General features: G+C 71.6%; 195 protein-coding genes, 4 tRNA genes, 5 pseudogenes and 1 riboswitch (2 of these 205 cut by a window edge). Of the genes and pseudogenes, 107 read left to right on the top strand and 97 right to left on the bottom strand.

Features of this window, described 5'->3' with window-relative positions; genetic code table 11:
* Positions 1-491, bottom strand: partial view of a glycosyltransferase family 4 protein gene (locus ACYBSK_RS06635; RefSeq protein ID WP_460245467.1) — the beginning only. The gene continues 847 nt to the left of window position 1, outside the view; only the first 491 of its 1,338 coding nucleotides appear in the window; its start codon is at positions 489-491; the stop codon falls past the left edge of the window.
* Positions 492-667: 176 nt separating this feature from the next.
* Here ACYBSK_RS06635 and ACYBSK_RS06630 point away from each other — a divergent pair, with 176 nt between their 5' ends.
* Positions 668-1,366 carry a TetR family transcriptional regulator gene (locus ACYBSK_RS06630; protein ID WP_460245466.1) on the top strand — a complete coding sequence of 233 codons (699 nt, stop codon included), beginning with the start codon at positions 668-670 and terminating at the stop codon, positions 1,364-1,366.
* Between the two features lie 124 nt (positions 1,367-1,490).
* On the opposite strand, the gene ACYBSK_RS06625 is transcribed toward ACYBSK_RS06630, so the two are convergent.
* Together ACYBSK_RS06625 and ACYBSK_RS06620 are read right to left on the bottom strand one after the other, a co-directional pair.
* On the bottom strand, positions 1,491-1,724 hold the full coding sequence (locus tag ACYBSK_RS06625; protein WP_457475922.1) for a ferredoxin: 234 nt from the start codon (positions 1,722-1,724) through the stop codon (positions 1,491-1,493).
* A gap of 2 nt (positions 1,725-1,726) precedes the next feature.
* The gene (locus tag ACYBSK_RS06620) at positions 1,727-3,193 is read right to left on the bottom strand and encodes an aldehyde dehydrogenase (RefSeq protein ID WP_460245465.1); all 1,467 of its coding nucleotides are present in this window, start codon (positions 3,191-3,193) and stop codon (positions 1,727-1,729) included.
* 188 nt (positions 3,194-3,381) lie between these two features.
* Here ACYBSK_RS06620 and ACYBSK_RS06615 point away from each other — a divergent pair, with 188 nt between their 5' ends.
* From ACYBSK_RS06615 to ACYBSK_RS06585, 7 genes are all read left to right on the top strand, one after another.
* Positions 3,382-4,440, top strand: coding sequence for an MBL fold metallo-hydrolase (locus tag ACYBSK_RS06615; protein ID WP_460245464.1), 1,059 nt, complete (start codon positions 3,382-3,384; stop codon positions 4,438-4,440).
* Positions 4,441-4,655: 215 nt separating this feature from the next.
* Positions 4,656-4,731, top strand: a riboswitch (adenosylcobalamin-variant (AdoCbl-variant) riboswitch).
* Positions 4,732-4,833: 102 nt separating this feature from the next.
* Positions 4,834-6,063: a prenyltransferase/squalene oxidase repeat-containing protein gene (locus tag ACYBSK_RS06610; RefSeq protein ID WP_460245463.1), complete on the top strand. Its 1,230-nt coding sequence runs from the start codon at positions 4,834-4,836 to the stop codon at positions 6,061-6,063.
* On the top strand, positions 6,060-6,734 hold the full coding sequence (locus ACYBSK_RS06605; protein WP_460245462.1) for an SCO2322 family protein: 675 nt from the start codon (positions 6,060-6,062) through the stop codon (positions 6,732-6,734). Before ACYBSK_RS06610 ends, ACYBSK_RS06605 begins: the two co-directional genes overlap by 4 nt.
* A 4-nt stretch (positions 6,735-6,738) precedes the next feature.
* A complete protein-coding gene (locus tag ACYBSK_RS06600) occupies positions 6,739-7,854 on the top strand; it encodes an energy-coupling factor transporter transmembrane component T (RefSeq protein ID WP_457475917.1) in 1,116 nt (371 codons plus the stop codon).
* Positions 7,851-9,587 (top strand): ABC transporter ATP-binding protein, encoded by a 1,737-nt coding sequence (locus tag ACYBSK_RS06595; RefSeq protein ID WP_460245461.1) that lies wholly within the window; start codon positions 7,851-7,853, stop codon positions 9,585-9,587. Before ACYBSK_RS06600 ends, ACYBSK_RS06595 begins: the two co-directional genes overlap by 4 nt.
* Positions 9,584-10,450 (top strand): ECF transporter S component, encoded by an 867-nt coding sequence (locus ACYBSK_RS06590; RefSeq protein ID WP_460245460.1) that lies wholly within the window; start codon positions 9,584-9,586, stop codon positions 10,448-10,450. Before ACYBSK_RS06595 ends, ACYBSK_RS06590 begins: the two co-directional genes overlap by 4 nt.
* Positions 10,451-10,665: 215 nt before the next feature.
* Positions 10,666-11,076, top strand: coding sequence for an aggregation-promoting factor C-terminal-like domain-containing protein (locus tag ACYBSK_RS06585; protein ID WP_457475914.1), 411 nt, complete (start codon positions 10,666-10,668; stop codon positions 11,074-11,076).
* A gap of 254 nt (positions 11,077-11,330) precedes the next feature.
* Here the strand turns inward: ACYBSK_RS06585 and ACYBSK_RS06580 are convergent, their stop codons facing one another.
* Complete coding sequence (locus ACYBSK_RS06580; protein WP_457475913.1) at positions 11,331-12,500, bottom strand: steroid 3-ketoacyl-CoA thiolase; 1,170 nt, start codon at positions 12,498-12,500, stop codon at positions 11,331-11,333.
* Between the two features lie 265 nt (positions 12,501-12,765).
* Here ACYBSK_RS06580 and ACYBSK_RS06575 point away from each other — a divergent pair, with 265 nt between their 5' ends.
* Together ACYBSK_RS06575 and ACYBSK_RS06570 are read left to right on the top strand one after the other, a co-directional pair.
* The gene (locus tag ACYBSK_RS06575) at positions 12,766-14,010 is read left to right on the top strand and encodes a cytochrome P450 (protein ID WP_460245458.1); all 1,245 of its coding nucleotides are present in this window, start codon (positions 12,766-12,768) and stop codon (positions 14,008-14,010) included.
* A 111-nt stretch (positions 14,011-14,121) separates the two neighbouring features.
* The gene (locus tag ACYBSK_RS06570; RefSeq protein WP_460245457.1) at positions 14,122-15,603 is read left to right on the top strand and encodes a glycosyltransferase family 39 protein; all 1,482 of its coding nucleotides are present in this window, start codon (positions 14,122-14,124) and stop codon (positions 15,601-15,603) included.
* A 152-nt stretch (positions 15,604-15,755) separates the two neighbouring features.
* Here ACYBSK_RS06570 and ACYBSK_RS06565 read toward each other — a convergent pair whose 3' ends face one another.
* The gene (locus ACYBSK_RS06565; RefSeq protein WP_460245456.1) at positions 15,756-17,771 is read right to left on the bottom strand and encodes a bifunctional glycosyltransferase 87/phosphatase PAP2 family protein; all 2,016 of its coding nucleotides are present in this window, start codon (positions 17,769-17,771) and stop codon (positions 15,756-15,758) included.
* A 360-nt stretch (positions 17,772-18,131) separates the two neighbouring features.
* Here ACYBSK_RS06565 and ACYBSK_RS06560 point away from each other — a divergent pair, with 360 nt between their 5' ends.
* Both ACYBSK_RS06560 and ACYBSK_RS06555 read left to right on the top strand, forming a co-directional pair.
* Positions 18,132-19,517, top strand: a complete 1,386-nt coding sequence (locus ACYBSK_RS06560) for an MFS transporter (protein WP_460245455.1) — start codon at positions 18,132-18,134, stop codon at positions 19,515-19,517.
* 94 nt (positions 19,518-19,611) lie between these two features.
* Positions 19,612-20,298 (top strand): O-methyltransferase, encoded by a 687-nt coding sequence (locus tag ACYBSK_RS06555; RefSeq protein ID WP_460245454.1) that lies wholly within the window; start codon positions 19,612-19,614, stop codon positions 20,296-20,298.
* A gap of 30 nt (positions 20,299-20,328) precedes the next feature.
* On the opposite strand, the gene ACYBSK_RS06550 is transcribed toward ACYBSK_RS06555, so the two are convergent.
* Positions 20,329-20,730: an FHA domain-containing protein gene (locus ACYBSK_RS06550; protein ID WP_457475907.1), complete on the bottom strand. Its 402-nt coding sequence runs from the start codon at positions 20,728-20,730 to the stop codon at positions 20,329-20,331.
* Positions 20,731-20,823: 93 nt separating this feature from the next.
* Here ACYBSK_RS06550 and ACYBSK_RS06545 point away from each other — a divergent pair, with 93 nt between their 5' ends.
* Together ACYBSK_RS06545 and ACYBSK_RS06540 are read left to right on the top strand one after the other, a co-directional pair.
* Entirely contained in the window at positions 20,824-21,243 is a 420-nt protein-coding gene (locus ACYBSK_RS06545; RefSeq protein WP_460245453.1) for a DnaJ family domain-containing protein, read from the top strand.
* A gap of 14 nt (positions 21,244-21,257) precedes the next feature.
* Positions 21,258-21,581: an antibiotic biosynthesis monooxygenase family protein gene (locus ACYBSK_RS06540; RefSeq protein ID WP_457475905.1), complete on the top strand. Its 324-nt coding sequence runs from the start codon at positions 21,258-21,260 to the stop codon at positions 21,579-21,581.
* Positions 21,582-21,651: 70 nt separating this feature from the next.
* Here the strand turns inward: ACYBSK_RS06540 and ACYBSK_RS06535 are convergent, their stop codons facing one another.
* The 3 genes from ACYBSK_RS06535 to ACYBSK_RS06525 form a co-directional block, all read right to left on the bottom strand.
* Entirely contained in the window at positions 21,652-22,272 is a 621-nt protein-coding gene (locus tag ACYBSK_RS06535) for a hypothetical protein (RefSeq protein WP_460245452.1), read from the bottom strand.
* Positions 22,273-22,277: 5 nt separating this feature from the next.
* Positions 22,278-22,919: a hypothetical protein gene (locus ACYBSK_RS06530; RefSeq protein WP_457475903.1), complete on the bottom strand. Its 642-nt coding sequence runs from the start codon at positions 22,917-22,919 to the stop codon at positions 22,278-22,280.
* A gap of 556 nt (positions 22,920-23,475) precedes the next feature.
* Positions 23,476-25,533: an MDR family MFS transporter gene (locus tag ACYBSK_RS06525; protein ID WP_457475902.1), complete on the bottom strand. Its 2,058-nt coding sequence runs from the start codon at positions 25,531-25,533 to the stop codon at positions 23,476-23,478.
* Positions 25,534-25,928: 395 nt separating this feature from the next.
* Here ACYBSK_RS06525 and ACYBSK_RS06520 point away from each other — a divergent pair, with 395 nt between their 5' ends.
* Positions 25,929-26,633, top strand: coding sequence for a peptidoglycan-binding domain-containing protein (locus ACYBSK_RS06520; RefSeq protein ID WP_460245451.1), 705 nt, complete (start codon positions 25,929-25,931; stop codon positions 26,631-26,633).
* Between the two features lie 308 nt (positions 26,634-26,941).
* Here ACYBSK_RS06520 and ACYBSK_RS06515 read toward each other — a convergent pair whose 3' ends face one another.
* A complete protein-coding gene (locus ACYBSK_RS06515) occupies positions 26,942-27,637 on the bottom strand; it encodes an HAD-IA family hydrolase (RefSeq protein WP_460245450.1) in 696 nt (231 codons plus the stop codon).
* Positions 27,638-27,797: 160 nt separating this feature from the next.
* Positions 27,798-28,544: a DUF4142 domain-containing protein gene (locus ACYBSK_RS06510; protein WP_457475899.1), complete on the bottom strand. Its 747-nt coding sequence runs from the start codon at positions 28,542-28,544 to the stop codon at positions 27,798-27,800.
* A 250-nt stretch (positions 28,545-28,794) separates the two neighbouring features.
* Here ACYBSK_RS06510 and ACYBSK_RS06505 point away from each other — a divergent pair, with 250 nt between their 5' ends.
* From ACYBSK_RS06505 to ACYBSK_RS06490, 4 genes are all read left to right on the top strand, one after another.
* Positions 28,795-29,430, top strand: a complete 636-nt coding sequence (locus ACYBSK_RS06505) for an HNH endonuclease family protein (protein ID WP_460246969.1) — start codon at positions 28,795-28,797, stop codon at positions 29,428-29,430.
* Between the two features lie 100 nt (positions 29,431-29,530).
* Complete coding sequence (locus ACYBSK_RS06500) at positions 29,531-31,168, top strand: alkaline phosphatase D family protein (protein ID WP_460245449.1); 1,638 nt, start codon at positions 29,531-29,533, stop codon at positions 31,166-31,168.
* A gap of 562 nt (positions 31,169-31,730) precedes the next feature.
* The gene (locus ACYBSK_RS06495; protein ID WP_460245448.1) at positions 31,731-33,713 is read left to right on the top strand and encodes an FAD/NAD(P)-binding protein; all 1,983 of its coding nucleotides are present in this window, start codon (positions 31,731-31,733) and stop codon (positions 33,711-33,713) included.
* Between the two features lie 96 nt (positions 33,714-33,809).
* The gene (locus tag ACYBSK_RS06490; protein WP_457475896.1) at positions 33,810-34,259 is read left to right on the top strand and encodes a DoxX family protein; all 450 of its coding nucleotides are present in this window, start codon (positions 33,810-33,812) and stop codon (positions 34,257-34,259) included.
* A 67-nt stretch (positions 34,260-34,326) separates the two neighbouring features.
* Here ACYBSK_RS06490 and ACYBSK_RS06485 read toward each other — a convergent pair whose 3' ends face one another.
* Positions 34,327-34,860: a superoxide dismutase family protein gene (locus ACYBSK_RS06485; RefSeq protein WP_460245447.1), complete on the bottom strand. Its 534-nt coding sequence runs from the start codon at positions 34,858-34,860 to the stop codon at positions 34,327-34,329.
* 240 nt (positions 34,861-35,100) lie between these two features.
* Between ACYBSK_RS06485 and ACYBSK_RS06480 the strand changes: the two genes are divergently transcribed.
* On the top strand, positions 35,101-35,733 hold the full coding sequence (locus ACYBSK_RS06480) for a DedA family protein (protein ID WP_457475894.1): 633 nt from the start codon (positions 35,101-35,103) through the stop codon (positions 35,731-35,733).
* Here the strand turns inward: ACYBSK_RS06480 and ACYBSK_RS06475 are convergent.
* On the bottom strand, positions 35,721-35,954 hold the full coding sequence (locus ACYBSK_RS06475) for a DUF2277 domain-containing protein (protein WP_457475893.1): 234 nt from the start codon (positions 35,952-35,954) through the stop codon (positions 35,721-35,723). The two genes, ACYBSK_RS06480 and ACYBSK_RS06475, sit on opposite strands and share 13 nt — an antisense overlap.
* Positions 35,955-36,077: 123 nt before the next feature.
* On the opposite strand from ACYBSK_RS06475, the gene ACYBSK_RS06470 reads away from it, so the two are divergent.
* The gene (locus ACYBSK_RS06470) at positions 36,078-36,467 is read left to right on the top strand and encodes a hypothetical protein (RefSeq protein ID WP_460245446.1); all 390 of its coding nucleotides are present in this window, start codon (positions 36,078-36,080) and stop codon (positions 36,465-36,467) included.
* A 624-nt stretch (positions 36,468-37,091) separates the two neighbouring features.
* Here the strand turns inward: ACYBSK_RS06470 and ACYBSK_RS06465 are convergent.
* Positions 37,092-37,292 carry a hypothetical protein gene (locus ACYBSK_RS06465; RefSeq protein WP_460245445.1) on the bottom strand — a complete coding sequence of 67 codons (201 nt, stop codon included), beginning with the start codon at positions 37,290-37,292 and terminating at the stop codon, positions 37,092-37,094.
* Positions 37,293-37,359: 67 nt separating this feature from the next.
* Positions 37,360-37,431, bottom strand: a tRNA-Val gene (locus tag ACYBSK_RS06460).
* 171 nt (positions 37,432-37,602) lie between these two features.
* Here ACYBSK_RS06460 and ACYBSK_RS06455 point away from each other — a divergent pair.
* From ACYBSK_RS06455 to ACYBSK_RS06445, 3 genes are all read left to right on the top strand, one after another.
* A complete protein-coding gene (locus ACYBSK_RS06455; RefSeq protein WP_460245444.1) occupies positions 37,603-39,033 on the top strand; it encodes a hypothetical protein in 1,431 nt (476 codons plus the stop codon).
* Positions 39,034-39,095: 62 nt separating this feature from the next.
* Positions 39,096-39,632, top strand: a complete 537-nt coding sequence (locus ACYBSK_RS06450; RefSeq protein WP_460245443.1) for a DUF4383 domain-containing protein — start codon at positions 39,096-39,098, stop codon at positions 39,630-39,632.
* Positions 39,633-39,661: 29 nt separating this feature from the next.
* Positions 39,662-39,865, top strand: a complete 204-nt coding sequence (locus ACYBSK_RS06445) for an FmdB family zinc ribbon protein (RefSeq protein ID WP_457475889.1) — start codon at positions 39,662-39,664, stop codon at positions 39,863-39,865.
* 472 nt (positions 39,866-40,337) lie between these two features.
* Here the strand turns inward: ACYBSK_RS06445 and ACYBSK_RS06440 are convergent, their stop codons facing one another.
* From ACYBSK_RS06440 to ACYBSK_RS06430, 3 genes are all read right to left on the bottom strand, one after another.
* Positions 40,338-41,138, bottom strand: a complete 801-nt coding sequence (locus tag ACYBSK_RS06440; protein WP_460245442.1) for an HAD family hydrolase — start codon at positions 41,136-41,138, stop codon at positions 40,338-40,340.
* Positions 41,135-43,585, bottom strand: coding sequence for a phosphoribosyltransferase (locus tag ACYBSK_RS06435; protein ID WP_460246968.1), 2,451 nt, complete (start codon positions 43,583-43,585; stop codon positions 41,135-41,137). The genes ACYBSK_RS06440 and ACYBSK_RS06435 overlap by 4 nt, the downstream gene beginning before the upstream one ends.
* Positions 43,586-43,692: 107 nt before the next feature.
* Positions 43,693-44,865, bottom strand: coding sequence for an HpcH/HpaI aldolase/citrate lyase family protein (locus ACYBSK_RS06430; protein ID WP_460245441.1), 1,173 nt, complete (start codon positions 44,863-44,865; stop codon positions 43,693-43,695).
* A 198-nt stretch (positions 44,866-45,063) separates the two neighbouring features.
* Here ACYBSK_RS06430 and ACYBSK_RS06425 point away from each other — a divergent pair, with 198 nt between their 5' ends.
* Positions 45,064-45,933, top strand: a complete 870-nt coding sequence (locus tag ACYBSK_RS06425; protein ID WP_460245440.1) for a TerD family protein — start codon at positions 45,064-45,066, stop codon at positions 45,931-45,933.
* Between the two features lies 1 nt (position 45,934).
* On the opposite strand, the gene ACYBSK_RS06420 is transcribed toward ACYBSK_RS06425, so the two are convergent.
* The 6 genes from ACYBSK_RS06420 to ACYBSK_RS06395 form a co-directional block, all read right to left on the bottom strand.
* Positions 45,935-46,678 (bottom strand): TerD family protein, encoded by a 744-nt coding sequence (locus ACYBSK_RS06420; RefSeq protein WP_457475885.1) that lies wholly within the window; start codon positions 46,676-46,678, stop codon positions 45,935-45,937.
* Between the two features lie 114 nt (positions 46,679-46,792).
* The gene (locus ACYBSK_RS06415) at positions 46,793-47,938 is read right to left on the bottom strand and encodes a DUF475 domain-containing protein (protein ID WP_457475884.1); all 1,146 of its coding nucleotides are present in this window, start codon (positions 47,936-47,938) and stop codon (positions 46,793-46,795) included.
* 70 nt (positions 47,939-48,008) lie between these two features.
* The gene (locus tag ACYBSK_RS06410; RefSeq protein WP_399233232.1) at positions 48,009-48,584 is read right to left on the bottom strand and encodes a TerD family protein; all 576 of its coding nucleotides are present in this window, start codon (positions 48,582-48,584) and stop codon (positions 48,009-48,011) included.
* A gap of 107 nt (positions 48,585-48,691) precedes the next feature.
* Entirely contained in the window at positions 48,692-49,267 is a 576-nt protein-coding gene (locus tag ACYBSK_RS06405) for a TerD family protein (RefSeq protein ID WP_457475883.1), read from the bottom strand.
* Positions 49,268-49,400: 133 nt separating this feature from the next.
* Positions 49,401-49,859, bottom strand: a complete 459-nt coding sequence (locus ACYBSK_RS06400; protein ID WP_457475882.1) for a peroxiredoxin — start codon at positions 49,857-49,859, stop codon at positions 49,401-49,403.
* Between the two features lie 186 nt (positions 49,860-50,045).
* On the bottom strand, positions 50,046-50,477 hold the full coding sequence (locus ACYBSK_RS06395) for a DUF3052 domain-containing protein (RefSeq protein WP_306320806.1): 432 nt from the start codon (positions 50,475-50,477) through the stop codon (positions 50,046-50,048).
* Between the two features lie 431 nt (positions 50,478-50,908).
* On the opposite strand from ACYBSK_RS06395, the gene aceE reads away from it, so the two are divergent.
* Positions 50,909-53,656 carry a pyruvate dehydrogenase (acetyl-transferring), homodimeric type gene (gene aceE / locus ACYBSK_RS06390; RefSeq protein ID WP_460245439.1) on the top strand — a complete coding sequence of 916 codons (2,748 nt, stop codon included), beginning with the start codon at positions 50,909-50,911 and terminating at the stop codon, positions 53,654-53,656.
* Between the two features lie 69 nt (positions 53,657-53,725).
* On the top strand, positions 53,726-54,607 hold the full coding sequence (locus ACYBSK_RS06385) for a potassium channel family protein (RefSeq protein ID WP_460245438.1): 882 nt from the start codon (positions 53,726-53,728) through the stop codon (positions 54,605-54,607).
* 74 nt (positions 54,608-54,681) lie between these two features.
* On the opposite strand, the gene ACYBSK_RS06380 is transcribed toward ACYBSK_RS06385, so the two are convergent.
* The 3 genes from ACYBSK_RS06380 to ACYBSK_RS06370 all read right to left on the bottom strand — a co-directional run bounded on the left by ACYBSK_RS06380 (position 54,682) and on the right by ACYBSK_RS06370 (position 57,265).
* Entirely contained in the window at positions 54,682-54,993 is a 312-nt protein-coding gene (locus tag ACYBSK_RS06380; protein ID WP_457475879.1) for a small hydrophobic protein, read from the bottom strand.
* Positions 54,994-55,094: 101 nt separating this feature from the next.
* On the bottom strand, positions 55,095-55,457 hold the full coding sequence (locus tag ACYBSK_RS06375; RefSeq protein ID WP_460245437.1) for a peptidase inhibitor family I36 protein: 363 nt from the start codon (positions 55,455-55,457) through the stop codon (positions 55,095-55,097).
* Between the two features lie 197 nt (positions 55,458-55,654).
* Entirely contained in the window at positions 55,655-57,265 is a 1,611-nt protein-coding gene (locus ACYBSK_RS06370; RefSeq protein ID WP_457475877.1) for an MFS transporter, read from the bottom strand.
* A gap of 110 nt (positions 57,266-57,375) precedes the next feature.
* Between ACYBSK_RS06370 and ACYBSK_RS06365 the strand changes: the two genes are divergently transcribed.
* The 7 genes from ACYBSK_RS06365 (at position 57,376) to ACYBSK_RS06335 (ending at position 65,091) form a co-directional block, all read left to right on the top strand.
* Positions 57,376-58,017: a TetR/AcrR family transcriptional regulator gene (locus tag ACYBSK_RS06365; protein ID WP_460245436.1), complete on the top strand. Its 642-nt coding sequence runs from the start codon at positions 57,376-57,378 to the stop codon at positions 58,015-58,017.
* Between the two features lie 203 nt (positions 58,018-58,220).
* Entirely contained in the window at positions 58,221-59,432 is a 1,212-nt protein-coding gene (locus tag ACYBSK_RS06360) for an alpha/beta hydrolase (RefSeq protein WP_460245435.1), read from the top strand.
* A 76-nt stretch (positions 59,433-59,508) separates the two neighbouring features.
* Positions 59,509-60,387, top strand: coding sequence for a DUF4429 domain-containing protein (locus ACYBSK_RS06355; RefSeq protein ID WP_457475874.1), 879 nt, complete (start codon positions 59,509-59,511; stop codon positions 60,385-60,387).
* A 90-nt stretch (positions 60,388-60,477) separates the two neighbouring features.
* Positions 60,478-61,854, top strand: a complete 1,377-nt coding sequence (locus ACYBSK_RS06350; RefSeq protein WP_460245434.1) for a sensor histidine kinase — start codon at positions 60,478-60,480, stop codon at positions 61,852-61,854.
* A 15-nt stretch (positions 61,855-61,869) separates the two neighbouring features.
* Complete coding sequence (locus ACYBSK_RS06345) at positions 61,870-62,547, top strand: response regulator (protein ID WP_460245433.1); 678 nt, start codon at positions 61,870-61,872, stop codon at positions 62,545-62,547.
* Between the two features lie 154 nt (positions 62,548-62,701).
* Positions 62,702-63,832 carry an alpha/beta hydrolase gene (locus ACYBSK_RS06340; protein ID WP_460245432.1) on the top strand — a complete coding sequence of 377 codons (1,131 nt, stop codon included), beginning with the start codon at positions 62,702-62,704 and terminating at the stop codon, positions 63,830-63,832.
* Positions 63,829-65,091 carry an acyltransferase family protein gene (locus ACYBSK_RS06335; RefSeq protein ID WP_460245431.1) on the top strand — a complete coding sequence of 421 codons (1,263 nt, stop codon included), beginning with the start codon at positions 63,829-63,831 and terminating at the stop codon, positions 65,089-65,091. The genes ACYBSK_RS06340 and ACYBSK_RS06335 overlap by 4 nt, the downstream gene beginning before the upstream one ends.
* Before the next feature lie 370 nt (positions 65,092-65,461).
* Here ACYBSK_RS06335 and ACYBSK_RS06330 read toward each other — a convergent pair whose 3' ends face one another.
* Positions 65,462-65,935: a MerR family transcriptional regulator gene (locus tag ACYBSK_RS06330; protein WP_457475869.1), complete on the bottom strand. Its 474-nt coding sequence runs from the start codon at positions 65,933-65,935 to the stop codon at positions 65,462-65,464.
* Positions 65,936-66,031: 96 nt separating this feature from the next.
* On the opposite strand from ACYBSK_RS06330, the gene ACYBSK_RS06325 reads away from it, so the two are divergent.
* Both ACYBSK_RS06325 and ACYBSK_RS06320 read left to right on the top strand, forming a co-directional pair.
* The gene (locus ACYBSK_RS06325; protein ID WP_460245430.1) at positions 66,032-66,499 is read left to right on the top strand and encodes a GNAT family N-acetyltransferase; all 468 of its coding nucleotides are present in this window, start codon (positions 66,032-66,034) and stop codon (positions 66,497-66,499) included.
* Between the two features lie 29 nt (positions 66,500-66,528).
* Positions 66,529-67,338: a serine hydrolase domain-containing protein gene (locus tag ACYBSK_RS06320; protein WP_457475867.1), complete on the top strand. Its 810-nt coding sequence runs from the start codon at positions 66,529-66,531 to the stop codon at positions 67,336-67,338.
* A 36-nt stretch (positions 67,339-67,374) separates the two neighbouring features.
* Here ACYBSK_RS06320 and ACYBSK_RS06315 read toward each other — a convergent pair whose 3' ends face one another.
* Positions 67,375-68,028 (bottom strand): pirin family protein, encoded by a 654-nt coding sequence (locus tag ACYBSK_RS06315; protein ID WP_457481668.1) that lies wholly within the window; start codon positions 68,026-68,028, stop codon positions 67,375-67,377.
* Positions 68,029-68,125: 97 nt separating this feature from the next.
* On the opposite strand from ACYBSK_RS06315, the gene ACYBSK_RS06310 reads away from it, so the two are divergent.
* The 5 genes from ACYBSK_RS06310 to ACYBSK_RS06290 all read left to right on the top strand — a co-directional run bounded on the left by ACYBSK_RS06310 (position 68,126) and on the right by ACYBSK_RS06290 (position 73,102).
* The gene (locus tag ACYBSK_RS06310) at positions 68,126-69,355 is read left to right on the top strand and encodes a PucR family transcriptional regulator (RefSeq protein WP_457475866.1); all 1,230 of its coding nucleotides are present in this window, start codon (positions 68,126-68,128) and stop codon (positions 69,353-69,355) included.
* Between the two features lie 89 nt (positions 69,356-69,444).
* The gene (locus ACYBSK_RS06305) at positions 69,445-70,368 is read left to right on the top strand and encodes an ACP S-malonyltransferase (RefSeq protein ID WP_457475865.1); all 924 of its coding nucleotides are present in this window, start codon (positions 69,445-69,447) and stop codon (positions 70,366-70,368) included.
* An 18-nt stretch (positions 70,369-70,386) separates the two neighbouring features.
* Complete coding sequence (locus ACYBSK_RS06300; protein ID WP_457475864.1) at positions 70,387-71,418, top strand: ketoacyl-ACP synthase III; 1,032 nt, start codon at positions 70,387-70,389, stop codon at positions 71,416-71,418.
* A 73-nt stretch (positions 71,419-71,491) separates the two neighbouring features.
* Positions 71,492-71,740 (top strand): acyl carrier protein, encoded by a 249-nt coding sequence (locus tag ACYBSK_RS06295; RefSeq protein ID WP_266720003.1) that lies wholly within the window; start codon positions 71,492-71,494, stop codon positions 71,738-71,740.
* Positions 71,741-71,830: 90 nt separating this feature from the next.
* On the top strand, positions 71,831-73,102 hold the full coding sequence (locus ACYBSK_RS06290; RefSeq protein WP_457475863.1) for a beta-ketoacyl-[acyl-carrier-protein] synthase family protein: 1,272 nt from the start codon (positions 71,831-71,833) through the stop codon (positions 73,100-73,102).
* Positions 73,103-73,223: 121 nt separating this feature from the next.
* Here ACYBSK_RS06290 and ACYBSK_RS06285 read toward each other — a convergent pair whose 3' ends face one another.
* Positions 73,224-73,718 carry a DUF3145 domain-containing protein gene (locus ACYBSK_RS06285; protein ID WP_457475862.1) on the bottom strand — a complete coding sequence of 165 codons (495 nt, stop codon included), beginning with the start codon at positions 73,716-73,718 and terminating at the stop codon, positions 73,224-73,226.
* Positions 73,719-74,028: 310 nt separating this feature from the next.
* Here ACYBSK_RS06285 and ACYBSK_RS06280 point away from each other — a divergent pair, with 310 nt between their 5' ends.
* On the top strand, positions 74,029-74,934 hold the full coding sequence (locus ACYBSK_RS06280) for an SGNH/GDSL hydrolase family protein (protein WP_457475861.1): 906 nt from the start codon (positions 74,029-74,031) through the stop codon (positions 74,932-74,934).
* Positions 74,935-74,980: 46 nt separating this feature from the next.
* Entirely contained in the window at positions 74,981-75,982 is a 1,002-nt protein-coding gene (locus ACYBSK_RS06275) for an aldose epimerase family protein (RefSeq protein ID WP_460245429.1), read from the top strand.
* 106 nt (positions 75,983-76,088) lie between these two features.
* Here the strand turns inward: ACYBSK_RS06275 and ACYBSK_RS06270 are convergent, their stop codons facing one another.
* Positions 76,089-78,557, bottom strand: a complete 2,469-nt coding sequence (locus ACYBSK_RS06270; protein WP_460245428.1) for a beta-glucosidase family protein — start codon at positions 78,555-78,557, stop codon at positions 76,089-76,091.
* Between the two features lie 111 nt (positions 78,558-78,668).
* Between ACYBSK_RS06270 and ACYBSK_RS06265 the strand changes: the two genes are divergently transcribed.
* The gene (locus ACYBSK_RS06265) at positions 78,669-79,253 is read left to right on the top strand and encodes a TetR/AcrR family transcriptional regulator (protein WP_457475858.1); all 585 of its coding nucleotides are present in this window, start codon (positions 78,669-78,671) and stop codon (positions 79,251-79,253) included.
* A gap of 45 nt (positions 79,254-79,298) precedes the next feature.
* Here ACYBSK_RS06265 and ACYBSK_RS06260 read toward each other — a convergent pair whose 3' ends face one another.
* The 3 genes from ACYBSK_RS06260 to ACYBSK_RS06250 all read right to left on the bottom strand — a co-directional run bounded on the left by ACYBSK_RS06260 (position 79,299) and on the right by ACYBSK_RS06250 (position 81,790).
* Entirely contained in the window at positions 79,299-80,210 is a 912-nt protein-coding gene (locus ACYBSK_RS06260) for an EI24 domain-containing protein (RefSeq protein ID WP_457475857.1), read from the bottom strand.
* Between the two features lie 40 nt (positions 80,211-80,250).
* On the bottom strand, positions 80,251-80,673 hold the full coding sequence (locus ACYBSK_RS06255) for an organic hydroperoxide resistance protein (protein WP_457475856.1): 423 nt from the start codon (positions 80,671-80,673) through the stop codon (positions 80,251-80,253).
* Positions 80,674-80,758: 85 nt separating this feature from the next.
* Positions 80,759-81,790, bottom strand: a complete 1,032-nt coding sequence (locus ACYBSK_RS06250; protein ID WP_457475855.1) for an NADP-dependent oxidoreductase — start codon at positions 81,788-81,790, stop codon at positions 80,759-80,761.
* 126 nt (positions 81,791-81,916) lie between these two features.
* Here ACYBSK_RS06250 and ACYBSK_RS06245 point away from each other — a divergent pair, with 126 nt between their 5' ends.
* The 9 genes and pseudogenes from ACYBSK_RS06245 to ACYBSK_RS06205 form a co-directional block, all read left to right on the top strand.
* A complete protein-coding gene (locus tag ACYBSK_RS06245; protein ID WP_457475854.1) occupies positions 81,917-82,354 on the top strand; it encodes a MarR family winged helix-turn-helix transcriptional regulator in 438 nt (145 codons plus the stop codon).
* 128 nt (positions 82,355-82,482) lie between these two features.
* A complete protein-coding gene (locus ACYBSK_RS06240; protein WP_457475853.1) occupies positions 82,483-83,640 on the top strand; it encodes a mandelate racemase/muconate lactonizing enzyme family protein in 1,158 nt (385 codons plus the stop codon).
* Positions 83,637-84,644, top strand: a complete 1,008-nt coding sequence (locus tag ACYBSK_RS06235) for a zinc-dependent alcohol dehydrogenase (protein ID WP_460245427.1) — start codon at positions 83,637-83,639, stop codon at positions 84,642-84,644. Before ACYBSK_RS06240 ends, ACYBSK_RS06235 begins: the two co-directional genes overlap by 4 nt.
* Before the next feature lie 166 nt (positions 84,645-84,810).
* Positions 84,811-85,767, top strand: a complete 957-nt coding sequence (locus tag ACYBSK_RS06230) for a hypothetical protein (protein ID WP_457475851.1) — start codon at positions 84,811-84,813, stop codon at positions 85,765-85,767.
* A 148-nt stretch (positions 85,768-85,915) separates the two neighbouring features.
* A complete protein-coding gene (chvE, locus tag ACYBSK_RS06225; protein WP_460245426.1) occupies positions 85,916-87,031 on the top strand; it encodes a multiple monosaccharide ABC transporter substrate-binding protein in 1,116 nt (371 codons plus the stop codon).
* Positions 87,032-87,074: 43 nt separating this feature from the next.
* Positions 87,075-88,625 (top strand): multiple monosaccharide ABC transporter ATP-binding protein, encoded by a 1,551-nt coding sequence (gene mmsA / locus ACYBSK_RS06220; RefSeq protein ID WP_457475849.1) that lies wholly within the window; start codon positions 87,075-87,077, stop codon positions 88,623-88,625.
* Positions 88,622-89,875: a multiple monosaccharide ABC transporter permease gene (gene mmsB / locus ACYBSK_RS06215; protein WP_457475848.1), complete on the top strand. Its 1,254-nt coding sequence runs from the start codon at positions 88,622-88,624 to the stop codon at positions 89,873-89,875. The genes mmsA and mmsB overlap by 4 nt, the downstream gene beginning before the upstream one ends.
* A gap of 35 nt (positions 89,876-89,910) precedes the next feature.
* Complete coding sequence (locus ACYBSK_RS06210; protein WP_460245425.1) at positions 89,911-91,074, top strand: aldose epimerase family protein; 1,164 nt, start codon at positions 89,911-89,913, stop codon at positions 91,072-91,074.
* A 102-nt stretch (positions 91,075-91,176) separates the two neighbouring features.
* A pseudogene (locus tag ACYBSK_RS06205) lies at positions 91,177-92,471 on the top strand (pyridoxal phosphate-dependent aminotransferase); the annotation flags it as partial.
* On the opposite strand, the gene ACYBSK_RS06200 reads toward ACYBSK_RS06205, so the two are convergent.
* Positions 92,413-92,877: an RrF2 family transcriptional regulator gene (locus ACYBSK_RS06200; protein WP_457475845.1), complete on the bottom strand. Its 465-nt coding sequence runs from the start codon at positions 92,875-92,877 to the stop codon at positions 92,413-92,415. The pseudogene ACYBSK_RS06205 and the gene ACYBSK_RS06200 overlap by 59 nt on opposite strands.
* 145 nt (positions 92,878-93,022) lie before the next feature.
* Here ACYBSK_RS06200 and ACYBSK_RS06195 point away from each other — a divergent pair, with 145 nt between their 5' ends.
* Entirely contained in the window at positions 93,023-93,970 is a 948-nt protein-coding gene (locus ACYBSK_RS06195; protein WP_460245424.1) for a sulfite exporter TauE/SafE family protein, read from the top strand.
* 91 nt (positions 93,971-94,061) lie between these two features.
* On the opposite strand, the gene arfA is transcribed toward ACYBSK_RS06195, so the two are convergent.
* From arfA to ACYBSK_RS06150, 9 genes are all read right to left on the bottom strand, one after another.
* Positions 94,062-95,567 carry an arabinosylfuranosidase ArfA gene (arfA, locus tag ACYBSK_RS06190; protein ID WP_460245423.1) on the bottom strand — a complete coding sequence of 502 codons (1,506 nt, stop codon included), beginning with the start codon at positions 95,565-95,567 and terminating at the stop codon, positions 94,062-94,064.
* 38 nt (positions 95,568-95,605) lie between these two features.
* Positions 95,606-96,571 carry an arabinan endo-1,5-alpha-L-arabinosidase gene (locus ACYBSK_RS06185; protein WP_460245422.1) on the bottom strand — a complete coding sequence of 322 codons (966 nt, stop codon included), beginning with the start codon at positions 96,569-96,571 and terminating at the stop codon, positions 95,606-95,608.
* 117 nt (positions 96,572-96,688) lie between these two features.
* Positions 96,689-97,546, bottom strand: a complete 858-nt coding sequence (locus tag ACYBSK_RS06180; RefSeq protein ID WP_457475841.1) for a carbohydrate ABC transporter permease — start codon at positions 97,544-97,546, stop codon at positions 96,689-96,691.
* Positions 97,543-98,484 (bottom strand): carbohydrate ABC transporter permease, encoded by a 942-nt coding sequence (locus ACYBSK_RS06175; RefSeq protein WP_460245421.1) that lies wholly within the window; start codon positions 98,482-98,484, stop codon positions 97,543-97,545. The genes ACYBSK_RS06180 and ACYBSK_RS06175 overlap by 4 nt, the downstream gene beginning before the upstream one ends.
* On the bottom strand, positions 98,481-99,830 hold the full coding sequence (locus ACYBSK_RS06170) for an extracellular solute-binding protein (RefSeq protein WP_460245420.1): 1,350 nt from the start codon (positions 99,828-99,830) through the stop codon (positions 98,481-98,483). The genes ACYBSK_RS06175 and ACYBSK_RS06170 overlap by 4 nt, the downstream gene beginning before the upstream one ends.
* Positions 99,831-100,020: 190 nt before the next feature.
* Positions 100,021-100,881 carry an SMP-30/gluconolactonase/LRE family protein gene (locus ACYBSK_RS06165; RefSeq protein ID WP_460245419.1) on the bottom strand — a complete coding sequence of 287 codons (861 nt, stop codon included), beginning with the start codon at positions 100,879-100,881 and terminating at the stop codon, positions 100,021-100,023.
* Positions 100,878-101,654: an IclR family transcriptional regulator gene (locus ACYBSK_RS06160; protein WP_457475837.1), complete on the bottom strand. Its 777-nt coding sequence runs from the start codon at positions 101,652-101,654 to the stop codon at positions 100,878-100,880. The genes ACYBSK_RS06165 and ACYBSK_RS06160 overlap by 4 nt, the downstream gene beginning before the upstream one ends.
* Positions 101,655-101,764: 110 nt before the next feature.
* The gene (locus ACYBSK_RS06155) at positions 101,765-102,994 is read right to left on the bottom strand and encodes a helix-turn-helix domain-containing protein (RefSeq protein WP_460245418.1); all 1,230 of its coding nucleotides are present in this window, start codon (positions 102,992-102,994) and stop codon (positions 101,765-101,767) included.
* Between the two features lie 3 nt (positions 102,995-102,997).
* Positions 102,998-103,150, bottom strand: coding sequence for a hypothetical protein (locus ACYBSK_RS06150; RefSeq protein WP_457475835.1), 153 nt, complete (start codon positions 103,148-103,150; stop codon positions 102,998-103,000).
* A gap of 207 nt (positions 103,151-103,357) precedes the next feature.
* On the opposite strand from ACYBSK_RS06150, the gene ACYBSK_RS06145 reads away from it, so the two are divergent.
* The 11 genes from ACYBSK_RS06145 to ACYBSK_RS06095 all read left to right on the top strand — a co-directional run bounded on the left by ACYBSK_RS06145 (position 103,358) and on the right by ACYBSK_RS06095 (position 116,815).
* Entirely contained in the window at positions 103,358-104,368 is a 1,011-nt protein-coding gene (locus ACYBSK_RS06145; RefSeq protein ID WP_460245417.1) for a PorA family protein, read from the top strand.
* Between the two features lie 181 nt (positions 104,369-104,549).
* A complete protein-coding gene (locus ACYBSK_RS06140; RefSeq protein WP_460245416.1) occupies positions 104,550-105,701 on the top strand; it encodes a glycosyltransferase family 4 protein in 1,152 nt (383 codons plus the stop codon).
* The gene (locus ACYBSK_RS06135; RefSeq protein WP_460245415.1) at positions 105,698-106,456 is read left to right on the top strand and encodes a class I SAM-dependent methyltransferase; all 759 of its coding nucleotides are present in this window, start codon (positions 105,698-105,700) and stop codon (positions 106,454-106,456) included. The genes ACYBSK_RS06140 and ACYBSK_RS06135 overlap by 4 nt, the downstream gene beginning before the upstream one ends.
* A 5-nt stretch (positions 106,457-106,461) precedes the next feature.
* The gene (locus ACYBSK_RS06130) at positions 106,462-110,712 is read left to right on the top strand and encodes an alpha-(1->3)-arabinofuranosyltransferase (RefSeq protein ID WP_460246967.1); all 4,251 of its coding nucleotides are present in this window, start codon (positions 106,462-106,464) and stop codon (positions 110,710-110,712) included.
* The gene (locus ACYBSK_RS06125; protein WP_460245414.1) at positions 110,709-112,004 is read left to right on the top strand and encodes a condensation protein; all 1,296 of its coding nucleotides are present in this window, start codon (positions 110,709-110,711) and stop codon (positions 112,002-112,004) included. Before ACYBSK_RS06130 ends, ACYBSK_RS06125 begins: the two co-directional genes overlap by 4 nt.
* Complete coding sequence (locus ACYBSK_RS06120; RefSeq protein ID WP_457475830.1) at positions 112,001-112,744, top strand: class I SAM-dependent methyltransferase; 744 nt, start codon at positions 112,001-112,003, stop codon at positions 112,742-112,744. Before ACYBSK_RS06125 ends, ACYBSK_RS06120 begins: the two co-directional genes overlap by 4 nt.
* Positions 112,745-112,750: 6 nt before the next feature.
* The gene (locus ACYBSK_RS06115) at positions 112,751-113,668 is read left to right on the top strand and encodes a DMT family transporter (RefSeq protein WP_457475829.1); all 918 of its coding nucleotides are present in this window, start codon (positions 112,751-112,753) and stop codon (positions 113,666-113,668) included.
* Positions 113,658-113,903: a Trm112 family protein gene (locus ACYBSK_RS06110; protein WP_457475828.1), complete on the top strand. Its 246-nt coding sequence runs from the start codon at positions 113,658-113,660 to the stop codon at positions 113,901-113,903. Before ACYBSK_RS06115 ends, ACYBSK_RS06110 begins: the two co-directional genes overlap by 11 nt.
* Positions 113,900-114,733: an FkbM family methyltransferase gene (locus ACYBSK_RS06105; RefSeq protein ID WP_460245413.1), complete on the top strand. Its 834-nt coding sequence runs from the start codon at positions 113,900-113,902 to the stop codon at positions 114,731-114,733. Before ACYBSK_RS06110 ends, ACYBSK_RS06105 begins: the two co-directional genes overlap by 4 nt.
* Complete coding sequence (locus ACYBSK_RS06100; RefSeq protein WP_457475826.1) at positions 114,705-115,295, top strand: hypothetical protein; 591 nt, start codon at positions 114,705-114,707, stop codon at positions 115,293-115,295. Before ACYBSK_RS06105 ends, ACYBSK_RS06100 begins: the two co-directional genes overlap by 29 nt.
* 482 nt (positions 115,296-115,777) lie before the next feature.
* Positions 115,778-116,815 carry a rod shape-determining protein gene (locus tag ACYBSK_RS06095; protein WP_457475825.1) on the top strand — a complete coding sequence of 346 codons (1,038 nt, stop codon included), beginning with the start codon at positions 115,778-115,780 and terminating at the stop codon, positions 116,813-116,815.
* Positions 116,816-116,937: 122 nt separating this feature from the next.
* Here ACYBSK_RS06095 and ACYBSK_RS06090 read toward each other — a convergent pair.
* The 3 genes from ACYBSK_RS06090 to ACYBSK_RS06080 all read right to left on the bottom strand — a co-directional run bounded on the left by ACYBSK_RS06090 (position 116,938) and on the right by ACYBSK_RS06080 (position 117,337).
* Positions 116,938-117,011, bottom strand: a tRNA-Ile gene (locus tag ACYBSK_RS06090).
* 175 nt (positions 117,012-117,186) lie between these two features.
* A tRNA-Asn gene (locus tag ACYBSK_RS06085) sits at positions 117,187-117,259 on the bottom strand.
* Positions 117,260-117,264: 5 nt separating this feature from the next.
* Positions 117,265-117,337 (bottom strand) — tRNA-Asn (locus ACYBSK_RS06080).
* A gap of 182 nt (positions 117,338-117,519) precedes the next feature.
* Here ACYBSK_RS06080 and ACYBSK_RS06075 point away from each other — a divergent pair.
* From ACYBSK_RS06075 to ACYBSK_RS06060, 4 genes are all read left to right on the top strand, one after another.
* Positions 117,520-117,834, top strand: a complete 315-nt coding sequence (locus ACYBSK_RS06075) for a YtxH domain-containing protein (RefSeq protein ID WP_457475809.1) — start codon at positions 117,520-117,522, stop codon at positions 117,832-117,834.
* Positions 117,835-117,901: 67 nt separating this feature from the next.
* The gene (locus ACYBSK_RS06070) at positions 117,902-119,332 is read left to right on the top strand and encodes a xylulokinase (RefSeq protein ID WP_457475808.1); all 1,431 of its coding nucleotides are present in this window, start codon (positions 117,902-117,904) and stop codon (positions 119,330-119,332) included.
* A 178-nt stretch (positions 119,333-119,510) separates the two neighbouring features.
* Positions 119,511-121,250 (top strand): ABC transporter ATP-binding protein, encoded by a 1,740-nt coding sequence (locus tag ACYBSK_RS06065; protein WP_460245412.1) that lies wholly within the window; start codon positions 119,511-119,513, stop codon positions 121,248-121,250.
* Positions 121,250-123,187 (top strand): ABC transporter ATP-binding protein, encoded by a 1,938-nt coding sequence (locus ACYBSK_RS06060; protein ID WP_460245411.1) that lies wholly within the window; start codon positions 121,250-121,252, stop codon positions 123,185-123,187. The genes ACYBSK_RS06065 and ACYBSK_RS06060 overlap by 1 nt, the downstream gene beginning before the upstream one ends.
* 76 nt (positions 123,188-123,263) lie before the next feature.
* Here ACYBSK_RS06060 and ACYBSK_RS06055 read toward each other — a convergent pair whose 3' ends face one another.
* The 5 genes from ACYBSK_RS06055 to ACYBSK_RS06035 form a co-directional block, all read right to left on the bottom strand.
* Positions 123,264-124,550 (bottom strand): RNA polymerase sigma factor, encoded by a 1,287-nt coding sequence (locus ACYBSK_RS06055; protein ID WP_460245410.1) that lies wholly within the window; start codon positions 124,548-124,550, stop codon positions 123,264-123,266.
* Between the two features lie 236 nt (positions 124,551-124,786).
* Entirely contained in the window at positions 124,787-126,697 is a 1,911-nt protein-coding gene (dnaG, locus tag ACYBSK_RS06050) for a DNA primase (RefSeq protein WP_460245409.1), read from the bottom strand.
* Positions 126,698-126,754: 57 nt separating this feature from the next.
* Positions 126,755-128,020: an NAD(P)/FAD-dependent oxidoreductase gene (locus ACYBSK_RS06045; RefSeq protein WP_460245408.1), complete on the bottom strand. Its 1,266-nt coding sequence runs from the start codon at positions 128,018-128,020 to the stop codon at positions 126,755-126,757.
* Positions 128,021-128,098: 78 nt separating this feature from the next.
* Positions 128,099-129,439, bottom strand: coding sequence for a deoxyguanosinetriphosphate triphosphohydrolase (locus ACYBSK_RS06040; protein ID WP_457475802.1), 1,341 nt, complete (start codon positions 129,437-129,439; stop codon positions 128,099-128,101).
* Positions 129,440-129,486: 47 nt separating this feature from the next.
* Entirely contained in the window at positions 129,487-130,383 is an 897-nt protein-coding gene (locus ACYBSK_RS06035) for a sirohydrochlorin chelatase (RefSeq protein ID WP_460245407.1), read from the bottom strand.
* Positions 130,384-130,774: 391 nt separating this feature from the next.
* Between ACYBSK_RS06035 and ACYBSK_RS06030 the strand changes: the two genes are divergently transcribed.
* Positions 130,775-131,431 carry a SanA/YdcF family protein gene (locus ACYBSK_RS06030; protein WP_460245406.1) on the top strand — a complete coding sequence of 219 codons (657 nt, stop codon included), beginning with the start codon at positions 130,775-130,777 and terminating at the stop codon, positions 131,429-131,431.
* A gap of 96 nt (positions 131,432-131,527) precedes the next feature.
* The gene (locus tag ACYBSK_RS06025) at positions 131,528-133,651 is read left to right on the top strand and encodes a molybdopterin oxidoreductase family protein (RefSeq protein WP_460245405.1); all 2,124 of its coding nucleotides are present in this window, start codon (positions 131,528-131,530) and stop codon (positions 133,649-133,651) included.
* A gap of 110 nt (positions 133,652-133,761) precedes the next feature.
* Here ACYBSK_RS06025 and cutA read toward each other — a convergent pair whose 3' ends face one another.
* On the bottom strand, positions 133,762-134,115 hold the full coding sequence (gene cutA / locus ACYBSK_RS06020) for a divalent-cation tolerance protein CutA (RefSeq protein WP_457475798.1): 354 nt from the start codon (positions 134,113-134,115) through the stop codon (positions 133,762-133,764).
* Between the two features lie 139 nt (positions 134,116-134,254).
* On the opposite strand from cutA, the gene ACYBSK_RS06015 reads away from it, so the two are divergent.
* The 3 genes from ACYBSK_RS06015 to ACYBSK_RS06005 all read left to right on the top strand — a co-directional run bounded on the left by ACYBSK_RS06015 (position 134,255) and on the right by ACYBSK_RS06005 (position 137,361).
* Complete coding sequence (locus ACYBSK_RS06015; protein ID WP_460245404.1) at positions 134,255-135,856, top strand: M4 family metallopeptidase; 1,602 nt, start codon at positions 134,255-134,257, stop codon at positions 135,854-135,856.
* 229 nt (positions 135,857-136,085) lie between these two features.
* A complete protein-coding gene (locus ACYBSK_RS06010) occupies positions 136,086-136,637 on the top strand; it encodes a hypothetical protein (RefSeq protein ID WP_460245403.1) in 552 nt (183 codons plus the stop codon).
* Positions 136,638-136,713: 76 nt separating this feature from the next.
* Positions 136,714-137,361 carry a class F sortase gene (locus tag ACYBSK_RS06005; RefSeq protein WP_457475795.1) on the top strand — a complete coding sequence of 216 codons (648 nt, stop codon included), beginning with the start codon at positions 136,714-136,716 and terminating at the stop codon, positions 137,359-137,361.
* Positions 137,362-137,383: 22 nt separating this feature from the next.
* On the opposite strand, the gene ACYBSK_RS06000 is transcribed toward ACYBSK_RS06005, so the two are convergent.
* Genes ACYBSK_RS06000 through ACYBSK_RS05990 form a run of 3 tightly spaced genes read right to left on the bottom strand, consistent with a single transcriptional unit; the run spans position 137,384 to position 139,928 of the window.
* On the bottom strand, positions 137,384-138,166 hold the full coding sequence (locus ACYBSK_RS06000) for a sulfite exporter TauE/SafE family protein (protein ID WP_450809547.1): 783 nt from the start codon (positions 138,164-138,166) through the stop codon (positions 137,384-137,386).
* Between the two features lie 10 nt (positions 138,167-138,176).
* A complete protein-coding gene (locus ACYBSK_RS05995) occupies positions 138,177-138,413 on the bottom strand; it encodes a hypothetical protein (protein ID WP_457475794.1) in 237 nt (78 codons plus the stop codon).
* Between the two features lie 60 nt (positions 138,414-138,473).
* Positions 138,474-139,928, bottom strand: a complete 1,455-nt coding sequence (locus ACYBSK_RS05990; protein ID WP_460245402.1) for a ferredoxin reductase family protein — start codon at positions 139,926-139,928, stop codon at positions 138,474-138,476.
* Positions 139,929-140,160: 232 nt separating this feature from the next.
* On the opposite strand from ACYBSK_RS05990, the gene ACYBSK_RS05985 reads away from it, so the two are divergent.
* The 4 genes from ACYBSK_RS05985 (at position 140,161) to ACYBSK_RS05970 (ending at position 145,857) form a co-directional block, all read left to right on the top strand.
* Positions 140,161-141,444, top strand: coding sequence for an NAD(P)/FAD-dependent oxidoreductase (locus ACYBSK_RS05985; RefSeq protein WP_460245401.1), 1,284 nt, complete (start codon positions 140,161-140,163; stop codon positions 141,442-141,444).
* A gap of 1 nt (position 141,445) precedes the next feature.
* Positions 141,446-143,989 carry a nitrite reductase large subunit NirB gene (gene nirB / locus ACYBSK_RS05980; protein WP_460245400.1) on the top strand — a complete coding sequence of 848 codons (2,544 nt, stop codon included), beginning with the start codon at positions 141,446-141,448 and terminating at the stop codon, positions 143,987-143,989.
* A complete protein-coding gene (gene nirD / locus ACYBSK_RS05975) occupies positions 143,986-144,330 on the top strand; it encodes a nitrite reductase small subunit NirD (RefSeq protein WP_457475790.1) in 345 nt (114 codons plus the stop codon). Before nirB ends, nirD begins: the two co-directional genes overlap by 4 nt.
* Before the next feature lie 270 nt (positions 144,331-144,600).
* On the top strand, positions 144,601-145,857 hold the full coding sequence (locus ACYBSK_RS05970) for an LPXTG cell wall anchor domain-containing protein (RefSeq protein ID WP_460245399.1): 1,257 nt from the start codon (positions 144,601-144,603) through the stop codon (positions 145,855-145,857).
* Positions 145,858-146,017: 160 nt separating this feature from the next.
* Here the strand turns inward: ACYBSK_RS05970 and ACYBSK_RS05965 are convergent, their stop codons facing one another.
* The 3 genes from ACYBSK_RS05965 to ACYBSK_RS05955 all read right to left on the bottom strand — a co-directional run bounded on the left by ACYBSK_RS05965 (position 146,018) and on the right by ACYBSK_RS05955 (position 151,500).
* A complete protein-coding gene (locus ACYBSK_RS05965; protein WP_460245398.1) occupies positions 146,018-146,941 on the bottom strand; it encodes an oxidoreductase in 924 nt (307 codons plus the stop codon).
* Between the two features lie 223 nt (positions 146,942-147,164).
* Positions 147,165-149,882: a pyruvate, phosphate dikinase gene (gene ppdK / locus ACYBSK_RS05960; protein WP_460245397.1), complete on the bottom strand. Its 2,718-nt coding sequence runs from the start codon at positions 149,880-149,882 to the stop codon at positions 147,165-147,167.
* A 415-nt stretch (positions 149,883-150,297) separates the two neighbouring features.
* A complete protein-coding gene (locus ACYBSK_RS05955; RefSeq protein WP_460245396.1) occupies positions 150,298-151,500 on the bottom strand; it encodes an ROK family protein in 1,203 nt (400 codons plus the stop codon).
* A 125-nt stretch (positions 151,501-151,625) separates the two neighbouring features.
* Here ACYBSK_RS05955 and ACYBSK_RS05950 point away from each other — a divergent pair, with 125 nt between their 5' ends.
* Together ACYBSK_RS05950 and ACYBSK_RS05945 are read left to right on the top strand one after the other, a co-directional pair.
* Positions 151,626-152,981: an MGH1-like glycoside hydrolase domain-containing protein gene (locus ACYBSK_RS05950; protein ID WP_460245395.1), complete on the top strand. Its 1,356-nt coding sequence runs from the start codon at positions 151,626-151,628 to the stop codon at positions 152,979-152,981.
* Complete coding sequence (locus tag ACYBSK_RS05945; RefSeq protein ID WP_457475784.1) at positions 152,981-154,939, top strand: amylo-alpha-1,6-glucosidase; 1,959 nt, start codon at positions 152,981-152,983, stop codon at positions 154,937-154,939. Before ACYBSK_RS05950 ends, ACYBSK_RS05945 begins: the two co-directional genes overlap by 1 nt.
* Before the next feature lie 244 nt (positions 154,940-155,183).
* On the opposite strand, the gene dusB is transcribed toward ACYBSK_RS05945, so the two are convergent.
* Entirely contained in the window at positions 155,184-156,311 is a 1,128-nt protein-coding gene (gene dusB / locus ACYBSK_RS05940; protein WP_457475783.1) for a tRNA dihydrouridine synthase DusB, read from the bottom strand.
* A 265-nt stretch (positions 156,312-156,576) separates the two neighbouring features.
* Here dusB and ACYBSK_RS05935 point away from each other — a divergent pair, with 265 nt between their 5' ends.
* Positions 156,577-158,046, top strand: a complete 1,470-nt coding sequence (locus ACYBSK_RS05935; protein WP_460245394.1) for an MFS transporter — start codon at positions 156,577-156,579, stop codon at positions 158,044-158,046.
* Positions 158,047-158,053: 7 nt separating this feature from the next.
* On the opposite strand, the gene ACYBSK_RS05930 is transcribed toward ACYBSK_RS05935, so the two are convergent.
* Positions 158,054-158,506, bottom strand: a complete 453-nt coding sequence (locus ACYBSK_RS05930; RefSeq protein ID WP_460245393.1) for a hypothetical protein — start codon at positions 158,504-158,506, stop codon at positions 158,054-158,056.
* Between the two features lie 96 nt (positions 158,507-158,602).
* On the opposite strand from ACYBSK_RS05930, the gene ACYBSK_RS05925 reads away from it, so the two are divergent.
* Together ACYBSK_RS05925 and ACYBSK_RS05920 are read left to right on the top strand one after the other, a co-directional pair.
* Positions 158,603-159,622, top strand: a complete 1,020-nt coding sequence (locus ACYBSK_RS05925) for an aldo/keto reductase (protein ID WP_457475780.1) — start codon at positions 158,603-158,605, stop codon at positions 159,620-159,622.
* 25 nt (positions 159,623-159,647) lie between these two features.
* Positions 159,648-160,250 carry a TetR family transcriptional regulator gene (locus ACYBSK_RS05920; protein ID WP_460245392.1) on the top strand — a complete coding sequence of 201 codons (603 nt, stop codon included), beginning with the start codon at positions 159,648-159,650 and terminating at the stop codon, positions 160,248-160,250.
* A gap of 106 nt (positions 160,251-160,356) precedes the next feature.
* Here the strand turns inward: ACYBSK_RS05920 and ACYBSK_RS05915 are convergent, their stop codons facing one another.
* Positions 160,357-161,739: a glycine--tRNA ligase gene (locus ACYBSK_RS05915; protein WP_457475778.1), complete on the bottom strand. Its 1,383-nt coding sequence runs from the start codon at positions 161,737-161,739 to the stop codon at positions 160,357-160,359.
* A 188-nt stretch (positions 161,740-161,927) separates the two neighbouring features.
* Between ACYBSK_RS05915 and ACYBSK_RS05910 the strand changes: the two genes are divergently transcribed.
* The 4 genes from ACYBSK_RS05910 to ACYBSK_RS05895 all read left to right on the top strand — a co-directional run bounded on the left by ACYBSK_RS05910 (position 161,928) and on the right by ACYBSK_RS05895 (position 165,061).
* Complete coding sequence (locus ACYBSK_RS05910) at positions 161,928-162,884, top strand: metal ABC transporter substrate-binding protein (protein ID WP_460245391.1); 957 nt, start codon at positions 161,928-161,930, stop codon at positions 162,882-162,884.
* Between the two features lie 17 nt (positions 162,885-162,901).
* Complete coding sequence (locus tag ACYBSK_RS05905; protein WP_457481666.1) at positions 162,902-163,690, top strand: metal ABC transporter ATP-binding protein; 789 nt, start codon at positions 162,902-162,904, stop codon at positions 163,688-163,690.
* 18 nt (positions 163,691-163,708) lie between these two features.
* A complete protein-coding gene (locus tag ACYBSK_RS05900; RefSeq protein ID WP_457475776.1) occupies positions 163,709-164,596 on the top strand; it encodes a metal ABC transporter permease in 888 nt (295 codons plus the stop codon).
* A 66-nt stretch (positions 164,597-164,662) separates the two neighbouring features.
* Entirely contained in the window at positions 164,663-165,061 is a 399-nt protein-coding gene (locus ACYBSK_RS05895) for a Fur family transcriptional regulator (protein WP_457475775.1), read from the top strand.
* A 173-nt stretch (positions 165,062-165,234) separates the two neighbouring features.
* Here the strand turns inward: ACYBSK_RS05895 and ACYBSK_RS05890 are convergent, their stop codons facing one another.
* From ACYBSK_RS05890 to ACYBSK_RS05880, 3 genes are all read right to left on the bottom strand, one after another.
* A complete protein-coding gene (locus ACYBSK_RS05890) occupies positions 165,235-166,053 on the bottom strand; it encodes an isoprenyl transferase (RefSeq protein WP_457475774.1) in 819 nt (272 codons plus the stop codon).
* Positions 166,054-166,074: 21 nt separating this feature from the next.
* A complete protein-coding gene (recO, locus tag ACYBSK_RS05885) occupies positions 166,075-166,824 on the bottom strand; it encodes a DNA repair protein RecO (RefSeq protein ID WP_457475773.1) in 750 nt (249 codons plus the stop codon).
* Between the two features lie 186 nt (positions 166,825-167,010).
* On the bottom strand, positions 167,011-167,226 hold the full coding sequence (locus ACYBSK_RS05880; protein ID WP_457475772.1) for a hypothetical protein: 216 nt from the start codon (positions 167,224-167,226) through the stop codon (positions 167,011-167,013).
* A 354-nt stretch (positions 167,227-167,580) separates the two neighbouring features.
* On the opposite strand from ACYBSK_RS05880, the gene ACYBSK_RS05875 reads away from it, so the two are divergent.
* Together ACYBSK_RS05875 and ACYBSK_RS05870 are read left to right on the top strand one after the other, a co-directional pair.
* A complete protein-coding gene (locus tag ACYBSK_RS05875) occupies positions 167,581-168,414 on the top strand; it encodes a helix-turn-helix domain-containing protein (protein ID WP_460245390.1) in 834 nt (277 codons plus the stop codon).
* Positions 168,396-168,677, top strand: a complete 282-nt coding sequence (locus tag ACYBSK_RS05870) for a DUF397 domain-containing protein (protein WP_460245389.1) — start codon at positions 168,396-168,398, stop codon at positions 168,675-168,677. Before ACYBSK_RS05875 ends, ACYBSK_RS05870 begins: the two co-directional genes overlap by 19 nt.
* On the opposite strand, the gene ACYBSK_RS05865 is transcribed toward ACYBSK_RS05870, so the two are convergent.
* Positions 168,622-169,728 carry a PP2C family protein-serine/threonine phosphatase gene (locus ACYBSK_RS05865; protein ID WP_460246966.1) on the bottom strand — a complete coding sequence of 369 codons (1,107 nt, stop codon included), beginning with the start codon at positions 169,726-169,728 and terminating at the stop codon, positions 168,622-168,624. The two genes, ACYBSK_RS05870 and ACYBSK_RS05865, sit on opposite strands and share 56 nt — an antisense overlap.
* 257 nt (positions 169,729-169,985) lie before the next feature.
* Here ACYBSK_RS05865 and ACYBSK_RS05860 point away from each other — a divergent pair, with 257 nt between their 5' ends.
* Entirely contained in the window at positions 169,986-172,085 is a 2,100-nt protein-coding gene (locus ACYBSK_RS05860) for an ATP-binding protein (RefSeq protein WP_460245388.1), read from the top strand.
* 113 nt (positions 172,086-172,198) lie between these two features.
* On the opposite strand, the gene ACYBSK_RS05855 is transcribed toward ACYBSK_RS05860, so the two are convergent.
* A complete protein-coding gene (locus ACYBSK_RS05855) occupies positions 172,199-172,942 on the bottom strand; it encodes a FadR/GntR family transcriptional regulator (protein WP_460245387.1) in 744 nt (247 codons plus the stop codon).
* Positions 172,943-173,110: 168 nt separating this feature from the next.
* On the opposite strand from ACYBSK_RS05855, the gene ACYBSK_RS05850 reads away from it, so the two are divergent.
* From ACYBSK_RS05850 to ACYBSK_RS05835, 4 genes are read left to right on the top strand one after another with little or no spacing between them, the layout of a single operon-like run.
* A complete protein-coding gene (locus tag ACYBSK_RS05850) occupies positions 173,111-174,745 on the top strand; it encodes an ABC transporter substrate-binding protein (RefSeq protein WP_460245386.1) in 1,635 nt (544 codons plus the stop codon).
* A 35-nt stretch (positions 174,746-174,780) separates the two neighbouring features.
* Positions 174,781-175,740: an ABC transporter permease gene (locus tag ACYBSK_RS05845; RefSeq protein WP_460245385.1), complete on the top strand. Its 960-nt coding sequence runs from the start codon at positions 174,781-174,783 to the stop codon at positions 175,738-175,740.
* Positions 175,740-177,686 (top strand): dipeptide/oligopeptide/nickel ABC transporter permease/ATP-binding protein, encoded by a 1,947-nt coding sequence (locus ACYBSK_RS05840; RefSeq protein ID WP_460245384.1) that lies wholly within the window; start codon positions 175,740-175,742, stop codon positions 177,684-177,686. The genes ACYBSK_RS05845 and ACYBSK_RS05840 overlap by 1 nt, the downstream gene beginning before the upstream one ends.
* 12 nt (positions 177,687-177,698) lie before the next feature.
* The gene (locus ACYBSK_RS05835; RefSeq protein WP_460245383.1) at positions 177,699-178,706 is read left to right on the top strand and encodes an oligopeptide/dipeptide ABC transporter ATP-binding protein; all 1,008 of its coding nucleotides are present in this window, start codon (positions 177,699-177,701) and stop codon (positions 178,704-178,706) included.
* 159 nt (positions 178,707-178,865) lie between these two features.
* Here ACYBSK_RS05835 and ACYBSK_RS05830 read toward each other — a convergent pair whose 3' ends face one another.
* Positions 178,866-179,561, bottom strand: coding sequence for a TerB family tellurite resistance protein (locus ACYBSK_RS05830; RefSeq protein ID WP_460245382.1), 696 nt, complete (start codon positions 179,559-179,561; stop codon positions 178,866-178,868).
* 187 nt (positions 179,562-179,748) lie between these two features.
* Positions 179,749-181,470, bottom strand: a complete 1,722-nt coding sequence (gene leuA, locus ACYBSK_RS05825) for a 2-isopropylmalate synthase (RefSeq protein WP_457475762.1) — start codon at positions 181,468-181,470, stop codon at positions 179,749-179,751.
* 288 nt (positions 181,471-181,758) lie between these two features.
* Between leuA and ACYBSK_RS05820 the strand changes: the two genes are divergently transcribed.
* Both ACYBSK_RS05820 and ACYBSK_RS05815 read left to right on the top strand, forming a co-directional pair.
* Positions 181,759-182,844, top strand: coding sequence for a M4 family metallopeptidase (locus tag ACYBSK_RS05820; RefSeq protein ID WP_457475761.1), 1,086 nt, complete (start codon positions 181,759-181,761; stop codon positions 182,842-182,844).
* 31 nt (positions 182,845-182,875) lie between these two features.
* Complete coding sequence (locus tag ACYBSK_RS05815; RefSeq protein WP_457475760.1) at positions 182,876-183,142, top strand: protealysin inhibitor emfourin; 267 nt, start codon at positions 182,876-182,878, stop codon at positions 183,140-183,142.
* A 149-nt stretch (positions 183,143-183,291) separates the two neighbouring features.
* On the opposite strand, the gene ACYBSK_RS05810 is transcribed toward ACYBSK_RS05815, so the two are convergent.
* Positions 183,292-184,146: an NAD-dependent epimerase/dehydratase family protein gene (locus tag ACYBSK_RS05810; protein ID WP_460245381.1), complete on the bottom strand. Its 855-nt coding sequence runs from the start codon at positions 184,144-184,146 to the stop codon at positions 183,292-183,294.
* A 140-nt stretch (positions 184,147-184,286) separates the two neighbouring features.
* Between ACYBSK_RS05810 and ACYBSK_RS05805 the strand changes: the two genes are divergently transcribed.
* Positions 184,287-185,123, top strand: coding sequence for a helix-turn-helix transcriptional regulator (locus ACYBSK_RS05805; protein ID WP_460245380.1), 837 nt, complete (start codon positions 184,287-184,289; stop codon positions 185,121-185,123).
* A gap of 265 nt (positions 185,124-185,388) precedes the next feature.
* Positions 185,389-186,340, top strand: a pseudogene (locus ACYBSK_RS05800) (IS481 family transposase).
* A 4-nt stretch (positions 186,341-186,344) separates the two neighbouring features.
* Here the strand turns inward: ACYBSK_RS05800 and era are convergent.
* A pseudogene (gene era / locus ACYBSK_RS05795) lies at positions 186,345-187,294 on the bottom strand (GTPase Era).
* 120 nt (positions 187,295-187,414) lie between these two features.
* Between era and ACYBSK_RS05790 the strand changes: the two are divergent.
* On the top strand, positions 187,415-188,719 hold the full coding sequence (locus ACYBSK_RS05790) for an ammonium transporter (protein WP_460245379.1): 1,305 nt from the start codon (positions 187,415-187,417) through the stop codon (positions 188,717-188,719).
* Positions 188,716-189,051: pseudogene (locus tag ACYBSK_RS05785) on the top strand (P-II family nitrogen regulator). Before ACYBSK_RS05790 ends, ACYBSK_RS05785 begins: the two are co-directional and overlap by 4 nt.
* Positions 189,052-189,222: 171 nt before the next feature.
* Here the strand turns inward: ACYBSK_RS05785 and ACYBSK_RS05780 are convergent.
* The 3 genes and pseudogenes from ACYBSK_RS05780 to ACYBSK_RS05770 form a co-directional block, all read right to left on the bottom strand.
* Positions 189,223-189,552 (bottom strand): annotated as a pseudogene (locus tag ACYBSK_RS05780) (transglycosylase family protein); the annotation flags it as partial.
* A gap of 342 nt (positions 189,553-189,894) precedes the next feature.
* Positions 189,895-190,248, bottom strand: coding sequence for a cytidine deaminase (locus ACYBSK_RS05775; RefSeq protein WP_457475754.1), 354 nt, complete (start codon positions 190,246-190,248; stop codon positions 189,895-189,897).
* 28 nt (positions 190,249-190,276) lie between these two features.
* On the bottom strand, positions 190,277-191,095 hold the full coding sequence (locus ACYBSK_RS05770; RefSeq protein WP_457481664.1) for a helix-turn-helix transcriptional regulator: 819 nt from the start codon (positions 191,093-191,095) through the stop codon (positions 190,277-190,279).
* 145 nt (positions 191,096-191,240) lie between these two features.
* Between ACYBSK_RS05770 and ACYBSK_RS05765 the strand changes: the two genes are divergently transcribed.
* Positions 191,241-192,653, top strand: coding sequence for an MFS transporter (locus ACYBSK_RS05765; protein WP_460245378.1), 1,413 nt, complete (start codon positions 191,241-191,243; stop codon positions 192,651-192,653).
* 4 nt (positions 192,654-192,657) lie between these two features.
* On the opposite strand, the gene ACYBSK_RS05760 is transcribed toward ACYBSK_RS05765, so the two are convergent.
* From ACYBSK_RS05760 to ACYBSK_RS05735, 6 genes are all read right to left on the bottom strand, one after another.
* A complete protein-coding gene (locus ACYBSK_RS05760) occupies positions 192,658-193,023 on the bottom strand; it encodes an MmcQ/YjbR family DNA-binding protein (protein ID WP_460245377.1) in 366 nt (121 codons plus the stop codon).
* A complete protein-coding gene (locus tag ACYBSK_RS05755; RefSeq protein WP_460245376.1) occupies positions 193,020-194,321 on the bottom strand; it encodes a hemolysin family protein in 1,302 nt (433 codons plus the stop codon). Before ACYBSK_RS05755 ends, ACYBSK_RS05760 begins: the two co-directional genes overlap by 4 nt.
* A complete protein-coding gene (gene ybeY / locus ACYBSK_RS05750; RefSeq protein WP_457475750.1) occupies positions 194,318-194,815 on the bottom strand; it encodes an rRNA maturation RNase YbeY in 498 nt (165 codons plus the stop codon). Before ybeY ends, ACYBSK_RS05755 begins: the two co-directional genes overlap by 4 nt.
* Positions 194,816-194,827: 12 nt before the next feature.
* Entirely contained in the window at positions 194,828-195,862 is a 1,035-nt protein-coding gene (locus ACYBSK_RS05745) for a PhoH family protein (RefSeq protein ID WP_457475749.1), read from the bottom strand.
* 147 nt (positions 195,863-196,009) lie between these two features.
* A complete protein-coding gene (locus tag ACYBSK_RS05740) occupies positions 196,010-196,759 on the bottom strand; it encodes a GNAT family N-acetyltransferase (RefSeq protein WP_457475748.1) in 750 nt (249 codons plus the stop codon).
* A 311-nt stretch (positions 196,760-197,070) separates the two neighbouring features.
* A complete protein-coding gene (locus ACYBSK_RS05735) occupies positions 197,071-198,156 on the bottom strand; it encodes a PfkB family carbohydrate kinase (protein ID WP_460245375.1) in 1,086 nt (361 codons plus the stop codon).
* Between the two features lie 341 nt (positions 198,157-198,497).
* Between ACYBSK_RS05735 and ACYBSK_RS05730 the strand changes: the two genes are divergently transcribed.
* Positions 198,498-199,859 carry an MFS transporter gene (locus ACYBSK_RS05730; protein WP_460245374.1) on the top strand — a complete coding sequence of 454 codons (1,362 nt, stop codon included), beginning with the start codon at positions 198,498-198,500 and terminating at the stop codon, positions 199,857-199,859.
* Here ACYBSK_RS05730 and ACYBSK_RS05725 read toward each other — a convergent pair.
* From ACYBSK_RS05725 to hrcA, 9 genes are all read right to left on the bottom strand, one after another.
* Complete coding sequence (locus tag ACYBSK_RS05725) at positions 199,811-200,842, bottom strand: adenosine deaminase (RefSeq protein WP_457475745.1); 1,032 nt, start codon at positions 200,840-200,842, stop codon at positions 199,811-199,813. The two genes, ACYBSK_RS05730 and ACYBSK_RS05725, sit on opposite strands and share 49 nt — an antisense overlap.
* A gap of 41 nt (positions 200,843-200,883) precedes the next feature.
* A complete protein-coding gene (locus ACYBSK_RS05720) occupies positions 200,884-201,792 on the bottom strand; it encodes a ribonuclease Z (protein WP_460245373.1) in 909 nt (302 codons plus the stop codon).
* Between the two features lie 21 nt (positions 201,793-201,813).
* Positions 201,814-202,152 (bottom strand): histidine triad nucleotide-binding protein, encoded by a 339-nt coding sequence (locus tag ACYBSK_RS05715; protein ID WP_457475743.1) that lies wholly within the window; start codon positions 202,150-202,152, stop codon positions 201,814-201,816.
* 189 nt (positions 202,153-202,341) lie between these two features.
* Complete coding sequence (locus ACYBSK_RS05710) at positions 202,342-205,563, bottom strand: S41 family peptidase (protein WP_460245372.1); 3,222 nt, start codon at positions 205,561-205,563, stop codon at positions 202,342-202,344.
* Positions 205,564-205,608: 45 nt separating this feature from the next.
* Positions 205,609-206,133 carry a hypothetical protein gene (locus ACYBSK_RS05705; protein WP_460245371.1) on the bottom strand — a complete coding sequence of 175 codons (525 nt, stop codon included), beginning with the start codon at positions 206,131-206,133 and terminating at the stop codon, positions 205,609-205,611.
* Positions 206,134-206,209: 76 nt separating this feature from the next.
* On the bottom strand, positions 206,210-206,956 hold the full coding sequence (locus tag ACYBSK_RS05700; RefSeq protein WP_460245370.1) for a 16S rRNA (uracil(1498)-N(3))-methyltransferase: 747 nt from the start codon (positions 206,954-206,956) through the stop codon (positions 206,210-206,212).
* On the bottom strand, positions 206,953-208,026 hold the full coding sequence (locus ACYBSK_RS05695) for a nitronate monooxygenase (RefSeq protein ID WP_460245369.1): 1,074 nt from the start codon (positions 208,024-208,026) through the stop codon (positions 206,953-206,955). The genes ACYBSK_RS05700 and ACYBSK_RS05695 overlap by 4 nt, the downstream gene beginning before the upstream one ends.
* Positions 208,027-208,173: 147 nt before the next feature.
* Positions 208,174-209,310, bottom strand: coding sequence for a molecular chaperone DnaJ (gene dnaJ, locus ACYBSK_RS05690; RefSeq protein WP_457475738.1), 1,137 nt, complete (start codon positions 209,308-209,310; stop codon positions 208,174-208,176).
* Entirely contained in the window at positions 209,311-210,327 is a 1,017-nt protein-coding gene (gene hrcA / locus ACYBSK_RS05685) for a heat-inducible transcriptional repressor HrcA (RefSeq protein ID WP_457475737.1), read from the bottom strand.
* A gap of 148 nt (positions 210,328-210,475) precedes the next feature.
* Between hrcA and ACYBSK_RS05680 the strand changes: the two genes are divergently transcribed.
* Complete coding sequence (locus ACYBSK_RS05680) at positions 210,476-211,228, top strand: MBL fold metallo-hydrolase (RefSeq protein ID WP_460245368.1); 753 nt, start codon at positions 210,476-210,478, stop codon at positions 211,226-211,228.
* Positions 211,229-211,262: 34 nt separating this feature from the next.
* Positions 211,263-212,093 (top strand): DUF3097 domain-containing protein, encoded by an 831-nt coding sequence (locus ACYBSK_RS05675; RefSeq protein ID WP_460245367.1) that lies wholly within the window; start codon positions 211,263-211,265, stop codon positions 212,091-212,093.
* Positions 212,094-212,737: 644 nt separating this feature from the next.
* On the opposite strand, the gene hemW is transcribed toward ACYBSK_RS05675, so the two are convergent.
* Together hemW and ACYBSK_RS05665 are read right to left on the bottom strand one after the other, a co-directional pair.
* Positions 212,738-213,979: a radical SAM family heme chaperone HemW gene (hemW, locus tag ACYBSK_RS05670; RefSeq protein ID WP_460245366.1), complete on the bottom strand. Its 1,242-nt coding sequence runs from the start codon at positions 213,977-213,979 to the stop codon at positions 212,738-212,740.
* A 45-nt stretch (positions 213,980-214,024) separates the two neighbouring features.
* A complete protein-coding gene (locus ACYBSK_RS05665) occupies positions 214,025-215,977 on the bottom strand; it encodes a SpoIIE family protein phosphatase (protein ID WP_457475733.1) in 1,953 nt (650 codons plus the stop codon).
* 102 nt (positions 215,978-216,079) lie between these two features.
* Here ACYBSK_RS05665 and ACYBSK_RS05660 point away from each other — a divergent pair, with 102 nt between their 5' ends.
* Both ACYBSK_RS05660 and ACYBSK_RS05655 read left to right on the top strand, forming a co-directional pair.
* Entirely contained in the window at positions 216,080-220,252 is a 4,173-nt protein-coding gene (locus tag ACYBSK_RS05660) for a HAMP domain-containing protein (RefSeq protein ID WP_460245365.1), read from the top strand.
* Positions 220,253-220,264: 12 nt separating this feature from the next.
* On the top strand, positions 220,265-220,843 hold the full coding sequence (locus ACYBSK_RS05655) for a response regulator (protein ID WP_460245364.1): 579 nt from the start codon (positions 220,265-220,267) through the stop codon (positions 220,841-220,843).
* A gap of 58 nt (positions 220,844-220,901) precedes the next feature.
* Here the strand turns inward: ACYBSK_RS05655 and ACYBSK_RS05650 are convergent, their stop codons facing one another.
* Both ACYBSK_RS05650 and lepA read right to left on the bottom strand, forming a co-directional pair.
* Positions 220,902-222,791, bottom strand: coding sequence for an AMP-dependent synthetase/ligase (locus ACYBSK_RS05650; protein WP_460245363.1), 1,890 nt, complete (start codon positions 222,789-222,791; stop codon positions 220,902-220,904).
* 262 nt (positions 222,792-223,053) lie between these two features.
* Positions 223,054-224,922: a translation elongation factor 4 gene (gene lepA, locus ACYBSK_RS05645; RefSeq protein ID WP_457475729.1), complete on the bottom strand. Its 1,869-nt coding sequence runs from the start codon at positions 224,920-224,922 to the stop codon at positions 223,054-223,056.
* Positions 224,923-225,153: 231 nt separating this feature from the next.
* On the opposite strand from lepA, the gene rpsT reads away from it, so the two are divergent.
* A complete protein-coding gene (gene rpsT, locus ACYBSK_RS05640) occupies positions 225,154-225,420 on the top strand; it encodes a 30S ribosomal protein S20 (RefSeq protein WP_457475728.1) in 267 nt (88 codons plus the stop codon).
* 434 nt (positions 225,421-225,854) lie between these two features.
* Here the strand turns inward: rpsT and holA are convergent, their stop codons facing one another.
* The 4 genes from holA to ACYBSK_RS05620 form a co-directional block, all read right to left on the bottom strand.
* On the bottom strand, positions 225,855-226,844 hold the full coding sequence (gene holA, locus ACYBSK_RS05635; protein ID WP_457475727.1) for a DNA polymerase III subunit delta: 990 nt from the start codon (positions 226,842-226,844) through the stop codon (positions 225,855-225,857).
* A gap of 210 nt (positions 226,845-227,054) precedes the next feature.
* Complete coding sequence (locus tag ACYBSK_RS05630; protein WP_460245362.1) at positions 227,055-227,300, bottom strand: hypothetical protein; 246 nt, start codon at positions 227,298-227,300, stop codon at positions 227,055-227,057.
* A 63-nt stretch (positions 227,301-227,363) separates the two neighbouring features.
* Positions 227,364-228,245: a YceI family protein gene (locus ACYBSK_RS05625; protein WP_457475725.1), complete on the bottom strand. Its 882-nt coding sequence runs from the start codon at positions 228,243-228,245 to the stop codon at positions 227,364-227,366.
* Between the two features lie 134 nt (positions 228,246-228,379).
* Positions 228,380-229,998, bottom strand: the 3' portion of a protein-coding gene (locus ACYBSK_RS05620) for a ComEC/Rec2 family competence protein (RefSeq protein ID WP_460245361.1). Its footprint extends 982 nt past the window's final position; only the last 1,619 of its 2,601 coding nucleotides appear in the window; the start codon falls outside the window, past its right edge — the gene reads right to left on this strand; it ends in the stop codon at positions 228,380-228,382.

Here is a 229,998-nt window from a genome sequence, read left to right as displayed (position 1 = left end):
TCCAGCTCCAGCTGCCGGTCCACGGTGATGGGGTGGTGGATGGTGGTGACGAGCGGGGCGCCGATGCCCCCGAGGAGCCCGTACCCGAGCGTCTGGTTGTCGTGCACGACGTCGAACTCGCCGCGTCTTGCCCGTAGATGGCGGCGGGCGCGCAGCGAGAACGTCAGCGGCTCCGGGAAGCCGCCGGTGCGCATGGCGGCGAACTCGACGGCGTCGATCCAGTCGCGGAACTCGTCGCGCTTCGGCGTGCGGAAGGGGTCGGGGCTGCGGTACAGGTCGAGGCTGGGCAGCTCGGTGAGCGAGAGCCCGGTCGGCGCCCCGTCCGCGCCGGCCTCGTCGAGCACGGGGTACGGCTGGGAGCCGATGACCTCCACGCGGTGCCCGAGTCGCGCCAGCTCACGCGACAGATGCCGGACATACACTCCCTGACCACCACAGAACGGGTTGCCTTTGTACGTGAGGAGAGCGATACGCAAGGACTCCGCGGTCACTCCAGGCCACCCTTCTTCCTGCTTGCCCGTGGACACTACGTGGGACGCTAATCTAGAACAAGTTTCAGACTTGATCGTTCAAGAGCATCGAATCTACCGGCAGGTAGCCAGGCTGTAAGGGGTGGATCAGGTGATTCACGCCACGGCGGGCTCCACGGGACACGGAAAGCCTTCTGATGACAGCTCCGGACGCCAGAACCGCCACCCGCTCCGCCCCCGCGCTCACTGAGCGTCAGGAGGCCAGGCGCCGCCGGATCCTGCACGCCAGCGCGCAGCTCGCGGCGCGGGGCGGGTTCGACGCGGTGCAGATGCGGGAGGTCGCCGAGTCGTCCCAGGTCGCGCTCGGCACGCTGTACCGCTACTTCCCCAGCAAGGTGCACCTCCTCGTCGCCACGATGCAGGACCAGCTCCAGCACATGCACACCACGGTGCGGAAGCGGCCCCCGGCCGGGGAGTCTCCGTCGGAGCGGGTGGCGGAGACGTTGATGCGGGCGTTCCGGGCGTTGCAGCGGGAGCCGCATCTCGCGGATGCGATGGTGCGGGCGCTGACGTTCGCGGACCGCAGCGTGAGCCCGGAGGTGGACCAGGTGTCGCGGCAGACCACGGCGATCATCCTGGACGCGATGGAGCTCGATGATCCGACGCCGGAGCAGCTTTCGGCGGTGCGGGTCATCGAGCACACGTGGCACTCCGCGCTCATCACCTGGTTGTCGGGGCGGGCCTCCATCGCCCAGGTCAAGATCGACATCGAAATGGTCTGCCGCCTGATCGACCTCTCCGCCCCCCCGCCGTCCGTAACCCACACCCCGGGGCTCCGCCCCGGACCCGGCGCCTCAATCGCCGGCGGGGCTACTCATAGCCCCTGCGGCGTTTGAGCAGCGGGGTCCGGGGCGGAGCCCCGCGGCATCGGCCACGGAGCCGTCTGCTCAATCGCCGCAGGGGCTTGAAGGGCCTGCTCAATCGCCGCAGGGGCTCAGAAGACCGGGGCCCGCCCCCGCCCTAATCCTCCGGCGGGAAGACGACCTCACCCGTGTCGGCGAGCGTGAGCGTGATCGCCTCGACCGGACACCCCTCCGCCGCCGCCAGCACCCGCTCATTCGCATCCCCGTCCGCCTCCACCGGATGCGACTGCCTCGCGCTGTCGAGCCGGAACCCGTCCGGCGCCGTGTTCACACACATCGCCGACCCGATGCACACGCTCCGGTCGACCTCGACATGCCACCGGTCGCCCATCGTCAGATCGCCTCCGGCTCGTACCCCGCCGGCAGATGGATCATCTTGTGCTCGAAGTACTCCCCGTACCCCTCGGGCCCGAACTCCCGCCCGAGCCCGGAGTTCTTGTAGCCCCCGAACGGACCGAGCATGTCGAGGCTGAACGTGTTCACGCTGTACGTGCCCGTGCGCACCTGCCGCGCGATCTCCACCCCGTGCGCCGTGTCCGCCGTCCAGACGCTGCCGCTGAGGCCGTACTCGGAGTCGTTCGCGATCTTCACGGCCTCCGCCTCGTCGCCGTACGGCAGCAGGCAGATGACCGGGCCGAAGATCTCCTCGCGGGCGATGCGCATCGAGTTGTCGACGTCGCCGAAGAGCGTCGGCTCGACGTACCAGCCCTGCTCGAACCCCTTCGGCACGCCCCCGCCCGTGAGGATCTTCGCGCCCTCGTCCTGACCGACGCGGATGTAGTCGAGCGAGCGCCGCTGCTGCCGCTCGGCGACGAGCGGGCCGACCTCGGTCGCCGGGTCGAGCGGGTCGCCGACCTTGAGCGCGGAGGCCGCCCCGGCGAACGCGTCGGCGAACTCGTCGTAGCGCGAACGCGGCACGAGGATGCGGGTCTGCGCCACGCACGCCTGCCCGTTGATCATCCAGGCGAAGGGGACGATCCCGGAGACCGCGGCGCTCGCGTCGGCGTCCTCCAGGACCACGGCCGCGGACTTGCCGCCGAGTTCGAGGGTGACGCGGGTGAGGTTGCGCGCGGCGACCTCCATGACGCGCTTGCCCGCGGGCACGGACCCGGTGAAGGAGACCTTGTCGACGCCGGGGTGCCCGACCAGGTACTCGCTGACCTCGCGGTCGGCGGAGAGGATGGACAGCACCCCCTCCGGCAGCCCGGCCTCGGTGGCGATCTCCGCGAGGATGTACGCGTCGAGCGGTGTCTCCGGCGAGGTCTTGAGGATCACCGGGTTGCCGGCGAGCAGCGCGGGCGCGAGCTTGGCGGCGGCGGTGAACTGCGGGACGTTCCACGGCACGATCGCCGCGACCACGCCCACCGGCTCGCGCCGTACGAGGAGCTTGCCGAGGGCGCCGTCGCGGGTCTCCTCGTACGTGAAGCCGCGGGCGACGTTGATCGCGGAGTCCCAGACCATCATCGCGGCGAGCGCCTGCACCATGACGCCGGAGGTGTACGGGGTGCCGTTCTCGCTGCTGATGACGCGGGCGATCTCCTCGTGCCGGACGGCGAACGCGTCCTTGATCCTCGTCACGACCTCGATGCGCTCGTCGAGGCTCATCCGCGGCCAGGGGCCGTCCTCGAAGGCGCGGCGGGCGACGGCCACCGCGCGGTCGACGTCGGCGGGCGCGGCGTGCGGCACCCTGCCGAAGACCTCTCCGGTGTGCGGGGAGACCACCTCGATGACGTCCTTGCCGAGCGGGTCGGTCAACTCCCCGCCGATGAACAGCTGTCCGTGTTCCACGAGCTCGGTCATGGCTGGCATCCTCACGCACGACATTTCTGACGGTGTTTCAGAACTGATACCAGTTCTAGTAACGATCCGGAAGGGTGGTGCGGGGACGCGGGATACGGTTCGCCGGGGCGACCATTGAAACAAGTTCTACAACTTCCCGTACAGTGGCGGAAGTTCGGCTGGAACACCGCACCGGTGGAGGGAGCCCGATGACGAAGGCGCCGGAGACGACGCAGGTGACCGATCACGGCGGGGGCGTGCAGAGCATCCGCGTACCGATCCCCGACAACCCTCTCGGCTTCACCCTCGTCTACCTCGTCGACACGGACGCCGGGCCCGTCCTCATCGACACCGGCTGGGACGACCCGACGTCCTGGGACACCCTGACCGACGGCCTCACGGCCTGCGGCACCGATGTCGCCGAACTCACCGGTGTCCTGATCACCCATCACCACCCGGACCACCACGGCCTGTCGGGGAAGGTGCGGGAGGCGTCCGGGGCGTGGATCGCGATGCACGAGGCGGACGTGGCGGTGGTACGGCGCACGCGCGAGAACCGGCCGGAGCGGTGGTACGCCTTCATGGCCGCGAAGCTGGCGGCGGCCGGGGCGCCGGAGGACCACGTGGCCCCGCTCCTCGCGGCCCGCGACTCCGGGAAACCGCGCCAACTCCCTGGATTCTCACCGGCCTTGCCCGACCGCACCATCACCCCCGGCGACCTCCTCGACCTGCCGGGGCGGCGGCTGCGCGCGATCTGGACGCCGGGCCACACTCCCGGGCACGTGTGCCTGCACCTGGAGGAGGAGCACCCCTCGGGGCGTGCGGGCAACGGCCGCCTCTTCTCCGGGGACCACATGCTCCCGGGGATCACCCCGCACATCGGCCTGTACGAGGACCCGGACGACGCCACCGTGACCGACCCGCTCGGCGACTACCTCGACTCCCTGGAGCGGGTGGGGCGCCTGGACCCGGCGGAGGTCCTTCCGGCGCATCAGCACGCCTTCGCGGACGCGCCCGCGCGCGTGACGGAGCTGCTGGCCCACCACGAGGACCGCCTCACCGGCCTCCTCACCCTCCTCACCACTCCCCTCACCCCCTGGCAGCTCGCCGAACGCATGGAGTGGAACCGCCCCTGGTCCCAGATCCCCTACGGCTCCCGCACCATCGCCGTCTCGGAAGCGGAGGCGCATCTGCGCCGCCTGGAGAAGTCGGGCCGCGTGGAACAGGTCCCCGGCACCACCCCCACCACCTACGTCACCACCCCCTGACCCCACCCCCTCCCTCTCCGGCGCCCCACCTCCTCCCCCTCCGACGTCCCACCCCCTACCCCTCCGGCGCCCCATATCCAGCCCCTCCGGCGCTTGAGGAGCGGGGTCCGGGGCAGAGCCCCGATCTTTCAGCCCCTCCGGCGCTTGAGGAGCGGGGTCCGGGGCGGAGCCCCGGGGGTGGGGCGCGGTGCCGGGTACAGTGAGGACGTCGTCAGTACGTACGTACGAGGGGAAGCCGGTGCGAATCCGGCGCTGACCCGCAACCGTCACAGCCGGAATGCCTCATACGTACGCGCTCGGCCCAGCACCGTCGAGGAATACGGAGCGGAGCCGCCCGGCACCCTCACGTGCCGCGCCACCCCGCTCCCCGCAGGGAGAGGCACCCGCCCCACCATGAACATTCGCCGCAGCGCCGCGCTCATCGCCGCGACCGTCGCGATCGGCGCCGTGAGCGCGCACGCCGCGTTCGCCGACGGTGCGGACAGTGCCTCCCCCTCGCCGAAGGTGGTCGTCCCCTCGGGCCTCTACGGCAAGAGCGACCCCACGTACGACGGCGTCTGGCGCCAGTCCCTCGCCCTCGTGGCCCAGGACACCGTGGGCGTGAAGCCGGCCGCGAAGGCGGTCGACTGGCTGGCCGGCCAGCAGTGCGAGAACGGCGGGTTCGCCGCCTTCCGGGCCAAGCCCACCGAGCCCTGCAACAGCAAGACGAAGATCGACAGCAACAGCACCGCGGCCGCCGTCCAGGCCCTCGCCGCGGTCGGCGGCCGCGACGGCGAGATCGCCAAGGGCGTCGACTGGCTGAAGAAGAACCAGAACGCCGACGGCGGCTGGGGCTACAGCCCCGGCACGGACAGCGACGCGAACTCCACGTCCGTCGCCATCGGCGCCCTCACCGCGGCCGGCGAGAAGCCCACCGAGGTGAAGTCCGGCAAGGGCAGGACCGGCGCCGACGCCCTCGCCGCGCTCGCCCTGCCCTGCGCCAAGGGCAAGGACGGCGGCGCCCTCGCCTACCAGCCCGACAAGAAGGGCGAGCTCGCCGCGAACGCCGACGCCACCGCCGCGGGCGTGCTCGGCGCCCTCGGCACCGGTTTCGCGCCCGGCAAGGGCACGGCCCCGGACGCGTACACCTGCGAGGACGGCAAGAGCGCCGAGACCGTGGCGCACAACGGCGCCGTGTACCTCCAGAACCAGCTCGACACCCACCTGTACCTGAAGTCGCAGCTGGCCGGCGCCACCGACCAGCCCGACTACGGCAACACCGCCGACGCGGTCACCGCCGTCGCCGCGGCCGAGGGCATCAAGGCCACCAAGAACTCGTACGCCTGGCTGGAGAAGAACGCGAAGGACTGGGCCGCGCAGACCGGCCCCGCCGCCTACGCCGAGCTGATCTTCGCCGCGCACGCCACCGGCAACGACCCCCGCGACTTCGGCGGCACGGACCTGGTGAGCGCGCTCGACAAGACCGGCCCCGAGCCCGCCTCCACCACGTCGTCCGCCTCCGACTCCGACGAGAAGAAGGACGACGGCGGCAGCGGCACCAACTGGTGGATCATCGGCGTGATGTTCATCGCCGCCGTGGGCGCCGGCTTCCTGTTCAGCGGCCGGAAGAAGCAGCAGCCGTGACCGCTCGCAGGCCGGCCGCGCTGGTCGTCGCGGTGCTGGCGCTGCTCCTCGCGGCCGTGGCGGCGGCCCCCGCGCAGGCCGCCGGGTACCGGTACTGGTCCTTCTGGGAGCGCGACGGCGGCTCGTGGACGTACGCGACGACGGGCCCCTCTCAGACCAGGCCGGACGACGGCGACGTGCAGGGCTTCCGTTTCGCGGTGAGCGAGGACTCGAAGGACGCGAAGCAGCCGCGCGGCACCACCGACTTCGACGAGGTCTGCGCCGACACCCCGGCCAAGGACGGCGAGAAGCGGATCGCCCTCGTCATCGACTCCGGCACGGCGGCCGACGCCCCCGGCGCCGAGACCCCGCCGAGGCCGCGCACCGAATGCGCGCAGGTGGCCGAGGACGCGACGAGCGCCGACGCGCTGGCCGCGGTCGCGAAGCCGCTGCGCTACGACAGCAGCGCGATGCTGTGCGCGATCTCCGGCTACCCGGAGACGGGCTGCGGCGAGCAGGTGTCGAAGTCGGAGTCGAAGGCCCCGGAGACGGCGAAGGACTCCGCGGCGCCGTCCGGCGACGGCGGTGACGGCGACGACGGCGGTCCTTCCGTCGGTCTCCTCGCCGGGATCGCCGCCGTGGTCGTGCTCGGTGTCGCGGCGGGTGTCCGGGCCCGACGCCGCCGCGGCTGACCGCATGTCCGCTCGTACGCTGCGCGCCCCGCGGGCCCACCGCTCCAACTCCCTGCACCCCGGCGCCTGGTGGATCTGGGCGCTGGGCCTCGGCACGGCCGCGTCCCGCACCACGAACCCGTTGCTGCTCGCGCTGCTGATCGGTGTCGCCGGGTACGTGGTGGCGGCGCGCCGCACCGAGGCGCCGTGGGCGCGCTCGTACGGCGCGTTCGTGAAGCTGGCGCTGGCCGTCCTCGGCATCCGCCTGGTCTTCGCGACACTCCTCGGCTCGGCGATCCCCGGCACGCACCTGTTGGTGACCCTCCCCGAAGTCCCGCTGCCGGACTGGGCGGAGGGGGTGCGCATCGGCGGCCCGGTGACCCTGGAGGGCCTGGTCTTCGCCCTGTACGACGGCCTGAAACTGGCCACGCTCCTCATCTGCGTCGGCGCCGCGAACGCCCTCGCCTCCCCGTCCCGCCTCCTCAAGTCCCTGCCGGGCGCGCTGTACGAGGCCGGGGTCGCGGTCGTCGTGGCGATGACGTTCGCCCCGAACCTGATCGCGGACGTCCGCAGGCTGCGGGCGGCGCGGCGCCTGCGCGGCCGCCCGGACAGCGGTCTGCGCGGCCTGCTCCAGGTCGGACTGCCGGTCCTGGAGGGCGCGTTGGAACGCTCGGTGGCCCTGGCCGCCGCGATGGACGCGCGCGGCTACGGCCGTACCGCCGAGGTCCCGAAGGGCGTGCGCCGGGCGACGGCCGTGCTCACGCTGGGCGGCCTCATCGGGGTGTGCGCGGGCACGTACGGTCTGCTCGCGTCCTCCGGAGCCGGTTACGGCCTGCCGGTTCTCCTCGCCGGGGTCGCGGCGGCGCTCGGCGGGCTGTGGCTGGGCGGGCGCCGCACGGTGCGCACCCGGTACCGGCCCGATGCCTGGGGCGTCCGGGCGTGGCTGGTCGCGGCGTCCGGGGTGGCGGCCGCGGCGCTGATGATCTGGACCGGCACCCAGGACCCGGCCGCCCTCCAGCCGCCGGTGGTGCCGCTCGCGGCGCCGACGCTGCCGCTGTGGCCCGCGGCGGGCATCGCCCTCGGCCTGCTCCCGGCCTTCATCGCACCCGTTCCCGACCAGCCGACGGAGGCGTCGTCATGATCGACTTCGAGGACGTCTCCGTCACGTACGACGGCGCCGCGCACCCCACGGTCCGCGGTATCCAACTGCACGTTCCGGAAGGTGAGTTGATGCTCCTCGCGGGCCCGTCCGGCGTGGGCAAGTCGACGCTTCTCGGTGCGGTGAGCGGCCTCGTCCCGCACTTCACCGGGGGCACGCTGGCCGGGCGGGTCACGGTGGCCGGGCGCGACACCCGCACCCACAAGCCGCGCGAACTCGCGGACGTCGTCGGCACGGTGGGCCAGGACCCGCTCGCCCACTTCGTGACGGACACGGTGGAGGACGAGCTCGCCTACGGCATGGAGTCGTTGGGCCTCAGCCCGCAGGTGATGCGCCGCCGCGTGGAGGAGACCCTCGACCTCCTCGGCCTCGCCGACCTCCGCGACCGCCCCATCTCCACCCTCTCCGGCGGCCAGCAGCAACGCGTCGCCATCGGCTCCGTCCTCACCCCGCACCCGCGGGTCCTCGTCCTCGACGAGCCGACGTCCGCCCTGGACCCGGCAGCGGCGGAAGAGGTCCTCTCGGTCCTGCAACGCCTGGTCCACGACCTGGGCACCACGGTCCTCATGGCCGAACACCGCCTGGAACGCGTCATCCAGTACGCGGACCAGGTCGCGCTCCTGCCGACCGCGGACGCGCCCCTGCTGGTGGGCGCCCCGGCCGACGTCATGGCGGTGTCCCCGGTGTACCCCCCGGTGGTGGGCCTCGGCCGCCTCGCCGGCTGGACCCCCCTCCCCCTGACCGTCCGCAACGCCCGCCGCACGGCGGGCCCCTTGCGCAACCGCCTGGCCTCAACCACGGCAGTTCAAGCCCCTGCGGCGATTGAGCAGCGGGGCCCGGGGCGGAGCCCCGATCTTTCAGCGCCTGCGGCGATCGAGCGGCGGGGCAGGAAGCAGCGCCGCGGCTTTTCAGCCCCTGCGGCGCTTGAGCAGCGGGGTCCGGGGCGGAGCCCCGTGGCCGCAACGCCGCTTGCCGTGACGAAGAACCTGGGCGTACGCCGCGGCCGGGTAGAAGCTCTGCGCCACGTGGGCCTCACGGTCGCCCCCGGCGAAATCCTCGCCCTGATGGGCCGCAACGGCGCCGGCAAATCCACCCTCCTCTCCACCCTCGTCGGCCTGATCAAACCCACCACGGGAACGGCCCACGTCGGCAACGCCACCCCCCACAGGACCACCCCCCACGACCTCATCCGCAAGGTCGGCCTCGTCCCCCAGGAACCCCGCGACCTCCTCTGCGCCGACACGGTCACCGCCGAATGCACGGCCGCGGACAAGGACGCGCACGCCACCCCCGGCACCTGCCGCGCCCTCCTCACCGACCTGCTCCCCGGCATCGCGGACGACACCCACCCCCGCGACCTCTCCGAGGGCCAGCGCCTCACCCTCGCCCTGGCGATCGTGCTGACGGCGGCCCCGCCCCTCCTCCTCCTGGACGAACCCACCCGCGGCCTGGACTACGCCGCGAAGTCCCGCCTGATCGCGATCCTGCGGAACCTCTCGGCCAAGGGCCACGCCATCGTCATGGCCACGCACGACGTGGAACTGGCCGCCGAGCTGACCCACCGGGTGGCGATCCTCGCGGACGGCGAGATCGTGGCGGACGGCCCCACCCCCGACATCGTCACCTCGTCCCCCTCCTTCGCCCCGCAGGTGGCGAAGATCCTGGCGCCGCAGAAGTGGCTCACGGTCTCCGAGGTACGGGAGGCACTGACGTGACGACACCGACACCGACACCGTCACCGTCACCGCCAGCGGCGCCGCACACCGGCCGCGCCGATCCCGTACGCCTCGGCCCCCGCTCCATCGCCGCCCTGCTCCTGGTCAGCGCGGTCGGCGTCGTCGGCATCGGCTGGCCCCTGATCACCGGCCCCGGCTCCCAGGTGAACGCCCACGCGCAGGACGCGCCCTGGCTGTTCGCGGCGCTGCTCGTCCTCCTCGTGGCGGTGGTCGCCGCGACGATCTCGGAGTCCGGCCTGGGCCCGAAGGCGGTGGCGATGCTCGGCGTGCTGGCGGCCGCGGGCGCCGCGCTCCGGCCGATCGGCGCGGGCACCGCCGGGCTCGAACCGATGTTCTTCCTGATGGTGCTGAGCGGCCGGGTCCTCGGCCCGGGTTTCGGTTTCGTGCTGGGCTCGCTCAGCATGTTCACCTCGGCGCTGCTGACCGGGGGCGTGGGGCCCTGGATGCCGTTCCAGATGCTGTCCATGGGCTGGTTCACGATGGGCGCGGGCCTGCTGCCGGGCGCCGGCACCCTGCGCGGCCGGGCCGAACGCCTCATGCTCGCCGCCTACGGCTTCCTCGCCGCGTTCGCCTACGGCACGATCATGAACCTCGCGGGCTGGCCGTTCATGAACGCGCTGGCCTCCTCCGTCGCGTACCAGCCGGACGCCGCGCTGCACGAGAACCTGGTCCGCTTCCTCGCCTACTGCGCGGCGACGTCGCTCGGCTGGGACCTGGGGCGCGCCGCGCTCACCGTGGTGCTGACCCTCGTCGTCGGCGGCGCCGTCCTCAAGGCGCTGCGCCGGGCGACGCGGCGGGCGGCCTTCGAGTCGCAGGTCACATTCGACGGTCCGCGGGCGTGAAGCCCCCCACATGACCCACGTCACCTACTAAGCGGGACCGTAGCCCTGCACCCCGCCTCACCCAGCCCCCACAACGGACATTTACCCCACAAGCCACCCAGTCCGACTTTCCTTAGTAAACCAGCCCTTTGCGCTCACCCCGGCGGCTTTGTTTCTGTGGAGCAACCGCACGGCACCACGCCCTGCACCCCCCTGCCCCCACGGAAGGTTCCGTTTTGTCCGCCACGCTCCTGCGCCGCATCGCCACTCCGAAGAAGGCCATCGCCGGCGTCACCCTCGCGGCCGCCACGACCGGTTTCCTCTTCGCCTCGGCCCCGGCCCAGGCCGCGTCGACGTCGGGCTCGGCGAAGGCCATCGCCCAGCAGAAGATCTCGAACTCGGCCCAGTTCAGCTGCTTCGACAAGATCGTGTCGCACGAGAGCGGCTGGAACCCGAACGCGACGAACGCGTCCACCGGCGCGTACGGCCTCGTCCAGGCGCTGCCCGCCAACAAGATGGCGTCCGCCGGTTCCGACTGGAAGACGAACCCCGAGACGCAGATCGAGTGGGGCGTCAACTACATGAACGACCGCTACGGCAGCCCCTGCGGCGCGTGGGCCCACTGGCAGGCCAACGGCTGGTACTGATCACCTCCGGCGTATGACGTGTGAGGGTGTGGGGCGCGCCCCACACCCAGCCCTTCCGGCACTTGAGGAGCGGGGCCCACATCCAGCCCCTCCGGCACTTGAGGAGCGGAGTGCAGGGGCCGAGGGCCCCGACCCAGCCACGTCCAGCCCCTCCGGCGTTTGAGGAGCGGGGTCCGGGGCGGAGCCCCGTGGCCTCGCCGACGGAAGCCGCCTGCTCAATCGCCGCAGGGGCTCGAAGGGGCGCCGCCCACCCGTCACACGCGCTGCAAAATGGTGGCGGTCGACAGCGCCCCACCCGCGCACATCGTGACCAACGCGAACTCCTTGTCCCGCCGCTCCAACTCATGAAGCGCCGTCGTGATGAGCCGCGCCCCCGACGCCCCCACGGGATGCCCGAGCGCGATCGCACCCCCGTTGACGTTCACCTTCTCCAGATCCTGCTCGAACACCTGCGCCCAGCTCAACACCACCGACGCGAATGCCTCGTTGATCTCGACGACGTCGATGTCCTTCAGCGACATCCCCGCCTTCCCGAGCACCGCCCGCGTCGCGTCGATCGGCCCGTCGAGGTGGAAGTGCGGATCGGCGCCGACCAGCGCCTGCGCCACGATCCGCGCCCGCGGCTTCAGCTTCAGCGCCCGCGCCATCCGCTTCGACGCCCACATGATCGCGGACGCCCCGTCGGAGATCTGCGAGGAGTTGCCCGCCGTGTGCACGGCGGTCGGCATCACGGGCTTGAGGCCGGACAGGCCCTCCATCGTGGTGTCGCGCAGCCCCTCGTCGCGGTCGACGAGCCGCCACATGCCCTGCCCCGCCGCCTGCTCGGCCTCGGTCGTGGGCACCTGCACCGCGAACGTCTCGCGTTTGAACCGCTCCTCGGCCCACGCGACGGCGGCCCGTTCCTGGGATATCAGCCCGAGCGCGTCGACGTTCTCACGGGTCAACTCCCGCTTGCGCGCGATGCGTTCGGCCGCCTCGAACTGGTTCGGCAGGTCCACGTTCCACTCGTCGGGGAACGGCTTTCCCGGCCCGTGCTTGGACCCCGACCCCAGCGGCACCCGTGACATCGCCTCGACACCACAGCTGATCCCCACGTCGATGACGCCCGCCGCGATCATGTTGGCGGTCATGTGCGAGGCCTGCTGCGACGAGCCGCACTGACAGTCCACCGTCGTCGCCGCCGTCTCGTACGGAAGGCCCATCGTGAGCCAGGCCGTGCGCGCCGGGTTCATGGACTGCTCGCCCGCGTGCGTGACCGTGCCGCCGACGATCTGCTCGACGCAGTCCGGCTGGATGCCGGTGCGGCCGAGGAGTTCGCGGTACGTCTCGCCCAGCAGATAGGCGGGATGGAGATTGGCGAGCGCACCCCCGCGCTTGCCGATCGGGGTACGTACGGCTTCGACGATGACGGGCTCGGCTGCCATGACCTACGTCCTCTCCAGGATTCCCGGACCAGCACGATCAGAACCGGTCGGACCGCACGGCGACCCCCGCGCACGAAACTAGAACGCGTACCAGTTCTGCTTGCAGTCTCAGGGCCCTTACCCCCGGTACGCAAGGGGCGTGCATCCACCTCGCACCGAACCAACACAGGCGCGGGCCTTGCTACTTCTAGAACCCGTTATTACCTTCCAAGCCATAACTGACGGCTCGTCAGACCGCTCGTGAGACGACCACGGGAGTGACCCCATGCCGTGCCCCGCGCTGCCCGACGGGTTCGACTTCACCGATCCCGATCTCCTCCAACACCGCATACCGCACCCGGAGTTCGCCCAGCTCAGGCAGGCCGAACCGGTCCGCTGGATCGAGCAGGAACACGGCATCTCCGGCTTCGACGACGCCGGCTACTGGGCGGTGACCCGGCACGCCGACGTCAAATACGTCTCCACGCACCCGGAGATCTACTCGTCCAACATCAACACCGCCGTGATCCGCTTCAACTCCTCGATCGAGCGCGACCAGATCGACGTACAGAAGATGATCATGCTCAACATGGACCCGCCCGAGCACACCCGCGTCCGCCAGATCGTGCAGCGCGGGTTCACGCCGCGCGCCATCCGGTCCCTGGAGGAGAAGCTCAGGAACCGCGCCGGTGACATCGTCGCCAAGGCGGTCCAGCAGGCGGGCCCCGACGGCTCGTTCGACTTCGTCACCAACGTCGCCGTGGAGCTGCCGCTCCAGGCCATCGCCGAGCTGATCGGCATCGAGCAGAAGGACCGCTCGAAGGTCTTCGACTGGTCCAACAAGATGGTGGCGTACGACGATCCGGAGTACGCGATCACCGAGGAGATCGGCGCCGAGGCCGCCATGGAGATCGTCGGCTACGCGATGAACCTCGCGGCCGACCGCAAGAAGTGCCCGGCCCAGGACATCGTGACCCAGCTGGTCGCGGCCGAGGACGAGGGCAACCTGTCCTCCGACGAGTTCGGCTTCTTCGTGATCCTGCTCGCCGTCGCGGGCAACGAGACGACCCGCAACGCCATCACCCACGGCATGCACGCCTTCCTCACCCACCCCGACCAGTGGGAGCTCTACAAGCGGGAACGGCCGAGCACCGCGGCCGAGGAGATCGTGCGCTGGGCGACCCCCGTCGTCTCCTTCCAGCGCACCGCCACGCAGGACACCGAGCTCGGCGGCCAGAAGATCAAGGCGGGCGACCGGGTCGGCCTCTTCTACTCCTCCGCCAATCACGACCCCGAGGTCTTCGAGAACCCGGACGTCTTCGACATCACCCGCGACCCCAACCCGCACCTCGGCTTCGGCGGCGGCGGCCCGCACTTCTGCCTCGGCAAGTCCCTCGCGATCCTGGAGATCGACCTGATCTTCAACGCGCTCGCGGACGCGGTGCCCGACCTGCGGCTCGCGGGCGACCCCCGGCGGCTGCGCGCGGCGTGGCTGAACGGCGTCAAGGAACTCCAGGTCGCGCAGGCATAAGCGGACAGACTCCTACCGATGGTCAAGTCCTGGCACTGATGCCAGGATGAGGCCTTTGTGACGCGACAGGATGTGCGAGAGAGCACTCAACAAGGCCCAAAGGCAGGGGACTTGGAGGGCGCGCGGCGCTTTCGCCGGACCGCCCCCGCGCTCGTCCCGCTCGCACCCGCGCTGCTCTCGCTGGCCCTCGGCCTGTGGGGGCTCACGCGCGACGGCAGCATGTGGCGCGACGAGTCCGTCACGTACCAGATGGCACACCGGGACGCGGCCGGAATCTGGCGGACGATCGGCCGGATCGACGCCGTGCACGGGGCGTACTACGGGCTGATGCGCCTGGTGTTCTCCGCGTGGGAGGGCGGCCTCGTCGCGCTGCGGCTCCCCTCGGTCCTCGCGACGGCCGTGGCCGCGGCGCTCCTCGCCCTGCTCGCCGCGCGACTGAGCGGTCCGCGCGCGGGCCTGCTCGCCGGGACGGCCTTCGCGCTCACCCCGATCGTGCAGTTCTACGCGCAGGAGGGGCGGTCGTACGCGCTGGTGTGCGCCTGTGTCGTGGCGGCGACGTACGCGTTCGTACGGGCGGTGCGGGGCGGCGGGGCGCGCTGGTGGTCGGCGTACGCGGGGCTGCTCGTGGTGGCGGTGCTGCTGCACGAGTTCGCGGTGCTCGCCCTCGTGGCGCACGGGGTGTCGCTGTGGCTGGCGGACGCCTCGTACGCGCGGGCGGCCTGGGGCCGCTGCGTCGTGGTGGTGCTCCTCGTCGTGCTGCCGCTGGCCGTCGTCAGCGCGCGTCAATCCGCCGCGCAGTTGGGGTGGTTGGGGCGGCCGGGGATCGTGCAGTGGGCCGTCTTCGCGGGCGGCTGTCTCGCCGGAGCGCTGCTGTTCCGGCTCGCGGGCGGGCAGCGCGGGGAGTTCTCGCTCGCGGTGGTGGCGCTGCCCCTGCACGTCGTGCCGAGCGCGGTGCTGCTCACCGTGTCCCTGGTGAAGCCGTACTACGTCGACCGGTACGTGCTGTACGGGTGGGCGGGGCTCGCCCTGCTGTTCGGGGCCTGGGCCGGGCGGGTCGCCGGGGCGACGGTGGCGCGGGGCGCGGCGGCCCTGACGGTACTGGCCGTCCTGGCCTGCGGCGCGTGGGTCGGGCCGGCGCCGGTGCGTTCCCCGGAGAGCCGGCTCGACGACGTCGTCGCGGTCGCCCGCGCCGTGCGCGCGGTGGCACGCCCCGGGGACGCCGTCCTCTACCTGCCCGCGCGGCGCCGCGAGTGGGCCATGTCCTTCCCCCGCCAGTACGGGGAGCTGCGGGACATCGCCCTCGCCCGGACCCCCGCCGCATCCGGCACCCTTCAGGGCGAGGAGGCGTCGGCCGACCGGATCCGGCGGGCCCTGGAACGGGAGACACGAGTGATCGCGCTGCTCGACCCCGCGGGTCAACCACTGGACACGGACCACCGGGAAGCGGTGAAACGCGCCGTCCTCCGGAAATCCTTCCACCGCTGCCACGTCACCCCGGTCCACGGCGCCCGCATCACCCTCTACACCCGCCCCACCCACTGCCCATTCCGCGATGAGGCACAGCCCCGCATCTCAAGCCCCCGCGGCGATTGAGCGGCAGACTCCGGCACAGCGCACCACGGCCCCGCCATCCCAAGCCCCCGCGGCAATTGAGCGGCAGGCTCCGGCACAGCGCACCACGGCCCCGCTCAATTCAAGCCTCCGCGGCGATTGAGCGGCGGGGTCCGGGGCAGAGCCCCGCGAGCTCAGCCACGGACCCGCGCGCTCGATCGCCCTGGCGCCCGGCGGCCCGCACCCGAACCGCGCCCGGCCCCCCGCGGCCCGGTCAACACATACGTGAGGCCGAACCCGGCCCCCACCACCACCGCCCCACCCACCGCATCCAGCACCCAGTGGTTCCCCGTCGCCACGATCGCGGCCACCGTGCACAGCGGATGCACCAGACCGAGCCCCTTCATCCACCACTTCGGCGCGAGCGCCACGACCACCAGCCCGCACCACAGCGACCACCCGAAGTGCAGCGACGGCATCGCCGCGTACTGGTTGGTGACCGCGGTGAGCGTCCCGTAGTCCGGCTGGGAGAAGTCCTGCACCCCGTGCACGGTGTCGATGAAGCCGAGCGTCGGCATCAGGCGCGGCGGCGCGAGCGGGTACAGCCAGAAGCCGACGAGGGCCAGGACCGTCGCGAAACCGAGCGAGGTGCGGGCCCACCGGTAGTCCGCGGGACGCCGTACGTACAGGACCGCGAGGACCGCGAGCGGCATCACAAAGTGAAAGGACGTGTAGTAGAAGTCGAAGAAATCGCGGAGCCATCCCACCGAAACCACCGCATGGTTGGCCCAGTGCTCGATGTCGATGCCCAGGAACCGCTCCAGCGCGTGCACCTGCGCCCCGTGCTCCTCCGCCAGCGGTCGCCCGCCGGCCGCGACGAGCCGGACCTGCTGGTAGGCGGAGTAGCCGACGCGGATGAGGAGCAGTTCGAGCAGCAGGTTGGGGCGGGCGAGCGCGCGCCGCCAGAACGGCAGCAGCGGCACCCACGCCCAGCGCGCCGGGGCCGGTTCGGTGTAGACGGTGGGCAGCGCCGACCGGTAGCGGGGGTCCGCGCGGCGGAGGAAGGGGACGGCGCAGGCCGCGGCGAGCACGGCGACCAGGACGAGGTTGTCCCGCAGCGGGGCCAGCACCGGCAGCTGCGGCAGTATCGCGCTCGCCGGGAGCGTCATCACGAGGACGACGGCGATCGGCCACACCGCCCGGTCGGCGGCCTTGGCGCCGACCCGGCCGACGACCGCGAGCAGCACCCACAGCAGCTGGTGCTGCCAGGTCGTCGGGGACACGGCGACCGCGACACAGCCGGTGACCGCGACGGCGAGCAGCAGCTGTCCGTCGCGCGCGTACGCGATGGAGCGGCGCAGACCGAGTACGGCGACGGCGATGCCGAGCGCCAGGAACAGGGCGATCTCCAGCGGTCCGGCGAGGCCGAAGCGCAGCAGCATGCCGTGCAGCGACTGGTTGGCGGCCGCGGCCGGATCGGAGGCGAGACCGGTGCCCGCCAGGTGGTGCACCCAGTACGTCCACGAGTCGTGCGGCATCGCGAGCCAGGCGAGGCCGGTGCCCGCGGCGAAGGCGGCGCCGGTCGCGGCGGCGGCGCGGCGGCGCCCGGTGAACCACAGCAGCGGCGCGAACAGCAGCACGGTCGGCTGGAGCGCCGCGCCGATCCCGATGAGGACGCCGGACGCGGTCTGCCCGCGTACCGCGAAGCAGCCGAGCAGCACGAGCAGGACCGGCAGGATGCTGGTCTGTCCGAGCGTGAACGTGTTGCGCACCGGCAGCGACAGCATGAGCAGGCTGATCGCGACGGGCGCCGCGAGCAGCGACGTACGGCGGGAGACCGGCGGCGGCAGGGCGCGCGCGGCGACCACGCCGAGGGCGACGACGAGGGCCAGCGAGCCGAACGTCCAGCCCCAGCCGAGCGCCTGCTCGGCCGCGCGCGCCAGGGGTTTGAGGACGAGGCCCGCGAACGGGGTGCCGGTGAACCGGTCCGGCGCGTCGTACAGGGAGCCGCTGAGGTGCAGCACGCCGCCGGGGCCGATCCAGGTCTCCAGGTCGGTGAGCCGCTCACCCGGAGGAGCGCTCAGCACGGCAACGAGTTGACGCGCGCCGAGCACGGCCGCGATCAGCCACAGGCCCGCGAGCAGCACGCCGAGCCGTCCTGTCACCGCACCCGTGGGTCCCGGCGCTCCCCCTCGCTCCGCATTCGCCACGCCTTTCGGACCTCCCGCCCAACTCGGCTGGTTCCCTGACATTCACCCGCACTCCCTGTGAGACGCAGGCAACCGCGCCTTTACCTGCCTGTCCACCGGGATTTGACCGGAAGGCAGTGTCTTCGGCCACTTCGTCCCGACCTTCACCGGCGTGGTTCCGCGACATAGATCACAAGAATTTGCATCAGCACCGTGTGAAGGCTTTGACGTTTCCCCAGGCCGGAGGCGGTTTCCTCGCAGAGCGAAGTTAACTGAACACTACCCGTTACAAGCGCGGGCGCCCCTATGGTCGATGCGTCGGGCCGTTCCGCGTGGACGGCCCGTTGCTCATGTCCCCGACGAAAGGCAGGCGAAGGACCCGTGTCCACCGCCACTTCCATCGCCCCCAGTACGGGCTGGTCCGCCGCCTCCGCGAAGGACCGCAGCTCCCCCGAGCCGACCACCACCGACCCCGCGCTGGTGAAGCGCGCGGTCAAGGCGGCAGCCCTCGGCAACGCGATGGAGTGGTTCGACTTCGGCGTCTACGGCTACATGACCGTGACGCTCGGACACGTCTTCTTCCCGAGCGCGTCCAGCACGGCGCAGGTCCTGTCGACGCTCGGCACGTTCGCCGCCGCGTTCCTCATCCGCCCCATCGGCGGCGCCTTCTTCGGCCCGCTCGGCGACCGCATCGGCCGTCAGCGCGTCCTCGCCATCACCATGATCATGATGTCGGCGGGCACCTTCGCGATCGGCCTGATCCCGTCGCACGCCGCCATCGGCGTGTGGGCGCCGGTACTGCTGATCGTGGCACGCATGGTGCAGGGCTTCTCGGCCGGCGGCGAGTACGGCGGCGCGTGCACGTTCATCGCCGAGTACGCGCCGGACAAGCGCCGCGGCTTCTTCGGCTCGTTCCTGGAGCTGGGCACGAACGCCGGTTACGTCGCCGGTGCCGCGCTCGCGACGGCGCTCACGACGTCGATGGCCACCGACGCCCTGTACGACTGGGGCTGGCGCGTGCCGTTCCTGATCGCGGGCCCGCTCGGCCTGGTCGGTCTCTACGTCCGGATGAAGCTGGAGGAGACCCCGGCGTTCAAGAAGCTGGCCGCCGAGGCCGAGGCGAAGGAGAAGGCCGCTCCGAAGCCGAAGCTGAAGGAGATGTTCGCCGGCAGCGCGAAGCCCATGTTCCTGTGCATCGCGCTGGTCCTGGTCTTCAACGTCACCGACTACATGCTGCTCTCCTACATGCCGACGTTCCTCAGCGAGGAGCTGAGCTACGACGCCACGCACGGCACGATCATCCTGATCTGCGTGATGCTGCTGATGATGGCCGTGCAGATCCCGGCGGGCCTCGCCAACGACCGGTTCGGCCACCGCTGGGTGATCGGCACCGCCTGCGTCGGCTTCCTGCTGCTGTCCGTCCCGGCGATCCTGCTGATCCAGCAGGGCTCCACGTGGGCGATCGCGCTCGGCCTGGCCGCGCTCGGTCTGCTGCTCGTCGGCTTCACGTCGTCGATGCCGTCGACGCTGCCCGCACTGTTCGACACGAAGGTCCGCTACGGCTCTCTCGCCGTCAGCTTCAACCTGTCCGTCTCGCTCTTCGGCGGTACGACGCCGCTGGTCGTGGCCTCCCTCATCGCGGCCACGGGCAACCTGATGATCCCGGCGTACTACATGATGGCCGCGGCCGTCATCGGCGGGATCGCGGTGTGGCGCATGAAGGAGTCGGCGGGCAAGCCGCTGCCGGGTTCGCCGCCCGCGGTGTGACCGTCACGCACGCGTGAGAGCGGGCGGGGCCACGGCGACGCGGATCGCCGCGACCCCGCCCGTTTCCGTGATCGGCGTGCCTACGCTGACGGCCATGACGACTCATCCGCACTCCCGTCAGCCCGAGGCCGCGCCCGCCGTCGACGCCTACCTCTCCGGCCTCCTCGCCCCCGCCGACGAGGCCCTGGCCGGAGCCCTCGCCGACAGCGCGGCGGCGGGCCTGCCCGGCATCAACGTCTCGGCCACCAACGGGAAACTGCTGCACCTCATCGCCCGCATCCGGGGCGCCCGCCGGATCCTGGAGATCGGCACGCTCGGCGGCTACAGCACCATCTGGCTGGCCCGCGCGCTCCCCGCCGACGGCTCGCTGGTCACCCTGGAGCACAGCGAGCGGCACGCCGAGGTGGCCCGCGCCAACCTCGCCCGCGCGGACCTCGACGGGCTGGTCGAGGTACGGGTGGGCGCGGCGCTCGACTCGCTGCCCGAACTCGCCGCGGAGGGCGCCGACTTCGACCTGGTCTTCATCGACGCCGACAAGGTCAACAACCCGCGCTACCTGGAGTGGGCGCTGCGCATGACGCACCCCGGCAGCGTGATCGTCGTCGACAACGTGGTGCGCGAAGGCCGCGTCACGGACCCCGACTCCACCGCACCGGACGTCGTCGGCACCCGCTCCGCCCTGCAACTCCCCGCCGACCACCCGCAGTTGGACGCCACGGCGATCCAGACGGTGGGCGCGAAGGGCTACGACGGGTTCGCGCTGGCCTACGTGACGCCGTGACGCCGGGCCGCGTGAGTTCGTGACGCCGGACTACACGAGCTCGTGGTAGAAGCCGACGTTCACGCTGCGCGGCCCGCTCCGGTCGACCACGAGCACCTCGCCGGACGAGCCGCGCGGCAACGTCAACACCCCTCCGTACGCGACGGGTTGACCCATCCCCTCGGTACCGAACCGCACCCGCACCTCGGACGCCGGGTCGTCCTGCGAGCCGCGCAGCCAGAACAGGCTCCAGCCGCCGTCCGGACCGCACCGGAACTCCAGGTGCACCCGCGACACGAACAGCCAGTCCTCCGGCGTCACGAGCCGGCACACGCTCGCGTCCCGGCCCACCCGCAGCACGGCCCCCGGCTCGCTGCGCTCCTCGGCCATGGCCATTCCGGCCGTGACCCCCGCGTCGCCGCCGGCCATGGTGGCCATGGTCAGTTCGAGCACGCGCCCCACCGATCCCGTCGCCCCGGGTCCCGTCGCCCCGAGTCCTCGGACCGCAGCCTAGGGCGCCACGATCCACTCTGGGACACTTGTGACATGACCGAACGCAAACCGCCCGGAGTCAGTTTCGAGTCATTCGTCGACAAGCAGATCCGCGACGCCGAGCGCCGCGGCGAGTTCGCCACCCTGCCGGGTGCCGGCAAGCCCTTCGACCCCGCTGCCGAATCCTCCTCGTACGACGAGAACTGGTGGATCAAGCGGAAGATGGCCCGCGAGGGCCTGTCGGTGCTGCCGCCCTCACTGGCCCTGCGCAAGGAGGCCGAGGAAACCCTGGCGGCGGTGCCGAAGGCCCCGTCGGAGCAGGCCGTGCGCCGGATGATGGCCGAGCTCAACGACAAGATCCGCGACATGATGCTCAAGCCGCCGCCGGGGCCCCCGCTGGGGCTCAAGCCGTACGACGTGGAGGACGTGGTGCGGCAGTGGCGGGAGGCGCGGCCGGGGCGCGCATCCGCCTGAGGCACGATGGACGCATGAGCATCGTGAAGATCAACGCACTCACCGTTCCCGAAGAGCAGCGGGAAGTCCTCGAGAAGCGCTTCGGCTCGCGCGCCGGCGCGGTCGAGAACTCCGACGGCTTCGAGTGGTTCGAGCTGCTGCGCCCGATCGAGGGCACCGACCAGTACCTCGTCTACACCCGCTGGCGCGACGAAGCCGCCTTCCAGGCCTGGATGGAGGGGCCCATGAAGGCGGCCCACCAGGGCCCGCAGGGCGGCGACCGGCCGAAGCCGGCCGCCAGCGGGTCCACGGTGTGGTCGTTCGAGGTGGTTCAGCAGGCGGCGCCGAAGACCGCGTGACCGCTGCGCTCGGCGGTCACGGTGCCGCGGTGCCGCGGTGCCGCGGTGCCGCGGTCGTGCGGTGCCGCGATCAGATCCGTAGCAGGCGCTCCGCCGTCTCCTTGTAGTCGCGCAGGGCGAGGCGGAGCTGCTCGGTGTCCTCGGTGGCGTCCTGCCAGGACGTACGCAGCGTGCGGCGGCGTCCCGCGAGGGTTTCGGTGAGGCGGGCGGCCAGGTCCTCCAGGACGTGGTCGGCCTCCTCCACGCTGGCCCGCGGCGCGTCCACGAACCCGCTGAGCGCGTGCCGCAGACGGCCCTCGATCTCGTTGAGCTCGCCCGCGGGGAAGAGCTCGGTACGGGGCCCGGTGGTGTCGCCGCGATTGATGTGCGGGTCGCCGTGGGCGGTGCGGGTGTCGCCGTGGGCGGGGGCGGGGGCGGTCATGTCACGACCGGCGCCCTCGGGAGCCATCGGCTCACGACCGGCCATGTCGCGGCCCGCCATGTCGCGACCGGCCATGTCGCGGCCCGCCATGTCTCGGCCTGCCATGTCCCGGCCCGGCGTCTCGCGCCCCGCCGACTCACGGCCGGTCGCCTCACGACCCGTCGTCTCACGCCCCGCCGGCTCCCGGCCGGTCGTGTTCCTCGTTGTTGTCGGGTCCATCGCTACCCCCTTGTCGACGCCGTCGGCCTGGGCGCGCTCGATGTCCGTCATGCCCCTCAACTCCCCTTCGCAAGGCGTCCCTTGAAGACGCCGTTCCGCTTGTCCCGGTGGTCGTTCTTGGGCGCGGTCGTGGTGCCGCGCGGTGTGGCGCGGTCCGGGCCGACCAGCTCGTCGAAGAGCGGCCGCGCCTCGAGCATCGCCTCGCGCAGCTCCTCCGTACCCGCCTGGCCCTCGTCGGCACGGGGGTGCGCGGCGCGGTGCACGCGCCGGTAGCCGTGGACGTGCGGGCCGTGGTGGACGGAGAGCGCGTCGAACTGCTCGTCGTGGTTCCCGCCGTCCGGGAAACCGCGCTCCCGCGCCAGGTCGGCGATGACCATGTCGGCCTCGGCGACGGCAACGTCCGGGGACTCGACGAACCGTTCCTGGGCGTCGGCCCAGCGCGTCAGATAGCGCTCGCGGGCGACGGGGTCCAGGGGCTGCGTGCGCAGGGCGCCGTGCCGCTTCACCCGCTCGGCCAGCTCCTGCTCGGCGGCCCTGGTGTCACCGTTGTGCCGGGCGACGGTCCTCTCGTACTCCGGGCCGAACCTGCGCCTGAGGCCGCGTCCGCCGCGGGGTGTGGTGCGTGCGGCGAAGGCGCCCGCCGCGAGGACGATCACGACCCCCACCACGATCAGAGCGATGATCACGCCTGTGGACATGACTACCTTCCCTCAACTGTGGCTGTCACCGGCCGAGTTGCCGCTCCCGCCCACCTGAAACAGATCCACCCCACTCGAGCCCACCCGGCGCGGCGGCCCAAAAGCCCGGGGCTCCGCCCCGCACCCCGCTGCTCAATCGCCGCAGAGGCTCCAACCACCTGCCCCCGCCCACAGGAACCCGACCACCACCACTCCCCACCCCCAGCGGGAGACCGCCCCCGCCACCACCACTCCCCACCCCCGGCGGGAGGCCGCCCCCGCCTTGGACACACCCGCCACCACCACTCCCCACCCCGACGGGGAAGCCGCACCCGCCTCAGGCGCTCCCCCCACCACCACTCCCCTCCCCCGGCGGGGAGCCGCTCCCGCCTTGGGCAATCTGCCGCCAAGGGCGGCAGGGTGGGCAAGGCGGCCCCCGGTGCGGGCAGCACCCGCGGTGGGCGTCAACCCCGGGGCACCGCGGTGCAGGCCACGCATGCGGGAGGGACCGACCCCGGTGCAGGCCGCAGCCGGCGGAGGCAGACCGCACCGAAGACCACGGAAGGCCGCGCCGGCGTTACGCTCCGGCCCCCGCATGCGGCCGCTCCGCATCGGACCCGCACATCTCCGCGTTGAGGTCGGCGACGAGCCGGACGAGGTCGCGGGGACGCTCCGGCCCCCACCAGTCACCGAGCAGCTCCGCCAGGGACTCCTCCCGCGCCGCCGCCAACCGCTCCGCCACCACCCGCCCCTCCTCCGTGAGCACCAGATCCGGCCCCTCCCGCACCGCGAGCCTCCGCTCCTCCACCTGCCGCGCCGCGTCCAGGATCACCGACAGCGGAATCGCCGTGTACTCCGCGAGCACCCCCGGCTCCGCCCACCCGTTGCGATACGTCCGCAGCACCAGCCAGCTCGCCGCGGGCAGCAAGTCGTACCCGGCCCGCGCCGTGATCTTCTCGTACACGGCCCGCCGCCCCTCCCGGCTCCCGAGCGTCGACAACGCCCGTACCGCCTCGTCGTACGACGACCGCTCGACGGGATTGCTGGCGAGCGTCTGCGTGGCGTCGGGCGCGGTCACCGACCCCCTGAGCGGATCCTCGTGCAGCAGCAGCGCCAGCCCGAACGCGAGCAGCGTGATCGGCACCGCGTACAGGAAGACGTCCGTGATGGACGTGGCGTACGCGTGGATGACCGGCTCCTGCGCGCCCGGCGGCAGCGCCGCGATCCCGCGCGGGTCGGCGCCGAGCGAGTCGGGCGTGACCCCGGGCGGCAGCTGCTGCCCGGCGAGCGCGTCCCCGAGCCGGCCGGCGAGCCGGTTCGCGAAGATCGTGCCGAAGATCGCCACACCGAACGACGCCCCGATGGACCGGAAGAACGTCGCCCCGGACGTGGCGACGCCCAGATCCTCGTACGGCACCGCGTTCTGCACGATCAGCACCAGGACCTGCATGACCAGTCCGAGGCCGGCGCCGAAGACGAAGAAGTACAGGCTCATGACGCCCGTGGCCGTGTGCTCGTCCATGTTGTGCAGGAGCAGCAGCCCGACCATGGTGATGGCCGTACCGGCGACCGGGAACACCTTCCAGCGCCCGGTGCGGCTGACGACCTGCCCGGACAGCGTGGTCGACAGCAGGATGCCGAAGACCATCGGCAGCATGTGGACACCCGACATGGTCGGCGAGACACCCTGGACGACCTGGAGGAACGTCGGCAGGTACGTCATCGCGCCGAACATCGCGAAGCCGATGACGAAGCTGATGACCGCGGAGAGCGTGAAGGTGCGGACCCGGAACAGCCGCATCGGCAGGACCGGTTCCGCCGCCCTGAACTCCACGAAGACGAACACCACGGCGAGGACGACCCCGAGGGCCGCGAGCCCGATGATCTGCGGCGAGGCCCACGCCCACGTCGTGCCGCCGAGCGAGGCGACGAGCACGAGACACGTGGCGACGGAGGCCACGAGGAACGTGCCGAGGTAGTCGATGCGGTGCTTGCGCGAGCGGACCGGGATGTGCAGCGCCGCGGCGATCACCAGCAGCGCGACGACGCCGACCGGCAGATTGACGTAGAAGACCCAGCGCCAGCTCAGATGCTCGGTGAACAGTCCGCCGAGCAGCGGCCCGAGCACGCTCGTCGCGCCGAAGACCGCCCCGAACAGGCCCTGGTACTTGCCGCGTTCGCGCGGCGAGACGATGTCGCCGACGATCGCCATCGACAGCACCATCAGGCCGCCGCCGCCGAGCCCTTGAAGGGCACGGAAGCCGATCAACTGCCCCATGTTCTGGGAGAGTCCGCACAGCGCCGAGCCCACCAGGAAGATGACGATGGCCAGTTGGAAGAGCTTCTTGCGTCCGTACTGGTCGCCGAGTTTTCCCCACAGCGGCGTCGCCGCCGTCGCCGCGAGCATGTACGCGGTGACGACCCACGACAGGTGTTCCAGGCCGCCCAGGTCGCTGACGATGGTCGGCAGGGCCGTCGCCACGATCGTCTGGTCCAGCGCGGCGAGCAGCATGCCGAGCAGCAGCGCGCCGATCGAGACGAGTACGCCGCCGGACTTGGCGCCCTCCTTCGGCGCGGCGGGCGCGGCGCGGCCGCCGTCGCCCGGCCCGACGGCCTCGATGTCCTGGCTGCTCATGGCCCACCTCCGAAGCCTTCCCGGCACGGACGTGGCCGGGTGCTTGGTACTTCCCATCCTGGTAGGTGTGACCAGGTTTGGCCTGTTGAGTCGTGCGGCGCCGGAGGTTTTCCGAGCGGTCCGCGCATCGCGGGGTACGGCACGGCGCTGACGAGCGTTTACGGGACCGGCGCTGCGGCCGGGGCCCGCGCGTCTGCATAATGCGCTTGCGGCGTGGCGGCATAATGCGCTTGCAGCGTGTTCGGCGGGGGGCCGGAGCGCTTCGGAGGGGGTTCCACACAGTGAGCGATGAACGCCGTACATGCCCGGAATGCGGCACACGGGAGGGTTCCGACGGCGCGCCGTCCTGCGCCTGCGAGCCGGAGGCCTTCGCTCCGCTCCGCGTCCGTCCCTACGTGTCGCTCTCGGAGCCCTCGCAGCCCGCCCCGCCGCGGGCCGCCGATCCGTACGCGTACCCGCCGCCACCGCGCGCTCCCGCGCAGGACGCCGACGACGACGCGGAACCGGCGGAACCGTCCCGGCAGGGCCGCATCCTGCTGCTCTCCGCGGTCACGGGCGTGCTGAGCGTGGCGACGCTGGTCACGGTACTGATCACGTCCCCGGGCGGCGACGGCGCCTCGGCCACGGACAACACGGCCGCGACGACGACGTCCCTGACGGCGCCCGCCTCTCCCACCACGCCACCCACCCCCAAACGCTCCACGACCCCGTCCCCCACCCACTCCACCGCCCCGCCCCCCACACCGACGCGGACGACGACGTCAGCGACGCCCTCCCCGTCGACGACGCCCGAACCCAGCACCACCAGCAAGAAGCCGAAACGGAGCCCCTCCGCCTCCGCCACCCGCTCCGCGTCCCCGACCCCCACACCGACGCGCGCGACCACGCTCCGCCGCGGCGACCGCGGCCCCGAGGTCGCCGAACTCCAGCGCCGCCTGCGGCAGTTGCACCTCTACGTGGACGACATCAACGGCCACTACAACAACCCCACGGAGTCGGCCGTCCGCACCTACCAGTACTCCCGCGGCATCCGCGACGACCGCCTCGGCGAATACGGCCCCCCGACCCGCACCGCCCTCGAACGCGAAACCGGCGGCTGACCCCGCCCCCAAAGGGGCGCGGGGAACTGCGCGCACAGCCCCATCTCCGCGCTCCCCACACGAGGGCACAACCACTGTGGCCCAAAAGGGGCGCGAGGAACCGCGCACCCCACACGAGGGGCGCAACCACTACGCCCCAAAGGGGCGCGGGGAACTGCGCACCCCAACCCCGCCACGGCGCACCCCACACGAGGGGCACAACCACTACGCCCCAAAGGGGCGCGGGGAACTGCGCACCCCAACCCCGGCACCGCGCACCCACGCCCAGGGGGCCACACCCCTACCCCCAAAAGCGCCGCAGGCAACCCTCACCCCACGTGCAGCTCCACACCCCCACCCGCCACAACCTCAACCCGCACAGCCGTAAGATCCCCCACCCACACCGTGGGCCGATGCTCACCCGCACGCGGCCCGACCCCCACCACCCGCATCCCCGCGGAGCGCCCCGCCGCGATCCCCGCCCCCGAGTCCTCGAAGACGACGCAGTCCGCCGGATCCACCCCCAGCTCGGCCGCACCCTTCAGGAACCCCTCGGGATCCGGCTTGCTGGCCCCCACGTTCTCCGCGGTCACCCGCACCGTCGGATACGCCAGCCCCGCCGCCCCCATCCGCGCGGTGGACAGCGCGAGATCGGCGGAGGTGACCAGCGCGTGCGGAACGCCGCCCGCGACCAGCGACTCCAGGAAGCGCGGCGCGCCGGGCACGGCCACCACACCCTCCACGTCCGCGGTCTCCTCGGCGAGCATCCGCGCGTTGTCGGCGTAGTTCTCGGCCATCGGCCGGCCAGGCAGCAGCTCGGCCAGCGTGGCGTGCGCCTGGCGCCCGTGCGCGACGGCGAGGACTTCCTCGGCGTCGAACCCGTGCGCGGCGGCCCAGCGCCGCCAGATGCGCTCCACGACGGCATCGGAGTTCACGAGCGTGCCGTCCATGTCGAGGAGGAGAGCGCGCGCCTTGAGAACCGTGGGCGCCGTGGACGTGGACGTGGACGTGGGCAGGGCCGTCATCGTCTGACTCCAGACTGCGGAGGCGAAAGAAACAAGGCGGCCCCGCCCGCTGGTCAGGGTTAACGGGCGGGTGCCACTTTGTTCCTCCACGATACAAAGACGTCCGCCAAGATCGCCACCCACCCCCCTCCTCACCCCTCACCGCACCCCCGTCACGCCCTCACCGCGTCGTGGCCGGCGACGACGGAAACGTCTTCGTGTACGGATTCGGCAGCCCCGGCGGCGCCTCCAGCGCCACCTGCGGCGCCCCGGCCTGCGGTGCGGGCGGGGTCATCTGGTCCTTCGGGAGCTTCGGCGGCCCGGTCTGCTCGGCGAGCGCCTGGTCCATGTTGACGAGCCCGGTCTTCTCCAGGACCTCCATGTGGTCGCGCACGACGTCGTTCGCCTCGTTCGCGAGCCGCCGCACCTCGGTGTTCTGCGTGGTGGCCCGGATATTGCTGACGGCGGGGAAGATCTGCCCGTGCGTCACGCGCATGATGTTCGACGCGGTCGAGTCGAACTCCTTGCCGCGCTTGGACTGCACGGTCGCCACGAACTGCTGCTGCTGCGGCGTGGCCTGGTTGGGCAGCGCGATGTTCATCTCCTGGGAGATCTTGCGGCAGCTGGCGTCGAGCAGCGCGTGGCCGACGATCAGATGCCGCCCCGCCTCCTTCACCTCCGGGCTCGTCCCCCGCTTCAAGACCTCCTGGCCCAGGGGGAATTCCCACAGCCCGGCCGACCGGACCTTGACCACGAAGTCGCGGTCGGCCTCGGTGAGCGGCCCCCAGCGGGTGTTGGCGATGACGCGGTTCTGCGCGGTGGACGTCGCCTCCACGCCGATCAGGGCCGGGTAGGCCAGAGCCGAGACGGTCACGACCAACGAGCCGATCACGAAGAGGTTTCCGGCCGTGGAGCGCGAGAGCCTCATGGTGCCTCCAGTCAGGGACGAGGGATACCGGAGAGTACGGACGCGGGGCGCGAACCAATCAGTGATCACCGAAAATCCCGCCGTTCTTTTTCGCGCCCGCCCCTCGCCAACTCTCGTTTCGCCGTGCCCACTTGTGGACCGCCCGCTTCCCCGCCACCATATTGACGCGTCCCTGCCACTCGGCACACGTCCGTCAACTCCACCCCACCTCCAGGGAGTTCACATGCGCCGGACCACCCCCTCCTCCCGCATACGCCCGGTCTACGCGCGTCGAGCGTTCGCCGCCACGGGCGCCGCCACCCTCGCCCTCCTGCTGGCCGCCCCGTCCGCCCAGGCGGCCCCGCCCACCCCCATCAGCGCCGCCACGGCACGTACGTACCTCTCCGAGCTGACGGTGAAGGCGGAAGGTTCCTCCGACGGCTACAGCCGCGATCTGTTCCCGCACTGGATCACCCAGTCCGGCGCCTGCAACACCCGCGAGACGGTCCTCAAGCGCGACGGCACGAACGTCGTCACCGACTCCAACTGTGCCGCCACGTCCGGCAGTTGGTACTCCCCCTACGACGGCGCCACCTGGTCCGCCGCGTCCGACGTGGACATCGACCACATCGTCCCGCTGTCCGAGGCGTGGAAGTCGGGGGCCAGTTCCTGGACGACGACGAAGCGCCAGGGCTTCGCCAACGATCTCACCCGCCCGCAGCTCATCGCGGTCACCGACAACGTCAACCAGTCCAAGGGCGACCAGGACCCCGCCGAGTGGATGCCCTCGCGCACCGCGTACACCTGCACGTATCTGCGGATGTGGGTGCACGTGAAGCACTACTACGCGCTCAGCGTCGACTCGGCCGAGAAGTCGGCGATCCAGTCGGGCCTCAGCGGCTGCTGATCCCGCCCGGCCCTCGGAACAGCGGGAACCGCCCCGCCCGCCTCCGGCGTTCCGTACCGTACGGTGCCGGAACGTCGGGGACACGAGCGGAGGCGATCACGTGGCGAGGCTGCGCCTTGGACCACTGCTGCGGTACGTGGACGAGGAGACGGCGACGGTGTGGGTCGAGGCGAGCCGGCCCTGCGTCGCCGAGGTGCGCTGCGCGGACGGCGCGTCGGGCAGCGCGCCCACGTTCCAGATCGACGGGCACCACTACGCGCTCGTCCCCGTCACGGGCCTCACGCCCGGCACCGAGACCCCGTACGAGGTGATCCTCGACGGCGGCGGCCCGGTGTGGCCGCTGCCGGACTCCCCGTTCCCGGCCAGCACCATCCGCACCCCGGCGTACGAGGCCGGGGGCCCGGTCCGCGTCACCTTCGGCTCCTGCCGCTGGGCGGCGCCGCCCGCCGACGAGCACGACCCCGTCGGACCCGACGCCCTCGACACCCTGGCCGCCCGCATCGCCGCGGACCCGGCCGCCGAGCGCCCCGACGTCCTCGTCCTGCTCGGCGACCAGGTCTACGCGGACGAGACCTCACCGGCGACGCAGGCGTGGCTGGCCCGCCGCCGCGACCTGGCCGATCCGCCGGGCACGGAGGTGGCGGACTATCAGGAGTACACGCACCTGTACTACGAGTCGTGGCTGGACCCGGAAGTCCGCTGGCTGCTCTCGACGGTCCCCAGCACGATGGTCTTCGACGACCACGACGTGATCGACGACTGGAACACCAGCGCCGCGTGGCTCGCGGACATGCGCGAGGTGCCCTGGTGGCGCGAGCGGCTGCTGAGCGGACTGATGTCGTACTGGGTGCACCAGCACATCGGCAATCTCTCGCCGGCCGCGCTCGCCACCGACCCCGTCTACGCGGCCGTGCGCGCGACGCCGGACGGCACGGACGCGCTGCGGGAGTTCGCGGCGCGCGCCGACGCGGATCCGGCCTCGGTCCGGTGGAGCTACCGGCGGGACTTCGGCCGCGTACGGCTGCTGATGGTGGACACGCGGGCGGCCCGCGTCCTCGACGAGCAGCACCGGGCGATGCTCGCGCCCAGCGAGGCGAAGTGGCTGCGCGAGCAGGCGCTGGCGGACCGCGGCACGTACGACCACCTCCTCATCGGCACCTCGCTGCCCTGGCTGCTCCCGCACCTCATCCATGACGCGGAGGGGTGGAACGCGGCGTTGTGCCGGGGGGAACGCGGGGCGCGCTGGGCGCGGTTCGGGGAGGATCTGCGGCGCAGGGCGGACCTGGAGCACTGGGCGGCGTTCCCGACGTCGTTCGCGGCGCTGGCCGACCTGATCGCGGAGGCCGGGGCGGGGGTCGCCGCGCCCGCGACGATCTCCGTGCTGTCGGGGGACGTGCATCACGCGTACGTGGCCGAGCCGACGTGGCCGGACGGGGTCGACGCCCCGAGTGCGCGGGTCCTGCAACTCACCTGCTCGCCGGTGCACAACTCCGTCCCGGCGTCCATACGGGTCGGCTTCCGCTTCGGCTGGAGCCGGTTCGGGCGGGTCCTCGGGCGCCGGTTCGCCCGGCACGCGCTTGCGGGGGCGACGCCGATCTCGTGGCGCAAGACGGGTGGGCCGTGGTTCGGCAACCAGTTGATGACGCTGACGTTGCGCGGCCGGGCCGCCACCTTGACCCTCGACCAGGCGACGCGGCGCCGGGGCCTGGCCCGCACCCACGAACGCGACCTCACCTGACCGGTCCGCTGCCCAATCGCCGCAACGGTTCGGAGCCCCCCGCGGACAGCAGGCCCCCACCTGGACGCCACGGGGCTCCGCCCCGGCCCCCGCTGCTCAATCGCCGCAGAGGCTCCATATAGCCCCACCCACCCGAAATGCCGACGCCCTCCAACCACAGGCAGCCGCCTCCCCACCCACTACAGCCGCCCCCGCCCCGCCTCGGGCAATCTGACGCCACCCCGGCCCCCCACCCACAGCGGCCGGCCCGGCCCCGCCCCGCCCCGCCTTGGGCAATCTGCCGCCAGGGGCGGCAGGGTGGGCAAGGCGGCACCCCGGTGCGGGCAGCGCCTTCGGTTGGCGTCCACCCCGTCGCAGGCCGGAAGCGGCGCCCGGTGCCGGGTTGAGCGTCACGAGGCCGCCACCCCGCCGCAGGCGGGAAGCGCACCCCCGGGTGAGCGCCACGAGGCCCCGCCCCGCCGCAGGCGCAAAGCGCAACCCCGGGGTGAGACAGGCCACACCCGCACCGCCCCCCGCAGGGAAACGGCATGATGAGCCGCACCACCCGCCCCCGCAGCCCCACATGCCTCGGGAGTCCCGCTTGCCCGCCCCCCACGCAGAGCTCACCCGCGCCCCTCTCGCGATCGCGATAGCGATCGTCGGCGCCGGCCCCCGCGGCACCAGCGTCCTGGAACGCCTCCTCGCCTCGGCGGACGAACTCCTCCCGCCCCGCGCCCACCTCACCGTCCACCTGATCGACCCGCACCCCCCGGGCGCCGGCAGCGTGTGGCGCACGGACCAGGCCCCGGAACTCCTCATGAACACGGTCGCCTCCCAGGTCACCCTGTTCACCGACGACAGCGTCGACTGCTCGGGCCCGATCCGCCCCGGCCCGAGCCTGTACGAGTGGGCCCGGCACCACGACACCCCGCTCGGCCCCGACGCCTACCCGACCCGCGCCCAGTACGGCCGCTACCTGCGCTGGGTGTTCACCGAAACCGTCGCCGCCGCCCCGCCCTCCGTGGAGGTCGTCACCCACACCACCCGCGCCACCCACCTCGGCGACACGGACGACGGCACCCAGACCCTCACCCTCGCAGGCGGCGACCTCCTGACCGGCCTCCACGCCGTCGTCCTCACCCAGGGCCACCTCCCGGCCACCCCCACCCCGGCCGAGCGCGAACTCACCGCGTACGCCCGGCGGCACGGGCTGCGCCACGTCCCGCCCGCCAACCCGGCCGACCTCGACCCGACCCCCGTCGCCCCCGGCGAACCGGTGCTGCTGCGCGGCCTCGGCCTCAACTTCTTCGACCACATGGCCCTGTTCACGGAGGGCCGCGGCGGCCGCCACGTGCCCGCCCCGGACGGCGGCCTGCGCTACGTCCCCTCGGGCAACGAGCCCCGCCTGTACGCGGGTTCACGCCGCGGCGTCCCGCACCAGGCGCGCGGCGACAACGCCAAGGGGCCGCACGGCCGCCACCAACCCGCCGTACTCACACCCGAGTTGATATCCCGGCTGCGCAAACGGGCCGACTCCGGCGACGCCCCCGACTTCCTCACCGACATATGGCCGCTGGTCGCGAAGGAGGTCGAGACGGTCTACTACACGACGCTCCTCAGAACCACGCCCACCGCGACCACGGACACCGGCGACCGCCGCCCCGACCTCGCCCCCGCCTTCCGCGAGCGCTTCCTCGACGCACCGCACCGCTCCCCCCAAGAGGCCGACACACTCAGGGAATTCGGGATACCGGAAGCCCTCCACTGGTCCTGGAGCCGCGTCTCCCGCCCCGCCTCCGGCCGCACGTACACCTCTCCCGCCACATGGCGCGCCTGGCTTCTCGGCCATCTTCGCGAGGACGCCGCCCACGCCGCGCTCGGCAACGTCGACGGACCCGTCAAAGCCGCCCTCGACGTGCTGCGCGACCTGCGCAACGAGCTACGGCTCGTCGTCGACCACGGCGGCCTGTCCGGCGCCTCGCGCCGCGACCACCTCGACCGCTGGTACACCCCGCTCAACGCGTCCCTGTCGATCGGCCCGCCCCGGCGCCGCATCGAGGAGCTGACCGCGCTGATCGAGGCGGGCGTGCTGACCGTCGTGGGACCCCGCATGGAGGTGACGGCGCGGGACGGACGTTTCGTCGCGCACTCGCCCGACGTACCCGGTTCGAGCGTGAGCGTCACCACACTCGTCGAGGCCCGGCTGCCCGAGCCCGACGTCCGCAGAACCGCCGACGACCTGCTGGTACGACTCCTCAAGACCGGCGCCGCCCGCCCCCACACGGTCGACGGACACGAGACCGGAGGCCTCGACGTCACGCCGCGCCCGTACCACCTGATCGACCGTCAAGGTCGGCCGCACGCGCGGAGGTTCGCCTTCGGCGTGCCCACCGAGGGGGTCCACTGGGTGACCGCCGCGGGCGCCCGCCCCGGGGTCGACTCGGTCACCCTCTCCGACGCCGACGCGGTGGCCCGAGCAGCCCTGCGCGGCACCGGCACAGCGGCCGACCCGGAGGCCGATCATGGCCGAATGTTGAACTTGCAAGCACTAGTTAGGTTCCCCTAATCTTTGGCGCCCCACACCGGTGGCGGCAGCGGCGACGAAGGCGCTCCTCGCGCCGGTGCTCTCGGTTACGTCCCCACCGACCGAAGGAGCCCCACCATGACTGGACGTCTCAACCGCGCCCAGCCCTACGCCCTCGGCCTCTTCCGCATCGTCATAGGCCTGCTCTTCGCCTGCCACGGCGCCGCCTCGCTCTTCGGCGTCCTCGGCGGAGCGGCCGGCGGCGGCACCGTCGACACCGGAACCTGGCCCGGCTGGTACGCCGCCGTGATCCAGCTCGTCGGCGGCGGCCTCGTACTGCTCGGCCTCGGCACCCGTTTCGCCGCCTTCATCGCGTCGGGCTCGATGGCCTACGCGTACTTCAAGGTCCACCAGCCCGAAGCGCTGTGGCCGCTCCAGAACGGCGGCGAGCCCTCCGTGCTGTTCTGCTGGGCGATGCTGCTGCTGGTCTTCACCGGCTCCGGCGCGCTGGGCCTCGACCGCCTCTTCGCCGGACGCGGCGCGCGCGCCGAGGACGACGCCCCCGCCCGCGAGGCCGTCCCGGCCTGACCCCCACGACGGCCGCGGCCCGCACTCCGGAAGCAGGAGCGCGGGCCGCGGCCGTACGCGTACGCCCTCACGGTTGCGCGACGAACGGCACCGTGAAGCAGGCCACGCGGTCCCCCGACCCGCCCGGCTCGTCGTGGACGACGACGGACCTCGCCTCGCCGGAACGCAGCCCCCACGCCTTGTGGACCCGTGCCGCGCCGTCGCCGTTCGCGTCGGCCGTGAAGTCCAGCCAGACCTCGTTCTCGGCGTTCTCCCGGTCCGGGTCCACGATGTTCTGGTAGTGCCCGCCCGCATCCTCGGGGTCGGCGCCGCACGCCCCGGTGTGCACGTGCGCGCCGTACGCGTGGCCGGGCACGAGCCCGCGCACCCGCATGCTCACGGTCATCCCGGAGTCGCTGCCGCGCTGCGACACCGCGATCGACGACGCGGCGGGCACCAGGCCCATGTCGTACGTGATCGCCGACGACGGGACGAGCGCGGCGGGCGGCGCGAACCGCGCCTCCGCCCGCATCCAGTAGGAGGAGTCCGCCGTGTGCCCGGCGCCACCGCCCGCCGCGAGCACGGCCGCCGCCACGGCGCCGGTCACCATTCCTGCCACCATTTCCGATTCCTCCGCTCGCTCGGGGCCACGGGCCCGTCCTCGTACTGGCTCGTTGGTACGGGACGTGACCGACCGATCACGGGAGGAACACGCGGGAACGTGAGATCCGGAACATCTGCGCCCCTTTCGTCACTTGAGCCCCTCTTGAGGCGTACGCTGTACAGCTGTCACACAAGCCGCTCCTGTCGGGAGGGAACGGCCGGAGAGAACCGGATCGGTCCGTACGGGAGTAGGCGAACAGTGCTGGAGAGTGTCCTGGGGTCGCTGGCCGACAGCTCATGGATCTACGCGATCGTGGCGCTCTCCGTCCTCTTCGACGTGTTCGTGCCCGTGCTGCCCAGCGGCTTCCTCGTGATCGCCGCGGCCACCGCGACCGCGGGCGGCGCCGCCGCCACCGGCGGCGTGCCGCACCCGAATCTCCCGGACCTGCTCGCCCTCACCCTCTGCGCCGCCACGGCCTCGGTGCTCGGCGACCTGGTCGCCTACCGGATCGCCCGGCGGGGCGGTGAGCGCCTGGACCGCGCCCTCGCCCGCTCGCGGCGCCTGACCACCGCGCAGGAACGTCTCGGCGGGGCGCTCGCGCGCTCCAGCGGCGGGCTGCTGGTGATCATCGCCCGGTTCGCGCCCGCGGGCCGCTCGGTCGTCTCGTTCGCGGCGGGCACGGCGCACCGGCGCGTCCGCGAGTTCCTGCCGTGGTCGGCCGCGGCGGGCGTGGCCTGGGCCGCGTACAGCGTGGCGCTGGGCTACTTCGGCGCCCAGTGGCTCGGCGCGAGCTGGCTCTCCACCGTCGTCTCGGTGCTCGCCCTCGTGGGCGCGGGCGCGGTGGCGGCGTACGTGATGCGCAGGCCGGCCCCGGCGGCTCAGGAGGCCTGAGCCGCCCTGGGGTGCCCGCGCACCTCGATGCCGTCGAGCAGCTCGGCGGTCGCGCGGGCGATGTCGTCCACCGCCCGTTCGAACACCTCGCGGTTGTGCGCGGCCGGCGCCCGGAACCCGGACACCTTCCGTACGTACTGCAGGGCTGCGGCCCGGATCTCGTCCTCGGTGGCCTCTTCGGGGAGCGCGGGCGGGCGGAGGGTCTTGATGCTGCGGCACATGCCTCCAGTCTGCCGCCGAAACGCGGCCGGCACCCGGCGTTCGACCACACGTTCGCGTGAACTCCCCGATGAACTACGCGAAGTTGCTCGCATCTCAAATTCGAACAGACGTACCATTGGGGGGTGGCAGCGATCGACGACTCCGAATTCGACTTCCCCAGCGAGCTCCTCGCCGGCCAGGCCGAGCTGCATCAGATCAGGGCCGAGCTCATCGCCCTGCTCAAGCGGCTGCCCTGGTCGGTCGAGCCCCACGACGCCGTCATAGACACCCAGGGCTGGCGCAAGATGGAACGCGCGGCCTCGCCCGGCTGGAGCGAGGACGACCAGGCCGAGGTGGAGAAGCTCCGCAGGCGCGAACTGGAACTGGCGGTCTTCGTGACCTGCCACCGCTACTGGACCGAACTGTCGGGCACCGACGCGGTCCGCGCCCGCGCCCGCCTCAAACACGTCCACGACGAGGCACCACACCAGCCCCCCCGGACACGACGAAGACCCCCGGGCTTGATCGCCTGAGGGCCTTCGTTCAGCGTGCCGCCGCATGACCAACCTGCTCCTCGGCGGGCTCAACCGGCCCAGAAGTCCTCAAAACTTTCGAGTACGCGCACATCGCCCAGAGCGGGCCGCCAAGCTCCCGCTCGCCCACGCACCGGCATCCCACGGCGCAGAGGCCGCACCTCCTCGAACTCCCAGATCCAGCCACCTGAGTCGCCAGGACGGCAGTCCGTCAAGCGCCCCGCTGCGAAGTAGCCGCCGAAGTGACGAGGCCACACATGCGCCGGCCAGTCCCTGTATCCAGGCCAGTCGAGGAACGGATACTCGGGGAGCCCACTGGGCAGGACGGCAGCACGATCCTCCTGGCGCCCTGCGGTGATGAGCGTCAAGCCGCGGTGCGCCGTCGCGGTTGGCCGAGGCAGTTCCCGCAGCCGGCCAAAAACCAGCGCGGCCGCCCATGGCTCGCGAACCGTGACCGCACGCAGAGCAGCCTCCCGAGCCCGACGCTCGACCTTCCCAGCACCCACAAGCCCCCCCCTGACGAACACGAAGGGGCACACGCCCGAAGCCCCCCAGCCCAGCCCCCCTCGGCGGCCCCACCGTATCGCTCCATGCGCACCAAAGAAGGGCTGGCCAGCCGACGACCTAGTTGCCCTCGGACGTACGCCGGTTCGCCGGTCGCCCGTACTTCTCCAGGATCCGGTAGAGCCGGGAGCGCGGCATGCCGGCCGCGACACCGAGGGCCTTGCGGTCGGCGTGGGGGCCGCCCGCCTTGTCGGCGCACCTGAACGATGCGCACGGCTGCGCCCCGTAGCCACCTCGACTGCGTGGTGCAGCCGCGCGCACGAACACGGAAGAGGCTCTCCGGTGTGATCACCGGAGAGCCTCTGACCTGCTGACTACTCACTCACTGTGGGCGCGGACGGTTTCGAACCGCCGACATTCTGCTTGTAAGGCAGACGCTCTACCCCTGAGCTACGCGCCCGTGATCCCGGCGTAGCGCCAGGACGAGACGACAGCCTACCTTGCCGGCGGCCATGGTCCGCAAACCTGTGACGGCCTGGGACGAGGCGGGCGAAAGTCACTCTTCGAACCGCGAACCAACGGGCTCGTGTGTTCGTCATTAACCGGTGGGAGAATGGACCGGGCAGGGCTGATGACGGCACGGACAGCGCGGGAGAGGTTAGTGACGGCGACGACGACCACGAGGAACCCGCGTCAGTCGTCCGCCCGCACGTCCCGGCGCTCCGCCCCGGCCCTCAGAAGTGCCCTCAGGGACACCCTCACCCTGGCCGTCCTCCCGCTCCCGCTCCTTGCGGTGACGCTCACGGGCGCGTTCAACACGGGAGGCACCCGGCGGTGGTTCGGGGGCCGCGCCGAGTCGCAGCGCGCGCAGGCCCAGGCCGCCAAGGACGACGCGGCCGCGGCCTTCTACGAGCTGGACACCGCCCAGCGCGACCTGCGCATCTCGATAGAGACCATCACCGCGGTCGACGACTCCCCCGCCGCCCGCCGCGCCGTCGACGACTTCGCGACGCTCGGCCGCCGGATCGACGAGGTGAGCGCGCAGTACATCACCGCGGTCGACGCCCACGACCTGGACCGGGACGACCTGGAGGCGTCCGCCGCCTCCCGCGCCCACGCCCAACTGACGCAGGCCAAGGAGCAGTTGACGCAGGTCAAGCAGGACCTGGACCGTTTCACGCAGGGCATCGGCCCGCTGCTCGGCAAGGCGGAGACGCAGCTGGCCCGGCTCGCCCCGTCCGTGGAGCGCGCCCGGCAGTCCCTGCTCGCCGCGACGACCGCGCTCGACTCCGTACGCGAGGCGGGCCTGAAGGCCGACGACCTGGCGGCCCGGCTCGCCGCCCTCGGCCCGGAGCTGACCAGGCTGAACCAGGGGGCGGGTCAGCACGGCGTACCGGAGACGCTGGAGCGTGCGGAGCGGGTCGCGCGGGACGCGGAGACCGTACGGGCGGAGGCCGAGCGGCTGCCCGAGCGGGCTGCGGAGATCGACCGCCGCCTGGTCTCCCTGCGCACACGCGCGCAGGCGCTCCAGACGCGGGCGGGACAGGTCGAGCCGGTCCTCAGCGAGCTGCGGCGCCGGTTCACCGCCGCGTGCTGGCAGGACCTCCAGTCCGTCCCCGAGACCGCCGCGCGGAACGTGCGGCAGGCCGAGTCGAAGATCGCCGAGGCGCGGTCGGCCCGCGAGAGCCAGGACTGGCCGAACGCGACGGCGCTGCTGTCCACGGTGCGGGCGTTGCTGAACGCGACGGACGAGTCGGTGTCGGCGGCCTCCGAGCGGTTGCAGCGGCTGAACGCGGTGGCGAAGGATCCGCGCGCGGAGATCGACCGCACCCGGTTCGCGATCCGTGACGCCCAGCGCCTCGCCATGGCGGGCCGCTCCACGCCCGACCCGCGGCACGCCCGCCCCCTCGACGACTCCGTGGCCCGCCTGGACCGCGCCGTCGCGGGTCTGGAGGGCCGGCACCCCGACTACTGGCACTTCCTGACGGAGACGGAAGGTGTGCGGCGGACGGTGGCGCGGGTGGTCACGCAGATCCGGGAGGACCGGGGCGGCGGCGCCTGACGTTGGCGTTCGCGGGGCGACGGGCGGATCCTTGAAGCAGTACGCAAGGAGGCGAGGCGATCATGTCCACGCACGTACTGCGTCCCGGAGGCCCACGGCCCGGGACCCCCACCCGGAACCGGACCCGGCGTCGCGTCACTCTCGACGAGCACCTTCCGGTCGACCACCGTCTCAGCAGGGTCTACCGCACGGGGGCCGGGCTGATGGGCCTGGTCCTGCTCGCCTTCGGGATCCTGGGGCTCATCGACAGGATCGGCTTCTTCGACACCCGCGGGGACACGGTCGCGGGCCTCAGCACGAACGGCGCGCTGAGCGTTCTGTCGATCTGCGTCGGGCTGCTGTTGCTGGTGGGCATGGTCATCGGCGGCAACTTCGCCTCGACGCTCAACATGACGCTCGGCGTCCTGTTCATCGTCAGTGGCTTCGTGAACCTGGCGCTGCTCGACACCGGCCTGAACGTCCTGGCGTTCCGCATCCAGAACGTGCTGTTCAGCTTTGTCGTGGGGCTGCTGCTGATGGTCTTCGGCATGTACGGCCGGGTGAGCGGTTCGCTGCCGCACGACAACCCGTACTGGCGTGCCCGGCACACCGGCGGCTGAAGTCCTGGGCGCGCCCGTACTCTTGGCGCATGCCACGTTACGAGTACCGCTGCCGTACCTGCACGACGACGTTCGAGCTGAGCCGTCCGATGTCGGCGTCGTCCGATCCGGCCACGTGTCCCTCCGGGCACGAGGACACGGTGAAGTTGCTGTCCGCGGTGGCGGTGGCGGGGGGCGCTTCAGCGGGTGGTGGGGGTGGCGGTGGTTGCTGCGGTGGCGGCTGCTGCGGCTGACACCCCGGGGCTCCGCCCCGAACCCCGCTGCTCAATCGCCGCAGAGGCTTAAAACGCCGTCCCCGACTCCGCCCTATCTCGGCAGCTAACCGCACCCGCCCGGCGCCCTCTGCCGCACCCCCAGCCTTCCTCCCCGGCAGGGGGCCGCACCCGCCCAGCGCCCTCCGCCGCACCCCCGACTCCCCTCCCCGACGGGAGGCCTCGCCCGCCTTGGGCAATCTGCCGCCAGGGGCGGCAGGGTGGGCAAGGCGGCACCCCGGCGCGGGCAGCGCCTACGGCGGACGTCAGCCACGGCGCAGGCGCCGGTGCGGGCAGCGCCTATGGCAGGCGTCGACCACGATGCGGGCCGGAGCCCCCGGCGCGGGCAGCACCCACGGCAGGCGCCCACCACGGTGCGGGCCGGAACCCCCGGTGCGGGAAGCGCGCCCACCACGGCCCAGGCCCAAGCCCCCGGCCCCGCTCACCCGCAAGGTCACAGCTCCGAGAGGAACCCCCGCAACACCGCCTCCCCCGCCAAAACCCCCCGCTCACCCAGAACCGTCACCCCGGGCGACACCCACCCCACATCCGCCAGCTCCCCGTGCGAGGGCCGCCACCCGCGGTCGACCGCGAGCAGCAGGTCCGCGTCCAAGAGGGAATCCCCCGCCCCGAGCGTCGCCCCCGCCCCGGCCCGCCGCGCGACCTCCCGGACCGCCGCGCCCTTGGTCAACGGCTTCGGAACGGCGTACACCTTCCGCCCCTGGAGCGACACACCCCACCCGACCCCGTCGGCCCACGCCCCGAGTTCCTTGACCCAGCCCTCCGGCAGCGCCGCCCGGTCGACGACCAGATACGCGAAGAGGTCCTCGGCGACCCGCTCCTTCAGCAGCCAGGCCGGGTCCGCCGCGCCGACCATCCGCTCCCGCACCTGCGCGAGCGGGGCGCACTCCGCCTCGATGCGCTCCCCGACCGCACGCCGCCACTCCGGGTCGGACACCCCGTCGACCAGCAGATGCCCCCCGTTCGCGCAGATCGCGTACGTGGGCGCGGGCCCCGGCAGCCGGACCCGCGCGTACTGCTCCCGCGTCCGCGTCGTCGTGGGCACGAACACCGCACGCCGTCCCAGCTCGGCCAGCAGCTCGGCGGCGTCCTCGGTGACGTACGACAGGGGCTTGCCCTCGTACACCTCGACGCACAGCAGCCGCGGCGCTCGCGCGTCGGGCATGGTCAGGCCGAGCGCGCCGGCGGAGTAGATGAGCGTACGGTCGAGATCACTCGCCACCACCGTGGTCACTTGGCCGCCACCGCCTTGCCGTCGACACCCGTCGCACCCCGCGTGAACTTCGGGTGGATCAACCCCACGCAGCTGTACGGCAGTTCGTCCACGACCTCCACCGGCACCCCGCGCTGCTCGGCCAGCAGCCGCACATGGTCGAGGTCCGCTCCGGCGTCCGCCCGCGCCAGGATCTTCCACGGCACCCGCCGCAACAGCACCCGCGTCGTCTCCCCGACGCCCGGCTTCACGAGGTTCACGTCGTGGATCCCGTACTCCTCGCTGATCCGCTCGACGGCCGCCCAGCCCTCCCACGTGGGCGCCCGGTCGGCGCCCTGCAACTCCTTGACCTCCGCGTCGACCGCGTCGGTGACCTCATCGAACCGCTCCTCGATCGCGTCGAGGAACCGCCCGGAGACGTCCGAGCCGGCCAGCTCGGAGTAGAACTTCGCCCCGTGGAAGTCGTCGGGCCCCACCAGGTCGGAACGGAGCACCGTGCGTGAAATCAGCCCGGACACCGTGGAGTTGAGGCACGCGGAGGGTATGAGGAAGTCCTCGCGCGTGCCGTACGTCCGCACGCACGAGCCGGGGTCGGCGAGGACGGCGATCTCCGGGTCGAACCCCTCGAAACCGGCGACGGCCTCCGCGAGCTCCCGGGTGATCGCGCCCTTGCCCGTCCAGCCGTCCACGAACACCACGTCCGCCGGGTCGTGGTGCGCGGCGAGCCACCGCAGCGCGTTCGCGTCGATCCCCCGTCCGCGCACGATCGACACCGCGTAGTGCGGCAGTTCGAGCCCGTGCCGCCGCTGCGCCCAGCGGCGCATCAGCACTCCCACGGGCGTCCCCGCGCGCGCGAGCGACACGAGCACGGGGCGCGGCGAGCGCTCGGCGAGCACCGTCTCGGTCACCACGCCCACGGCGCGGGCGATGCGCGCCGCCGACGCGTCGAGCGCGGCGTGGAACAACTCCTGGTACTGCGCGCTGGGTTGGTACTCGACCGGCAGCGACTCCGCGTAGTGCGCGCCCCCGCTCTGGATCGCCTCCTCGCGCTCCTCGGTGGGCGCCTCCAGCGTCACGTCCGAGAGGTCCTGGAGCAGCCAGCCGACCTCGTCCGGCGCGTACGAGGAGAACGCGGGGCCGCGCAGCGGCTCGGGCAGCGGCATGGAGGGCCTTTCCTGGTCCTGAGGAGCGTTCGAGAGGCGGCGCGAGGGCGCGTACGGAGGGACGCGCGACGGCACGTACGACGGGACGACCACCACGACGACCCGTGTCACGTGCTCGGCGACCCGCTCCAACAGCCCTCCCGCGCCCGCGAGTTCGGCTGTGTCCCCGGCCGAGTCGAGCACGACGACGGCGGTGTCGAAGCCGCCTCCCGCGACGTTGTACGCGTACCGCTCCCCCGGCCCGTCCGCCGGCGCGTCGTGCGCGGGGAAGACGAGGCGGCTGCGGATCGCGTAGCCGGGGTCGTCGACGGCGAGGACCGGCGAGCGCGTCGTCGTGGAGTACGCGACGTCGGCGCCCGCCGCCTCCAGCGCGGTGGCGAGGCGCAGCGGCGCGTACATCAGCTCCTCGTTGCCGAGCACGAGGACGCGGCCGTCGCCCAAGTACGGTGCGAGGCGCGCGGCCATGCCGGGCAGCGCCGCTTCCAGGCGCTCCCGGTGCTCCGGCGTGAACCCGTGCCGCCCGCCGTCCGGCAGCCCCTCCGGCCAGCCGAGGTCGGTCACACGCACGATCTCGCCGCGCTCCCGCCGGGGCGCGGGGACGGCGCCGCCCTCGTGCGCCGCGACGAGCGCCTGCCCCTTCTCCAGCACGCCGTCCGGCAGCCGTACCGTGCCGCGCGCCGCGACCACCAGGTCGACGCGCGCCCCCATCTCTCGGGCGAAGTCGTCGAGCCGCCCCTGGTCGTCCGGCGAGCGCATGTCGACGAGCGCGACGATGACGTAGTGCTCGCGCGCGTGCAGTTCGTGCAGCGCGCGGATGGTGTTCAGCACCGTGTTCCCCGTGGAGAACTCGTCGTCGACGAGGACCAGCGGGCCGTCCCCGGCGAGCAGTCCGGGGTCCTCGGGCAGCAGCAGGTGCGAGGTGGCGTGCGAGTGGGACTCCTCGAAGCCGCCCGCGCGGGCCACGCCCTCGACGGGGCGGCGCGTGGAGTGCAGGTAGGTCGCGAGGGCGAGGCCGTCGGCGACCGAGTGGCCGAGCCCCGTCGCCGTCTCCGCGTAGCCGAGGACGACCGCGCGGCGCGCCGCTTCGTCGCCGAGCAGTTCGCGCACGCGGACGCCGAGTTCGTGCCCGGAGCGCCACACCACGGAGGGGCGCTGCGGGACGTGCTTGCCCAGCACGTTCGAGACCAGCAGGTGGGCGCGCTTGGGGTTGCGCCGCAGCGCGAGCCCGAGCAGCCCGGTCAGCTCCCGGTCCCCGGTCAGCTCCACCCCGAGCCGCTCGGCGACCCACTCCCCGGACCACACCACGTCCACCACACCTCTCACCTCTGCGGATTCCACCTCTTCGGATCCCGCCTCCACCGATCCCGCTCCCACGGGTTCCGTCGCTGTGGACGGCTGGAACTTCCCAGCCGTCATCGGGGTATCCCGGCCGTCAGCAACTCCACGAACCCCACGTCCTCCCGGGCCACCCCGAACACCTCCGCGCGCCGCAGCGTCCGCTCGGCCCACGCGCGGTGCGGCTTCACCTCGTTCATCTTGTTCGTGTACGCCGACCTGAGCACACCGCCGCCGCCCTGCTCGGGCCGCAGGATGTCGCAGGCGTCGCTGTACTCCTCGTGGCTCACGACGGAGAGCGCGTGCACGGGCAGGACGTGCGTGGGGTGGATGCAGGTCTTGCCCAGCAGGCCGTTGGCCCGGTCCAGCTCGACCTCGCGGAGCAGCCCGTCCATGTCGTGCTGGATCAGCGTCTGCCGCAGTTCGTCGGCGCGCCCTTCCAGGAAGGGGCTGCGGCGCAGCTGCGGCTTGAACATGCGCTCCTGGTGGCGGAAGTACTCCCAGACGGGCCCGGTCACCGTGAACCCGGTGCCGTCCGCCCGGCCCAGCAGGTTGACCACGTCACCGATGACGGAGGCCACGATCTGGACGTCGTACGCCGTCATGTCGGGCGGCCTGCGCAGGCCGTACGCGGAGCAGAAGTCGGTGACGCCGAGGCGCAGCGCGAGGACACGGTCGCGGTACTTGTCGACGGTGCGGGCGATCCCGGCCAGGGTGTCGCCGCGCGTCTCCAGGTGCAGCAGGTCGGGCGACTCCAGGACGGGCATGGCGAAAAGTCGACGTCCACTGGCCGCCTCGGCGGCGGTGAGGGCCTCCAGGAACGGAACACCCCGCTCCTCGGTGAACTTGGGCAGTACGAATCCGGACAGCAGCTCCACGGCGTCGCCGAGCCTGGTCACCAGGTCGGTGATCTGCTCGGGGGTCCGGACCCGGACGAAGATCAGGGGCGGCTCCGCCCCGGCGGCGCGCCGGTGCGCGAGGTCGGCGAACTGGCGTACCAGGTTGTCCTCGGCGTCCTCGACCTCGGCGTCGTGTATCGAGTCCTCCAGGCACAGCACCATGGAGACGACGCCGCGCCCGGCCTGCTTGAGCACGTCGTCCGCGAGGTGCGGACGGGTGGCCGGGCTGTAGAGCGTCGCCCCGAGGGCCGTCGCGAGCATGCGGGCCGGGGAGTCCGCGGTGAAGTCCCGTGGCTCCTCGTGGAACAGGCGCTCCCGCACCTCAGGGGCGATGTGCCCGAAATGACGCATTAAACTCCCCCGCACTGCCGGGCCACCCGAAATGATGTGGCCGGTAATAGTACGTACAAGGGCGTGTCAAAGGTTCCCACGCGTCATGAAGTTCTGGTAACTGGCTCATGTCGGGCGCCGGTTTCCGGCCGGGTGGAAAGCTGTCGATCTCGGCACCCCGCGTTGTCGCGGACATGAGCGGCGAGGCAGGATGACCGCATGACGCACGCGATGCTCAAGGGGGCGAACGTCCCGCTCGACGCCACGGCGGTGCGCGCCGTGCTCCACTGGTCCCCGGGGCAGGGCGCGGCGACCGTGGACGCCTCGGCGCTGCTGCTCACGGCGGAGGGCCGGGTCCGCTCGGACGAGGACTTCGTCTTCTACAACCAGCCGCGCCACCCCAGCGGGAAGGTGTGGCGGCTCGGCCAGAAGCGCGTGGCCGACGGCATGACGGACACCATCCAGTCCGACCTCGCGGGCGTCCCCGCGGAGATCACCCGGATCCTCGTGACGGGCTCCACCGACCCGGAGAGCACCCCGTTCGAGGCCGTGCGGTCGCTGCGACTGTCCTTGTACGACGCCGGGGCCGAGGGCGCCGAGCCGATCGCGTACTTCGACATCAAGCCCGAGACCGGCGCCGAGACCGCGCTGATCTGCGGCGAGCTCTACCGGCGCGGCGACGGCTGGCGGCTGCGCGCGGTCGGTGAGGGCTACTCGAACGGGCTGGTGGGCCTCGCCACGGACTTCGGCATCTCGGTCGACGAGTCCGCGGAGGCGGAGGCCGCTCCCGAGTTCGAACCCGGGCCCGAGCCGGTGACCGAGGCCCTGCCCGCACCCGTGCCTGCTCCCGCTCCCGCCGGGTCGACGTCCGCGCCGACCGGCCCGGTCCCCGGCCCCATGCCGGAAGCGGCGCCGGTCGCCGCGACGTCGTTCCCGCTGCCGCCCCAGCAGCCGCCCGCGTACGGCTATCCGCCCGCGGCGGCCACCCAGCAGCAGCCGCCCGCGTACGGGTATCCGCAGCCGGTGTCGGCGTGGCCGGATCCGGCCTTCAAACTGCCGCCGCAGGGCCCGCAGTTCATCGGCCAGTAGCTCACCGGCCGGTGACGGTCTTGTAGCCGCGCCCCCACTGAAGGCCCCACCCGTACAGCCGGTCGAGCTCGGCCTGGAACCCGTACACGAAGCGCACCTCGCGCCGTACGACCAGGTCGCCCTTGACGTTCTCGATGGAGATCACGGCGCACGAACGGGCCTGGGGCGCCCGCTCGTCGAGGTTGATCTCGATGCGCGGGCCGTTGCTCGGATACAGCGTCACGTTGGCGTGCGTGCGGTCGAACGCCGGCGTCTGGTCGTAGATGTAGACGAACACCAGCAGACGCTTGATGGAGTCGCGGTGATCGAGGTTGACGTAGATGGTCTCCCCGGACGCCGAGCCGAACCGGTCGTCGCCGCTGAGCTTGACGTAGGGCTCCTCGTTGAGCGCGCCGAAGAAGCTCCCGAGGGGCTGTACGACGCCCTTCTGCCCGTCCTTCAGCTCGTACAGGCAGCCGAGGTCCAGGTCCACATTGACCATCGACTGGGTGTGTGCCTGCACCACATCGGGCTTGAACATGCTGAATGGATGCCGCATCAGGCTGTTCCGCTTCGGACCGCCGATGTCCGAAGTCCGCATCCGCCACGACAGGTTGATGCGCAGGTTGCCGGTGGCCGCGCCCTGTTTGGAGAGCGAGACGACCGGATGCCGCTTGGTGAGTTCGATGGCGTTGGTCGCCGCGCTGCCCGAATCGAACTCGAACTGCGCGGCATTGCCGCGCCATACCTTGTCCCACAAGGACATACCGCCCCCAAATGCCGCCGTACATGCCGACGGGGCGGTCGCAGGAGGACTCGTCCTCGTACGACCGCCCCGCTCACAGCGTTCCAGGAATGCCCTGGTGGTCAAACCCGCGGCTCACACTCCGGACGAGATCTCGGTCTTGTCCGAGCTGCCGGCCTCGCCCTCGGCCGCCGCGAGCCGCTTGTTGCGCCGGACCGAGGACAGGAAGGACCAGGCGATCAGGAAGACCCCGATCAGGCCCGTGATCAGCTCGCTGACCTCGTACTGGATGGTGATCAGGAGGATCGCGGCGAGCGCGCCGATCGCGTAGTGCGCGCCGTGCTCCAGGTACACGTAGTCGTCCAGGGTGCCCTGGCGGACCAGGTAGACCGTGAGCGAACGGACGTACATGGCGCCGATGCCCAGGCCGAGCGCCATCATCACGATGTCGTTGGTGATGGCGAAGGCGCTGATGACGCCGTCGAAGGAGAACGACGCGTCCAGGACCTCCAGGTAGAGGAACATGAAGAACGCGGCCTTGCCGGCGAGCAGCACCGCGGACTGCTGCTTGCCCTCGCGCTTGGCGCGCTCCTCCTCCTCGTGCTCGCGCTCCTCCTCCGCCTCGATGCGGTGCTCGAAGAAGCTGGAGAGACCGTTGACGACGAGGTACGTGACGAGACCGGCGACGCCGGCGAGCAGCACGGTCGCCTGCTTGTCCACATGGACGCCGCCGTGTTGATGCGCGTTGACCGCGACGGTGAGGGAGGCGATGAGCAGGATGATCAGGGCGATGCAGACCGACAGCATGTCGACCTTGCCGAGCTTGGCCAGCGGGCGCTCCAGCCAGCCCAGCCACTTGATGTCGCGCTCCTCGAAGATGAAGTCGAGGAAGATCATCAGCAGGAACATGCCACCGAAGGCGGCGATGGACGGGTGCGCGTCCGTGACCAACTGCTGGTACCGGTCGGGCTGGTTGAACGCGAGGTCGACCGCCTCGACCGGCCCCAGCTTGGCGCTGATGGCGACGATCACGACGGGGAAGATGAGCCGCATGCCGAAGACGGCGATGACCACGCCGATCGTGAGGAAGATCTTCTGCCAGAAGGCATTCATCTTCTTCAGGATTCCGGCGTTGACCACCGCGTTGTCGAAGGAGAGCGAGACCTCCATGATCGCGAGGATCGCGACGACGCCGAAGGCCTGCCATCCGCCGTAGAACACCGCGGCGATCAGGCCGAGCACGGTGATCGCGAACGACCAGCCGAAGGTTTTCAGAACCACTGGCTACCCCATCATGTGAACGGGTTTCCCCGTGCTGGTTGTACGGGGCTCCCCCGCTCCGCGCACGGCTTTACGAAACATTGACCCCGAAGTCTAGAGCGATGCCCCGCAGCCCGGACGCGTACCCCTGTCCCACCGCACGGAACTTCCACTCTCCTCCGTATCGGTACACCTCGCCAAAGATCATGGCGGTCTCGGTGGAAGCGTCCTCGGAGAGGTCGTACCGGGCAAGTTCCTGCCCGTCCGCCTGGTTCACCACACGGATGAACGCGTTGCTGACCTGACCGAACGTCTGGCTCCGGTTGTCCGCGTCGTGGATCGAGACGGGGAAGATGATCTTGTCGCAGTCGGCCGGCACCTTGGAGAGGTCGACCAGGATCGACTCGTCGTCGCCCTCGCCCTCACCGGTCAGGTTGTCCCCGGTGTGCTCGACGGAGCCGTCGGGGCTCTTGAGCTGGTTGTAGAAGATGAACCACTCGTCGCCCATCACCCGACCGCCGCTGCACAGCAGCGCACTGGCATCGAGGTCGAAGTCGGCTCCGGTGGTGGAGCGCGCGTCCCATCCGAGACCGACCAGAATCTGCGTGAGGTTCGGTGCGGCCTTGGAGAGGGAGACATTGCCTCCCTTGGCGAGTGTGACGCCCATGATGGTGGTCCTCCCCGATGTCCGGCTGGTGCTGCGGTGGTCGAGCGCGTCCGGCGCCGCACTGGAAGTGCGGCGCCGGACGGTGGTACGCGGTGCGGTGCTTCGGCTCAGACGTTGACGCCGAAGTCCTGCGCGATGCCGCGCAGGCCGGAGGCGTAACCCTGGCCCACGGCGCGGAACTTCCACTCCGCCCCGTTCCGGTACAGCTCACCGAAGACCATGGCGGTCTCGGTGGAGGCGTCCTCGGACAGGTCGTAGCGGGCGATCTCGGCGCCGCCCGCCTGGTTCACGACGCGGATGAACGCGTTGCGCACCTGACCGAAGGACTGCTGACGGTTCTCGGCGTCGTAGATGGACACCGGGAAGACGACCTTGTCGACATCGGCCGGAACCGCGGCCAGATCGACCTTGACCTGCTCGTCGTCGCCCTCGCCCTCACCGGTGGTGTTGTCACCGGTGTGCTCGACCGAGCCGTCGGCGCTCTTCAGGTTGTTGAAGAACACGAAGTCCTGGTCGTTGCGGACCTTGCCCTCCGCGCTGATCAGGATGGCGCTGGCGTCGAGGTCGAAGTCCGTCCCTGTGGTGGTGCGGACGTCCCACCCGAGGCCCACGACCACGGCCGTGAGGCCCGGGGCCTCCTTGCTCAGCGATACGTTGCCGCCCTTGCTGAGGCTGACTCCCACGAATCCTCCCTAAGGTCACTAGGGGCGGGGAGCCCCCGTACTGCTCTGGTATCGGATCAACGTCTGGATCCTAGTAACGGGTTCCCGCCCCCGGCGAGGGATCCCGCAGGGTGTCGTCGGTCGGCGGCCCGTTCTACAGCGTGTCGATGGCCTTGACGTACTCGTTCAGGTCACGCGCGTCGGGCAGCCCGTTGACGACGGTCCAGCGCACGACGCCCTCCTTGTCGATGATGAACGTGCCGCGCACCGCGCAGCCCTTCTCCTCGTCGAAGACGCCGTAGGCGCGCGAGGCCTCACCGTGCGGCCAGAAGTCGCTCAGCAGCGGGTACTCCAGGCCCTCCTGCTCGGCGAAGACGCGCAGCGAGAACGGGGAGTCGTTCGACACGGCGAGCAGCTGCACGTCGTCGTTGACGAACTTCGGCAGCTCGTCGCGCAGCGCGCACAGCTCTCCGGTGCAGACCCCGGTGAAGGCGAACGGGTAGAAGAGCAGCACCACGTTCTTCTCGCCCCGGAAGTCCGAGAGCTTCACGGTCTCGCCGTGCTGGTTCTTGAGCTCGATCTCCGGAGCCTTGGTGCCGACCTCGATCGCCATGGTGAAGCTTCCCTTCGGTGGGGCTGTTCGGGTGGCTTCAGCCTAGTTGGCCGCGTACGGGCGGTGCCGCGCAGGTGGGCGCTGAGGGACTCGAAAGAGGCGTCCGGGAACGCGTGAGGGCCCTCGCGGGCGCGGTGGCGCACCTGCGAGGGCCCTCACGTCGGGTTTCCCGTTCCGCCGGGACTGCTATCGCTTCTTGGCGGCTGCCTTGGGCGTGGCAAGACGACTGCCGGTCCAGTCCTTGCCCGCACTGACGCTCTTGCTCGCGGTCAGGCCCGCCGTCGTGGCGGCTTCGCCGATCTCGCTGGGCTGGACGTAGCCGTCCCGCCCGGTCTTCGGCGTCAGAAGCAGAATGGAGCCGCCTTCCTCCATGTAAGCGATGGCGTCAACCAGCGCGTCAGTCAGGTCCCCGTCGTCCTCACGGAACCAGAGCACCACGGCGTCGGCGACGTCGTCGTAGTCCTCGTCGACGAGCTCGGAGCCGATGGCTGCCTCGATGGTCTCTCGGAGCTCCTGATCGACGTCGTCGTCGTAGCCGATCTCCTGGACCACCTGGTCGGGCTGGAAACCAAGCCTCACGGCAAGGTTCGTTTCCGCGTGGTCCGCGGTCGCGCTCACGGATTGCCTCCTGATCGTGTTTACGAAGTTGTCTGCAGCCTCGCGTACGCGCGAAGCGTTGGCCGTAGTCCACACGTGTGCGACGGATCGCGCAAGTACCCGGCCGTCGAGACCGCCGAAACGGTGACTTTCCAGGCCGTGTCACCTCAACTCCTGTCAAGGATCCCCGCCAGACCGTGATGTATGCCACAGCAATCTGTCAGCTTTGCCCGCACTGCCCGACCACCGAGCGTGACGAGGGCTCCCGACCCCCAGGGAACGCTTGAGCGAAATGGGCGTATGGTGGCGATTTCAGCGCAAGCGCTGCCGGGATGCGGACCGAACCTCGAATTACCTCGCGGTAGAGATGACGATTCCGAATACGAGGTACACGATGGACAACGGCGTACCCGACAGTGGAACAGTGGCATCACCGACAGTGAAGGAACAGCGTGGTTTCCGGATCCGATCGCAACCCGATCATCATTGGCGGTCTTCCCAGCCAGGTCCCGGACTTCGATCCAGAAGAGACCCAGGAGTGGCTCGACTCCCTTGACGCCGCAATCGACGAGCGCGGCCGCGAGCGGGCCCGGTACCTGATGCTCCGGCTGATCGAGCGGGCCCGCGAGAAGCGCGTGGCCGTGCCCGAGATGCGCAGCACGGACTACATCAACACGATCGCCACCAAGGACGAGCCCTTCTTCCCCGGCAACGAGGACATCGAGCGCAAGGTCCTCAACGCGACGCGGTGGAACGCGGCGGTGATGGTCTCCCGCGCCCAGCGCCCCGGTATCGGCGTCGGCGGACACATCGCCACCTTCGCCTCCTCCGCGTCGCTGTACGACGTGGGCTTCAACCACTTCTTCCGCGGCAAGGACGAGGGAGACGGTGGCGACCAGGTCTTCTTCCAGGGCCACGCCTCTCCCGGCATCTACGCCCGCGCGTATCTCCTGGACCGGCTCACCGAGGACCAGCTCGACGGCTTCCGCCAGGAGCACTCGAAGGCGCCCAACGGGCTGTCCTCGTACCCGCACCCCCGCCTCATGCCGGACTTCTGGGAGTTCCCCACCGTCTCCATGGGCCTCGGCCCGCTCGGCGCGATCTTCCAGGCCCGGATGAACCGCTACATGGAGGCCCGTGGCATCGCCGACACCTCCAAGTCGCAGGTGTGGGCCTTCCTCGGGGACGGCGAGATGGACGAGCCCGAGTCCCTCGGCCAGCTCTCCATCGCCGCCCGCGAGGGCCTCGACAACCTCACCTTCGTCGTCAACTGCAACCTCCAGCGCCTCGACGGCCCGGTGCGCGGCAACGGGAAGATCATCCAGGAGCTCGAGTCCCAGTTCCGCGGCGCCGGCTGGAACGTCATCAAGCTGGTCTGGGACCGCAGTTGGGACCCGCTGCTCGCGCGGGACCGCGACGGCGTCCTGGTCAACCGGCTGAACACGACGCCCGACGGCCAGTTCCAGACCTATGCCACGGAGACCGGCGACTACATCCGCAAGCACTTCTTCGGCGACGACCACCGCCTGCGCGCGATGGTCGAGAACATGTCCGACAAGGAGATCCAGCACCTGGGCCGCGGCGGTCACGACCACCGGAAGATCTTCGCCGCGTTCACGGCCGCCCGGGAGCACAAGGGTCAGCCGACGGTCATCCTGGCGCAGACGGTCAAGGGCTGGACCCTCGGCCCGAACTTCGAGGGCCGCAACGCCACGCACCAGATGAAGAAGCTGACGGTCGACGACCTCAAGGGCTTCCGCGACCGGCTGCACATCCCGATCTCCGACGCCCAGCTGGAGAGCGGCGCCCCGCCGTACTACCACCCCGGCCGGGACTCCGAGGAGATCCAGTACATGCACGACCGCCGCAAGGCGCTGGACGGGTACGTCCCGACCCGTGTCGTGCGCGCGAAGCCTCTTCAGCTCCCGGACGACAAGGCGTACGCGAGCGTCAAGAAGGGCTCCGGTCAGCAGTCGATCGCCACCACGATGGCCTTCGTCCGGCTGCTCAAGGACCTGATGCGGGACAAGGAGATCGGCAAGCGCTTCGTGCTGATCGCTCCCGACGAGTACCGCACGTTCGGAATGGACTCCTTCTTCCCGAGCGCGAAGATCTACAACCCGCTCGGCCAGCAGTACGAGTCCGTCGACCGTGAACTCCTGCTCGCCTACAAGGAGTCGCCGACCGGCCAGATGCTGCACGACGGCATCTCGGAGGCGGGCTGCACGGCGTCCCTCATCGCCGCCGGCTCCGCCTACGCGACGCACGGCGAGCCGCTGATCCCGGTCTACGTCTTCTACTCGATGTTCGGTTTCCAGCGCACCGGCGACCAGTTCTGGCAGATGGGCGACCAGCTGGCGCGCGGCTTCGTCCTCGGCGCGACCGCGGGCCGTACGACGCTGACCGGCGAAGGCCTCCAGCACGCGGACGGACACTCGCAACTGCTCGCCTCCACCAACCCCGCCTGCGTCGCCTACGACCCGGCGTACGCCTACGAGATCGCGCACATCGTCAAGGACGGTCTGCGGCGGATGTACGGGCCGACCGCCGACGGCAAGCCGGGCGAGGACGTCTTCTACTACCTCACCGTCTACAACGAGCCGATCCAGCACCCCGCCGAACCGGCCGATGTCGACGTCGAGGGCATCATCAAGGGCATTCACCGCATCAGCACCGGGACTTCGGGCTCGATCCCCGCCCAGATCCTGGCGTCGGGCGTCGGTGTCCCGTGGGCGATGGAGGCGCAGCAGATCCTCGCCGACGAGTGGAACGTGCGGGCCGACGTCTGGTCCGCGACGTCGTGGAACGAACTGCGCCGCGAGGCGGTGGAGGTAGAGCGCCACAACCTGCTGCACCCGGAGGAGGAGCAGCGCACGCCCTACGTGACGCAGAAGCTGTCGGGCGCGCAGGGGCCGTTCGTCGCGGTCTCCGACTGGATGCGCGCCGTGCCCGACCAGATCGCGCGCTGGGTGCCGGGCAGGTACCAGTCGCTGGGCGCGGACGGCTTCGGCTTCGCCGACACCCGGGGCGCCGCGCGCCGCTACTTCCACATCGACGCCCAGTCGATCGTGGTCGGGGTGCTCACGGAGCTGGCGCGGGAGGGCAAGGTCGACGCCTCGGTGCTCAAGCAGGCGATCGACCGCTACCAACTGCTCGACGTCTCGGCCGCCGATCCCGGCGCGGCCGGCGGCGACGCCTGACCGGTCTTCCGGCAAAGGGCGGTGAGCGCTTCGGCCTCGCCGCCCTCCGGCATTTCCTACGATGCGCGCATGAAGGAGCAACCGGCACAGGCCCGTTGGGAACGGCACACGCAGCGTCCGCTGTTCGCCCTGGCCCTGGTGTTCGCTGTCGCCTACGCCGTCCCCATCGTGCGCCCGGACGCCGCGCGCGGGCTGATCGAGGCGTGCACCGCGGTGGAGTGGGTGGTGTGGGGCGCGTTCGCCCTCGACTACGTCGTCCGCTTCTCCCTGGCCCCGGACCGCTGGCATTTCGTGTGTACGCACCGACTCGACCTCCTCGCCGTACTGCTTCCTCTGGTGCAGCCCCTGCGGCTGCTGCGTGTGGTGTCGACGCTGCTCCTGGTGGGCCGGCGGGCCCGGATGGCGGAGCAGGTGCGGCTGACGACCTACGTCACGGGCGCCGTGGTGGGCCTGTTGATGTTCGGCTCGCTCGCGGTGCTCTCCGTGGAGCGGAACTCGTCGAACGGCAACATCAAGACCCTCGGCGACGCCGTGTGGTGGTCGTTCACCACGATGACGACGGTCGGCTACGGCGACCACGCCCCGACGACGGGGCCGGGGCGGCTGCTGGCGGTCGGTCTGATGCTGTCCGGTATCGCGCTGCTCGGTGTGGTCACCGCCAACATCGCGGCATGGTTCATCTCCCGGTTCGAGAAGGACGACGCCGAGGAGCGTCGTCAGACGGAGGCGATCGAGGCGCTCGCGCAGGAAGTGCGGGCGCTGCGGGCGCAGGTGGCCGTGCTGACGCGGCACCCCGGGGCGAGCGCTGCCGAGCAGGTGCGCCCTGCGGGACAGGTGGGCCCTGCCGAGGAGGTGGGCCCTGCCGGACAGGTGGGCGCCCCTGCGGCACAGGCGGGTGCGGCGCAGGGCGGTGGCGGCGCGGGTGACACGGTGCCGCGTCAGGGCGCCTAAGTGGCCACGGACGGCTCCGGGAACCAGCCCGGAGCCGTGTGGAGTTTACCTCTCGGAGGGTCAGCGGTTCTCGCTCAGAACGCTCCTCCCGCGAACGGACCGGCCGCCGAGGCCAGCCAGATGATCGCGAGAAGGGTGTCGATCGCGCCGAGCACGACCGCGACCAGTGCCGGTACCGACTGTGTGCCGGTCCAACGACGGCCCATCGCCAGCCAACCGCAGTAGACGGCGACCGGTCCGAGCACGATCCCCAGCGTGAAGAAACCGGCGATCGCGCAGACGAGGCCGATGATTCCGAGTGTCGCGCGGTCCGGCCCGTTCCGTGACCGTACGCGGCCACGTGAGCGGGGGTGCTTGCGCGTGGTGTGTCCGAAGCCCGCCATCATCACTCCCTGAGTTCTTCCGGACTCGGGCAGGACTTCGAGTACCCCGCGGACGCGCATCTACCACGCGCGGCGCTCCATTTGTGGCCCGGGTGGGCGGAGCGCTATCTCTCCCAGACCTTGAACGCCCGTGCCCGGTAAGGCGATTCGGGCTCCCACGTTCCGCTGCCGGGGTAGGTCTGGAACTCGCCGGTCTCTTGGCACTCGGCGGACTGGTAGGTGGTGACGGGCCGGCCGGTGCGATTGGCGAGGGAGGCCGCGCTGCTCCCCTCCGGCAGCGCGACGCAGCTCTCGATGTCGATGTCGGCCAGTTCGTACGCGTGGCGGGATCCCTTGAACCCGCTCTTGCTCCAGAGACAGAGCTCCCCCGCCGAGCAGTTGCCCAGCGTCGGTGGCGCCGCCGCGGTGGCGAGGCCTGGAGCGAGTGCCACCGCGGCGAGTGCGGTCGCGGCGGCAGCCGTGGTCATGTACCTGCGCATGTGTTTCAACCCCCGTGTCGTATCGACCAGTTGCGTTCGCGACTGATCGCTTGCCTGACACTCTGGCCCGGAGGATCAGGTTCCGGGAAGGGCTGTCGAGCGAGGTCACCCGGATAAGCGAAAGCCCCCGGAGAGTTCCCCGAGGGCTTCCCCCACACGAGTGGTTTCGGCGTGGCCGACCGTCGTCAGATGTGCGCCGAGACCGCCCCCGCCTCGGCGTTCTCCCCACGCTTGGTCAGCAGGGCGACGAGGATGGCGACGGCCGCGACACCCGCGGCGACCAGACAGGCCAGGCTCATGCCGGATATGAAGGTGTCCTGCGCGACGCCGGTGATCTTCTCGGCCAGCGCCGGCGGCGCGCCCGGCGGCACGGGTGCGACACCGACCTGGACGGCCTCCGACGCCTGACCCAGCTGTCCGGGCGTGAGCGGCGGGAGTCCGGCGTCCGTCCAGTTCCCGGCGAGGTCGCTGTCGACCTTCGATGCCATGACGGCGCCTAGCACGGCGGTGCCGAGGCTGCCGCCGATCTGCATCGCCGCCTGTTGCAGTCCGCCCGCCACGCCGGACAGCTCCAACGCGGCGTTGCCCACGATGACTTCGGTGGCGCCGACCATCACGGGCGCGAGGCCGAGCCCCAGCAGGGCGAACCAGAGGGACATGATCCCGCTGCCCGTCCCCGCCTCCAGGGTGGACATGCCGAACATGGCGACGGCGGTGAGCGTCATGCCGCCGGCGAGCGGGACACGCGGACCGAACTTCGTGATCATCACCCCGGCCAGCGGCGAGCCGACGATCATCATGCCGGTCAGCGGCAACAGGTGCATGCCGCTCTCGACGGGGCTCATGCCGTGCACGTTCTGCAAGTAGAACGTGACGAAGAACAGCCCGCCCATGAACGCGATGGCCATCAGCACCATCAGGACCACACCGGCCGACAGCGGAACGGACCGGAAGAGCGAGAGCGGGATGAGCGGTTCGGCGACTCGGTTCTCCCACAGCGCGAACACCGCGAAGCACAGCACCGAGGCAGCGATGAACGCCCAGGTCTTGCCGTCGCCCCAGCCCCAGGTCGGCGCCTTGATGAGGGCCCAGACCAGGCAGAACATCGCGCCCGACAGCAGCACGATGCCGAGGATGTCGAAGGACCGCGGCGCGTTCTCGGCCCGGTGGTCCAGCAGGATGAACGCCCCCAGGGCCAGGGCGAGTACGCCGATGGGGACGTTGATGAAGAACACCGACTGCCAGCTGACGTGCTCGACGAGCAGGCCGCCGACGATCGGGCCGCCCGCGGTCGAGGCGCCGATGACCATGCCCCAGATGCCGATCGCCATGTTCAGCTTCTCGGCGGGGAACGTGGCGCGCAGCAGGCCGAGCGCGGCGGGCATGAGCAGCGCCCCGAACAGGCCCTGGAACACACGGAAGGTGATGACGAGGCCGATGCTGTCGGACAGGCCGATGGCACCGGACGCGGCGGCGAAGCCCACGACGCCGATGAGGAAGGTCTGCCGGTGGCCGAACCGGTCACCGAGCTTGCCCGCGGTGATCAGCGCGACCGCGAGAGCGAGGAAGTAGCCGTTGGTGATCCACTGGACGTCGGCGAAGGTCGCGCCGAGGTCCTGCTTGATGGTCGGGTTGGCGATGGCGACGATGGTGCCGTCCAGGGCGACCATCATGACGCCGATCGCGACGGAGAAGAGCGTCAACCAGGGGTGACCGCGCATCCCCTTGGCCGGCGTCGGGACGGGCTCGGGCTCCGGAACCCGATCCGCCTTGTCGACAGTGGTCTGACTAGTCATGTGTTCGAGGCTAGAGACAGCCACTGACACTTGACGAACCATTTCACAAGTCGGTAACTGTCACGTCGCTCACACCATGCCGAGCGGTACGAGCAGCGAGAAAGAGGGCCATGTCGGATCGGATCAACCTGCGCGAGCTCAAGAAGCGGCGCACGCGAAACTCCCTACTGCGTGCGGCACTTGAGCTTTTCACCACACAGGGGTTCGACCGGACGACGGTCGACGAGATCACCGAGGCCTGCGAGGTGTCCCAGCGCACGTTCTTCCGCTATTTCGCGAACAAGGAGGAGGCCGCACTCGCGGTGCAGCAGATGGTGGAGTCCCGCTTCGTCGCCTCGTTGCGTGAACGCCCCATGTCGGAAGGCCCACTTGAGGCGCTGCGCCAGACCGTTCTCGACACCTGGGACGCGATGAGCCGTGTCGTGGAGGAGGTCGTTCCGCTCGAACTCCACATGCGCACCTACCGGATGATCGAGTCCACGCCCTCTCTGCTGGCCGTCCATCTGCGTCGCTCCATCGAGCTGGAGGAGGAACTCGCGCGCGTGGTCGCCGAACGCGAAGGCCTCGACGTGGACGCCGATCCGCGACCGCGTGTCGCCGTGGCCGCGTTCGGCGGCGTGATGCGAACGACCGGACGCCTGTGGGGCGCGGGGGACGACGCGAGCGTCGCGTCGATCCGCGCGCTGACCGAGTCGCATCTCGATCACCTGAGGCCCGCGCTCGCCGAGCAATGGCGCCACGACCAGGGGTAATGAACGCGTAAGTGCGAGTGACGCGCGTCGCACCGAGGGCGACGAAGGGGCGTACTCCCGCGCGCGGGAGGCGCTTTTCGCTCTCACGCAGCGTGAAGCCCTCACTGCAACCGCGTCCGGTTCTACCCAAATACACCCCGTGAAACGTGATCCGCCTCACCTCGTTCACGGTGCCCCGTGCGCTTCTCCTAGGGTGTCCCGCAGTGACTTCCTTCGATACCTCCCCCCAACTCAACGTCTGGCGCGCACTGCTTGCGCTGGTCGTCGTGTTCGTCATGCTGGCCACCACCGGCTGGACCGCGGTGCGCCATCAGCGAGGCGTCACATCGCCACTCCAGACCGCGCTCACCGCTTGGGAGCACGGCCGGATGAACGGACATGCACTGCCCGCGCCCGACGGCTCCCCCACCCGCCTCGCGCACTTCTTCAGCTCACTGACCGCGCACCAGCGCGGGAAGCTCGCCGCCCGGTATCCGCTCGCGGTCGGCAACATGAACGGCGCTCCTGTAGAGCTGCGTTATCGCGCCAACCGCATCGCGCTCGACCAGGCCCGTCAGGTCGAGCACAAACGCATGTACGACAACAGGCTCTCGTCCGTCGGTCATGCCGACGCGAAGAAGCGCATGAACCGGTTCACGTCGCTGGCGAAGCCCGACCGCAAGATCCTCTCCTTCGACCCGCTGGGCTCCGGACGGGTGGCCGAGGTCTTCGGCAACCTCGACAAGGCCGAGCGGGTGTCCGTGGTCGTGCCGGGCGTCGACACCAACGTGCTGACCTTCGAGCGCACCTCACGCCAGTACTCCGCCCCCGTGGGCATGGCGCGCTCCCTGTACGGCGCCGAGCGTGGCGCCAGCCCGCACACCCGCACCGCGGTCATCGCGTGGGCCGACTACACCGCGCCGAGCGGCCTGGGCGTGGACGCCGCCACGGCGATGCGCGCCGAGGACGGCGCGGTGCGGCTCAACGCCATGCTGCGCGGCCTGCCCGGCCACTCCTCCGTCGCCCTGTACTGCCACAGCTACGGCTCCGTGGTGTGCGGTGTCGCGGCGCACCACCTGCCCGACCGGGTCAGCGACATCGCGGTGGCGGGCAGTCCGGGCATGCGCGCCCAGAGCGCCGCGGGACTGAAGACCCACGCGCGCGTGTGGGCCACCCGCGACAGGGACGACTGGATCCAGGACATCCCCTACATGGAGGTCGGCGGCCTCGGGCACGGCGCAGACCCGGTCTCCACCGCTTTCGGCGCGCGCGTCATGGCGGCAGGGGACTCCAAGGGACACACCGGCTACTTCGTTCCCGGCACCGAGAGCCTCGCCAACTTCGCCGACATCGGCACTGGCTCGTACAAGACGGTCCACTGTGCGGGCGGGGGTCAGGGGTGTCTCAACGGTTTTTCCGGCAAGGTCTCCGCCTGACGCGCGTAGAAGGTGGCGGAACAGTCGTCTGCCGCGACAGGCGACGGAGACGCGCACTCCGCCTACGATGAGCCACATGGGTGACGTACTGGCCGGATTTCATGCCGCCTGGGAGTTCGAGTCCGACTCCGTGCTCATCCGCTTCGAACGGGGGATCCGCACGCCCAAGCTCCTTCAGGCGCTGGGCGAACGCCGCATCCCTCTGGAAGCGATCGCGGCGGTGACCCTGACTCCTGGAAAACGCGGGACCGTCGTGCTGCACGCGGTGCCACGACCGGGCGCGGATCCATTGATGGACGCCGCGGAGGGACAGCTCAAGGAGGGCAGCGACCCGTACCGCCTCGTGCTGCCCGCTGAGCGCGAGACGCTCGCCGAGTACTACGCGGACGAACTGCGCGAGCAGCTCTCCGACGAGGAGGACATGCGGCCGGAGAGCTATCTGGTGGCTCCTCCCGAGCCGCCCCGTCAGTTCAAGGCCTACGACGGAAAGGCCTCGTTCGACGGAACCTCGGTGGCCTTCCGCTGGTTCTGGACCGGGGCCTCCTCCGCGAAGTGGAAGGCCGGGGACAAGACCTTCCCGGTCTCCGACCTGAGTGGCGTCGAATGGCGCTCGCCCGAACTCTTCGAAGGGCATCTGCGGCTGCTGCCGCGCGACGCCGCCGGGGAGCAGCCGGGACAGGCGGACCAGGATCCGGCCGCCGTGGTCTTCGGGCTGGGCTACGGCCCGGTGCACGAGTCGCTGCCGTTCGCGGCTTCGGTCCTGGCGGCCGTACGGGCGGCCGGGCCAGCGTCCCCGCAGGCCACGGCGCTGCGCGGCGAGTCGGCAGGGGCCGGCAGACGCGATCCCGCGGACATCGCCGACCGCATCCGGCACCTCGGTGAGCTGCATCAGGCGGGTCTGGTGACGGACGCGGAATTCACGACGAAGAAGGCCGAACTGCTCGCGCAGCTGTGACGCCGGTTCTGTCATACCGGGGTATGAGGTGGGGTTGAGCACCCCGGTATGACGGCACGACGGGGCCTGGTTGCCTACGCTGATCTGGCCATGAACACCGCACCCACTCCACCGGAGCATCCGCCCCGCCCACCGGACGACGACTCCGGCCGGACGGGCTCCCGGCGCGCGACCGGAGCAGTGCGGCGACTGGGCGACCGGCTGGCCTCGGCCGGTGCGACGCTCACCGCGGCCCTGGCCGACGACCGCTCGGAGCCCCTGCTCGCGCACGCGCCCCGACGCTGGATGCGGCTGTTGCCGTATCTGGTGGCGCTGGGCTTCACGGCGGCGCTGATCCCGACGACGACCCAGGTGCTGTCGAACGACTACGGGGTCGGGGGCGGCCTCGCCGGCGCCATCGCCGTCGCCCAGTCCGCTCCCCTGATCCTCGCGGTGAGCCGCCCGCTGACCGCCTGGTGCATCATGATCACCGCCGGAGTGCTGGGCGCGATCCCGCTCTTCCAGGGCGACGCGAACCATCCGTCGCCGTGGACCGCCATGACGATCGTGGCCTACCTGGTGCTGTGCATCGTGCTCTCCTTGCGGGAGAGCCGCCGCACCCTCGTCTGCATCTGGCTGGTCACCGTCGGAGCGAGCATCGTCCTCGGTCTCTTCCGGGACGGGACCAGCCAGGACACGAGCGTGCTGCTCATCGTGCTGAGCGGTGGAGTGCTGCTCCTGGGTGCCCTGCTGCGGGAGCGCGGCGAGACCAGGCGCAAGCTCGTCGTGCAGGAGACGATCAGCGAGGCGGAGCGGACGCGCAGGACGCTGCTCGAGGAGCGGGCCCGCATCGCGCGCGAGCTGCACGACGTCGTCGCGCACCACATGTCGGTGATCACCGTGCAGGCCGACTCGGCGCCCTACCGTCTGCGGGATCTGCCCGACGAGGCGTGCGCGGAGTTCGAGTCGATAGCCGCGGGGGCGCGCGAGTCCCTGACCGAGATGCGGCGCCTCCTCGCGGTCCTGCGCAGCGAGGAGGCGCAGGGCGACCTGGTCCCGCAGCCCGGCCTCGCGCACCTGGGCCAGCTGGTCGAGGCGACCATACGGGGCGGGGTTCCGGCCTATGTGTCCGCACCGGAGCTGACCATCGTCCGTGGCCTGGTCAACGTGCCTCCGGCGGTGGACCTCTCCGCCTACCGCATTGTTCAGGAGGCGCTGGCGAACGTGGTGCGGCATGCCCCCGGCGCCCGCACCGAGATCTCCATCGGCCTCGACGACGACGCCCTGCTGGTGATCGTGGTCAACGGGCCCGCCATGGAGCCGATATCGCCCGTCGAATCGGCCACCGGTACCGGACACGGGCTGATAGGGATGAACGAGCGCGTACGGTTGGTCGGCGGCACGTTGGACGTGGGACCGCTGCCCGACGGAGGTTTCCGCGTCGCGGCCCGGCTCCCGTTGACCGAGCCCGGCTCCCCGACGGCATAAAGGAATGCGGCACGCATGACCATTCGCGTGATCATCGTCGACGACCAGAGCATGGTGCGGGCGGGTTTCGCCGCGCTGCTGAACGCGCAGAGCGACATCGACGTCGTGGGTGAGGCTCCCGACGGCCGGGAGGGCGTCCAGGTGAGCCGCTCCACGCATCCCGACGTGGTCCTCATGGATGTGCGGATGCCGGAGATGGACGGGCTGGCCGCGGCGCAGGAACTGCTGGCACCCCCGCCCGGCGTGGTGCACCGGCCGAAGGTGCTGATGCTCACCACCTTCGACGTCGACGACTATGTGTACGCCGCGCTGCGAGCGGGCGCGTCCGGCTTTCTGCTGAAGGACGCGCCGCCGGCCGATCTGATCGCCGCGGTGCGCGTGGTCGCGGCCGGTGAGGCGCTGCTCGCTCCGACCGTCACCAAGCGCCTCATCGAGGACTTCGCCAAGACGCGCCCCGCGCACCGCAAGAAGCGCTCCCCGCTGCTGAAGAGCCTGACGCCGCGCGAGGCCGAGGTCCTCGAACTGATCGCGCGGGGGCTGTCGAATCAGGAGATCGCGGAGAAGCTGGTGCTGGCCGAGCAGACGGTGAAGACCCATATCGGCCGTGTGCTGGCGAAGTTGGGTCTGCGCGACCGCGCGCAGGCCGTGATCTTCGCGTACGAGTCGGGTCTCGTCACGCCCGGCGAGCGGTGACTTCCCGCAGCTGAGAGGGGTCGACCCCCTACTGCGGTATCAGTCGTGAGTACTCAGGTATCAAGGCCGAGTTGGCTCCGCAGTGTGACGTCCGGCCCGCGTCCGTCCTCCTACCTTCCCCTCGTCACACCACTGGACGAAGGGGAGACGGGCGATGGCTCTGGGCTCTTGGAAACAACGCGGCCGCCGTGCCGTGGCAACCGCCGTGCTCACGGCCATCGCCGTGTCTGGCACGGTGGGGTGGGCATCGGGCCAGGAACAGCGGCCGCTCACCGGCCCTCCCCCGGGCACCGCATCCTGGCGCGCGGACGACTCACTCGACGGCCCCCTGCCCGACCCGGCTGAAGCCACTCCCGCTCAAGTCGCTTCCTTCTTCCGCGGGTTGAGCGGTGCGGAGCAGCGTGAGCTGGTCGCGCGTCACCCGTCGGTCGTGGGCAATCTGGACGGGGCCCCCATCGCTCTGCGCTACGAGGCCAACGCGCTGGCGCTGCGCGCCGAGCTGGCCCGCGCCCGCACCGAGGCGAAGAACCGAGAGCTGACCGATCGGGAGCGGGACTCGGCGCGGGCACGCGCCGACCGCTGCGCCGAACTGCTCGCGCAGGGCCGCCGGATACTCGCCTTCGACCCGCGCGGCCGCGGGCAAGTCGCTGAGGTGTACGGCGACTTGGAGACGGCTCGCCATGTCTCGGTGATCGTGCCGGGCTCCGACATCGACCTGCACACCTTCGACCGGGCCAAGGACGAATACGGGACACCGTCCGGGATGGCGCGCTCCTTGTACCGGGCGACGGATGGACAGACGGCGGTGGTGGCCTGGGTCGGCTACACGACGCCGGTGGGCCTGGGCCCGGACGCGGCGACGGGCCGGCTCGCCGAGGCGGGCGCCCCCAGACTCGCGCGCTTCGCCCAGGGCCTCACGGCGGCGGGCGCCCCGACCCCGTCCGTCTTCTGCCACAGCTACGGGTCGGTGGTGTGCGGGCTCGCCGCGTCCCGGCTGCCCGCTTCGGATCTGGTGGCCCTCGGCTCGCCGGGGCTGCGCGCCGACACCGTGGCCGAACTGCACACGCACGCCCGGGTGTGGGCGGCCCGGGACGACAGCGACTGGATCGGAAAGGTTCCGAACGTCGAGCTGTTCGGCCTGGGGCACGGCACCGACCCGACCGATCCCTCCTTCGGAGCGCGGCGAGTGCCCGCCGCGCATGCCCACGGACATACGGGCTACTTCGCGCCGGGCACGGACTCGTTGCGCACCTTCGCCGACATCGCCACCGGAGCTGCGTCATGACCACCACCTCTCTGCGCGCGTCTCTGGCCTCGGCCACCACCTCCGCGCGCGCGTCCGTGTCCTCGGCCGTCGCCTCGATCGACGCGAGGACGCCCGCACATCGGGACCGGGCGGTGGACGGGCTGCGGGCGCTGGCCCTGCTCGCCGTGCCCACCGGGCACTGGCTCCTCGCCGGCTTCACGCTGGACTCGCAGGGCGGCCTGCACAATGCGAGCCCGCTGAGCAGCTTCGGCTTCTTCGCCCCGCTCAGCTGGGTGTTGCAGATGCTCGGGGTCTTCTTCCTCGTCGGCGGTTACGCGTCGGCGCTGTCGTACCGACGGGCGCGGGAGCGTGGCACGTCGACCGCCGACTGGCTGCGGGGCAGGCTGGCTCGTCTGGGCCGCCCGGTGCTGGGCGTGACCGCGGTATGGGCGGCGGCAGCTCCGCTGCTGTACACCCTCGGGGTACCCCTGGCGAGCCTGCGCACCGCTTCCACCCTGGTGATACAGCCGCTGTGGTTCGTCGGCGTCTACACCGTGATCACCGCGCTCACACCGTGGTGCATCAGGGCGGCGCGGCGGCTCGGCGCCTGGGCCGCGGTTCCCCTGATCGGTTCGGTGGCCGTCGTCGACTTCCTCCGGTACGGGCCCTTCGCCACGGACATGCCGTCATGGCTGAGCCTGCTCAATCTGCTGCCGGGCTGGATGTTCGCCTACCAACTCGGCGTCTGCTGGGGGGAGAAGAGGCTCGGCAGGCGAGGCGCCTGGATACTGCTGGCCGGTGGGACGGCTCTGTTCGCGGCGCTTCTGCTGCTATTCCACTACCCGGCGTCGATGGTCGGGGTGCCGGGTGAGGCGCGGACCAACTCGCATCCGCCGTCGCTGCTCGTCCTCGCCCTGGCGGCCGCGCAGAGCGGCGCGGCGATCCTGCTGCGGGACCGCCTGGCGGGGCTGCTGCGCCGCCCCGCCCTGTGGGCGCCGGTCGTGGTCATCAACCTGTCGGCGATGACCATCCTGTGCTGGCACCAGACGGCGCTGCTCACGGCCGCGATACCTGGCTCCCTCGCGGGCGCGATACCCGGGCTCACGACGGCGCCGGACACGCTCGGCTGGATAGCGATCCGCCTCGCGTGGCTTCCACTGTTCGCGGCGCTGCTCGTGCTGATAGGCCGCTATGCGCGGGGCTTCGAGTCACCGTGGAAGCGGACGAGCCGGGTGCGGCGGGCGCTGGCCGGGTTGCTCGCCGCCGGGTTCACGGTCTTCGCCCTGGGGCTGGCGTGAGCCACGCCGGCGCCACAGGAAGCCGCCGGTGGCGCCTCGGCCACGCGCGGACCGCCGACGCGGGACTCCCGCGGTGCCTCGGCTACGCGCGGGCCGCCGACGTGAAGGCACCCGTGTCGCCTTGGCCACTCACGCGCCGCCGACGTGAGGGCACCCGTGATGCCTCAGCCACTCACGCGCCGCCAACGTGAAGGCACCCGTGCCGCCTTAGCCACTCATGCGCCGCCGACGTGAGGGCTCCCGTGATACCTCAGCCACTCGCGGACCGCCAACGCGCGGACCGCCAACGTGAGGGCCACCGTCGTGAAGGCTCCCGTGTCGCTTCGGCAACTCACGCACCACCACCGTTAAGGCTCCCGCAGCGTCTCGCCTACTCGACACCCGGTCCCGGGCAGGCGCCCCCGTAGAAGTTGATCTTGTAGTCGAGTACGGCGAGGGTGCCCTGGAGCTCGGCCATGCGGTTCAGGACGTCGCGGCGGGTCGCTTCGAGCAGTTCGCGGCGTTCGTCGAAGGTCTGCTCGCCGCGGCGGACCAGTTCGGCGTAGCGCACCATGTCGGCGACGGGCATCCCGGTGAGCCGGAGCTTGCCGACGAACGACAGCCAGTCCAGGTCACGGTTGCTGTAGCGGCGCTGCCCGGTGTGGGAGCGGTCGACGTCGGGCATGAGGCCGATCCGCTCATACCAGCGCAGGGTGTGGGCGGTCAGTCCGGTGAGGGCGACGACCTCGCTGATGGTGTAGTGGTCCTGGCCCTCCGGGCGGGGGTGCGGGGGTGGCACCGAGGCACAGTTGTCGGGCTTCCTGGTCTGTGCGCGGGACCGGGTCGTGGTCTCCATCACCGTCATGGTTCCCACGCTAGAACCTTGGAGTGCACTCCAAGCAAGCAAGGCAGAGGAAAATCGGGGCGACGCCTCGCGCACGGCCCGGTTACGGTGCGCGCCATGACTGTCGTACACCGCGCCGCACCCGCCGACGCCGAGGAACTGGTCCGCCTGCGCAAGATCATGCTGGACTCGATGGGACCGAGTGACGACGTGGCGTGGCAGGCGCACACGGCGCAGGCACTGCGTTCTCATCTGGCGGACGGGGAGGGGCCGTTGGCGGTGTTCGTGGTGGAGGCGCCGGACGCGCCGGGGACGCTCGCGGCCTGCGCCACCGGCACGGTCGGCCTCAGCCTGGGCAGCCCCGGCAACCCGGAGGGGACGTCGGGCCGTGTGTTCAATGTGTGCACCGATCCGGGGTACCGGCGCCGGGGCTACTCGCGGGCCTGCATAGAGGCGCTGCTCGCCTGGTTCGGGGAGCGCGACGTCCGCCGCGTCGATCTGCACGCGTCGGTCGAGGGAGAGCCGCTGTACTCCTCCCTCGGTTTCGTCCGCACGCCCGCGCCCGCGATGAGGCTGGCGCTCTGAGGAGGAGAGGGGGGAATTAAGCTCGGGGCATGCAGAGCCTCGCGTTGATCGAGAACTGGCCGGTACCGACCGCCGCAGCAGCCGTCGTCCGTGCGGACGGCACGGTACTGGGGTCGCACGGACCCACGGCCCACCGTTTCCCGCTGGCCTCGGTCACCAAGCCGCTCGCGGCCTATGCGGCCCTGGTCGCCTACGAGGAAGGGGCGATCGAGCTGGAGGAGCCGGCGGGCCCCGAGGGCGCGACGGTGCGGCACCTCCTGGCGCACACCAGCGGACTCGCTTTCGACGAGCACAGGACGACGTCGGAGCCGGGGACGCGGCGGCTGTACTCGAACGCGGGCTTCGAGGTGCTCGGGGACCACATCGCGAAGGCGACGGACATCGCGTTCGGCGAGTATCTGCGCCAGGCCGTGCTCGAACCGCTGGGGATGACGGCGACGACGCTCGACGGATCGCCCGCGAAGGACGGTGTGTCGACGGTGGAGGACCTGGTGCGGTTCGCCGCCGAGGTGCAGGCGCCGCGGCTCCTCGACCCGCGGACGGTGGCCGAGGCGATGACCGTGCAGTACCCGGGCACGAAGGGAGTGCTGCCGGGGTACGGGCACCAGAACCCGAACGACTGGGGGCTCGGGTTCGAGATCCGGGACCACAAGTCGCCGCACTGGACGGGCAGTTCGTCGTCCCCGCGGACGTTCGGGCACTTCGGGCAGTCCGGCACGTTCCTGTGGGTGGACCCGGACGCGGGGGTGGCCTGTGTGGCGCTGACGGACCGGGCGTTCGGGCCGTGGGCGGCCGAGGTGTGGCCGCCGTTCACCGACGCGGTGCTCGCGGAGATCTGACCTCCGGCCGTCCCGGAGGGCGTCAGGCGGAGCGCGTCACCCGTTCATCTCCCAGATCAGCAGGTGCGACGGCGTCCGCGCCAGCACGTCGAGGCCGGACTCGGCGGTGATGCGGGCGGCGTCCCCGTCGCTCAACTCCGCGTCCGCGAGCCGCACTTCGCCGTGCACCACGTGGACGTAGACGTGCGCGGCGTCCGGGATCTCGCCGCGCTCGCCCGCCGCGAGGCGCCGGACGTGCAGCATCGCGTCGGCCGCGGGGACGTCGTACGGGGTGGAGTCCGCGATGCCGTGCACCACCTCGTACACCGGGTCGCCGCCCGGGTCGCGGGGGGCCAGCCACATCTGGATGAAGGTGAGGGGCTCGACGCCGTCGTTGCGCTCGACGTGGCGGACTCCGCCGCCGGAGCTGAGGCGCTGCACGTCGCCGGGGCGGACCACGGACTCGTGGCCGGTGGAGTCGCGGTGGGTGAGTTCACCGGTGACGACCCAGGTGACGATCTCCGTGTGGCTGTGCGGGTGTTCGTCGAAACCGGCGCCGGGCGCGAGGCGCTCCTCGTTGCAGGCGAGGATCGCGCCGAAGCGCAGGTTGTCCGGGTCGTAGTGCGGGCCGAAGGAGAAGGCGTGGCGGGAGTCGATCCCCGCGTCGGGTTCGCCGCCCAGATAGCGGTCGCCGGAGCGGCGTACATCAATCACGCGGTACACGGTAGTCCGCGTTTCCGGCCTTTCGGTGGGCTCACCCAGGACCCTCCACTCCGCTGAGCCGTTCCGATAAGGCAGTCTTGTCCCCGTGCCCCAATCGGAATCAGAGCAGCCCTCAGCGAACGAACCAGCGGACCGGCAAGGCGGCCCCGCGGATCCCCACCCGCACTCGGCGACCCTGAAGCGCCTGGAGAAGTCGTCCGGGGCACTCGCCGCGCAGGCGATCACGCGCATGGACGAGACGTTGCCCTGGTACCGGGCGATGCCTCCGGAGAACCGGTCGTGGATCGGCCTGGTGGCGCAGGCGGGTATCGCCGCGTTCACCGAGTGGTTCCGGCACCCGGACGCGCCGCAGGCGATCTCGACGGACGTGTTCGGCACGGCGCCCCGGGAGCTGACCCGGGCGATCACGCTGCGCCAGACCGTGGAGATGGTGCGCACCACCATCGAGGTCATGGAGTCCGCCATCGACGAGGTGGCGGCGCCCGGCGACGAGAGCGTGCTGCGGGAGGCGCTGCTCGTGTACGCGCGGGAGATCGCGTTCGCGACCGCCCAGGTGTACGCGCAGGCGGCGGAGGCACGGGGCGCCTGGGACGCGCGGCTGGAGTCGCTCGTGGTGAACGCGGTGCTGTCCGGGGAGGCCGACGAGGGCGCGGTCAGCCGGGCCGCGGCGCTCGGCTGGAACTCCCCCGAGCACGTGTGCGTGGTGCTCGGCACGGCGCCCGACGGCGACAGCGAGCTGACGGTGGAGGCGATCCGGCGGGCCTCGCGGCACGCCAAGCTCCAGGTCCTGACCGGCGTCCTCGGCAACCGGCTCGTCGTGATCGCGGGCGGCAGCGACAACCCGCTGGCCGTGGCGAAGTCGCTGATCGGGCCGTTCGCGGCGGGTCCCGTGGTCGCCGGGCCCGTGGTCCCCGACCTGCTCGCCGCGACCCGGTCCGCGCAGGCCGCGGCCGCCGGACTCAAGGCGTGCGGGGCCTGGCAGGACGCGCCGCGCCCGGTGCTGGCGGACGATCTGCTTCCGGAGCGCGCGATCGCCTCCGACCCCGCCGCGCGGGAGCAGTTGGTGGAGGAGATCTACAGACCGCTGGAGGAGGCCGGCTCGGCGCTCCTCGAAACGCTCAGCGTCTACCTGGAACAGGCAAGCAGTCTGGAGGGAGCGGCGCGGATGCTCTTCGTGCATCCGAACACCGTCCGCTACCGGCTTCGACGTGTGACCGACGTCACCGGATGGTCGCCCTCGGACGTCCGCTCGGCTTTCACGTTGCGCATCGCCCTGATCCTGGGGCGTCTGGCCGAGGCCGATCCCCAGCCGTAGGCTTTTGTCGGGGGCCTACAATTCCCCCTTCGGTTCTTCGTCCCTGTCCCCACGGGCGGCCCGACCCGTCCCCAAGAGAGAGTGTGAGAGTGCTCGTACTCGTCGCTCCCGGCCAAGGCGCCCAGACGCCCGGCTTCCTGACTCCCTGGCTCGAACTCCCCGGTGCCGCGGACCGCCTTGCCGCGTGGTCCGACGCCATCGGCCTCGACCTCGCCCACTACGGCACGCAGGCCGACGCGGACGCGATCCGCGACACGGCCGTCGCCCAGCCGCTCCTGGTAGCGGCCGGGCTCCTCTCGGCCTCCGCGCTCGGCGACGTGACGCCGGGCGCCGTGGCGGGGCACAGCGTCGGTGAGATCACCGCGGCCGCCTTCGCCGGAGTGCTCGACGACGCCGCCGCTCTCCAGCTGGTCCGTACGCGCGGTCTGGCGATGGCGGACGCCGCGGCGATCACGCGGACGGGGATGTCGGCGCTGCTCGGCGGCGACCCCGAGGTCACCGTCCCGCACCTGGAGAAGCTGGGCCTGACCCCGGCGAACGTGAACGGCGCGGGCCAGATCGTGGCCGCCGGCACGCTGGAGGAGCTGGCCGCGCTGGAGGCCGACAAGCCCGAGGGCGTGCGCCGCGTGGTGCCGCTGAAGGTGGCGGGCGCGTTCCACACCCGGCACATGGGCCCGGCCGTGGCGAAGCTGGAGGAGGCCGCGAAGGCGCTGGCCCCGGCCGACCCCACGATCACGTACGTCTCGAACAAGGACGGCAGGACGGTCGCGACCGGCGCCGAGGTGGTCTCCCGCCTCGTCGGCCAGGTCGCGAACCCCGTGCGCTGGGACCTGTGCATGGAGACGTTCCAGGAGCTCGGTGTGACCGCGCTCATCGAGGTGTGCCCCGGCGGCACCCTCACCGGGATCGCCAAGCGCGCGCTGCCCGGCGTGAAGACCCTCGCCCTGAAGACCCCCGACGACCTCGACGCGGCCCGCGCCCTGATCGCCGAAGCAACCGAAGCAACGGCCTGAGAAGGAGATCCGAGCAGCATGTCGAAGATCAAGCCCAGTAAGGGTGCCCCGTACGCGCGCATCCTCGGCGTCGGCGGCTACCGGCCGACCCGGGTCGTGCCCAACGAGGTGATCCTCGAAAAGATCGACTCGTCCGACGAGTGGATCCGCTCGCGCTCCGGCATCTCCACCCGTCACTGGGCCAGTGACGAGGAGACCGTGGCGATGATGTCGGTCGAGGCGTCCGGCAAGGCCATCGCCGACGCGGGCATCCAGCCGGAGCAGATCGGCGCCGTGGTCGTGTCGACCGTCTCGCACTTCGCGCAGACGCCGGCGATCGCGACGGAGATCGCGGACAAGCTCGGTACGGCCAAGGCCGCCGCGTTCGACATCTCCGCGGGCTGCGCCGGTTTCGGCTACGGCCTCACGCTCGCCAAGGGCATGATCGTCGAGGGCAGTGCCGAGCACGTACTTGTCATCGGCGTGGAGCGGCTCTCCGACCTGACCGACCTGGAGGACCGCGCGACGGCCTTCCTGTTCGGTGACGGTGCGGGTGCCGTGATCGTCGGCCCGTCCCAGGAACCCGCGATCGGCCCGACCGTGTGGGGCTCCGAGGGCGACAAGGCCGGCACCATCAAGCAGACGATGCCGTGGGACGAGTTCCACAGCACGGATGCGGCGCAGCTGCCCGTGGACTCCCAGGGCAACGTCAAGTTCCCTGCGATCACGCAGGAGGGCCAGGCGGTTTTCCGCTGGGCCGTGTTCGAGATGGCGAAGGTCGCCCAGCAGGCGCTGGACGCGGCCGGGATCAACCCGGACGACCTGGATGTCTTCATCCCGCACCAGGCCAACGAGCGGATCATCGACTCGATGGTGAAGACTCTCAAACTGCCGGAGCACGTCACGGTCGCCCGTGACATCCGCACCACCGGCAACACGTCGGCCGCCTCGATTCCGCTCGCGATGGAGCGGCTTCTGGCGACCGGCGAGGCGAAGAGCGGCGACACCGCGCTCGTCATCGGCTTCGGGGCGGGTCTCGTGTACGCCGCCACGGTCGTTACCCTCCCCTAGGCATCACGTCCGGATCTTCGGATCCGTACCGATGTCGCCACACCCTCTGGATACACACCGAAGGAGCGCCACAATGGCCGCCACTCAGGAAGAGATCGTCGCCGGTCTCGCCGAGATCGTGAACGAGATCGCCGGGATCCCCACCGAGGACGTCCAGCTGGACAAGTCCTTCACCGACGACCTGGACGTCGACTCGCTGTCCATGGTCGAGGTCGTCGTCGCCGCCGAAGAGCGCTTCGACGTCAAGATCCCGGACGACGACGTCAAGAACCTCAAGACCGTCGGCGACGCCACGAAGTACATCCTCGACCACCAGAACTGAGTCGCAAGCCTCAGACCCTGAAGGTCAGTCGCTCCGCCACCCGGCGGTGGCGCCGCTGAATCCCTCGGATCCGTTGGAGAAAGAATTCCTGTGAGCTCGACCAATCGCACCGTGGTCGTCACCGGTATCGGCGCAACCACACCGCTGGGTGGCGACGCGACATCCACCTGGGAGGGCCTGGTCGCCGGACGTTCCGGCGTCAAGCCCCTCGAGCAGGAGTGGGCCGCCGACCAGGCGGTCCGCATCGCGGCGCCGGTCGCCGTGGAGCCGGGCGAGGTCATCCCCCGCCCGCAGGCCCGCAAGCTGGACCGCTCGGCGCAGTTCGCGCTGATCGCGGCCAAGGAGGCGTGGGCCGACGCCGGTTTCACCGACAAGGCCGGCGACGACACGAACGTCGACCCCGACCGGCTGGGCGCCGTCATCGCGTCCGGCATCGGCGGCGTGACCACGCTCCTCGACCAGTACGACGTGCTGAAGGAGAAGGGCGTACGCCGCGTCTCCCCGCACACCGTGCCGATGCTGATGCCCAACGGCCCCTCGGCCAACGTGGGCCTGGCCGTGAACGCCCGCGCGGGTGTGCACACGCCGGTCTCCGCCTGTGCCTCGGGCGCCGAGGCCATCGGCTACGGCATCGAGATGATCCGCACCGGCCGCGCCGACGTCGTCGTCTGCGGTGGCACGGAGGCGGCCATCCACCCGCTGCCCATCGCCGCGTTCGGCAACATGATGGCGATGTCCAAGAACAACGACGACCCGCAGGGTGCCTCGCGCCCCTACGACACCGCGCGGGACGGCTTCGTCCTCGGTGAGGGCGCCGGTGTCATCGTCCTGGAGTCCGCCGAGCACGCCGCCAAGCGCGGCGCCCGCGTCTACGCGGAGGCGGTCGGCCAGGGCATCTCCGCCGACAGCCACGACATCGTGCAGCCGGAGCCGGAGGGCCGCGGCATCGCGCACGCCCTGCAGAACCTGCTGGACAACACCGACCTGGACCCGGCCGAGATCGTGCACGTCAACGCGCACGCGACGTCGACGCCGGCCGGTGACATCGCCGAGCTGAAGGCGCTGCGCAAGGTGTTCGGTGACGACACCGACCACTTCGCCGTCTCCGGTACGAAGTCGATGACCGGGCATCTGCTCGGTGGCGCCGGTGGTGTCGAGTCCGTGGCGTCGGTGCTCGCGCTGTACCACCGGATGGCGCCCCCGACGATCAACGTCGAGAACCTGGACCCGGAGGCCGAGGGTACGGCCGACGTGGTCCGCGGTGAGGCGCGCAAGCTGCCGGTCGACGGGCGGATCGCCGCGCTGAACGACTCGTTCGGCTTCGGTGGCCACAACGTGGTGCTGGCCTTCCGCACGGTCTGACGCGTCCTGACGTTCCGCTGAACGTGACAGTGGGCCCGCCCCGGGTTTCCGGGGCGGGCCCACTGTCGTCGTGGCTGGGTTTGCGCAGTTCCCCGCGCCCCCAGACAAAAAAAAGCGGGGGTCACACCACCTGGTGGAGCCATCTCACCGGGGCGCCTTCTCCGGCGTAGCGGAAAGGCTCCAGTTCGTCGTCCCAGGGCTTGCCGAGGAGCTTGGCGAGTTCGGCCTCAAGGTCGGTCTCGCCGGCCTTGGAGCGGGTCAGTGCGGCCCTCAGACGGTCCTCCGGGATGAGGATGTCGCCGTGGATACCGGTGACGGCGTGGAAGATACCGAGTTCGGGGGTGGCGCTGTAGCGCTCGCCCTCGGCGGCGGCGCAGGGTTCGGCCGTCACCTCGAAGCGCAGCAGCTGCCAGCCGCGCAGCGCGGAGGCCAGCTTCGCGGCCGTGCCCACCTCGCCGCGCCAGGAGAACTCGGATCTCCAGGTGCCCGGCGCGGCGGGCTGCCGGATCCAGTCGAGGCTGACGCGGACGCCGAGAACGCCCGCGACCGCCCATTCGACGTGCGGGCACAGCGCGCGCGGTGCGGAGTGCACGTACAGAACTCCACGTGTCGTCACCGGGACCTCCAGTGTGGGTCGAGGTTCGCCTTCCCCAGCGGCCTCGCGCCCGTGCCGAGCCTTCTTCCCCGTTGCCCGGAACGACAAGGTCCAGACAAAAAGGGACACATCTGACGTGTTGTAATTTAGCGGAACCGGTACAGCGGGGCCCCAGTGGGTCGACCGGGGATCCACGGGCGAGGCTATCGCGCAGCCGTGCAAGGAGTGTGACGTACTGTCGGTCCCGAGGCGCACAAACACCGAGCTTTCACCCGGCGGGACGCAACCCCGCCCCCTCGTGTGACGTCAGACGGTTCGGCAGGGAGGGCTGATGCGGAGGTCCGGGAAACGGTTGTTCGCCGTTCGGGGCGTGGTCGCCGCCGTGGCGGTCGCCGCACTCGGTGTCGCCGGGTGCGACGCCGAGGGGGACAACTCCGCGGGCCCGTCCGGTTCCGCGAGCTCCGCGAAGCCGTCGCCGAAGCCCACTCCGACGTGGGACACGAGCCCCCGCTCCATTGCCGCGGTGGGCGACTCGATCACGCGGGGGTTCGACGCGTGCTCGGTGCTCTCCGACTGCCCCAGGGCGTCGTGGGCGACGGGGTCCGACGCGTCGGTGAAGAGTCTCGCGGTGCGGCTGCTCGGCAAGGACCGCGCCCGGACGCACAGTTGGAACCATGCGCGGACCGGGGCGCGGATGGCCGATCTGCCGGAGCAGATGAGCCGGGCGGCGGCGCGGAAGCCGGGGCTCGTGACGGTCATGGCAGGGTCCAACGACGCGTGCCGGCCGTCGGTCGCCGGGATGACGCCCGTCGCGGACTTCCGGGCCGATTTCCAGGAGTCGCTGCGGCAGTTGCGGCGTACGGCGCCCAAGGCGCAGGTGTACGTGCTGAGCGTGCCGGACCTGAAGCGCCTGTGGTCGCAGGGGCGGGCGAACCCGGTGGGCAAGCAGGTGTGGAAGCTGGGCATCTGCGCGTCGATGCTGGCCGATCCGGACGACCTGACGACCGCGGCGGGTGAGCGGCGGGACGCGGTGCAGGCGCGGGTGGTGGCGTACAACGAGGTGCTGCGCGAGGTCTGCGCGAAGGACAAGAAGTGCCGGTACGACGGCGGGGCGGTGTTCGGCTACAAGTTCGGGCAGGCGCAGTTGAGCCAGTGGGACTGGTTCCACCCGAGCGTGAACGGGCAGGCCCGGCTCGCCGAACTCGCGTACCGCGGGGTGACGGCGGAGAAGCCGTAGGGCGACGCCCGGCCGGGGCGTCGCGGCGCGGCGTAGGGTCTCGATCATGCACAGCGAACTCTTCGGCGCCCTGCCCGATCCCGACCGCTCCCCCGTCCACCGCTGGACCCTGGAGCGGGACGGAGTGCGGGTACGCGTTCTGACGTACGGCGGGATCCTTCAGTCGGTGGAGGTGCCCGACCGGGACGGTGCCGTGGCCGACGTGGTGCTCGGGTTCCCCGGCCTCGACGGGTATCTGGCGCACCCGGAGCCGTACTTCGGCGCGGTGGTCGGACGGTACGCGAACCGGATCGCGGGCGGCCGGTTCCCGCTGGACGGGCGGACGTACCACCTCGCGCAGAACGACGGGACGAACTCGCTGCACGGCGGCGAGCGGGGCTTCGACAAGCGGGTGTGGGACGCGGAGGCCGTCGGCGCGTACGCGGTGCGGCTCAGCCGGGTGTCGCCGCACGGCGAGGAGGGGTTCCCGGGGCGGGTCGAGGTCTCGGTGACGTACGCGCTGGAGGCGGGTGGGGCGCTGCGGATCTCGTACGAGGCCGTCACGGACGCGCCGACGCCGGTGAACCTCACGAATCACACGTACTGGAATCTGGGCGGGGCGGGTTCCGGGAGTGCGGTGGGGCGGCACGAGTTGCGGATCGACGGTGGGCGGGTGACGGCGGTCGACGAGGCGCTCGTTCCGACCGGTGAGCTGGTGGATGTGGGCGGGACGGAACTCGACTTCCGGGAGAGCCGGAAGGTGTCGGGTGGGTACGACCACAACTATGTGCTCGACAAGGGGGTCGGGCGTGAGGTGGTCGAGGTGGCGGAGTTGTGGGAGCCGGGGTCGGGGCGGGTGCTGGGTGTTGCCACGACGGAGCCGGGGGTGCAGTTGTACACCGCGGACGGGTTGGGTGGGGCGGGGTCGTTTGCGCCTGGGGACGGGATTGCGTTGGAGACGCAGCACTTTCCGGATTCGCCGAATCGGGGGGAGTTTCCGTCGACCGTGGTGCGGCCGGGGGAGGTGTATCGGTCGTCGACGGTGTACCGGTTCGGGATCCGGGGTTGACGCCTCGGGGCTCCGCCCCGGACCCCGCTCCTCAAGCGCCGGAGGGGCTGAATATGGGGCGCTGCCCCATACCCCGCTCCTCAAGCGCCGGAGGGGCTTGGAAAGCTCAGCCTTCGTAGGGATGTGTGAGGCGGAGGTCCGTGAGGGAGTGAGCGGCTGCCACCTCGTACGTGCCGGGTGGAGAGGTCCACCGGTGTGTCGTCTCGTCCCAGGTTTCGAAGGCGCGGCGGGGGAGGGTGATGGTGGCCTGGGCCGATTCGCCGGGGGGCGCCGTCACCGTCGCGAAGCCCGCGAGCCAGCGGGGTGGGCGGGTCGGGTCGGGGGTGGCCGGGGACACGTAGAGCTGGATCACCTCGCGGCCCGGACGTCGGCCCGTGTTGCGGACGCGGACCGTGGCCGTGGTGCCGTCGATTTCGAGGGACTCGTAGGTCCAGTCGGTGTAGCCGAGGCCGTGGCCGAAGGGGTAGGCGGGGGTGGCGTCCGAGGTCTCCCAGGCGCGGTAGCCGATGAAGACGTCCTCCGTGTACGGGAGTTCGCCGTCGACCGGGGTCACCCGGGTGACCGGGGCGTCCGTGAGCGCGCCCCACGTGGTGGGGAGGCGGCCGCCCGGTTCCTCGGCGCCGGTGAGGACGTCGGCGAGGGCCGCGCCGCCCTCCTGGCCGGGGAACCACGACAGCAGCACGGCCGCGACGTCCTCGCGCCACGGCATCTCCACCGGGGAGCCGGAGTTGACGACGACCACGGTGCGGGGGTTCGCGGCGGCGACGGCGCGGACCAGGTCGTCCTGGCGGCCGGGGAGCCGGAGGTCGGTGCGGTCGAAGCCCTCGGACTCGACGCGGTCGGTCGTGGCGACCACGATGACGGCGACCTCGGCCTCGCGCGCGGCGGCGACGGCCTCGGCGAGCAGGGCGTCCTCGTCGCGGCGCGGGTCCAGGTGCACGAGGCTGAAGAGGACCGCGGGCAGCGGCATGGCCTGGGACTTGTCGAGGGTGTGGAGGAGGGAGACCTTGATGGCCTTCCCCTCCTCCAGGGCGACCGTGCCGCGTTCCACCGGAGCGCCGAAGACCGCCTCGAAGGGGTCGGTCTCCGCGCCCATGGCCTGGACGCCCTCGTAGAGGACGGTGCCGTCGACGGTGAGGGTGAACGCGCCGAGGCCGCGCGTGCCGAAGGCGTGGTCGCCGCTCTCGCGCGGGGTGAAGGTGCCCGTCACCTCGATGCTGTGCAGCGCGTCGTGGGTGACGCCGGGCGGCAGGTCCGCGCCGAGCCACTGGACCTGGCCGTTCGGGAGCGTGCCCTCGCCGAGGACGGCGCCGTCGGCGTCGCGGCAGATCGCGCGGAGCGTGAACCCCTTGTCGGCGACGGCGAGTTCGTCGCTCGGGTCCGCGCCGACGCTGTACGTCAGGTCGGGCAGCGCGGCGCTCAGGCCGTCGAGCGGGGAGACGATCCGGGACGGGAACACCGTGGCCGAGCCGCCGCCGAGGACGCGGGCGTCGCGCGCCGCCGCCCCGATGAGGGCGATCCGCGCGTCCGAACGCAGCGGCAGGACGCCGGAGTTGCGGACGAGGACGAAGGACCGGTGGGCGATCTCGCGGGCCAGGGCCTCGCCGTCGATCCGGTCCGGAAGGTCCGTGACGGCCGGTTCGGCTCCTTCCAGCGCGCCGACCCGCGCCGCGAGCCGCAGCACGTTGCGCACGGCGCCGTCGACCTCGGACTCGTCGACCTCGCCGGAGCGGACGGCCGCCGCCAGCGCGGCGCCGTACACCGTCTGCGGGCCCGGCATCGCGACGTCCAGGCCGCCCTTGATGTCGCCGACGGTGGAGCGGGCCGCCATCCAGTCGGAGACGTTGAAGCCGTCGAAGCCCCACTCGTCGCGCAGGATCTCGTTGACGAGGTGGCGGTGTTCGGTCATGGAGGTGCCGTTGACCGAGTTGTAGGCGGTCATGACGCCCCAGGGCCGGGCGTTCTTGACGATGGCCTCGAAGGGGGCCAAGTACAGCTCGCGCAGGGCCCGTTCGGAGACGACGTTGTTCACCGTGAAGCGGTCGGTCTCGGCGTCGTTCGCGACGTAGTGCTTCATCGTGGTGCCGACGCCGCCGGACTGCACGCCCTGGACGTAGCCGCTGCCCATGGCCCCGGCGAGGTACGGGTCCTCGCTGTACGTCTCGAAGTGGCGGCCGCCGAGCGGGGAGCGGTGCAGGTTCACGGTCGGGGCGAGCAGTACGTGGACGCCCTTGCGGCGGGCCTCCTGGGCGAGCAGCGCGCCCGCGCGGCGGGCGAGTGCGGGGTCCCAGGTGGCGCCGAGCGCGGTCGGGGACGGCAGGGCGATCGACGGGTCGTCGGCGCTCCAGCGCACGCCGCGCACGCCGATGGGGCCGTCGGACATGACGAGGGAGGCCAGGCCGATGTCGGGGACGGCGGGCAGCGACCACATGTCCTGGCCGGCGAGCAGCCGGGCCTTGGTGTCCAGGTCGAGCTTGCCGAGCGCGGCCTCGACGACCGCCTCGCGGGCCCGGTCGGCCGCCTCTCCCCCGCCCCCCGCCTGTACCTTGCCGTCGCCGTTCGCCTGCTGCGCCATGCCGGCACCTCCTCGTCGAAGTCTGGGCGCCTCCATCGTGCACCCGCCACCTGTAGAGCGGTAGGTTTCGTTACCTTTACGTAACCTTGGCCGCGCGGAGGCGCCGGGGACGTGCCGTACGGTGACCGCATGAGCAGCACCAGGACCGCCAGGAGCCATGAACGCCGGGCCGAGATCCTGCGGGCCGCGCTGGAGGTCATCGCGGAGCGCGGGTACCGGGGCGCGAGTCTCGCGGCGGTCGCGGAGCGGGTGGGGCTGACCCAGCAGGGGCTGCTGCACCACTTCCCCACCAAGGAGGCGCTGCTCGTCGCCGTCCTGGAGGAGCGCGACCAGTGGGACTCGGTGCCCAGCAGTCAGTGGCGCCTCGATCTGCTCGGCTCGCTGGTCGAGTACAACGCGATGCGCCGCGGCATCGTGCAGACGTTCTCCGCGCTGCTCGGCGAGTCGGTGACCGACGACCATCCGGCGCGGGAGTTCTTCACGCGGCGCTACACCGGCGTGCGGGAGGCGATGGCCGAGGTGCTGCGCGCCGAGTACGGGGAGCGGCTGCCGGGCGGGCTCACGCCGGAGCGGGCGGCGCCGCTGCTGGTCGCGGTGATGGACGGGTTGCAGTACCAGTGGCTGCTGGACCCGGAGGCCGTGGACATGCCGGGCGCGGTGCGGGACTTCCTGGAACTGCTGGGCGGCGAGGGGTAGTTCGGGCCCGTCACCCGCTCAGGGTCCGGCCGCTGCCGACAGGCCCTAGCCCTGGCCGTGCGCCCCGGGCCACTGCGTGCCGTGCCCCTGGTCCTGGCCGGGCGCGGGCGGCCACTGCACGTGCTGGGCCTGGGCCTGGCCCTGCCCCTGACCGGGAGCGGCCGGCCACTGCGTCCCGGCGTCCGGGGTCTGCGCCTGCGCCGGCTGCGGCGTCTCGTTCTCGCCCTCCAGCTCGCGCACCATCAGGGTCGCCCCCGCCACCGCGCCCGGCATCAGGAACACCGCGACGAACGGCACCAGGAAGGCGACCGCCAGCGGTGTACCGAAGCCCCAGGCGAGGCCCTTGCGGGAGCGGAGCACGGCGAGGCGCTCGCGCACTTCGCGGTTGCGGCGCTGCCAGGCCACCGACGTCAGCTCCTCCGTGAGGAAGTAGCCGGTGACGAAGAAGCCGATGACCGGGATCACGGTCTGGCCGACGAACGGGACGAACCCGAGGGCGAACAGGAGGATGCCCCACAGGGCGGCGCGCACGAGCAGCCGCAGGCTGTCACGGGCCGAGATCCACAGTTCGCGCAGCAGCGACAGGCCGGACTCCGGCGCGTGGCCGCCGCTCTCCGCCCGGTCGACCTCCTCGGACAGCGACTCGTAGAAGGGCTGGCCGATCAGGAGGGTCACCGCGGTGAAGGTCAGCACCGACAGGAGCAGGCCGAGCGCGAACAGGACGGCCGTGAGGAAGCCGCGGAACAGGCCCTGCCACGGGGACGTCCAGTCGTCGGCGAACGGGGTGACCCAGGAGATGAAGTCGCCGCCCCAGACGGCGAGACAGACCAGTGCCGCCGCGTACAGGACGAGGGTGATCAGCCCTGGCAGCAGGCTCCAGCCGTACTGCTTTCCGTGCTGGGCAACCCAACGCTGCCCCTTCATCAAATAGCCGAAGCCCGCCCCGAGATCACGCATGGCGCAAACCTTACGGGACGGGCCTGGTGGCGCATCAAGCTCAGACGGAGAGCGTGACCGTGATGTTGCCGCGGGTCGCCTTGGAGTACGGGCAGACCTGGTGGGCCTTCTCGACCAGGGACTTGGCGGTGGCCGCGTCCACGTTCGGGATGGCGGCGGCGATCTCGACGATGATGCCGAAGCCGTCGTCGTTCTTGCCGATGCCGACGTTGGCGGTGACGGTCGAGCCGGAGACGTCCGCGCCCTCCTGGCGGGCGACGACGGCGAGCGCACCCTGGAAGCAGGCGCTGTAACCGGCGGCGAAGAGCTGCTCGGGGTTGGTGCCCTCGCCGGAGCCGCCCTGCTCCTTGGGCGGGTTGACGACGAGGTCGAGCTTGCCGTCGCTGGTGGAGACGCGGCCGTCGCGGCCGTTCTCCGCGGTGGCGGTGGCGGTGTAGACGACGTCGGACTGCGTGATGGCCATGACCGGCTCCCTCGTTCGCGCGGGTATTTCTTTCGTTTAGCGGAACGAGGTTACCGAATCATGGAATCATCGGGTGTGGCGGGAGTCACTCCCCCAGCTTCACGACCATCTTTCCGGTGTTGTCGCCGCGCAGTACGCCGAGGAACGCCTCCAGGTTGTTCTCGATGCCCTCGACGACCGTCTCGCGGTACTTCAGCTCGCCGGAGCGGATCCAGGCGCCGACCTCCTGCACGAACTGCGGCTGGAGGTCGTAGTGGTCGCCGACGAGGAAGCCCTCGATGCGGCCGCGGGTCTGGATGAGGCGGGTGAGGTTGCGCGGGCCGGGGGCCGGCTCCGTCGTGTTGTAGACGGAGATCGCGCCGCAGATGGCGATGCGGCCGTCGCGGTTCAGACGGGCGATGGCGGCCTCCAGGTGGTCGCCGCCGACGTTGTCGAAGTAGGCGTCGATGCCGTCGGGGGCCGCTTCCTTCAGGAGCGTGTGGACGTCGCCCGTCTTGTAGTTGAAGGCGGCGTCGAAGCCGTACTCGTCCAGGAGCAGCTTGACCTTCTCGTCCGAGCCGGCCGAGCCGATGACGCGCGAGGCGCCCTTGAGCTTGGCGATCTGGCCGACCTGGCCGCCGACCGCGCCGGCCGCGCCGGAGACGAAGACGCTGTCGCCCTCCTTGAAGTCGAGGGTGCGCAGCAGGCCCGCGTACGCGGTGAGGCCGGTCATGCCGAGGACCCCGAGGTACGTGGACAGGGGCGCGGCGTCCGGGTCGACCTTCACGGCCTGCTTGGCGTCGAACGTCGCGTACTCGCGCCAGCCGAAGAAGTGCAGCACGTGGTCGCCGACGGCCACGCCCTCGTCGTTCGAGGCGAGGACGACGCCGACGGCCCCGGCCTGCATGGGCTCACCCAGCTCGTAGGGGGCGACGTAGGACTTCGCGGCGGACATGCGGCCGCGCATGTACGGGTCCACGGACACGTACAGGTTCTTGACCAGCACCTGGCCGGGGCCCGGCTCGGCGACCGGGGCCTCGCGCAGCTCGAAGTCCTCGGGCTTGGGCCAGCCGACGGGGCGGCTGAGCAGGACCCACTCGCGGCCGGTGGCGGGAATCTGGGGGGTGTCGGCGGTCATGCGCTGATCCTTATGTCGAGGGGGCGATTAGCACGTGGCCGAAGCATGCGGAAAATACTTCAGTACCTGAAACAACAATGCTCCTGAATATTTCAGGATGTCAAGCAACTGGGTACGCTGTTCCTCATGGCCGCACCGCGTACCCCCCGCACGGACCCCCTCACGCTCGAGGTCCTCGAGCTGATCGGGGAGATCGTCGCGCGCTACCACCAGGAGTACGAGGAGGCCGCCTCGCGGCACGGGCTGACCGGCGCGCAGGCGCGGGTGCTCGGCCTGCTGTCGCTCGAACCGCTGCCGATGCGGCAGGTGGCGCAGCGCCTGAAGTGCGAGCCGTCGAACGTGACGGGGATCGTGGACCGCCTGGAGGGCCGCGGGCTCGTGGAGCGGCAGGCGTCTCCGGGCGACCGGCGGGTGAAGGTGGCCGCCGTGACGGCGGAGGGCCGGCAGGTCGCGCGGGCCCTGCGGGACTCGCTGGACTTCGCGCGGGAGCCGATGTCCGGACTGTCGCAGGAGGAACGGGTCGCGTTCCGGGACATGCTGCGCCGGATGGTCTCGGCGGGCTGACCCCCGACAGGAGCCCGATCGCTTTTCGTCCTGTCCCGACTTATTGACACCCCCGTGAGCCCGACTTACTGTCACGCCAGCATTTCGAACGGCAGACGAAATTTCGAACGGCACAGGGGGCAACTGCCTTGCGGATCACGGGAATCAGCACGCATGTGGTCGGGACTCCGTGGCGGAACCTGACCTACGTACAGGTGCACACCGACGAGGGGCTGACAGGTGTCGGTGAGACCCGGATGCTGGGACACACCGACGCGCTCATCGGGTACTTGAACGAGGCCAAGGCCAACCACATTCTCGGCTCGGATCCCTTCGCCGTCGAGGACCTGGTCAAGCGGATGAAGTACGGCGACTACGGGCGGGCCGGCGAGATCGTCATGTCCGGCATCGCCGTGATCGAGATGGCCTGCTGGGACATCAAGGGCAAGGCCCTCGGGGTGCCGGTGTGGCAGCTGCTCGGCGGCAAGGTCACCGACAAGGTCAAGGCGTACGCCAACGGCTGGTACACGACCGAGCGCACGCCGGAGGCGTACCACAAGGCCGCGCAGGCGGTCATGGAGCGCGGGTACAAGGCGCTGAAGATCGACCCGTTCGGCACCGGGCACTTCGAGCTGGACCACGAGCAGTCGCTGTACGCAGTGTCGCTGATCGAGGCGGTGCGCGACGCGATCGGTCCCGACGCCGAGCTGATGCTGGAGATGCACGGCCGGTTCTCGCCCTCGACGGCGGTCCGGCTGGCCAAGGACCTGGCCCCGTTCAAGCCCGCGTGGCTGGAGGAGCCGGTGCCGCCGGAGAACCTCAAGGCGCTGGAGAAGGTGGCCGCGAAGGTCGAGATGCCGGTGGCGACCGGTGAGCGGATCCACGACCGGATCGAGTTCCGGGAGCTGTTCGAGAGCCAGGCGGTCGACATCCTCCAGCCCGACGTCGGCCACATCGGCGGCATCTGGGAGACGCGCAAGCTCGCGGCGACGGCGGAGACGCACTACATGCTGGTCGCTCCGCACAACGTGGGCGGCCCCGTGCTGACCGCCGCCTCGCTCCAAGTGGGCTTCACCTCGCCCAACTTCAAGATCCTGGAGCACTTCAACGACTTCGCCGACGCGGAGATCAAGAAGGTGGTGAAGGGCGCCCCGCAGGTCGTCGACGGCTACTTCGAGCTGTCCCACGAGCCGGGCCTCGGCGTCGAGCTCGACGTCGACGCGGCCGCCGAGTTCCCCCAGCAGCAGGCCCGGTTCGACCTGTGGGCCGAGGGCTGGGAGAAGCGTCAGCCGAAGGCGTCGGAATGAGTTCCGCCGTCGTCGTCGACGCGCCGGGCAAGCACCGGGTCGTCCCGCACGAGCCCGTGGCTCCGGGCCCCGGCGAGGCGCGGGTGCGGGTGCACGCCGTGGGGATCTGCGGCAGCGACCGCGAGGTCTACCAGGGCAACAGGCCCGAGGGGTACGTGCGTTACCCGCTGACGCCGGGGCACGAGTGGTCCGGCGTCGTGGACGCGGTGGGCGACGGGGTGCCGGGGTCCCTGGCCGGCCGGAAGGTCGTCGGCGAGGGGTTCCGCAACTGCCAGGTCTGCGACCGGTGCCACGCGGGTGAGACGACCCTGTGCACCGACGGGTACGAGGAGACCGGGTTCACCCAGCCCGGGGCCATGGCCTCGACGCTGACGCTCCCGGCGCGGCTGCTGCACGTGCTGCCCGACGACGCCGACCTCACCGCCGCCGCGCTGCTGGAACCCGCCGCGTGCATCGCCGCCGCCGCGCTGAAGGCGCAGGCGCTGCCCGGTCAGCGGGTGGGCGTGGTCGGGACCGGGACGCTCGGGATGTTCGCCGTGCAGTTCCTCAGCGCCGCCTCGCCCGCGGAGCTGGTGGTCGTCGGTACGCGCGACGACCGGGCCGCTCTGGCGCGGCAGTTCGGCGGCACCGATTTCCGGCTGCGCACGGACGCGCTGCCGGACGACCTCGACGTCGTCATCGAGACCGCCGGGTCCGCCTCCGCGGCGCGTACGGCGGCGTCCTTGCTGCGGCGGGGCGGGCGGCTGGTGCTCACCGGGATTCCGGCGGCCGGGGCGGCGGAGGGGCTCGACCCGACCGACCTCGTGGTGCGGCAGCTGGAGGTGCGGACCGTGTTCGGGGCCGCGCCGGACGCGTGGGCGCACGCGGTGCGGATGTTCGGGGCGGGGTTGCTCGATCCGTTGCCGCTCGTGACGCACGAGGTGCCGTTGGAGCGGTTCGCCGAGGCGATCGAGCGGGTCGGGGCGGGGGACCCTGCGGTGGGCAAGGTGTTGTTGCGGCCTTAGCCCTGCCGGGGCGTTTCGCGGCGACGGGGTTTCGCGGGGCGCTGCCCCGCACCCCGCTCCTCAATCGCCGGAGGGGCTTCATCGGGCTCCTCGATCGCCGAGGGGCTTGACGGGGCGCCCCACCCGAACCTCATTCGATATATCGAACAACTTGAAAAGGACCACCGTGACCGACACACCCCGCCGTCCCGGCGAACCCGCACTTTCCGCGCTCGGGCTCAGTGCCCCGGAGCGGGACGACGCCGATGCCTCCGCGCACACCTTTCCCGACGGGGGCACCTGGCGTACCGAGATCCCCTCGGTCGAGGGGCCGGAGGCCGTGGCCACCGTGCTGAAGGAGTCCTCGCGGCTCGACGTGCCCATCCACCGCATCAGCCAGGGCAGCGGCGTGTGGATGCTGCGGGACGCCGAGATCGTGGAGATGGTCGAGGCCACCGCCGAGCGTGACATCGAGCTCTGCCTGTTCACCGGGCCCCGCGGCACCTGGGACACCGGCGCCTCCGTACGGACTGACTCGGGGGGCGCCGGACTGCGCGCCCGGGGGCACGACGCCGTCGCCGGATGCGTCGAAGACGCCGTGCGGGCCACCGAGTTGGGCGTCAAGTGCCTGCTCGTCGCCGACGAGGGCGTGCTGTGGACGCTGCACCGGGCGCGCGTCCGGGGCGTCATCCCGGCCGACACCACCCTCAAGCTGTCGGCCCTCGTCGGGCCGGTGAACCCGGCCGCGTACTCCGTGTACGAGAAGCTCGGGGCCGACTCGCTGAACGTGCCGAGCGACCTCACGCTCGCGCATCTCACCGAGATCCGGCGGGTGTCCGCCGCGCCCATGGACATGTACGTGGAGGCGCCCGACGACCTCGGCGGCTATGTCCGGATGTACGAGATCGCCGAACTGGTGCGCCGCGGCGCCCCGTTGTACCTGAAGTTCGGGCTCGCCAAGGCGCCGTCGATCTACCCGTACGGGACCCATCTGCGGGACGTCACCCTGGACACCGCGCGCGAGCGGGTGCGCCGGGGGCGGCTCGCGCTCGACCTGCTGGCGCGGCACGGTGCGGACGGCGGGATGTCGCCGCTGGGGTCGCGGCTGCCGGGGACGCTGAGCCGCTTCGACACGGGCGAATAACGTTCCGGGCACGGAACTTCCCAGAAGCGGACAGGGCCGCGCAGAATCCAACGCATCCTCACCGGGTCAACCACCGTTCCTCGCAAGCGACTTCGCACCGCCGAGCACAGCCCCGCACTTGTGCACTCACACATCAAGGATGATGACCATGCGAAACCGTCGAGCCGTTCTCACCGCGATAGCCGCCTCCGCCTCCCTGGCGCTCACCCTGTCCGCCTGCGGCCAGAACAGTGAGGGCGGCAGCAAGGACGAGAAGAAGAGCGCGAAGGGCTCCACCGTCGGCATCGCGATGCCGACCAAGTCCTCCGAGCGGTGGATCGCCGACGGCAACAACGTCGTGAAGTCGCTGGAGGCGAAGGGCTACAAGACCAAGCTGGCGTTCGGCGAGGACGACCCCGACCAGCAGGTCTCGCAGATCGAGAACATGATCACCCAGGGTGTCTCGGCCCTGATCATCGCGGCGATCGACAACAAGTCGCTCAACAACGTCCTCCAGGAGGCCAAGGACGCGAACATCCCCGTCATCGCGTACGACCGCCTGATTCTGGACTCGAAGAACGTCGACTACTACGCGACGTTCGACAACGAGAAGGTCGGCGAGCTCCAGGCCGGCGCCCTCGTCAAGAAGCTGGGCCTCGACAGCGGCAAGAAGGGCCCGTTCAACCTGGAGCTGTTCGCCGGCTCCAACGACGACAACAACACCAAGTACTTCTTCAACGGCGCGATGTCCGTGCTCCAGCCGTACATCGACAAGAAGCAGCTCGTCGTCAAGTCCGGCCAGACCAAGCTCAACCAGGTCACCACGCTGCGCTGGGACGGCGCCACCGCGCAGAAGCGCATGGACGACATCCTCACCTCGACGTACAAGAGCGACAAGGTCGACGCGGTGCTCTCGCCGTACGACGGCATCTCCATCGGCATCCTCTCGGCGCTGAAGTCCGACGACTACGGCACGAAGGCCAAGCCGCTGCCCGTGGTCTCCGGTCAGGACGCCGAGGTCGCCTCCGTGAAGTCGATCATCGCGGGCCAGCAGTACGCGACGGTCTACAAGGACACCCGCAAGCTCGCCGAGGTGTCGGTGGACATGGTCGACAAGGTCCTCAACGACAAGAAGCCCGAGGTCAACGACACCAAGACGTACGACAACGGTGCCAAGGTCGTCCCCTCGTACCTGCTGACCCCGGTCAGCGTCGACAAGACCAACTACGAGAAGACGCTCATCGACAGCGGCTACTACACCAAGTCCGACCTGGGCCTGAAGTAACCCCTGCCGACCGTTTTCGCTCACTAGCAAGAAGGGCACGACCATGGCGGGACCCGTCCTGGAAATGCGCTCGATCGTCAAGACCTTTCCCGGCGTCAAGGCGCTGTCGGACGTCTCCCTGAGCGTCCAGCCCGGCGAGGTCCACGCCATCTGCGGGGAGAACGGCGCCGGGAAGTCCACCCTGATGAAGGTGCTCTCCGGCGTCCACCCGCACGGGAGTTACGAAGGGGACATCCTCTTCGACGGAGAGCACTGCGAGTTCAAGGACATCAACGCCAGCGAGGCGCGCGGCATCGTCATCATCCACCAGGAGCTGGCGCTCGTGCCGTTCCTGTCGATCGCCGAGAACATGTTCCTCGGCAACGAGCACGCGAGCCGCGGCTTCATCAACTGGCACGAGACGCTCGGGCACGCGACGCGCCAACTGCGCCGCGTGGGCCTGAACGAGAACCCCAACACGCGCGTCGCCGACATCGGCGTGGGCAAGCAGCAGCTCGTGGAGATCGCCAAGGCGCTCGCCAAGGAGGTGAAGCTGCTGATCCTGGACGAGCCGACGGCCTCGCTGAACGACGAGGACTCCGACACGCTCCTCGATCTGATCCTGGAACTGAAGGACCAGGGCATCACCTCGATCATCATCTCGCACAAGCTGAACGAGATCCGCAAGGTCGCCGACTCGGTGACGATCCTGCGCGACGGGCGCACCGTCGAGACGCTCGACGTGCGGGCCCCGGAGACCACCGAGGACCGGATCATCTCCGGCATGGTCGGCCGGGACCTCGACCACCGCTTCCCCGAGCGCACCCCGCACCAGCCGGAGGCGGGCGCGGCGCCGGCCATGGAGATCCGCAACTGGACGGTGCGCCACCCCATCGACCGGGAGCGCAAGGTCGTCGACGACGTGTCGCTCAGCGTGCGCCGCGGCGAGATCGTCGGCATCGCGGGGCTGATGGGCGCGGGCCGCACCGAGCTGGCGATGAACCTGTTCGGGCGGACCTACGGCCGGTACGCGGGCGGCGTCGTCCTGAAGGACGGCGAGGAGATCAGCACGCGGCACGTCTCCGACGCGGTCGGCCACGGGATCGCGTACGTCACCGAGGACCGCAAGCACTACGGCCTCAACCTCATCGACACCATCGGCCGCAACATCACGCTGAGCGCCCTCGGGAAGGTCGCCAAGCGCGGTGTCGTGAACGAGCACGAGGAGCGGCAGGTCGCCGAGGGCTACCGCACGTCGATGAACATCAAGGCCCCCACGGTGTTCGAACCGGCGGGGAAGCTGTCGGGCGGCAACCAGCAGAAGGTCGTCCTCAGCAAGTGGATCTTCGCGGGGCCCGACGTGCTGATCCTCGACGAGCCGACGCGTGGCATCGATGTCGGCGCCAAGTACGAGATCTACACGGTCATCGACAAGCTCGCGGCCGAGGGCAAGGCGGTCGTCTTCATCTCCTCCGAGCTGCCCGAGCTGCTCGGCATGTGCGACCGCATCTACACGATGGCCGCGGGCCGCCTGACCGGCGAGGTGCCGCGGGCCGAGGCGACGCAGGAATCGCTGATGCGCCTGATGACGAAGGACAAAGAGGTAGCGCGATGAGCACGAACGTGACGGACAAGATCCCGGCGGCCGCGCCGCCACCGCCGCCGCGCAAGGAGGGCGGGGCGGCCGGGGGCGGCCTCCTGCAACTCGTCATGGACGGCATGCGCCGCAACATGCGCCAGTACGGGATGCTGATCGCGCTCGGTCTGCTGGTCGCCGTCTTCGCCGTGTGGACGAACGGCGACCTGATCCTGCCGCGCAACGTCTCGAACCTGGTCCTCCAGAACAGCTACATCCTGATCCTCGCGATCGGCATGATGCTGGTGATCATCGCGGGCCACATCGACCTGTCCGTGGGCTCGTTGACGGCGTTCGTCGGATCGATGGCGGCGGTGCTCACCGTCAGCCACGACGTGTCCTGGCCCGTCGCGATGATCCTCTGCCTGGTGATGGGCGGCATCGCCGGCTCGATCCAGGGCTGGCTCATCGCGTACGGCGGCATACCGTCGTTCATCGTGACCCTCGCGGGCATGCTGGTGTGGCGCGGGCTCACCGAGATCCTGCTCAAGGGGCAGACCCTCGGCCCGTTCCCGGACGGCCTCCAGAAGATCGGCAACGGGTTCCTGCCGCAGGTCGGCCCGAACACCAACTACCACAACCTCACGCTGCTGCTGGGCGTCCTGCTCGCCGCCGCGGTGGTCTGGCAGGAGCTGCGCGACCGGCGCCGGCAGCGCGAGTTCTCGCTCGACGTGGTGCCGTTCAACCTGTTCGTGCTGAAGATCGTCGCGATCGTCGCGGCGATCGCCACGGTGACGCTGCTGCTCGCCAGCTACAAGGGCACCCCGATCGTCCTGATCATCCTCGGCGCCCTGGTGGTCGGCTACGGCTACGTGATGCGCAACTCGATCTTCGGCCGCCACATCTACGCGATCGGCGGCAACCTGCCGGCCGCGAAGCTGTCCGGCGTGAAGGACAAGAAGGTCTCCTTCTACGTCTTCCTGAACATGGGCGTGCTCGCGGCCCTGGCGGGTCTGGTCGTCGCGTCCCGCCTGAACGCGGCCTCGCCGAAGGCGGGCCTCAACTTCGAACTCGAGGCGATCGCCGCGTCGTTCATCGGCGGCGCGTCGATGAGCGGCGGCGTCGGCACCATCCTCGGCGCGATCATCGGCGGTCTCGTCCTCGGCGTGCTGAACAACGGCATGAATCTGCTCGGCGTCGGCTCCGACTGGCAGTCGGTGATCAAGGGCCTGGCCCTGCTCGCCGCGGTCGGCTTCGACGTGTGGAACAAGCGCAAGTCCGGTTCGTAGGTCTGGTTTCACTTCTCACTTTTGGAGCCGCACAGATGGAACTGAGCAGACGTACGGTCATGGCCTCGGCCGCGGCCGCTGGAGTCGCCGCCACCGCACTCGGCGGCACGGCGCACGCATCGGCAGCACACGCCTCCGGAGGCAGGAAGCCCGTGAAGGAACCCTTCGGCAAGCTCGCCGACGGCACCAAGGTCTACCGCTGGTCGCTGTCGAACGGCGGCACCCGCATGAAGGTCCTCAACTACGGCGGCATCGTCCAGTCGCTGGAACTGCCGGACCGGCACGGCCGGTACGTGAACGTCTCCCTCGGCTACGACACCATCGAGGAGTACGTCGCGGGCACCACGTTCTTCGGTGCCACCATCGGCCGCTACGGCAACCGCATCGCCAAGGGGAAGTTCACCCTCGACGGCAAGGCGTACCAGGTCTCCGTCAACGACGGCGAGAACTCGCTGCACGGCGGCGCCAAGGGCTTCGACAAGCGGATCTGGGACATCGAGCCGTTCACCTCGGGCTCCGACGTCGGCCTGCACATGTACTACACGTCGGTCGACGGCGAGATGGGCTACCCCGGCACGCTCAAGACCAAGGTCACCTACACGCTCACCGCGCGCGGCGACTGGCGGATCGACTACGAGGCCACGACCGACAAGCCCACGGTCGTGAACCTCACCAATCACACCTACTACAACCTCGCGGGCGAGGGCAGCGGCACGATCTACGACCACGAGCTGACGCTGGCCGCCTCCCGCTACACGCCCACCGACGCGGGCCTCATCCCGACCGGTGAGCTGGCGAAGGTCGCGGGCACCCCGTTCGACTTCCGCAAGGCGAAGCCCATCGGCCGGGACATCCGCGCCGCCCACCCGCAGCAGATCCTCGCCAAGGGCTTCGACCACAACTGGGTGATGGACAAGGGCATCACGGCGAAGCCGGTCCTCGTGGCGACGCTGCGCGACCCGTCGTCCGGCCGCAGCCTGAAGATCGCGACGGACCAGCCGGGCCTTCAGTTCTACTCGGGCAACTTCCTCGACGGCACGCTCGTCGGCCAGTCGGGGCGCACCTACCGGCAGGGCGACGGTCTGGCGCTGGAGACCCAGCACTACCCGGACTCCCCGAACCAGCCGTCGTTCCCGTCGACGGTGCTGCGACCGGGCGAGACGTACCGTACGACGACGGTGCACTCGTTCGGCACGTGAGGAACCGGAACGTGGGTGACCGGCTCCTGAGCCACACCCGTTGAACACCGCCCCGCCCGTATCCGTACTCATGCCCAACACGGATACGGGCGGAGGCAGTTGATGAGCGCGAGCGTGGTATCGCTGTTCCAGGGCGCGACGGCCCACTCCCCCTCCTACGGCCAGCTGACGCGGGCCGGGGCGGGCGGCGACAGCGGCGGGGTCGTCGACTTCTGCATCCCCTGCAACCCGTACTTCCCCACACCGGGGATGCTGGAGGCGCTCCGCGCGCGGCTGCACGAGATCCTGACGTACTACCCGAGCAGCGCCGAGCACATCACCGCCGAGCTGTGCCAGGTCCTCGGCCTCAACCCGGGAACCGTGGCCATGGGCAACGGCTCCACCGAGCTCATCACCTGGATCGACCACCTGCTGGTCCGCGAGTCCCTCGCCGTACCCGTGCCGACGTTCGGGCGGTGGACGGACCAGCCGATGGAGACGGGCAAGCGGGTCGACATGTTCCCGCTGCCGGAGCGCGACGGGTTCGCGCTCGACCCGGCCGCGTACGCGGAGTTCATCCACGCGCGCGGCTCGCGGGTCGCCGTCGTCTGCAATCCGAACAACCCCGACGGCGGTCTCCTCCCCCGCCGGGCCCTGCTCGCCCTCGTCGACGAATTGCGGCACCTCGATCTGGTCGTGATCGACGAGTCGTTCCTCGACTTCGCCGACGCCGAGGGCGGCCAGGACCCCAGCCTCGTGCGGGAGGCGATCCTCCGCCCGAACGTGATCGTGCTGCGCAGCCTAGGCAAGAACTTCGGCCTGCACGGGGTCCGCTTCGGCTATCTGGTCGCGAACCCGGGCCTGGCGGGCCGGGTCCGCGCGGCCCTCCCGAAGTGGAACCTCAACTCCTTCGCGGAGACGGTCGTCTTCATGCTGCGCGACCACCGCCAGGAGTACGCCGACAGCATCCGCCAGGTCTGCCGCGACCGCCAGGAGATGCGCTGGCACCTGTCCCGGCTGCGCCCGCTCACCGTCTACCCCTCGCAGGGCAACTTCCTGTACGTGCGGCTGCCCGCCGGGGTCGACGGGGTGGAGCTGCGCGACCGGCTGCTCGCCGAGCACGGCGTCCTGGTCCGCGAGTGCGGCAACAAGATCGGTTCATCCAGCAGTTTCCTGCGCCTCGTGGTGCGGCCCGGACCGGACGTCCTGCGCCTGGTGGCCGGCCTGGAGTCGCTCATGGGGAGCGGGAAGGGAGTCGCCGTGTCCGAGCTGGACGGAGGGACCACCTACAGCTCGGGCACGGCGGCGGTGGACCGCCTGATCACGTCGGTGGGTTCCTGAAGGGACAGGGGTTGGGGGTTACGGGTTGCGCCAGGCCGCCGGGTCCTCGGCCAGCTCCCGCACCGGTTCCGGCAGCCGGTCGTGGGCCAGGTCGGCGAGGGTGACGCCCTCCAGGATCTTGCGCACGTTGGCCCGCAGCGCCACCCAGAGCGGGAGCAGCGGTTCGGCGGGCCCCGTGTAGCTGAGCGCGTTCGGCCGCTCACCGCGCACGGAGACGATGGGTCCCTCGACCGCTCGCACGACGTCGGCGACGGTGATCTCGTCGGCGGGCCGGGCCAGCAGGTAGCCGCCGTTGCCGCCCCGCTTGCTCACGACGATGCAGCCGCGGCGCAGGTCGCTGAGGATGCCCTCCAGGAACTTGTGCGGGATGTCCTGAGCGGCGGCGACGGCCTCGGCCTTGATCGGCGCACCGTCCCCTTCCGCGTGGGCGGCTAGTTCCAGGCAGGCGCGTACGGCGTAGTCGGCGCGGGCGGAGATCCTCATGCGGTCCATTGTGGTGGACGTTCGCGCCCCGGAGTGCGGTGGATCACCCGGCGATCATCCGGGGATCACCCCGCACCTTTCCAGCATCTGGGATCCACACGCCTTCCCTACCTTTCCCATAGGGATGGTGCGTACAGTCGCGGTCATGGACTTCTCATGGGCGATAGTCGTCGCGGGCGCGTTCGTCGGTGTGGCCGTGGGCCTCACCGGCATGGGCGGCGGCGCGCTGATGACGCCGATCATGGTGATGCTGTTCGGCGTCAATCCGACGGCGGCGATCGGCAGCGACCTGGCGACCTCGGTGTTCATGAAGCCGTTCGGCGCGGCGGTGCACCAACGGGCGGGCACCGTGCGCTGGGACATCGTGCGCTGGCTGCTGCCCACGGCGATGCCCGCGGCGGTGCTGGGCGCGCTCGCGCTGCAACTGCTCGGTGACGGGGAGCAGCTCCAGGAGCGGGTGAAGTACGTCATCGGGGGCGCGCTCGTCCTCGCGGTCGTGGGGATGCTCGCCCGTATGTGGCTGGACGCGCGGCGGGGCACGGGCGCGGAGGAGGCGGAGGACGCGCACGTGGCGGTCCGCCCCCTGGCCACGTTGACGATCGGCCTGATCGGCGGCTTCATCGTCGGCATGACGTCCGTCGGCTCGGGCTCGCTGATCATCGTGATGCTGATGCTGGCGCACCCGCGCCTGAAGGCGAACCACCTGGTCGGCACCGACCTCGTGCAGGCCATCCCGGTCGTCGGGGCGGCGGCCCTCGGCCACGTGGTCTTCGGCGACGTCGCCTTCGGCATGGCGGGCGCGCTGCTGATCGGCGCGATCCCCGGCGTGGTGGCCGGCGCCCTCCTGTCCACCCGCATCTCCGGCCCGGCCCTGCGCTGGGCCCTGGTCACCCTCCTCGCGGGCTCGGGCCTGGCGATGTGGGGCGTCTCCGGTACGCCGCTGGTACTGGTCTGCGCGGTGTTCGCGGCGGCGGGTGTCGTGGTGACGCTGAGGGGGCGGCGGGGCCGCTCGCTGGTGGTGACGGGCTCCCCGGCCCCCGCTCCCTCCCCCGACACGGAGCAGACCGTGCCGGAGGCGGGCACCAGGGTGTAGCTCGCGCAGCCGGCGAGCGGAGACTGTGACGCGGAACCACGGAGAGTTCGTGGTTCCGCGTCACAGTGCCGACAAGTGCCGACAGTGCCGGTCAGGCCAGGCGGATCACGTTCCATGACAGGGGGGCGAGGTCCGTCTTGAGGGTGCCGGTCTCCAGTGCGGTGCCCTTGCTTGTGTGCGGGACGACCCGGTTCTGGTTGGTGAGGGTGTTGCGGGCGTCCGGGTCCGGGTCGGAGAGGACGCTGTGCTCGACCACGCGCGTGAGGTCGAGGCCGGTCAGGGCGACCTCCAGGGGAAGCGCCTCCGTCTGGCTGCGGTTGACGGCGAAGACGGTGACCGTGCCGTCCTCGGCGCGGACCGCCGTGGCGTGCAGCAGGTCGGCCGTGCCGTGGCGCTTCGTGTCGTACGTGGGGCCGCAGACGCGGACGTCGAGGACCTCGCCGCGGCCGTACTTGGACGCCGCCGCGAACGGGTAGAACGTCGTCTGCCGCCAGGCCGGGCCGCCCGGTTCGGTCATGATCGGGGCGATGACGTTGACCAGCTGGGCGAGGCAGGCCACCGTCACGCGGTCCGCGTGGCGGAGCAGGGCGATCAGGAGCGAGCCGAAGACGACCGCGTCCGTGACCGAGTAGACGTCCTCAAGCAGGCGCGGGGCCTCCGGCCAGTCCAGGGCCGCGACCTCGGACTGCGAGCGGGACATGTACCAGACGTTCCACTCGTCGAACGAGAGGTTGATCTTCTTCGACGACTTCAGGCGCGCGCCCACGTGGTCGCAGGTCGCGACGACGTTGTCGATGAACGACTCCATGTCGACCGCCGAGGCGAGGAAGGAGTCCCGGTCGCCGTCGTGCTCCTCGTAGTAGGCGTGCAGGGAGATGTGGTCGACCAGGTCGTAGGTCTCGGCGAGGACCTTCGCCTCCCACTCGGCGAACGTCGGCATGGACTGGCCGGAGCTGCCGCAGGCGACCAGTTCCACGTCCGGGTCGATCTGGCGCATGGCGCGCGCCGTCTCCGCGGCCACCCGTCCGTACTCCTCCGCCGTCTTGTGGCCGGTCTGCCACGGCCCGTCCATCTCGTTGCCGAGGCACCACAGGCGGATGCCGAAGGGGTCCTTGTCGCCGTGCTCGATCCGCAGGTCCGAAAGGGCGGTGCCCTTGGGGTGGTTGGCGTACTCCTGGAGTTCTATCGCCTCCGCCACGCCGCGCGTGCCGAGGTTCACGGCCATCATCGGCTCGGCCTGCGGGCCGACCTTGCGCAGGAAGTCGATGTACTCGGACAGGCCGAAGCGGTTCGACTCCGTGGTGCGCCAGGCCAGGTCGAGGCGGGCCGGGCGGTCCTCGACGGGGCCGACGGAGTCCTCCCACTTGTAGCCGGAGACGAAGTTGCCGCCGGGGTAACGGATGGCCGTCACGCCCAACTCCCGTACGAGGTCCAGGACATCGGTGCGCAGACCCTGCTCGTCCGCGCTCTCGTGGCCCGGCTCGAAGATGCCGGTGTAGACGCAGCGGCCCAGGTGTTCCACGAACGAACCGAAGAGCCGGGGGTTGACGGTGCCGACGGTGAAGGCGGGGTCGAGGGTGAAGCGTGCGGTGCGCAAGGTGTTCCTTTCGATGGGGGTCGCCGGGCTCTCGTGGGTCAGAGTCCGGGCCAGCCGTCCTTGCCCCAACTCAGCTCGTTGAGGCCGAGCTTGGGGGTGCCGTTGTCCTCGGCGTCGTAGTAGTGGTACGCGAGTACGTCCTTGCCCCTGTCGCGGAAGACGGACTCGCCTCCCGTCCCGACGAACCGGCCGTGGCCGGCGAGGAGCAGGGTGCCGCCGCCCTCCAGGAGCGGCTTGCCGGCCTTGTCCACGTACGGTCCGGTGACCGAGGTCGAGCGGCCGACGCGGATCTTGTACGTCGAGTTCACGCCGGAGCAGCAGGCGTCGTAGGAGGCGAAGAGGTAGTAGTGGCGGCCGTGCTTGACGACGGCGGGGCCCTCGACGGCGTACGGGGCGTCGGGGCGGGTGGCCAGGTGGTGGACGGTGGCGCCGGGGACGGCCTTGCCCGTTCGCGGGTTCAGCTCGACCATCCGGATGCCGGTCCAGTACGAGCCGAAGCTCATCCAGAGCTTGCCGTCGGCGCGGATCACCGCGGGGTCGATGGCGTTCCAGGTGTCGGTGGTCTCGGACGTGAACGCCTTGCCGTGGTCGGTCCAGGTGCCGGGGAGGCCGGACGCCGACGTCGCGACGCCGATCGCCGAGTGGTTGGTGCCCCAGGAGGACACGGCGTAGTACAGCCAGTAGCGGCCGTCGCGGTAGGAGATGTCCGGGGCCCACGGGTCGCCCGTGTCGTTGTACTCGTACCACCAGGCGGGCGGTTCGGCGAAGGCGTTGCCCTCGTCGGTCCAGTCGACGCGGTTCGACGACAGCCGCGCGCCGATCACGCCGCCCGTGGAGTAGGCGGCGTAGCGGCCGTCCTTGAGCCTGATGACGGTGGGGTCGTGGATGATCTGCTGGCCGGTAATGGGTTGGGGGTCGGGGTAGGACTCGGCGGCCTGCGCCGCGCTGGGCAGCGCGACGAGCAGGGCGGCGGCGATTCCCGCGGCGACGGTTCTGACCTTCACGTGTGCCCTCCTGGATGATGTCGGGGTGACCCGATCAAGCCCCTGCGGCGATTGAGCAGCGGGGTCCGGGGCGGAGCCCCGGGGGCGTGGGGAAGCGGCTCCCCGGGACATGTGGCGCTACTGGCCGGCCAGGCCCGTGTGGGCGACGCCCGCCACGATCTGCCGCTGGAAGAACACGAACACGATGATCAGCGGAAGCCCCGCCATCAGGCCCCCGGCCATCAGCTGCGCCCACTGGATCCCGTAGGAGTTCATGACCGTCGCGATCCCGTTCGGCATCGTCATCAGGTCCGGGTTGTTCGTGACCATGTACGGCCACAGGAAGTTGTTCCACGAGCTGATGAACGTGAAGATGCCGACCGCCGCCAGCGACGGCCTCGACAGCGGCAGCACGATCGTGAAGAAGACCCGCCACCGCCCCGCCCCGTCGATGAACGCCGCCTCCTCCAACTCCCGCGGAATCCCCTGGAAGAACTTGTAGAGGATGTAGACCATCGCGGCGGGCGCGCACTGCGGCAGGATCATGCCCCAGTAGGTGTCGACCATCCCCATCTGCTGGACCGTGGTGAACAGGGGGACACCGAGGACGGCCGGGGAGATCATCAGGCCCGCCATGACCACGCCCATGAGGACGGCCTTGCCGCGGAACTCCGTGCGCGCGAACCCGTATCCGGCGAGCGCCGCGACGAACAGCACGACGGCGGTCACGCACACCGACACCACCACCGAGTTCACGAACCAGTTCGTGATGTTCCCGGTCTCCCACAGCGCCGACCACGCCTGCCCCGTCCACTCCTGCGGCAGCCAGTGCGGCGGCACCGCGACCGCCTCGGTCTCGGACTTCAGGGAGGTGAACAGCGCCCAGACCAGGGGCGCGAGGAAGACCGCGGACACCGCCACGCCGAGGAGCGTGAGCACGATCTGGCTCGCCGTCCACGGCCGACGGCGACGTATCCCAACGACAGCGCCGCTCATCGCGCGCCCTCCTCACGGTTGCGCAGCAGCCACATCCGCGCGAGGGCGACGGCCGCGATGATCACGAAGAAGATGATGGAGATCGCGGAGGCGTAGCCCACGCGGTAGGCGGTGAAGCCCTCTTCGAGGGTGAACTGGACGAACGTGCGGGTGCTGTCCTCGGGGCCGGGCCCGAAGTCCATCATCACGACCGCCTGGTCGAAGACCTGGAGCGAGGCGAGGATCTGGAGCGCGACGACGAGGCCCGTGATGTTGCGGAGCATCGGCAGCGTGATGTGGACCATCCGGTGCCAGGCGTTCGCGCCGTCCAGCTTCGCGGCCTCGTACAGGTGCGCAGGGATGCCCTGGAGGGCCGCCAGGTACAGCAGGAAGCTGAAGCCGGCCGTCCACCACACGGTGCAGATGACGACGGCGAGCATCGCGTACGCCTTGTCCGACAGCCAGGGCGTGTCGAGGCCGAAGACGTGATTGATCATGCCCGTACCGGGGTTGAACAGCCACTGCCACAGGTTGCCCGCGACCGTCGACGGCAGCAGGAACGGCAGGAAGAAGCAGAGCCGCCACAGCCACTTTCCGCGCTCGATGTGGTGGGCCAGCATCGCGAGGAGGAAGGCGAGGACGGTGATGCAGGGCACGACCAGCAGCGTGAAGTACGCGCTGTGGCCGAGCGAGTCCCACATCATCGAGTCCTGGAGGGCCTCGCGGTAGTTGTCGAGGCCGATGAAGCTCGCGCCCTCACCGGAGATGTTGGCGTCGGTGAAGGAGAGGTACAGGCCGCGGATCAGCGGCCAGATCACGAAGAGGGCGAAGATGGCCAGGAAGGGGGCGACGAACCAGCCCCCGTGCTGGAAGCCCTGCTTGCGGCGGACCGTGGCGCTGCCGGTGGCGACCCGTACGGGTGCCGGTGCGACGACGGTCTCGGCACTGGTCGTCGTCATGCGACCGCACCCCCTTGCGCGGCGGTCTTGCCGTCCATCGGATTCTTGGCTGCGAGCAGCGTGGCGAGGGCGCCCTTGATGCGGCGGGCGGCGGCGTCCGGTCTGCTGGAGCCCGCCGTCGAGGACATGACGATCGGGCCGGTGCGCTGGGCGAGCAGCCCGGTGGAGCCCGCGAACCAGGCCTTCGGCTCGGCGGCCTGGTGGTTCATCGCGGACACGTACTCGTTCTGCGGGGTCATTTTCTTGTACGCGGCCGAGGACAGGGTCGGCGTGTACGCGGGGATGTGGCCGCCGAGCGCCCACTTCTGGGCGTGCTGGACGACGTACGCGGCGAGCTGGTGGGCGGCCTCGTTGGCGGCGCCGGTGCGCTCGGCCTGGTGCGGCAGGACGAAGGAGTGCGACTCGGCGTGGGTGGCCTGCTTGCCGAAGACGGGCGGCAGCGGGGTCGCCCCGTACTTGATCTTGGCGCCGTCGAAGACGGGCACCGACCAGTTGCCCTCCCAGGTGAACGGGGCGCCGTTGACGAACTGTTCGGCGTCGGCGGCACCGGAGATGGAGTAGCCGTCGGTGACGTGCTTGCGCAGGAACTCCAGGACCTGGGTGGCCTTGTCGGTGTCGAAGGTGACCTCGGTGTTGGCGCCGTTGAACCAGGTGCCGCCGAGCTGGGTGTAGAAGGCGACGAACATCCACCACTGGACGTTGAGGTCGTTGACGTGCAGGCCGAGGGTCTGGAGGCCCTTCTTCTGCGCCTTCTTGGCCGTCTTCAGCATGTCGAACCACTCGTCGGTCGACGTCACCGGGAGCATCCGGCCTTCGGCGTCGAGCAGGTCCGCCTTCTTCAGCACGTCGTGCCGGTAGAAGCAGAGCTGTACGTGGATGTCGAGCGGCAGGGCGTAGAGCTTGCCGTCGATCACCGCGCGCTTCCACAGGTCGGGGTTGAAGTCGGCTTCCTTCACGCCGTACTTGGCGAGCAGGCCGACGTCCCACGGGTCCAGGAGGCGGCCGGGCGAGAAGCCGGTGACGCGGCCGAGGTGCATCACGGCGAGGTCCGGGGCCCGGTTGCCGGAGGCTGCCATCGCGAGCTTGGTGTAGTACGGATTGCCCCACTGGAGCGTGGAGTCCTTCACGTCGATCTCCGGATGCTCCTGACGGAAGGAGTCCAGCATCGCGATCATGTTGTACCCGTCGCCGCCGCTGAACAGGTTCCAGTAGCGCACGCGGGTGTCCGCGCCGGAGGCGAGCGCGTCGGCGCCCGTGCCCACGGCGGCGAATCCCAAGCTGCCCGCCACCGTCAACCCGCCGATTCCGGCCAGGAGTTGCCTGCGGTTCAGGCCAGGTCGTCCCATGCCCTGCCCTTACTGTTTCGAGGGTGAGTTGTTCGAGATTTCGGCTACTGCTCGTAACTTCGAACGGGACCGTAAGTTCGAAGCGCTTCGAGGTCAATGGTTCGCGCGCCGAAAACTTTCACTTCTTCAGCACCGGCAACGAAACGCCGCCGGGTGCGGCGCACCCGGCGGCGTGGAAAGGCGTCGACTCCTAACCGGCGAAGGCCGGTTGGGCCACGCCCGCGCCCGCGTTCGGCAGGACCAGGAGGGACCCCTCCAGAGGGCGTGGGTGGGCGAGCCCCACGCGGGCCGTCGAGACGTACAGGTCGCGCAGATCCGCCCCGCCGAAGGCGCAGGCCGTGGGGCGCCCCACCGGGAGTTCGACCACGCGGTCGAGCGCACCCTCGGGGGTGTAGCGGCGGACCGCCCCGCCCTCCCACAGCGCCACCCACACGCAGCCGTCCGCGTCGACGGTGAGGCCGTCCGGGAAGCCCGCGCCGTCCTCGATCGTCACCAACTCCCGCCGCCCGCCGATCCGTTCACCGTCCACGTCGAACACGTCGATCCGGCCCGTGGGAGTGTCGACGTAGTACATGAGGGAGCCGTCGGGGCTCCATCCGGTGCCGTTGGAGATCGTGACGTCGCCGAGGACCTCGGTCACGGCGCCGTCGGGCGCGACCCGGATCAGGTTGCCGCCGCCGGGCGTCTCGTCGTACGCCATGGAGCCCGCCCAGAGCGCGCCGTCGGGGGCGACCGCGGCGTCGTTGCCGCGGCGGCCGGGGACGGGCTCGCGGTGCAGCCACGCGAAGGAGCCGTCCGTCCCGTAACTCCCCACGCCGTCACGGAGGTTGACGACGATGCCGCCGCCCGCGCGCGGCTTGGCGGCGCCCACGTGCTGCTCGGTGGCGAGGACGGTGCGGCGGCCGCTGCCCGGCTCGTAGGTGTGCACGCGGGAGCCGAGGATGTCCACCCAGAGCACGCGGCCGGTGGCCGGGTCCCAGGTCGGGCCCTCGCCCAGTTCCGCGGCGGCCCGTACGGCCTCCTCGACGCGGAGCGTCGCCCGGGAGGTCATCGCGCCACCCCCCGGTGGCCGAGGCGCTCTGAGAGGTCCGCGGCTCCCTTCGCGGCGAGCCCCGCCAGCTCCTCCTCGCGCGCGTCGCTCCACCGGATCATCGGTACGGAGATGGACAGCGCGGCGACGACCCGGTTGGTGCGGTCGCGCACGGGCGCGGCGACGCACGACACGTCCGGGTTGGACTCGCGGCTCTCCACGGCGATGCCGCGCTCGCGCACCCCGTCGAGGTGGGCACGGAGCGCCGCCGGGTCGGTGATCGAGTTCTCGGTCATCGCGACGAGGTCCGCGTCGTCCGGGATCCGCGCGTTCAGCTCGGCCGCCGGCAGCGAGGCGAGCAGCATCTTGCCGACCGACGTGCAGTGCGCGGGCAGTCGGCGGCCCGCGGCGGAGACCATGCGCACGGCGTGCGTGGAGTCGACCTTCGCGATGTAGATGACGTCGGCGCCCTCCAGGATGGCCACGTGGACGGTCTCGTCGCAGGTCTCCGCGACGTCCCGGGCCACGTGCTGTCCCTCGGCGGCGAGGTCGAGCTGCTCCGCGTACCGGCTGCCGAGCTGGTAGGGGCGCACGCCGAGGCGGTAGCGGCCGGGCTGCCCGGGGACCTGCACGATGTACTGGCGGGCCGCGAGCGTGGTGACCAGTTCGTGGACCGTGGTCCGCGGAAGCTGTAGCTTGCGGACGATGTCGGGCGCGGACAGCGTGCCGTCCCCGTCCAGGAACAGCTCCAATATGTCCAGAGCCCGGGTCACGGCTGGTACGAGGCGTCCCACAACCGACCCCTCCCTATGTTCGATATTTCAACAGACGGTCGGTATAGCGAACATAGGCTATGCGTGCGGGCACGGACCGGGCAATGGTTCGCCGTGGGTTGCCACAGCGTTCACACAGGACCGAGTTCCCCCCGAAGACGCCGGGCCCGCAGCACCAGTTCCAGTTCGAAGCGGCGGTCCGGGTCGTCGACCTCGTCGCCCCACAGCTCACGGATCTGGCGGAGCCGGTAGCGCACGGTCTGCGGGTGGACGCCGAGCCGGGCCGCGACCTCGGGGGCGCCGCCGCGGGTCTCCAGCCAGGCGAGAAGGGTCTCGGCGAGGCGGCGGGCGTGGGTGGGCCCGCAGTGGGTGAGGGGTTCGAGGGCGCGCCGCGCGAGGTCGTCGACGAGTTCCTCGGGCTGGAGCAGGACGAGCGCCTGGGTGTGCTGGGTGCAGTGCACCACCTCGGCGTCGGGGAGCAGCCCGCGCTCCATCAGCGTCACCGCGGCCTCCGCCCAGCGCAGCGACTTCGCCGCGGCGGAGGGAGCGACGGGCGGGCCGATCGCCCCGGTCCAGCCGGACAGGGCGCGGCGCAGCAGGTCGGCGCGGCCCGCGGCGTCCGGCTCGGGCACGACGAGGCGGGGGCGTTCGGGCTCCATGTCGAGCAGGACGTCGGGGCCGACGGCGGGGGCGACGGCGTCGCGGGCCGGCCGCAGCAGCACGCCGACGGAGACGCGCTCGGGCACCGGCCAGCCGATGCGCGCCGCGCGTTCGGTGAGCGCCTGCACGGGGTCCCGGGGCGCGGCGGGCCGGCCTTCGAGAAGCAGGTCCATCAACTTGCGCTGCTGACGCAGCCGTTCACCGGCCTGCCGGGCGGCGGCCTCCGCGTAGCCGCGCACCGACTGGTCGACGAGGCCGTCGAGGTACTCGTAGCCGGCCTCCGCGAGTTCGTACATCGCCGGGGGCGGGATGCGCAGGCGTTCGCCGATGTCGGCGAGGCGGCGCCAGGCCATCTTCACGCCGAGCCGGTACATCGCCTGGAGCGAGTCGAGGGTGCGGCCGTGCAGGGACTGGCCGCGCCCGAACTCCTGGAAGACGGACGGCGCCTGGCCTTCCGGCACGCGGTCGGCGGAGCCGTCGGCGAGGCCGCGCACGAAGCCCTCGACGGCGCGCCGGATGCCGCCGAGTGCCACGGACTCCCCCGACTCGTCCAGCAGGACGGGCAGTTGGGGGAACTCGCGCTCGATCTCGTCGAGGATGTCCCGGGCGAGCCGGGGCGCCTCGTCGACGGCGAGCGCCACGAACTGCTTGACCTGGAGGCGTGGCACGTCGCACCACGCGGAGCGGGCGGTGGCCGGCACGGCTCAGTTCCCTTGCCCGGGGGTCTCGTAGGTCACCAGTGGTGTGTTGGGCTGGTCAGGGGTCGCGTTGAGCAGGGCGAGCACGCCGAAGGCGGCCGCGAGGGCGAGCGCGGCTCCCGTGGCCGCGGACAGTGCGGCGGCGAGCAGTCGGTTCATCGCAGGGCCAGCCTCTCGTCGGTGTTCGCGAGGTCGTTCCCCACCCGTGCGATGCGACGCGCCGCAAGCCGCGCGTCCCAAGTGGACAGTCTCCGCAGCACATTGACACCTCGTCAAGGGTCCGTCTACGGTTCCCGGCCCATAACCGGCCGACCGTCCAGCCAGCCGCGGCCCACCCGCGGATGCCCTTCTTCCCAGGAGCGCCGGATGCGCCGTACAGCCTCACCTCTCTCCCTGGTAGCCGCGGGTCTCGGCACGTTCCTGCTCGTCCTGGCGGGGCTCCTCGCCTGGTACGTGACGCCGCGCGCCGAGCGGACCAGCATCGACGTCGACGTGACGACCGTGTTCACCGGAACGGGCAGCTACTTCGACACCGACAAGATCGAGACCGTGCGCGACCGCAAGATCACCATCACCCGTCAGGCCCGCGGCGACGTGGCCGCGAGCGAGCGCAGCGGGAACGCGGTGTGGGACGTGGCGACGTCCGTCGACACCGCGAAGTCGCTGCCCGCGAGCGACCCGCACGACGCGCTGCAATGGACACTGGAGCGCTGGGTGGTCGACCGCGCCACGAACGATCCGGTGCACTGCTGCGGCGAGCAGCCGACGTTCAGCGGCGAGGCCTACCTGAAGTTCCCCTTCCACGTACAGAAGCGCACGTACACCTGGTGGGACAACACACTGGGCGCGACGGTCCCGCTCCGCTTCAGCGGCGAGACCAAGGTCCAGGGGTACGAGGGCTACCGGTTCACCGGCACCGTCGCCCCCGCCAGGACCGGCTCCCGGCTGGTGCCGGGCCGGCTCGTGGACCAGCCGAAGAAGAGCCAGGTGCTCGCCGAGGAGTGGTACGCCAACCACGGCATCGAGCTCATCGTCGACCAGCGCACCGGCCGCGTCCTGCGCGCGGCGCTCGGCCCCCGCAAGACCCTGCGCGCGCCCGGTTCGGACAAGGACGCGGCGGTGCTCCTGGACAGCCGGAGGGTCGCGTTCACCGAGGCCACCACCCGCGACCAGGTGCAGCTCGCGAAGGACGACAACGCCCGGCTCACCCTGGTCGGCACGACGTTGCCGCTGGTGACGGGCGGGCTCGGGGTGCTGCTCTTGGTGACCGGGCTGGTGTTCGTCGTCCGGGGCAGGGGCGGCAGGCCGGAGCCGGAAGGGGCGGAGCGTCCGGATCCCGATACGTCCCCGACGACCCTGGAAAGGTCCACGATGTGACGGAACGTCAGCCGAATTCGGGCGCAAACTTGTCACGCGGGTGAGTAGCCGCATCGAACAGCGGGGCGAAAACTGTCCCTCCCCACCCCGTGCACAGGCTCCGCACAGCCTTGGCACCGTACCTCCCAGTACGCCCCAGTACGCCCGAACACCCGCGTACGCCCGACGAGTTGGAGCACCGATGCCCCAGCACGTGCCCCTGTCGCTGCGCGCCACGCCCGTACCCGGCGCGCGGCATCCGCAGGCCGACCCCCCACACCCGCGCCGCATCGTCTTCCTCGCCCACCGCGACCTCGGCAACCCGGCGGCCGGCGGCTCCGAGCTCCTGGTCGACCGGCTCGCCGAAGGCCTGACCGGCCGGGGCCACCAGGTGACGCTGCTGTGCGGCGGCCCCGCGGCCCACCGCGACTACCGCGTCGTCTCGGCGGGCGGTGAGCGCGCCCACTACCTGCGGGCCCGCTCGGCCTTCGCCCGCCAGGTCGGCGACTGCGACCTGCTGGTCGAGGTCTGCAACGGGATGCCGTACCTGGCCCCGCTGTGGCACCGCGGCCCCACCCTCTGCCTGGTCAACCACGTCCACACCGAGCTGTGGCGGATGCGGCTGCGCGGCCCGCTGTCGCCCGCGGCCCACCTCGGCCGAAGACTCGAACACTGGGCCCTCTCCGGGGCGCAGCGCCGCAATCTGCTCGTGGCCGTCTCGCCGTCGACGGCACACGCGCTGCACGACATCGGCGTGGACCCCGACCGCATCCGTCTCGTCCCGAACGGGGTCGAGGAGCCGGGACCGTGCGCGGACCGCTCCCCCGACCCGCTGTTCCTGGCGATGGGCCGGCTCGTCGAGTACAAGCGGATCGACCTGCTCCTTCGCCTGTGGGAACGGGTGCGTCCGGTGACGGGCGGCCGCCTGGTGATCGTCGGCGACGGCCCCGAGGCGCCGCGTCTGCGCCGACTGGCGGGCGACGGCGTCGAGTTCACCGGCCATGTCACCGAGGCCGAGAAGCACCGCCTGCTCTGCGAGGCCTGGCTGCTGCTGCACCCCTCGGCCGTCGAGGGCTGGGGCCTGGTCATCACCGAGGCGGCGGCGCGCGGCACCCCCGCGGTCGGCTTCGACGTGCCGGGCGTGCGCGACTCCATCGAGGACGGCGCCACGGGCCTGCTCGCGTCCGGCGAGTCGGCGTTCGCGGCGGCCTGGTGCACCCTCGCCCTGTCGGGGCACCGCCGCGAGCTGATGGGCAAGGCGGCCCGGGAACGCGCCGCGGCCTACCGGTGGGCGCACACCGTGCGGCAGTTCTCCGCGGTGGCGGCGGAGGCGGTGCGGGGCAGGGAGCCATGACGGCCACCACGGGGGTCAGCGGGCCGGGCCGTTTCCGGGACCCTTCACCGGCCCGCTCGCTCGCGCTGTTCCGGGCGTTCCTGCGCGAGCAGCGCGACCCGGAGACGTGCTACGCGCTGCTCGCCCGGGACGCCGCCGACCAGGTGGAGGCGTACGGGAAGGTGGCCGGGAAGGTCGTCGTGGACGTGGGCGGCGGCAGCGGGCACTTCACCCGCGAGTTCCGGGCGCGCGGCGCGCAGGCCCTGCTCTTCGAGCCGGACACCCGGGAGCTGGGCGCGGACCCGCCGCCGAGCGCGGTGGTCGCGGACGGCTATCTGCTGCCGCTGCCCGACGCGTCGGCGGACGTCACGTTCTCCTCGAACGTCCTGGAGCACGTCGCGGACCGTGACACGTTCCTGAGCGAGCTGGTCCGGGTCACCCGTCCCGACGGCCTCATCTACGTGGCGTTCACGAACTGGCTGTCCCCGTGGGGCGGTCACGAGTGGGCGCCCTGGCACTATCTGGGCGCCGACCGCGCGCGGGCCCACTATCTGCGGCGTACCGGCCGGGCGCCCAAGCACACCCTCGGCGAGAACCTCTTCGCCCACCACATCGGCCCCACTCTGCGTCATGTGCGCGCCCGCGACGACGTGCGCGTCGTCGCGGCGCGCTCCCGCTACTGGCCGTTCCTCGCGGAGGCGGTCACGCGGGTCCCCGGCGTGCGCGAGTTCGCCACCTGGAACCTCCTCCTCATCCTCAGGCGGTGTCCCCCGTGACGACCATGGTCCAGGCCCCACCCGCCGCGGCGACGCACCCGGATCCCGAGCCGGGCCCGCGTTCGCGCCGCTGGCTGTTCGCGTTCTGGGCCGTGCTGTTCGTCGCGTTCTGCGCGGTGCATCCGGGCCGCGCGACGTTCGAGACGAAGCTGGGCGTCTCGCAGGACCCCTGGAAGTTCGTCGCCGACCTCGGGGAGCTGTGGCACGACAGAGCCGGCTTCGGCGGACTCGCCGACCAGTACATCGGCTACGCGTTCCCGATGCTGCCGTACTACGGGCTGACCGACCTGCTCCAGGTCCCGGTGTGGCTGGCGGAGCGGCTGTGGATGTCGATCGTCGTGACGGTCGCCTTCTGGGGTGCGCTGCGGCTGGCCGAGCGGCTCGGCGTCGGCACCCCGGGCAGCCGGCTGCTCGGCGCGGTGGCGTACGCGCTGTGGCCGACGTTCACGATCGTCGTCGGCTCGACGTCGGCGGCGGCGCTGCCCGGCGCGTTCCTGCCGTGGGTGCTGCTGCCGCTCACCAACCCCCGTACGAACGCCCGCACTTCGGCGGTCCGCTCGGCGCTCCTCGTCGCGTTCATGGGCGGCGTGAACGCGTCGTCGACGCTGGCCTCGCTGCTCCCGGTGGGCCTGTACCTGCTGTCCCGGCCGCCGTCCGCCCGCAAGCGCCGGCAGATCGCCTGGTGGTTCCCCTCGGTGGTGCTGGCGACGGCGTGGTGGACGATCCCGCTGGTCCTGCTCGGCCTGCACGGCGAGAACTTCCTGCCGTACGTGGAGAGTGCCCGGACCACGACGGAGGCGATGTCGGCGACGGAGGCGCTGCGCGGCGCGGGCAACTGGGTGGCGTATCTGCACCTGGGTGACGCCTGGCTGCCCGCGGGCTGGTCGGTGGCGACGTCGGTGGTCGTCATCGTCTGCTCGGCGCTCGCCGCCGCGCTCGGCCTCGCGGGCCTGGCGCGCCGCGACCTCCCCGAGCGCCGCTGGCTGCTGCTGACCGTGATGGCGGCGGCCCTCATCACCCTTGCCGGGTACGGCGGTTCGCTCGGCGCGCCCTTCCACGAGACGGTGCGCTCGTGGCTGGACGGGGGCCTCGCGCCGTTCCGCAACATCTACAAGTTCCAGACGGGCCTCGCGCTCGCCCTCGTACTCGGCATCGCCCACCTCGTGGGCGTCGCCGCCGACCCGCGCGGCGCCCGGCCGGTGCGCGCCCGCCGTCACGTGACGCTGATCGCGGCGATCCTGATCGTGCCGGGGCTGCTCTGGCCGTACCTCAACGGCTCGATCCTGCAATCGGGTTCGTTCCAGAAGCTCCCCACGTACTGGCAGACGACGGCGGACTGGCTGAAGAAGTACTCGCCGGACTCCCGTGCCCTCGTCGTGCCCGCGACCGCCCACGGCATCTACACCTGGGGCTCCCCCATCGACCAGCCGCTCGACGTGCTCGCCGACTCCCGCTGGGCGCAGCGCGACTTCGTGCCCTTCGGCACGGCCGGCAACCGGCGCGCCATGGACGCCGTGGAGCAGGCACTGATGAGCGGCACCCAAGTGCTCGGCCTTCAGGACTACTTGAGCCGCGCGGGCCTGTACTACGTGGTCGTCCGCAACGACCTCGACCCCGACCAGTTCGGCTACGTACCCACCGCCACGGTCAAGCGCACCCTCACGGAGTCCGGCTTCCACCGCGTCACCGGCTTCGGCCCCACCGTCACGGGCGGCCGCATCGCCGAGAAGACACCGGTGCAGATCGAGGGCCTGTACCCGCGCAGCCGATCCGTCGAGATCTACGCGCCGCGCGCCGACGCCTCCCGGCCCGGCCAGGCGGGCCTGCTCCCGGTGGCCGACACGGCGCAGGTCAGCGGCGGCCCCGAGGCGCTGCTGCGGCTCTCCTCCGACCCGTCGTTCCTGAACCGCCCCGCCGTCCTGACCGGCGACAACCACCCCGGCATCGGCAACCCCGCCCTGCGGATCGCCGCCGACGGCCTGCGCCGCGCGGACACCCGGTTCGGGCTGGTCAACACCAACACCTCGTACCCGTACACGCCGACGGAGCGCAACGCCCCGAACGCGTCCGAGAACCCGGGCGAGAAGCCGAAACAGATCCTGCCGTCGAAGGGCGCGGACCACCAGACGACGGCCGACATCCGGGGCGCCCGCGCGGTCTCGGCGTCCTCCAGCGGCAACTGGCTGCTGCACCTGCCCCAGTTCGACCCGGTGAACGCCTTCGACAAGGACCCCGACACGGCGTGGGCGGAGGGCACGGCCGGCTCCGGCAAGGGCGAATGGGTCCGCGTCGACTTCACCGCCCCGACCCGGATCCCCGCCACGATCCGTATGACCCCGCTCCCCCAGGACAACGTACGAGCGGCCCCCACCCGCGTACGGGTGGAGACGGACAAGGGCTCGACGACGTCCTCGATCCAGCCGACGGACCGCGCCCAGCGCGTCAAGGCACCCGCGGGGCAGGCGAGTTGGCTGCGCGTGACGATCCTCGACACGCAGCGCGCCCGCCCCGGCCTGACCGGCGCCGGCTTCTCGTCCATCGACATCCCGGGCGTCGAGGTCACCCGCGCCCTGCGCCTGCCGGGCGACGCGAACGAGGCGGAGCAGTTCTCCTTCCACCGGGCCACCAGCGACGGCGGCCTGACCGTCACGGACCTGGAGCGGAGCCTGAACCGCGTCTTCACCACGTCGGGCGAGGGAACCTACGAGTTCCAGGCCACGGCAGCCCCGGCCCCGGGACCGGCCCTCGACAAGCTCCTCTACGACGTGGCCCCCGACCAGCGCCGGAAGATCACGGCGACGGCGGACTCCACGGCGGCGCTCGGCCTCAACACCACGCCCCGCAACCTCACGGACGGCGATCTGACGACGGCGTGGATCGCGGGCGACGACCCCACCATCCACCTGCGCTGGCCCGACAAGCAGCCCGTCTCCACGCTGGTGCTCGCGGCGGCCGGCGGCCTGTCCACCCGCCCCGAGAAGGTCGAGATCTCCAGCCCCGACGGGGCGGCGGTGGCCGGGGTCGACGAGAACGGGGTCGCCCGCTTCGAACCCATCACCACGGACCGCCTCGACATCACCGTCACGAAGACGGCCCCGCTGAAGGTCCACAACCCGGTCGCCGACGAGGACCTGCAACTCCCCCTCGGCCTGACCGAGGCCTACATCCCGACCCTCGACGCGTACCGGGTCGAGCAGCCCACCCCGGACCGCGAGTTCGACCTCCCCTGCGGAAAGGGCCCGACCGTCACGGTCGACGGCACCCGCTACCGCACCTCCGCGTCCGGCACCCTGCTCGCCCTCACCGAACGCCGCCCGATCACGGTGAAACTCTGCGGCGACACCACCGACCTCGCCCTCCCGGCGGGCGACCACACCCTCACGACCTCCCCGGACGGCCCCCTCGCCCTCACCGACATCACCCTCACGGACACCGCGGCCACGACCGGGGCCGAGCCCACGGCCCGCGGCCTCACGGTCCGCGACTGGCTCGGCGACCGCCGCGAGGTGCGCGTCGACGCGGGCGAGGCGACGTACCTGACCATGTACGAGAACGCCAACGACGGCTGGGAGGCCACCCTCGACGGCAAGAAGCTCACCTCCCTGCGCCTGGACGGCTGGCAGCAGGCCTGGCTGATCCCCGGCGGCGCCAGCGGCACGGTCAAGCTCTCCTACACCCCCGCCCGCGCCTACGAAGCCGGCCTCTTCGCCTCCGGCGCGGCGCTCCTGGTCCTGGGCGCGCTGTGCCTGTGGCGCCGCAAGGATCCGGAACAGGAACCCCCGGCCGCGCCCCCGGCCCCCGGCTGGATCCTGGGCACCGCCGTCCTGACGGCCGTCGGCATCGTGATCGCGGGACCCTGGGCCGCCCTGGTCCCCGCCCTCGCCCTCCTGTCCTGGAAACGCCACACCCTCCTCGTCCCGCTGGCGTTCCTGACGATGGCGGCGGCGGGAGTCGTAGCGGCCACAGGCGCGGGAACCCCCATCCGGGAAGGCCAGGGCCCCTACAGCACGGCAGCCCAACTCCTGTCCCTGATCGCCCTCTTCGCAGCCCTGACCACCTTCACCGGCCCCACCCAAGCCCCTCCGGCGTTTGAGGAGCGGGGTCCGGGGCAGCGCCCCGATCTTTCACCCCTTCCGGCGCCTGAGGAGCGGAGCCCACATCAAGCCCCTCCGGCGTTTGAGGAGCGGGGTCCGGGGCAGAGCCCCGCGACGTCACCCCGGCCGACCGAACCCCCACCCCCGGGGAGGACCCCGTGACCACCCTGGACCACGACCACCAAACCCACCCCACCGGCCCCCGCCACCCCTTCCCCACGGTCGACGAAGTCTCCCGCCACTGCCTCCAGGACCGGGAACCGGAAACCGTCCACATAGAAATCCACCTCACCGGCACCCTCGACCCCACCCGCCTCACCACCGCCTTCACCGACGCCCTCCACCACCACCCCCGCATCCTCATGCGCGAGGCCCCCCGCCACTGGTACAGCAGCCGCTACGAGTGGGAGCTGACCCAGGACCCGGACGTCCCACCCGTCTCCTTCCCCGCCACCACCCCGGACGCCCTGCACCGCGCCCGCACCCGCTCCCTGGCCGAGGCCCCACCCCTCACCGTCTCCCCACCCGTCCGCCTCGAAGCCGTCGAGGACCCCGGAACCCGCACCACCGTCCTCTTCCTCACCATCAACCACACCGCCCTGGACGGCCCCGCCTGCCTGCGCGTGCTCGCCACGGCGGCGGAACTGTACGGAGGCCGCGACAACTCCCCGCCACCCACCGCACCGCAGCCACCCCCGGCCGCACCCCCGCCGGAACAGCCCTCCCCGTGGACCCGCCCCGCCCGCGTGGCGAGCGGCACCCCGGACCCCCGCCCCGGCAACGGCCTCCTGGTCACGGAGCTGTCCGTGCCCCGCCGACCCAAGGGCGCCCCGTACACGGTGAACGACCAGCTGATGGTGGCCACGGCCCGCACCATCGCCGACTGGAACGAGGAGCACGGCACCCACCACGCCCGCCGCCCGCTGCGCGTCACGATGCCGGTGGACGACCGCCCGCGCGACACGACGATGCCGATCGGCAACGGCACCCGCCTGGTGGAACTCGCCTACGAACCGGCGGAGTTGCGCCTCCCCACCCAGGACCTCCTCCACCTGACGGCGACCCGCACCGCCGCACTGAAGTCCCAGCTCCGCCCGCAACTCGGCCACGGGGCAGCGCTGTTGACCAGTCCGTACGCCCCCGTGGCCTGGCGCGCTGCCGCCACCCGCGCCCTGCGCTCGGCGGCTGCTCCGTGGACGTCGACCACCCTGCTGAGCAACATCGGCCGCATCCCGTACCCGCTGGACTTCGGCGACGGCGGCCGCGCCCACGCCGTCTGGTTCTCGGCCCCGGCCCGCATGCCGCGCGGCCTCACGTTCACGACGGCGTCCACCGCGGGCCGGCTCCACCTGGCCCTGCGCTGGTCGCGCACGCTCCTCGGCCCCGGCGACGGGACCCGGCTGCGCGACCTGTTCGAGCAGCACCTCCACGCGACACAGGAGGAGGCACCATGACCACCCGCACCGAGGAAACCGTCAGCGCGCCACGGGACTTGAGGGACTTCTACGAGAACCCCGAAGTGCCGGTCGCCTCCGGCACCCCCCGCACCCTGCGCCAGGCCCGCGTCCTCGCCGCCGCCCTGGCGCACACCCCGCACGCCACGGTCCTGGACGTGGGCTGCGGCGACGGCACGGCGGCCGCCACCACCGCCCGTCTCCTCCCGGACCGGCACCGCCTCGTCGGCGTCGACTGGTCCCAGGACGCCCTGCACCGCGCGGCCCGCCGCCTCCCCCACGTCGTACGCGGCGAACTCACCGGCCACGGACTGCCGTTCGCGTCCGGCTCCGCCGACGCGGTCCTCCTCTCCGAGGTGATCGAGCACCTCGTCGACCCCGACGCGGCGCTCGACGAGATCCGCCGCGTCCTGCGCCCAGGCGGCCACCTCATGCTCTCCACCCCGAACCTGGCCGCCTGGTACAACCGGGCGCTGCTCCTGGCCGGCGTGCAGCCCGTGTTCTCCGAGGTGAGCCTGCGCGGCATCCACGGCCGGCCGGGCACGGAGGTGGTGGGCCATCTGCGGCTCTACACGCCGCGCGCCCTGCGGGAGTTCGTCACCGCCTCCGGCTTCGGCGTCGTAGGTCTCACCGGCGCGCCCTTCCACGGAGTGCCCCGACCGCTGCGCCCCGTCGACAGACTGGCCTGCGCGGCACCCTCGCTCTCCTCGATCCTTCTCCTGCACGCGCGAAGGACGTGACCGGCGATGCCCGCCGTGGCATGGGGAGTCGGCGCGGCACTGCTCGCCAACACGCTGTACAGCGTCGGCTTCGTCCTGGAGAAGCGGGCCCTCACCCGGCTGCCCGAGGTGAGCGTGCGGCGCCCCGCCCACCTGCTGCGCCAGGTGGTGACCAGCCCGCTGTGGCTCGCCGGATCCATCGCCCTCGCCTCCGGATTCGGCGCCCAGCTCGCCGTCTACAGAACGCTTCCCATCGCGGCGGCCCAGGGCATCTTCGTCTCCGGCCTGGTCCTGCTGCTGCTCCTGTCGGCCCGGCTCCTCGGCGAACGCACCTCGGGCCGCGAGCGGTACGCCATCGCCGCGATCCTGGCGGCGCTGCTCATGGTGGTGCTCTCGCTCCAGGAGGACGCGGACGCGGTGGGCCGCGACTCCCCGGCGCCCCTCATCCTCACGGTGTGCGTCCCGTCGCTGATCGCGGGCCTGTACCTGTACGCGTCGGCGGAGCGCCGCGCCCGGCACCGCCACCGGCTGCCGACCACGGGCGTCGAGTACGGGGTCGCGGTGGGCCTGCTGTACGGGGTCAGCTCGCTCGCCATCAAGGGTGTGTCGGGCGTACTCCCGGACATTCCGGCCCTGTTCAGGTCGCCGTACCCGTATCTGCTGCTGTGCACGGGCGCGTTCGGCCTCGTCATGTCGCAGGCGGCCCTGCAACGCTGCCGCGCCTCGCTGATCGTCCCGGTGTGCACCACGGTGACCTGCCTGTTCACGGCGGTCCTCGGCACGCTCGCGTTCGGCGAGTCGCTGCCCCACGAGCCGGTGCGCCTGGCGCTGCGCGTGACCGGCACCGCCCTCGCCGTCGCGGTGCTCCTGCTGATGCCCAAGCACGACACCCCGCCCCCACAACCCGCCCAAGAGCCAAGGGAGTTGCTCCCGCATGAACCCTGACGACCCGCTCCTGAAGATCCTCGCCTGCCCGCTGGACAAGGGTCCCCTGCTCCTGCTGCCGGACCAGCCCGAGCGGGAGGGCGGCGGCTGCCTCTACAACCCGCGCCTGCACCGCCGTTACCCCATCGTCGACGGCATCCCGCAGCTGCTGCCCTCGTCCGGCGAACAGGTCCCGGAAGCCGAGCACGAACAGCTCCTGCAACGCGCGGAGCGGGCGAAGCGGGCACTCCCATGACGACGCTCGCCGCCCGGATCGCGCCCTGGCTGCCCGCCCGGCTGACCGCCGCGACGGCCCGCGCCCTCTACCCGCGCTTCGAACCCGAACTGGCCCGGCTCGCCGACATGCTCCCCGCCACGGGCGCCTGCGGCACCGCCGTGGACGTCGGCGGCTGGTACGGCCCGTGGACCCACCGCCTCGCGGCCCGCGCCCGCCGCGTGATCACCCTGGAGCCGGTCCCGCACCTGGCCCGCGTCCTCGCCGCGTCCGCCCCGCCGAACGTCAGGGTGGTCCGCGCGGCGGCCAGCGACCGCCCCGGCCCGGCGCCGCTGTGGCAGCCCCCGCACGACGAGCGCGGCGAACGCGGCGTGTCCTCGCTGGTCCGCCGCGACGGCCTGCACGCGCCGACCGGCCGCGAGGTCCCCTGCGTGACGCTCGACGAACTCACGCTCCGCGACGTGGACTTCATCAAGATCGACGTCGACGGGGCTGAGCTGCGGGTGCTGCGCGGTGCCCGGACCCTGCTCGCCCACGACCGGCCCGCCCTCTTCATCGAACTGGAGACCCGTATCCAGCCGATCACCCCGGTCGTCCACCACCTGCGCGCGCAGGGCTACGAGGGGTGGGTCCTGCCGGACACGGACACCGACTGGCTGCCGCTGCCCGCCTACGACCTGGCGGCCCATCAGCGCGGCACCTCCCACATCGCCTCGCAGGGCCTGCTGCGCCGCGCCCTCACGCCGTCGGGGCGCCGCCCCCGGTACGTGAACTCGGTGCTGTTCCTCCCGGACGGGCGGGCCCCCGGCGGCGTACGCCACCATGGGGCGCATGCCCGGACGCCCCACTGAGCCCTTCACCCCGCTGGACTTCCAGCTGGTCCTGCTGCGCCGCATGGCGGACCACAACCCGGAGCTGGTGGAGACGGCCCGCGCCGATCTCGGCGTCTCCGTCGCCGAGATGCGGGAGGCGAACCGCCGCTGGCAGGCGCAGCTGCGCTCCCGCCACCCGCGGGCGGCCGTCTCCCGCTACCGCTCGGTGCTCGGTGACCCGGAGCGCACCCTCGTCCGCAAGGTCGGCGACCTGGAGTGCGAGGCGCTGCTGTGGCCGGTGCCGCTCTGGCCCGACCTGCGCTTCGAGGTGCTGCTCGCGCCGACGGGCGGCGTCTGGAACGAGTGGCTGATCCGGGCGCCCGGCGCCCCGGGCCCCGCCCTGCGCACCGTCGCCGACCTGACGCCCTGGTCGTGCACGGTCGACGAGGCGGCCCGCGCCTTCGCTCCGGCCCGCCCCCTCGAAGGCTCGGCGCCCACCCGCTGGGGCCTGGCGTTCCGCGCCCCGGACGCGTCGGGGACACCGCGCGAGGTGCGGGCGGAGTTCACGTGGGGCCTGCTCCAGCGCTGGTACGAGGCGTAGCCCCTCACATACGAACAGGCGAGCAGTTGTTCCCTTGAACAGGTGATCGTCGCCCAGGAGTTTGCGTGGGACGCACGTGAACAACGATGCTTACAGGGCGCAAGCAACGGGCTGCAGACCGTAGCGACCGCATCGCGATGCACATCTCAAGTCCCAAGTCCCACATGCACTTTGCATCACCGATGCACTCTGCATCATCGCTAGGAGAACGCGTCACATGAACGTCATCACCGACATCGTCGCCGGCCTCGCCCACTTCCTCGGCTGGCTGGTGTAACTCCGTCGGACTCCGACGCGGCGCCGCCTCCCCGTCCCACGGGAGGCGGCGCCTTCGCGTTTCCCGGGCCCGGCTTCTCCCACCCGGACGGCCCAGCCCCGCCCGGCCTACTCCAGCGGGCGCCTCCCCGCGCGCGAGCGCAGGATGCCAGCAGGGTCGCCGCCCGGCGCGCCCGTCACGGTCCGCGCTCTCGGGAGGATCTGCCATGACCGCCAGTCTGGAGCAGTTGCGCCGCTGCCACTTCGCCGTCGATCTGGGTGCCGCGCGCACCCGCGTGTACGTGAAGGGCGTGGGCCTCGTCGTCGACGAGCCGAGCGCCGCGGCGGTCAACACCCGCACCGGCGCGCTGATCGCGGTCGGCGACTTCGCCGAGAAGATGACCGGCCGCACCCCGCACTACATCCGCGTCGTACGCCCCGTCTCCGGCGGCACGGTCGTCGACATCGAGATGGCCCAGCGGATGCTGCGCCACCTCCTCGGCGACAAGCTCCGCCGCGCCCTGCGCCGCAAGCCCCGGCTGCGCGCGGCGGCCGCGGTGCCGCACGACGCGGACCCGCTGGCGCAGCGCGCCGCGGTGGAGACGCTGGTCGGCCTCGGCGCCCGCCGCGTGGAGCTGGTCGACACCCTGATCGCGGCGGCCGTCGGCTGCGGCCTGCCGGTGGAGCAGCCGGAAGCCACGATGATCATCGTCTGCGGCGCGGCCACCACCCAGATCGCGGTCCTCTCGCTCGGCTCGATCGTCACGGCGGCCCGTGTCCCGGTCGGCGGCGACGCCATCGACCACGCCGTGGTCCAGCACCTGCGCCAGGCTCACGAGCTGATGCTGCCCTCCCAGTCCGTACGCCCCCTGCAACTCGCCCTGAGCGGCAACGGGATCACCCCGCAGGGCCCGGAGCAGACCGAGATCCACGGCCGCGACGTGGCGACGGGCCTGGCCCGCTCGGTGCACGTGGACACCGCGGCGGTCCGCAGCGCCATCCACACCCCGCTGACGGCCGTCCTCGACGGCATCGGCAAGGTGCTCCGCGACTGCCCGCCCGACCTGGTCGCCGACCTCGCGGAGCGCGGCATCATGATGGTCGGCGGCTCGGCCCTGCTGCCCGGCCTGGACCAGATGCTGCGGGACGCGACGGGCGTCCCGGTGCGCATCGCCGAGCGCCCGGACGTCTGCGCCGTGCAGGGGCTCGGCGAGATGCTGGAGGGCCGGATCCAGCCGATGGCCCTGAACCCGCTGGCCGACTGAGACCGGCTCCCGCCCCGACCGCCGGGGCCCTTGGGGTGACAGATGGCCCGTCACGGTTTCCGTGACGGGCCATCAGGTTACGTACGTGCTGGTCGCATCGTTTCTGCGCCGCGTACGCGCGGTGGGGCGGGTGGGACTCGAACCCACGGCCGACGGATTATGAGTCCGCTGCTCTAACCGGCTGAGCTACCGCCCCGTCTCGGCGTGGCGCGTACATGTGTGCGCGCCGTCTGCCGCAGCATAGCCGCTCATACGATCTCCTGCCTCGGATGGTCCGGCTCTGCACGACCTTGAGGACTCACCCCGCGCGCGGACGGTTCCACCAGGCACGAAAAAGCCCCCCGGAGCGTGCTCCGGAGGGGCTTGTTCAGCTCTCCCGACTGGACTCGAACCAGTAACCTGCCGGTTAACAGCCGGCTGCTCTGCCAATTGAGCTACAGGAGATCGAGCTCCCCCGACTGGACTCGAACCAGTAACCTGCCGGTTAACAGCCGGCTGCTCTGCCAATTGAGCTACAGGGGATGGACCTCGTTGCTTCGAACGAACCCACCTGGGTACTTGCCAGGCGGCGCGCGCTCGCTGCGACACATACATTAGCGCAAGCAGGGGGGTGCTTTGCCAATCGGTTCCCCCCCAGGTGATCAACAAGCACCATGAGGACCGCGACAGACCACGAAGCCTCGCTACGGAAAGGGTGGCCGACCATGCGCTATCGGCTCACATTCATCACCGGTCTGGCCCTGGGGTACGTGCTGGGCACGAGGGCCGGACGGGAGCGGTACGAGAAGCTCAAGAAGTCCGCGCGGGAGATCGCCCAGAACCCCGCGGTGCGCAATACGGCGGAGTCCGCGGCCCAGCAGACCCGCAACGTCGCGGGCAAGGCCTTCCACTCGGTGAGCGAGAAGGTCGAGAGCCGGGTCCCGGACTCGGTCGCCGACCGGGTGCGCACCCTGCGCGAGCGCGGCGGCGGCTCGACCGGCGAAGGGACGACCGACGACTGGGGCACCAGCAACACCTGACGCCCCTGTGGAGCCGGTCCGCACCTGACGGCACAGAAGTGTCCGGCGGTGCGGCAGAATTTCTGTCATGGGGATAGTCGCCGGGCTGGACAGTTCGCCCGAATTTACGCGCATTGTCGTTTGTGACGCCGACACCGGGGCCGTGCTGCGGCAGGGGTACGCCCCGCACCCGCTGGAGGCCCCGGAGGGCGGCGGGCGGCCCTCCGACGTCGATCCCCAGGCCTGGCTGCTCTCGCTCGGCGAGGCGGCCGGCGGCGGGCTGCTCGAAGGCGTGCAGGCGATCGGGGTCTCCGCGCAGCAGAACACCGTGGTGCCGCTGGACGCCCACGGCAACACCGTGCGCCCCGCCCTGGTCGGCGGGGACAAGCGCGCGCAGGTTGCCGCCGCGGACCTGGTCGACCGGCTCGGCTCGCGCGAGGCGTGGGCCGAGGCCGTGGGCAGCGTGCCGCAGGCGGCGCTGCCGGTGGCCAAGCTGCGCTGGCTGGCGCGCACGGAACCGGAGCACGCCGAGCAGGTGGCGGCCCTGATGCAGGCCCACGACTGGCTGGTGTGGCAGCTGCTCGGCCGGCCCGTGCGCCGCACCACCGACCGCGGCGGGGCCTCCAGCACCGGCTACTGGTCGGCGGCGAGCGCCACGTGGCGGCCCGATCTGGTGGAGCTGGCGCTCGGCCACCGGGTGGCGCTGCCCGAGGTGATCGGCCCCGGCGAGGCGGCCGGGCGGACCCCGGAGGGCCTGGTCATCTCGGCCGGGACCGGGGAGACGATGGCCGCCGCGTTCGGGCTCGGGGTGCGCTCCGGGGACGCCGTGGTCTCGCTCGGGGCCTCGGGATCCGTGATGGCCGTGCACCACGAGGCGCTCGTCGACTCCAGCGGCGCCATCACCTCCCTCGCCGACGCCACCGGGATGCACCTGCCCGTGGTCCACACGTCGAACGCCGTACGGGCGCTGCGGGGCACCGTGGAGATGCTGGGCCTCGACGGGGGCCTGGAGGAGCTGTCCGAGCTGGCGATGAAGTCGACGCCGGGCGCCCACGGACTCGTCCTGCTGCCCTACCTGGAGGGCGAGAAGACGCCGAACCTGCCGCACACGGCGGGCACGCTGAGCGGGCTGCGGCGGGAGTCGATGAAGCCCGAGCACCTGGCGCGGGCCGCCTTCGAGGGCATGCTGTGCGGCCTCGCCGACGCGATGGACGTGCTGCGCGGGCGGGGCGTGGAGATCCGGCGGGTGTTCCTGCTGGGCGCCGCCGCGGAGCTGCACGCGGTGCAGAGCGTGGCGCCGGTGGTGTTCGGCGCGCAGGTCGTCGTGCCGCAGCCCGCGGACTACGCGGCGATCGGGGCGGCGCGGCAGGCCGCGTGGGCGCTGACCGGGCAGCTGCCGCAGTGGCAGGGCGCGGCCGCGCAGGTCTTCGAGCCGGGCGAGGAGCTTCCCGTGGGGCAGGCGGTGCGCCAGCAGTACCGGGCCGTGCGGGAACAGATCCACCCCGGTGCCTTCTCCTGACACTTTCGAAGACGGCCGAACCTTTGAGTGCTCTTGGGTAAATCGGTTGAGGTAACGCGGGTGGAGTGTCCGACGATAGGGGTCCATGCGTCGTCGTCCTCCGTGACGGCGCATCGCATGGGGATCCCTCTCCCCGTACACCGCTCCTCCACGACCGCCGACCACCGAGAGACCGAGCGTGCTCATACGACTTCTGCGGACCCATCTCAGTCCGTACCGGAAACCGATCGGGCTGCTGGTGCTGCTGCAGTTCCTTCAGACCTGCGCCGCGCTGTATCTGCCCACTCTGAACGCCGACATCATCGACAACGGTGTCGTGAACGGCGACACCGGCTACATCCTCACGTACGGCGCCCTGATGCTGGGCGTCACCGTCGCCCAGGTGGTGTGCAACATGGGGGCCGTGTTCTACGGCGCCCGCACCGCCGCCGCGCTGGGGCGCGACATGCGGGCCGGGATCTTCGACCGGGTGCAGTCCTTCTCGGCGCGCGAGGTCGGCCAGTTCGGGGCGCCCTCGCTCATCACCCGGACCACGAACGACGTGCAGCAGGTCCAGATGCTGACCCTGATGACGTTCACGCTGATGGTGTCGGCGCCGATCATGTGCGTCGGCGGCGTCGTCATGGCCCTCGGCCTGGACGTGCCGCTGTCGGGCGTGCTGCTCGCCGTGCTGCCCGTGATGACGCTCGTCCTGTCGCTGATCATCCGCAGGCTGCGGCCGCTGTTCCGGTCCATGCAGGTCAAGCTGGACACCGTGAACCGGGTGCTGCGCGAGCAGATCACCGGCAACCGCGTGATCCGCGCCTTCGTGCGGGACGACTTCGAGAAGGGCCGGTTCGGCGGGGCCAACCGGGATCTGACCGAGACCTCCCTCGCGACCGGCCGGCTCATGGCACTGATGTTCCCGTTCGTGATGACGATCGTGAACATCGCGTCCATCGCCGTCGTCTGGTTCGGCGCGCACCGCATCAACAGCGGCGGCATGCAGATCGGCGACCTGACCGCGTTCCTCGCGTATCTGATGCAGATCGTGATGAGCGTGATGATGGCCACGTTCATGTTCATGATGGTGCCGCGCGCCGAGGTCTGCGCCGAGCGCATCCAGGAGGTCCTGGACACGGAGACCAGCGTCGTACCGCCCGCGCCGAAGGACAGCGTGCGCGAGCTGCGCCGCCGCGGCCACCTGGAGATCCGGGGCGCCGACTTCGGCTATCCGGGCGCCGAGGAGCCCATCCTGCGCGGCATCGACCTGGTCGCGCTGCCCGGCGAGACGACCGCCGTCATCGGCTCCACCGGCAGCGGCAAGTCGACGCTGCTGGGGCTCGTACCGCGGCTGTACGACACCACGGCCGGGTCGGTGTACGTCGACGGCGAGGACGTGCGGCGGCTCGACCCGGAGCTGATGGCGAGGACGGTCGGGCTCGTCCCGCAGAAGCCGTACCTGTTCTCCGGGACCGTCGCGAGCAATCTGCGCTACGGGCGTCCCGAGGCCACCGACGAGGAGCTGTGGCACGCGCTGGAGGTGGCGCAGGCCAAGGACTTCGTCAGCAGGCTGGAGGGCGGGCTCGAAGCGCCCATCACGCAGGGCGGCACGAACGTCTCCGGCGGTCAGCGCCAGCGCCTCGCCATCGCGCGCACGCTCGTGCAGCGGCCCGAGATCTACCTCTTCGACGACTCGTTCTCCGCGCTCGACTACGCCACCGACGCCGCGCTGCGGCGCGCGCTCGGCGCCGAGACGGCCGAGTCCACCGTGGTGATCGTGGCCCAGCGCGTGGCCACCATCCGCGACGCCGACCGCATCGTGGTGCTCGACGAGGGCCGGGTCGTCGGCACCGGGCGCCACCACGAGCTGATGGCGGACAACGAGACGTACCGGGAGATCGTCCTCTCCCAGCTGACGGAAGCGGAGGCCGCCTGATGAGTGGGCCCATGGGGCGGATGGCGGCCGGAGCGGGCGCGGGTGCGCCCGGTTCGCGGTCGATGGACTTCAAGAACTCCGGGAAGCGGCTGCTGAAGCGGCTCACCGTGCATCGCGCGGCGGTGGGCGGGGTGCTGCTCGCCATCGTGATCGGCGTCGCCCTCTCGGTGGTCGGCCCGAAGATCCTGGGGCGCGCCACCGACCTGCTGTTCGGCGGGGTCGTCGGCGGGCAGCTGCCGGCCGGGCAGACCAAGGAGCAGGTCATCGAGGGCCTGCGGGCCAAGGGTGAGACCGGCATGGCCGACATGCTCGGCGGCGTCGACTTCACACCCGGCCAGGGCGTCGACTTCACCGCGATCGGCGAGGTGCTGCTGCTCGGCCTCGCCGTGTTCGCGTGCGCGGGCCTCGCGATGATGATCGGCACGCGCGTGGCGAACCGGCTCATCAACCTGGCCGTCGCGGAGCTGCGCGGCGACCTCCAGTCGAAGCTGTCGCGGCTGCCGCTGTCGTACTACGACAAGCAGAAGCGCGGCGAGGTGCTGAGCCGGGCGACCAACGACATCGACAACCTCGGCCAGACGCTCCAGCAGACGACGGGGCAGATGCTCAACTCGCTGCTCACCATCATCGGCGTCCTGACCATGATGTTCTGGATCTCGTGGCTGCTCGCGCTCGTCGCGCTGGTCACGGTGCCGCTGTCAGTGCTGGTCGCGGCGAAGGTCGGCAAGCGGGCGCAGCCGCAGTTCGTGCAGCAGTGGCGGGCGACCGGCGCGCTGAACGCGCACATCGAGGAGATGTACACCGGGCACAACCTGGTGAAGGTGTTCGGGCGGCAGAAGGAGTCGGCCGGGCAGTTCGCCGAGCAGAACGAGGAGCTGTACCAGGCCTCGTTCAAGGCGCAGTTCAACAGCGGGATCATGCAGCCGCTGATGTTCTTCATCTCGAACCTGAACTACGTCCTGGTCGCGGTCGTGGGCGGGTTGAGGGTGGCCAGCGGCTCGCTCTCCATCGGTGACGTGCAGGCCTTCATCCAGTACTCGCGGCAGTTCTCCATGCCGCTGACGCAGGTCGCGTCGATGGCGAACCTCGTGCAGTCGGGTGTGGCGAGCGCCGAGCGGATCTTCGAACTGCTGGACGCGGAGGAGCAGTCGGCGGACCCGGTGCCGGCCGAGAAGCCGGACCTCCTGCGCGGGCACGTCGAGTTCGAGCACGTGGCCTTCCGCTACGAGAAGGACAAGCCACTCATCGAGGACCTGTCGCTCACCGCGGACCCCGGTCACACGGTGGCGATCGTCGGACCGACCGGCGCGGGCAAGACGACCCTCGTCAATCTGCTGCTGCGGTTCTACGAGGTCACGGGCGGGCGCATCACGCTCGACGGCGTCGACATCGCGAAGATGTCGCGGGAGGAGCTGCGCGCCGGGATCGGCATGGTGCTCCAGGACACCTGGCTGTTCGGCGGCACCATCGCGGAGAACATCGCGTACGGCGCCCCGAAGGACGTCACCCGTGCGGAGGTCGAGGAGGCGGCGAAGGCCGCACACGCCGACCGGTTCATCCGGACGCTGCCCGACGGGTACGACACGGTGCTCGACGACGAGGGGACGGGGGTCAGCGCGGGCGAGAAGCAGCTCATCACGATCGCGCGGGCGTTCCTGTCCGATCCGGTGATCCTCGTGCTCGACGAGGCGACCTCCTCCGTCGACACCCGGACCGAGGTGCTGATCCAGAAGGCGATGGCGCGGTTGGCCGCCGGCCGTACGTCGTTCGTGATCGCGCACCGGTTGTCGACGATTCGGGACGCCGACACGATTTTGGTCATGGAGAACGGGGCGATCGTGGAGCAGGGCTCGCACGAGGCGCTGGTCTCCGACGGTGGGGCGTATCAGCGGTTGTACGAGGCGCAGTTCGCGCAGGCGGTCGCCGAGGTCGACTGATCGGTGTTGCCCCCCGGGGTTGAGGTCGCGGGGCTCTGCCCCGGGCCCCGCTCCTCAATCGCCGGAGGGGCTCCCACTAGTCCAGGTAGCCCCTGAGCTGGTCCGCGAAGGCGTGGTCGCGGAGTTTGTTGAGGGTCTTGGACTCGATCTGGCGGATGCGTTCGCGCGTGACGCCGAAGATGCGGCCTATCTCCTCCAGGGTGCGGGGGCGGCCGTCCGCGAGACCGTAGCGGAGCTGGACGACCTTGCGTTCGCGTTCGCCGAGCGTGGAGAGGACCGCCTCCAGGTGCTCGCGCAGGAGCAGGAACGCCGCCGATTCCACGGGGGACGTGGCGTCGCCGTCCTCGATGAGGTCGCCGAGCGCGACGTCGTCCTCCTCGCCCACGGGGGCGTGCAGCGAGACGGGTTCCTGCGCGAGGCGCAGGACCTCGCTGACCCGCTCGTGCGACAGGTCGAGGTGGGCCGCGACCTCCTGGGGCGTGGGCTCGTAGCCGCGCTCCTGGAGCATGCGGCGCTGGACGCGGACGACCCGGTTGATCAGCTCGACGACGTGCACCGGGACCCGGATGGTGCGGGCCTGGTCGGCGAGGGCGCGGCTCATGGCCTGCCGGATCCACCAGGTCGCGTACGTCGAGAACTTGTAGCCGCGGGCGTAGTCGAACTTCTCGACGGCGCGGATCAGGCCGAGGTTGCCCTCCTGGACGAGGTCGAGCATCGTCAGCCCGCGCCCTACATAACGCTTGGCGACGGAGACGACCAGGCGCAGGTTCGCCTCGATGAGGCAGCGCTTGGCCATCCGGCCCATGACCACCAACTTGTCGAGGTCGAGGGCGAGTTGGGAGTCCAGGTCGGGGGCGTGGGTGAGTTTCTCCTCGGCGAAGAGGCCCGCCTCGACGCGCCGCGCGAGCTCCACTTCCTCGGCGGCGGTGAGCAGCGGGATGCGGCCGATCTCGCGCAGGTACTGGCGGAACAGGTCCGAGGACGGGCCGGCGCCTTCGGTGCGGGCGCCGCGCACCGGTTCGGGCGGGTCCACGGACTCCTGCGCGTCGGACGGTTCCTCCGCCCCGGTCTCCGGATGGTGCGCCTCGCGGTTCTGCGACGGCACGGAGGTCAGGACGTCGCCCTCTGGCCCGGCACCTTTCGGCGCGGCTTCGGGGTCGGCGAGGGCCTGCGCTGTGCTGTCGCTCTGGGTGAGGGTCTGGGTCTGCACGGGGGCGACCTCCAAAGTGATCGCATCTGAGGCGTGCGGCAGGGGGGCGGGAACGGCGGCCTCGCCGTTGCCCGTCCCGTACGCGATGAGCGGAACCGCGGGGGTGTCGGACCCGTTGTCCGGGCTCCGGCCGCGCTCCGAGGACTCAGGCACCGCAACCCAGTGTGGAGTACGACACAGTGCCGCCACGAGGGGCGTGCGTTGACTTTTTGAGTCCGGTGCGTGACCGAGCGGTTACCGTGCAGGACGGGTGCCCACCCTTCCCCGATCCGAACGAGAGAAAACGGCGCGTTGGAGCGCGCCATCTCAGCCCCTCCGGCGCTTGAGGAGCGGGGTCCGGGGCGGAGCCCCGTGAGCGGGAGCCGGGTGGCCGCACCCCTACGCAAACGCTAGAGCGCTTCCGCACCCCGTTCGCGCAGCGCCTGCCCGTACTGCTGCAACACCCACAACTCGTTCTGCACCGCGGCCAATTGCTGCGGATCGCCCCCCGCACCCGCTCGGGCCAGCGTGCCCTGCACATCCCGGATGCGACGGTCGACCGCCCGCTTGCGCACGGTGACCAGCTGCTCCCCCGCGTACGGCTCGTCCACCGTCTTGCGGCGAATCGCCTCGACCGCCAGCTCCGTCACCATCGCCCGCACCGCGTCGTCCGGCGCCGCCTCCCGCACCGCGACCAGGTACTGCTGCGGGTCGTGGACGCCCTGCTCCGCGCCGCCCGCGTCCATGATGGCCTGCCGCACGGCGGCGTACGGATCGGCCGTGAACTCGTCGACCCCGTACGCGTCGAACGCCGGTGACACCAACTGCGGGTACTGCAAGGCGAGTTTGAGCAGTTCGCGCTCGGTCGTGAAGACCGGGTTGCGCAGCGTGAGCGCCGGGCCGCCGAAGGGGCGGGACGGCGCGGCGATCTGGGCGGCCCCCGGGCCGCCGCTCCCCGGCTTTCCGGGCGCCGGGCCCCGGCCTCCGCGGTCGCGGGCCCACCGCGCCAGCTGCCCGACCCGCTTGACCACGAACTGGGTGTCGAGGATGCCGAGCATGCCCGCGAGCTGCACCGCGACCTCGTGCTGCGAGGCGCTGTTCTTGATGCGGGCGACGACGGGCGCCGCCTCGTCGAGCGCGGCGGCGCGGCCCCCCGGGGTCTCCAGGTCGTAGCGGCTGACGATCTGGCGCAGCGCGAACTCGAAGAGCGGCGTGCGCGGCTCGACCAGGTCCGCGACCGCGTCGTCGCCCTTGGCGAGGCGCAGGTCGCACGGGTCCATGTTGTCCGGCGCGATCGCGATGTACGTCTCGGCGGCGAACTTCTGGTCGTCCTCGAAGGCGCGCAGGGCCGCCTTCTGGCCCGCCGCGTCGCCGTCGAAGGTGAAGATCACCCGCGCCGAGCCGTTGTCCATCAGCAGGCGGCGCAGGATCTTGATGTGGTCGCCGCCGAAGGCGGTGCCGCAGGTGGCGATGGCGGTGGTGACGCCCGCCAGGTGGCAGGCCATCACGTCCGTGTACCCCTCGACGACGACCGCGCGGGAGGACTTCGCGATGTCCTTCTTGGCGAGGTCGATGCCGTACAGGACCTGCGACTTGCGGTAGATCGGCGTCTCGGGCGTGTTCAGGTACTTCGGGCCGTTGTCGTCCTCGCGCAGACGGCGCGCGCCGAAGCCGACGACCTCGCCGCCGATGTCGCGGATCGGCCACATCAGGCGGCCGCGGAACCGGTCGATGGGGCCGCGGCGGCCCTCCTGGGAGAGGCCGGAGAGGAGGATCTCCTTGTCGCTGAAGCCCTTGCCGCGCAGGAAACGCGTGAGGTGGTCCCAGCCCGCCGGGCTGTAGCCGACGCCGAAGTGCTGGGCCGCGGCCTGGTCGAAGCCGCGCTCGGCGAGGAACTTCCGGCCGATCTCGGCCTCCGGCGACTCCAGCTGGTCGACGTAGAACTGCGCGGCGACCTTGTGCGCCTCGACTAGGCGGATGCGCTCGCCGCGCTGGTGGCTCGGGTTGTACCCGCCCTCCTCGTAGCGCAGCGTGATGCCCGCCTGGCCGGCGAGGCGCTCCACCGCCTCGGAGAAGGAGAGGTGGTCGACCTTCATCACGAACGTGATGGTGTCGCCGCCCTCCTGGCAGCCGAAGCAGTGGAACAGGCCCTTGCTGGGGCTGACCTGGAAGGACGGGGACTTCTCGTCGTGGAACGGGCAGAGTCCCTTGAGGTTTCCGCCGCCCGCGTTGCGCAGTTGCAGGTACTCGGACACCACGGCGTCGATCGGGACCGCGTCCCGAACCGCCTTCACGTCCTCGTCATTGATCCTGCCTGCCACGCGGCAATTCTAATGGCGACCACTGACACTCCCGTCACCACTCCACAAGATCATCCGTTACTGCTCGGCCAGATCACCGAGGGGGACCGACGGGTCCGAGAGCCGCTCGACGCCCGGCTTGGCCCCCGACCTGATCAGGCGCTGGATCTGCTCCGTGACGTCCCACACATTCACGTTCATCCCCGCGAGGACCTGCCCGTCCTTCAGCCAGAACGCGATGAACTCGCGCTTGCCCGCGTCCCCGCGCAGCACCACCTGGTCGTAGCTGCCCGGGGGCGCCCAGCCGGAGTACTCCAGGCCGAGGTCGTACTGGTCGGAGAAGAAGTACGGCACGCGGTCGTAGGTGATGTCCTTGCCGAGCATGGCGCGGGCCGCTGCGGGGCCGCCGTTCAGCGCGTTCGCCCAGTGCTCCACGCGCAGCCGGTCGTCGAAGAGCGGGTGCTGGACGGCGGCCACGTCGCCCGCCGCGAAGATGTCCGGGTCCGAGGTGCGCAGCGTGCCGTCCACGGCGATGCCGCCGCCGTGCGCCCGGTCGGCCAGGTCGAGGCCCGCGGCTTCGGCGAGCGCGGTGCGCGGGGCGGCGCCGATCGCGGCGAGCACGTCGTGCGCCGGGTGCTCCTCGCCGTCGTCGGTGAGGGCGGCGAGGACCATGCCGTCCTGCCCGGTGATCTCGGTGAGCTTCGCGCCGAAGTGGAAGCGGACGCCGTGGTCGCCGTGCAGCTCGGTGAAGATCTGGCCGACCTCGGGGCCCAGCACGGAGTGCAGCGGCGTGGCCTCGGGCTCGACGACGGTGACCTCCGCCCCGTACTCCCGGGCGGCCGCGGCGACCTCCAGGCCGATCCAGCCGGCTCCGGCGATCACCAGGTGTCCGTTGTCCCTGCCGAGCGACGCCAGCACGTTCTTCAGGCGCTCCGCGTGGGCGAGGCGGCGCAGGTGGTGCACTCCGGCGAGGTGGGTGCCGGGGATGTCGAGGCGGCGGGGCTCGGCGCCGGTGGCGAGCAGCAGCTTGTCGTAGCGGATGACGGTGCCCTCGCCGAGCAGCACCGTCCTGTCGGCGCGGTCGACGGCGGTGACCGTCTGGCCGAGGTGCAGCTCGATGTCGTTGCTCGCGTACCAGGCCGGTTCGTGGACGAAGACGCTGTCGCGCTCCTCCTTGCCCTGGAGGTAGCCCTTCGACAAGGGCGGCCGTTCGTACGGGTGGTCCCGTTCGTCCCCGATGAGGATCACCCGCCCGGTGAAGCCCTCCGAGCGGAGTGTCTCGGCGGCCTTGGCTCCGGCGAGCCCTCCCCCGACGATGACGAACGTCTGGTCCGCGTCGACCACTTGATGCCTCCTCATTGCCATGCCGTCATATGCGAGCGTCCCGCACGCAGCGTAATGCGGGAAGGGGGCGTGGCCCGATCAGGGCATCTTTTCGTCACGCCCAGTGGTCGCACGTCCCTCCCCACCGTGCCCCTCGACGGTAAGGCGTGCGTGAAGCGACCGGGCGGAGGCGTCGGTCAGGGAGGCGATCTGGTCGACGATGACGCGCTTCTTCGCCCGGTCGTCGGGCGCGGCGTCGAACAGGGCGCGGAACTGGGGGTCCAGGCCGTCGGGAGCGCGGGCGGTGAGCGCCTGCGCCAACTCGGCGACGACGACGCGCTGGTCCGCGCGCAGCCGCTCCTGCTGCGGGCGCTGCATCACGTACCGGTCGGCGACGGCCTTGAGCACCGCGCACTCGTAGCGGGCGGAGCGCGGCACCACCAGCTCCGCCCCGTAGCGCGTGAGCCGGCCCGTGCCGTGTCGCGCGCGGGTCGCGCCCTCGGCGGCGAGGCAGAACCGGCCGATCAACTGGCTGGTCGCGTCCTTCAGCCCGGCCTGGGCGACGGCCGTCCCGTCGTAGCCGTGCGGCCACCACTCCTGGTCGAGGAGCCGGTCGAGGGCGGCGGCGAGCTCGGCGGGGTCGGTGTCCCCCGGCACGTACCGCCCGATGGCGACGGCGAAGATGTCGGCGCGCTCGGGCTCGGCGTGCAGCACGTTCGGGTCCAAGTGGCCCGCGTGCAGGCCGTCTTCGAGGTCGTGCACGGAGTACGCCACGTCGTCCGCCCAGTCCATGACCTGCGCCTCGAAGCAGGTGCGGCGGCCGGGGGCGGTCTTGCGGATCCAGTCGAAGACCGGGCGGTCGTCCTCGTAGACCCCGAACTTCACGGATTGCGGGTCGCTGGGGTGCTCGCCGCGCGGCCACGGGTACTTCGTCGCGGCGTCCAGCGCGGCCCGCGTCAGGTTCAGTCCCACGCTGGTCGGCTCGCCGGAACCCTCGCCGCGGACGAAGCGCTTGGGCTCGATGCGGGTCAGCAGGCGCAGCGACTGCGCGTTCCCCTCGAAGCCGCCGCAGTCCTCCGACACCTCGTTGAGCGCCTGCTCGCCGTTGTGCCCGAAGGGCGGGTGGCCCAGGTCGTGGGAGAGGCAGGCCGTCTCCACGAGGTCGGGGTCGCAGCCGAGGGCGGCGCCCAATTCGCGGCCCACCTGGGCGCATTCGAGGGAGTGCGTCAACCGGGTGCGCGGGCTCGCGTCCCAGTGGCGGCTGCGCGTCCCCGGCGTGACGACCTGGGTCTTGCCCGCGAGCCGGCGCAGCGCCGACGAGTGCAGGACCCGCGCCCGGTCGCGCTGGAACGCCGTGCGCCCCGGGCGCTTGTCGGGCTCGGGGGCCCAGCGCTCGACCGCCGCCTCGTCGTACGGACCGTACGTGTCACTGCCTTCCATGCACCGAGAGTAAGCGCAGCCACCGACAACCGGGGGTTGGCGAGGGCTCAGGCGGACGCCAGGTGCGTCGCGGCGGTGCGCGGCGCGGCGGTCAGCGCCCGGTCGTAGCGGTGCAGCACGAGACGGGCCAGGGCCGGGTGGGTGCCGAGGGGCGCCGCCGCGATGCCCGGGGCGGCCGCGGCGCTCTCCGTGGCGAAGCGGCCGGGGGCGGTGAAGTAGGAGGCGACGGCGATCCGGTCGCGGCCGCGGGCGGTGAGCGAGCGGACCGCCGTGGCGACGTCGGGGGCGGTGGCGGAGGCGTGGCCGGGGACGACGGGGACGCCGAGGCGGTGGGCCAGGAGGGCGGCGGTGTGGCGGATGTCGTCGGCGGCGTGCGGGTCGCGGGAGCCGGCGGCGGCGAGCACGACCGCGCCGCGGCGGCGGTCCCGGTCGTCCATCGGCCCCTCGGGCCAGCCGGCCTCGATGAGCCGGTCGTGGAGGGCCTCGACGAGCAGGGGGTGCGGGCCGAGGGGGTCCGCGACGCGGGTCAGCAGGTGCGCGGCGGTGTCGGCGGCGGCCGGGATGTCCTGCTTGACGTGGTAGCCGCGGGAGAGCAGCAGCGGCACGAGCACGGCCTGCCCCGCGGGCAGCTCGGCGAGGGTGTCGCTCAGCAGCGGCTCGTTCAGCTCGATGTGGCCGAGGCGGACGGTGAGACCGGGGCGCTGCTCACGTATCCGCTCCGCGAGGGCGGTGACCGTGGTCAGGGCGCGGGGGTCGCGGCTGCCGTGGGCGACGAGGACGAGGGCGGGAGGCTGCGGCCGTCGGTGTCCGCGCAGGGGGGACACGTGGCTGAGCCTGCTGCCGAGCTGATCGCTGATCATGGTGAGGAGTCCCGCCGCCGTACTGTCCGAGTGATCCAGGGAGGTCGTGCCGTGGTCCGTGGGGCCGTACGACTCGTCCGTCATGAAGAGATCGTGCCGAACGGGGGTTGCCGGGCTGTTGCGGCACGGTGACGGGTGGTTGCGAGCGGTTCACCGGGGACGGTGCGGCACGGTGAGCCCACCCACCACGTGGCGGGCCCCCGCCGTGACCTTGCGCCGCACCGGGGTGCCGCCTTGCCCACCCTGCCGCCCCAGGCGGCAGACTGCCCAAGGCGGGGTGCGGTCGCCGTCGCCCGTACGCCCACGAGGGGTCGAGCCAATTGAGCCCCTCCGGCGGTCCAAACAAGCCCCTCCGGCGATTGAGGAGCGGGGTCCGGGGCGGAGCCCCGGGGTGTGAACCGGGAGGCGTGTGGGGGCGTCATGGTGGGTGTGCGGGTGGGATGGGCCCGCTCCGCGGCGACGGGGGGAGTGCGGGATGCGGGTGCCGCGTACGAGGCAGGGGCGGCGCCGCACGGTGCAGGGGCTCATGGCGGCGTGCGTGATCGCGCTGCTGCCCGCGACCTGGCTGTTCACCACCACCGGCGACCGACTGCGAACCGTGGCCGACGTCCCCCGCACGGACGTCGGCGTCGTCTTCGGCGCCGGCCTGTGGGACGGTGAACCCTCCCCGTACCTGGCGCACCGCCTCGACGCCGCCGCCGAGCTCTACCGCACCGGCAAGGTCGAGGTCCTGCTCGTCACGGGCGACAACAGCCGCGTGGAGTACGACGAACCCGACGCCATGCGCGCGTACCTGACCCGCCACGGCGTCCCCTCCGACGCCGTCGTCAGCGACTACGCCGGGTTCGACACCTGGGACTCCTGCGTCCGCGCGAAGAAGATCTTCGGCGTCGACCGCGCCGTCCTGGTCACCCAGGGCTTCCACGCGCGCCGCGCGGTGGCCCTGTGCGAGGCCGCGGGCGTCTCCTCGTACGGGATCGGGGTCGACGAACCCCACGACGTCACCTGGTACGCGGGCGGCGCGCGCGAGATGCTGGCCGCGGCGAAGGCGGCGCTCGACGTGACGGTCCGCCCCGACCCGCACTTCCTGGGCCCGGAGGAGACCGGCGTGCGCGAGGCGCTGGCCCGCTGACCTCACGCCGTCCGCGCGACGGCGGGGAGGTGCTCGTACCGGGTACGTAACCGGGCGCGAGCCGACCGGCAACACACGCGCCGCACCCTCAAGGGCATGCTCAACACGACGGCGACGCCCACCCACTGTCCGTACTGCGCCTTGCAGTGCGGCATGAACGTGCTGCCCGGCACCGAGGCCCAGGCCCCCGCGGTCGAGGGCCGCGCGGACTTCCCGGTCAACCAGGGCGCGCTGTGCGGCAAGGGCCAGAGCGCCGCCTCCGTGCTCTCCTCCCGGGTGCGGCTGACCGAGCCGCTGGTCCGTGACCCCGCCACCGGGCGGCTCGAACCCGCCACCTGGGAAGAGGCCCTGGACAGGGTCGCGGACGGCCTGGCACGCGCGCGTGGTGCGCACGGCGCGGACGCGTGCGGGGTGTTCGGGGGCGGCGGCCTCACGAACGAGAAGGCGTACGCGCTGGGCAAGTTCGCGCGCATCGTGCTCGGCACGTCGCAGATCGACTACAACGGTCGGTTCTGCATGTCGTCGGCCGCGGCGGCCGGGCAGAAGGCCTTCGGGCTCGACCGAGGGCTGCCGTTCCCGCTGGAGGACGTCCCGAGGACGGGGTGCGTGATCCTGGTCGGCTCGAACCTCGCCGAGACCATGCCACCCGCCCTGCGCTACCTCTCCGAGCTCAAGGCGAACGGCGGCAAGCTGATCGTCGTCGACCCGCGCCGCACCCGCACCGCCGAGCAGGCGGACCTCCACCTGGCGCCGCGCCCCGGCACGGACCTCGCCCTCGCGCTCGGCATGCTGCACCTGGTGGTCGCGGAGGGGCGGGTCGACGAGGAGTACGTACGGGAGCGTACGCGGGGGTGGGCGGATGCCCGGTCGGCGACGATGGCGCACTGGCCGGAGTACGTGGAGCGGGTCACGGGCGTGCCGGTGCCCCAACTGCGGGCGGCGGTCGGCATGTTCGCGGACGCCGGGGACGCGATGGTGCTCACCGCGCGCGGTCCCGAGCAGCAGTCCAAGGGCACGGACACGGTCGGCGCGTGGATCAACCTGGCGCTGGCCACGGGGCGGCCGGGGCGGCCGCTGTCCGGTTACGGGTGTCTGACCGGTCAGGGCAACGGCCAGGGCGGTCGTGAACACGGCCAGAAGGCCGACCAGTTGCCCGGCTACCGCAAGCTCACGGATCCGGCGGCGCGGGCGCACGTGGCGGAGGTCTGGGGCGTCGACCCGGAGGTGCTGCCCGGTCCCGGGCGGTCGGCGTACGAGTTGCTGGACGCGCTGGGCGGGGACGTCCGCGCGCTGCTCCTCATGGGGTCGAACCCGGTGGTGTCGGCGCCGCGGGCGGCGCACGTCGAGTCACGGATCCGGTCGCTGGACTTCCTGGCGGTCGCGGACGTCGTCCTGTCGGAGACCGCGGAACTCGCCGATGTGGTGCTGCCGGTGACGCAGTGGGCCGAGGAGACGGGGACGGTGACGAACCTGGAGGGCAGGGTGCTGCTGCGGCGCCGCGCCCTCACGCCCCCTCCGGGGGTGCGGACGGATCTGGAGGTGCTCCAGGAGCTGACGGCGCGGCTCGCGCCCGACCTGGAGAAGGGGTTCCCGACGGACGCGCGGGAGGTGTTCGACGAGTTGCGGCGGGCGTCGCGGGGCGGTCCCGCGGACTACTCGGGGATCGACTACGACCGGCTGGCGGCGGGCGAGGGGCTGTTCTGGCCGTGTCCGGCGGGGGACGGGGACGCGGGGACGCCGCGGCTGTTCCTCGACCGGTTCGCCACGGAGGACGGGCGGGCGCGGTTCGTGCCGGTGTCGCACCGGCCGGCGGCGGAGGAGCCGGATGCGGAGTATCCGCTGTACCTGACCACGGGTCGGGTCGTCGCCCAGTACCAGTCCGGGGCGCAGACGCGGCGGGTGGCGGAGCTGAACAAGGCGGCGCCGGGGGCGTTCGTGGAGCTGCATCCGCGGCTGGCGGGGCGGTTGGGTGTCGGGGAGGGGGACGTGGTGGCGGTGACGTCGCGGCGGGGGCGGGCGGAGGCGCCGGTGCGGGTCACGTCCGCGATCCGGCCGGACACGGTCTTCATGCCGTTCCACTGGCCGGGGGCGGGCCGGGCCAACACCCTGACCAACCCGGCCCTCGACCCCACGTCCCGCATGCCGGAGTTCAAGGTGTGCGCGGTCCGGGTGGAACATTCAAGCCCCTCCGACGATCAATCAAGCCCCTCCGGCGATTGAGGAGCCCCCGGAGGGGCGGGTGGGCCTGTCAATCAAGCCCCTCCGGCGATTGAGGAGCGGGGTTCGGGGCGGAGCCCCGTGGCGCAAGCACGAGGACCGGGGCGGAACGGTCAGGCGGAGGTCTCCGCGCGGACCCAGTCCAGGTACGCCCCGCTCCCCCGCACCACCGGCACCGCGATGATCTCCGGCGTGTCGTAGTCGTGGTGGGCCACCAGCCACGCCTCCAGCTCCGCGTACCGCGCCCCCGTCGTCTTCAGCACCACCTGCCACTCCCGCGCCGTCTCGACCTCCCCCTCCCACCGGTACACGGACGTGACCGGCCCGGAGACCTGCGCGCAGGCCGCGACCCGGTCGCGGATCGCGCCGCGGGCGAGGTCCGTCGCCTTCCGCTCGGCGTCCGTCGTCGTGAGCACGGTCAGGACGTGCGCATCCGCTGTCAGCTCTGATGTCTCCACGCACCCCATTGTGGCCGCCCGGCCCCACCCCCGACTCCTTCACAGCTCCGTCACCGCGGATCCCTGGACTCCGTTTGTCATGCCCGCCTAAAACTGAACCAGCGTCAGGAGTCGCCGCTCACCCCACCGTCCCCCACGGAGCCGCCTGATGAGACCCGCACGGGCCACGCACCGCGTCACCGCCCTGGCCGCCCTCCTCACCGCCGCGCTCGCCCTCGCCCCCACCGCGACGGCCGCCCCCTCCCCCACCGGCGCCACCGCCGTCTCCGTACGGGACGTCGTCACCGACCCCGACGGCTCCCGGCACACCCGCTACGACACCACGTACCGCCAACTCCCGGTCATCGGCGGCGACTTCGTCGTGCACAGTGCCCCCGACGGCTCGTACGAGGGCACGGACCGCGCCGCCCCCGCCGACATCGCCGTACCGACGACCACGCCCCGCCTCGCCGCCCCCAGGGCCGCCGACCTCGCCGCGGCGGTCCTGCGCGAGGCCCACCCCGGCACCCTGCTCCGCGGCCTCGTGGCGAAACCGCGGCTCGTCGTGGACGCGCTGCACGGCGGTCCGCGACTGGCCTGGCGGACCACCGCCGCCGCGCGGGACCCGCTCGGCAACCCCACGGCCCGCACCGTCCTCACCGACGCCACCACCGGCGCCCGCATCGACACCTGGAACAGCCTCGAAACCGCGGCGCCGGGCGCGGCCGAGGGCGACGGCCGCTCCCTGTACTCCGGCACCGTCCCCCTCACCACCACCCGCACCGGCACCGGCGGCTACCGGCTCGACGACCCCACGCGCGGCAACACGTACACCGGCGACGCCGAGAACAGGACGGACACCTGCGTCCTCGGCATCTGTCTGGAACGCGCCCCCGCCGAGGTCCGCACGGACGCCGACAACCACTGGGGCTCCGGCACCACGGCCGACCGCGCCTCCGCCGCCGTCGACGCGCAGTACGGCACCGACCGGACGTGGGACTACTACAAGGAGGTGCACGGCCGGATCGGGATAGCGGACGACGGCAAGGGGTCGTACAACCGCGTGCACTACGGGAAGGACTACAACAACGCCTTCTGGGACGACAACTGCTTCTGCATGACGTACGGGGACGGCGACGGCACCACGCTCGGCCCGCTGGTCGCCCTCGACGTCACGGGCCACGAGATGTCCCACGGCGTCACCTCGTCCACCGCCGCCCTCACCTACTCCGGCGAGTCCGGCGGCCTCAACGAGGCGACCTCCGACGTCTTCGGCACGCTCGTCGAGTTCCACGCGCGGAACGCCTCCGACCCCGGTGACTGGCTCATCGGCGAGAAGATCGTCAAGCCCGGATCGAACGGCGCCGACGGCGCGGACGGGACGGTGCCCGCCCTGCGGTACATGGACCGGCCCAGCCGGGACGGGAAGTCCGCGGACTGCTGGAACCCGGACGTCGGCAGGCTCGACGTGCACTACTCCTCGGGCGTCGCCAACCACTTCGCGTACCTGCTCGCGGAGGGCAGCGGCCCGAAGACCGTCGGCGGTGTCCGCCACTCCAGCCCGACCTGCGACGGCTCCCGCCTCACCGGCATCGGCAGGGCCGCGCTCGGCAGCATCTGGTACCGGGCGCTCACCGTCTACATGACCTCCTCGACCGACTACGAGGGCGCCCGCTCGGCCACCCTGCGGGCGGCGAAGGACCTGTACGGGGCGGGCGGCGAGGAGTACGCGGCGGTGGCCGCGGCCTGGTCGGCGGTGTCGGTGACATGACGGCGTGCCGGCCGGGCGCGACGGGCGTCACCCGGTCGCACGCCTGGCGCCGCCCTTCGGGTACTTCCTGCCGGACACGCCGATGACCTGCTGGAACGTACCCGAAGGGCCGTCAGGAACGGTGCGGGAAAAGGGTCCCTGACGCGACATCAGGAGGCGCGTCGCCGCGACTGGCAGTTGTCTCGTCCTTGGCAGGGCGCGCCCGTCGCCCGCGAAGGAGCTCGGACGAATGCGCATCGGCATGGGCATGGGCCGGCCGCTGGCCGTGGCGGCGTTCACCACCACCGCGCTCGGCGCGGCCACGCTCGCCGTCGCCGGTCCCGCGGTGGCCGCGCCGGGCGGCCTGGAGGTCTACCCGGCGACGGCGACGCCCGGCGACACGGTCACCGTGGACACCACCGCGTGCGGCGGCAGCGGCACCGCGTCGGGCGACGCCAGTTCGGTGGGCGCGGGCGCCTTCACGCTGGCGCCGGACGCGGGCGCCGCGGCGGGGCCGGGCACCTCGGGCCGGTTCCGGGTGCCGGTGTCCGCGCAGCCGGGGACGTACGAGATCGTCGCGCGGTGCGTGAGCGGCGTCGAGGTGACGGGTGACCTCATCGTGTCGCTGACCGACGCCGGTTCCCCCGCGCCTCAGCTGCCCAAGGGCGGTGTGAAGACCGGGCTCGGCGGCACGCTCGGCCCCGAGCCGACGCGGACGGCGGCGGGCGTGGCGGCGCTGGCGCTGGCCGCGGCGGGCGGCACGTGGCTGCTGCACCGCAGGGCCCGCGGCGACCGCATCTGACCCGCGGCCCCAGCCACCCCCACCGGCCCCTCCGCTCCCCCGGCCGCCCGAAGAAACGCAAGGAAGCCGATCCGCCATGCGCAAGCGCCCGCGACGACCGCACGCCCCGAACCGCGTCAACACCGCCATGGGCGCGGCCACCGCCCTGGCCCTCGGCTGCGGTGCCTGGCTGCTGGCCGGAGGGATCGAGGGGAGTCCGCCGCCGCAGCCGTCCGCCGCGCAGGCCCACGTCGACCGCGCGCGCCAGCCGCCCGCCGCCGCGCCGCTCGCCCCGTCCCCGCCGGACCGCATCCGCATCCCGTCGATCGCCGTGGACGCCCCGCTGACGGGGCTCGCGCTGACCCGCGCCGGGAGCCTCGACGTACCGCCGCCGGAGAAGAAGAACCTCGCGGGCTGGTACGAGGCGGGCACCAAGCCCGGCGAGACGGGCACGGCGGTCGTCGCGGGCCACGTCGACAACGCGCGCGGCCCGTCCGTCTTCTACGCCCTGGGTTCGCTGAAGCGCGGCGCCACGATCGAGGTCGAGCGGCGCGACGGTTCGGTGGCGGTGTTCACGGTGGACGCCGTCGAGGTGTACGACACGAAGCACTTCCCCGACGCGAAGGTGTACGGCGCGGCCGACCGCCCGGAGCTGCGCGTCATCACCTGCGGCGGTCCGTACTCGCGTGCCACGGGCTATCAGGGCAACGTCGTCGTCTTCGCGCACCTGACCGGGGACCGCTGACGCCTGTCCGCGAGAAGGCGGCTCAGGCCACCCACTGCTCGTACGCCATCTTGACCACCAGCGCGCACACCACCGTCAGCAGCACCACGCGCACGAACCCCGCGCCGCGCTTGAGCGCCGTGTGGGCGCCCACCATGCCGCCCGCCAGGTTGAACACCGCCATCAGCCCGGCGAGCTGCCAGTACACCTGGCCCTTCCAGGCGAACATCGCCAACGCCCCGGCGTTGGTGCAGCAGTTCACGATCTTCGCGGTGGCGGAGGCCGTCACCAGGTCGAGGTGGAGGATCGCGGTCAGGGCGAGGACCAGGAAGGTGCCGGTGCCCGGACCGATCAGGCCGTCGTAGAAGCCGATGCCGAGGCCCGCGAAGCCGATGGCGGCCCAGATCCGGCGGGGCGAGGCCGGGACCGCCGACGGGGCCGTGCCGAACGCGGGGCGGAAGATGACGAACGCGCCGACCGCCACCAGCACCACCATCACGACCGGTTTGAGGACGTCGGTGCTCATGCCGGTCGCGAGCAGCGCCCCGCCGGTCGACCCGGCGAGGGCGGCCGTGCCGATGCGGACGGCGAGCCGTACGTCGACGGGGGCCTTGCGGGCGTAGGTCACGGCGGCGCCGGTGGTGCCGACGATGGCGACGGCCTTGTTGGTGCCGAGGGCGTGACCGGCCGCGGCGGAGTTCGGCAGGCCGAGGAGGAGGGCGGGGAGCAGCAGCAGTCCGCCGCCGCCCACCACCGCGTCGACCCAGCCGGCCGCGAGCGCGGCCACGCAGAGGACGACCACGGTGGTCAGGGATATGTCAGGCATGATCAGGACTCTACGGATGCGCCGCCTGCACGGCCCAGGAGCCCTCGGAGGGCAGAGGTTCTTCTGAGGGTTCCGTTCCGGTGTGCGGGACGGTCCGGTCGGGGGCCGGGGGCGAGGCCGGGTCGACGGTGAGCGCGAGGCAGGCCGCGACGAGGGCGCTGGCGGAGGCGAGCCCGGCGGTGAGCCTGCGGCGGGCCTGGACGGTGGGCGCGTGCGCGGTGCGGGTGGGTCTGGAGTGGCGGCCCATGGGGGTGTCTTCTCTTCTCCGGAGGACGGCGTGGTGGGTGGGGGCGGCGGTCGGTGCGGGTCAGTACGTGAAGGACTCCGCGTGGATGCGGGTCCCGGGCACTCCCGCCCTGCGCAGGGCCTTCGTCGCCGTCTCCGTCATACCGGGCGGCCCGCACACGTAGACGTCGTGGTCGGCGAGTTCGGGCACCAGGGCGCGCAGGGACTGCGGGGCGAGGGGGTCGAAGGCGGCGCCGGAGGGGCCGAGGAGGTAGTGCAGGGTCGCCGCGCGGGTGGCGGCGATCGCCTCCAGCTCCTCGCGCAGCACGAGCTGTTCGGCGGTGGACGCGCGGTAGAGGAGCGTGAGGTCGCCGGGTTCGCCCGGGAGCGTCTCGAACAGCGCCCGCAGCGGGGTGATGCCCACTCCCCCGGCCAGCAGCAGCACCTTGCGCCGGGTGCGGCGGTGCGCGGTGAGCGCGCCGAACGGCCCGGTGGCGACGACCCGTACGCCCGGCCGCAGCCGCCGCACCCGGCGCGTGTGGTCGCCGACGGCCTTCACGGTGATCCGCACGTGGTCGCCGTCGACCGGCGCGGACAGGGAGAACGGCAGCGCCGTGTGCCACAGCCGCCGTGTCAGGAACCGCCAGCGGAAGAACTGGCCCGGCTCGGCGCGCAGCAGCCCGAGGTCGGTGCCGCGCATCAGGACGGAGGCGACGCCGGGCGCCTCCTGCGTCACGTCGACGATCCGCAGCCGGTGCCGCAGCGCCTGCCGCACCGGGACGACGAGCCGGTACCAGCCGAGCAGCACCGCGACGGTGGCGTGCAACAGCGCCCAGAAGGCGAGGCCGACGGGGCCGGACGCGATGTCGGGGCCCGCGAGCTGGTGGGCGAAGGCGAGCGCCGCGCCGAGGTACGTCAGCAGGTGCAGCCCCCGCCACGGGCCGTGCCCGACGCGGCGGCGCACGGCGCGGGCGCTGCTCACGCCGACGAGGGCGAACAGGGCGGTGCCGGCCGTCGCGGCGGCGAGCCCCGGGTAGCCGAGGAGTTCGGTGACCGTGCCGACCAGGTCGGTGCCGGTGTGCGCCGCGTAGCCGCACACGGCGAGGACGACGTGGGCGGCGCAGAGGGTGAGGACGTGGCGGCCGCCGCGCGCGTGTTGGCGGGCGAGCCGGTCGGCGCCGATGCCGTGCTCGACGGCGGGCACCCGGGCCATGAGGAAGAGCATGACCAGGACCCCGTACCCGGCGAGCAGGCCGGTGAGGTGGGCGCCGGTCGTGAACAGCACGTCGACGCGTGCCGAGGGGCGGATCTGCGCCAGCCACAGGGCGGTCACGAGCAGGGCTCCCGCGCGGATCCCGGCCCGCAGCCGGTGCGGGGTGAGCCGCGCCGGGGCGGCGGGCCGCACGCGCGGTGCCCGGCGGGGGCGCGGCGGAATCCGGGGGGCCTCGCGGGCGGGTCCGGTCTGTCTGCGGTAGGCCGACAGGGCGGGGTAGTGGGCGAGTTCTTGGTCGACGGCCTCGATGGTCACGACCGGCACACTAGGTGCCGCCGGGCCGCGATTTCGGCTGGTCAGCGCCGTGAGGCCGTTCCTTAAGGCGCCCTTGAGGAGGGCCTGAGCACGGGTTAAGCGATCTCCGCCGCGGTCCTCGCCGGGCCCCGCTCCCGCACCGGACCCTCACAATCGCCCACCGCTCCCGCTGAGCGCAGCGTTCCCCTCAAGAAACGGACGGGACGCCACGCAGAAACACCCGCACCGCAGGCTTCGTTGCATGACCGCACCGTACGAGCACGATCACGACGACTCCAGCCGCGTCGTCGTCATCGGCACCGGCCTCGCCGGCACCCGCCTCGCCCAGCGCCTGGGCGAGCGCGCCGTGCTGATCGGCGAGGAGCCGCACGCCCCGTACAACCGGGTGCTGCTCGCCGAGGTGCTGGCCGGTACGTACGCGCCGGACGTCATCGAGCTGCCCCGCGCCACCGGCACGCACCTGCGCACCCGCGCCGTCCGGATCGACCGGGAGAGGCGGCTCGTGCAGTGCGAGGACGGGGCGGAGGTCCCGTACGACTCGCTCGTCCTCGCCACCGGCTCGAACCCGGTGCTGCCGCCGCTGCGCGGCCTGTTCGCGCCGGGCGCCACCGAACTGCCGGGCGGCGTCCACGCGTTCCGCACGATGGACGACTGTCTCGCCCTGTCCGGGGCCGTCACCGAGGGCACCCGCGCCGTCGTCATCGGCGGCGGTCTGCTCGGGGTCTCCGCGGCCCGCGCGCTCGCCCGGCGCGGCGCGCAGGTGGTGCTGACCCAGCAAGCGGAGCGCCTGATGGAGCGCCAGCTCGACCCGAACTCCTCCGAACTGGTCCGCCGCCACCTCACCGCGCTCGGCGTGGAGATCCACACCGAGTGCCGGGTGCGCGGCGTCGGCGTCGTCGACGGCCGCGTACGCCGCGTCGAGCTGCACGACGGGTACGTGCTCGGCACCGACGTCACCGTGCTGGCCTGCGGGGTCCGGCCGCGCGTCGGTCTCGCGCAGGCCGCCGGGCTCGACGTCCGCAAGGGTGTCGTGGTCGACGACGCGCTGCGCACCAGCGACCCCCGCATCCACGCGATCGGCGACTGCGCGCAGCACTCCGGCACGGTGTACGGCCTCGCGACCCCGGCGCTGGAACAGGCCGACGCGCTCGCCGGTCTGCTGACCGGGGCGGGCGCCGCGTACACCGGCACCCGCACCCTGACCCGGCTCACCCTGCCGCACGGAGGGGGTCCCCCCTGCTCGAGCGAAGCCGAGAGCTTGGGGGCGGGACCGCTCGACCTCGCCGCGTTCGGCGAGACCGAGGCGCTGCCCGGCGACGACGTCGTGCAGCTCGCCGACGCCACCCGCGGCACGTACCGGAAGGTCGTCGTGCGCGGCGACCGGCTGGTCGGCGGGGTGCTGGTCGGGGAGCTGGCCACGGTCGGCGCGCTCGCGCACGCCTGGGAGTCCAACGAATCGCTGCCCGCCGACGACGCTGTTGGCGCGCCTCTGCTGCACCTGCTCACCCACGACGGAGGCCTCTGACATGCCGACCGAACAGGCTCTGCCCACGATCGTCCTCATCGGCCACGGCATGGTCGGCCAGCGCTTCCTGGAGGCCGCCGCCGAGCGCGGGCTCACGGACTCGCACCGCGTGGTCGTGCTGTGCGAGGAGCCGCGCCCCGCCTACGACCGGGTGCACCTCACCTCGTACTTCTCGGGCACGACGCCCGAGGAACTGTCGATGACGGACCCGGAGTTCATCGACAAGCACGGCATCGAGCTGTACGTCGGCGACCCGGCCGTGGTCGTGGACCGCGAGTCCCGCGTCGTGCACGCCCGCTCGGGCCTCAAGGTCCCCTACGACACGCTGGTGCTGGCCACCGGCTCGTACCCGTTCGTCCCGCCGGTGCCCGGCAAGGACGCCACCGGCTGCTTCGTGTACCGCACGATCGAGGACCTGTACGCGATCGAGGAGTACGCGAAGAACAACGCGACGGTCGGCGCGGTCGTCGGCGGCGGGCTGCTCGGCCTGGAGGCCGCGGGCGCGCTCAAGGGTCTCGGACTGACCACGCACATCGTCGAGTTCGCCCCGCGGCTGATGCCGGTGCAGGTCGACGAGGGCGGTGGCGCGGCCCTGCTGAAGACCATCTCGGACATGGGCCTCGACGTGCACACCGGCGTCGGCACGCAGGAGATCGTCACCGACGCCGACGACGCGGTGCTCGGCATGAAGCTGTCGGACGGCAGCGAACTCGCCACCGACCTCGTCGTGTTCTCCGCCGGTGTCCGCCCCCGCGACCAGCTCGCCCGCGACATGGGGCTGACGGTCGGCGAGCGCGGCGGCATCTCCGTCGACGCGCAGTGCCGCACCTCCGACCCCGACGTCTTCGCGATCGGCGAGTGCGCGCTCGCCACCGACGGCCGGGTCTACGGACTGGTGGCCCCCGGCTACGAGATGGCGCTCACGGTCGCCGACACCCTCGCCGAGGCCGGGAAGGAGGCGTCGTTCACCGGTGCCGACCTGTCCACCAAGCTGAAGCTGCTCGGCGTCGACGTCGCCTCCTTCGGTGACGCGCACGGCGCCGCCGAGGGCTGCCTCGACGTCGTCTACTCGGACTCCCGCTCGGGCACGTACAAGAAGCTCGTGATCGGCAGCGGGGGCGAGCTGCTCGGCGGCATCCTCGTCGGCGACGCCGAGGCGTACGGGACGCTGCGCGCGCTCACCGGCACGGTGCCGCCCGTCGCGCCCGAGGCCCTGGTGCTGCCGGCCGGCGCGGGCGCTCCCGCCCAACTGGGCCCGGAGGCGCTGCCCGACGAGGCCGTGGTCTGCTCCTGCCACAACGTGACCAAGGGCGAGATCTGCGAGCACACCTCGCTGCCCGAGGTGAAGAAGTGCACCAAGGCCGGTACGGGATGCGGCAGTTGCGTCAAGCTCATCGGCCAGCTGCTGCCGAAGTCGGGCGACGGCGGTCTGTGCGGCTGCTTCGCGCACACCCGCTCGGAGCTGTACGAGATCGTGCGCGTCAAGCGGATCACGACGTACGCGCAGCTGCTCGACGAGCACGGGCGGGAGGGGGCGCGCGGCGGCGAGGGCTGCGAGGTCTGCAAGCCGACCGTGGGCTCCATCATCGCCTCGCTCGCCCCGTCGATCGGCGCCGACGGCTACGTCCTGGAGGGCGAGCAGGCGGCGCTCCAGGACACCAACGACCACTTCCTCGCGAACCTCCAGAAGAACGGCTCGTACTCGATCGTGCCGCGCATCCCCGGCGGTGAGATCACCCCGGAGAAGCTGATCGTGATCGGCGAGGTGGCCCGCGACTACGGCCTCTACACGAAGATCACGGGCGGCCAGCGCATCGACCTCTTCGGCGCGCGGGTCGACCAACTGCCGATGATCTGGGCGCGGTTGGTGGACGCCGGCTTCGAGTCCGGGCACGCGTACGGCAAGGCGCTGCGCACGGTGAAGTCGTGCGTGGGACAGACCTGGTGCCGCTACGGCGTGCAGGACTCGGTGAGGATGGCGATCGACCTGGAGCTGCGCTACCGGGGCCTGCGCGCCCCGCACAAGCTGAAGTCGGCGGTCTCCGGCTGCGCCCGCGAGTGCGCGGAGGCCCAGTCGAAGGACTTCGGCATCATCGCGACCGCGAACGGCTGGAACCTGTACGTGGGCGGCAACGGCGGCATGACGCCCCGTCACGCCGACCTGCTCGCGCAGGACTTGAGCGACGCCGAGCTGATCCGGCTGATCGACCGGTTCCTGATGTTCTACATCCGCACCGCGGACCGGCTGGAGCGCACGGCGGCCTGGCTGGAGCGGATCGAGGGCGGCCTCGACCACGTACGGGACGTCGTCGTGCACGACTCGCTCGGCATCTGCGACGAGCTGGAGGCCCTGATGCGGGATCACGTCGCGCACTACCGCGACGAGTGGGCCGAGACCATCAACGACCCCGAGCGGCTCTCCCGCTTCGTGTCCTTCGTGAACGCCCCCGACACCCCGGACCCGACGGTCCGCTTCGTGCCCGAGCGCGACCAGATCAAGCCCGAGCTGCCGCTGATTCCCCTGGAAGGACTGGCTGTCCGATGACCATTGCCCCTGAACTGACGACGACCCCTGTGCGACTCGACCTGGGCGGCGAACTGCTGGTCGTCTGCGAGCAGGACCGCCTGGACTCCGGGCGCGGCGTGGCGGTCCTGCTGCCGGACGGCAGCCAGGCCGCGGTCTTCCGGGACCGCGCGGGCCGTGTGTACGCGATCGACAACACCGACCCGTTCACCGGGGCGTCCGTGCTCTCGCGCGGGCTGCTCGGCTCGGCGGACGGGCGGCCGTTCGTGGCCTCGCCGCTGCTGAAGCAGCGCTTCGACCTGGAGACGGGCCGCTGCCTGGACGACGAGGAGGTCACCGTCCGTACGTACGCGGTGCGTTGAGGCGGGACGACGGCTGAACACGGGCCTACACCGGCCGTGACATCAGTCACAGGGAAAACACAGAGATAGAGAGCAACTTTCACAGTTCGTCCGTATTTCCTCTCCAGTAAGAGCAGAACCCCGCTCACACCCGGACACAAACACCCGCACGGACGCCCTCGAACCGCCTTAGGATCTCGGCCTCAGCGCTTACACGCGCTTTACTCCGACCCGAACAGAGGGCGTTCCGTGCAGATCCGTCAGATTCTCGCGACAGCCGCAGTCGCCGCCGTGACCGCTCCGGTGGCTCTGCTGTCCGTCTCTCCCGCGTACGCCGACACCAAGCCGGCCGCGCAGACCCAGGAGCAGTCCTCCATAGCCGAGCTGAAGAAGGCTGTGAAGGAGGCGAAGAAGGCCTACAAGCAGGCCCTCGCCACCGTGCAGACGCTGAAGGACGAGCTCGAGGCCTCGACGGCCGCGGACCACCCGCTCATGATCGCCCTCGCCGACGCGCAGAAGGCGGCCGACGAGGCCGCGACCGCGAAGACCACCGCCGACGAGGCCGTCACGGCCGCGGAGACGAAGCTCGCCGAGGCCAACGCCGGTGAGGACGCCGAGGCCAAGGCCGCCGCCGAGAAGGCGCTCGCCGACGCCAAGACGGCCGCGGAGGCCGCCGCCACCGCCAAGACCGACGCCGACGCGAAGGTCGTCGCGGCCGACACGGCCGTCGACGACAACCGGGTCGCGATCGCGCGGAAGATCCACCAGGCCCAGCAGGACGTCAAGGCCGCCCTGGAGACGAAGGAGGCCGCCGAGAAGGCGCTCGCCGACGCCCTGGAGCAGGAGCCGGGCGAGCCGGGCAACCCCGGTGAGCCGGGTGAGCCGGGCGACGAGTGCACGGAGGGCTCCGACCTCACGGCCGCCATCTCCGGCCTCCCGTCCAAGATCGCCGCCGGTTCCACGGTCGACTTCCGGCTGCGTCTGACGAACACCACCGAGAAGACCCTGGAGACGGTGCTGCCCTTCGTCGCCGTCGGCGCGGTCGACAAGACCGGCGAGAAGGACATCTCCAGCAAGCTGCACCTGAAGTCCAAGCAGGGCAACACCTGGAAGACCGTCGACCAGGAGAGCTACGCGGCCGAGTTCACCAACGTGAAGCCGGGCGCGCACGCCGACCTGCCGCTGCGTCTGACGATCGACCGCTCGGCCCCGGCCGGCTACGGCGTCAGCATGGCCATCGGCGAGTACTTCAACGAGGACTACAGCTGCGGCATCAGCGACCTCGCCGTGTACGACTTCACGATCAACCCGGTCGGCGCCGGCAACTCCGGCACCGCCACGCCCAACAAGCCGAAGCCGCAGGGCAGCGCCTCCCCGGTCGCCAACGCAGGCTCGGACAACGGCTCCGCCGACACGGACGGCTCCCTCGCCCACACCGGCTCCTCCTCCGCCCTGCCGACGATCGGCCTCGCGGGCGGCGCCGCGGTCGTCCTCGGCGCCGGCGCCGTGTACGTGGTGCGCCGCCGCAAGGCCGGCGCCAACAGCTGAGCCTGAGCGCCACTGACTGACGGTGGACCGGCACCCCTGCTGGAGGGGGCGCCGGTCCATCGTCGTGTTGGGCCGGACACCACCTGCCGCCGGGAGCCGTTCGGCCGGACACCTGTCGACCGGGCAGCTTCCAGCCGAGCGCCCTTCAGCCGCGCACCTGTCAGCCCAGCAACTTGTAGTCCACGCCCGTGAGTTGCTCCGACGCCGCCCACAGCCGCTCCCCCGCCGCGTCGTCGCGGCTCCACGAGGCCCGCCACGACCGGGCGGGCGCGCCGCGCCACATCAGCACGCGCGGGCCGTAGAACGCGTCGGGGCGCACTCCGGGGTCGGTGGCCGCGCGCAGGGTCGGCAGGGCTCCGCCCGCGGCGGACTGCCCGAAGTACCGGTTCCCGATCTCGAAGAACCGCTGCATTCCCGTGCGGCCCTCCGTCCGGGCGCTGCGCGCCTGGAGTTCCGTGGCCGCGTAGCCGGGGTGCGCGGCGGCCGCCACGAGGCCGGTGCCCGCGGCCCGCGCCCGCCGCGCCAGCTCGTGCACGAACAGCAGGTTGGCCGTCTTGGAGCGCGCGTACGCCGTCCAACGCCCGTACGAGCGCTCGCTGTTGAGGTCCGCGATGTCGATGTTGGACAGCGCGTGCAGCCCGCTGGAGACGGTGACGACGCGGGGTGCGGGGGCCGCCAGCAGGCGCGGCAGCAGCAGCCCGGTCAGCGCGAAGTGCCCGAGGTGGTTCACGCCGAACTGCCGCTCGAAGCCGTCGGCGGTGCGGCCGAACGGGAGGGCCATCACCCCGGCGTTGTTGACCAGCAGGTCGAGCGGGCCGTCCCCGCGGGCCTCGGCGAAGGCCCGTACCGAGGCGAGGTCCCCGAGGTCGAGCGGGGCGAACTCGGCCTGAGCGCCCGGGACTTCGAAGGTGAGGCGGTCCAGGGCTGCGGTGCCGCGCTGCTCGCTGCGGCAGGCGAGGACCACGTGGGCGCCGGCGCGGGCCAGCTCCCGGGCGGTGACGTAGCCGATCCCGCTGTTGGCCCCGGTGACCACGGCCGTGCGGCCCTGCTGGTCGGGGATGTCGGTCGTACTCCAGCCACTCATGCCTCGGCTTCCCTTCGGTGACGTCGGCTGCCGGGGTGCCGAAGGGTACGCCGCTCGCCGCGAAGGTCCCATGGCCCGGCGCGAGGAGACGTCGCGCACGGAAAGGGCGGCACCCCCCGCACAGGGGTGCCGCCCTTTTGTGGAGACCGGGGCCGCCGCGAATCGGTGAGGGTCGGGGACTCGCGACGACCCCGGAGTTCAGGCCCCGTCGAAGGGGCTCCGGTCAGCGGTGGTCGCTGCCCTGCGAGGTGCTGGCCGCGCGGCCGGCCTCCAGGCGGGCGACGGGGATGCGGAACGGGGAGCAGGAGACGTAGTCGAGCCCGACCTCGTGGAAGAAGTGGACCGACTCCGGGTCGCCGCCGTGCTCGCCGCAGACGCCGAGCTTGAGGTCGGGCCGCGTGGCGCGCCCCGCGTCGACGGCGGACTTCACGAGCGAGCCGACACCGTCCTTGTCGATCGTCTCGAACGGCGACACCCCGAAGATGCCCTTCTCCAGGTACGCCGTGAAGAAGCTCGCCTCCACGTCGTCGCGGGAGAAGCCCCAGACCGTCTGCGTCAGGTCGTTGGTGCCGAAGGAGAAGAACTGGGCGGCCTCGGCGATCTGTCCGGCCGTGAGGGCGGCGCGGGGCAGCTCGATCATGGTGCCGATGGCCAGCTTCAGCTTGACGCCGGTGGACTCCTCGACCTCCGCGAGGACCTGGTCGGCCTCCTCGCGGACGATCTCCAGCTCCTGGACGGTGCCGACGAGCGGGATCATGATCTCGGCGCGCGGGTCGCCCTTGGCGTTCTTGCGCTCGGCGGCGGCCTCGGCGATGGCACGGACCTGCATGGTGAACAGGCCGGGGATGACGAGGCCGAGGCGGACACCGCGCAGACCCAGCATCGGGTTCTGCTCGTGCAGCCGGTGCACGGCCTGGAGCAGGCGCAGGTCGTTCTCGTTGTTGTCCTTGCGGGACTCGGCGAGCGCGACGCGCACCGACAGCTCGGTGATGTCGGGGAGGAACTCGTGCAGCGGCGGGTCGAGCAGGCGGACGGTGACGGGCAGTCCGTCCATCGCCTCGAACAGCTCGACGAAGTCCTGCTTCTGGAGCGGCAGGAGCAGCTTCAGGGACTCCTCGCGCTCGGCGTCGGTGTCCGCGAGGATCAGCTTCTCGACGAGCTCGCGGCGGTCGCCGAGGAACATGTGCTCGGTGCGGCACAGGCCGATGCCCTGGGCGCCGAAGCGGCGGGCGCGCAGCGCGTCCTCGGCGTTGTCGGCGTTGGCGCGTACGCGCAGGCGGCGTACGCGGTCGGCGTAGGCCATGATCCGGTGGACGGCGCCCACGAGTTCGTCGGCGTCGTCGGCGCCGGCGTGCATGCGGCCCTCGAAGTACTCGACGACCGGGGAGGGCACGACGGGCACCTCGCCGAGGTAGACCTTGCCGGTGGAGCCGTCGATGGAGACGGTGTCGCCCTCCTCGACGACGGTCTCGCCGATGGTCATGCGGCGGCGCTTGGTGTCGACCTCCAGCTCCTCGGCGCCGCAGACACAGGTCTTGCCCATGCCGCGGGCGACGACGGCGGCGTGCGAGGTCTTGCCGCCGCGCGAGGTGAGGATGCCCTCGCAGGCGATCATGCCGTCGAGGTCGTCGGGGTTGGTCTCGCGGCGGATCAGGATGACCTTCTCGCCGGACCGAGACCACTTGATGGCGGTGTACGAGTCGAAGACCGCCTTGCCGACCGCCGCGCCCGGGGAGGCGGCGATGCCGCGGCCGAGCAGTTCGACCTTCGCCTCGTCGTCGAAGCGCGGGAACATCAGCTGCGCGAGCTGGGCGCCGGTGACCCGCTGGAGGGCCTCGGCCTCGTCGATCAGGCCCTGGTCGACGAGCTGCGTCGCGATGCGGAACGCGGCACCGGCGGTGCGCTTGCCGACGCGGGTCTGGAGCATCCACAGCTGGCCGCGCTCGATGGTGAACTCGATGTCGCAGAGGTCCTTGTAGTGGTTCTCAAGGGTCTCCATGATCTGCATGAGCTGGTCGTACGACTTCTTGTCGATCTGCTCCAGCTCGGCGAGCGGCACCGTGTTGCGGATACCGGCGACGACGTCCTCGCCCTGCGCGTTCTGGAGGTAGTCGCCGTACACGCCCTGGTGGCCGGAGGCCGGGTCGCGGGTGAAGGCGACGCCCGTGCCGGAGTCGGCGCCGAGGTTGCCGAAGACCATCGAGCAGACGTTGACGGCGGTGCCGAGGTCGCCGGGGATGCGCTCCTGGCGGCGGTACAGCTTGGCTCGGTCGGTGTTCCACGACTCGAAGACGGCCTTTATGGCCAGGTCCATCTGCTCGCGCGGGTCCTGCGGGAAGTCCCGCCCGGCCTCGGTCTTGACGATCTTCTTGAAGCGCGTGACGAGCTTCTTGAGGTCGGCGGCGTCGAGGTCGGTGTCGACGGTGACCTTCTTGGCGGCCTTGGCCTTCTCCAGGGCGTCCTCGAAGAGTTCGCCGTCGACGTCCATGACGGTCTTGCCGAACATCTGGATGAGGCGGCGGTACGAGTCCCAGGCGAAGCGGTCGTCGCCGGCCTGCTTGGCGAGGCCCTGCACCGACTTGTCGGAGAGACCGATGTTGAGGACGGTGTCCATCATGCCGGGCATGGAGAACTTGGCGCCCGAACGGACCGACACCAGAAGGGGATCGTCGGCCTGGCCGAGCTTCTTCCCCATCTTCTTCTCAAGGGCGTCGAGGTGCTGGGAGACCTCGTCACGGAGTGCCACCGGCTCCTCGCCGCTGTCGAGGTAGACCTTGCAGGCCTCGGTGGTGACGGTGAAGCCGGGCGGGACGGGAAGTCCCAGGTTGGTCATCTCGGCGAGGTTGGCACCCTTGCCGCCCAGCAGGTCCTTGAGGTCCTTGTTGCCCTCGGTGAAGTCGTAAACGAACTTCGCTACCTGAGGATCCTTGTTCTCCGACACGTGTCTCGACTCCTCGAGGCTCGGTGGCTGCCCTGACGGCGAGGAACATACCCAGATCCAAGGCCCGTGGGTACGTCCACTCAGCCGTCATACGGGCGTAACCACCCGTCCGCCAGGAGATCGAAAGTGTTGCGCGGAGGGCGGCTCGACCGACACTGGCTTCATTACTTGAACGCACTACCCCCGTAGACCCTGGCTTTTGCTCACATGAGCGTCGCCTGCTCGTTTGTGCGTTCACGCCATAAATGATCGAGCGATGGCACTGAGTGCCAGGCCTTGGAGAAGTGTCGGCGGCGATTGAGTGCTCATCTGAGCGCAACCCCGATCAGGGGTGGCGAGAATCACGCCGTTTGGAGGGGCTCCCGGACGCTCCGGTTTCACCATGCGGACGCGTAGCGGGGACGAAACGGGCGCGTCACACGCCCAGCGCCGCGAGCCGCCGCTCGGCCCGCGCGGGGGCGTACAGCTCCTCCACCACCAGCGCTCCCGCTCCGATGAGCGCCGAGCGCTCGCCGAGCCGTGACGTCACCACGTCCAGGTGCGCGGTCGAGCGCGGCAGGGCCCGCTGATAGAGGAGTTCACGCACGCCCGTGAGGAAGGGTGTTCCGGCCAGATCTCCGGCGATCATGAGAACGCCGGGGTTGAGCAGCGTCACGACGGTCGCCAGGACCTCGCCGACGGCGCGCCCCGCCTCCCGCGCGAGCCGCAGCGCCTCCGGTTGCCCGGCCGCGAGCAGCGCGCGCACGTCCGAGCCGGAGGTCGCGGGCACGCCCGCCGCCGTCAGCCGGCGCGCCACGGCCCGGCCGCTGGCGACGGCGGCCAGGCAGCCGTACGAACCGCAGCGGCACAGCGCGTCCGCCCCGTCCGGCACCCGGATGTGCCCGATGTCGCCCGCGCCCCCGTCGATGCCGCGGTAGACCGCGCCGTCCACGACGACGCCCGCGCCGATGCCGGTGGAGACCTTGACCAGGGCGAAGGCGCGGCAGTCGGGGTGGGCGGTGCGCTGCTCCCCGTACGCCATGAGGTTCGCGTCGTTGTCGACGAGGACCGGGAGGCCGGGCGGGGTGCCGGCGCCCTCGGCGGTCGCGCGGGCGAGCCGGCCCACGATGTCGTAGCCGTCCCAGCCGGGCATGATCGGCGGCTGGACGACACGGCCGCTGTCGAAGTCGACGGGCCCCGGCACCGCGAGTCCGAGTCCGCACACGGACTCGGGTGAGCGGTCGGCCTTCTTCAGCAAGTCGCCGAACCAGGCGCCCAGTTGAGGAAGCACCACCTCGGGCCCGTCGTCGACGGTGAGGGTGTCCGTGCGCTCGGCGAGCACGTCGCCGCCCAGGGACAGCACGGCGGCGCGGGCATGCCGGGTGTCGAGGTCGGCGGCGAGCACCACGGCGTGCGCGTCGTCGAACTCCAGGTGGATCGAAGGCCGCCCGCCCAGGCGGGAGTTGACCGGTCCGGCGGCGCCCTCGCGCAGCCAGCCGGCCCGGAAGAGCCGGTCCAGACGCTGGCCGACCGTGGCCCTGGACAGGCCGGTCACCTCTTGGAGGGCGCCCCGCGTGGTCGCCTTCCCACTGCGCACCAGGTGCAGCAGTTCCCCGGCGCTCGCCTGATTCCCCGCCATGGCGTCCGAACCCCCTTGCGTTCATCAACTGTGCGTTACATTCTAGGTTTTGCGTGTTAAGTAGACGTAACCCTATGCTGCATGCCGCGTAACCGGCAGCCCCTGGAAAGGGTGTGGGAGAGGCTGTGGAGCACACGACCGAGCGGCGACCGGCCGCACCACGGCCCGCGCGACCGCCCACCTCGTTACGGGACCGGGCCGCGCGCGTGCTGGACGCGAACTGGACGGGGACCTCGACGGTTCCCTCGCGCACGCTCTACCCCCACCAGTGGTCGTGGGACTCGGCGTTCGTCGCGATCGGCCTGCGCCATGTCTCCCCGTTACGCGCCCAGGTGGAGCTGGAGACGCTGCTGAGCGCCCAGTGGGGCGACGGCCGGATCCCGCACATCGTCTTCAACCCCGCCGTCGCCCTCGACGCCTACTTCCCGAGCCCCGACTTCTGGCGCTCCGCCACCGCGGGCCGCGCCGCGGGCGCCCCGGCCGCCGTGCAGACCTCCGGCATCGTGCAGCCGCCCGTCCACGCCCTGGCCGCCTGGCTGGTGCACCGCGCGGACCCGGCCCTCTCCCGCGCCCGCGGCTTCCTCACCCGCGTGTACCCCGGCCTCGCCGCCTGGCACCGCTACCTGCTGCACCACCGCGACCACGGCGGGGCGGGCCTCGCCTCCGTGATCCACCCGTGGGAGCAGGGCATGGACAACAGCCCGTGCTGGGACGCCCCGTTGAGCCGGATCGCCCCCGCCCCCGCGCGCACGTACCGCCGCGCGGACCTGGAGCACGGCGCCGCCGCGGACCGCCCGACGGACCTCGACTACGGGCGCTACGTCCGGCTGGCCGCCGACTACCGGGACGGCGGTTACGCGGACGGGGACGGCGGCGGATTCGCCGTGGAGGACCCGTCGTTCAACGCGCTGCTCGCGGCCTCCGAGCACGCCCTGGCGCGGATCGCCTGCGAGCTGGGGGCCGCGGGGACGGCGCGGCACGCACGCGCGGAGCGGCTGACGGCGGCGCTCGTGCGGCGGCTGTGGGACCCGGAGGCCGGGATGTTCCTCTGCCGCGACCTGCGGGGGCGCGGCGGCCGCATCGAGGCGTACGGGATCTCCGGGCTGCTGCCGCTGATCCTGCCGACGCTGCCCCGGGAAGTGGTGCGGGCGCTCGTCGCCACGGCGTGCGGCCCCCGCTTCGGGGTCGGCGGGCCGGTGCGTCTCGCCCCCAGCTACGACCTGACGGGCCCGGCCTTCGACCCGCACCGCTACTGGCGCGGACCGGCCTGGTTCAACACCAACTGGCTTCTGTGGCACGGGCTTCGGCTGCACGGCGAGCGGGCACGGGCCGCGCGGCTGCGCGCCGCCATGCTCGACGCGGCGGGGGCCTCGGACTTCGCCGAGTACGTGGATCCCCGGACGGGGGCGGGCTGCGGCGCCCGCGGCTTCGGCTGGACCGCCGCGCTCACGCTTGATCTGCTGGCTGAGAGGACGTCGTGATGACGGATGGGTACGGATACGGGCAGGGGCGGCAACTCCTGGTGTGCGGAGGGACGTTCGCGGCGACCGACCCGTCCGGCGCGCTGACCGCGGTGCGCGGCGTCTCCTCCCCGGACGGCCTGTTCGTGCGGGACGCGCGCCACCTGTGCCGCTGGCAGCTCACGGTCGACGGGGCGGCGCCGGAGGTCCTCACCCCCATGTCGTACGAGCAGGAGGGCGTCGCCCGCTGTGTGCTCGTGCCGCGCGGCGGCGGGCGCCAGGACCCTTCGGCGTACACGCTGTTCCGTGAACAGGCCGTGGCGGAGGGCTCGTTCGTGGAGCTGCTGAAGGTGGTGTCGAACCGCCCGATGCCGACGACGGTCCGGATCGCGCTCACGGTCGACGCCGACTTCACCGACCAGTTCGAACTGCGCTCGGACCACCGTACGTACGTCAAGACCGGCGCGGTCCGTACCCGCGAAGTCCTCGACGACGGCGTGGAGTTCGGCTACACGCGCGGTGACTGGCACTCGTCGACGACCGTGACGAGCGAGCCCGCGCCGGACGCGGTGGAGGAGACGGGCACGGGGGCGCGCCGCCTGGTGTGGACGCTGGACCTCGCGGGCCAGGGCAGCGCGGAGCTGCTGCTGCGGGTGGTGGCACGCCCGTCGGGCACGGACGGCGGCCGCGCCCCGGCGACCCCGACGGCCGCGGCAACCGAACTCGCCTCCACGGTCCGTGAGTTCACCGACGGAGTGGAACTCCCCCGCGCCTGGCCCGAGCTCGCGGACGCGTGTACGCGCGGGCTCGCGGACCTGGCGGTGCTGCGGATCGCGGCGGCGGGCCCCGACGGGGAGCGGCACCTGGTGCCGGCGGCGGGCGTCCCGTGGTTCCTGACGCTCCTCGGCCGCGACGCACTGCTGACGTCGCTGTTCGCCCTGCCGTACCGGCCGGAGCTGGCCGCGGCGACGCTGCCGGTGCTGGCGGCGACGCAGGCGCGGAAGCCGGTGGAGGGGGCGGTGGCGCAGCCCGGGAAGATCGTGCACGAGGTGCGCCACGGCGAGCTGGCGCACTTCGGCCAGGTCCCCTTCGGCCGCTACTACGGTTCGGTCGACGCGACACCGCTGTTCCTCGTCCTGCTCGGCGCGTACGTGGAGCAGACCGGGGACGAGGCGCTGGCGCGGCGCCTGGAGTCCCACGCGCGGGCGGCGGTCGGCTGGATGCTCGACCACGGCGGGCTCACGTCCCGCGGCTACCTCGTGTACCGCGCCGACCGCGGCGGCCTCGCCAACCAGAACTGGAAGGACTCCCCCGGCGCGATCTGCGCGGCCGACGGCAGCCGGGCGACGGGGCCGGTGATGGCGGCCGGGGCGCAGGGGTACGCGTACGACGCGCTGCGGCGCACGGCGACGCTGGCACGGACGGTGTGGGACGACGCGGTGTACGCGGATCTGCTCACGCAGGCGGCGTCGGACCTGCGGGACCGTTTCGTACGGGACTTCTGGATGGCGGACCGGCGGTTCCCCGCGCTGGCCCTGGACGGCGAGGGCCGCCAGCTCGACGCGCTCGCCTCCGACGCGGGGCACCTGCTGTGGTCGGGCCTGCTGGACAAGGAGTACGGCGAGGCGGTCGGCCGCCGGCTCCTCGAACCCGACTTCTTCTCCGGCTGGGGCGTACGCACGGTGGCCGCCGGCCAGGACGCGTACCACCCGCTCTCCTACCACCGCGGCTCGGTGTGGCCGCACGACAACGCGCTGATCGCGCTCGGCCTGGCGCGGTACGGGCTGCACGACGAGGCGCGGACGGTGGCGGGTGGGTTGGTGGCCGCCGCGAGCGCCTGCGGCGGGCGGCTGCCGGAGGTCCTCACCGGTTACGCCCGGGGCGCCTACCCGGCCCCGGTGCCGTACCCCTACGCCTGCCAACGCGAGTCCCGCTCCGCGGCGGCCCCCCTCGCCCTCCTCACGGCAACCGGCGCCTGACCAACCCCCGGGGCTCCGCCCCGGACCCCGCTCCTCAATCGCCGGAGGGGCTCCAAAGATCCCCTCCGGCACTTGAGCAGCGCATTCCAAGCCCCTGCCGCGCTTGAGCAGGCATTCCAAGCCCCTGCGGCGCTTGAGCAGGCATTCCAAGCCCCTGCGGCGCTTGAGCAGGCATTTCAAGCCCCTGCGGCGTTTGAGCAGCGGGGTCCGGGGCGGAGCCCCGGGGGTGAGGGGACGGGGCCGGTCAGCCGCCGGAGGTGTCGAGTTCCGCATCCTCGGAGAGCCCCGCACAGTCGTACGGATCCTTCAACCACCCGTCCGGCAGGACCACCCTCCCGTTCCCCGACGTCCGCCCCCGCGGCCCATCCGCCCCCGCGGGCCACTCCTGCTCCAGGTCCAACTCGTCGAGCCCGGACCGCAGTTCCTCCAAAGACGACGTGATCGCAAGCCGCTTGCGCATCTCGGAGCCGACCGAGAACCCCTTCAGGTACCACGCCACGTGCTTGCGGAAGTCGATCACGCCACGCGCCTCGTCACCGATCCACTCCCCGAGGAGCGTCGCGTGCCGCACCATCGCGTCGGCCACCACCCGCAACGTCGGCCGAACCCGCTCCTCACGCCCCTCGAACGCCGCCACCAGATCCGCGAACAGCCACGGCCGCCCCAGGCACCCGCGCCCGACCACGACCCCGTCGACCCCGGTCTCGCGCACCATCCGCAGCGCGTCGTCCGCCGACCAGATGTCACCGTTGCCGAGCACGGGGATCTCCGGCACGTGCTCCTTGAGCCGCGCGATCGCGTCCCAGTCCGCCGTACCGCCGTAGTGCTGCGCCGCGGTCCGCCCGTGCAGCGCGATCGCCGTGACACCCTCCTCGACCGCGATCCGCCCCGCGTCGAGGAACGTGATGTGGTCGTCGTCGATGCCCTTGCGCATCTTCATGGTGACCGGCAGGTCACCGGCCCCCGACACGGCCTCCTTCAGGATCGCCCGCAGCAGGTTGCGCTTGTACGGGAGCGCGGACCCGCCGCCCTTGCGGGTCACCTTGGGGACCGGGCAGCCGAAGTTCAGGTCGATGTGGTCGGCGAGATCCTCCTCCGCGATCATGCGGACGGCCTTGCCGACGGTGGCGGGGTCGACCCCGTACAGCTGGATGGACCGCGGCTTCTCGGTCTCGTCGAAGTGGATCAGCTGCATGGTCTTCTCGTTGCGCTCGACCAGCGCCCGCGTCGTGATCATCTCGCTCACGAACAGGCCCTTGCCGCCGGAGAACTCCCGGCACAGCGTGCGGAACGGCGCGTTCGTGATCCCCGCCATGGGGGCGAGGACGACGGGCGGCTGCACGAGGTGGGGGCCGATGGTCAGAGCGGACATCGCGGGCTCTCCGGGACGGACGACGAACGGGACAAGCACCCATTGTCCCTCACACGCCCGCCTCCCCGTCCCACCGGCCGAGCCCCGGAGCCCGGCCCACTCAAGCCCCTCCGGCAGCCGAGAACCGGAACCCGAGGCAAATCAAGCCCCTCCGGCGATTGAGGAGCGGGGTCCGGGGCGGAGCCCCGTGCGGTGCGGCGGGCCGGGCCACCCCGGGCCCACCTCACACGCCCGCCCCGCACGGGACCCCGCTACCGTCGGACACATGCCCGACGCACGACAGACCCTGACCCACCGCAGGCGCATGCTCGTCCTGGCGATCTGCTGCATGAGCCTGCTGATCGTCAGCCTCGACAACACCGTCCTGAACGTCGCCCTCCCCTCCATGGCGAAGGACTTCGACGCCACCCTGTCGGGCATGCAGTGGACGATCGACGCCTACACGCTCGTCCTCGCCGCGCTGCTGATGCTCGCCGGCTCGACGGCCGACAGGATCGGACGGCGCAAGGTCTTCACGGTCGGCCTGACCGTCTTCACGGTCGCCTCCGTCGCCTGCTCCCTCGCACCGACCCTGGAGTGGCTGGTCGCGTTCCGGATGCTTCAGGCGGTGGGCGGCTCGATGCTCAACCCGGTCGCGATGTCGATCATCACGAACACCTTCACGGACCCGCGCGAGCGGGCCCGCGCCATCGGGGTGTGGGGCGGCGTCGTCGGTATCTCGATGGCGGCGGGGCCGCTGGTCGGCGGGGTGCTGGTGGACTCGGTGGGCTGGCGTTCGATCTTCTGGATCAACCTGCCGGTGGGCCTCGCCGCCCTGCTCCTCACCCTCCGCTACGTCCCCGAGTCGCGCGCCCCGAAGGCCCGCCGCCCCGACCCGGTCGGCCAGGTGCTGATCATCGCGCTGCTGGGCTCGCTCACGTACGCGATCATCGAGGCGCCCGACGCGGGCTGGACCTCGACGCGGATCCTGCTCTTCGCGGCGGTCGCGGCCGCGTCCCTGATCGGCATCCTGCTGTACGAGCCGCGCCGCGAGGAACCCCTCATCGACCTGAGGTTCTTCCGTTCGGCGCCGTTCAGCGGCGCGACGGTGATCGCGATCTGCGGCTTCGCGGCGCTCGGCGGCTTCCTCTTCCTGTCCACCCTCTACCTCCAGGACGTACGCGGCCTGGACGCGCTGCACGCGGGCCTGTGGATGCTGCCGATGGCGGCGATGACGCTGGTGTGCGCCCCGCTGTCCGGACGGCTCGTCGGCAGCCGGGGGCCGCGCCTGCCGCTCCTCGTGGCGGGCGTGATGATGACGGCGAGCGGTGTCCTGTTCGCGGCGTTCGACGCGGAGACCTCGAACGTCACGCTCTTCGCCGGCTACGTCCTGTTCGGCATCGGCTTCGGCTTCGTGAACGCCCCGATCACCAACACCGCGGTCTCCGGCATGCCGCGCGCCCAGGCGGGCGTCGCGGCGGCGGTCGCCTCCACGAGCCGCCAGATCGGCCAGACGCTCGGCGTCGCGGTGATCGGCGCGGTCCTCGCCTCGGGCGTCGCCGGATCCTCGTACGCGAAGGCCTTCGTCGAGGCCAGCCGCTCCTGCTGGTGGATCATCGCGGGCTGCGGCCTCGCGGTCCTGCTGCTCGGCGCGCTGACCAGTGGCCGCTGGGCGCGGGAGACGGCACGCCGCACGGCGGAGCGCCTGGAGGACGCGGAGGACGCCGCGATCACGGAGGCCGCGACCCGGTCGTGACGCCAGGTCACGCCCTGCGCGCCCGGAACTCCTCGCGATACCCGACGGCCACCGCCCCGGCCACGCCCAACAGTCCGAACAGGGCCGCGCCCGGGTTCACGTAGGCCGGTACGTCGCTCGTCGCGTACGGGGCCCGGCCGTCGTCCGTCTCGCAGACGAAGCCGAGCGGGACGTAGCGCACCGTGTAGTCGACGATGTGCACGTCGCGGTCCATGTCACCGGTGCGGCACGGAATGACCGGCGACGAGTCGGTGCCGCCGTCCTCGGCCGTGAGCACCGCTCCGACCACCCCGAGCAGGCCCCACAGATACAGCGCCAGCGCGGCGGCGCCCGCGAGCGCCGCCGCGCCACGCAGGGAGTCCCGCCGCGTGAAGAGGCGCGGGCAGCCGTAGCCGATCAGCATGACCAGGCCGATGAAGGCCCCGAGGAACACCACTAGGCACAGCAGGAAGGCGAGCATGCGCGGAGCCTAGCCGAACGACGATGACAGCTGACAGATATTGAAATCTGTCAGCTGTCATGCCATGGTGGAGACACCCCACCGAAGGAGCCCTTCATGACCCGCCCCGCCCTCCCCACCCGCACCCTCGGCACCACCGGCCCCCGCACCGCGGCCCTCGGGCTCGGCTGCATGGGAATGTCCGCGCTCTACGGCGAGGCCGACCGCGCCGAGTCGATCGCCACGATCCACGCCGCGCTCGACGCCGGGGTCACGCTCCTCGACACCGGCGACTTCTACGCGATGGGTCACAACGAGATGCTGATCGGCGAGGCCCTGCGCGCGGCCCCCGCGGCAGCCCGTGAGAACGCGCTGGTGAGCGTGAAGTTCGGCGCCCTGCGCGGCCCGGACGGCGCCTGGAGCGGGTACGACGCCCGCCCGGAGGCCGTCAAGAACTTCGCCGCGTACTCGCTTCAGCGCCTCGGCGTCGACCACATCGACGTCTACCGCCCCGCGCGCCTCGACTCCGAGGTGCCGATCGAGGAGACGGTCGGCGCCATCGCCGAACTGGTCGAGCAGGGGTACGTGCGCCACATCGGCCTGTCGGAGGTCGGCCCGGAGACGATCCGCCGGGCGGCCGCCACGGCGCCGATCTCCGACCTCCAGATCGAGTACTCCCTCATCTCGCGCGGCATCGAGGAGTCGATCCTCCCCACCACCCGCGAACTGGGCATCGGCATCACCGCGTACGGCGTGCTCTCGCGCGGCCTGATCTCCGGCCACTTCACCCGGGACCGCAAGCTCGGCGAGGGCGACTTCCGGGCCTTCAGCCCGCGCTTCCAGGGCGAGAACCTCCAGCACAACCTGGACCTCGTCGAGCAGCTGCGCAAGATCGCCGAGCGGAAGGGCGCGAGCGTCGCGCAGATCGCCATCGCGTGGGTCGCCGCACGCGGCGAGGACATCGTGCCGCTGGTCGGCGCCCGCCGCCGCGACCGCCTGACCGAGGCCCTCGGCTCCCTCGACGTCACACTGGACGCCGCCGACCTCGCCGCCATCGAGGAGGCCGTGCCCGCCGACGCCGCGGCCGGCGACCGTTACCCGGCGGCCCAGATGGCACACCTCGACAGCGAGCGCTGATCAGCGTCCGGGTAACTTCGTAGCCATGGCCCCCGAGACCCTGACCCCCGAGCGCATCCTCGCCGCGACCGAGGAGGTGCTGCGCAGGCACGGCCCCGCGAAGGCGACCGTCGTCGACGTGGCCCGCGCCCTCGGGGTCAGCCACGGCTCGGTGTACCGGCACTTCCGTACGAAGGCGGAGCTGCGCGGCGCGGTCACCAAGCGCTGGCTGGACCGTACGACGGGGCGGCTCGCCGAGGTCGTCGCGGCCGACGAGCCCGCGGCCACCAAGCTCCGCCACTGGCTGGCGACCCTCTTCGACGCCAAGCGCCACAAGGCGGGCGACGACCCGGAGCTGTTCGCCACGTACTCCGTCCTGACGGACGAGCAGGGCGGCGTGGTCGACACCCATATCGCCGAGCTGACGGCCCAGTTGACGTCAATCCTCCAACAGGGCGTGGAGGCGGGCGAGTTCGAGGCCGATGACGTCCCGGCCACGGCCCGCGCGGTCTTCGAGGCGACCGCACACTTCCACGATCCCGTGTACGCCCCGGAGTGGGCCCGGGAGGACGCACAGGCCGCGTTCGACGCGGTCGTGACCCTTGTACTGCGCGGACTGCACCACCACTCAAGCCCCTCCGGCGATTGAGGAGCGGGGTCCGGGGCGGAGCCCCGGGACCGCAACACCGTCGCGGCGCCAGGAAACGCGGAAGGGCCCGGCCCACCCTCAGGTGAGCCGGGCCCGAACGCTCAGGTCAGCAACCGACGAGCCGCGCCGCCAGGTACCCCTCGATCTGGTCGAGCGACACCCGCTCCTGCTTCATGGTGTCGCGCTCCCGCACGGTCACCGCGTTGTCCTCAAGGGTGTCGAAGTCGACCGTGACGCAGAACGGCGTACCGATCTCGTCCTGGCGACGGTAACGACGGCCGATGGCGCCCGCGTCGTCGAAGTCGATGTTCCAGTTCTGCCGCAGCGCCTGCGCGAGCCCCTTCGCCTTGGGCGACAGCTCCGGGTTGCGGGACAGCGGAAGCACCGCGACCTTCACCGGAGCGATCCGGTGGTCGAAGCGCATGACGGTCCGCTTCTCCATCTTGCCCTTGGCGTTGGGCGCCTCGTCCTCGACGTACGCGTCGAGCATGAACGCCAGCATCGCGCGGCCGACACCGGCCGCCGGCTCGATGACGTACGGCGTGTAGCGCTCGCCCTTCTCCTGGTCGAAGTAGGAGAGGTCCTGGCCGGAGGCCTTGGAGTGCGCGGACAGGTCGTAGTCCGTGCGGTTGGCGACGCCCTCCAGCTCGCCCCACTCGCTGCCGCCGAACTGGAAGCGGTACTCGATGTCAGCGGTGCGCTTGGAGTAGTGGGAGAGCTTCTCCTTCGGGTGCTCGAACCAGCGCATGTTCTCCTCGCTGAGGCCGAGGCCCGTGTACCAGTTCCAGCGCTGCTCCATCCAGTACTCCTGCCACTTCTCGTCCTCGCCCGGCTTGACGAAGAATTCCATCTCCATCTGCTCGAACTCACGGGTGCGGAAGATGAAGTTGCCGGGCGTGATCTCGTTGCGGAAGGACTTGCCCATCTGGGCGATTCCGAACGGCGGCTTGCGACGCGAAGTCGTCTGCACCTGGCTGAAGTTGGTGAAGATGCCCTGCGCGGTCTCGGGGCGCAGGTAGGCGACGGAGCCACTGTCCTGCGTCGGGCCGAGGTGCGTGGAGAGCAGGCCGGAGAACTGCTTGGGCTCGGTGAAGGCGCCCTTGGTGCCGCAGTTCGGGCAGTTGAGGTCGGCGAGGCCGTTCTCGGGGAGACGGCCCTTCTTCGCCTCGTACGCCTCCTCCAAGTGGTCCGCGCGGTACCGCTTGTGACAGGAGGTGCACTCGGTGAGCGGGTCGGTGAACGTGGCGACGTGGCCGGAGGCCTGCCAGACCTCGGTCGCCAGGATCACCGACGAGTCGATACCGACGACGTCCTCGCGCGAGGTGACCATGTAGCGCCACCACTGGCGCTTGAGGTTCTCCTTCAGCTCCACGCCCAGCGGCCCGTAATCCCAGGCGGCGCGCTGACCACCGTAGATCTCGCTGCAGGGGTAGACGAAGCCACGGCGCTTGCTGAGGCTGACGATGCTGTCGATCTTGTCGGCGGCCACGGTGCTCTCTTCATTACGACGACGGTGAGCGCGCTGGATACGCGCTCCGGGAGCGAATGCTTCAGGTTACCGGCGGGCCTGCCCCCCGAACCAAATCGGTCGCGGGGACAGAGTGGGACCGAGCGTGACGAAGACCTCGACGAAGGCTTTGTTGACAACCGTTTCCACTTTTGTTGAAAATGACTGTCATGAACGTACGACGATCCCGCCGCCTGATACCCGTTGCCGCCGTCACCGCCCTCGGTCTCGGCGCCCTGACCGCTTGCGGCAGCTCCGCCGCCGACGACAAGGGCAGCGACGGCAAGCTGAGCGTCGTCGCGTCGTTCTACCCGATGCAGTACCTCGCCGAGGAGATCGGCGGCGACCACGTCGACGTCACGAACCTGACCGAGCCCGGCCAGGAGCCCCACGACCTGGAGGTCAGCGCCAAGCAGCGCGCCCAGCTCGAGGAGTCCGACGTCGCGGTCTTCCTGAAGGGCCTCCAGCCCTCCGTCGACGAGGCCATCGACCAGTCCGGCATCAAGACCAAGGTCGACGCGGCCTCCCTGACCTCCCTCGAAAAGCACGGCAACGAGGTGGACGGTCACGACCACGGGCACGGCGAGGAGACCCACGACGAGGACGCCGCCGACCCGCACATCTGGCTCGACCCGGTGAAGTACGCCGAGGTCGCCGAGGGCGTCGGCAAGGCCCTGGAGAAGGCCGACCCGGACCACGCGGCGGACTACAAGAAGAACACCAAGACCCTGGTCGGGAACCTCGACGAGCTGAACACGAAGTACGAGGAAGGCCTCAAGGACACCGAGTCCACGACCTTCATCACCACGCACGCAGCCTTCGGCTACCTCGCCGAGCGCTACGGCCTCACCGAGGAGGCCATCAACGGCCTGGACCCGGAGAGCGAGCCGAGCGCCGCCCGCGTCAAGGAGCTCCAGAAGACGGCGAAGCACGACGGCGTCAACACCGTGTTCTACGAGACCCTGGTCAGCGACAAGACGGCCAAGACCCTCGCGGGTGACGCGGATCTCAAGACCGACGTGCTCGACCCGATCGAGGGCATCACGAAGAAGTCCAAGGGCGACGACTACATCGCGGTCATGGAGTCGAACCTGGCGGCGCTCCAGAAGGCACTGGGCGCCAAGTGACCACGAAAGAGGGCGACATGGGTGACCTGGGCGGTCCGGAACGCGAAGCCGTCATATCCCTGCGCAAGGTGACCGCCGAGCTCGGCGGTCGCCCCGTCCTTCGCGGCATCGACCTCACCGTGCACCGCGGTGAGGTCGTCGCGCTGCTCGGCGCGAACGGCTCCGGCAAGTCCACCGCCGTACGCAGCGTCATCGGGCAGGTGCCGGTGACCGGCGGCGAGATCGAGATCTTCGGGACGCCGCGGCGGCGCTTCCGGCACTGGGCGCGCGTCGGCTACGTGCCGCAGCGCACGACGGCCGCGGGCGGCGTGCCCGCGACGGTGTCGGAGGTCGTCTCGTCCGGGCGCCTGTCGCGGGCCCGCTTCGGCGTGCTGCGCAAGGCCGACCGGGACGCGGTGACCCGCGCCCTGGAGCTCGTCGGGATGGCGGACCGGGCCAAGGACTCCGTGGACGCCCTCTCCGGCGGCCAGCACCAGCGTGTGCTCATCGCGCGCGCCCTGGCCGCCGAACCCGAGCTGCTGATCATGGACGAGCCGATGGCGGGCGTCGACCTGGCCAGCCAGGAGATCCTCGCGGCGACGCTGCGCACGCAGGTCGCGGCCGGCGCCTCCGTCCTGCTCGTGCTGCACGAGCTGGGCCCGCTGGAGCCGCTCATCGACCGCGCGGTCGTCCTGCGCGACGGCTGCGTGCTGCACGACGGCCCGCCGCCGAAGGCCGTCGGCCAGCACGCGCTGCCCGGCCACGACCACGTGCACCCGCACACCCCCGTGGACGCCGAACCGATCCGCACCGGACTGCTGAGCTAGAGGGCTGGCCACACACTCATGGAACTTCTCTCCTACGACTTCATGCGGCGGGCGCTGCTCGCCGCCGTCCTCGTCGGCATCACGGCCCCGGCCGTCGGCATCTACCTCGTCCAGCGCCGCCAGGCCCTGATGGGCGACGGCATCGGCCACGTGGCGATGACGGGTGTCGGCCTCGGCTTCCTGCTCTCCACCTCACCGGTGTGGATGGCGACGCTGGTCTCCGTCCTCGGCGCCGTGATCATGGAGCTGATCCGCTGGTACGGCAAGACACGCGGCGACATCGCGCTCGCGATGCTCTTCTACGGAGGCATGGCGGGCGGCGTCATGTTCATCAACCTCGCGCCCGGCGGCTCCAACGCCAACCTGAACTCGTACCTCTTCGGCTCGCTGTCGACGGTGTCGCAGGACGACGTCCTCGCCATCTGCCTGCTCGCGGCCTTCGTGGTCGTGGTGACCGTGGGCCTGCGCCGGCAGCTGTTCGCGGTGAGCCAGGACGAGGAGTTCGCGCGGGTGACGGGCCTGCCAGTGCGCTTCCTGAACCTGCTGATCGCCGTGACGGCGGCGGTGACGGTGACCGTCGCGATGCGCGTCGTCGGCCTGCTCCTGGTCTCCGCGCTGATGGTGGTGCCGGTGGCGGCCGCGCAGCAGCTGACCCGCAGCTTCAAGGCGACGTTCGTGATCGCCGTGGCGCTCGGCACCGCGGTGACGCTCGGCGGCACCGTCACGTCGTACTACCAGGACGTACCGCCCGGAGCGACGATCGTGCTCCTGACCATCGCGGCCTTCATCGTCCTCGCGCTGCTCGCGAAGCCGCTCGCCCGGCGCCGGGCCCGCGCGGCGCAGGCCCCGCCCGGCGATCCCGCCGAGTGCGTGCTCCCCGAGCAGGCCACGGCGGCCAAGGTCTGACCCCGGCACTCGGCAGCCTGGCACAATGGCGGCCGTACGTACGTGCAGGGATGTGAGGAGGAACCCGTGGCAGCCCCGGTTCGAGGCAGGTCGACCCGCCAGCGCGCGGCCGTGGCGGCGGCGCTCGACGAGGTCGACGAGTTCCGCAGTGCGCAGGAACTCCACGATGTCCTCAAGCACAAGGGGGACTCCGTCGGGCTGACCACGGTGTACCGCACGCTCCAGTCCCTGGCCGACGCCGGTGAGGTGGACGTCCTGCGCACGTCCGAGGGCGAGGCGGTGTACCGCCGCTGCTCCACGGGCGATCACCACCACCACCTGGTGTGCCGGGTCTGTGGCAAGGCGGTGGAGGTGGAGGGTCCCGCGGTCGAGAAGTGGGCCGAGGCGATCGCCTCCGAGCACGGCTACGTCAACGTGGCCCACACGGTAGAAATCTTCGGCACCTGCGCCGACTGCGCCGCTTAAGCCCTCCGGTGATCCACTTAAGCCCCTCCGGCGATTGAGGAGCGGGGTCCGGGGCGGAGCCCCGGGGCGCTGCCCCGGACCCCGCTGCTCAAACGCCGCAGGGGCTGAAATGGCTCAACCGGCGCCGCAGGGGCTTGAATGGCTCAACCGGCGCCGGAGGGGATGGCGGAGGCCTACTTGCGGAGGAGGACCTCGTTCGGGGTGGCGCCGCCGAAGCGGCGGTCGCGGGAGGCGTATTCGACACACGCCCGCCAGAGGTCACGCCGGTCGAAGTCCGGCCACAGCACGTCCTGGAAGACCATCTCGGCGTACGCACTCTGCCACAGCAGATAGTTGGACGTGCGCTGCTCCCCGCTGGGCCGCAGGAACAGGTCCACGTCCGGCATGTCCGCGTAGTAGAGATACTTCGCGAACGTCTTCTCGCTCACCTTCGAGGGGTCGAGCCGCCCCGCCTTGACGTCCTCCGCCAGCGCCTGCGCCGCGTCCGCGATCTCGGCCCGCCCGCCGTAGTTCATGCAGAAGTACAGCGTCAGCTTGTCGTTGTCCTTGGTCTGCTCCTGGGAGATCTCCAGCTCCTTGGCGACCGACTTCCACAGCTTGGGCATCCGCCCCACCCACCGCACCCGCACGCCCAACGCGTCGAGCTGGTCGCGGGTCTTGCGGATGAAGTCCCGGTTGAAGTTCATGAGGAAGCGCACCTCGTCGGGCGACCGCTTCCAGTTCTCCGTGGAGAAGGCGTACAGCGAGATCGCGCCGACGCCCATCTCGATCGCCCCCTGCAACACGTCCAGGACGCGCTCCGCGCCGACCTTGTGGCCCTCCGTGCGCGGCAGCCCGCGGTCCTTGGCCCAGCGTCCGTTGCCGTCCATGACGATCGCCACGTGCTGGGGCACCAGCTCGCCGGGGATCTTCGGCGGCCGCGCGCCCGACGGGTGCGGTTCGGGCGTCGTGTACTCACGGCGGTTCCGTCCGAGGATTCCGCGACGTGCCATGTTCCGGGCCTCTCCCCTAGCTCAACTTTTCTCTACGTAACGCAGCGAGCGCAGTCCGCGCTCCAGATGCCAGTGCAGGTACGCCGACACCAGCCCGCTGCCCTCCCTCACGAACCGCGCCTCGCACGTGTCCGCCGTCTCCCAGTCTCCCGTGAGCAGCGCACCGAGCAGGACGAGGGCCTGCGGTGAGGGTACGACGCTGCCCGGTACCCGGCAGTCGACGCAAACCGAGCCGCCGGCGCCGACGGAGAAGAACCGGTTGGGACCGGGCATTCCGCACTTGGCGCAGTCGCCGAAGCTGGGCGCGTAGCCGTTGACGGCGAGGGAACGGAGCAGGAAGGCGTCGAGGACGAGCGAGGAGGCGTGCTCGCCGCGGGCGAGGGTGCGCAGGGCCCCGACGAGCAGCAGGTACTGCTGGACGGCCGGCTCGCCCTCGTGGTCGGTGAACCGTTCCGCCGTCTCCAGCATGGCGGTTCCGGCGGTGTACCGGCCGTAGTCGGTGACGATGCCGCCGCCGTACGCGGCGATGGTCTCGCTCTGCGTGCACAGCGGCAGCCCGCGCCCGATCAGCTCGCTGCCGCGGGCGAAGAACTGCACGTCGACGTGGGAGAACGGTTCGAGCCGGGCCCCGAACTTCGACTTGGTGCGGCGCACGCCCCGGGCGACGGCGCGCACCCGTCCGTGGTTGCGGGTGAGCAGCGTGATGATGCGGTCGGCCTCGCCGAGCTTCTGGGTCCGCAGCACGATCCCGTCGTCGCGGTAGAGGCTCATCGCGCGGCCACCTTCGGCGGGCGCGGCCCGATGCCCTCGTCGCGGAACAGACTCATGGCGTCATTGTCCCTTACTCCGGACCGCGCCCGGCGGTTTCGCGCTCAGGTCCACGACGGTCACGGACCGCGACGACTCCCGCCGGGTACGGCCCGCGCAGCCCGTGATCCGCACCACATGCCCTGGGAGCTAGGGCACCTCACCGCGGCTTCTTCTGTTCTCGTACGCCGTCGCGGCCCGCACCCGCTCCGTCGTCGTCGCCACCCGCAGCACCTCCGGCGGGCAGTCCCACTCGCGCCCACCCCCGAAGGGGCGCAGCTGAACGTACGGTCCCTCGTGCCCCATCACTCGTCCCACCTGACCCGTGCTCGTGTCGAGCGCGTACGAACCGATCGGCGGTTTCATGGTGTGGCGCTCCTGTCGTCCGACCCTGCGAGGAGTACGGCGGCGAGCCGCGCCGCCGCGTCAACCGGACAACGTCCCAATTCCACCAAGGGACACGGGGCGGTTCTCGCGATTGACCCTTGGTCGAGGCCGAGCGACGGCAGCACAATTCCTGCCGTCATGAGTGCGGCTCGCAAATTCTCCACAGTTTCCTCCGCCTCCACTACGCACGCCTCGGCATGCCCCTTCTGGTCCCTCACGTGGCTCCCCTTCCCGATTCGTTTTCACGCTTTGTGCCTCCACGGTGGCGTTCCGTCCCTACAGTGGGGAGAGGTCTGCGCACTACAACTGCGGGGCTTGACTTGGGGGTTGGCCATGGCCAAGGGTTCGCGCCAGGCGGCGTGGGAGTTCTTCGGAGTGGAGCTGAAGCGGCGCCGGGAGGATGCGGGTCTCACCCAAGTGGAGTTGGGGATACGGGTATTCGTTTCCGGTGGGTACATCGGCCAGTTCGAACAGGCAATTCGCAAGCCGCAGTTGGATGTAGCCCAGAGGATTGACGAGGCGCTGCGAACCGACGGTATTTTCGAGCGGATGTGGCGCAGTCTCATTCGCGACCAGCGGTACGCGGACTACTTCGCGCACGTCGCGGATCTGGAACGGTCGGCCACCAAGATTTGCGACTACGCGCCGGCCGTCGTGCCCGGACTCCTGCAGACGCCTGCCTATGCGAGGGCTATCTACTTCGCCAGCAACCCGCTCGCTGCGGAGGAGTACGTCGAGGAGATGGTGCAGGCCCGCATGGACCGCGCCGAGGTCCTGGCGGACGCCACACGTCCCCTGTATTGGGCGATCCTGCACGAGGCGGTGCTCCGCATCCCGGTGGGCGGGCCCACCACCATGGCCCACCAGTTGGCCGCGGTTGCGGACACCATCCGCAACCGAAGCGCGATGGTCCACGTCCTGCCCTTCGCTGCAGGGGCCCACCCCGCCATGGGCAAGATGATGACGCTGATGGAGTTCGACGACGCCCCACCGGCCGTCTATACAGAGGGCGTGTTGACGGGCAACTTGCTGGACGATCCAGCCGTCGTGAAGCGCACGCAGGCGCACTACGATCTGCTCAGGGTCGCCGCGCTGCCGCAGGAGGCGTCCCTCACCCTGATCGAATCGGCGGCAAGGGAATTCGAGACATGCGCGCGCACGATCTGAGCAACGCACGCTGGCGAAAGAGCAGTTACAGCGGCGGTGACGGCGGCGAGTCCTGCGTCGAGGTCGCCCACGACTTCGTCGGCGCCGCCCGCTGGCGCAAGAGCAGTTACAGCAACGGTCAAGGTGGCGACTGCCTCGAAGTCGGGGACGGGGTTTACGGGGTCGTGCCCGTGCGGGATTCCAAGGTCGCGGACGGGGACGTCGTCGTCATTGGTGCCCGTGCGTGGAGCGCGTTCGTGGCTGGGGCCACGTCGGGAGGGTGAGGGGCGACTCCGTCTGCTCGCACAGGACGAGCGCCACGTCGTCCGTGAGGGGCGCGGCCGCGTACGACGTGACGTCCGCGTAGAGCGCGTCCAGCGCCTCGTCCGGCAGGAGCGCCGCGAGGACCCGGTCGGCGCGGTCCGCGAGCGGGTAGTCCGCGCCGGAGGCGTCCCGCGCCTCCACGAGGCCGTCCGTGTAGAAGAGGACGCGGTCGCCGGGCTGCAACCAGAAGAGACGCTGCTCGGGCGCCGGGTCGAGGCCCAACGGCGTTGACGCCTGCGCCGGTTCGAGGAACTTCACCTGCGTGCCGATCCGCAGCGGAGCCGGATGCCCGCAGTTGACCATGCGCAGCTCACCGGGGCCGAACTCGGCGAACACGGCGGTGACGAAGTCCTCGGGACCGAGGTGGTCGGCGAGGACGACGTTCAACTCACGGACGAGTTCGCCCAGTTCGGTCACGGTGTACGCGAGGTCGCGGAACGCCCCGACGGCCGCCGCCGACACCCGCATCTCCTCCAGGCCGTGCCCGCGGACGTCAGCGATGAAGACCCGCGGTCCGAACGGCGTCAGCGCCACGTCGTACACGTCGCCGCCGAGGGACGACTCCCGTACGGGGCAGTGGTGGCGCGTGCACACGTCGATGCCGCCGACCCGGGTGGAGACGGGGCGCAGGATCGCGGCCTGGGCGACGCGGGCGGCCTCCGTGGCGCGGGCGAGGGCCGTCGCGTTCGACGTGGCGCGGGCGGCGACGCGGACCGCCACGGCGCCGCCGACGAGGAGCGCGGCGTACTCGACGGCGTACGGGCGGCCCAGCGGCCACGGTCCTGCCGTGCCGGACGCGAGGGCGAGCAGGGCGCTCCAGCAGAGGGTGGCCAGGGTGCGGATCGCGTCGAGGCGCAGGCAGGCGAGGAGCGGGCCGACGAGGAGCGCGGCGACGGCGGGACCCCACCCGGCCTCCAGGAAACCGAGGGCGGCCAGCGTGGAACTGGCCGTCAGCGGCACCGCCAGTTCCACGGCGCGGCGCAACCGCCGCCGTGGTCCCGTCTCCCGCATCGTCACGCGGGCCTCCCGCCTCTCGCTCCCCGCCAGGGCGAAGGGCTCACTATGGCCACGGTCACGGCGCGGCAGGGCACGTTGTACGGACTTCGCCGGTTGCTGAGCGGGAGTGACGGGCTGCTTCCGGAATATGCCCATGTCATCGGAGCTGGTCGGGAAAAGCGCTCAGCTTGTGTCATCGACGGGGGCGGGGCCCCGTACGGGTGCAGACTGCCGAACGTCCGACAGAGGGCACGAAAGGGACGGAGAACGCCATGCCGACGAGGAAGACGCTGCCCGCCGAGCGGACGAGCCTTGTCGGGCGGGTGCACGAACTGGCGGCGCTGGAAGCCATGTTGGCCCAGCACCGGCTGGTGACGCTGACCGGGGTCGGGGGCGTGGGGAAGTCACGGCTGGCGCTGCGGGCCGCCGAGCGGGCCGCGCCCGCGCTCGCGGACGGCGCGCGGTTCGTGCCGTTGGCGCCGCTGCGGGAGCCCGCCCTGCTGTGGCACGTCGTGCTGGAGGAGCTCGGGCTCGCGGACCCGTCGCCGCGCAAGCCGGAGTCGGTGGTCGCCGAGTGGCTGGCCGGCAAGGAGCTGCTGCTCGTACTCGACTCGTGCGAGCACCTCGCCGAGCGGTGCGCCCGCATGGCCGTCCAACTCCTGGAAGCCGCGCCCGGGTTGCGGATTCTCGCGACGAGCCGGCAGCCGCTGGACGTCGTCGACGAGCGGATGTTCGCCGTGGCGCCGCTGCCGGTGCCGGAGCCGCCGCGCTCCCCCGGCGCACCGGTGGCGTGCGTACCGGGCGACGCGGTGGAGCTGTTCGCCGAGCGGGCCGCGGCGCGGGTGCCGGGGTTCACGCTCACCGAGGAGGAGCGGGTCGAGGCGGCGGCGGTCTGCCGTCGCCTGGACGGGATCCCGCTGGCGGTCGAGCTGGCGGCGGCGCACCTCGCCGACCTGCCACGGCAGTCGGTGGGGCATCTGAACGAGCGGCTGCGGCATCGCTTCGAGGACCTGGCCGAGCCGCCCGGCGCGGGGGGCGGTGCCGCCCTCCCCCGGCACCGCACCCTGCGCACCACCATCGGCTGGAGCCACGAACTGTGCACGCCGCTGGAGCGGTTGCTGTGGGCCCGCCTGTCCGTCTTCACCGGCGGCTTCGACCTCGCGGGCGCGCGGGCCGTGGGCGGCGGCGGGCCGCTGGCGGAGGACCACGTGGGGGCGGTGCTCGACGGGCTCGTCGCCAAGTCCCTGGTGCTGCGCCTGCCGGACGACCGCTTCGGGATGCTCGACACCGTCGCCGAGTACGGGGCGCGGTGGCTCGCCGAACTCGGCGAGGAGGTCGGCACGCGGCGCCGGCACCGCGACTTCTACGCCGCGATGGCGCGCCGCGCGGACGCGGAGTGGATCGGCCCGGACCAGGTCGACTGGTACCGGCGGCTCGTCGCCGAACACGCCAACTTCCGTACCGCGCTGGACTTCTGCCTCACCTCGAAGGAGTTCGACGCGGTCATGGGGATGAGCGGGGCGCTGTGGATGATGTGGTACGCCTTCGGGTTCGCCCGCGAGGGCGCGCTCTACCTGGACGCGGCCCTGGAGCGCGAGACTGCGCCCGGCCCCGCGCGGACGAAGGCGCTGTGGGCGCGGGCGATGGCATGCGTGGCGCTGGGCGACCTGGTGCGGTGCGGGCGGCTGGCCGCCGAGTTGCGGGGGTGTCCCGAGCGGGCGGCGGATCCCACGGCGCGGGCGGCGTTCGCGTACGTGGAGAGTGCGCCGCTGACGCTCGGGGGCGACCAGGACCGGGCGGCGGAGGTCCTCGACGCGCCGCTCGCCACGTGTGGTCCCGCGACCCCGGGGGCGTACCCGGTGGGGTGGTTCATGATGCGGATGTGCCGGGCGTACGTACATGTGGCGCGCGGCGAGTTCGCGGCCTGCGAGGCGGTGGCGGCGGAGGTCACGGCGGAGTGCGAGGTGCGCCAGGACCGGTGGGCGCGGGGGTACGTCGCGTTCGTGCGGGCGCATGCGGCGGTGGGGGCCGGGCGGCTTGCGGAGGCCGCGGCCCATGCTCGGGAGGCCGTCGCCGACAAGGCGCTCCTGCGGGACAGCCTCGGGCTCGCGTCGGCGGTCGACGCGCTGGCCATCGCGGTCACGTTCGCCGGTGAGTCCGCCCGCGGGGCGCGGCTGCTCGGTATCGCCCACCAGTTGTGGCAGACGCTGGGTGCGCCGCAGATGGGTGGGGCGGATCTGATGGCGGCGCGTGCGGAAACGGAGCGCCTGAGCCGTGAATCACTGGGTGACACGGCCTACGACACCGAATTCACCCACGGCCTCACCACCCCACCCCCCGAAGCCATCACCTACTGCCTGACCACGCCTTGACCCCTCGGCGACCGTCAGCCAATTCAAGCCCCTGCGGCGATTGAGCAGCGGGGTCCGGGGCAGAGCCCCGGCGGTGCGGCGCCCCGCAAACGCCGGGCCCGACCCCGCCCGGGTCACTCAACCCCCCGCGTCTCCCGCTCCGCCCTCGCCTCAATCCCCCGGAAGTGCGTCGCCATCGCCTCCTGCGCCGCCCCCGCATCCCCCACCCGCAACGCATCCACAATCGCCCGATGCCGATCGACCGTCACCCCCGGCGCCGGATCACTCGACCACTTCCGCACCCCGGCCACCCGGTCGAACACATTCCAGAACGCCCCGAGCAACTGCGGTATCAGCTCATTGCCCAGCGCCCCGTACAGCGTCTCGTGGAACTCCCGGTCCAGATCCGCGAACGGCTCGTCCACCGCCCCCGCCTCCGCCATCCTCGCCACGATCGCGTCCAGCCGGTCGAGCACCTCCGCGGCCGGCGGCCCCTCCGCGACCCGCCGGATGAGCCCCTCCTCCAGGATCTCCCGGACCTGGAGGATCTCGGCGAGCCCGTGCGCGTCGTGCGACGGCCGCACCAGCGTCCGGAACGTCAGCCCGTCCGCCAGCGGCCCCAGCGAGGCCTGGCCGACGTACGTGCCGTGGCCGTGCCGGATCTCCACGATGTCCAGGGCCTGGAGCCCCTTGAGCGCCTCCCGCACGGAGTTCCGGCTGACGCCCAGCTCCGCCATCAACTCCGTCTCCGTGGGCAGCACTTCGCCCGGCCGCAGCCCGGCGTCGAGGATCAACTCCATGACCGCTCGCTGGACTTGGCTGTTGACGCGCGGGTGACGCACGACGGTACTGCGTGGCTCGTCCGACATGCGCCGCATCGTAAGCGCTGCCACCTGGGCATGTCTGCGCCCCTGTAGGCGCGCATGTGCGCGCGATCTCTTGACCGGTCCCCGGCCCCCTCTTATGGTCACGTCGCTGACAGACGTAGGACGTTGGATCTCTTGCTCTTCCCGCACTCCCCTTGGTTCCCTTGTTGGAGGCTGCACATGAGCGACCACGTTTCGACCGGCCGCCGTACCTTCCTCAAATACACCGGCGCGCTCGGCGCGGCCGCCGCTGTCTCCGCCTCCCTGTCGGCCTGTTCGTCGGGGCCGAAGTCCACGAACGACACGGGCGAGAAGGGAGGCAAGGGCGGTTCCGGGGCGCTGACCGCCGTCATCGGCTACGGCAACGACCAGAGCTGGGACCCGGCGCTCACCGCGTCGGCGTTCTCCATGGCGGCCAACCACCACATCTTCGAGGGGCTGCTCGACACCGACCCGGTCAGCCGCGAACCGTACGCCGCGCTCGCCACCGGGATTCCGAAGGACCTGAAGGCCACCACATGGTCCTTCACGCTGCGTTCCGGCGCGACGTGGCACGACGGGAAACCGGTCACCGCCGACGACGTGGTCTTCAGTTTCGAGCGGGCGCTCGACACGAAGACGACGACGCTCATCGGGAGCTTCTTCCAGTCCTGGCTGAAGGAGGTCAGGAAGACCGGCGACGACCGCGTCGACCTGGTGCTGAAGTTCCCGTTCCCGGAGGGCGCCGCCCGCCTCGGCCTCGCGAAGATCCTGCCGAAGCACCTGCTCGGCTCCCCCGGCGGCCTCAAGGACCTCGACTCGGGCAAGCCGGAGGCGGTCGTCGGCTCGGGCCCGTACCGGATGGTCTCGAACCAGCCGCTGTCCAACACGACGTTCGAAGCGTTCAAGGACTACAACGGCCCCCGCGAGGCGAACTTCACGAAGATGAACTGGCTGTCCATCGTGGACGCCGCCGCCCGCGTCGCGAAGGTCTCCGGCGGCGGCGCCGAGGCCCAGGTCTCCGACAACATCCCGTACGCCAACATCACCACGCTGGACAGCGGCGGGCTCACCGTCGAGGGCGGGGCGGGGATGAACCATCTCTTCCTGCTCTTCAACACCGACCACAAGCCGTTCGACGACGTCCGCGTGCGGCAGGCGCTGCACTACGCGATCGACAGGAAGAAGCTGATCGACACCGCCCTCAAGGGGCACGGCAAGGCGGCCCGCTCCTTCCTCGACGAGGGCAACCCCACCTTCCGCCCGGCGAAGCCCGTCTACGGCCACGACCCCGCCAAGGCGAAGGCGCTCCTGAAGGAGGCCGGGGTCAGCGGACTGAAGGTCACGCTCATGGCGTCCACGGTCAGCTGGGTCGCGGATTGCCTGCCGACCATCAAGGCGTCCTGGGACGCGATCGGCGTCGAGACCACGCTCAACCCGCAGGAGACCTCCGCCCTGTTCACCAAGCTCGACCAGAAGTACGACTTCCAGGTCGTTGCCTCGGCCGCCAACCCGGGCCAGTTCGGCGTCGACGCGGACCTGATCATGCGCTACAACTACACGCCGACCGGCCTGTGGATGGAGCGCTACTCCCGCTGGTCGGACACCTCCGAGGCGAAGAACCTCTTCAAGCTCATGGACGCGGCCACCAAGGAGCCCGACCAGGCGAAGAAGAAGGAGATGACGCAGGAGTACATCGACGTCGTCGCCGAGAACGCGGTGATTTACCCGGTCGTGCACACCGAGCTGATGACCGCCTGGGACCCCGACAAGGTCACCGGCGTCCCGGCCCTGCCCTATCCCGGCATCAACGTCCTCAAGGCCAAGCGGGTCTAGGGGACCCGGGCCCGAGGGGGCAGGAGCGTACAGACGTGGTCCAGATCGCCAGGATCCTCGCCCGCCGCATCGCGCTGCTCGTGCCGCTGCTGCTCGGCATCGTGCTGTTCGTGTTCCTCGTGATGAGGTTCTCGGACGTCGACCCGGCGTCGGCGCACTTCCAGGGCACCAACCCGACCGACGAGCAACTGCACGAGTTCCGCGAGGAGAACGGCCTCAACGATCCCCTGCTGCTGCGCTACTTCGCCTTTGTAGGGCAGCTGCTGCGGGGCGACATGGGCACCAGCGTCCTCAACAACGGGCCCGTGCTCGACCAGGTGGCGACCGCGCTGCCCCTGACCATGCAGCTGACCCTGCTCGGCCTGGCCCTCGCCGTCGTGCTGGGCCTGATCGGCGGGGTCACGGCGGCCAGCTACCGGGACCGGCTGCCCGACCAGCTAATCCGCGTCGTCTCCCTGATCGGCGTCGCGGCCCCCAGCTTCTGGGTGGCGCTGCTCCTCATCCAGTACCTGGCGGTCGACTTCGGCTGGTTCCCGACCAGCGGTTACGTCAATCCCAACGACTCGCTCGGCGGCTGGCTGCGCACGATGGCGCTGCCGGCCCTGGCGCTGTCCCTCCCGGTCGCGGCCACCCTCACCCGCATCGTGCGCACGGCGATGGTCGAGGAGCTGGACAAGGACTACGTGCGCACCGCCATCGGCAACGGCCTGCCACCGTCCGTCGTGGTCGGCCGCAACGTCCTGCGCAACGCGCTCATCAACCCGCTCACCGTCCTCGGCCTGAAGGTCGGCTATCTGCTGGGCGGCGCCGTGGTCCTGGAGACGGTCTTCGCGCTGCCCGGCATGGGCACCCTGATGATCAACGCCGTGAAGAACGGCGACCCGGCCGTGGTGCAGGGCGTGGTGATCACCGTGGCCATCGCCTTCGTCCTCGTCAACCTCGTCATCGACGTCCTCTACCTCCTGGTCAACCCGCGCCTGAGGAGCTCCGCCTGATGCTCGTGACGCTCTTGGGCCGCAAGAAGCTCGCGGACCGTCTCTCCCGGCCGGGCCTGCGGCTGCGCGGCCTGAAGCGGCTGCCCCTACTGTCCCGCGTCGCCCTCGCCCTGATCGTCGCCGTCGCGCTGATGGCCGTGTTCGCCCCGCTGCTCGCCCCGCACGACCCGCTGGAACAGACGGCGCAGGTCGACGGGACCGGTCATCCGTCCGCCGCGCACTGGATGGGCCAGGACAGCCTGGGCCGCGACATCCTCAGCAGGCTGATGTACGGGGCCCGTTGGTCGCTCGTCATCGGGCTCGGCGCCACCGCGCTCGGCCTGGTCGCCGGGGCACTGCTCGGCGCCTTCGCCGCGACGTCGCGCAAGGCGGCGGACGAGACGGTGATGCGCGCCCTCGACGTGATCATGGCGTTCCCGGGGGTGGCGCTCGCGGCCGTCCTCGTCGCCGTGTTCGGCGGCAGCGTCCCGGTGCTGATCTGCGCCATCGCGTTCCTCTACACCCCGCCGATCGCCCGGGTGGTGCGGGCCAACGTGCTCGACCAGTACGGCGAGGACTACGTCACCGCGGAGCGCGTCATCGGCGCCCGCACCCCGCACATCGTGTGGCGGCACGTCGCGGTCAACTGCGCGGCGCCGATCCTGGTGTTCTGCACGGTGCAGGTCGCGGAGGCCATCGTGTTCGAGGCCTCGCTGTCGTTCATCGGCGCGGGCGTCCGCCCGCCGGACCCGTCGTGGGGCTCGGTCATCGCCGACGGCAAGAACATGGTGCTGATCGGCGGCTGGTGGGCGACGGTCTTCCCCGGCCTGCTGATGCTGATCACCGTGCTGTCCCTGAACATCCTCAGCGAGGGCGTCTCCGACGCGTGGGCGGCGCCGGTCGCCCGTGACGTCACGACGCGGGAGGCCGACCGCCTGGAGGCCCCGGCCCCCGGCACCGGCCGGGTCCTGGAACTCCCGGGCCTGCCGGAGGCTGCGACCCGGCTGCGCGCGCGGGCCCGCCCCCGCCCGACCGGGCCCCCGGTGCTCTCGGTGAGCGGCCTGTCCATCGGCTTCGACGACCGGCACCGGGGCGTGGACATCGTCGACGGCGTCGACTTCGAGGTGCGCCCCGGCGAAGTCCTCGGCCTGGTCGGCGAGTCGGGCTGCGGCAAGTCGCTGACGGCGCTGACGGTGATGGGCCTGGCGCCGAAGGGCGCGCGTGTACGGGGCCGGATCACCTTCGGCGGGCGGGAGTTGACGGGCCTGCCGATGAGGGCGCGCCGCCGGCTCCTCGGCCACGAGATGGCGATGATCTACCAGGACGCCCTGTCGTCCCTGAACCCGGCGATGACGGTGCGGGCGCAGCTCAAGCAGGTGGTCCGCCGGGGCGGCCGCCGCACCCCGGCCGAACTCCTCGGTCTGGTCGGCCTCGACCCGGGCCGCACGCTGCGCAGCTATCCGCACGAACTCTCCGGCGGCCAGCGCCAGCGCGTCCTGATCGCCATGGCGCTGTCCCGGGACCCGAAGCTGATCGTCGCGGACGAGCCGACGACGGCGCTCGACGTGACGGTCCAGGCGCAGGTGATCGAGCTGCTGCTGCGGCTGCGCGCGGAACTCGGCTTCGCCCTCGTCCTCGTCTCGCACGACCTGGCGCTGATCGCGGACGTCACCGACCGCATCGTCGTCATGTACGGCGGCCGGATCGTGGAGACGGCCGTGACGGCGGACCTGGTCGGCGCCCCGGCCCACCACTACACGCGCGGGCTGCTGGGCTCGGTGCTGTCCCTGGAGGCGGCGGCGGACCGCCTCACACAGATCAAGGGCGTGGTCCCCTCCCCCGCGGACTTCCCGGCCGGCTGCCGCTTCGCGGACCGCTGCCCGCTGGCGACGCGGGTGTGCCGCGCGGACCGCCCGGCACTGGTGGGCACGGCGGACCACGCCACGGCATGCCACCACCCCGCATAGGGAGACCAAGTGATGCGACCGATAGTGGAGTTGGCGAACGTGCACGTGGTGCACAAGGCCCGCACCGGCGGCCTGTTCTCCCGCGACCGGGTGTACGCCCTCACCGCCGCCGACCTGACGGTGGCGCCCGGTGAGACGGTGGGCGTGGTCGGCGAGTCCGGCTGCGGCAAGACGACGCTGGCGAAGGTCCTGGTGGGCGTGGAGCGTCCGACCGCCGGCACGGTCACGTACGGCGGCGCCGACCTGTGGACGATGGCGCCCGCGCGGCGCCGGACGGTGCTCGGGACGGGCGTCGGCATGATCTTCCAGGATCCGGCGACGGCCCTGAACCGCCGTCTGACGGTGCACCGCACGGTGCGGGACCCGATGGACGTGCACGGCAGCGGGACACCGGCGGAACGGGACGCGCGGGTACGGGAGTTGCTGGGCCTGGTCGGCCTGCCGAAGGCCCTGGCCGACGTCCTGCCCGGTCAGCTCTCCGGAGGCCAGCGCCAGCGGGTGGCGATCGCCCGCGCCCTGGCCCTGGAACCGTCCCTCGTCGTCGCCGACGAGCCCACCAGCGCGCTGGACGTCTCCGTCCGCGCGCAGATCCTCAACCTTCTCCTGGACCTGAAGGACCGCCTGGGCCTGGCGCTCGTCTTCGTGTCGCACGACATTCAGACGGTGCGGAGGATGAGTGACCGGGTGATCACGATGTACCTGGGGCGGATCGTGGAGGAGTCCCCGGCGGACTCGGTCCTCGCCGGCTCCCGCCACCCCTACACGCGCGCCCTCTTCTCGGCGACCCCCGGCCTCCTGGCCCCCCTCGACCCGATCCCGCTCTCGGGCCCGGTCCCCTCCGCCACGCATCCGCCGTCCGGCTGCCCCTTCCGCACGAGATGCTGGCGCGCGACCGACCTCTGCGCCACCACGCTGCCGCCCCCGGAGACGACGTCCGGCCACACCTACCGCTGCAACCACCCCCTTCAAGCCCCTCCGGCGTTTGAGGAGCGGGGTCCGGGGCGGAGCCCCGAGGCGTGAGGCGCGCGGCGCCGCTGGGGCTCTGCCCCAGACCCCGCTGCTCAATCGCCGCAGGGGCTTGAAGGGCCCAACCGGCGCCGAGGCCCGAAGAAAGAGCCCGGCCGCCAGGAAGGCCGACGCAAGGGCTCGATGTGCCCAACCGGCACCGGGGCGGTGCGGTCAGCTCGGGGTGCGGGCCGCCGCGACGAGGAGGGCGCTCACCTCGTCCGTGCACAGGGTGAGCGCCGCCCCCACCGTGCCGAGCACATCCCGCTCCCCCACGGCATACACCCCGTCCGCGAGAGCAATCCGCGCTCCCTGGAGCAGAATCGATTCCCGCCCCGCCGGGGCGAGATGAGGGGCGAGCGGGTCGAGCGCCTCGTGGAGCTCGATCGCGAGCCCGGCCCCCGCCCCGCACTGCTCGGCCACCCGCCCCGCATCGGTCATCAACGCATCGACGAGCGCCGCGAGTTGCTCCTCGCAGGTGTCCTCGAACCCGGCCTCCCGCAACACCCCCACCGCGCATTCGAGCGCCTGCGGCGACGTCCCGCCGCCCGCGAGCACGGCCAGCACCACGGTGTGCACGGCGTCCCGCAGCATCGCGGAGAAGCGGTGGGTGGTGGGGTGGTCGAGGGCGTCCGTGCCGAACCGGCCCTCGCAGGCCGCGCATTCGACGACGGGCCCCGCCTGCCCGCGCGGCACGACCGGCACGCCGAGCAGGACCAACCTGCGCCGCCCGGTGCGCCGTTGGTAATTGCGATCGCCGCCGCAACTCGGGCAGAAGAACTCGCCGTCGCCCACGGTGGTCCATGTGGTGTGCACCCCGAACACCCGCGAGAGCCCGGTCCGTCCCATGCGTCCCTGATTCGGCAGCACGTCGCACACCTCCCGTCGTGGCGCCGCATCATCGCGGCGTTGGCGTGATGTTAGCCACATTGTTGATGCGGCGTCAGTACCTTGGTCACGCCGAGGTCACGGAACTTCTCGTTCCTGGCCGGTACACGACGCGGCCCCGCGCACCCACAAAAGGTGCACGGGGCCGGAAAACCGCAGCTCAACTGCGTCAGCGGCTCGCGCGGTTGACCGCCGAGACGACCGCCTTCAGCGACGCACGTGTCGTGTTCGCATCGATGCCGATGCCCCACAGAACCTTGTCCCCGATGGCCACCTCGATGTACGAGGCGGCGACGGCGGACGCGCCCTCGCTCATCGTGTGCTCCTGGTAGTCCAGCAGCCGGGCGTCGACGCCGATGCCCTGGAGGGCGTGGAAGAACGCGGAGATCGGACCGTTGCCGGTGCCGACCAGGACCCGCTCCTCGCCGTCCACCTCGGCCTCGACGGTCAGCGTGTCCACGCCGTCCGTGTCGGTCGTGGTCTGGCCCGTCTTGACCTGGATGCGGCCCCACGGGTTCTCGGGGTTGGGCAGGTACTCGTCCTGGAAGACGCTCCAGATGTCCTTCGGCGTGACCTCGCCGCCCTCGGCGTCCGTCTTCGCCTGGATGACCTTGGAGAACTCGACCTGCATACGGCGCGGCAGGTCCAGGTTGTGCCCGTCCTTCAGGACGTACGCGATACCGCCCTTGCCGGACTGCGAGTTGACGCGGATGACGGCCTCGTAGGAGCGGCCGACGTCCTTCGGGTCGATCGGCAGGTACGGGACCGCCCACTCGATGTCGTCGACGGTGACGCCCTTGGCGGCCGCGTCGGCCTCCATCGCGTCGAAGCCCTTCTTGATGGCGTCCTGGTGGGAGCCGGAGAAGGACGTGTAGACCAGGTCGCCCACGTACGGGTGGCGCGGGTGGACCTCCATCTGGTTGCAGTACTCCCACGTACGACGGATCTCGTCGATGTCGGAGAAGTCGATCTGCGGGTCGACGCCCTGGGAGAACAGGTTCATGCCCAGGGTGACCAGGTCGACGTTGCCGGTGCGCTCGCCCTGCCCGAACAGGCAGCCCTCGACGCGGTCGCCGCCGGCCATGACGCCCAGCTCGGCGGCGGCGACGGCGGTGCCGCGGTCGTTGTGCGGGTGGATGGACAGGCAGACGTACTCGCGGCGCGACAGGTTGCGCGACATCCACTCGAAGCGGTCCGCGTGCGTGGACGGCGTCGAACGCTCCACCGTGGCGGGCAGGTTGAGGATGATCTCGCGGTCCGGGCCCGGCTGGTAGACGTCCATGACGGCCTCGCAGACCTCCAGGGCGAACTCCAGCTCGGTGTCCGTGAAGATCTCGGGGCTGTACTGGTAGCCGAAGTTCGTCTCCGGGCCCAGCAGCTTCTCCGCGTACTCCATGACCAGGCGCGTGCCGTCGACGGCGATCTGCTTGATCTCTTCCTTGGAGCCGCGGAAGACGACGCGGCGGAAGACCGGCGCGGTCGCGTTGTACAGGTGCACCGTGGCGTTCTTGGCGCCCTTCAGGGACTCCACGGTCCGCTCGATCAGGTCCTCACGGGCCTGCGTCAGTACGGAGATCGTGACGTCGTCCGGGATCGCGGCCGGGTCCTCGATGATGGACCGTACGAAGTCGAAGTCCGTCTGCCCCGACGCGGGGAAGCCGACCTCGATCTCCTTGAAGCCCATCTTGACCAGCAGGTCGAACATCGCGCGCTTGCGGGCGGGCGACATCGGGTCGATCAGTGCCTGGTTGCCGTCGCGCAGGTCGGTGGAGAGCCAGCGGGGGGCGGTGGTGATCCGCTTGCCGGGCCACGTGCGGTCCGGGATGTCGACCTGCTCGTACTGGCCGTACTTGTGGATCGGCATGGAACTGGGCTGCTGGCGGTTTGCCATGATGCGTGGGCTCCTCGGAGGTGGCCTGGAAGGCGGCCGACGGCGCAACACCAAACTCCGCGGGGAGGGAGCCGGCCTTGTCTACAGGCCCTCGCCGCGGCAGCTAAGGAGAAGCAGCCCGAAACGCATGATGCACAGCACCCTAGCCGACTCCCGCTGACCGCACAGGCCCGTATCAGTATGCGGGACCACGGACAGGTAACGGGTAAGAGGTGATCAATACCTCTATTTCGCTAATCATGGTGGCAGGTAGTGACAGCGGCGTGACCCAGTGCCACATTGCCTCGCATGACCGCGAAACCCACGGGGAACCCAGCGGGGTTCGAGCCCGTCTTCTGCACCATCGTGCCGCCCCACGTCCTCGACAAGGCAGCTCAGAGCGAGGACTCCGCGATCGCCGCCCGCGCCCGCCGCTCCCTGGAGCGCGACGCCTTCGAGCGCACGCACCGCCGGATCACGACCGTCGTCGGCGCCCCTTCCGTCGCCCCGCCCGCGGGCGTCGAGGGCCAGAAGCCGCGCCGCACCATCTACGACGCCAAGCACCGCACGGAGCTGCCGGGGCGGAAGGTCCGCGGCGAGGGGGACAAGCCGGGCAAGGACGCGACCGTCAACCGCGCGTACGCGGGGCTCGGCGCCACGTTCGAGCTGTTCCTGGAGAAGTTCTCGCGCTTCTCCATCGACGGCGAGGGCCTGGCACTGAACGCGACGGTGCACTACTCGGAGGAGTACAACAACGCGTTCTGGAACGGCGAGCAGATGGTGTTCGGCGACGGTGACGGCGAGATCTTCCTCGACTTCACCATCCCCGTCGACGTCATCGGCCACGAGCTGACCCACGGCGTCACGCAGTACACGGCGAACCTGACGTACTTCGGCCAGCCGGGCGCCCTCAACGAGTCGATGTCCGACGTCTTCGGCTCCCTCATCAAGCAGTACACGCTGGGCCAGACCGCCTCCGAGGCCGACTGGCTGATCGGCGCGGGCCTGCTCGCGCCGCGCGTCACGGGCGTCGCCCTCCGCTCGATGAAGGCACCGGGCACCGCGTACGACGACGATGTCCTCGGCAAGGACCCGCAGCCCGCCGACATGGACCACTTCGTGAAGACGGGCCGGGACAACGGCGGCGTGCACATCAACTCCGGCATCCCCAACCACGCGTTCTACATCCTGGCCGAGTCCCTCGGCGGGAACGCGTGGGAGCGGGCGGGCCAGATCTGGTACGACACCCTCACCAGCGGCGAGCTGGCGCAGGACTGCCTGTTCGCCGACTTCGCCAAGGCCACGGTGAAGGCCGCGCAGGCCCGTTACGGCGGCGGCGAGGAGTACCAGTCGGTCCTCAAGGCCTGGGAACAGGTCGGCGTGCCGACGTCCTGACGCCGCGCCCGTTCCGGAGTAGACAGGACCCATGCGTATTCACGTATCGCGCACGGGCGGATTCGCCGGCATCGACCGGCACGCCGAACTGGACACGGCGGGCCGGTCCGATGCCCACGAGTGGCACGCCCTGGCCGAGAAGGCCCTGGCGGCAGGCCGCACGACACCCCCCATAGGCGTCCCGGACGGCTTCAGCTACACCATCACGGTCGACGACCACACGGTCTACTGCGCGGACCCCCGCCTGACGGATGAACAACGCCGCCTCATCTCCGCCGTCCTGAAGGAGGGCGCCTGACCCTTATTGAGCCCCTCCGGTGACCACCATCAAGCCCCTCCGGCGATTGAGGAGCGGGGCCCGGGGCGGAGCCCCGATCTTTTGGAGCCCCTCCGGCGATTGAGGAGCGGGGTCCGGGGCGGAGCCCCGCGACCGCAACCCCGGCACCGCTACAAGGCACCCGCATCCCGCGCGGACAACGCCGAGGGAAACACCGGCCGATACCCCAACTCCCGCCGAATCCGATCCGTCGACATCACGGAGTGCCACGGATCGCCCACCTCCTTCTCGTACACCGCCGCCGGCACCTCGACCCCACCCAGCAGAAACAGGTCGACCGTCGTCACCGGCGCGTCGTCGGCGATGTTGTACACCCCGGCCGCCCCCGCCGCGTACAACAGCCTCCGCAACGCCTGCGCCACATCCACGTGATGCCCCATGTGCAGCCGCTGCATCGCGGGCCACGCGGCCGCCCACCGCAACGCGTTCGCGATGTGCGGATCCCCGTCCCCGTACACGAACGGCAGCCGCCCGATCCGCAGATCATCGAGCCCGTCCATGGCCCCGAGCGCCCGCTCCGCCTCCCACTTGGAATCGGGGTACGCCCCCCACAGCTCCCCGCCCGGCACCGTCTCGTCGTCCTCGACGAGCGGCCGCCCCCGCCCGGCCCCGTACACGAGCCCGGTGCTGACCTGCACGAACCGCCGCACCCCGGAGGCCACCGCGGCCCGCCCCAGCTCGATCGCGGCGTCCCGGTTGACCGCCCGCGCCTCCTCGTCCGGCACCCCGCGGAACGCGGCCGCCGCGTTGATCACGGCGTCCGCCCCGGCGGTCGCCTTACCCAGCACGTCGACGTCCCGCAGGTCGCCGACGACCACCTCCGCGCCCAGCTCCGCGAACCGCTCCCCGCGGGCCGCGTCCCGGACGAGCACCCGCACCCGGTCGCCCTGCGGCGCAGCCGCGAGCAGCCTCGGCACGAACCGCCGCCCGACCTGTCCCGTCGCACCCGTCACCAGTGTCAGCATGGCCGCCTCCTCGATGTCGTAGCCATGCCTCGAAGCCTGCGGGAGCGGGCCGCGCGGCGGGAGAGACGCACGTGTCCAGGGACCGGCGCTCCCTGGCTGAGCCCTGGCCCCCGACCGGCCCGACGGGCGATCCTGGACGGGTGAACCGCCCCGAACTGGCCGACTTCCTGCGCCGCTGCCGCACCCGCCTCACGCCCTCCGACGTGGGCCTCGCGACCGGCCCCCGCCGCCGCACGCCCGGACTGCGCCGGGAGGAGGTGGCGCAGCTCGCCGGGATGTCCGCGGACTACTACACGCGGCTCGAACAGCGCCGCGGCTCCCACCCGTCGCGGCAGATGCTGACGGCGCTGGCCCGCGCGCTGCGCCTCACCGACGCCGAGCGCGACCACCTGTTCCACCTGGCGGGCGAGGAGCCGCCGCGGCCCGGCGCCTCCTCCGGTCACGTCCGGCCGGGGCTGCTGATGATCCTGGACCGGCTGCACGACCTGCCGGCGTCGGTGTACAGCGACTGGGGCGAGGTGCTGGCGCAGAACACCATGTCGATCGCGCTGACCGGCGACTACCGGGGGCAGAACCTGATCCGCCGCTGGTTCACACAGCCGGAGATGCGCGGGATCACGCCGCCCGAGCACCACGCGGCGCACTCCCGCGCCCATGTGGCGACCCTGCGCGCGGTCGCCGCGGCCCGCCCCGACGATCCGGGCCCCGCCGCGCTGGTGGCCGAACTGCGGGCGGCGTCACGGGAGTTCGAGGAGCTGTGGCGCTCGCACGACGTCGAGGTGCACCGCCCGTCGCCGAAGCGGTTCGTGCACCCGGTGGTCGGCGTCCTCGACCTCGACTGCGAGGTGCTGCTCAGCGACGGGCAGGCCCAGCAGCTCGTGGTGCACTCGGCGCGGCCGGGCACGGACGCCTACGAACGTCTGGAGCTGCTGCGGGTGATCGGCCTCCAGGACCTCGCCCCCGCGGCCGGCGGCTAGGGCCTGTCGTTTGGATCAGGCCGGATCAGGGAGCGGGGTCTGGTGCGTGCGATCGCAAGGCGGAGGAGGGCGTCGACGCGGAGCGTCGGCAACCGACGACAACGCCGCGAGCGTGCGTGCCAGACCCCGCGAGCCCGGCCTGATCCAAACGACAGGCCCTAGGTGTATTGATCACGAGCGTTGTTGACACTGGCCGGGCTTGATCATGGCGAAGACCTCCGGTGTGGTGGAGGTGTCTAGGCTTCACCGCACGACGGAGGTCTTCGTGTCCCACCGTAATGCCCGGCTGACCGTTCATGGCAGGCGGCTGCTGGTCGAGCGTGTCCGTTTGGGCCGCCCGGTCGCGCATGTGGCCGCCGAGATGGGTATATCCCGCGCAACGGCCCACAAGTGGCTGCGGCGTTGGCGCTCGGGGGTGAGGCGGGGCTGCACGACCGGTCCAGCCGTCCGCGCACGACACCGCACCGGACCGCGTCCGCGGTGGAAGCCCGGGTCTGGCTGCGCACGGACCGCAAGCTGGGACCGGCCAGGATCGGTCCGATCCTGGGCCTGCCCGCTTCCACCGTGCACCGGGTCCTGACCCGGCACCGGCTGAACCGGCTGGCCTGGCTCGACCGGCCCACCGGCCAGCGCATCCGCCGCTACGAACGCGAAAGGCCCGGCGAACTGATCCACGTCGACGTCAAGAAGCTCGGCCGGATCCCCGACGGCGGCGGCCACAAGGTCCTGGGCCGCCAAGCCGGCCGCGCCACCCGCAGCAACATGGGCTTCGACTACATCCACTCCGCCGTCGACGACCACAGCCGCCTCGCCTACAGCAGATACACGGCGATGAGAAGGCCCCCACCTGCGCCGCCTTCCTCCGCCGGGCCGCAGCCTTCTTCACCGCCCATGGCATCGACCACGTCGAACGCGTGCTGACCGACAACGCCTGGCCCTACCGCAAGAGCGTCGCCTGGCGGCAGGCGCTTGCCGACCTCGGCGCGAGCGGCAAGCTCACCCGGGCCTACCGGCCGCAGACCAACGGCAAGGTCGAACGCTTCAACCGCACCCTGCTCGACGAGTGGGCCTACCAGCGGCCCTACACCTCCAACGACGAGCGCACAGCGGCCCTGGCAGACTTCCTGCACACCTACAACCACCACCGCTGCCACACCGCACTCGAAGGCCAGCCCCCGATCAGCCGCGTCAACAACGCTGCGAGTCAATACACCTAGGGCCCTAGAAGCCGAGCTTGCGCAGCTGGCGCGGGTCGCGCTGCCAGTCCTTGGCGACCTTCACGTGCAGGTCGAGGTAGACCGGCGTACCGAGCAGCGCCTCGATCTGCTTGCGGGACTTGATGCCGACGTCCTTCAGGCGCTTGCCCTTCGGGCCGATGATGATGCCCTTCTGGCTGGGCCGCTCGATGTAGACGAAGGCGTGGATGTCGAGGAGCGGCTTGTCGGCGGGTCGGTCCTCGCGCGGCAGCATCTCCTCCACGACGACGGCGATGGAGTGCGGCAGCTCGTCCCGTACGCCTTCGAGGGCGGCCTCGCGGATCAGCTCCGCGACCATGACCTGCTCGGGCTCGTCGGTGAGGTCGCCCTCCGGGTAGAGGGCGGGGCCCTCGGGGAGCAGCGGCACGATGAGGTCGGCGAGGAGGTCGACCTGCTTCTCGCCCACGGCCGACACGGGGATGATCTCGGCCCACTCGAAGCCGAGCTCCTTGCCGAGCTGGTCGATCGCGATGAGCTGCTCGGCGAGCCGCTTGCTGTCGACGAGGTCGGTCTTGGTGATGACCGCGATCTTCGGCGTCTTCTTGATCGACGCCAGTTCCTTGGCGATGAACTTGTCGCCGGGGCCGATCTTCTCGTTCGCGGCAGGCAGAAGCCGATGACGTCGACCTCGGCCCACGTGGTGCGCACGACGTCGTTGAGCCGCTCGCCGAGCAGCGTGCGCGGCTTGTGGAGCCCCGGGGTGTCCACGAGGATCAGCTGCGCGTCCTCGCGGTGCACGATGCCGCGCACGGTGTGCCGCGTGGTCTGCGGCTGGTCGGCGGTGATCGCGACCTTCTTGCCGACCAGAGCGTTCGTGAGGGTGGACTTGCCCGCGTTGGGGCGGCCGACGAAGCAGGCGAAGCCGGCGCGGTGGGCAGGTCCGGCTGCGGAGGTGTGAACGCTCATGGCGCCCATTGTCCCCGATGACGGGGGTGCCGCAGCACAGTGAGGTCCCGGTAACCCCACGGCAACAGGAAACACGACGGAAACCCGCGGGTGCGGAATCGGAAACGCGCAGCCGTGACGCTGACACGCATGTCCCCCACGACCGTGCCTCTCGCCGCCGCCCCGGCCCTCGACACCGGCGACACCGCCTGGCTGCTCGCCGCGACCGCCCTCGTCCTCCTCATGACGCCCGGACTGGCCCTCTTCTACGGCGGCATGGTCCGCACGAAGAGCGTCCTGAACATGCTGATGATGAGCTTCGTGTCCATCGCGCTCGTGACGGTGGTGTGGCTGGTCGCGGGCTATTCGCTCGCCTTCGGCGACGACGCCTTCGCGGGCCTGATCGGCGGGCTCCAGCACGCGGGCATGGCAGGGGTGGGCCCGGACGACATCACCGGCACGGTCCCCACCTTCCTCTTCACCACGTTCCAGCTGACGTTCGCGATCCTCACCGCGGCGCTGATCAGCGGCGCCGTCGCGGACCGTACGAAGTTCGGGGCGTGGCTGGTCTTCGTACCCCTCTGGGCGCTGCTCGTATACGTTCCCGTGGCGCACTGGGTGTGGGGCCCCGGAGGGTGGATCAGCACGCACCTCGGCGCGCTGGACTTCGCGGGCGGCCTGGTCGTGGAGATCGCGTCCGGCGCCTCCGGCCTCGCGCTCTGCCTGGTCCTCGGTCCGCGCATCGGCTTCAAGAAGGACGCCATGCGCCCGCACAACCTGCCGATGGTGGTCATGGGCGCGGGCCTGCTGTGGTTCGGCTGGCTCGGCTTCAACGGCGGCTCGGCGCTCGGAGCGAACGGTGTCGCCGCCGCGTCCCTCTTCAACACCCTGATCGCGGGCTGCACCGGTCTGCTGGGCTGGCTGTTCGTGGAGCAGAAGCGCGACGGTCACCCGACGACGTTCGGCGCGGCGTCCGGCGCGGTGGCGGGCCTGGTCGCGATCACGCCCGCGTGCGGGGTGGTCGGCGTACCCGGCGCCGCCGTGGTCGGCCTGGCGGCGGGCGTCGTCTGCTCGTACGCGGTCGCCTGGAAGCTGCGCTTCTCGTACGACGACTCGCTGGACGTCGTCGGCGTGCACTTCGTGGGCGGCGTGATCGGCACGCTCCTCATCGGCCTGTTCGCGACGTCGGCGATGACGGGCTCCGCGGCGAAGGAGGGCCTGCTGTACGGCGGCGGGTTCGGCCAGCTGGGCAAGCAGCTGGTGGCCGTGCTGGTGGTCGCGGCGTACACCTTCGCGGTGACGTACGGGATCGGGAAGGCCATCGACAAGGTCATGGGCTTCCGCGCCTCGCCCGACGAGGAGACGACCGGGCTGGACCAGACGGCGCACGCGGAGAGTGCGTACGATCACGGCGTCCTGAGCGCCGCCCCCGTCACCCGAAAGGTCGCGTCATGAAGCTGATCACCGCGGTCGTCAAGCCGTACCGCCTCGACGAGGTCAAGACCGCCCTCCAGGAGATCGGCGTGGACGGCCTGACCGTGACCGAGGCCAGTGGTTACGGCCGTCAGCGGGGGCACACCGAGGTGTACCGGGGGCCGAGTACCAGGTCGACCTGGTACCGAAGGTGCGGATCGAGGTCGTCGTGGAGGACGAGAACCTCGACGTGACGATGGACGCGATCGTGCGCGCGGCGCACACCGGCAAGATCGGCGACGGCAGTCTGGGCGGTCCCCGTCGAGTCGGTCATCCGCGTCCGCACCAACGAACGGGGCCCGGACGCCCTCTGACCTCCCATTCCGGCCACTCCGGCCAACCCAAGCCCCTCCGGCGATTGAGGAGCGGGGTCCGGGGCAGCGCTGGGGCTCCGCCCCGGACCCCGCTGCTCAAACGCCGCAGGGGCTGAAAAGAGCTCAATCGCCGGAGGTGCTTGAAGGGGAGGGTCAGAGGCCCGCCTGGGCGCCGCAGACCGGCCACGCGCCCGGCCCCTGTTCGGCGAGAACCTTGTCGGCGACAGCCATCTGCTGCGACGGCGTGGCCTGATGCGCGGACGCGGCGTACTGCGTCCCCCCGTAGGCCGCCCACGTCGACGGCGTGAACTGGAGGCCACCCGAGAACCCGTTGCCCGTGTTCGCGGCCCAGTTCCCACTCGCCTCGCACTGTGCGACGGACTGCCACTGGGCGTCCGAGGCCCCGGTCGCGGCCGAGGCACTGCCGGTTCCCGCCAGCACCAGCACCCCACTGGCCCCCGCCAGCACGGCGGCGGTACCCAGACGGCGAGCACGGGACATACGGGCGGCGGACGGACGACGAAGCGCGGCGGAGAACACGAAGAAAAACCTTTGTTCGGGGACGTGGTACGTCGCCCGGTACGGCTGCCGGTCGGTCGGCTGCCGCAGCGGGCGACCACTCCACCGTGGCCCACGGCGACCGCCCGCCCCATGGGCCACCGGACCCACCGGCGGGCCCTTCCGTCCCGCTTCCGTGCCCCACCGGCCAGGGCCCTGCGCCCCGGGCCGAAGGTCCCCCGCCGCGCTCCCCGCGCCCCCGGCGCCCGCACGCACGACGCCCGCCGTACCGGGCCCTCGGGCCTGGTCGTCGGCGGGCGTGAGGGTACTCACATGAGCCGGGGCTCAGCCGGCCGTCAGGGTCTCCTTGACCGCCCCGTCGCCCCCGGCCAGGAACACCGGCGTACCGGCCCCGCCCAGGTCGCGCACGGCCGCGAGGTCCTCCGCCGGAAGCGCCTCGGACGCGGAGACGACGGCGGCCGCCTCCAGGGACTGCGCGCCGGACGCCACCGCCATGGCGACGGCCGTCTGCAACGCGCTCAGCTTCAGGGAGTCGAGGGCGACGGTGCCCGCGACGTACGTGCGCCCCGTCTCGTCGCGCACGGCCGCGCCCTCGGGCACACCGTTGCGGGCCCGCGCGGAGCGGGCCAGGGTGACGATCTTGCGGTCCTCGGGGCCGAGGTCGGTGCTCTCAGTCATGGGGTGAGCATAAGGAGCCGTGCCCCCCTCAGCCCGCGACGGGGTGCATCGAACCCCGTCGGCCCTCCGGCGAGGCCAGCCATTGCAGCTTCGCGACGGTGTCGGCCTCCGGCAGGGGGGTGTGCAGCACGATGGTGAGATCGGGCCGGGCCGGGATCTTCATCGCGGTCGACTCCAGCACGAGCAGCCCGGCGACCGGATGGACGAGCTCCTTGCGCACGGTGCCCGGCACCTCGATGTCCCGGCGCTCCCACAGCTCCTCGAACTCGGGGCTCGCCGCCTTGACCTGCGCGAGGACCTCCTGGAACCCCTCGTCGTCGGGGCACTCCGAGCAGGCGGCGCGGAACTGGGCGACGACGGTCGCCGCGTTCTGCTCCCAACTGGCGCTGCGCGCGCGGTAGATGGGGTCGGTGAAGAAGTCGACGACACAGTTCCGCGTCTCCGGGCCCATCCCGAAGACCATCGTGGCCGCGTCGTTGGACTTCACGTAGTTGTAGTAGCCGTCCATGATGTGCGCCGGGTAGGGCATCCAGGCGCCGATGAGCCGGGCCAGCTCGTCGCACATCCGCCGGTCGGCCTCCGCGACCTCGTAGGCGGGCGGGTTGAGCCCGGCGAGCACGTACAGATGGCGCCGCTCCGCGCTGCTCATCCGCAGCACCCGCGCGACCGCGTCGAGCACCTGCGGCGACACGGAGATGTCCCGCCCCTGCTCCAGCCACTGGTACCAGGACGCGCCGACGCCCGCGAGCACGGCGACCTCCTCGCGGCGCAGGCCGGGCGTGCGCCTGCGCGCACCGCCGTCGGGCAGGCCCGCCTCCGTGGGCGTGACCCGCGCGCGGCGGCTCATCAGGAACTCCCGCAACTCACTGAGCCGGTGCTTCTTGAGCGCTGCGCTCTCGGCCACGTGGACGACCCCCTGTTGTCTGGTGGTGCGAGCACCAGCATAAGTTCCCACTCTCCACCGGTATTCCGGTCGTACGAGGCTCGGGGCCATGGCGATCGACACCGCACCCACGAAGTCCCCCCTCGGCCAACTCCCCGCCGCGCCCCGCATGTCGGGCCGCGACAAGCTCGTCCTGTTCGTTCTGTGCGCCGCCCAGTTCATGGTGGCGCTCGACTTCTCCGTACTGAACGTGGCGCTGCCGGTGCTCGGTCCCGACCTCGGCATGACCCCGTCCGCGCTCCAGTGGGCGGTCACCGCGTTCGCCCTCCCGTCCGGCGGGTTCCTGCTGCTGTTCGGCCGGGTCGGCGACCTGTTCGGGCGGCGCCGGATGTTCCTCGGCGGCCTCACCCTCTTCGCGGCGGCGTCGCTGCTCGCGACCTTCGCCTGGGACCCGGCGTCCTTCCTCGCGGGGCGCGCGCTCCAGGGCGTCGGCGCGGCGGCCGTGGTGCCGACCGGTATGGCGCTGCTGACGACGACGTTCCCGGAGGGGCCGCTGCGGGCCCGCGCCCTCGGTGTGTTCGGCACGCTGCTCTCGCTCGGGTTCACCACGGGCATGGTGCTCGGCGGCGTCCTCACCGAGTCGTTCGGCTGGCGCTCCACGATGGGTCTGCTGACCGTGTTCGCGCTGATCGTGCTGCCGCTGGCGCCGCGCCTGCTGCCCGAGTCCCGGACCCCGGGCCGGCCGCGCCTGGACGTGCCCGGCGCGATCACCGTCACCGGCGGTCTGCTGTCCCTGATCTACGCCCTGTCCACGGCGGCCGAGCACGGCTTCGGCGGCATCGACGTGATCGTCACGCTCGTCGCGGGACCGGCCCTGCTGGCGGCCTTCGTCGTCATCGAGTCCCGCACGGCCGCACCGCTGCTCTCGCTGCCGCTGCTGCGCCGCTCCACCGTGGCCTGGGGCAACCTCGGCGGTCTGGTCACCTTCTCGATGATGACCACGGTCGTCTTCGTCCTGACGCTCTACCTCCAGGAGGTCCTGCACCTGTCGGCGCTGGCGACGGGGCTCGCGTTCGGCCTCCAGGGCGCGGTCGCCGCGGTGACCGGCTCGCTCGTCCCCCGGCTGATCTCCCGCATCGGCGCGCACCGCACGCTCGTCGCCTCGCTGGCCTGGCAGGGCGCGTTCACGGTCCCGCTCGTCCTGCTGGGCACGGACGGCGCGTGGGTGTGGCTCGCGGTGATCGCCAACGTCGTCATCGTGATCGGCCACATGGGCACGATCATCGCGTACGGGGCGACGGCCACGGCAGGAGTCGCGGACACGGAACAGGGCCTGGCCACGGGCCTGGTGACCTCGTCCCAGCAGCTCGGCCTCACGGTCGGCATCCCGCTGATCGGCGTCCTCGCCACGACGGCCCCGAACCTGCTGACCGGCGCGCGCACGGCGTTCGCGCTGGACGCGGCGATCGTGCTGGTGGCGGCGGTGCTGGTGGCGATCGGGCTGCGCACCGGCCGCCGCTGAGGCCCTAACCGCGGTCGAGCCGCAGGCGCTCCGCGCGCGGCAGGCCCGCCACCACCAGGTCGTAGGAATCCTCGACGAGCTCCCGGACGACTCGGTCCGGGAGCTCTTCGGGGCGGTCGGCGGTCACCGTGTTCCAGTGCCGCTTGTTCATGTGCCAGCCGGGCACGACGAGGCCCGGGTGCTCGGCGCGCAGCCGCACCGCTTCCTCGGGGTCGCACTTGAGGTTCACCGTCAGGGGCCGCGCGTCGAGCGTGGACAGCGCGAACATCTTGCCGAGCACCTTGAAGACGGACGTCTCCGGGTTGAACGGGAAGTCCTCCACCGCCGCGTTGAACGACAGGCAGAACGAGCGCAGCTCCTGGGGTGTCACCCGGCGGTCTCCTCCTCGGACTCCTTCTCGCCGACCGGCTCCGCGAGCACGGTCACGATCTTGTTCCGGCGGCCCGCCGCGGCTTCCGCCGTGAGCCGCAGCTGCCGCCCGTCGGGGAGGGTCACCACGGACGAGGCGCCGGCGATCGGGACCCGGCCGAGGGCCTTGGCCAGCAGGCCGCCCACGGTCTCCACGTCCTCGTCGTCGAACTCCTCCAGGCCGTACAGCTCGCCGAGGTCGCCGATGTCGAGCCGGGACGTCACCCGGAACCGGTCGTCGCCGAGCTCCTCGACGGTCGGCAGCTCACGGTCGTACTCGTCGGTGATCTCGCCGACGATCTCCTCGAGGATGTCCTCGATGGTGACGATGCCCGCGGTGCCGCCGTACTCGTCGATGACGACGGCGACGTGCGTGCGCAGCTGCTGCATCTCGCGCAGCAGGTCGCCCGCGTTCTTGGTGTCGGGCACGAACGTCGCCGGGCGCATCGCGGTGGACACCAGCTCGGCCTCGGCGTCGCGGTTGATGTGCGTCTTGCGCGAGAGGTCCTTCAGGTAGACGACGCCCACGACGTCGTCCTCGCTCTCGCCGACCACGGGGATGCGGGAGAAACCGGACCGCAGCGCGAGGGTGAGGGCCTGCCGGATCGTCTTGTAGCGCTCGATGACGACGAGGTCGGTGCGCGGCACCATGACCTCGCGCACGAGGGTGTCGCCGAGCTCGAAGACGGAGTGCACCATGCGGCGCTCCTCGTCCTCGATGAGGGACTCCTTCTCGGCGAGGTCGACCAGCGCGCGCAGTTCGGCCTCGGAGGCGAACGGGCCGCGCCGGAACCCCTTGCCCGGGGTCAGCGCGTTGCCGATCAGGATCAGCAGCGGCGGGATCGGGCCCATGATCCGGGCCAGCGGCAGCAGCACGTACGCGGCCGCCGTGGCGGTGTTCAGCGGGTGCTGGCGGCCGATGGTCCGCGGGGACACGCCCACGGCGACGTACGACAGGAGCACCATCACGCCGATGGCGACGAGCAGCGCCTGCCACGTCTCGTGGAACTCCTCCAGGCACGCGTACGTGACGAGCGCGGCGGCGGCCATCTCGCAGGCGACGCGCACCAGGAGCGCCACGTTCAGATAGCGCGTCGGGTCGGCCGCCACCTGCGACAGCTTGGCGCTGCCGCGCCGCCCGGACCGGACGGCCTCCTCGGCGCGGAAGCTGGAGACGCGCGCGATGCCGGCCTCGGCGCAGGCGGCGAGCCAGGCGACGACGATCAGGGCGACGGCGCCCGCGATCAACGAAAAGCTCATGACACGGTCGGCGCCGGCGACGGCCCCGTCAGTCCCTTCTCCGCACGCCAGCCGTCCACGATGCCCGCCTGGAGACCGAACATCTCGGCCTTCTCGTCGGGCTCCTCGTGGTCGTACCCGAGCAGGTGCAGCACCCCGTGGACGGTGAGGAGCTGGAGCTCCTCGTCCATGGAGTGCCCGGTGGGCGCGTCCTCCCCCTGCTTCTTGGCGACCTCCGGGCACAGCACGATGTCGCCGAGCAGCCCCTGCGGGGCCTCCTCGTCGTCCTTCATCGGCGGCCGCAGCTCGTCCATCGGGAACGACATGACGTCCGTCGGCCCCGGCAGGTCCATCCACTGCACGTGCAGCTGCTCCATGGCGTCGGAGTCCACGACGATCACGGACAGCTCGGACAGGGGGTGGATGCGCATCCGCGCGAGCGCGTAGCGGGCGATGTCGAGGATCGCCTGCTCATCGACCTCGGTTCCGGACTCGTTGTTGACGTCGATCGACATGGCGCTGTTCGACTACTTTCCTTGGTTCCCTCTGGGACGGCCCTTGCGGGTGCCGTTCTCCGTACCGTGCTCGGTGTCGTACTTCTCGTACGCGTCGACGATACGGCCGACGAGCTTGTGCCTGACGACATCCTGCGAGCTGAGCCGCGAGAAGTGCACGTCGTCGACGCCGTCGAGGATGTCCTGCACCTGCTTCAGGCCGCTCTTGGTGCCGCCCGGCAGGTCGACCTGCGTCACGTCACCAGTGATCACGATCTTCGAATCGAAACCGAGCCGGGTGAGGAACATCTTCATCTGCTCGGGCGAGGTGTTCTGCGCCTCGTCGAGGATGATGAAGGCGTCGTTCAAGGTGCGGCCCCTCATGTAGGCCAGCGGCGCCACCTCGATGGTGCCCGCCGCCATCAGGCGCGGGATCGAGTCCGGGTCGAGCATGTCGTGCAGGGCGTCGTACAGCGGGCGCAGGTAGGGGTCGATCTTCTCGTAGAGGGTGCCGGGCAGGAAGCCGAGGCGCTCGCCCGCCTCCACCGCGGGGCGGGTCAGGATGATGCGGTTGACCTGCTTGGACTGGAGGGCCTGGACCGCCTTGGCCATGGCCAGGTAGGTCTTGCCGGTGCCCGCGGGGCCGATGCCGAAGACGATCGTGTGCTTGTCGATCGCGTCGACGTACCGCTTCTGGTTCAGCGTCTTGGGGCGGATGGTGCGGCCGCGCGAGGACAGGATGTTCTGCGTGAGCACCTCGGCGGGCGACTCCTGGCCGCCGGTGCCGTCCGCCTTCAGCATGGCGATGGAACGCTCCACGGCGTCCTCGGTCATCGGTGCCCCTGTCCTCAGTACCAGCATCATCTCGTCGAACAGGCGCTGGATGAGGGCGACTTCCGCCGGCTGTCCGGTCGCGCTGATCTCGTTGCCCCGGACGTGGATGTCGGCCTCCGGGAAGGCCTTCTCGATCACTCGCAGCAGCGCGTCACCGGATCCGAGCACCTCGACCATGGGGTGCTTCGGCGGAACGGTGAACTGTGCGCGGGCGCTGGATGGTGTCTGCGTCATGAGCCGGGCCGGTGGCCCTTGCGTCCTCCCCGTACGGGACTGTCTCTGCGGTGTTGTACTGCACCGCCAAGGGTACGGCGCGGGTACGACAACGCCGAGTGGGTTTCGGTGACGGCCGGGGCCTTCGTGGCCCCGGCCGGGCCCCGGTCAGCCGTCGAGGCGGGTGTAGCGGCGGGTGCCGTGCGGTCGGAAGCCGACGCGCTCGTACACGCGCCGCGAGTCGCTGCCGCCGTACTCCAGCCACACCGAGGCGGCGCCGCGCTCGTGCAGCAGGACGCGGGCCAGTTCCGCGGTGACGGCGGAGGCGATGCCCCGGCCCCGGTGGGCGGGGCGGGTGCCGACGCCCGCGAGTTCGGCGGTGGCCGCGGCGGGCGCGCTGCACAGGGCGCCGCCCGCGACCGTGCCGTCGGCGGCCCGCACGAAGCGGACGGCGCCGCCGGTCTCCTCGGTGTGCCGCAGCCGCGCGGCGCCCTCGGGCGACGACTCGAACCCGCCGCCGAACGCCTCGGCGAGGGCGGCGTCGAGCGCCGGGTAGTCGCCGTCGCGGGCCGGGGCCTCGACGGCGGGCCGCTCGGGCACGACGAGCGTGTCCTTCGTGCACACGAGGTACGTGTGCTCGGCCTCGACCGCGAACCCGGCGTCGTCGAGCGCCCCCGCGACCCGCGGTGCGGCGTCCGGCGCGAACTCCAGGCGCGGAACGAGCCCCCGCTCCCGGAACGCGGCGACGAGCGCCGCCACGTCGGCTGCGGTGGGCGCGGCCCCCGGCAGCGGTGTCGCGTAATTGACGTACGGGCTGGTGGTGGCGGGATCGACCCCGATCACGAACCCGCCCGCCTCCACGGGTTCGGGGCGGCGGCGCAGGTGGGCGACGGTGAAGCTCTGGACGTCGATGTCCATGGTGATGGTGGTGTCCTCACGTGAGAGAAACGCACAGCGGGCAGGCGTTGCGTGCGTGGGGCCGCCGTGAGGAGCGAGTCCCGGAAAACGCGGGGCTCAGCGCGGACGACGGCCGCTACGGGTCGCCGAGTTCATGGGCTTCAGTCCCTGAGGATGCGAGAAGTGACGGGGCCGCCGGTCGACGGCGCCGCCAATCTCGCACGCGCGCCACGACACCGACAACCCATTTCCCCCACCCCATCAAGCCCCTCCGCACCCGATCAAGCCCCTCCGGCGTTTGAGGAGCGGGGTCCGGGGCGGAGCCCCGGGGGCTACGCCGAGCGGCCGAAACCGATGGTCGGGACCGCCCGCCGCAGCGGCCACGCCCGGGACGTCTCCGGAAGAAGAGGCGCCAAGAACGCGTACCGGTCCAACGCACACCGGCTCTGGTGATCGTTCGCCCGCGCCTCCTGCCACCACGCCGCGACCTCCAGCCACCCCGGCGCCGACAACGACCCCCCGAACTCCTGCACGGAGAGCGCCGCGGTGAGCCCCGCGAAGGCGAGCCGGTCGGCCAGCGGCCACCCCGCGAGCGTCGACGTGACGAACCCCGCGACGAAGACGTCCCCCGCCCCGGTCGGATCGAGCGCCTCCACCTCGATCGCCGGCACGGACGCCGTCTCCCCGGTCCGCCCGTCCACCGCGTACGCGCCCTCCGCGCCGAGCGTCACCACGGCCACCGGTACGTGCTCGGCCAGCGCGTGCGCGGCGGCCCGCGGACAGGACGTACGGGTGTAGCGCATCGCCTCCTCGGCGTTGGGCAGGAACGCCTCGCAGTGCCGCAGGCCGGGCAGCGCCGCGAGGTCCCAGCGACCGGTGTCGTCCCAGCCCACGTCCCCGAAGATCAGCGTGCCGGAGCGGGCGGCCCGCGCCACCCACGGCTCCTCGACGCCGGGCGCGAGCGAGGCGACGGCGGCGCGGGCGTGCGGCGGGCAGGCGGGCGCGGGCTCCGGCGGCGGCTCGTGCCCGTGGCTGACCATCGTGCGTTCGCCCTCGTACGCCATGGAGACGGTGACCGGAGAGTGCCAGCCGGGCACGGTCCTGGCGTAGCTGAGGTCGATGCCCTCGCCCTGTTCGAGGGCGTCCCAGCAGTACTCGCCGTAGTGGTCGTCGCCGAAGGCCGCGGCGAGGGAGGTGCGCAGGCCGAGCCGGGCGAGCGCGGTCGCCATGTTGGCGACGCCGCCGGGGCTGGAGCCCATGCCGCGCGCCCAGGACTCGGTGCCGCGCACGGGCGCGGTGTCGAGTCCGGTGAAGACGATGTCGAGGAAGACCGTGCCGGTGAGATACACGTCGTAGGGCGGATCGGCGGGCGTGCGCAGTGCCGCGAGGGGGTCCGTTCTGGGTCGTGTGGAGGTCACGTCGCGCTCCCTGCGGTGGTACGGGTCCGGACAGTGTGCACGACCGGGTCCCGTAGCACCGTGGACGACATCAACCTGTCACGGAGCAGCGGCTGAACACCCGTCCCACGGCGCGAAAAGTGCCTCTTCTGCCCGGCCGAACCACCCCCAAACCAAATGTGTCACGCGTCACAGCCCCCGGCTTACATGCGCACCCCATGGACTTGATACAAATTGGCCGCGCCCAGACGTCCCCGGTTCGGTCCCGTTCGCAAAGACGTCGCGCTCCCCCCCTTCCCTGCCTTACCACCCCCTTGCCCAAAACAGCGTCCAAGGCGAGGGGCCCGTCTTCAGGAACGCCCGTGTCCTCGCGTACGTCCCGGCCCGCGCTCGTCGCCCTCTTCACGGCCGGCTACCTCGCCGCTTATCTGCTGCCCACCGTTGTCGGCCGAGTCGCCGACAGCCTGCGACTCTCCCCCACCCAGGCCGGTCTCGTCGGCAGCGCGCTGCTGCTGAGCTCGGCCACCGCGGGCCTCACCCTCGCGGCCCGCGTCGAACGGGTCGGCGCCCGTCGCGCCGCCCGCACCGGACTGCTCCTCGCCGCCGTCGGCTACGCCACCGCCGCGCTCGCCACCGCCACCCCGCTGGTCGTCGCGGGTGCGATGATCGGCGGCTTCGGCTCGGGCACGGCGACGGCGGTCGCGGCCACCGGCATCGCCGCCCAGAAGGATCCGCACCGCGCCTCCACGCTCGGTCTGCTGAGCGTGTCCGCGCTCGCGGGGGCCCTCTATCTGACGATCCCGCGGATCAGCGAAGGGCACGGGCTGCCGTTCGCCGCGCTCGCCGCCACGGCGCTCGCGGTGTGGCCCGCCACGGGCCGCCTCGACGGTCCGGCGACCCCGGACAACTGCGCGGCCCCGGCCCCCAAGTCCCCTCTCCCCCACGCCCGTTCGGGCCTGCTGCTCGCGGTGACGCTGGTGTGCTGGTCGATGGCGCAGAACGCGCTGTGGGGCGTCAGCAGCCGCATCGGCACGCAGCAGGCCGGCCTGTCCGAGGTCGCGGTCGGCTCGGTCTTCGCGGTGGCGCTCGGCGTCGGCCTGCTCGGCGTGATCGGCGCCGGGGCGGTCGGGGTGCGTCTCGGCCGGGCGCTGCCCATCGGCGCGGGCACCGCGCTGATCGCCTGCTGTGTCGTGCTCAGCGCCCGCGCGGACGACCTCGGCTCGTTCGCGACCGGGGAGATCGCCTGGAACACCCTCTACCCGGTGGTTCTGTCGTACGTCCTCGGGCTCGCGGCCTCCCTCGACCCGCGCGGCCGCTGGGCGGTCCTGATCGGCGCGGCGTCCTCGCTGGGCACGGCGTGCGGACCGCTGGCGGGCAGCGCCCTGGCCGAGTCGGCGGGCTTCCCGGTGATGGGCACGGTGCTGGCCGTGGCGCTGCTGCTGCTCGCGGTGCCGCTGACCGGGGTGGCCCTGCACACCGGTGGCCGTCCGCTGTTCGCGGGTGCGGCACGGCGCCGCAGCGGCGCTCCGGTCGGCGCGATCGTGCCGCCGTCGGGTGTGCTGGAGCAGCCGGTGGTCGAGCTGTTCGACATCGAGTCGACCGTGGAGACGCCCGCGTACACGGAGTTCACCGAGGTGGGCCCCGACGGTGTCGAGCCGGAGCCCTTCGCGGGGGCTCAGCCGGAGATGTCGTCCAGCTCGTACGCCTCGACCTCGGCGAGGTAGCGCGCCCTGCGGGCCTCGTCCTCCTCGCTGCCGTCGAGGAACGACGCCACGAACGAGTTGCGGGCCAGTTCCCGCACTCGGTCGTGGTCGAGGGCGAGGGCCTCGTGGACGGCGTGGAAGGTGTCGCCGACGTAGCCGCCGAAGTACGACGGGTCGTCGGAGTTGACCGTGCACAGCAGCCCGGCGTCCATCATGGCGACGAGCGGGTGGTCCTCCAGGACGTCGATGGCGCGCAGCCGCACGTTCGACAGCGGGCACAGGGTGAGCGGGATCCGGTCCCGTACCAGCCGCTCCACGAGCTTCGGGTCCTCCAGGGACCGCAGCCCGTGGTCGACGCGCTCGACGCCGAGCAGGTCCAGGGCCTCCCACACGTACGAGGGGTCGCCCTCCTCGCCCGCGTGCGCGACCTTGCGCAGGCCGAGGGCGCCCGCGGCCTCGTACACCTCGCGGAACCTGGAGGCGGGGTTGCCGACCTCGGCGGAGTCGAGGCCGACGCCGACGATCCGGTCCAGGTACGGCTTCGCGGCCTCCAGGGTCTCCATCGCCGACTCGGCGGACTGGTCGCGCAGGAAGCACAGGATGAGCTTGGTGGAGATCCCGTGCCGCTCCTCGCTGCGCGCGAGCGCCCGGTGCAGGCCCTCGACGACGGTGCCCATCGCCACGCCCCGCGCCGCGTGCGCCTGCGGGTCGAAGAAGATCTCCGCGTGCCGGACGCCCTGCTCGGCGGCGCGCGCGAGATACGCGTCGGCGAGCGCCTCGAAGTCGTCCTCGGTGACGAGGACGGCCATCAGCGAGTAGTAGAGATCGAGGAAGGACTGGAGGTCGGCGAAGAGATACGCCTTGCGCAGTTCCTCGGTGTCGGCGTACGGCAGGGTGATGCCGTTGCGCGCGGCGAGTTCGAAGGCCAGCTCGGGTTCGAGGGTGCCTTCGATGTGCAGGTGGAGCTCGGCCTTGGGGATGCGGGCGAGGGGTGCGAGGGACATCCGACCATGGTACGCAGGGGCCGGAGCGGTCGCGCTCCGGCTCAGCGGCGCTTGGGGACCGGGATCCGGTCCAGGTCGCGGGCGACCGTCAGCTCCCCCTCGTACCCGGCGGCGCGGGCCTGCCGCGCGAACTCCTCGGGGTCGGTGTAGCGCTGGCTGAAGTGCGTGAGGACGAGATGCCGGACGCCCGCGTCCCGCGCGACGCGCGCCGCCTGCCCTGCGGTCAAGTGCCCGTGGTCGACGGCCAGTTGCTCGTCCTCGTCGAGGAAGGTCGACTCGATGACGAGGAGGTCGCAGCCCTCGGCGAGGGCGTGGACGCCGTCGCACAGCCGGGTGTCCATCACGAACGCGACGCGCTGCCCGCGCCGCTCCTCGCTCACGTCGTCGAGGGTGACGCCGCGCAGGGCGCCCTCCTTCTGGAGCCGGCCGATGTCCGGCCCCGCGATGCCGTGCGCGGCGAGCCGCTCGGGCAGCATGCGGCGCGCGTCGGGCTCGACGAGGAGATAGCCGTACGACTCGACGGGGTGCGAGAGCCGTCGGGCTTCGAGCCGGTACGCGGGGGTGTCCGCGAGCACCGCGCCCTCGCCGCGCACCGGTTCCTCCGCGATGTCGACGGTCTCGCGGTACGCGGTGGAGTACCGCAGCCGGTCGAAGAACCGCTGGCCGGACGCCGGGTAGTGGGCGGTCACGGGGTGCGGCACCCGGTCGAGGTTGATCCGCTGGATGACGCCCGCGAGGCCCAGGCTGTGGTCGCCGTGGAAGTGCGTGACGCAGATCCGGTTCAGGTCGTGCGCGGCGACCCCGGCGCGCAGCATCTGCCGCTGGGTGCCCTCGCCGGGATCGAAGAGGATGCCCTCGCTGTCCCAGCGCAGCAGGTAGCCGTTGTGGTTGCGCTGCCGGGTCGGCACCTGGCTCGCGGTGCCGAGGACGACGAATTCACGTACGGACACGGGGTGTCGATCCTGTCGGGGTTATCCGGGGGGCCACTGGAGGCCACGGCCGCCGAGGACGTGGGCGTGCGCGTGGAAGACGGTCTGGCCTGCGCCGCTGCCGGTGTTGAACACGATCCGGTAGCTGTCCAGCTTCTCCTCCTTCGCGACCTCGCCGGCCTCGCGCAGCACGTCGGCGGCGATGGCCGGTTCGGCGGTGGCGAGGGAGGCGGCGTCCGGGTGGTGGACGCGGGGGATGACCAGGACGTGGGTCGGGGCCTGGGGGTTGATGTCCCGGAACGCGACGGTGGTCTTCGTCTCGCGGACCACGGTGGCGGGGACGTCACCGTTGGCGATCTTGCAGAAGAGGCAGTCATCCATGCCCGCATCGTATCGATCAGCCGCCCGGGGCCGCGCTCACGGGGCTCCGCCCCGGCCCCCGCGCCTCAATCGCCGGCGAGGCTTGATCCATCAAGCCCCGCCGGTGGTCTAGCGGCGAAGTCTCGGCAATTCAAGCCCCTGCGGCGATTGAGCAGCGGGGTCCGGGGCGGAGCCCCGTGGCCGTAACGCCTACTCCGTGGACGGGCGCGGCAACGTGGGCGCGGACTTGGCCGGGTTTTCGCCGAGGGACGCCAGCGCGATGCGCACCGCCTCGTCGAGCTGCGGGTCACGCCCCGCCACCGCGTCCTGCGGCGCGTGCACCACCTCCACGTCCGGATCCACCCCGTGGTTCTCCAGACCCCACCCGTAACCCTCCATCCAGGTCGCATACTTCGGCTGCGTCACCAGCGTCCCGTCCACCAACCGGTACCGGCTGTCGATGCCGATGACGCCGCCCCAGGTGCGTACGCCCACCACCGGCCCGATCCCGAGCGCCTTGATCGCCGCGTTGACGATGTCGCCGTCGGAGCCGGAGAACTCGTTGGCCACGGCGACGACCGGGCCGCGCGGCGCGTCCATCGGGTACGTGAAGGGGCGGCTGCCGCGCGGCACGTCCCAGCCGACCACGCGGCGGGCCAGCTTCTCCACGACGAGCTGCGACGTGTGCCCGCCCCGGTTCTCCCGGACGTCCACGACGAGCCCCTCGCGCGCGACCTCCACGCTCAGGTCCCGGTGGATCTGCGCCCACCCCGGCGCCTGCATGTCGGGGACGTGGAGGTAGCCGAGCCGCCCGCCGGACTTCTCGTGCACGTACGCCCGCCGGTCGGCGACCCACGCGTGGTACCGCAGCGGTTCCTCGTCGTCGAGCGGCACCACGATCACGTGGCGCGGATCGCCGCCGCCCGCCGGGGAGACCGTCAGCTCGACCGGCTTGTCGGCGGTGCCGACCAGCAGCGGCGCGGGCCCGGTCACCGGGTCGACGGTCCGCCCGCCGACCGCCGTGATCGCGTCCCCGGCCCGCACGGCGACTCCGGGCGCGGCCAGCGGGGAGCGCGCCCGCGGGTCGGACGTCTCGGAGGGCAGCACGCGGTCGACGATCCAACTGCCGTCCTCGTGGCGGGAGATGTCGGCCCCCAGCAGCCCCTGCCGGCGCGCCGCCGAGCCCCGTCCGCCGCGCGGTGTCACGTACGCGTGCGAGGTGCCCAGCTCGCCCTGCACCTCCCACAGCAGGTCCACGAGGTCGTCGTGGGTGGCGACCCGGTCGAGCACCGGCCGGTACCGCTCCAGCACGCCGTCCCAGTCGACGCCGTTCATGTCGGCGCGCCAGAAGTTGTCGCGCATGAGGCGTCCGGCCTCGGCGTACATCTGCCGCCACTCGGCCGCCGGGTCGACGGTCTGGCTGACCCGTGACAGGTCGACGGTGATGTTCGTGTCGCTGTCCTCGTCGTGGGCGGGGCGCCGGTCGCTGGGGACGACCTTGAGGACCTCGCCGGTCCACAGCAGCACCCGCTTGCCGTCGCCGGTGACCTCGAAGTGGTCGGCGTCGGCGCCGATCTCCTCGACGCGCTGCTGGGCGAGGTCGTAGCGCTCCAGGCGGGTCTTGGGTTCCGGGGCGTCGCGTCCGGCCCGCGAGTCGCCGAGGACGCCGCGCACCGGGTGCCGCAGCCACAGCACCCCGTCCTTGGCGCACCGCAGCGTCGAGTAGCGGGCCGCCTCCACCGGGAACGGCACGATCCGGTCGAGGAGCCCCTCCAGGTCGACGCGGGTCGCGGGCGCGCCCTCGCTGTCCGGCGTCTCGGCCCCGGGGGTGTCCGGCGCGTCGAACGGGCGGCCGTGCCGCTGCGGTCCGAACGGCGACGGCGTCGTCGCGGCCAGCGTGATCAGATGCGGCCGCGCGCCGCTGACGAACGCGAGGTCGAAGGCGTGCTCGTCGTAGACCGGGTCGAAGGAGCGCGCCGACAGGAACGCCAGGTGCTTGCCGTCGAGCGTGAACGCGGGCGCCCAGTCCCGGAACCGCAGCGGGGTCGCCTCGCTGACGGACAGGTCGGTGGTGTTGGCGAGCTTGAGCTGTCGCAGGTCGTGCGGCCCGGGGTGCGACCAGGCGAGCCACGCGGAGTCCGGGGAGAACGCGAGCCCGCCCGCGTTCCCGTCCTCGCTGCGGTCCACCTCCCGTACGTCGCCGCTGTCCCGCTCGACGAGCAGCACCCGCCCGTCGTGCGAGGCGACGGCGACCCGGCCGCCGTCGGGCGCCACGGTCAGGGCCAGCACCCGGCCGAGCTGTCCGGCGCCGAGCCTGCGCGGTGTCGCGCCGGGCGCGGCGCCGGTGGCGGGCGCGAACTCCAGGGCGTCGTCGCCCTCGGCGTCCGTCACCCACACCACGTGCTCCTCGCCGTCCACGCGGAAGGTGTGCGGGAGCCGGGCCCGTACGCCGGGCTCCGCGGCGAGCGCCCTGGCCGGGCCCGCGCGGTGGGTCACCCAGTGCACGGCGCCGCGCACGTTGACGGCGCTGCCCCGGCCGGTGTGGTCGGGGGACGCGGCGCCGAACCACTGGGTGGCGTCGACGGGTCGCGGCTGCATGTCGACGCGCTGGCCGCCGAGCCGGATGTCGAGCCGCCGCGCCTCCACGTCCTCGCCGAGGCCGTCGACGATCCACAGCTCACCGGCGCTCGCGTACACGACCCGCTCGCCGTCGGTGGCGGCATGCCGTGCGTAGAAGCCGTCGACGGCCGTGTGACGCCGCAGGCCGGAGCCGTCGGGGAGGGAGGAGTACAGCGCGCCGACGCCCTCGTGGTCGGAGAGGAACGCGACGCGCTCCCCCACCCACATCGGGCACTCGATGTTCCCGTCGAGCTCCTCGTGCAGCCGCCCGAACTCCCCGTCGCCGCCCCGGTCGATCCACAGCTTGCCCGCGGTGCCGCCCCGGTACCGCTTCCACCAGGCGGCCTCCCGGCCCATCGGCGCGGACAGCAGCAGCACGTGGGCGTCCGGGCCGAACGCGACGCCGCCCACGGGCCCGTACGGCAGGGTCTCGGCGGGGCCGCCGTCCAGCGGCACGGCCCGCGCCCAGCTGCGGCGCAGCGAGGCCTGGCCGTGCGTGGTGGTGACGAGCACCCGGCCGTCGGGGGTCCAGCCTCGTACGTTCGTGGTCCAACTTCCCCAGTGGGTCAGGCGCTTGGAGGCGCCGCCGGCCACCGGGGCGATGTGCGCCTCGGGTGCTCCGTCGCGGCGCGAGGTCCAGGCGACGGTCTCGCCGTCCGGGGAGAGCCGGGGGTGGCCGACGGGCATGTTGTCGGCGCTGACCCGCCAGGCGCGGCCGCCGTCGAGGGGCGCCGCCCAGACGTCGTCCTCGGCGGTGAAGACCACCAACTCGCCTTGCAGGTGCGGGAACCGGAGGTACGCAGGAGTCGTCACCCCGTCCACCTTAAATTTGGCCGCGCCCCACGTCAGCCCCTCTGATCACTTGCCCTGGAAAGTGGGCGGGGGCGCCGTCACCGTGACGGTCACCGTGCTCGTGGCGCCGGGCTGCGGATCGTCGGGCGGCGGGTCCTGCGAGGGCCCCGGGTCCTCGGTCGGTGCCGGGGCCTGGGTCGTGGCCGCGCAGTTGCCGAGCACGCCGACGCTGAACCACACCTTGTTGTCGACGCGGGCGGTGATCTTCCCGCGCACGCACTGACCGGAGACGACGCCGCGCACCCACCCGTCGACGGTGATGTCCTTGCCGTCCTTGGTCCTGCCCTCGCAGTCGACCTTGATCTCGGCGGGCGCCGACTCACCGGACGGGGTGGGCCCCTTGTACTCGGCGATGCAGCTGATCCAGGCGACGTTGGCGTTCTGCCGGTTCAGCTCCTCGGTGGCCAGCTTGTCGGTGGTGGTCGCGACCGTGGACGGGTTCAGGTCGCCCTCGATCGGCTGGCACGCGACGCCCGTGGCGACGACGGCAGCACCGAGAAGCAGTCCGCCCAACCCCCTCATTCCCCGCATGCACGGCAGAATGCCAGGGGACGTACAGGGTCGGTAGTGGGGTTGCGGCCACTGTCACAGAACCGGCAGGCGCTTCCTACCCCCAGCGTCCCGTGCGCCCCAGGAGCAACGCGACCGCCGCCGTACCGGCCGTGGACGTACGCAGCACGCTGCGGCCGAGCCGCATCGGTACCGCCCCGGCCTCCCCGAACACCGCCAACTCCTCCGGGGAGACGCCCCCTTCGGGCCCCACGACGAGCACGATGTCCCCGCTCGCGGGCAGTTCGGCGGAGGCGAGTGCCCTGCTCGGCGCGTCCCGGTCCTCGTGCAGGACGGCGGCGAAGTCGGCCCCCGCGAGCAGCGCGGCGACCTCCTTCGTGGACGCGGCGTCCTCGACGACCGGAAATCGCACCCTGCGCGACTGCTTCCCGGCCTCCCGCGCGGTGGCCCGCCACTTGCCGAGCGCCTTGACGCCGCGGTCGCCGCGCCACTGGGTGATGCAGCGGGACGCGGCCCACGGCACGATCGCGTCGACACCGGTCTCGGTCATCGTCTCGACGGCCAGTTCCCCGCGGTCGCCCTTGGGCAGCGCCTGGACGACGGTGATCCGCGGCGTCTGTGCGGGCTCGACGCGCACCGGTCCGGCGTCGACCGTGAGCCGGTCCTTGCCCTCGGCGCCGGTGACGACGGCCTCGCACCACGTGCCCCGCCCGTCGGTGAGGGTGACGCTCTCCCCGGCGCGCAGCCGCTTCACGGAGACGGCGTGCCGCCCCTCGGGCCCGTCGAGCACGTACGAGCGGTCGCCGGGCACGGCCCCTTCCACCACGAACACCGGCGCGGTCACGCGGCACCCCGCTGCGCCAACGCGGCCTGCGCGGCGTCGAGTTCGGCGGCCAGGACCTCGACGAGCTGCCCGGCGGGAAGCTCCCGCGCGAGCCGGTGCCCCTGCCCCGCCCACAGCGCCATGCCCTGCGGGTCACCGGACTTGGCGGCGGCCTTGCGCAGCGGCGACGTCATGTGGTGGATCTGCGGGTACGCGGCCGGGGCGTACGGGCCGTGCTCGCGCATGAACCGGTTGACGAGGCCGCGCGCGGGACGGCCGGAGAAGGCGCGGGTCAGTTCGGTCCGTACGAAGAGCGGGTCGGTCATGGCCCGCTTGTGCGGCTCCGGCGCCCCGGACTCGGGGGTGACCAGGAACGCGGTGCCGAGCTGTGCGAGGTCGGCGCCCGCCGCGAGCACGGCGGCGATCTGCGCGCCCCGCATGATGCCTCCGGCGGCGATGATCGGCAGCTGTACGGCCTCGTGTACGAGGGCGATGAGCGCGAGCAGCCCGACCCCGCTGCCGTCGGCCTCGGGGTTGTCCCGGTGGGTGCCCTGGTGCCCGCCGGCCTCGATGCCCTGGACGCACACCAGGTCGGCGCCGACCTCCTGCGCGGCCTGCGCCTCCTCCACGGTGGTGACGGTGACGCCGACGCGGGTGCCGACGCGCTGCAGCGCCTGGACGACCGTGAGGGCCGGGCAGCCGAAGGTGAAGGTGACCAGGGGGACCGGATCGTCGACGAGGATCGCGAGCTTGGCGTCGTAGCCGTCGTCGCCGCAGCTGTCGGTCTCGCCGAGCGGGGTGCGGTACCAGGTGGACTCACCGGCGAGCTGGTTGCGGTAGACCTCGACGGTGGCCGGGTCGGCGTGCTCGGTCGGCGGCATGAAGAGGTTGACGCCGAAGGGCCTGGAGGTCAGCGCCCGCACCTGTTTGATCTCCTGGTACATCCCGTCGGCCGTCTTGTACCCGGCGGCGAGGAACCCGAGCGCGCCCGCCTCGGCGACGGCGGCGACGAGGGCGGGGTGCGAGGTGCCGCCGGCCATGGGGGCCTGGACGATCGGGAGGGGGCAGAGATCGGTCGGTGCGGAGGACATGCCCGCATCGTGCCACGTCCCCTCCGGGGCGCCGAATCGACGCGAACCGGGGCTCCGCCCCGGACCCCGCTGCTCAATCGCCGCAGGGGCTACTTATCAGCCCCGCCGGCGTTTGAGGCGCGGGGTCCGGGGCGGAGCCCCGGCGGCTCAGCGTCCGTTGAACGCGTCCTTCAGGCGGGAGAAGAGGCCCTGCTGCCCCGGCTGGAACTGCCCCGTGGGCCGCTCCTCACCGCGCATCTTGGCCAGCTCCCGCAACACCCTCTCCTGCTCGGGATCGAGCTTCTGCGGCGTCGTGACCTCGACGTGCACGATGAGGTCGCCCCGGCCGCCGCCCCGCAGATGCGTGACACCGCGGCCGTGCAGCGGGACCGACTGGCCGGACTGCGTGCCCGGCCGGATGTCGATCTCCTCCATGCCGTCGAGCGTCTCGAGCGGCACCTTCGTGCCGAGCGCCGCCGCCGTCATGGGGATGGTCACCGTGCAGTGCAGGTCGTCCCCGCGCCGCTGGAAGGTCGGGTGCGGCAGTTCGTGGATCTCCACGTACAGGTCACCGGCGGGACCGCCACCGGGCCCGACCTCGCCCTCGCCCGCGAGCTGGATCCGCGTGCCGTTGTCCACACCGGCCGGGATCTTCACCGTCAGCGTGCGACGGGAGCGGATGCGGCCGTCACCGGCGCACTCCGGACACGGGGTGGGGACCACGGTGCCGAAGCCCTGGCACTGCGGGCACGGCCGCGAGGTCATGACCTGGCCGAGGAAGGACCGCGTCACCTGCGAGACCTCACCGCGGCCGCGACACATGTCACAGGTCTGCGCGGAGGTCCCGGGCGCGGCGCCCTCACCGCTGCACGTCGTACAGACGACAGCCGTGTCGACCTGGATGTCCTTCGTGGTGCCGAAGGCCGCCTCGTCGAGCTCGACCTCCAGCCGGATCATGGCGTCCTGGCCGCGCCGCGTACGGGACCGGGGCCCGCGCTGCGACGCCGTGCCGAAGAAGGCGTCCATGATGTCGGAGAAGTTGCCGAACCCGCCGGCGCCGAAGCCACCGGCTCCGCCGCCGCCGGCCTGCGACAGGGGGTCGCCCCCGAGGTCGTAGACCTGCTTCTTCTGCGGGTCGGAGAGCACCTCGTAGGCGGCGTTGATCTCCTTGAAGCGCTCCTGAGTCTTCGGGTCCGGATTCACATCCGGGTGAAGCTCACGCGCAAGCCTTCGGAAGGCCTTCTTGATCTCGTCCTGGGAAGCGTCGCGGCGCACGCCGAGTACGGCGTAGTAGTCCGTGGCCACTTACGACTCCGCCAGGATCTGTCCGACGTAACGTGCCACTGCGCGTACTGCTCCCATCGTTCCCGGGTAATCCATGCGTGTCGGTCCGACGACGCCGAGCTTGGCTACTGCCTCGCCGCCCGAACCGTAGCCGACCGACACGACGGACGTGGAGTTGAGTCCCTCATGGGCGTTCTCGTGACCGATCCGTACGGCCATGCCCGAATCCCCCTGCTCACCAAGCAGCTTGAGGAGCACGACCTGCTCCTCAAGGGCTTCGAGAACGGGCCGGATGGTGAGGGGAAAGTCATGTCCGAAGCGGGTGAGATTGGCGGTGCCGCCGATCATCAGCCGTTCCTCGGACTCCTCGACGAGCGTCTCCAGCAACGTGGAGAGCACCGTCGCGACCGTACCGCGGTCCTCCGTCTCGAAGGCCTCCGGCAGGTCCTGCACCAGCTGCGGTACGTCGGCGAACCGGCGGCCCGCGACGCGGCTGTTCAGCCGGGCCCGCAGATCCGCCAGGGACGTCTCGCCGAACGGCGCCGGGCAGTCGACCATCCGCTGCTCCACCCGGCCGGTGTCCGTGATCAGCACGAGCATCAGGCGGGCGGGCGCGAGCGAGAGCAGTTCGACGTGGCGCACCGTGGAGCGGGTCAGGGACGGGTACTGGACGATCGCGACCTGCCGGGTGAGCTGCGCGAGCAGCCGCACGGTCCGGCCGACGACGTCGTCCAGGTCGACGGCGCCCTCCAGGAAGTTCTGGACGGCGCGCCGCTCCGGAGCGGTCATCGGCTTCACGCTGGTCAGCTTGTCGACGAACAGGCGGTAGCCCTTGTCCGTGGGGATGCGCCCGGCGCTGGTGTGCGGCTGCGCGATGAACCCCTCGTCCTCCAGGGCCGCCATGTCGTTGCGCACGGTCGCCGGCGAGACACCGAGCTTGTGCCGCTCGGTGAGCGCCTTGGAGCCGACCGGCTCCTCGGTGCCGACATAGTCCTGGACGATGGCGCGCAGCACTTCGAGCCTGCGTTCACTGAGCATCGGCGCACACCTCCAGATACTGCCGTCGCGATCGTCGCAATCGTTGCGATCTTCCTGCTTTGGCACTCCCTGTACGCGAGTGCCAGTCGTCCCCGGCTCAGTGTACGGCCGGTGGGTACGGGCCCGGCAAGGGCGCTAGCGTCGAGGTATGGAGCACGCGCCTGACATCGACTGGGCCTCGGCGGGATGGGAGGGGCTCGCGCCGAACGTGGGGCGGGTGCGGCTGCCCGGCCTCGACTGCACCAGCGGCCTCGTGGTCGGTGAGGACGCGGCCCTCTTGATCGACACGGGATCCTCACTGCGTGAAGGCGCCCGGCTGCGCGCCGACACCCGCGCACTCCTCGGAGCACACGGGAGAGTGACGCACATCGCTCTGACCCACCCCCACTTCGACCATGTGCTGGGCACGGCGGCGTTCGCGGGTGTCGAGGTGTACGGGGCGGTGGGCATCGACGTCCTCTTCGCACGCGGCGCGGAGGAACTGCGCGCCGACGCGGTGCGGCACGGTGTCGCCCCGGACGCGGCGGCGGAGGCGGTCGACGTGCTGGTCACCCCGGCGCACCGGGTGTGCGGCGAGTGGACGCTGGACCTGGGCGGCGGTCTGACGGTGCTGCTCGCGAACATCGGCCCGGCGCACAGCGGTCACGACCTGGCGGTGCTGGTGCCGGGCGGGCCCGGCGGCGGGCCGGAGATCGTGTTCTGCGGCGATCTGGTGGAGGAGTCCGGCGAACCCCAGGCGGGCCCGGACGCGGCGCCGCGCCACTGGCCGGCCGCGCTGGACCGGCTGCTCGACCTGGGCGGCGAGGACGCGGTGTACGTGCCGGGGCACGGTTCGGCGGTGAATGCGCGGTTCGTCCGTGCGCAACGCGCCACATTGGCGGCGCGTTCCGGCGTGTCGTAACGGGTGGCGGCGGGGGTCTCCTATCGTCTGGCGGATGCGCCAGTACTCCCCCGATCTCACGCCTCCCTGGAAGCGGAACAACACCCCGGCCCCCGAGGTCCCGGCGGAACCGGACCTCGTGGTCGAGGAGGTCTCGACGGGCTTCTGCGGTGCGGTGGTCCGGGTCGAGAAGACGGCGCAGGGGCCGACGGTCACGCTGGAGGACCGGTTCGGCAAGCACCGGGTGTTCCCCATGGACCCGCGCGCGTTCATGATCGACGGCAAGGTCGTCACCCTCGTCCGCCCTTCGGCCCAGGCGGGGCCGGTCCGGCCGACCCGTACGGCGTCCGGTTCGGTGGCGGTGCCCGGTGCGCGGGCGCGGGTGGCGCGTGCGGGGCGCATCTACGTGGAGGGCAAGCACGACGCGGAGCTGATCGAGCGGGTGTGGGGCGACGACCTGCGTATCGAGGGCGTGGCGGTGGAGTTCCTGGAGGGGGTGGACGACCTTCCGGCGATCGTCGCGGAGTTCGCGCCGGGGCCGGACGCGCGTCTCGGGGTGCTGGTGGACCATCTGGTCCCCGGCTCGAAGGAGTGGCGGATCGCCCAGTCGGTGACGAGCGAGCACGCGCTGGTGGTGGGGCACCCGTACATCGACATCTGGGAGGCGGTGAAGCCGTCGTCGGTGGGCATCGAGGCGTGGCCCCGCGTCCCGCGCGGGCAGGACTGGAAGACGGGGGTGTGCCGGGCGCTGGGGTGGCGGGTGGCGCACACGGGGGAGGCGTGGCAGCACATCCTCTCGCGGGTCCGCACGTACAAGGACCTGGAGCCGGAACTCCTGGGCCGCGTCGAAGAACTCATCGACTTCGTCACCGCCCCGACGCCGTAACCCCTCGGGGCTCCGCCCCGCACCCCGCTGCTCAATCGCCGCAGGGGCTCTATAGGCCCACCCACCACCGCCCCAACGAACATCCACCTCGGCACCCAGGGGGCCGCACCCGCCTCGGGCACCCCACCGCAAGCACGGCTCCCCACCCCCGGGCGGCAGGCCGTGCCCGCCTTGGGCACCCCGCCGCCAACCACGGCTCCCCCGCCCTGGCGGCGGGCCGTGCCCGCCTTGGGCACCCCACCGCAAGCACGGCTCCCCCGCCCTGGCGGCGGGCCGTGCCCGCCTTGGGCAATCTGCCGCCAAGGGCGGCAGGGTGGGCAAGGCGGCGCCCCGGTGCCGGGCGGGCAGGGCGGGAGGCGTCAGCCACGGTGCGCCACGGTGCCGGGCGGGCGGTACGCTGGGCACCCCGCCGCCAACCACGGCTCCCCCGCCCTGGCGGCGGGCCGTGCCCGCCTTGGGCACCCCACCGCAAGCACGGCTCCCCACCCTGGCGGCGGGCCGCACCCGCCTTGGGCAATCTGCCGCCAAGGGCGGCAGGGTGGGCAAGGCGGCGCCCCGGTGCCGGGCGGGCAGGGCGGGAGGCGTCAGCCACGGTGCGCCACGGTGCCGGGCGGGCGGTACGCGGGGCACGGCCACGGGGCCGGTCAGTCGACCAGGGCGCGGACCACCGCATCCGCCAGCAACCGCCCCCGCAACGTCAGCACCGCGTACCCGTCGGCGAACGGCGCCGCCTCCAGGAGGCCGTCCGCCAGCGACCTCCGCGCCGCCGCGAGCCCATCCGCCCGCAGCAGCGTCAACGGGCAGCCCTCACGGAGCCGCAGCTCAAGGAGGATGCGTTCGACACGGCGGTCCTCGTCCGCGAGGACCTCACGGCCCGCCCCGGGCGACCGCCCACCCGCCAGCGCCGCCGCGTACGCCCCGGGGTGCTTGACGTTCCACCACCGCACCCCGCCCACGTGCGAGTGCGCCCCGGGCCCGGCGCCCCACCAGTCGGCCCCGCGCCAGTACAGCTCGTTGTGGAGGCACCGCCCCGCCTCGGACGTCGCCCAGTTCGACACCTCGTACCAGTCGAACCCGGCCGCCCCCAGCACCTCGTCCGCGATCAGGTACCGGTCCGCGTGCACGTCGTCGTCCGTCATGGGGACCTCCCCGCGCCGGATCCGCCGCGCCAGCTGCGTGCCCTCCTCGACGATCAGCGCGTACGCCGACACGTGGTCGGGCCCGGCGCCCAGCGCCGCGTCGAGCGACGCCCGCCAGTCGTCGTCGCTCTCCCCCGGCGTGCCGTAGATGAGGTCGAGGTTGACGTGGTCGAAGCCCGCCGCCCGCGCCTCCGCGACACACGCCTCGGGCCGCCCCGGCGTGTGCGTACGGTCGAGGACCTTCAGCACGTGCTGCCGGGCGCTCTGCATGCCGAAGGAGATCCGGTTGAAGCCGCCGGCCCGGAGCGTCTCCAGGTACGCCGGGTCCACCGACTCCGGGTTCGCCTCCGTCGTGATCTCCGCGTCGTCCGCGAGCCCGAACTCGTCGCGGATCGCCCCCAGCATCGTGACGAGGTCGGCGGCAGGCAGCAGCGTCGGCGTACCGCCGCCGACGAAGACCGTGCGGACCGGGCGCGGGTCGTCGCCGAGGACCTTGCGCGCGAGGCGCACCTCGTCGACCAGCGTCCCGGCGTAGTTGTCACGGGAGGCGAGCACGCCGCCCGTGCCGCGCAGCTCGGTCGCCGTGTACGTGTTGAAGTCGCAGTAGCCGCAGCGCGTGGCGCAGTACGGGACGTGCAGATAGAAGCCGAGGGGGCGGGACTCGGCCCCGGCGAGGGCGGAGGCGGGGAGCGAACCGTCGTCGGGCACGGGCTCACCGTCGGGGAGTGCGGAAGGCATGCCCCCCATTGTCCCGCCTCGCGGAGACTGCCGGAGCGCGCCCGCCCACCGGCGTCACTGCGCCTGGAGCACCAGCAGCGCCAGGTCGTCGTCCGGCGGGCTGTCCGCGAAGGCGTGCACGAGCCTGCGGATGCGCTCCGCGAGCAGCGGCGCCGTGAGCCCCGCGCACCCGGCGAGCGCCTTCGCCAGGCCGTCCCCGTCGTCGAACTGGAGCGGGCCGCGGCGCCGCTCCGTCACCCCGTCCGTGACGCCGAGGAGGGTGTCGCCGGTGCGCATGGTGAACGTTTCACTCGTGTAGTCCGGGTCGTCGACGACGCCGAGCAGCACCTGGGGCGTGGCCGCGGCGGAGACCTCCCCGCCGGGCCGCATGAGCAGCGGCAGCGGGTGCCCGGCGGAGGCGAGCGTGCAGATCACGCCGTCCTCGGTGGGGGTCAGTTCGCCGTACAGGAGCGACAGGAAGCGGGAGGTGGAGCCCTCCGGCGGCACGCCGCGGCCGTCGGCGGCGGCGAGGGCGCGGGCCGCCGCGTCGGAGGCCTCGGTGGCGTCGTCGAGCAGCAGCCGGTTGAGGCGGTCGAGGACCTGCGCGACCTGGTACTCCTCGCGGGCCAGGAGCCGCAGCCAGGGGCGGACGAGGCCGATGACGACGGCGGCCTCGGGGCCCTTGCCCTGGACGTCGCCGAGCGCGAAGCACCAGCGTCCGGCGCCGGCCGGGAACACGTCGTAGAAGTCGCCGCCGGGGCCGCCCGCCTCCTTCGGCTCGTAGACGAGGGCGCTCTTCATGTCGGGGATCTCGGCGATCGACGTGGGCAGCAGGCCGCGCTGGAGGATGCGGCTGATGGTGGCCTGCCGGGTGAAGCGGCGGGCCGCGCTGACGGCGAGCGCGACGCGCCGGCTGAAGTCCTCGACGAGCCCGGTGACCTCGTCGGCGAAGCGCACGAGTCCGGCCCGCCCGATGAGCAGGATGCCGAGCGCGCGGCCGCCCGCGGTGAGCCGGTAGGCGAGCGCCGCGCCCGCGGGTTCGGCGGCCTGGGCGAGGGGGGTGTCGAAGGGCCACGGGACGGGCACCGCGCCGGTGTGCGGGCCGTCGGCGAGGCGCGGGGGTTCCTTCTCCAGGAGTCCGCGCAGCTCCTCGGTGCGGTGTTCGTGGGTGTGCCAGACGCGGGCGAGCCGGGGCACGGCCGTCGGTCCCTGCGGGTCGTGCTCGACGACGCCGGGCAGTCCGCGCCCCTCCTCCTCGTAGAACCAGACGGCGCACCAGTCGGCGAGGCGGGGCACGAGGAGCTGGCCGACGAGCGCGGCGACCATGTCCTCGTCGAGCTGGCCGGCGAGGAGGTCGGAGGCCTCGGCGAGGAAGGAGAGCGCCCCGCGGTTGATCCAGTCCTGGTCGTGGGTGTCGCGCCGGGAGGCGGGCGCCAGGATCTCCGCGGCGCGCAGGCCGCGCTGGAGGCCGCGCACGCGGGTGGGCGCGTCGGGGATCTCCGCGGGCGGTGTCGGGGCATCGGCGGGGATGCGCGCCCAGACGGTCTTGGTGCCGCGCCCGTAGGTGATGCCCCACGACTCGGCGAGGGAGGCGACGAGTTGGAGCCCGCGCCCGTACTCGGGGGTCTCCGGGGAGCGGAAGGACCGGTCGTTGCGGACGGCGCGGGCGGGATGCCGGTCGGTGACCTCGACGACGAGTCCCGCGGAGGCGGTGCCGTCGGGGGCCGCGGCCTCCAGGCGGCACTGGAGGTCGACTCCGGTGCCAGCGTGGACGACGGCGTTGGTGACGAGTTCACTGAGGACGACGGTCGCGTCGTCGACGAGACGGTCGTCGAGCGTCATGGACACCGACAGTTCGATCAGTTCCGTCCAGTCGGCGAAAGCGGCCCGCAGGAAGCGGCGGGCGGCGGCGGGCGCGAGCGGGTTTCCGGGCAGCGACGTGCGGGCGAGGGCCGGTTCGCCGGGCGGACCGTCCGGCGAACCGGGGGCGCTGAAGGCGTTCTCCCGCTGGATCGGAATGGAACCCACGTTTCGGCTCCCGAGTAGTTGTGGCAAAGACGCCTCAGGCGACACCCACAGAGTGACAGACTGACTGCGCCCATAAGCGCCGAGTTACCTAAGTAGGCCGCTATGAGTGAGAACAGTGCTACGCGTGCACCTCGGAAGGGCTACGGTGACGAAGCCATCCGCCCCAGCGATCTCCGTCCGCTGCTGGCTGCCCTGACGGCCGCCCGTGACGGAACGTTCACACATGTCTCCACCGTGGGCGAAGGGTTCGTCGGCGAACTCACCGCGGTGTTCAACCAGCTCGCCGACCGCAGCGTGCACTTCAGTGGCGAACTGACGCGGGTGCGCCGCGAGATAGTGCGGCACGGGCGGCTGGACGAGCGTCTTGACGCGAGCCCCGGCCAGGGCGCGTGGGTCACGCGGGTCGGCGACGTGAACACGATCATCGACGCGCTGGTCGCCCCCGCCGCCAATGCCACGCGGGTGCTGGAGGCGGTGGCCGACGGGGATCTCACTCAGCGTGTCGACCTGCACGACGGCAACCGTCAACTCCGGGGCGACCTGCGCAGGCTGGGGCGCACGGTCAACAAGATGGCGGACCAGCTGTCCCTGTTCACCGGTGAGGTGACGCGGGTGGCGCGCGAGGTCGGCACCGAGGGCCGGCTGGGCGGGCGGGCCAAGGCGGCCGGGCTGTCCGGCAGTTGGCGCGATGTGACCGAGGCCGTCAATACGATGGCGTCCCGGCTCACCGCGCAGGTGCGGGACATCGCGCTCGTGACGACGGCGGTGGCGCAGGGCGACCTGACGCGTTCGGTCACGATCGAGGCGACGGGCGAGCTGCTCGAACTGAAGCTGACCGTGAACACGATGGTGGACCAGCTGTCCGCCTTCGCCGACGAAGTGACGCGCGTGGCCCGCGAGGTCGGCACCGAGGGCCAGCTCGGCGGCCGCGCCCAGGTGCGCGGCGTCTCCGGCGTCTGGAAGGACCTCACCGACAACGTCAACTTCATGGCGTCGAACCTGACCTCGCAGGTGCGCAACATCGCGCAGGTCACGACGGCGGTGGCCAACGGCGACCTCAGCCAGAAGATCACGGTCGACGCGCAGGGCGAGATCCTGGAGCTGAAGTCGACGGTGAACACGATGGTGGACCAGCTGTCCGCCTTCGCCGACGAAGTGACGCGCGTGGCCCGCGAGGTCGGCACCGAGGGCCAGCTCGGCGGCCGCGCCCAGGTGCGCGGCGTCTCCGGCGTCTGGAAGGACCTCACCGACAACGTCAACTTCATGGCCGACAACCTCACCTCGCAGGTGCGCAACATCGCGCTGGTGTCGACGGCGGTGGCGCAGGGCGACCTCGGCAAGAAGATCACGGTCGAGGCGAAGGGCGAGATCCTCGAACTGAAGTCGACGATCAACACGATGGTGGACCAGCTGTCCGCCTTCGCCGACGAGGTCACCCGCGTGGCCCGCGAGGTCGGCACCGAGGGCAACCTCGGCGGTCAGGCGCAGGTGCGCGGCGTCTCCGGCGTCTGGAAGGACCTCACCGACAACGTCAACTTCATGGCGTCGAACCTGACGTCGCAGGTGCGCAACATCGCGCAGGTCACCACGGCCGTGGCGCAGGGCGACCTCTCCAAGAAGATCTCGGTGGACGCGCGCGGCGAGATCCTGGAGCTCAAGGACACCGTCAACACGATGGTGGACCAGCTGCGGGGCTTCGCCGACGAGGTGACGAGGGTGGCCCGCGAGGTCGGTACGGACGGCAGGCTCGGCGGCCGGGCGAACGTGCACGGTGTGTCCGGCGTGTGGAAGGACCTGACCGACAACGTCAACTACATGGCGGACAACCTGACCTCGCAGGTGCGCAACATCGCGCAGGTCGCGACCGCCGTGGCGCAGGGCGACCTCTCCAAGAAGATCGACGTCGACGCGCGCGGCGAGATCCTCGAACTGAAGACGACGATCAACACGATGGTCGACACGCTCTCCTCGTTCTCCTCCGAGGTCACGCGCGTGGCCCGGGAGGTGGGCTCCGAGGGCCGGCTGGGCGGCCAGGCCCGCGTCGAGGGCGTGTACGGCACGTGGAAGCGCCTGACGACGAACGTGAACGAGCTGGCGCTGAACCTGACCACTCAGGTCCGCGCCATCGCCGAGGTCGCCTCCGCGGTGACCCAGGGCGACATGTCCCGCTCCATCACGGTGGAGACGCAGGGCGAGGTCGCCGAGCTGAAGGACAACATCAACCTGATGGTGGCCAACCTCCGCGAGACGACCCGCGCGAAGGACTGGCTGGAGTCGAACCTGGCCCGTCTCGCCGCGCTGATGCAGGGCCACCGCGACCTGATGGAGGTCGCCGACCTGATCCTGCGCGAGCTGACGCCGCTGGTGAACGCCCAGTACGGCGCGTTCTTCCTCGCCGAGCAGGAGGAGGACGACGCGGCGTCCCCGGCCCGGCTGGCGGCCCGCACCAAGGGGCTCGCCTACATCGCGGGCTACGGCTCGGCGTCCGCCTCGGTCGTCGACACCGGCGGCATGCCGGCCCACGGCCTCGTACGGCAGGCGGCGCTGGAGAAGAAGCGGATCCTGGTGGAGGAGGCCCCGTCGGGCTACATCAAGATCAACAGTGGTCTGGGCGAGGCCTCGCCCGCCTCGGTCGTGATCATCCCGATCCTCTTCGAGGACAAGCTGCTCGGCGTGATCGAGCTGGCCTCGTTCTCCCGCTTCTCCGATGTCCACCTGGCGTTCTTCGACCAGTTCGTGAACACCATCGGCGTCGCCATCAACACCATCATCGCCAACTCGCGCACGGAGTCCCTGCTCGGCGAGTCCCAGCGGCTGGCGACCCAGCTCCAGGAGCGTTCCGACGAACTCCAGCGCCAGCAGGCGGAGTTGCAGCGCTCGAACGCCGAACTGGAGGAGAAGGCAGCCTTGCTCGCGACCTCCTCGCAGTACAAGTCGGAGTTCCTGGCGAACATGTCGCACGAGCTGCGCACACCGCTTAACTCGCTGCTGATCCTGGCCCGGCTGCTCTCCGACAACCCGGACGGCCATCTCAACGACCAGGAGGTGCAGTTCGCGACGACGATCCACCGCTCCGGCTCCGACCTGCTCCAGCTGATCAACGACATCCTCGACCTGTCGAAGATCGAGGCGGGCCGGATGGACGTACGGCCCAAGAAGCTGCCGCTCATCAAGCTCCTCGACTACGTCCACGCGACGTTCCGGCCCATCACCCTCGACCGGGGGCTCGCCTTCGAGGTGTCGGTCGGCGAGGACGTGCCGCGCGAGATGTTCTCCGACGAGCAGCGGCTCCAGCAGATCCTGCGCAACCTGCTGTCGAACGCCATCAAGTTCACCGCGAAGGGCCGGGTCGAACTGCGGGTCAGCCGGGTCAACAGCCCGGACGCGACGCAGCAGTTCGAGCTGCGCGGCGAGGACATGCTGCTCGCCTTCGCGGTCTCCGACACCGGTATCGGCATCGCGCACGACAAGCTGCCGGTCGTCTTCGAGGCGTTCCAGCAGGCCGACGGCACGACCAACCGCAAGTACGGCGGGACGGGCCTCGGCCTGTCCATCAGCCGGGAGATCGCGGGCCTGCTCGGCGGCCACATCGTCGCCGAGAGCGAGCCCGGCCAGGGCTCCACGTTCACGCTGTACGTCCCGGTGCGCTGCCCCGGCCACGAGCCGGCGTCCGGCCCGGACCCGAACCGCTCCGAGCCGCTGCGCGCCACGCCGCTCCTGCCGACCCAGCAGAGCGAGCGGAGCGAGCCCACGGAGACGTACGCCCCGGAACCGGTGGAGGAGAACGACAACTGGCCGACGCCGACCAAGCTGGAGCGGTGGAAGACCGGCCGGGCGGGCCGGGTGCTGCCGGGGCGCCGCGTACTGATCGTGGACGACGACATCCGCAACGTCTTCGCCCTCACGCACGTCCTGGGCCGCGTCGGCATGCCCGTCCTGTACGCGGAGAACGGCCGGGAGGGCATCGAGACCCTGGAGAGCCACCCCGACGTCGAACTCGTCCTGATGGACATCATGATGCCCGAGATGGACGGCTACGAGACGATCTCCGTCATCCGCGGTACGCCGAGGTGGGCCGGACTGCCCATCGTGGCACTCACCGCCAAGGCCATGCCCGGCGACCGCGAGAAGTCGATCGCCAAGGGCGCGAACGATTACGTACCGAAACCGGTGGACGTCGACCAGCTGCTCACCGTCGTGTGTGAGCTGCTGGCCCCCGAGGAGACGGAAGCCCCCGCCTCCGAGGTCTCCGGTACCCCGGCGACCACCGAGTGAGGCACCGTCATCATGACAACTGCAGGGTCCACTTCAGCGGATCGGGCCAGCATCCTCATCGTCGACGACATGGAGGACAACCTGACCGCACTGGAAGCCGTGCTGGGGTCGCTGAACGAGCCGCTCGTCAGGGCCCGTTCGGGCGAGGAGGCGATGAAGGCGCTGCTGCGCCGGCAGTTCGCCGTCGTCCTGCTGGACATCCGGATGCCCGGCATGGACGGCTTCGAGACGGCGACGAACATCAAGCGCCTCGACCAGACGAAGGACGTCCCGATCATCTTCCTGACCGGCACGGACGCCGACACCGGCTACGCGTTCCGCGGCTACGCGACGGGCGCGGCCGACTACCTGACGAAACCGTTCGACCCGTGGGTGCTGCGCGCGAAGGTCACCGTCTTCCTCGATCTGCACCGCAAGAACCGGCAGTTGCAGCGCCTGCTGGCGCGCGAGCACCAGCATTTCGACGCGCTGGTCTCCCGGATGGAGTCGATCGAGCACCGGCTGGCCGACGACGCCGACCCCGATGTGAGTGAACTGCGGCACGAGATGGCCGAGTTGAAGGAGACGCTGCGGGCGATGCGCCGGGACTGACCGGGCCTGTCGGCCCGGCCTCCCGCGCGCACCGTCCGCGGGCGGTGCGCGGGTGGGCTCAGCCCTCGCGGCTCCCGGCGTACATCTCGTCGAGCAGCCCCTTGTACTCGCGCTCGACGACCGGGCGCTTCAGCTTCAGGCTGGGCGTCAGCTCGCCGTGCTCGATGTCGAGGTCGCGCGGCAGCAGCTTGAACTTCTTGATGGTCTGCCAGCGCTGGAGGCCCTCGTTGAGCTCCTTCACGTAGCCCTCGACGAGCTGCACCGTCTGCGGCGCCGCGACGACCTCCGCGTAGGAGGAGCCGCCCAGGCCGTTCTCCTTGGCCCACTCCAGGATCGACGGCTCGTCGAGCGCGATGAGCGCCGTGCAGAAGTTCCGGTCGGCGCCGTGCACCAGGATGTTGGAGACGTACGGGCACACGGCCTTGAACTGGCCCTCGACCTCGGCCGGCGCGATGTACTTGCCGCCGGACGTCTTGATGAGGTCCTTCTTGCGGTCGGTGATCCGCAGGTAGCCGTCGTTGGACAGCTCGCCGATGTCGCCGGTGTGGAACCAGCCGTCGGACTCCAGGACCTCGGCCGTCTTGTCGGGCAGCCCGTGGTAGCCCTCCATGATGCCGGGGCCGCGCAGCAGGATCTCGCCGTCGTCCGCGATCCGCACCTCGGTGCCGGGCAGCGGCTTGCCGACGGTCCCGGTGCGGTACGCCTCGCCGGGGTTCACGAAGGAGGCGGCGCTGGACTCGGTCAGCCCGTAGCCCTCCAGGATGTGCACGCCCGCACCGGCGAAGAAGTACCCGATCTCGGGCGCCAGCGCGGCGGAGCCGGAGACGCAGGCCCGCAGCCGCCCGCCGAAGGCCTCCCGCAGTTTGCCGTAGACGAGCGCGTCGGCGACCTTGTGCTTCGAGTTGAGGGCGAAGGGCACCGAGGCGACGCCGGTGCGCCGGAAGTTGTCCTGGCTGACCTTCGCGTACTCGCGCGCGACGCCCGCCGCCCACTGGAAGATCTTGTACTTGGCGTTGCCGCCGGCGCGCGCCTTCGCGGCGACGCCGTTGTAGACCTTCTCGAAGATGCGCGGCACGGCGGCCATGTACGTCGGCTGCACGACCGGCAGATTCTCGATGATCTTGTCCACGCGGCCGTCGACGGCGGTGACGTGCCCGGCCTCGATCTGCCCGCTGGTCAGCACCTTGCCGAAGACGTGCGCGAGCGGCAGCCACAGGTACTGCACGTCGTCCGTGTTCACCAGCCCGGTCGCCGAGATGGCCTTCGCCATGTACGACCAGTTGTCGTGCGGCAGCCGGACGCCCTTGGGGCGGCCGGTGGTGCCGGAGGTGTAGATGAGCGTGGCGAGCTGGTCCTTGTCGATCGCCGCGACGCGCTCCTTGACCGCCTCCGGGTTCTTCTCCAGGTACGCGGCGCCGCGCGCCTCCAGGTCCTCCAGGGTGAGCACCCAGCCGTCGGGGTCGGCGGCGTCCGGCTCGACACCGGTCGCGTCGATCACCACGACGTGCCGCAGCTCGGGCAGCTCGGCGCGGCGGGCCCGCGCCTTGGCGAGCTGCGCGGCGTCCTCCGCGACCATCACCCTGGAGTCGGAGTCGGCCAGGATGAACGCCGACTCCTCCTCGTTGGTCTGCGGGTACACCGTGGTGGTCGCGGCGCCCGCGCACATGATGCCGAGGTCGGCCAGGATCCACTCGACCCGGGTCGAGGAGGCCAGCGCCACCCGCTCCTGCGGACCCACACCCAGCTCGATCAGGCCCGCGGCGATCGCGTACACGCGCTGCGCGGCCTGCGCCCAGCTCAGCGACTTCCAGTCGTCGGGACCGGTGCCGGTGGCCGGCGGCACCGGATAGCGGTAGGCCTCGGCGTCGGGTGTGGCCGCCACGCGCTCCAGGAAGAGGTTCGCCACGGAGGGCGGACGGTTCTCGATCAGGGTCTGTGTGTCGCTCACGACGTCCTCCGGGGCCCGCGGCAGTGCGGCTTGTTCAGACAGTGCGGCTTAATTGTGGGCAGCTTGTTTAACTGGCGAGTAACCATTGGGCAGTGATCAGGGTAAGCGTCACCCGCCCGGCGCGTAAGGGGCTCCGGCCCTCGACTTCACGGGACTGTTCTCAACGTCCTCACCCCTCACAGGGCTCACACACGAGCAGGGCCCGACCGGCGGAAAACGCCTGTCGGGCCCTGCTCGTGCGGGAGCCTGCCGGAGCAGTGGCTCACTTCTTGCCCTTGCCCCCGCCCTCGTCGCTGGAGAGCACCGCGATGAAGGCTTCCTGCGGCACCTCGACGGAGCCGACCATCTTCATGCGCTTCTTGCCCTCCTTCTGCTTCTCGAGCAGCTTGCGCTTGCGCGAGATGTCACCGCCGTAGCACTTGGCGAGGACGTCCTTGCGGATGGCGCGGATGGTCTCGCGGGAGATGACCCGGGATCCGATGGCGGCCTGGACCGGGATCTCGAAGGCCTGCCGCGGGATGAGCTCGCGCAGCTTGGCCACGAGCCGCACGCCGTACGCGTACGCGGCGTCCTTGTGGGTGACGGCGGAGAACGCGTCGACGCGGTCGCCGTTCAGCAGGATGTCGACCTTGACGAGGTCGGAGGCCTGCTCGCCGGTGGGCTCGTAGTCCAGGGACGCGTAGCCGCGGGTCTTGGACTTCAGCTGGTCGAAGAAGTCGAAGACGATCTCGGCGAGCGGGAGGGTGTAGCGGATCTCCACCCGGTCCTCGGAGAGGTAGTCCATGCCGAGGAGGGTGCCGCGGCGGGTCTGGCAGAGCTCCATGATGGCGCCGATGAACTCGCTGGGCGCGAGGAGCGTGGCACGCACGACGGGCTCGTAGACCTTGTCGATCTTGCCCTCGGGGAACTCGCTCGGGTTGGTGACCGTGTGCTCGGCGCCGTCCTCCATGACCACGCGGTAGACCACGTTGGGGGCGGTGGCGATGAGGTCGAGCCCGAACTCGCGCTCGAGCCGCTCACGGATCACGTCGAGGTGCAGCAGCCCCAGGAAGCCGACGCGGAACCCGAAGCCGAGCGCGGCCGAGGTCTCCGGCTCGTAGACGAGCGCGGCGTCGTTGAGCTGGAGCTTGTCGAGGGCCTCGCGCAGGTCCGGGTACTCCGAGCCGTCCAGCGGATAGAGACCCGAGAAGACCATCGGCTTCGGGTCCTTGTACCCGCCGAGGGGCTCGGTCGCGCCCTTGTTCAGGGAGGTGATCGTGTCACCGACCTTGGACTGACGGACGTCCTTCACGCCGGTGATGATGTAGCCCACCTCGCCGACGCCGATGCCGTCGGCCGGGGTCATCTCGGGCGAGGACACCCCGATCTCCAGCAGTTCGTGCGTCGCCCCGGTGGACATCATCCGGATCCGCTCACGCTTGTTGAGCTGACCATCGACGACTCGTACGTACGTCACGACGCCCCGGTAGGAGTCGTACACCGAGTCGAAGATCATCGCGCGGGCGGGAGCGTCGGCGACGCCGACCGGCGGGGGGATCTCGGCGACGACCTTGTCGAGCAGCGCCTCGACGCCCATGCCGGTCTTCGCGGAGACCTTGAGCACGTCCTCGGGGTCGCAGCCGATGAGGTTGGCCAGCTCCTCCGAGAACTTCTCCGGCTGGGCGGCCGGCAGGTCGATCTTGTTGAGCACCGGAACGATCTTGAGGTCGTTCTCCATCGCCAGGTACAGGTTGGCGAGCGTCTGAGCCTCGATGCCCTGGGCGGCGTCGACGAGCAGGATCGTGCCCTCACAGGCCGCGAGCGAACGCGAGACCTCGTACGTGAAGTCCACGTGGCCCGGCGTGTCGATCATGTTGAGGATGTGGGTACTGCCCTTGTCGGGCCCCTCGGTCGGGGCCCAGGGCAGACGCACCGCCTGGGACTTGATCGTGATGCCGCGCTCTCGCTCGATGTCCATCCGGTCGAGGTACTGAGCACGCATCTGCCGCTGCTCGACGACACCGGTCAGCTGGAGCATCCGGTCGGCGAGCGTGGACTTGCCGTGGTCGATGTGCGCGATGATGCAGAAGTTGCGAATCAGAGCCGGGTCGGTGCGGCTCGGCTCGGGCACATTTTTAGGGATCGCGGGCACGCAGGGTCCTGTCTCTTGAGGCCTTCTGCCTCAGGTCGGCCTCGGTTGGGATCAATACGTAGCCTCCATGGTCCCATGAGCGGGGGGCTGCGCCCGGTTTGGGCCGCCTGGAGTACGGCTGATACCGTGGGCAGCTGTGTCTCATGCCCTCTAAGCCGAGGCACACACCCAGTAGAAATCACCGGCACGGGCCGTCACCGGTCCGCGCCAGAACCTGCAAAGGCTCATTTCGTGGCGAACATCAAGTCCCAGATCAAGCGGATCAAGACCAACGAGAAGGCTCGGCTGCGCAACAAGGCCGTCAAGTCCTCCCTGAAGACCGCGATCCGCAAGGCCCGTGAGGCCGCTGCCTCCGGTGACGTCCAGAAGGCCGTCGAGGCCCAGCGCGCTGCCGCGCGCCAGCTCGACAAGGCCGTCTCCAAGGGTGTCATCCACAAGAACCAGGCCGCCAACAAGAAGTCGGCGCTTGCTTCGAAGGTCGCGTCCCTCCAGGGCTGAACCGATCCGACCGCTTGACCGTCGGTAGGACCCGGGCGGGCCCTCTCTCATCCGCCCCCGACCGACACCCCGAGCCCGCACGCGGCCTGCGTTCGCCACGCGGGTGCGAGCTCACCTCCAAGCAACACCCGAAGCCCCGCCTTTTCGGAGGACGGGGCTTCGGTGCGTCTGAGGGTGGGTGTGGGGGTGGGGGTGGGGCTGCGCTTGCGGGTGCGTCTGCGTCTGCCCGGTAGGTCTGGCGGCGACCCGCTAGGGCCCTTCTGACGGATCAGGCTGGATGCGGAAGGCCGTATCGTGCGGCTCCGCGAGCGGGGTCTGGTGCGTGCAGCTGCAAGGCGGAGGAGGGCGACAACGCGGAGCGTTGGCAACTGACGACAACGCCGCAGATGCGCGTGCCAGACCCCGCGACCCCAGCAAGATCCGCCAGAAGGGCCCTAGCCGCGCCCACGCGCCCGCGCGGCCCGCGCCACCGCCACCACCGCCTTCTCCAACGCATACTCGGGGTCGTCCCCCGCCCCCTTCACCCCCGCATCCGCCTCGGCCACCGCCCGGAGCGCCACCGCAACCCCGTCCGGCGTCCAGCCCCGCATCTGCTGGCGCACCCGATCGATCTTCCACGGCGGCATCCCCAGCTCCCGCGCGAGATCCGCCGGCCGCCCCCCACGCGCGGACGACAGCTTCCCGATCGCCCGCACCCCCTGCGCCAACGCACTGGTGATCATCACCGGCGCCACCCCGGTGGCGAGCGACCACCGGAGCGCTTCGAGGGCCTCCGCCGCCCGTCCCTCTACGGCCCGGTCCGCGACGGTGAAGCTGGACGCCTCGGCCCGCCCCGTGTAGTACCGCCCGACCACGGCCTCGTCGATGGTCCCCTCGACGTCGGCGGCCAGCTGCGACACGGCGGACGCCAGCTCCCGCAGGTCGCTCCCGATGGCATCGACGAGCGCCTGCGAGGCCTCGGAGGTGGCGGACCGCCCGATGGTGCGGAACTCGGCGCGCACGAACGCGAGCCGGTCGGCCGCCTTCGTCATCTTCGGGCAGGCGACCTCCCTGGCCCCCGCCTTACGGGCCGCGTCCAGCAGCCCCTTCCCCTTGGCCCCACCGGCGTGCAGCAGCACCAGCGTGATCTCCTCGGCGGGCGCGCCGATGTACGCCTTCACGTCCTTGACGGTGTCCGCGGACAGATCCTGCGCGTTGCGTACGACGACGACCTTGCGCTCGGCGAACAGCGAGGGACTCGTCAGCTCCGCCAACGTCCCCGGCTGCAACTGCTCGGGCGCGAGGTCGCGCACATCGGTGTCCGCGTCAGCGGCGCGCGCGGCCGCCACGACCTGCTGCACCGCGCGGTCGAGCAGCAGATCCTCCTGTCCCACCGCAACGGTGAGCGGAGCGAGCGGATCATCGTTTGCACTCTTCCTGGCCATCGCCCCCAGCATCCCACGCCCCACCGACAACGCCCCTGGGTCAATGGGCGACGAGCCCATTCCAGCCCCCGCGGCGACCGAGCCCATTCCAGCCCTCGCGGTGACCGAGCCCATTCCAGCCCCCGCGGCGATTGAGCAGCGGGGCCCGGGGCAGAGCCCCGCATCCGCACCCCCGGTCGACCGCCCCTCACAAGAACCGGCCGGCCAGGCCTACGGCTCCTCCCGCCACCCCTCCCACTCCCCCACGAACTCATCGAGCTCCGCCGCCCCGAACCGCCCCTCCGCGTCCTCGACCACCACCAGCCACTGCGCGTCCTCCGCGTCGTCCTCCCCGGCCAGGGCGTCCCGGACCAACTGAGGCTCCTCCGCCACCCCGAACCGCTCCCGGAGCGCCTCGGCCACCTCCTCGGCCGCATCCCGGTCGGGCAGCACCAGCACATGTCTCACATCGCTCACCCCACCATCTTCGGACACCCGCACGCGCAGCACGCCACCGCACCGGCAGACCGGCCGACCGGCTCAGCTCTTCGGCACGACCTGCACGTCCAGGTCGATCCGCACACTGGACCCGACCACCGCGATGCCCCGCGCCAGCATCGTCTGCCAGCTCACCGTGAAATCGTCCCGGTGCAGCTCCGTGGTCAGCCGGCACGCGGCCCGCGTCTCGCCCTCCATCCCGGTGCCCACGCCCAGGTACTCCGCGTCGAGCGTGACCGTCCGCGTCACACCGTGCAGCGACAGCGCCCCGGTGACCGCCCAGCGGCTGCCGCCCTTGTGCACGAAGCGGTCGCTGTAGAACTCCAGCGTGGGGAACCGCTCGACGTCGAGGAAGTCCGCGGACCTCAGGTGGTCGTCACGCATCTTCACGTTCGTGTCGATGGACGAGGCGTCGATGACCACGTGCATCGCCGAGTCCTCGATCCGCTCGGCCACCCGCAGCGCCCCCGCGAACGTGTTGAACCGCCCGTGCACCCGCGCCATCCCGATGTGTCGCGCCGTGAACGCGATCGAGGAGTGCGTCGGCTCGACCTCCCAGTCCCCCGGCTCCGGCAACGGCGGCGGCGCTGCGGTCTGCAACATGACGTCGCCGAGCGCCGCGTGCCCGCTCTCGACGACGGTGGCGCCGCCCCGGAACGGCGCGTACCCGTCGGCGGTCACCGCCAGCCGGTACTCCCCCGCGGGCACGGTCGCCACGAACGAGCCGTACGGGTCGACGCCCCCGCTCACCACCTTGCGCCCCATCGCGTCGCTCACCACGAACTCGGCGCCGCGCACCGGCTCGCTCACCGGGTCGATGATCCGGCCGCTGAGCACCCCCGCGCTCGGTGGCAACGTCATCCCCGCGAGCGGGCCTCCCCCTTGTGACTGGTCCGTACGGTTTCTCAACCAGCGGCCGAACATGACCTACCCACCCCAGAACGCTGTGACGGTTACCTGCGCCAACCAGCGACAACTACCTGATCCGCGCTATTCGAGGAGTATTCGATCATCAGGGCGAGTATCGAGGCAACATTCGCTCACATCGCAAAACGTACTCACGGGTAGGTCCACAGTGCTTCTCCGCGACCACCTCCTCCCCCCACCGCGACCGCCCCGTCCCGGTCCGTCCTGAGCACGACCGAGCCGCCCGCCCGCAGCGCCGCCAGCGTGCTCGGCGCCGGATGCCCGTACGGGTTGTCGCGGCCCACCGAGATCAGCGCGACACGGGGCGCGGCCCTGCGCAGCAGCTCCGGATCCTGGTACGCCGAGCCGTGATGAGCGACCTTTAGCACGTCGACCGGGGGCAGCGCGGCTCCGGCCGGCGTCCTCGACAGTCCACGCTGAGCGGGCGGTTCGAGGTCGCCCAGGAGCAGCAGGGTCAGCCCCGCGACACGGACGAGCAGGGTGACGCTCGCGTCGTTCGGCCCGTCCGGCGTCGGGACCGCGTCCGGTGGCGGCCACAGCACCTGCCAGTCGAGCGGCCCCGCTCTGCGCCGCTCGCCCGCCGCCGCGCGCACCACCGGCACCGCCCGCCGGGCCGCCTCCCTGCGCACGAAGTCGACCTGCTGCGCGGGCTCCTCGAACCCGGTCGTCTCGATCTGCCCGACGGACCTCCCCCGCAACACCCCCGCGAGCCCCGCCACATGGTCCGCGTGGAAGTGCGTGAGCACCACCGCCGGGACCCGGGTGACGCCCAGCGACCGCAGGCACCGGTCGACGAGCAGCGGGTCGGGTCCCGCGTCCACCACCACCCCGGCCCCCTCCCCCGCGGCCAGCACCAGCGCGTCACCCTGCCCGACGTCGCACATGACCATCCGCCAGCCCGTCGGCGGCCACCCGGTGACGCCCCGTACGAGCGGCGCGGGCCGCACGACCACCAGGACGAGCAGCAGCGCGCACGCCGCGCAGATCCACGGCGAGGCGAGCGCCCTGCGCCCCACGAAGACGAGGACCACCGTGCCGAGCGCGAGCAGTGCCCCGCCGCGCCAGCCACCCGGCCAGTCCACCCCGCTGCCCGGCAGGGCGGCCCCGCCCCGCGCGATGTCCGCGACCCACCCCGCGGGCCAACCGGCGCACCAGGCAAGGAACTTCGCCACCGGCATCGCGGGCAGCGCCGCCGCCAGCGCCCCGAACCCGAGGACGGTCGCGGGCGCGACGGCGAACTCCGCGAGCAGATTGCACGGCACCGCCACCAGGCTCACCCGCGCCGCCAGCACCGCGACCACCGGAGCGCACACGGCCTGCGCGGCAGCGGCGGCCCCGAGCGCCTCGGCGAGCCGCCCCGGCACCCCGCGCCGACGCAGCGCCGCGCTCCACCGCGGGGCCAGCGTGAGCAGCGCCCCGGTCGCCAGCACCGACAGCAGGAACCCGTAACTCCGCGCCAGCCACGGGTCGTACAGCACGAGCAGCAGCACGGCCGTGGCCAGCGCCGGGATCAGCGATCTGCGGCGCCCGGTGGCCACGGCGAGCAGCGCGATCAGCCCGCACGCCGCCGCCCGCAGCACGCTCGGCTCGGGCCGGCACACCACGACGAAGCCGAGCGTGAGAGCCCCGCCGAGCACGGCGGTCGTCCGCAACGGCAGCCCGATCCGGGGCGCGAGCCCCCGCCGCTCGACCCGCTGAGCGGTGCCGGGCGGCCCGATCAACAGGGCGAGGAGGATGGTGAAGTTGGCTC

The sequence above is a fragment of the Streptomyces sp. BYX5S genome (assembly GCF_054724165.1).
This window is presented reverse-complemented; position numbering and strand designations above follow the sequence as displayed.

Coding starts and splice junctions, on each gene's coding strand:
- ACYBSK_RS06630 (WP_460245466.1), top strand. CDS start 668: ATGACAGCTCCGGACGCCAGAACCGCCACCCGCTCCGCCCCCGCGCTC.
- ACYBSK_RS06625 (WP_457475922.1), bottom strand. CDS start 1,724: ATGGGCGACCGGTGGCATGTCGAGGTCGACCGGAGCGTGTGCATCGGG.
- ACYBSK_RS06620 (WP_460245465.1), bottom strand. CDS start 3,193: ATGACCGAGCTCGTGGAACACGGACAGCTGTTCATCGGCGGGGAGTTG.
- ACYBSK_RS06615 (WP_460245464.1), top strand. CDS start 3,382: ATGACGAAGGCGCCGGAGACGACGCAGGTGACCGATCACGGCGGGGGC.
- ACYBSK_RS06610 (WP_460245463.1), top strand. CDS start 4,834: ATGAACATTCGCCGCAGCGCCGCGCTCATCGCCGCGACCGTCGCGATC.
- ACYBSK_RS06600 (WP_457475917.1), top strand. CDS start 6,739: ATGTCCGCTCGTACGCTGCGCGCCCCGCGGGCCCACCGCTCCAACTCC.
- ACYBSK_RS06595 (WP_460245461.1), top strand. CDS start 7,851: ATGATCGACTTCGAGGACGTCTCCGTCACGTACGACGGCGCCGCGCAC.
- ACYBSK_RS06580 (WP_457475913.1), bottom strand. CDS start 12,500: ATGGCAGCCGAGCCCGTCATCGTCGAAGCCGTACGTACCCCGATCGGC.
- ACYBSK_RS06575 (WP_460245458.1), top strand. CDS start 12,766: ATGCCGTGCCCCGCGCTGCCCGACGGGTTCGACTTCACCGATCCCGAT.
- ACYBSK_RS06555 (WP_460245454.1), top strand. CDS start 19,612: ATGACGACTCATCCGCACTCCCGTCAGCCCGAGGCCGCGCCCGCCGTC.
- ACYBSK_RS06545 (WP_460245453.1), top strand. CDS start 20,824: ATGACCGAACGCAAACCGCCCGGAGTCAGTTTCGAGTCATTCGTCGAC.
- ACYBSK_RS06540 (WP_457475905.1), top strand. CDS start 21,258: ATGAGCATCGTGAAGATCAACGCACTCACCGTTCCCGAAGAGCAGCGG.
- ACYBSK_RS06535 (WP_460245452.1), bottom strand. CDS start 22,272: ATGACGGACATCGAGCGCGCCCAGGCCGACGGCGTCGACAAGGGGGTA.
- ACYBSK_RS06530 (WP_457475903.1), bottom strand. CDS start 22,919: ATGTCCACAGGCGTGATCATCGCTCTGATCGTGGTGGGGGTCGTGATC.
- ACYBSK_RS06525 (WP_457475902.1), bottom strand. CDS start 25,533: ATGAGCAGCCAGGACATCGAGGCCGTCGGGCCGGGCGACGGCGGCCGC.
- ACYBSK_RS06515 (WP_460245450.1), bottom strand. CDS start 27,637: ATGACGGCCCTGCCCACGTCCACGTCCACGTCCACGGCGCCCACGGTT.
- ACYBSK_RS06510 (WP_457475899.1), bottom strand. CDS start 28,544: ATGAGGCTCTCGCGCTCCACGGCCGGAAACCTCTTCGTGATCGGCTCG.
- ACYBSK_RS06495 (WP_460245448.1), top strand. CDS start 31,731: ATGCCTCGGGAGTCCCGCTTGCCCGCCCCCCACGCAGAGCTCACCCGC.
- ACYBSK_RS06490 (WP_457475896.1), top strand. CDS start 33,810: ATGACTGGACGTCTCAACCGCGCCCAGCCCTACGCCCTCGGCCTCTTC.
- ACYBSK_RS06485 (WP_460245447.1), bottom strand. CDS start 34,860: ATGGTGGCAGGAATGGTGACCGGCGCCGTGGCGGCGGCCGTGCTCGCG.
- ACYBSK_RS06475 (WP_457475893.1), bottom strand. CDS start 35,954: ATGTGCCGCAGCATCAAGACCCTCCGCCCGCCCGCGCTCCCCGAAGAG.
- ACYBSK_RS06455 (WP_460245444.1), top strand. CDS start 37,603: ATGACGGCACGGACAGCGCGGGAGAGGTTAGTGACGGCGACGACGACC.
- ACYBSK_RS06450 (WP_460245443.1), top strand. CDS start 39,096: ATGTCCACGCACGTACTGCGTCCCGGAGGCCCACGGCCCGGGACCCCC.
- ACYBSK_RS06445 (WP_457475889.1), top strand. CDS start 39,662: ATGCCACGTTACGAGTACCGCTGCCGTACCTGCACGACGACGTTCGAG.
- ACYBSK_RS06430 (WP_460245441.1), bottom strand. CDS start 44,865: ATGCGTCATTTCGGGCACATCGCCCCTGAGGTGCGGGAGCGCCTGTTC.
- ACYBSK_RS06425 (WP_460245440.1), top strand. CDS start 45,064: ATGACGCACGCGATGCTCAAGGGGGCGAACGTCCCGCTCGACGCCACG.
- ACYBSK_RS06420 (WP_457475885.1), bottom strand. CDS start 46,678: ATGTCCTTGTGGGACAAGGTATGGCGCGGCAATGCCGCGCAGTTCGAG.
- ACYBSK_RS06410 (WP_399233232.1), bottom strand. CDS start 48,584: ATGGGCGTCACACTCGCCAAGGGAGGCAATGTCTCCCTCTCCAAGGCC.
- ACYBSK_RS06400 (WP_457475882.1), bottom strand. CDS start 49,859: ATGGCGATCGAGGTCGGCACCAAGGCTCCGGAGATCGAGCTCAAGAAC.
- ACYBSK_RS06385 (WP_460245438.1), top strand. CDS start 53,726: ATGAAGGAGCAACCGGCACAGGCCCGTTGGGAACGGCACACGCAGCGT.
- ACYBSK_RS06380 (WP_457475879.1), bottom strand. CDS start 54,993: ATGATGGCGGGCTTCGGACACACCACGCGCAAGCACCCCCGCTCACGT.
- ACYBSK_RS06375 (WP_460245437.1), bottom strand. CDS start 55,457: ATGACCACGGCTGCCGCCGCGACCGCACTCGCCGCGGTGGCACTCGCT.
- ACYBSK_RS06370 (WP_457475877.1), bottom strand. CDS start 57,265: ATGACTAGTCAGACCACTGTCGACAAGGCGGATCGGGTTCCGGAGCCC.
- ACYBSK_RS06365 (WP_460245436.1), top strand. CDS start 57,376: ATGTCGGATCGGATCAACCTGCGCGAGCTCAAGAAGCGGCGCACGCGA.
- ACYBSK_RS06355 (WP_457475874.1), top strand. CDS start 59,509: ATGGGTGACGTACTGGCCGGATTTCATGCCGCCTGGGAGTTCGAGTCC.
- ACYBSK_RS06350 (WP_460245434.1), top strand. CDS start 60,478: ATGAACACCGCACCCACTCCACCGGAGCATCCGCCCCGCCCACCGGAC.
- ACYBSK_RS06345 (WP_460245433.1), top strand. CDS start 61,870: ATGACCATTCGCGTGATCATCGTCGACGACCAGAGCATGGTGCGGGCG.
- ACYBSK_RS06340 (WP_460245432.1), top strand. CDS start 62,702: ATGGCTCTGGGCTCTTGGAAACAACGCGGCCGCCGTGCCGTGGCAACC.
- ACYBSK_RS06335 (WP_460245431.1), top strand. CDS start 63,829: ATGACCACCACCTCTCTGCGCGCGTCTCTGGCCTCGGCCACCACCTCC.
- ACYBSK_RS06330 (WP_457475869.1), bottom strand. CDS start 65,935: ATGACGGTGATGGAGACCACGACCCGGTCCCGCGCACAGACCAGGAAG.
- ACYBSK_RS06325 (WP_460245430.1), top strand. CDS start 66,032: ATGACTGTCGTACACCGCGCCGCACCCGCCGACGCCGAGGAACTGGTC.
- ACYBSK_RS06320 (WP_457475867.1), top strand. CDS start 66,529: ATGCAGAGCCTCGCGTTGATCGAGAACTGGCCGGTACCGACCGCCGCA.
- ACYBSK_RS06300 (WP_457475864.1), top strand. CDS start 70,387: ATGTCGAAGATCAAGCCCAGTAAGGGTGCCCCGTACGCGCGCATCCTC.
- ACYBSK_RS06295 (WP_266720003.1), top strand. CDS start 71,492: ATGGCCGCCACTCAGGAAGAGATCGTCGCCGGTCTCGCCGAGATCGTG.
- ACYBSK_RS06280 (WP_457475861.1), top strand. CDS start 74,029: ATGCGGAGGTCCGGGAAACGGTTGTTCGCCGTTCGGGGCGTGGTCGCC.
- ACYBSK_RS06275 (WP_460245429.1), top strand. CDS start 74,981: ATGCACAGCGAACTCTTCGGCGCCCTGCCCGATCCCGACCGCTCCCCC.
- ACYBSK_RS06270 (WP_460245428.1), bottom strand. CDS start 78,557: ATGGCGCAGCAGGCGAACGGCGACGGCAAGGTACAGGCGGGGGGCGGG.
- ACYBSK_RS06260 (WP_457475857.1), bottom strand. CDS start 80,210: ATGCGTGATCTCGGGGCGGGCTTCGGCTATTTGATGAAGGGGCAGCGT.
- ACYBSK_RS06255 (WP_457475856.1), bottom strand. CDS start 80,673: ATGGCCATCACGCAGTCCGACGTCGTCTACACCGCCACCGCCACCGCG.
- ACYBSK_RS06250 (WP_457475855.1), bottom strand. CDS start 81,790: ATGACCGCCGACACCCCCCAGATTCCCGCCACCGGCCGCGAGTGGGTC.
- ACYBSK_RS06245 (WP_457475854.1), top strand. CDS start 81,917: ATGGCCGCACCGCGTACCCCCCGCACGGACCCCCTCACGCTCGAGGTC.
- ACYBSK_RS06235 (WP_460245427.1), top strand. CDS start 83,637: ATGAGTTCCGCCGTCGTCGTCGACGCGCCGGGCAAGCACCGGGTCGTC.
- chvE (WP_460245426.1), top strand. CDS start 85,916: ATGCGAAACCGTCGAGCCGTTCTCACCGCGATAGCCGCCTCCGCCTCC.
- mmsA (WP_457475849.1), top strand. CDS start 87,075: ATGGCGGGACCCGTCCTGGAAATGCGCTCGATCGTCAAGACCTTTCCC.
- mmsB (WP_457475848.1), top strand. CDS start 88,622: ATGAGCACGAACGTGACGGACAAGATCCCGGCGGCCGCGCCGCCACCG.
- ACYBSK_RS06210 (WP_460245425.1), top strand. CDS start 89,911: ATGGAACTGAGCAGACGTACGGTCATGGCCTCGGCCGCGGCCGCTGGA.
- ACYBSK_RS06200 (WP_457475845.1), bottom strand. CDS start 92,877: ATGAGGATCTCCGCCCGCGCCGACTACGCCGTACGCGCCTGCCTGGAA.
- ACYBSK_RS06195 (WP_460245424.1), top strand. CDS start 93,023: ATGGACTTCTCATGGGCGATAGTCGTCGCGGGCGCGTTCGTCGGTGTG.
- ACYBSK_RS06180 (WP_457475841.1), bottom strand. CDS start 97,546: ATGAGCGGCGCTGTCGTTGGGATACGTCGCCGTCGGCCGTGGACGGCG.
- ACYBSK_RS06175 (WP_460245421.1), bottom strand. CDS start 98,484: ATGACGACGACCAGTGCCGAGACCGTCGTCGCACCGGCACCCGTACGG.
- ACYBSK_RS06170 (WP_460245420.1), bottom strand. CDS start 99,830: ATGGGACGACCTGGCCTGAACCGCAGGCAACTCCTGGCCGGAATCGGC.
- ACYBSK_RS06165 (WP_460245419.1), bottom strand. CDS start 100,881: ATGACCTCCCGGGCGACGCTCCGCGTCGAGGAGGCCGTACGGGCCGCC.
- ACYBSK_RS06150 (WP_457475835.1), bottom strand. CDS start 103,150: ATGAACCGACTGCTCGCCGCCGCACTGTCCGCGGCCACGGGAGCCGCG.
- ACYBSK_RS06145 (WP_460245417.1), top strand. CDS start 103,358: ATGCGCCGTACAGCCTCACCTCTCTCCCTGGTAGCCGCGGGTCTCGGC.
- ACYBSK_RS06140 (WP_460245416.1), top strand. CDS start 104,550: ATGCCCCAGCACGTGCCCCTGTCGCTGCGCGCCACGCCCGTACCCGGC.
- ACYBSK_RS06135 (WP_460245415.1), top strand. CDS start 105,698: ATGACGGCCACCACGGGGGTCAGCGGGCCGGGCCGTTTCCGGGACCCT.
- ACYBSK_RS06130 (WP_460246967.1), top strand. CDS start 106,462: ATGGTCCAGGCCCCACCCGCCGCGGCGACGCACCCGGATCCCGAGCCG.
- ACYBSK_RS06120 (WP_457475830.1), top strand. CDS start 112,001: ATGACCACCCGCACCGAGGAAACCGTCAGCGCGCCACGGGACTTGAGG.
- ACYBSK_RS06115 (WP_457475829.1), top strand. CDS start 112,751: ATGCCCGCCGTGGCATGGGGAGTCGGCGCGGCACTGCTCGCCAACACG.
- ACYBSK_RS06110 (WP_457475828.1), top strand. CDS start 113,658: ATGAACCCTGACGACCCGCTCCTGAAGATCCTCGCCTGCCCGCTGGAC.
- ACYBSK_RS06105 (WP_460245413.1), top strand. CDS start 113,900: ATGACGACGCTCGCCGCCCGGATCGCGCCCTGGCTGCCCGCCCGGCTG.
- ACYBSK_RS06100 (WP_457475826.1), top strand. CDS start 114,705: ATGGGGCGCATGCCCGGACGCCCCACTGAGCCCTTCACCCCGCTGGAC.
- ACYBSK_RS06095 (WP_457475825.1), top strand. CDS start 115,778: ATGACCGCCAGTCTGGAGCAGTTGCGCCGCTGCCACTTCGCCGTCGAT.
- ACYBSK_RS06075 (WP_457475809.1), top strand. CDS start 117,520: ATGCGCTATCGGCTCACATTCATCACCGGTCTGGCCCTGGGGTACGTG.
- ACYBSK_RS06070 (WP_457475808.1), top strand. CDS start 117,902: ATGGGGATAGTCGCCGGGCTGGACAGTTCGCCCGAATTTACGCGCATT.
- ACYBSK_RS06060 (WP_460245411.1), top strand. CDS start 121,250: ATGAGTGGGCCCATGGGGCGGATGGCGGCCGGAGCGGGCGCGGGTGCG.
- ACYBSK_RS06040 (WP_457475802.1), bottom strand. CDS start 129,439: ATGGAAGGCAGTGACACGTACGGTCCGTACGACGAGGCGGCGGTCGAG.
- ACYBSK_RS06035 (WP_460245407.1), bottom strand. CDS start 130,383: ATGACGGACGAGTCGTACGGCCCCACGGACCACGGCACGACCTCCCTG.
- ACYBSK_RS06030 (WP_460245406.1), top strand. CDS start 130,775: ATGCGGGTGCCGCGTACGAGGCAGGGGCGGCGCCGCACGGTGCAGGGG.
- ACYBSK_RS06025 (WP_460245405.1), top strand. CDS start 131,528: ATGCTCAACACGACGGCGACGCCCACCCACTGTCCGTACTGCGCCTTG.
- cutA (WP_457475798.1), bottom strand. CDS start 134,115: ATGGGGTGCGTGGAGACATCAGAGCTGACAGCGGATGCGCACGTCCTG.
- ACYBSK_RS06015 (WP_460245404.1), top strand. CDS start 134,255: ATGAGACCCGCACGGGCCACGCACCGCGTCACCGCCCTGGCCGCCCTC.
- ACYBSK_RS06010 (WP_460245403.1), top strand. CDS start 136,086: ATGCGCATCGGCATGGGCATGGGCCGGCCGCTGGCCGTGGCGGCGTTC.
- ACYBSK_RS06005 (WP_457475795.1), top strand. CDS start 136,714: ATGCGCAAGCGCCCGCGACGACCGCACGCCCCGAACCGCGTCAACACC.
- ACYBSK_RS06000 (WP_450809547.1), bottom strand. CDS start 138,166: ATGCCTGACATATCCCTGACCACCGTGGTCGTCCTCTGCGTGGCCGCG.
- ACYBSK_RS05995 (WP_457475794.1), bottom strand. CDS start 138,413: ATGGGCCGCCACTCCAGACCCACCCGCACCGCGCACGCGCCCACCGTC.
- ACYBSK_RS05985 (WP_460245401.1), top strand. CDS start 140,161: ATGACCGCACCGTACGAGCACGATCACGACGACTCCAGCCGCGTCGTC.
- nirB (WP_460245400.1), top strand. CDS start 141,446: ATGCCGACCGAACAGGCTCTGCCCACGATCGTCCTCATCGGCCACGGC.
- nirD (WP_457475790.1), top strand. CDS start 143,986: ATGACCATTGCCCCTGAACTGACGACGACCCCTGTGCGACTCGACCTG.
- ACYBSK_RS05965 (WP_460245398.1), bottom strand. CDS start 146,941: ATGAGTGGCTGGAGTACGACCGACATCCCCGACCAGCAGGGCCGCACG.
- ACYBSK_RS05955 (WP_460245396.1), bottom strand. CDS start 151,500: ATGGCGGGGAATCAGGCGAGCGCCGGGGAACTGCTGCACCTGGTGCGC.
- ACYBSK_RS05945 (WP_457475784.1), top strand. CDS start 152,981: ATGACGGATGGGTACGGATACGGGCAGGGGCGGCAACTCCTGGTGTGC.
- dusB (WP_457475783.1), bottom strand. CDS start 156,311: ATGTCCGCTCTGACCATCGGCCCCCACCTCGTGCAGCCGCCCGTCGTC.
- ACYBSK_RS05935 (WP_460245394.1), top strand. CDS start 156,577: ATGCCCGACGCACGACAGACCCTGACCCACCGCAGGCGCATGCTCGTC.
- ACYBSK_RS05930 (WP_460245393.1), bottom strand. CDS start 158,506: ATGCTCGCCTTCCTGCTGTGCCTAGTGGTGTTCCTCGGGGCCTTCATC.
- ACYBSK_RS05925 (WP_457475780.1), top strand. CDS start 158,603: ATGACCCGCCCCGCCCTCCCCACCCGCACCCTCGGCACCACCGGCCCC.
- ACYBSK_RS05920 (WP_460245392.1), top strand. CDS start 159,648: ATGGCCCCCGAGACCCTGACCCCCGAGCGCATCCTCGCCGCGACCGAG.
- ACYBSK_RS05910 (WP_460245391.1), top strand. CDS start 161,928: ATGAACGTACGACGATCCCGCCGCCTGATACCCGTTGCCGCCGTCACC.
- ACYBSK_RS05905 (WP_457481666.1), top strand. CDS start 162,902: ATGGGTGACCTGGGCGGTCCGGAACGCGAAGCCGTCATATCCCTGCGC.
- ACYBSK_RS05900 (WP_457475776.1), top strand. CDS start 163,709: ATGGAACTTCTCTCCTACGACTTCATGCGGCGGGCGCTGCTCGCCGCC.
- ACYBSK_RS05890 (WP_457475774.1), bottom strand. CDS start 166,053: ATGGCACGTCGCGGAATCCTCGGACGGAACCGCCGTGAGTACACGACG.
- recO (WP_457475773.1), bottom strand. CDS start 166,824: ATGAGCCTCTACCGCGACGACGGGATCGTGCTGCGGACCCAGAAGCTC.
- ACYBSK_RS05880 (WP_457475772.1), bottom strand. CDS start 167,226: ATGAAACCGCCGATCGGTTCGTACGCGCTCGACACGAGCACGGGTCAG.
- ACYBSK_RS05875 (WP_460245390.1), top strand. CDS start 167,581: ATGGCCAAGGGTTCGCGCCAGGCGGCGTGGGAGTTCTTCGGAGTGGAG.
- ACYBSK_RS05870 (WP_460245389.1), top strand. CDS start 168,396: ATGCGCGCGCACGATCTGAGCAACGCACGCTGGCGAAAGAGCAGTTAC.
- ACYBSK_RS05865 (WP_460246966.1), bottom strand. CDS start 169,728: ATGCGGGAGACGGGACCACGGCGGCGGTTGCGCCGCGCCGTGGAACTG.
- ACYBSK_RS05860 (WP_460245388.1), top strand. CDS start 169,986: ATGCCGACGAGGAAGACGCTGCCCGCCGAGCGGACGAGCCTTGTCGGG.
- ACYBSK_RS05855 (WP_460245387.1), bottom strand. CDS start 172,942: ATGCGGCGCATGTCGGACGAGCCACGCAGTACCGTCGTGCGTCACCCG.
- ACYBSK_RS05850 (WP_460245386.1), top strand. CDS start 173,111: ATGAGCGACCACGTTTCGACCGGCCGCCGTACCTTCCTCAAATACACC.
- ACYBSK_RS05840 (WP_460245384.1), top strand. CDS start 175,740: ATGCTCGTGACGCTCTTGGGCCGCAAGAAGCTCGCGGACCGTCTCTCC.
- ACYBSK_RS05835 (WP_460245383.1), top strand. CDS start 177,699: ATGCGACCGATAGTGGAGTTGGCGAACGTGCACGTGGTGCACAAGGCC.
- leuA (WP_457475762.1), bottom strand. CDS start 181,470: ATGGCAAACCGCCAGCAGCCCAGTTCCATGCCGATCCACAAGTACGGC.
- ACYBSK_RS05820 (WP_457475761.1), top strand. CDS start 181,759: ATGACCGCGAAACCCACGGGGAACCCAGCGGGGTTCGAGCCCGTCTTC.
- ACYBSK_RS05815 (WP_457475760.1), top strand. CDS start 182,876: ATGCGTATTCACGTATCGCGCACGGGCGGATTCGCCGGCATCGACCGG.
- ACYBSK_RS05810 (WP_460245381.1), bottom strand. CDS start 184,146: ATGCTGACACTGGTGACGGGTGCGACGGGACAGGTCGGGCGGCGGTTC.
- ACYBSK_RS05790 (WP_460245379.1), top strand. CDS start 187,415: ATGTCCCCCACGACCGTGCCTCTCGCCGCCGCCCCGGCCCTCGACACC.
- ACYBSK_RS05775 (WP_457475754.1), bottom strand. CDS start 190,248: ATGACTGAGAGCACCGACCTCGGCCCCGAGGACCGCAAGATCGTCACC.
- ACYBSK_RS05770 (WP_457481664.1), bottom strand. CDS start 191,095: ATGAGCCGCCGCGCGCGGGTCACGCCCACGGAGGCGGGCCTGCCCGAC.
- ACYBSK_RS05765 (WP_460245378.1), top strand. CDS start 191,241: ATGGCGATCGACACCGCACCCACGAAGTCCCCCCTCGGCCAACTCCCC.
- ACYBSK_RS05755 (WP_460245376.1), bottom strand. CDS start 194,321: ATGAGCTTTTCGTTGATCGCGGGCGCCGTCGCCCTGATCGTCGTCGCC.
- ybeY (WP_457475750.1), bottom strand. CDS start 194,815: ATGTCGATCGACGTCAACAACGAGTCCGGAACCGAGGTCGATGAGCAG.
- ACYBSK_RS05745 (WP_457475749.1), bottom strand. CDS start 195,862: ATGACGCAGACACCATCCAGCGCCCGCGCACAGTTCACCGTTCCGCCG.
- ACYBSK_RS05740 (WP_457475748.1), bottom strand. CDS start 196,759: ATGGACATCGACGTCCAGAGCTTCACCGTCGCCCACCTGCGCCGCCGC.
- ACYBSK_RS05725 (WP_457475745.1), bottom strand. CDS start 200,842: ATGTCCCTCGCACCCCTCGCCCGCATCCCCAAGGCCGAGCTCCACCTG.
- ACYBSK_RS05715 (WP_457475743.1), bottom strand. CDS start 202,152: ATGGATGACTGCCTCTTCTGCAAGATCGCCAACGGTGACGTCCCCGCC.
- ACYBSK_RS05705 (WP_460245371.1), bottom strand. CDS start 206,133: ATGCGGGGAATGAGGGGGTTGGGCGGACTGCTTCTCGGTGCTGCCGTC.
- ACYBSK_RS05695 (WP_460245369.1), bottom strand. CDS start 208,026: ATGTCCTCCGCACCGACCGATCTCTGCCCCCTCCCGATCGTCCAGGCC.
- hrcA (WP_457475737.1), bottom strand. CDS start 210,327: ATGCTCAGTGAACGCAGGCTCGAAGTGCTGCGCGCCATCGTCCAGGAC.
- ACYBSK_RS05680 (WP_460245368.1), top strand. CDS start 210,476: ATGGAGCACGCGCCTGACATCGACTGGGCCTCGGCGGGATGGGAGGGG.
- ACYBSK_RS05675 (WP_460245367.1), top strand. CDS start 211,263: ATGCGCCAGTACTCCCCCGATCTCACGCCTCCCTGGAAGCGGAACAAC.
- hemW (WP_460245366.1), bottom strand. CDS start 213,979: ATGGGGGGCATGCCTTCCGCACTCCCCGACGGTGAGCCCGTGCCCGAC.
- ACYBSK_RS05660 (WP_460245365.1), top strand. CDS start 216,080: ATGAGTGAGAACAGTGCTACGCGTGCACCTCGGAAGGGCTACGGTGAC.
- ACYBSK_RS05655 (WP_460245364.1), top strand. CDS start 220,265: ATGACAACTGCAGGGTCCACTTCAGCGGATCGGGCCAGCATCCTCATC.
- holA (WP_457475727.1), bottom strand. CDS start 226,844: ATGGCCAGGAAGAGTGCAAACGATGATCCGCTCGCTCCGCTCACCGTT.
- ACYBSK_RS05625 (WP_457475725.1), bottom strand. CDS start 228,245: ATGTTCGGCCGCTGGTTGAGAAACCGTACGGACCAGTCACAAGGGGGA.